Consider the following 230,686-nt stretch of genomic DNA (forward strand, 5'->3'; position numbering starts at 1 on the left):
GAAAGATATCCAAATTACTATGGTATTACCTAAGCAAAATGAAAATGGAGATTGGCTAGCTTATGGTTTTACTAGCCGTGAAACATTAGATGCGTATATTGAAAAGGATAAAAAAGCAATTAAAAATAAAATTAATCCTTTAGGTAGCGGTGCTGGTAGTACTGATTTTTATGAACATAAAGATAAAGGTGGCCAATATATTTACTGGAGTAGCGGCTTTAAAAACTTACCATCTAGCTGGAATGACAGAATTTCTTCTGTAAGTACAGCGTCACCTTCTGCAAGTTATTCAACGACACTTTGGGAGCACACTTCAACACAAGGATATGGAAAAGGCGTTTTATTTAAACATGCTGATTGGTACGGTAAAACTGCTAATTTAGCTGCTGATTGGAACGATATTACTTCAGCGATTGAAATTAAATAGTAATAAGATATTTAATTTCTTCTATAAAAATTCAAACCACTATTCTCTCTTTCGTTTAGAGAATAGTGGTTTATCATATTTCCATTTAAGCATGTACAGCATGTCCTACCGCTTGCATTAACGCTTCATGAATTGCTTCTGATAAAGTAGGGTGTGCTGCAATATAATCTCTCATTATATCAGCGGTAACTTCTGTATGAATCATTACGGTTCCTTGACCAATAAGTTCAGTTGCATGAGGACCGATAATAGAAATCCCTACAATTTCTTGGTATTTAGGTTCTACAATGACTTTTACTTTACCTACTTGTTCTCCTAAAATAAGAGCTTTTCCGTTCGCTGTAAAAGGAAATTCTCCGATGAGAATATCACCATATTGTTCTCTTGCACCTTTTTCACTTAACCCGACACTAGCTATTTCTGGAGCTGTGTATATACAACGGGGCACAGCGTGATAATTTACTTTCACGTCTTCTCCGCTTGCGTGTAATGCTGCTGTCGTTCCTTCATGGAAGGCAACGTGAGCAAGCTGAATTCCACCGATTACATCACCAGCTGCGTAAATATGCGATACGTTCGTTTGCATATGTTCATTCACAGAAATCCCTTTATTTGAAAACAGAACCCCTGCCTTTTCTAATCCTAATTGTTGCACTCGTGGTTTTCTTCCTACAGAAACAAGAACAAATTCTGGAGTTACTTCGTGAGTAATTCCCTTGTACTCAAATGAAGCTTGCTTCTTATAGTTATTTAATCCTTTTAAAACTGCTCCCGTAAAAATTTTCACACCATCTTTTTCTAATTTCTCTCTTAAAATATTCGCGATATCTTCATCTTCACCAGGTAGTAATTGCGGTGCCATTTCAACTATCGATACTTTTGTGCCAAGTCTACTATAAATACTTGCAAACTCACATCCTATTACACCACCGCCAACGATTAACAATGAAGATGGTACACTCTCAAGAGACATGGCATGGCTACTATTTAAAATCCATTTTCCATCGAACGGAGCGAATGGTAATTCTGTAGGTTCGGAACCAGATGTGATAATAAAGCTCTCTCCATCAACTACTTCTTCTTTATTTCCTTGTACAACTCGCACACGATGATCCGTTTCGAATTTCGCTTTTCCTTTTACAACTTTAATTTTATTTTTCTTCATTAAATATTGTATTCCTTGGACGAGTTGCATTACGATTTGTGATTTTCTCGCCTGTATTTGATCCCAATCAATTGATATACTTCCTGTATTAAGCGTAACTCCATAATCATTCGCTTTTCTCACAATGTCATGTACTTCAGCACTTTCTAACAGTGATTTCGTCGGCATACACCCAACATTTAAACATGTTCCGCCAAGGTCAGCTTCATCAATAAGAGTGACATCTTTGCCATTTTGAGCCGCGGTAATTGCTGCTACATAGCCAGCTGGTCCGCCTCCAATTACAACTAGTTTACTCATTCTCTCACCTTCTCTTTATAAAAGAATTGTTATAGGTTCTTCTAAATAATGTTTAATTGTGCGTAAAAATGCAGCTGCTGGTGCACCGTCTAGTACACGATGATTGAATGTTAAACTTAAAGGTAACATACTACCTTTTTTTAATTTTTTCCCTTTATATACAGGAACATGTTCAATTGCGCCAATACCTAAAATGCCAGTCTCAGGTGTATTTAATACCGGTGTGAAATATTCAATACCAAAGCTACCTAAATTACTAATTGTAAATGTCGTTCCGTGCATATCATCACTACTTAAGCTACCTGCTCGCGCCTTTTGTGCCACATTCTTAATCTCTTTAGACAATTCTACTAAAGATAAATTATTTGCAAAGCGAATAGCTGGAACGATTAACCCTTTTTCTAACGCGACTGCCATGCCTAAATGCACATGTTCAAATTGATGAATTGCATCATCTATATAAGCGCTGTTCATTTCTTTATGCTCTCCAAGTGCTAATACAGCAGCACGCGAGACAAAATCCGTAATAGTTAATTTATTATCATCTCTTTTTTGTACAACTTTCGCTATTTCTTTATGTAAAGCAACTAAATCTGTTACATCTACTTTCATCGTTAACGTTAATTGTGCGCTATTTTGTAAGCTTGCGTGCATACGATTTGCGATCGCTTTACGCATACCAGTAACAGGAATCACGTTACTTTCTTCTTGTTCAGATATTTCCGGAACGTTTACTCTTACCTCAAGTGCTTTTAATACATCTGCCTTTGTAATCCTTCCGCCAGGACCTGTACCAACTAATGCCTTGATATCCAGATTTTCAGACTTTGCAATTTTCTTGGCTACAGGTGAAATTTTAATTCTTTGCTTCGATACTTCTTTCCCATTTGCTTCTTGATTTTGTACATTTTGTACTTCTATATTAGATGTTTTTTCTTCTACAACATGTGTGCTTTCCTGCATTTCTACTTTTTCATTCGGTTTACCGATGTAGCAAATTACAGTACCAGGCGGCACTCCTTCATCTTCACTTACAGCTATATCAAGTACTGTACCATCAGCTGGCGCTTCAATTTCCGTTTCAATTTTTTCTGAATTAATACTAGCAATTAGTTCTCCTTTTGCTACATTATCGCCTGCTTTAATATTCCAGCTCGTAATAATACCTTCTTTCATCGCCATACCTAACTTCGGCATTACAACTTCTACAGCCATGTCTCTCTCTCCCTTCTCATCATTTTATTACACATGTAATAAAGATTGGTCTCCGATCATTTCTGATACAGTTTCAATTACTTTTTCTGGTGTTGGCAAATACAACTTTTCAAGTGGTGGTGAGAACGGAACGGGTGTATGTGGTGCTGTAATTCGTTTAATAGGTGCATCTAACAAATCAAAACCTTTATCCGCTACAATTGCCGCAATATCTGTTGCCATACTACATCTAGGATTCGCTTCGTCAATGACGATAAGACGATTTGTTTTTTCAACAGATGATAAAATAGTATCTTCATCAAGTGGTGATAAAGATCGTGGATCAATTACTTCTACTTCAAGCCCCTTTTTCGATAATTGCTTTGCAGCTGCAAGCGCTGTATGAACTTGCTTTCCGATTGCGACAATTGTTACATCAGAACCTTCCCGTTTAATATCTGCTTTTCCTAATGGAATTGTATAGTATCCTTCTGGCACTTCACCTTTCATATTGTAAAGTGTTTTATCCTCAAAGAAGATTACTGGATCATCATCTTCAATTGCTGCTAATAATAAGCCTTTTGCATCATACGGTGTGGAAGGAACAACAACTTTAATACCTGGTATGCTCGTAAATAATGCGTACAAACTTTGTGAATGTTGAGCTGCAGCACTAAAACCAGCGCCATGCATCGTACGTACTGTAACGGGTACTTTTGCTTTACCTCCAAACATATAACGGAATTTCGCACCTTGGTTTAATACTTGGTCAAGACAACTACCGATAAAATCATTAAACATTAACTCAGCTATCGGACGTAACCCAGTTGCAGCAGCTGCCATCGCAGCTCCCATATAACCCGCTTCAGAAATTGGTGTATCCAATATACGATTTCGGCCAAACTCTTGTACAAGTCCTTTCGTAACACCAAGAACACCACCCCAAGCTTCATCATCTTGCAGGTGATCAACTTGTGCACCGCCTGCAACATCTTCACCTATTAAAATTACATTTTCATCACGACGCATTGAGATTTTCATCGCTTCATTAATTGCAGTTGACATACTTACTGTTCTAGTCATAATTTTTCACCCTCCTCTTATTTGTAAGAAACGTATACATCTTTTAATAATTCTTCATCGTCTGGGTATGGACTATTTTCACTAAATTCAATGGATCTTTGTACTGCATCATCTACTGCTTTTTCCATATCAACAAGTTCAGATTCTGTTAATAAACCTTCATGAATTAAATGCTTACGGAAATTCACAATTGCATCTTTTTCATTTAAATGTTCTTCTTTTTCTTCTGATGTTTTATATGTTTGCGCTTCACCTTCGAAATGACCATAATTACGATATGTCATACATTCAATAATTGTTGGACCATCACCATTACGCGCACGTTCAACTGCTTCTGTAGCAGCTTTATATACAGCTAGAAGATCTTTTCCATCTACTTGAACACCTGGAATATTATAAGCTTTTGCGCGATCAGCGATAGAATCACAACTTGAAGCATATTCAAATGTAGTTGCTTCACCGTAACCGTTATTTTCTGCAATAAAAATAACTGGTAACTTCCAAATCGCCGCTAAATTAACCCCTTCATGGAATGTTCCTTCATTATTTGCTCCGTCACCGAAGAAGCAAACACTTACATCTTTTGTTCCTTTATATTTAGCTGTTAATGCTGAACCGCAAGCAAGTGGGAAACCCCCGCCTACAATGCCATTCGCACCAAGCATTCCTTTATCTAAATCGGCAATATGCATGGAACCGCCTTTACCTTTACATAATCCTGTCGCTTTCCCGAAAAGTTCAGCCATCATACCATTTAAATCACAACCTTTTGCGATACAATGTCCATGACCTCTATGTGTACTTGTAATACTGTCACTATCCGTTAAGTGGGCACATACACCAACTGCTACCGCTTCTTCACCTGCGTATAAATGAACGAAACCTGGCAAAACGCCTTGCGCGAACAATTCATGCACCTTATCTTCAAACTTACGAATCTCTAACATTTTTTCGTACATCCAACGAGCTTGTTCTTTCGTAATTTCATTCCCTTTACTTTCAGTTGTTTTTAACATGTCCAGCCCTCCTATTTTCTTGTTCGTCTTTTATATTGCAAGTACCGTGCCAAATTCTAATCCTTGTTTTAATAGGTTTTCTCTATCTTTTAACAATAAAAAAGTGGACAAAATGAGACGTTTGTCTCGTTTTGTCCACTTTTGTTCCCTTAATAAGAGAATTGTTACTTTATTCATTATCAAAGCTCTTCTGTAATTTTCGGATGTAAATAATTTGACCAATATGATATGCATTATGAGTTGTTACATTCGCTAGCACTTCCCACCACTTTGCAGAAACAGGAAATCCCACTACATCACTTTCAACCTTTTCTTCATTTATGAGATTTTGCCATTGTAACAGTTTTTCTAGTAGTTTTTCCCGTAATTCATCGAAAGTTTGATTATCTGAGAGCATAAAACTTTTGTTATTATCTCCTATAGCGGGTACTGCATTCACATTTGATTCTTTATACCTAGTTTGCCACGTAGAGTTCCAATACAGTAAATGTTGTACGATTTCAGCTATACTATTACTCTCTTCATTCGGTTTCCAGAAAGCTTCCCTCTCAGATAAATCCTTAACTGCATCTGAAAATGGCATATACCAACTGGGATCATTTGCATTCGCTAATAGCTGATCTGCTAATACAGCTTTTACATGGACCATGTTTCTTCCCTCATTTCATTATCATATTAATATACACTACTCTATATACGCTGATTCCCTATAATCCCCTTTTTTTACATACAAATTGATTTCATAATGAATGTAAGAATAATAGATTTTCTTATCATAACTCGTTATGATAAAAGAAAAAGAAAGCTGGCGAAAAATGAATAAAAAAATCGCAATAATTACTGGAGCCTCAAGTGGATTTGGACTATTAACTACACTCGAACTCGCAAAAAAAGATTATTTAGTTATCGCTACAATGCGAAACCTTGAAAAACAAGGAACCTTACTATCCCAAGTTACTCAACTTAACTTACAGCACAATATAAAAGTTCAACAATTAGATGTAACAGATCAAAATTCTATACATAATTTCCAATTATTTTTAAAAGAAATTAATAGAATAGATCTCCTTATAAATAATGCAGGATATGCAAATGGGGGCTTTGTAGAAGAAATCCAAGTAGACGAATATCGAAAGCAATTTGAAACGAACCTTTTTGGAGCTATATCAATTACCCAGCTTGTTTTACCATATATGAGAAAACAAAGAAGTGGAAAAATCATTAATATAAGCAGCATTAGCGGCCAAGTTGGATTCCCTGGTTTATCTCCTTATGTATCTTCAAAATATGCATTAGAAGGCTGGAGTGAATCGCTTCGCTTAGAATTAAAACCTTTCGGAATAGATGTCGCTTTAATTGAACCTGGTTCTTACAACACAAATATATGGGAGGTTGGTAAACAACTAGCTGAAAACCAATCTGATACAACATCTCCTTACAAAGAATATATGGATAAAATACAAAAACATATTAATAGCGGTAGTGATACATTTGGTAATCCGATAGATGTTGCTAATAAAATCGTTGAAATTGCTGAAACAAAGCGTACTACTTTACGATATCCTATTGGAAAAGGTGTAAAATTTATGATCTTTACGAAGAAGATTCTTCCTTGGAGATTGTGGGAATACCTTGTTTTGAGAAGCTTTAAGAAGATGTAATAAACTTTTTGAAAACTATTTTGAAAGGGATGCTAATTAAATGTTAGGTTTACCGTATGGGAAAGTATTTTTAGTTCCGTGGACTGAGGAATGGGAATTTGAGTTTATGAAAGAGAAACAATTCATTGAGAAACAAATTGGCGAACATATTTTAGCCATACACCATATTGGCAGTACTGCTATTCCGCATTTAAGTGCAAAGCCAATTATTGATATTGCAATCGAACTAGAAGATTATAAAGACGGTTTAAAATGTATTCAAAAGTTAGAACTACTAAACTATAAATATAGAAAAGAAGTATTACCCGAAAGATACTATTTTAATAAAGGTGAACCAAGAACTCATCAAATTCATATGTATGAACAAGGGAATACATATTTAATAGAACAATTACAATTTCGAGATTACTTAATAGACAATAAGACTGCTCGTATACAGTATGAACAGTTGAAGATTCAACTTTCAAAAGCTAATCCTAATGATAAACATCAATATGCAGAGGATAAAACAAATTTCATTAAATCCGTATTAGCGAAATTAAATGTTTAAATTAAATAAGAAACCATTTAGTAGTAAATGGTTTCTTGTTTATTAGTTATTTCATTATTTGTACTATCAAATTTTTATTATACAGCAGGTGGAAAGAAGTAAAATAGTATCGAAGTCATAAAAATAAACGTGAATACCCCAATTACCGAAAATATATATTCTTTCGACTCTCTATCATACTTCCATTCCATCAATGCTCTTAAGATTAACGTCCCACCTAAATAAGTAAAAATGACATAAGCAATATTAATACTTTCAAATTTAAAGATAAATATAAAGCTAGTTATTAAATAAATAAAAAGTAGTCCTATTTCCAATTTTTTATGTAAACTATTTACATGTTTCTTATATCCCCAAAAACCACCCTTGGGCATATTCAATTTTTTTCTTAAAAACTTATCGAGAAAATAGATAGCTATACAAAAAACAATAGTTATAATCCAAAAAGTAGAAGCTCCCATTTTCACCCCTCCTATTATTTCATTTAATTACTTGAAATAAATTGGACTATATTACGGTTATCCCCTTCTAAATAACTTATGATGCCTTCAGGATATGTCGGCTTCTCCTGTAATTCCTCTAGACTTTTCCAAATTAATATAATATCCTCATGCTCTTTATGCCTTATTTCGTTTGTAATGATTTTTTCAACAGTCCCCCAATGTATCAATGTACAATGATGACCATTTTCGTTGCCCCACTCAAAAATATGTTCATTTACAATTGCTAACTCTTGAACATCAACTTTCAAATCGTATTCTTCTATTAACTCTCGAATTATTGCTTCTTTTGACGTTTCACCAAATTCAATAGAGCCACCTGGAAAACGATAAAATGATTCATTCTCATCACATTGTACTAGTACTTTTGAATGTTCGTCGTTTACAATCATTACTTCAGCCCGTAAACGTGGTCTTATCATTTTCTCACCCTTTATTTGTATGACCATTCATCACCAATACGTATTATAGAATACATTCAACATAAAACCTGTAATTATTAGTAACGGAACAATTCCAAACGAAATAATATATTCTTTTGCTTTCCTATCATATTTCCACTGCATATATCCTTGAAAAATGTACAACGTCATAAAAAAGAAAATTGGTATATAAGTCATGTATATTGGATTCAAAATTGAACCTATCATCATAAGTACTACATAAGAAATAATGATAATCCATTGCCCCCATTTATGTGATTGGCTGACATATTTACTATTCCATCCAGTTTGTCTCGGTATATTTAACTTCTTCCTCACAATTTTTTCTAAAAAGAATAAAATTATAATCCATAACAATAAGACAATTAGTTTCAAAAGAAACAGAAAGGCCTCCTCCTTTACCTTTTCTCCAGCTGATCACTCGGATACGTGGCATTCCTTTTATTTTCTACGTCCCAACTAATAATTGTCGCACTATCACGTCCCAACTGATGATGCACGTGTTCTAAAACATTGTGAATATTTTCTTTAAGTGTTTTATCGTTTCTGTTCATAGCATTATACAAATTTACAGGTATTTCATATCGGCGCTCCCCGCATTCTAATACCCCATCTGTCACCATCACAATTCGGTTCTTTCCAGTACGTAATTCACGAATACCTGATGAATAACAAGGAACAGGTAAATCGAATGTGTTTACATTCCCAATCCATTCGTAAAAATGACGTTGATTTAATGCATATTGCCCTAACTTATGTAACTCTTCATGAAATACATACACTAAACAATCACCAATAGAAATCCACCATATATAATTTTCTTTCCTTACACATAGTAAGCAAGCTGTTTCACCTTTAATTTTTTTGCACTTTTCCTTAAATGAAGATGACTGAAAAATTGTAAGTATATGATTTTCAACAGACTGAAATACTGAATTAATTGGTTCATTCAAAATTACTTTTATATTTTCATATTCTTTTTCGATTGTATTCACTACTAACTCAACACTTTTTGCACTATTATGTCCATCTAGAATAGCTGCAAATTCCCATTCACCATTTGACCAAACTAATGCACCATCTTCATTCTTTTTCGCTCCAGCAATTTTATTCCCGCCATATTTACCAAGTACAATATCACCATATTGCTTAACTGAAATTTCTCCTAAGTACATTTCTGTATTTCCAACCCATGAATATTGCGTATTATTTGTTGTATGCATACTCATTTACCATATACTTTCGTATTCTTTCGCATATTTTTTTTATTTTCTCTTCGTCACCATATGGTGCGCCAGTCCATTTCGCTATCTCGCTTGGTGACCAAAACTCTTTTGGTGTATTCGGATAACGCGGAATAATGTGCATATGCATATGTGGTACACCATTTCCTGAAACAAAAGTGTAAATATGCTCTGCACCTTCGCTTTCTTTTAGCGCTTTACTTACTCTACTTGTTATAAGTCCGAACGCTTTCGCTTCTTCATCTGTTAGTTCAGCAAGTCCAGGTACATGTCTTTTTATATCTATCATTACATAACCTAGGTATGTTTCTTCACTATCCCAGTGGACATGTCCAACGTAAACGAGTTCATCTTCGTAAATAGCTCCACCTGGAACTATAATATTTCCTTTATGTTTTTTGCAAATGAAACAGTTTTGTTCTATTTGATTGTTTGTTGACATATCTATCACCTTCCTTTTCATATATAATATCACAAAAAAAGGAAAAACATGTTTCGTATTCCGAATCTTCATTCTTTTAATACAATAATTTTTGAAATGAATTTACATCATTATTTCTTCAAAAACGAAATCCCAATTATAATCCCAATCACAATTCCGATTACTAAATTATTTGTAAAGTGCCCTTGAAATACACCAATTACAACCCCTATACCGACACCTATTGCCAAAGCATCATTTCTTTTTTTATTTTTAGCCAAAATTGCATCTCCTCCCATCATTTCTCCCTAAACAACATGCATTCACTTAAATGTATTAATATACGCACTATCTCGCTTAAATATTTCTAAAAAATGTACTGTAACTTCACATATAATATTTTCCATTTTCTGTACATACTCCTTTTATAATGAAAAAATTTCAAGTAACCATTAAATATTTATAGGCATTTACTATAAGAAAGATCCGTAATTTATTGAAGGAGGAACGATTCAAATGTATCCTCATTGGAATCCAAATATAAATCAACAGTATGTTTATTCCCCCCATCCTGTAAGGAATACATTGCATCATGATTCACAATATATGATGCAGCGCATCGCTAACCTTGAAAGTCAGTTAGCTAAATTAATCTCATTAATCGAAGAAAATAATCAATTAATTAAATCCATGGAACAACAGCAAAACCAAGTTTGTGCACCAGCTGGAGGTTCTGTTATCGTTCGTATGTAAACTGGATGCAATAAAAAACACACTTTGTAGTATAAAAGTGTGTTTTTTGTTCATTATTTTCTTTTCGTATGGAACCCTTGTGTAATTCGGTCTAATATAATTGCGATTACTACGATAGCTAATCCAGCTTCAAATCCCATTCCGATATTAACTTGTGTTACAGAGCGATATACATCAACTCCAAGCCCTGGAGCTCCTACAAGTGATGCTGTTACAACCATCGATAACGAAAGCATAATGCTTTGGTTCACACCAGCCATAATCGTTCCGGTTGCAAGTGGTAATTGTACTTTAAATAGTTTTTGTGATGCTGTGGATCCAAACGCATTCGCTGCTTCAATTAAATCTTCTGGAACTTGTCTAATCCCTAAGTCAGTAAAACGAATTGTCGGTGGCATTGCAAAGATTACCGATGCAATAATTCCAGGTACTACACCAACTCCGAAAAATGTAATCGCTGGAATGAGGTATACGAATGCCGGCATTGTTTGCATAAAATCTAATGTTGGCTTTAAAAATTTTGAGAAACGCTCATTTTGAGATGCTAATATACCAATTGGAATTCCGACAATAATTGAAATAATAACAGACGTAAGTACGAGTGCTAATGTTTGCATCGTTTGTGCCCAGTAGTTAATATTCAAAATGAATAATAATCCAATAAGCGTAAAAATGACTAAAGATAATTTCCTCGTTGTGTACCAAATGAAGAAACACAAGATAATAATCATCAATATGGCAGGTATTATTGTTAAAAAATTAGTGAGTAAATCAACGAATCCACCAATAATATAAGAGAATCCTCGGAATAAGCCTTCAAAGTGCTCATATAAACTTGCAACAAATGAGTCGACCCATTCCCCTAATGGAATACGTGGTATACTATTCATCGTCTTTCACCTCTTCCTCAATGTTTCCTGCAAGAGCTTGAATGACACTTTCACGTTTAATAATTCCTCTTAGCCTTTTCTTCTCATCGATTACTGGTAAGGGATATTTCATCTCTGCCATTTTTGCATATGTCTCTTCCAGTAAAGTATCCAAATACACATGCGGAATATCATTAAGTAATAAATCAGCAATCGGCCACTGTTTTTGTACTGCTTTACTCGCATCATCCGCAGTTAATATACCTAAAAACTCATACTTTTTGTTTACAACATATACAGTTGAGACGCCTGCATTCCTCATAATTTGAAGAGCCACACGAGGTCCACGATCAATTAATAAAGTTTCTGGTCGTTTTAAAATAGACTCAGCCGTAATTACTTTTCCTAAATTCACGTCCGCAACAAACTTTTCTACAAATTCATTTGCGGGGCTCATCATAATTTCTTCTGGCGTTCCAATTTGGACGATTTCTCCATCTTTCATTAATGCGATACGATCTCCAATTCGAAGCGCTTCATCTAAATCATGCGTAATAAATATAATCGTTTTTTCCATTTTATCTTGTAACTCTAACAATTCATCTTGCATTTCTTTTCGAATAAGTGGATCTAATGCACTAAATGACTCGTCCATTAGTAATACATCTGGATTATTCGTTAGTGCCCTTGCGATTCCAACGCGCTGCTGCATACCACCACTAAGTTGACTTGGATAATTATCTTTATGATGATCGAGTCCTACTAACTGTAGCGATTCTAACGCTTTTTTCTCTCGCTCTTCAACCGGAACTCCTTGTATTTCTAAACCATATGCAACATTTTGTATAACTGTACGATGCGGAAATAGAGCAAATTTCTGAAATACCATACTCATTTTCGTTCTTCTTACTCTCCGTAACTCTTCTTTTCCCATCGTTGCGATGTCTTCACCATCTATGTATATATGACCTGCAGTTGGTTTAATCAATTGATTTAACATACGAACTAGCGTAGATTTCCCGCTACCAGACAAACCCATAATAACGAAAATCTCTCCAGAGTAAACTTCAAACGTTGCTTTTTTCACCCCAACGTTCATTCCTGTCTCTTTTAAAATTTCCGATTTACTTTTTCCTTCTTTTAATAAGGAAAGGGCTCTTTGCGGATGTTTCCCGAATACTTTTGTTACGTTTTCAACACGCACCTTTGTATTATCCATGTCACTACTCCTTTTCTACCCATCTATTCACATAGTGTTGCGATTTTACAAAGAAATATTACATAAAAATGACATTCATAAGATTTCTTTAAAATTCTCGTTTCCGTTCATAATAAGAATGCTTACTTATACATTTATTTTATAAGGCAAACGTTACTTAGGAGGTTTTCGATGCGAAAGAAAATTTGGTTTATATGCCTTGCATTATTTATTACTATGATTTTCACTTCATGTAATGCAACAAATGCAAATTCGAAAGGAAAAATTAAACTTGGTGTAACAAGTTGGAAAGAAAATATTGCAACTGCAAACATGTGGAAAGTTTTATTAGAAGAAAAAGGCTACAAAGTTGAGCTCATGTATTTAGAAAAAGCCGCAATTTGGACTGGTGTCGCTCGTGGCGATGTTGATGCGAATTTAGAAGTATGGCTACCAGTTACAGATAAACCGCTAAACGATCGTTATAAAGATGATATTGTCTTAAAATCAAAATGGTACGAAGGTACTGGACTAGGTTTAGTCGTCCCTTCTTATATGAAAAACATAAACAGTATCGAAGATTTAAATGCTCATAAAGATGAACTAGATAATAAAATTGTCGGTATCGAACCCGGTAGTAGTCTTATGAATTTAACGAATAAAGCAATGAAAGAATATGATATAAAACTAAAACTTGTCCAATCTTCTGAAGCTGCGATGATGAGTGAACTAAAGAAAGCAAATACAAAAAAGAAACCAATCGCTGTTACGCTTTGGAATCCGCATTGGGGTTTTTCAGAATTTGACTTAAAATATTTAAAAGACCCTAAGAAAGTATATGGTGAAAAAGATGACATTTATTACTCCGTTCGTAAAGGTTTCGAAAAAGATCACCCAGATGTTATAAAATACTTTGATAAATGGAAAATGAACGATGAACAGCTCGGTACGTTAATGGTCATGTTAAATAAAACAAAAGATCCTGAAGAGGCTGCGCGAAAATGGATTAAAAAAAATCAAGCATTAGTTGATGAATGGGTAAAGGATTAATAAAAAGGCTAGAGAATTAACATATCCTCTAGCCTTTTTCATCTTATTTTTTCGTAACAACGTCATCTACAATCCCATATGCCTTCGCTTCTTCTGCAGTCATAAAATAATCTCTTTCTGTATCATGTGCTACTCTTTCAATCGGTTGGCCTGTTTTTTCTGCAATCATTTTATTAATATCATGCTTTAACTTTAATATTCTTTTCGCAGTTATTTCAATTTCTGTTGCTTGCCCTTGTGCACCACCAAGCGGCTGATGAATCATAATTTCACTGTTAGGAAGCGCAAACCGTTTTCCTTTTGCTCCTGATAATAATAACAATGCACCGAATGATGCCGCAAAGCCCATGCATAGCGTTTGCACATCTGGTTTAATTAAATTCATCGTATCTAATATTGCAAAACCTGCTGTCGTTGAACCTCCTGGGCTATTAATGTATAAATATATATCTTTCTCTGCATCTTCTGCTTCTAAAAATAATAATTGCGCTACGACACTACTCGCTACTTGATCGTTAATTTCTGAGCCGATAATAATAATGCGGTCTTTTAATAACCTTGAATATATATCATAGGAACGTTCTCCTAATTTTGTTTGTTCTACTACATATGGAATTGTATTCATTTTAAATTCCTCCAATAATTGTTATGCTGCGCAAAGCATACAACTGTAGGAAGAAGGGTTTTTCACATTAAATAATAACACTGGCTGTTTAGATGGTAACTTAGTAAAATCTATTGTCGGAAGAAGTTTCGTTAACAATTCTGGTCTTTCCTCACGAATAGATGTTACAACAACTTCAATATCCTCTGTGAATTCGACTATCTCAATCCCTTCTTCACTTACAGTTTTCAGCCTATTTCTACTCCGAAATAAAGAAGCCTTTACTGCACCTTCTGATACAGAACACACTTTAGCAATATCAGCGATACTATATTGAAAAACATCTTTTAATAATAAAATTGCGGATTGCTGTACATTTAATGAAGACAATACTTTCCCTACCATTTCATGCAAATCTGCAATGTTCTCATGTGGTTCTTCAAAAGTGATTTGTTCTCTTATTTTTTCATGAACAGACTTAGACTTTATCTGATCTAACCAACGATTTCTTGCTATTTTATAGACGAGTGTCATACAAATATCTTTATTTCTATATTTTTGAAGCACTTTACACACTGTTTCTTGGGCGAGATCTTCCCCATCCCATTTGTTTTTCGTTAAAAAAGTACAGTATCTTTTTAACTCTCCATATTGTTCAATTAAAAAGTTTATATTTGAATGATTCATATCGATATGGTTCTTTAAAACATGAGTTACTTTTGTGCACAAAATAACCACTCCTTTTCAGCGCTTACTTAATAAACGATTCAACATTAAAAAAAGTTACGGGGATATAAAAAAATAATGTTTATGTTCAATAATTCGCGGTCATAAATATGTTATGTACAATTTTACGTGAGGAGGAACAAATTTGCCAAAATTAACAATTGAAGGTGCGGGAACTTTTGATGTGAAAGAAGGAACAAAGTTAGTATTAGCAATTGAAGATAGCGGTGTCAACATTCTTCATCGTTGCGGCGGGAATGCACGTTGCACAACTTGTAGAGTAGAAATACTAGCAGGTGATTTCTGTGAAGCGAGTGCGAATGAGAAACATGCAATGACGGAAAAAGGGATTGAAGATCATTTACGATTATCTTGTCAAATGCGTGTACATAAAGATATAGTCGTTCGTCCGGTACTTACAGTTGAAAATTCAGGTCTTGATGCTGGACCGCGTCCAGCGGAGTAAAGCGATGAATTTAAAACAGCTCGCTGGCGAATATGCCGCTAACTTTGTAAATGATGGCATGAAGATTGGGCTTGGTACAGGTTCTACTGTATATTGGACAATACAAAAATTAGGTGAGCGTGTAAAAGAAGGATTATCATTTCAAGCTGTACCGACATCAAAGGAAACTGAAGCATTAGCACATCAACTAAATATCCCCCTAATTTCGTTAAACGACGTACAAAGTCTTGATCTTACAATTGATGGAGCGGATGAAATTGATTCAAATTTACAACTTATAAAAGGCGGTGGCGGTGCATTACTTCGTGAAAAAATCGTTGCCTCTTCCTCTAAAGAACTAATTATCATTGCTGATGAATCGAAACTTGTAACACATTTAGGTACTTTTCCATTACCTATTGAAATCATCCCTTTTTCATGGAAACAAACCGAAAATAAAATTCAGTCTTTAGGATGTCAAACAACATTACGTTTGAAAAATAATGAAACCTATATAACCGATAACAATAACATGATTATCGATTGTATATTCCCTAATCATATTTCTAATCCTGCCCATTTACACACTCAATTAAAAATGATTACTGGTGTAGTTGAAACAGGGTTATTTATAAGTATGACGAGTAAAGTAATTATCGGCGCTAAAAATGGGATAAAGGAATTGTAATAAAAGCTAACTTTTTAAAGTTGGCTTTTTAGTATGTTCTTCTCTTTATAGCGCTTTATTATGATATACTATGAAAACACAAGCTGATTACATTAGAAAGGACTGAACATTTTGCAATCCAAACTTATAACAGAACTTGCTGATTTAGAAACTGCCTTTCATATTCGAAAAGAAGTATTTGTAAAAGAACAAGGTGTCCCTCTTGCAGATGAATTTGATACATTCGATGAAATCGGAGAGCAATGTAAACATATTTTAGTTTATTATCATGAGCTTCCTGTAGGCACAGGGCGTATACGATTTGTTGATGGTGTCGGAAAATTAGAACGTATTTGTATTTTAAAAGATTATCGTACATACGGATTAGGTAAAGTCATCATTCAAACGTTAGAAGAACTTGCTCGTAACAAACAAGTTACAAAAGTGAAACTACACGGTCAAACACAAGCTGAAGGATTTTATACAAAACTAGGTTATCAAACTTCTTCTGATATATTTATGGAAGATGGCATTCCACATATACTTATGACGAAAGTATTATCATAATAAAAAGGTAGTGTATGAATCTTATGTATTCATACACTACCTTTTTTTATTAATAGAAAAGTGAATTCTCAAGATTCCCTTTTGCATCAAAGCCCATCATCTCTTAGTTCATACCTAAGTAAAGCTTACACTGTTTTCCATAATGATAATGCATAAATCCAGTTTGGATCACCATTTCCTTGATAACTCTGGACTGCTTCATATACTTTTCCTTCGTGCAGAACTCTATCTCCCTTTTTATATGCTTTTTTTGCATCCCACGCTTCATATGAAGCGTTTTCAGTTTTTGTAGTAATTGTGAATATATCACTCTGTACGGATTCATTTCCAGCTACATCAACAGCTTTCACTACATATTTATAAGTAGTATTAGCGAGCAGATTTTTATCCAAATAAGAAGTTGTATTGGATGTTGCAATCTTTTTCATTGCCCCTTCTGTTTCTCTATAAATATCATAATGGTCTACACCAATATTATCGTCAGATGGACTCCACATTAAATCCACACTTGACGCTGTCGTTCCCATACTATGTAATCCTTTTGGTTGTGTTGGTGCTTCTGTATCAGGAGTCTCAACTGTCGTTTTTACTGTAAGCGCTGCACTTTCTTTCGATACATTTCCAGCTGCGTCAATTGCTTTTACAGTATAAGAGTATTCTGTACTTGGTTGTAATTTCTTATCAATAAAATGAGTGCCTAGTACTGTATCAATCATCTCTCCGTTACGGAAGATTTGATATCCTTTTACCCCTACATTATCCGTAGAAGCGTTCCATGTTAGTTCTACACTATTCGCTGTTACTTTTTGCGTCTGAAGTCCATTTGGAATACTTGGCGCTTCTATGTCTGGTTTCACATCATTAATAAGATTAACATCAATTACATTATAGAATGCATTTGCTGTATCAGCTACATCCCATACTGCTAAAATCACATGATATCCACTACGATCAGTAGGTACATTGATTTTATGAGTTAAATTATTTGAAGCTGCAGAACCATCATGTTGTACTGTTCCAATTGGTTCAAAATCTGCTCTTGTTAGCGCTTTATTTGGATTCCATCCTTTTTTAGTAATATAGTAATGCCACTTACTCGTTAAGTGAGGCGCAGTATACTTCCAAGTAAATGTATTTTCCCCACCAGTGATTGTATTTTTAAACCAACGATTTGCTGTTTGTTGATCTAAAATACTACCAAATTTTCCGCCTGCTGAAGCAATTTGTCCATCTACTGGACCACCTTGTGGGAACCCTTTTGGAGCTTCTAAACTTTGTGGTTCATACATAACACTTCCACAGTTTACATTTAGCGCACCATAAGTTGGACTACATAAAGCAGATCGGCTACCAGGCTTTTCAACAAAACCGTGCGCATAAGCATTTTGAGGAATAAGTGTCGTACTAATAATTCCAGCTGTTAATGCTACAGCTCCTAAACTTTTTTTGTTCATTTTCATATTTTGTAGTTGTTTTAAAAATCGATTATTCATGTTCATGTCTCCTTCTTGTTATACTTTGTAGTGGAATGTGGGCTTTGATGTAAAAGAATAACAAGAGACAAACTTGTACCGATGTATGTGTTAATTATGCATACACCGCAGTGAAATTATATTTTTCTTGTGTAATATTTCACTTTATGAATATATCATGACATAGAAATTACCTGAGTATGTGCAGAAGTTGTGCAGAAACAGTGAAATTATTACTAACATGTAAAACTAAGTCCTAACATTTTAAAATAAAATTTGAATATATTTATCTATCATCTTTACTTCATAATTGACAATACATTTAACTGGTTAACTTTTATTCTTATACTTATATCTCTCAGTGCCTTAGTTTTAACCATACTAGATATTAAAAATAAGAATTATAAAGTTAAATAAAAAGCATCCTATTTAGATGCTTTTCTAATGTATAATTTCATTTTTTCACTGACCTACAAATATAAAAATTTCATCAACAGCTTCCTTATATCCACCTGATTTTTGGAAAGATTTCTTCAAATTCAAAGCAACTTCTTTAAATGACGGATTATTTAATACCATTTCTACACTTTCACTTAGTTGATCCGCAGTTAATCCTTGCATTTGTAATTTTATTCCTGCTCCAAGACTCTCCACTTGCTTTGCGACTACTGGCTGATCTGCACTTTGCGGTATTACAACGAGCGGAACCCCGTTATACAGTCCTTCATGCGCACTGTTCATCCCGCCGTGTGTAATAAATAGTTTCGTATATGTAAGCAGCTCAGTTTGGGGTACATAGTTTTTCACAATGAAGTTTTTAGGAATTTCGCCTAGATCACTTATTTTTGTTTTACTACCAATAGACATAACAATTGTATGCTCACTATTCTCAAAGGCCTTCATACACAGTTTATAAAAGTCAATCGCTTCATTAAAAACAGTACCTAATGAAATATAAATCGGACTTTTTTCTTCAATTGAAGTAAAATCAACGTCTCTGTTTTTCATTTGTGCAGAGATAGATGGTCCTACAAATTTATATATTTCATCAAACGTATCACCAAAAGGCTGGAACTCCTTAATTGTATATACAATAGTAAGGGGTGCAGGATTACAGAAAACTTCATACGATGATTTTATTTCAACACCATATTTTTCAGCAATTCCCTTCGTTAAGTTTTGAAAATCATTCTGTATTTTATCATAAATTTCTACTGGGATATTTTTTGATAGATGACCTAACATTTGCTCAAAGGATTTTTCATCCTGCGCAAAAGATGTGCATGAATTTATGGCTGGAAGTTTAAGGATTTGAGCAATTAAATGGCCACAGCCAAACATAGAATCATGAATTATGTAATCAAAATGTTCACCTTCAATTTGTTCTAAAACGCTAGGTATTACAATATCCGCTGTATGTAGAAGGCCATTTATTCTTTCCTGTAAATAATTTCTGCCTCCAGATAGAAACGCTTTTATAAATTTTTGATCATCAATCGTTCGTACAGTAGCACCCGTCTTCTCAATCCGCTCCCTGAAAGCTTCTATTGAAAAATAAACGACCTCTTCACCACGAGAAATCAATTCATCTACAACTTGTAAAGTTGGATTTATATGTCCTTCTGATCCAGCATTAATAAATAAAACACGCGCCATAATAAACACTCCTTACGTTAAATCATTTCTATGTTGGCAAGAGTACGGATTCTCTCCATACTCTTTTCCTAGCTGTTCGTATCATGTTCCTACTAAATTGACCTAGCGAGTCTAAAACCGAGATCATCTATATGAAATGTAGGATGGCTTCGACGACGACAAGTAGCTCCGCACCCTCTCGCTGTTTCAGCCCAACTACCACCACGAAAAATACGGTATGATCCGTACACTGTTTCATCATACAAATCATAACACCATTCCCAAACGTTCCCTAGCATATCATAAAGTCCCCATGCATTCGGTTCTTTTTGGCCAACGTCATGAATCTCTCCATTTGAATTTTCATTATACCACGCTATATCATGAAGTTTTCCGTATGTATATCCGGTTGTACTTGCTTTACATGCATATTGCCACTCCGCCTCAGATGGTAATCGGTAGCCATTTGAACCTAAATTACATTTCACAATTTGACCACCATCACTAATAGAATAATATTCTTTTAATCCCGCTTTTTTTGAAAGTACATTACAAAACGAAATGGCATCGTTCCATGAAATATTGACAACTGGTTTATGATTTTCATCAAAATTATTTAATGTACTATTTGTAATAGCATCATATAGTTCCATTGTTACAGCATACTTTGCAAGAAGAAATGGTTGAATTTGTACTAGCCATTCTTTTTTTATTCGATCATCTCTTAATACTACCTCTCCAGCTGGAATATTGACCATTAATGAATTGATTAGTTGAATTAAATCGTTAGTCATTTTCTATTCCTCCAAACGTTCATTTTATATGAACTTAAAGTCATATACTCATTACAAAATAGAATTTTCAAAAAGCGTTAAATTTTTCATAATAAAAAACGATTAGTTTTATTAAACTAATCGGTAAGATTCACAAAGAATTTTTGTGTTACATTCTATAATTATATGTGCTCTAAAAATTTCCGAACCTCATTTGGAGATTTTAAAACAATAACCTTTTTCTCTTCCGGCAATTGCTCTAACCCTTTTAAAATTGTAGGTCGTTTAGCATTAGGATATTCCCATATCCATTTAAAAAATTGCAAATCAAATCTTTCTTCACATCCCGCGCCCATATCTGGTCTTGTTTTATTCTGGTATTTTACAATTCTTTTAAAAGCACGATAAATACAAATTGTTCTATGAATATCAAGGAAGATAATTGTATCAGCTGCATTCAGTCTTATACCCATCGTCCCGCCATAATTCCCATCAATAATCCATTTCTCATCTTTAATTAAGTTATTTTGAACTGTTATTTGTTCTTCTCTCGGAACACCTTCCCAATTCGGTTTCCAAAATAATGCATCAAGATGATGCACCTTAATATTTAATTTATTTCCTAACTGCCTTGCTAATGTAGATTTTCCTGAACCACCAGAACCAATTAATATTATTTTTTTCATACCTTTACGATACCTTCTATAACTTCTTCAATAGTTTCCTTATTAGCGAAAATCCAGAAGAACATTTCTTCATTTAACTTTAATAAATCTGGTAACTGGACAAAATAAGCAATAAAGATAATTTGAATTGAAAGCATAACATACCAAATAGCTTTTAGTTCTTCTTTCGTTAAATCATTTTGTTTATAATAACCTTCAAAGACTTTGCTAACGATATGTAACCATTTCCCTCTTAATCTTTCATCACTAAATAGCTCGCTTAATATACTTGTACAGCAATAACATAAATCAAATATTTTTACATTATTTTCTAAAATCTCAAAATCTATAAACCCTTCCAGTTTATCATCTTTAAAGATTACATTTGATAGATGCATATCACGATGAATAATTTGTCTCGGTAATGGATGGACCGTTTCCTTGAAAGCTGCGTGCATTCGCTCCATCTTTTGAATTACCTCTCGATGAACATACTCATTCTTTTCTAAAATCGGTATAGCCCATTCAAATGCCATCCTATATAAATCTCTTTTTATTAACTCATGGTCACTATTCACCGAATGTAATGCTTTGTGCAGATTAGCTATTTCTTCTCCAATTGTACTTGCTAGCCTTTCCAGCTTATTCGTATCTTTTATTTCTAAAACACTTCCGGCAACATACTCATATAAGCAATAATATTTTTCTTTATATAATACATATTGTTCATCATTTTCTGTCTTTACTACTCTCTGTACTTTAATTCCCTTTTCATACAGTTGCTTCAAAACATCGAATTCAACTAGAAGTTGCTTTATTGATCCTGTTTTCTTTAAAATATACTCTTTATTCTTGCATATAACCTTCGCTACTTTTTGTTGCATTACAGTAGCTGTGACATGTTCATTTTGAAACCAAAACTTTGCAATTTCCAGTGCTTGTTCCATTTACAAATACCCCTTTTACAATTCTTATGTCTTCCGAAAAATAACCTCACACAGTACTCCCACTCCAACACCAATTGTATAGGCCACTAAATCACTCCACAAAAAACCGTATCCCAACACGAGTCCGCCCAAAGTCGTTGCACGCATGCTATCTATCCATTCCGCATGATACAATTGGCTCGCTTCAATCCCGTAGCAAAACATTAAACTAATAAAAGCCAACTTCTTCGTCTCTGTTTTAGGAAACAAAAATCCAAAGCCAGTGAAAATCATTAATGCCCATAAAGCATCGCCTAAGTAATCATTTAATAGATGTGGTAGTGCAAAAGAAAACTTTCTTGAGCTAAGACCTAAAATAATAATAACTATAGTAAATAGTGCATATACTACTCTATTTCGTTTCGTATTCATTTTAAAGTCCCCTAATATGTAATGTAAAACTGTAAATAGCTAGTAAAACAAAGTTATTTTACTAGCTATTTATTAGTTGCTTTAATGATAAGAAAATGTGGATTCGTATTTAGATAATAATATGATTTTTCGTCTACTTCTTTCATTTTTTCAATTGCCTTCGGTTCTACTATCTCTTCTAATACAAAATAATTTGTAGTTTCATTTAGTATGTCTTGTAATGATCTTCTAAAAAACTTGACTTCAATAGTAATATTCGGTTTAACCCAAGTATCTATTAATAACTGTTTTTCAAAATAATTTTCACATGGAAACTTTGTGAAATCCATAAAAGGATGATGAATAGAATATATAAGTTCTCCACCTGGATTCAATACACGACGAAATTCTTGAAATACTTGATTCCAATTTTCTATATAATGAAGAGTTAATGAACTTACAATCACATCATATGTATTATCTTTAAATGGCAATGTTTCTTGCAGATCATGACAAAGGAACGTTGCTTCTTCTCCTATATTTTCTTTTGCTGCTTTTACCATTTCAGGACTTACATCAATTGCTGTAACATTTGCTCCTCTTTTTATGAATTGAGAAGTATACCATCCAGCTGCACATCCAGCATCTAGTATCTTTTTTCCTTCTAGTTCCTTTGGAATAAGCTCCATCATCGCCGGTCTTTCATAATAACTGTTATATGGATTTGCGAAATCTAGATTTTCTTTATATGTACTCGCTAATTTATCATACGTATCTTTAATAGAATCTTTCATTACACACACTCCTAATACATATTAATCTATTAACTCCTGCTGCTTTTTCTTTGAAAATGATTGTAGTACTAAATCATACGACCAATCAATCATTTTATTAATTTGCTCCTGCTCTATATCCTTATGAATATAAACAGTATTCCAATGTTTTTTATTCATATGATACCCTGGAATAATGGTTTCTGGATAATCTTCTCTTATTCTTAATGCGACTTCTGGATCACACTTCAATGTAATCGTAGCTTTTTCGCCTTCTTCATGATTTACTATCGCAAATATTTTATTATTAAGCCTCATACATGTTGCACTCCAACCATCTGGAGAATCTTCTGTCGCTTTTCTTTTCGATAAACAGTACGCTCTTGTTGCATTCATTTTAATTGGCACCTCTTATTCTTTCCCTGTTTGATTACGATGCATCACAATTTGCTTCGTTGCTTGAAATTGCTGCTCACCGTAAAACTTTATTAGCTTCTCTCCGCAAAATAGACTAACAATATGAATATGAGATATTTCCTCGAGTAACATTGTAAGCATCTTCTCTCCAATACCTTTATTTCTTACACTCTCATGTACGACAACATCTTCAATGTATGCTCAAAAAATACCATCAGAAACGACTCTAGCAAATCCAACTAATTCATTTTCTTCCCATACTCCAATGGCTATGCTATTCTTTAACATTTTTTCAATATCGACTTCTTTTCTTTCTGGCCACCAACCGACAGAATCATAAAGTTTTTTTATTTTTTCTGCACAGATTGGTTGTTCTTGTTGCAATTTATACGTGTACATATTCTTTCTCCTATCAAACAGTATACATAATATTATTATAATCTCTTTTCAAAAAAGTGCTGACTATGACCTTTCGGATGATCTTCAACGACACCATACTCCCTGTAACCGTGCTTTTTATAAAATTCTGGTGCTTGAAAACTAAATGAATCTAGCAATATTAATCTACACCCTTTCTCCTTCGCAATCCCTTCAATTTCATGTAAAAGTTGGCTGCCATAACCGTCATGACGAACTGATTCATCAACCCATAAAAAGTCGATATGAAGGTGATAAAAATACATCGTACCTGTTACGCCACCAAAAATTTTTCCTTCTTCATTTTTTACTACGAGGCGTACTTCTTCCATCGTCTGTCTTGCCTCATCTGTTAAGATGGACATATTATATTGAATAACTTTATTTTTAATATATTCTCCTTCAGTACGTGTACCGTTCTTTATATGTTTCATTTATATTGCTTCCTTTCAGCTTAGTAATCTACATTTTATTTTTTCTCTTTAAAATACTAATACATACGAATCCACCATATGTAACAAAGCATGAAAAGCCAATTATACCTGGTACAGAGACATATCCTACCCTTATGTAACTTATAACCGCAAAACAAACGATAGACAATAAAATAGATGGCCAAAATATAAGAGCTGTTTTTCTTCTTCCTCGTTGCGATGTACTTTCTTTCTCTCCAGAAACACGTGTGCCAAAAAGCAATACAATACAAATAAGGATCGCTGCAAAGTAAATTGTATCTAATGACAAATTGTGATCATATAGTGCGATTCCAACTTCAAGAGCAATAATCGTTAAAATTAAAATAATGATTGTTGAAGTCTTTAAGTTTCTTTTCAATCGCTCACTCCTAGCATGCTTTCACTATATTCTTTGTATATGTACTTTAAAACTGCTGCAAAAGCTTCATCTACCTCTTTATTTTCACGTCGATTCGGTAAATCTTTTCCCCCCATCACATAAAGAAGCGGAAATTCGTTAAACATTCCTATTATACCAATAAATTCAATATCGAATATAAAAAAACTTTTCGGCAGCTCATATCAGCTATTTAAATAAGAAAAAGGTAGCATGAATTTTTTCTTGCTACCGAAAAATATTTATTCTTCTATAGGATTTTCAGGACCGTTAAGTTCCAGCTGATAAAAAGCTAAATCTAGCCATTTATTAAACTTATAACCAGCTTTTTTTATTGTTCCTGCATGAATAAATCCATAGTTTTGATGCAAGGCAATACTTTTCTTATTCTCTGCATCAATTCCAGCAATTAAGGTCATATACTCTCTTTCCTTCGCAATTTTGATTAATTCTTTCATTAATGAAGACCCAATGCCATTTTTTCTATATGCCTTATCTACATACACAGAATGTTCAACTGAATATTTATAAGCAGGCCACGCTCTAAATGGGCCGAATGTCGCAAATCCTACTACTTCATTATCTAATTCATATACGAAAATTGGATACCCTTCAGCCTTTTTTTGTTCATACCAATCTATTCTATTTTCAAGGGTTACAGGTTTATACGCATATACAGCTGTTGTATAAAGTATCGCATCGTTATAAATATCTAAAATGTATGCTAAATCTCTTTTCGTTGCTTCCCTTATCATTATTTTCTTCCTTTCATCATGTTCATCTTATTTCACTATCTTTTCAATAGTTTTATTTTATCGAAATTTCCGATTTTTATCTACATACGAATACTAGCTTTTCGGAAACCATCAAGTATATTTATTGCAGCAGATAACATGTAGAAGAAAATTCCTCCCCCAATGAGCCACGTTTTAAACTCCTCTGGGGAAATAGTAAATGCATTTGCCAAATACGTAATAAATCCTGCGTTTAATAAATGTGGATTTACTACAATTACAATGAATATGATTGTTCCGACTACTTGAAGAATAGCATTTCCAATTGCCAACCTTTTCGTCCATTGTCCCTGTACTAACTTATAAAGTGATATAGCTACTTCGAAAACGATCATAACCAAAATTAGGGGCCAGTATTGAAGCAAAACATCTTGATTAAACGTTGGCGCGACAAACTTCAATCCGTTTTCTGTACCATGATATACGCCTACAAGATGATTCGCATAAAAGTAAAGTGTAGTCCAAACTGCCGTCCACATTAAACCTCCAAAAACTTCAAACTTCGAGATTGCTTTTTTCTTTGGGATATACGAGATGTTTTTCAAATCATCTGGTGTCCATTTTTTTAAACTTGTCGTCAACGGCTCGATACCTTTGTCTTTATCTGTTCTTTCTAAAATAACAAACACAAGTGTCAACCAGAAAAATACATGGAGACCCACTTCAAAAATTTCCCCTATACCTTTACCTATCAATTGTAAAATAACATTTAATACCGCTTGATCACCATTATAGCCTATAAAATTTTCTGCAACCATTGAAATGAGCGCAATAACAGCTGCAATTGGTATAATCATTTTTAATAGCGTCGTATATACATCAAAATAACGTGGTCCAATTAAATGCATTGGTCTATCCAAGTACCCATTAGCCAATGAAACTGGACTTCCCAATTTTTCGAGTACGCTCTTCACATCTTCCTCATTATAATCGTCTGGTAACATATCCTCTATTGTTGACCGTAGTTCAAGTGTAATATCTTCACGATTTTGTTCAGGCAATCTCTTCGCAACTTCATGGACATACATATCAATCAAACTCATTTTCGTCCTCCTCCTTTAATAAGTTATAAAGTTCTTTCGAATCCTTTACCCACTGCTTTTTCAATTGTAAAAATATCTCTAATCCATATTCACTTAAAACATAATACTTACGAGGTCTACTCTCTGTTTTATCCCAACTACTCGTCACTAACTCCTGCTTTTCTAATCGGCGAAGTAGCGGATATAAAGTACTTTGATCAATTGTAATCCCTGATTGCTCCAATAACTGGACAAGTGAATATCCGTACTGCGGCGTTCTTAATTGACTTAAAACAGCTAACGTTAATGTCCCTCTTCTTAACTCAGTAATTAACGAGTTTAATAAAGTATCCATTCACTCACCTCATTTCCATTACTATATGTCATACAGTATGTGTTTTATACTATGTATCGTACAGTATTAATGTGACAAAAACTATAATCATTTACCAAAAAACGGATAATAAAAAGCGCAAATTATATGATTTTTGCTTTTTTAGCTAAGTTATATATCTATAGCACTCTAAAAGGTAGCACCTTAACTACTAATTTTGAAGTTCTAGTAATGCTATGTTACAAATATCGTATACATATGATGTGAACATAACATCTCACTATAGGAAGCTATTAAAACGGCAAATTACCATGGTTGAATGATTCCTGTTTTATTCTTTAGGCACTGTTGATTTCACACTGTTTTCAGCACCTAATCAACGTTATTTCCTTCATAAACTTCATCTTGTTCAAAATCTCTATTTTTATTTGGTTTATTAAAGTAAAATAAAAAAACAATTAAATTAGGTTAATTGTTTTTCAAATGCAAAATCTTTATTTTTTTAAATAACCTATGATATTCGAAAAGACAAACTCTCCAAATGCAAGTGGTATATAAATAAACCATAACTTTAATATTGCCTTTGTTTCTTTGTGATCAGAATCCCCCATTAAAACCAGCCCAATCCTTTTTCTTCTAATATTTTCATTTTAATTCCAATAACAAGGAAATTATACCATTTATCAATATTATAGTCTATGTTTTCTAAAAATTAGATAAATAAAACTCTTGTATTCCCTCAACATTCAGATAAACATAATAATTTTTTTTACGTTTCATCTTCAAAGTCTATAATGAGTCCTGTTAGAACTGCTTCATTACCAATCGATTGGATCCCGTGACCAATAAAATCCATCTTAAATTCTTCCCACTTTAATTTATGTAATGATATAATAACACTAAATTTTCAACACGTTCTTAATAGATTGGGGACTTATAATGGATAAACCTCTCACTACATTACAAACTATTATTATACATATGAATACAAATGAGCATTGGCATGATTTTATTTGTTACTGTCAGCATCGCGAAGCGGGACTTCGAAAATTAGCTTATAAACATTTAGAGACATTTATTTCAAATGCAAAGAAATGGGAATCAAAAGATCAAGAAGAGTTTGCCATTTCACTGTTTACTATTTTAGATGCATTAAACGAAAAAGATGAGGTCTTAACTTTCGCACTAAATAGTTTTCTAATAGACATTCTATATAGATGGACAGAAAACAACCCATTTGATTCAAGACCTTTTAGATGGATAGGAATTTATATGGACTCTAGCAATAAAGATGACGATTTAGAAAAATTCCTTCGAAAAGCGATTGAATTAGGTGGTGATACCGAACAAGAAGCTATGATATACCTAGTTTCTAATTACATCCATACTTTAGAATTTGGTACACATGAATTCCCTTCAGGTTATTGCGGAGATTTAAGCGAATGTATAGAAAAACTTCCCTATATGCTTCAATTAATTAATAGAATTCAGAATAAGAACATAAAGGAGCAAAACATTGGTCAAATACAAGAACAACTACACTTAATTCTAGATTGGTTAAAACATACACAAATTCCAGTAGATGCTGTTCGTGTACGGAAAAAAGAACAAACTAAGGAATTAGAAAAGGTCATTGTATATTATTTACACAACAGCTCAAGTCGTTAGTTCATCTTGTACAGAGATAATAAAGTTGTTTAAAACATAATAAAATTGTTTAAAAAACGCCAGTCATATTATTAAACAATCGGGCTATATAACGGAATAAATTCTTGTAAAAATTAAAAATATCTGAAATAATCGTCATTAAGTTGAAGCAGAGCGATTGAAGAAAAAGGTGATACGACTTTTTCTTACTTAATAATCGTACGATAGTTAAAAAATTCAACTAATTATATTCCGAAAGGGTGTGTGTAGTATCTTATCAACTAATGTTTTTACTTATAAATCTAAGGATGGAAAAACAATACTAATTAGAGAAGCTAAAGAACAGGATGCAGAAAGAATACTAGATTCTGCTTCAAAAGCTTTAATAAACGCTCCATACATGCTAAGTACGGTTGAGGATGTAAAAAAGGTGCGTATCGATGCTATTCAAAAAACGTTAAAAGCTTATCATGAAAATCCAAATTATGTACAGTTTATTGCTGAAGTTGATGGTAAGTTAGTCGGCTCAATAGATTTTAAGAACGGAAACAAAGAAAAAATTAGTCATCAAGGGGCTTTTGCGATGACCATACTACCTGAATATCGAAATTATGGTATCGGAAGAGCTCTTCTAGAAACGTTAATCAATTGGGCTAAAAATAACAGTAAGATTGAAAAAGTTTGTCTTGAGGTAATGGAAGATAATCTAGGTGCAATCCAGTTATATAAGAATCTAGGCTTCTTTGAAGAGGGTAGAAAAGCAAAGGGTGTAAAATTGGATGATAGCTACCAAAATTTAATATTAATGGCTTTATTCGTTTAAAATTGAACATTAATTTCAATATAAAAAGAGGATCTTCATGGTCATCTCCCTGTTAAGTAGACAGTAATAGAAATCCTCTTTTTATATTTATCCCACATTAGCTTGCAGTAAAACTCCCCACTGATTATAGTTTTACTTTATTTTAATCCTTTAATTAAAGGTGACGCTTCCCCACTATGGAAAATCCATAAGTCATGAAGTGATCTCGTACATCCGACATATAGTAACTTTGCATCATGTTTTGTGTTTTTGTAATGTTCTTCATCCACATCAATTAAAAGCACCGCATCAAATTCTAAACCTTTCGCTAAATAGACAGGTACTACTGATATACCACCTTCATATTTACTTTGGTTTGCTTCAATTACGTTGACCGTTAATCCTGCATTTGTTAATTTCACATATATATCACGGCATTCATCTTCTGTTCTTCCGATTACCGCAATTGTTTTCACATCTGCATTTTGCAAATGTTTTACCGTCTTCACAATTTCAGTAAATTGATTTTCTGCATGAATTACTTTCACATCTTCTCCACTGCGGAAGACTGGTGTTGCGAGTCCTACTGGGATTTCTGCATTTTTAATTATTTCATTTGCAAATTCAATAATTTCTTTTGTAGAACGATAACTTCTTGTCAATTCATAATAACCGGTTTCTTGGAATACTTCCTTAAAAGCATTCCAATCTTCAATTCCTTGGTAATCATAAATCGCTTGCGATAAATCACCTAATATAGTGAAAGAATTACCTAATGTAATTTCTTTTAATACATAAACTTGGAAAGGCGAAAAATCTTGCGCTTCATCAATAACAACGTGATGAAACTTCTGCCCGATTTCAATCCCTGTTATACGATGATGTATGTATATTAAAGCTGGTAAATCTTCTACATACACTTCTTTTTTACGACAACTCTTTTCTGTTTCTTTAACAAGTTCTTCAGGTAATGCCTCAAGTATTTCTTTACTTTTTACTATTGAACTATACAGTGAAAGAGCACTCATTTTCGGCCAAAACTTCATATATGCGTTCAGTCTCTTAGTCGCTTCTTTTTTTAGTAATTTTTTCTCGTTTGTTTCCCCGAATTTTTTAAGCTCAATTTCAATCCAGCGCTTCATTCGTCCTACTAATCGTTCTCTTCTTTTCTGTAAAGGATAATGTTTATATTCAACTTGCATCCATTTTTTAATATCTTCTACTGGAATAATCGCTCTATCCCACGCCTCAAAATCTTTTGTCGGAACTAACTCATTTTCAAATTGGATCATTCTCTCTTCAATAAACGTCTTAAATTCCAACGTACCCTTTAATTTACCTAGCATTACCTTCTTTTCATCACGATTAATTGAAAATGCTTCTTTCAATTTTTCTTCTGTCTGCTTTAGTTTCACTGAATCATCTAACGTACGTAATGCCCAATCCGGAAACGTTGTTTGATTAATATTCCCTACACCTAATTCAGGAAGTACACTCGAAATATAGTCTAAAAACAGACTATTCGGCGCAAATACGATCATTCTTTCTGCTTCTAGTTGTTCACGATATTCATAAATTAAAAAAGCAAGGCGATGTAAAGCAATTGTTGTCTTTCCGCTCCCTGCAACCCCTTGAATAAGTAATGGTAAATTTCTTTCCGCTCGAATAATATCATTTTGTTCCGATTGAATCGTTGAAACAATATCCTTTAGCTTATTATCTTTATTCTCACCTAATCGATATAGAAGAAAATCATCGGCATGCGATACATCTTCATTTCCTTTTACATATGTATCAACAACACGTTCAAGTTCTCTTTTTCGAATGGAAATGTTTCGTTTTAAATACACATCACCTTCTACTAATCCATCTGGTGATTGATAAAATGCTAATTCGTCTCCACCGGTAAATGAATAAAACATACTTGCGACAGGTGCCCGCCAATCGATAATGATTGGCTTCATCGTGTCCATATCCGAAACCCCTACTTTTCCGATATAAATCGGCATAACTTCTTCTTTTCCATCTTCCTGAAAATCTAATCTTCCAAAGTACGGCTCTTGCACACCAATACGTAAGTTTTGTCTATTAGACTCCCTCATACTTTCAAGAATTTGCTCTTTAAAATCTTCTCCATAATAAACTGGGATTTTTTCAAGCTTATCCAATTGCTCATCCATTGTATGTAAAGTATCCTTCATTTTTTGTAACTCATCTTCAAATATGTTGCTCATTTCGACGATTCCCTCCTGTCCGTTCTAATTTTTCAGTCGAATTATCATTGTATTAAAAATTCAATCATAAAGTCAATAGTTTCCATTTAAATTTTCCGAAAAAACTTACTTTTCATCTTTCTAATTTAAAAAGAATATGCAACATCTAAATCACACAAATACACATATAGTATAATGATGCATGCAAAAGATACTACTTTCTATTTGTCTCCTATTTAATTTATCTATTAAAAAACATTGTAAAAATTAAAGACTTTAATCAATGGGCGTTTTACTGCCCATAAATAGTAGGATAAATAAAAGTAAAGGAGGCTCTTCAAATGAATATTTTGAATCTATCTCAAGATTAAATATGCTTCTATCTGGCTGTATCCTTATGGTTTGTTGGTCAATTATGTATGTTGAAATATATAGACTTACAAAATCCGTCTGGCCATGCGTTATCATGCATGCGATTGAGGATGCTGTTCCTGCTGTTTTAGTTACCCTAACAGGGATTATTACCCTTACAAACAGTAGTGATTTTTGGTTAAATCCTATTAGCGGGGTCGCTGCTACTGTTTTATTTCTCGGAATTGGAATCGTACTAAGAACTATAAGAATAAAAAGAGAACGACAATTATTCACACAATAAAAAGCAGATAATGAATTCGTCATTATCTGCTTTCCAATTTTTAAAACTACCTTATTATATTTTTTGATACATAAGCCAGTCACCAGAGTCTATCACTTTCTTTAACATCTTTTTATCTTGAGCGATATACACATATGCCTCAATTTCCCTATCAGCAACATATACTGTTTGCGTGATTCGATCATATAAATCAGTCTCCGCATTACCTGTATATTCTTCTAGTTCATCTAACTTACACAATATCTCATCATTTACTACATAAATTTCTCCATACACCTGTTCTTCAATCGAATAAGTCATGGCCGGATATCCTTCGTTCGTATCAAATAATTTGCCATATGTCCAAGCTCTGTCTGCGATGCATGTTGCACCTAGCATATAATGAGCATTCGTTTGTCCTCTTCTTAACGTGCCATAAACGAAAACATGATACATAAATTCTTATCCCCTTTATATGCCTCTACTTTCTTATTTGTAAATAAGCACGAATCATAAAGTAACTCACTTCATTCGGAAGCTGTTCTTTAATAGATTTCAGACCACCATCTGCATTTTGAACGGCAGTTTCAATAAGAGATTCATACTCTGCTGGAACAAAGCTTTTCCAATCTACTTCCATTCCATCCTCATAGCAGCGAATTAAATGGTTTTCGATTGTTTGTCTTGATAAGTTACGTTCTTTTGCAATCTCATTCAAATCAATACCTTGTTTATACATTTCATACGTTTCTAAATGAGAATTTGCGGACGCTTTTCCTGACTTTTTACGCTCTGAAACTACTTCTGTCTTAATCGTTTCAGCATAATTTGGATTTTCCTCAATAAAATGCTGAACTGCTTGTAAGAAGTGCGAGCCATATTTCACAAGTTTGTGTTCTCCGATACCTTTTACCGTCAACAATTCGGAATCACTTTGCGGCATTTTCACACACATATCTTTTAATGTTTGGTCAGAGAAAATAACGAACGGAGGTACACCTTCTCCTTGTGCAATTTCTTTACGTACTTCACGAAGCACTTCAAATAAAGGATGGTCTTGAACAATTTGTCTTGTCTCTACTCTTTCTTTTCGTAAAACATTCTCTTTACCAAGTAATACTTCTTTCCCTTTTTCAGTTACTTTTAACGTCGGATAAGTGCCATGCTCAACTGCAATTAACTCGTCTGAAATTAAAAACTCAATAAACTCACTGACCTCTTTTACACTACGGTTCGATAAAAGCCCATACGTTGGTAAAGTATGAAAATTAAATTCAATAACTTTCTTATTCTTCGACCCAGTTAATACTTGCGCTATCATTTGCTTTCCAAAGCGTTGGTTCGTTCTAATCATGCATGATAAAACCATTTGTGATTCCCTTGTCACATCGATGCTCTCGCGATTGTCTGTACAATTACCACAGCGTCCACAATCTTCTTTCGGTTCTTCTCCAAAGTATTGCAAAATGAATGATTGTAAACATTGTTCTGTATGACAGTAATCGGTCATATTTTGCAATTTTTCAAGTTCATTTGAAAAACGTGATTCTCCAGTTGATTGATCAATTAAAAAACGCTGTACTTGTACATCTTGAGAAGAATATAACAATATACATGTACTATCTAATCCGTCACGACCAGCACGTCCTGCTTCTTGATAGTAACTTTCCATATTTTTTGGAAGCTGATAATGAATTACGTAACGAATATTCGATTTATCAATACCCATCCCGAATGCAGATGTTGCTACCATTACACTTACTTCATCTCGTAAAAAGAGTTCTTGTTGCTCATTTCGATCAATATCACTCATACCAGCGTGATATTTTGATACAGAAACTCCTGCCTTCATTAAATCTTCATATAACTGATCGACTACTTTTCTAGTAGCTGCATATATAATCCCAGATTCCTTTTGATTTTGACGAATATAATCCGCCAAATATGCATTTCGATCTTGCCCTTTAATAACAGAAAACGATAAGTTCTCACGCTCAAACGTTGTCATAATTGTATTTTCTTTATTAATTTCAAGTGTATTACAAATATCATCACGTACTTGCGGTGTTGCTGTTGCTGTTAATGCTAATACGAGCGGCTTTTCTGGAAGATAATCTAATATGCGATGTATATGTAAATAACTTGGACGAAAATCATGTCCCCACTGTGAAATACAGTGTGCTTCATCAATCGCAATCATAGGGATTTTCATATCGATAAGTTGGTCAACAAACTCCATCGAATCAAGACGCTCAGGCGCGACATAAAGTAATTTGTAATGTCCTTGTTTCGCTAATTGAATTCGCTGATTTGCTTCAGCAATAGAAATAGAACTATTAATATATGTAGCTGAAATGCCATTCTGTACCAATGTATCTACTTGATCCTTCATAAGTGATATTAAAGGAGATATAACCAACGTCGTGCCTTCAAATACTAATGCCGGAATTTGATAACAAATTGACTTACCGCCACCCGTTGGCATAATACAAACTGTATCTTTCCCATCTAGTACATTTTTAATTGTTTCATCTTGTCCTCTTCGAAACGAAGAATAACCAAAGTAGGACGCTAAAAGTTCTTGTGCTTTAGTAAACAAAAAAGAGTCACCTGCTTTTCTTTATCTTTCATCTACTTCTATTATATCAATCACTTATGCGACTTGAAAGGGATGGATAAACGCTTATTGTTTTTTCATTATTCTATATTTAATATGAATTAGCATCCGTGTTTTATATGTTTACAACATTTATAACGTAAATCCAGTACACAAGAAGAAAGAGTTTCAATTTAAATGTTCATTTTATTTCCCTTTCTTGAATACTACTAATCGTATACATATAAATTCAGGAGGTTACTATATGAAGCATCGTAATATGAGTTCCATCACAGCGAAAACGAAAACACAAAAACTCCAATTCTCTAATAATGATGCGTGGAAATATGAATCATACTATAAGTATCAGCCATTATTCTCTTATAAAAAGCTTTTTAATTTTCTTTCTCAACTTTTTAGACGTTAATATATGCGCAAAAAACATATCATTCACAGAATTTTTCTCAATATTAAATGTATAGACTTACTACAATTCAGTTGTTACCATATATAATAATCTGTTGGATAAACCCCTTAAGTTGACCTGCTTATATTAGCAGGTCTTTTTCATGATTACATACTTCTGTGTACCTCGATCTCACTTCCAAGTCTTTTCTCCATTTTATAACCATATTTAACTCCCAACAATTCATGATAATCATGAATTGTTGGGAGTTAAATTGTTCACATATAATTATGCAATTCTTCTTTCTCAATACACAAAAGACATTTTACTTGTTACTATAAAAGTACTCTAGATGAGTTTTTTGCTCATCGACATTATCTAGTTATTGGGGCCTGCCGCGGGAAGCAGGTCCCTTTGACTGTATGAAGGTCCTAATTTCATTTGGACACATTTACCAGGTTTTTTCAAAAGAATTTTATGATAACATTACGTAGTCGAGTCCGACATCTCGGCAATACCCTTTTGAGGGTCTGCAACTTCCCTTGCAGACCCTCTTTTACTTTATATTCAATTTATTCATATATACCACAACATCATTCATTGAATTTCTCCATTTCAAATTCCCTAAAAATAATCTAGGACACGTAACTAAAAATAAATCTTCATCATACTTTGAGTTATACATGTTCAAAGGAGTGTTACTATTTATGTATTCTTATTGGCAATCGTATTACTCCCCCTACCATAACCCTTATGTAAACTATGATTTATCCGTACGGAACTACCGAATTAGTAAAAATGAGAATTTTTTAAAAGGGTATATGCGTTCTTTATGGGAACAACACGTCGCTTGGACGAGATTGGCTATTATAAGTATAGTCTTTAATTTACCAGATGTTAACGTTACTGTTGGACGACTTCTACAAAACGCAACACATATGGGACTATCACTTGAACCATTTTACGGTGAGGATGCAGTGAAAAAATATAGTGCATTAATTAAAGATCACTTAGTAATTGCAGCGGATCTTGTTAAAGCCGCAAAAGCTGGTAATCAAAATGCAGCGGCCGCTATAGAGAAAAAATGGTACGCTAATGGTGATGAAATTATTGAATTTCTTAACAGTATCAACCCATATATAGATAAAGAAGAATTTAGAAAAATGTTTTATGAACATTTAGCACTAACGAAAGCAGAAGCACTTGCCTTCCTAAATAAAGATTATGAAGCAGGAGTAAAACTTTACGATAAAATTGAAAAAGAAGCATTGGAAATGGCCGACATGATAACAAACGCAATCGTAAAACAATTCCCGCAAGTATTTCAATAAAGTGAAACTTTAATCAGAGTAGGTATTACTACTAAGTAATACTTGATAAAAATAAGTCGGTTTCCAAACATAAATCGGCTTATTTAGTTTTCTCTCCATGATATTTCACCTCTCCTCTTTACATTTAGCTTATATCGATATATTTTATTAATATCCGTTTTTTATAGGAGGAAATAGTTTGATTAACGCAATTGGTCTCGTTTTTATACTTACAAATAAACACGAGAAAAAAAAGAAAGTTTACTTAAATGAAAAATTTGCACTAATAGATATTATTGATTCTAAAGAAGTATTTGATGATGAAGGGAATCCTTTAGTAGAACTAACATGTAAATACAGTATATATTTAGATGAAAAATATTACTGTAAATCTCTCGATGATTATACCGGACAAGTATTTCCTTTCTTAAGTGCAAAAATAGGAAAAGGTCTTCTAAGAAACTTAAACTACTACTTTTCTTACGTTGATGCCTATGATAAGAAACCACCAGTTAAAGAAATAAGACCACTTATGAAACAAGTAACGAACAGATAGCCAAAAATACAAAAAAAGAAAGCATCTAACTCTGGATGTTTTCTTTTTTATTGAAAACTCATTAACTTTCATCCTCTTCTAAAAGTATGTATCCAAGCATATTTTAAATTAAAAACATTGGAGGATTAGAGTGAATGAAATACTCAGAAACAATTATAAGCAAACGACTTCGAATACTTAAAATGACGGGTATGTTTTTCATGCTAGTGTTAATAGCATGGATTGGCTATACAAAATTACTTTATGAAAACGGCTTTCTTCAAGAAAAAAAGAATTCAGTAGAAGTAATGAACACTAGCATTACAGGAGAAATAGAGCAGCTTTTTCATATAAACTTGCAAGGTTATCGAAAAACAAGCCTTGATGCTGTTATAGAAGCAAGCAAAACCGATCCAAGTGAACTATCCCTAATTGAACTGGTCAACAAATCCTGCTCGCGAGATTGCATAGGCGAACCAGTAACATATGTAAACTCAAACAATGGATATATCTTTTATAAGGAATCTAATGGAACTAATGTAGCTATAACGGTTAAAAAGAAAGACACATGGGTAATTGTAAAGAAATCTGTTCAAGATGGAATATAATCACCCAAAAAAAGAGTACGTATCGTACTCTTTTTTATTATTAATACCCTTCCTCTTCATGAATACAATGGCATTTCGGTTTTGTTTTACAATGACATTTTTCACATTCACATTTCGGTTTCTCTTTGCAACAACATTCGTGAAAATCATTGCGTTTACATCTACATCTCCCAAACATTAAATTATCCCAAAATGTATTACAATTTTGGGAATGCCCACAATGACAAGTATTCCCCATGAATCTGCTTCCTCCTTAATAGAATTCATCATATTCTATGTTTGAAAGTATACAAAGGCTTGTTTATTAGTCTATTTTCTCCATATTATAAGTAGAGTTAAAAGATTACATAAAAATAAAAAACCGTCACATGACGGCTTTTTATTTAGCAAACTACTCTTTTGTATAAAAATATTTAATTCCTTTCGTATCTAACCAAGCAGTTGCTTTGTCCAGTTCGTTCCCTTGACGATAATCTGTTTCGAAATACACAAGCCCTTGATTATCTCCACGAGATATAATTTTAGAAGTATATCTAAGCTTATCCATCATTTGAATCATGTCAGGAATTAAATTTACACCAAATTCATAAGTAACTACTTTGTTATATTTATTCACTATAATTCCAACCCCTTCTTGTTTTTTTATCGGCTCAACAATTTGATTTGTAAACCAAGCTAACGGCTTATTTCCAATCAGCTTATTTAAATCACATTTGCCGATACCAGCCACATTGCCTGTTTCTGTGTATTGCCAAATATCACATGGATATGCCGGTTTGTTACCACCATAACGAGGAATCCATACAAAATCAGAATTGACATTTGCCATTCCAAATGGAGCATACATATGATGAGCAATATATAAACCAGCCTTCTTAGCTCCTAATCTGCGTAATTCATCAATAAAAGCTTGTGTACCTGCTCTCATATCGTTCATTGTTCTTACTTCTACGTCAGCTACCCAAACTGTTGCATTTTTATCACCACGGTTCCAAAAGTCTCTTGCTTCTACCTGTGCATCCTCTACTGAAACGAAACGACAGAACGCATAATTACCAAACGGAATATTTCTTGCTTTCATTGCTTGTACATAATTTTTATATAAAGGATCTACATAATTTGAACCATCTTGCACACGTGCAATTACAAAATCTAATTGTGGTGCTGCGATATCCCAGTTAATGTCGCCATTCCATTTCGAAATATCTACAATATAACCCATTATTTAACATCTCCTTTTTCATTATTATATTCAAAGCTTGTTTTTTTGCTATTATCAACTAATAAATAGTATGAGAGGTAGTATATTATTGGGTAATAATTTAAAATTCGGCTTATGTATTGAGAAAACAAAATATTATTACAGGTTTAACAAGTAAAGATTTACAAAGCTCTAAACTATATAAAGTGAAACTATAATTAGTAGGAGGCTACGAGCAGTGAAATTCCCACTTAATTTCTTAGCTTCATCCGAATTTTGAGATAAGAATTTTACTGCCCACAAATAGCTAGATAAACAAAACCACCTTTCTGACAGGTGGTTTTGTTTACTAATTTACATATACATTGTCCATATTTTTATAGTTACATAATTATTAGTTACTTAATATACTTGTTAACTAAATATAAGACAATTTTTAGTTTTTAATCAAACTAATTTTCATTTTATCTCACGTACTCATAGTACCATTTTCGTGCATCTAACCAAGCTGTAAATTTATCGATATTTCCAGACGGATAGCCATTCGTTATAGCATAACCAATGCCATCTTTCTGAACGACAATTTGTCCATCAATACCCGCATCTACCATAGCTTGAGCCAAAGCTTGTAAATTACTAAATGCTACACCACCAGTTTTTACTTTGAGCAAATCCGCTGCACCTCCTCCAGTTTGTCCTGTAAGAGCAAATACAACAGAATTAGCGATTTTATCAACATTCCATTTTGCCATATCAGATTCATTGTCAATAAATCCTAATTCTATAAGAATAGCAGGTGCTTTCGTCCCATTTAATACCGCTAAATCTGTACGCTGTTTCGCACCTCGATCACGCCATCCAATATCTTTTGCTAGTTGAGCTGAGATTTTAGCCGCCAAATCTTTCTGATCATAATACAAAACCTCAACACCCTGTCCATTTCCATCACTTGCATTAAGATGAAAAGAAATAACTAAATCCACAGCATGGGAATTGCTATTCCGAATGATATTATTTAAATTTTGTGATTGAGTTGCCCCTACCTCGTCCGTATCGTCATAAACCGTGTGTCCTAGGGATCTTAACTTAGCCGCCACAGCATCTTTAACTTGCCTATCTAAAACGTGTTCTTTCCGATTCCCAAAATTAGCACCTTGAACAATACTATTGTGTCCTCCGTGCAAACTATATCTGGCCATTATTTATCAACATCTCCTTTCTTAATATCCTATTCAAAACTTGTCTTATTGCTATTCCCACTTACAATCTTAACTGTACCCATATGTCCTACATTTCCTAGAAGTGAAGCAATTTGTTATCGATATAAAAAAGCTATCGCTTCATAAATCGAATGATTTATTCTCTAAATTACTTTTACATGAATGACGACACGAACAAAAAAAAGCATCACCCTTTCGGCGATGCCTAAAAACTCTATTTTACTTTTCAGCTCTCTAAATAAATAGAGTTTAAAATCACTGAAACTACACCTATATTTCCTCCCCTTCCTTCACAGCTTCTTTCAACCTCTGCAACATATATCCAATCCCTTTACACCCCTCTAGCGGATATGTAATCATTTCTTCTGGATATAACTTTGTCACTACTTTTTTATGCTTCTTCCCTGCTAGTAAGACGATTTCGTCAAACTGTAATAAACTTTTATCTACCATCTGTTTTTGTAATTGCTCTATATTTATTACCTCATCGCTTTTTGAATCAAATGCAAGATCATAGTTTTCTAATACAATATCATTTGGTCTTAAAAATCCATGTTTCGCCGATAATATAACCCAGTTTTCGAAAAACATAGTTGCGTACGCCTGACATGCTTTTCCGAACGGACTAATATACACATCTTTTGCTTCCATCGGTCCGTAGTCTGAATGTTTATCCCAAATTTTCTTTTTTCCACATGGAATTATACATATCCTTTTCATATATATTTCTACTCCCTTTACTTTGGTAAATAAAATTCATTATTTTGTACATTTTTCTCTCAAAATACTATATAATAATTCTGAAAAGTTTAAATTACACATTTTACCATATATGTACTATGGATCACTCTCATTGCAAATATTATAATACCATAAAAATTTTTGCATTTTTTTCTTCAAATTTTTTATAATTAAATTTAAATATTATGATTTATAAATTAAATTAGGAAGGAGGTCCATAAAAATGAAAAATATTATCCCTGCACTATTAGTCTATTTTATTGTTTGCGTTATTTCCGTTATCATCCCAGCATCTGAAGGCTATAATTATGTCGGCTGGAAGTTATTTGTTGGGCAAGTGTATGCGATACCTATTTTCTTCATTACTGCTATAATTACATTTTATATAAACAAGAAAAAATCTTACGAATAAACGATTATAAGGATAGCTAACGCTATCCTTATTTTAATTCGTTAATCAAATTTAGAATGACCCTTGCAGTACTTTATATCCTTTCTTCTAAAAAGTCAAACGCAACTTCTGTATTTCAGCGTTTAAACGTAGCTCCTCCGAGAGCCAGCTCTCTAATTCTGAAACCGACGTAATATTTCGTTCTAAAAATGACTGTAATTTACTCTCCAAATCATTAAACATACACAATCCTCCCGTTTTTAATTTTCTGTTTTTTAGAGATAAAAAAGGACAAGTAGCCAATCTGACTACTTGTCCTTACTGTTCATCTGTACGCAATACGATTAAGCTTGGAATGCTTCTGTTAATACTGGTACGATTTGTTTTTTACGAGATACAACACCTTTTAAAGTAGCTGTGTTGTTTTCTAGTGATACGTTGTATGCTTTCTCAACAACGTTTGCTGCTTTACCGATCGCAAGACCGACAGAATCATTAGTTAAGATATCAGTTACAACGAATAAGAATAGGTCTAAACCTTTTTCTTCTACTACTGCAGAGATTACTTTTTCAAGTTCCGCTTGGTGTACAAGAACGTCGTTTGTATCAACAGCGTTTACTTGTGCGATTTCAACTTTCGCATTACCCATTTGGAATTCTTTAGCGTCAAGAGAGATTAATTGCTCCATTGTTTTTCCGCTTAAGTCAGCACCAGCTTTTAACATTTCTAAGCCGTAGTTATCTGCATCTACACCAGCGATTTGCGCTAATTCACGAGCAGCTGCTACGTCTTGTTCTGTGCAAGTTGGAGATTTGAATAGTAAAGAATCTGAAATGATTGCAGATAACATTAAACCTGCAACTTCTTTACGAATTGTTACGCCATTTTCTTTGTACATTTTGTTTAAGATTGTAGCTGTACAGCCAACTGGCTCACAACGATAGTATATAGGATCGCTTGTTTCAAAGTTAGCAATACGGTGATGGTCAATAACTTCTAACACACGAACTGATTCGATATCGTTAGCACTTTGTTGACGCTCGTTATGGTCAACTAAAATAACGTTGTCCACTTCGCTTGCTACTGTCTCAACAAAACGCGGTCCTTCTACTTTAAAATAGTCTAACGCAAATTGAGTTTCACCGCTGATTTCGCCTAAACGTACAGGCTCAGCATTCATTCCTAATTCTTTTTTCAATTCTGCATAAGCAATTGCAGAACAAATTGCATCTGTATCTGGGTTTTTATGCCCGAAAACTAGTACTTTTTCCATGTTTTCCACCTCTTCATGAAAAGGATATCTTAAAGAAGCAAATATGACAATATTTAAAGCATATTTTTTTATAAATAATTGCACTTTCTTCTATATTTTTCATCATTTTCATAAAAAAAATCATCTAAAATGAATTAGATGATCGAAATGTATGTTTCAATTAAAATAGTGTAGGAGCTTGCACTACATTGTTAAAAGCGAAATTTGAGGATAAGCCATTATTCAAAAGGTTTACATCTATAACTTGATAAAACGCATTTCCAGTGTCTGCAATTTCCCAAACAGCTAAAATAAGATGGTATCCACTACGGTCAGTTGGTACATTTGCTTCGTGCGTTACTGTTGTCCCTGGTCTAGCTCCACCGTCATTTTTCACATAGAATGGCACTAAATCTAAATCTGATCGCGTTAAAGGTTTATTTGGATTCCAACCTTTTTTCGTAATATAATATTTCCACTCTTTTGTACTATGAGGAGCCGTTAGTTTCCACTTGAATGTATTCGTCCCGCCATTTAACGTAACTTTCTTCCACCTATCTACAGTTTGAACATCTAAAGCGGGAAAATGACCAGCCCCTGCAATTTGTCCATCAGAAGGTCCTAGTTGCGGAAATCCACCTATCCCTTCTACGCTTTGTGGTTCATATTGAATCGGTCCACAATTTACATTTACCCCTTGCTTACATAAATAAGATCGGCTCGCTGGTGATTCTACATATCCATGAGCTGAAGCCTTTTCTGAAAATCCAAATGTTAATAATCCCGTAAGTAATACTCCACCACTTAAAATAACTTTCTTCATCTTTTGTAAACTATTCTTTTTCATACTTTCATCCCCTTCCGATAATAAAGCGAAAATAACTATAGTTGGCTAGTCATCTTCTCTACATTTATTATAAGACGAGAATCATTACTAAAAGAACCCTCTAAAAACTTTCTCAAATTCATTTAGTGCGTTAATTAGATTATAATTAACTATTTTAACACCGCCAGAAAAATATAGACGGTGTTAAAAATAGTCGTTTATTATTCACTTACTAATAATTAAGCACTCTCCCCGTTTGATTATACCTTAAATGTTTTTATAATAAATAACCGTAGCATCTAACTTACCATTCGGAGAAATTGCATACCCTGGTATTGTTCCAACTTCTTGGTAGTCTAGTGATTTGTACAGTTTATTGGAAGGATCTCCTTCTCTAGTATCTAATACTAAAAGAGACCTGTTTTCTTGCTTTGCTCGTTCCTCTGCTTTTTGCATAAGCGATCGTCCAATACCGTTACGTCTAAAGTTTGGATGAGTCATTAATTTGCAAATCTCGGCTCTATGAATTCCGTTAGGCTTAGTAACTAATTGTAATTGAATACTCCCTGCTACTTCGTTGTTTATTTTAGCCACATACAATATCACTTCTGGCGCTAATACTGTTTGCCAATACTTTGTTGCGTCTTTTTGTTCCAGTGGAGGCAAAAAACCAATTGATGCCCCATCATTTACAACCATTTTCAAAAGTTTCGAAAGTTCTTCCATATCATTTTCTAGTTGCTTTATTTCTTCAATTACTAAATTTCGCATTACTTTTCCCCCTTTTGTTTCATTGTAACAATTTTTAAAGAAGGAATAATGAAATAATAAGATGAATTTATAGAAAGATATGATTTTTTGTGAAAGGATAACGATATGAAATATATATTAGATAGAACGTACGCAAAAGAATTACTCGAATGGGCATATGAACAAAACCCGGGCCCTTGGTTTGAACATTCACTACATGTTGCTCATGCAACTGAAAACATAATTATAGAACTTATTAAAAATGGGTATAACCTAGATGCTGACATAGCATATAACGCTGCCCTTTTGCATGATATCGGAAGATACAAAGGTTTTACCAAATCGGTCATTCATTCCTATGATGGTTATATGTATATGAATGATTTAGGGTATACAGGAAACGCTGTTATTTGTGTGACACACTCATTCCCATGCAAAAATGAACATATAGATATCGCAGCGGAATGGAGTCTCGTTCCTGACCATATGAGAAGCCGGTTAGTTGAAATATTAAATGAACATTGTAACTACGACTTATACAATAAAGTAATTACTCTTTGTGACGCTCTTGCTGATGCGGGTGGCTTTACTACGCTGGAAAGAAGATTAATTTCTGTTGGTTTGCGTCATGGTACAACATCTCATACATCTTTACATTGGAAAGGGTTTTATGCGATTAAGAAAGAATTAGAAGCTTTAATGGGTAAGAGTATATACACAGTTCTTCCTGATGTAGAAAAATCTATTTATGAAGATATAGCATATTAAATTGAATACAAATTTAATTTCAAATAAAAAACGTTTTAAACATAAAGTTTAAAACGTTTTTTTATTCAATGCTTTTGATTTTTCAGTTCTGTTAAACACTCTTGCACTAAAGTTACCGCTTGACTCATCGCAGCTCCGCCAGCAAATGCTGCTGAAACACCACATGCTTCCAGAATCTCTTTATCTGAACATCCTTGATCAAGACAACCTTTTGTATGATAAATTGTACAATACTCATCTTGCGTTGCTAAACTAATTCCTAATGCAATAAGTTGCTTTTCTCTTTTTGTTAAAGCACCCTCTTGAAAACAAGCTTGCGTGAACGCATTATATGTCTCAGCGATTTCAGGAATTTGATTTGTAAAACTACCTATACCTTCTTTATAATGATGTAGAATATCATTTATCGAACTATGTTGCTCATGTTCCATCTTATTCCCTCCAGTCATATTATCCATACCTATTGTAGTATGTGATGAAATGGAGGCAATATACCTTCTTTTAAATTAAGAATTTTCAGTTAATTTACGTTATAATTTTAAATTATCATCTACAATAACTTTTTCTCTAGAACTTTTTCTTTCAACCTCTTTACTTCTTTCTTCCCAAAATGTTAATCCTTCAATCCCCGCATTTTTAGGATTAAATACTGGATCTTTCCCTTCTTTTTTCTGCCTTTCATAGTCTTTTAACACTTTTAATGCGATTTTACTTAATAATAGAATCGCGATTAAGTTTAACCATGCCATACTACCGATTCCTAAATCTCCGAGATTCCATAAAAGCGACGCTGATTCAACACTACCGATGTAAACCATAATTAAAAATCCAAATTTTAAAACTGGTTTTAACCAGCCATACTTCAATTGACGATCTAAATAAGTAAGTGTCGTTTCAGCGATATAGTAATAAGCGAGTAACGTTGTAAATGCAAAAAAGAAAATCGCAATTGAAATAAATATTGGACCAAACCCTGTTATCACAGTTTCAACTGCTTGTTGTGTATAAATTGGACCAGCTTCCACATTTCCTATATTTTGTACAATAGCGGTTTTCCCTTCAGGTATAACATTATACATACCTGTTATTAAAATCATAAGAGCTGTCGCTGTACATACGACAATTGTATCGATATATACGGAAAACGCTTGAACTAATCCTTGTTTTGCAGGATGCGATACTTCAGCAGCCGCCGAACTATACGTCGCTTCTCCGACACCAGCAACGTTTGAAAATACAGCGCGTTTTACGCCCCATGCAATAGCTGCACCAACAATTCCACCAAACATTTCATTTACACCAAATGCACTAGAGAAAATTAAAGCAAACATACTTGGAATCTCCGTTACATTCGCAATTAATATGATACATGTAACAATTACATAACCAATTGCCATAAATGGCACAAGCATTTGAGAAACACCGGCAATTCTCTTTACACCACCAAAAATAATTGCTGCTAGTAACACGACTAAAAATATACCAGTTATATATTTGCTAATACCATTAGAGTTTTCGAATCCAACTGCGATACTACTAGATTGAATACCTGGTAATAACACGCCATATGAAAGTGTTACAACTACCGCTACAATGACTGCAAACCATTTCATTTTTAAACCTCTCTCAATGAAATATGGAGTACCGCCGCGATATTCATTCCCTACTTTACTTTTGTATACTTGAGATAATGTTGATTCTACAAACGCGCTCGCTGCCCCTAACAAAGCCATTACCCACATCCAAAATACAGCTCCAGGCCCGCCGAAAGCAATTGCTGTCGCTACCCCTGCAATATTACCAATTCCCACTCTTCCCGATAAGGCTAAACAAAATGCCTGAAAAGATGATATTCCCGTCTCTGAACTCTTTCCTTCAAATAATAGTTTAATCATCTCTTTAAAATAACGAATTTGCAAAAAGCGTGTTGCAATCGTGAAATATACGCCTGCCCCTAATGCAAAAACAACTAAACCGATACTCCACACTTGCCCTACTAACCATTCTACTAAATTCTCCATCCAAATCCCCCTTATCATTCTTTGGAAAAGCAATTTTGTATATAAGAAAACGGACAACTATTATCAAACTTTCTAGTTGTCCGCATCTTTCATTATTTCATCCCTCAATTTTTGTCAGTAAAACACCCTATTACTTTATATTTACCCAAACACTTTTCACTTCTATATAATTATCAAGCGCATATGAACCTAATTCGCGGCCAATACCAGATTGTTTGTATCCACCAAATGGTGCAGCTGCATTTTCTAAGTTATAATCATTAATCCACACTGTTCCTGCTTTTAATTTATTTGCCACTTGATGACCCGTTTTGATATTTTGCGTCCATACACCCGCAGCAAGGCCATAGGATGAGTTGTTCGCTCGTTCAATTACTTCTTCTGTCGAATCAAATGGAAGTACAACAACAACTGGTCCAAATATTTCTTCCTTAACGATTGTCATATCGTCTGTAACATCTTTGAATACAGTTGGTTTAACGAAATAACCTTTTTCAAGCGCACGTTCGCCACCAGCCGCAACTGTAGCACCTTCTTTCTTCCCTTGCTCAATGTAATGTAACACACGCTCTTGTTGTTTCTTAGATACGAGTGGACCCATTTCCGTTCCTTTCTCCATACCTGCTCCAAGCTTTACGTTGTTCGCCATTTTCACAAGTGCATCTACTACAGTTTCATAATGTTTACGATGAACAAATACACGTGATCCTGCGCTACAATTTTGACCGTGATTATACATAATACCTTGGAATGCACCATTAATTGCTTCTTCCAAGTCCGCATCTTCTAAAATGATATTTGGTGATTTGCCGCCAAGCTCTAACGTTACATGCTTAATCATTTCTGCAGACTGACGCATAATATACTTTCCTGTAACAGTAGATCCTGTAAAAGCAACTTTATCAATGTCATGATGATTTACAATTGCTGCTCCTGCTTCAGGACCAAAGCCTGGTACAAAGTTTACAACACCGTTTGGAAATCCAGCCTCTTTAAAAAGTTTTGCTGTATATAGTAAAGATAAAGGCGTTTGCTCTGCTGGCTTTAATACGATCGTACAACCTGTCGCCAGTGCAGCTCCCATTTTCCAAGAAGACATAACGAGCGGAAAATTCCACGGAATAATCTGACCTACAACACCTACAGGTTCATGTCTCGTGTAATTTAAGTAATCTTTTGAAATTGGGATTGTTTGCCCAATAATTTTTGTAGCCCATCCTGCGTAATAACGATAATTTTCTACAGTTGCTGAAATATCATCATCAAGTGCTACTTGATATGGCTTTCCATTATCTAAAGCTTCTAGTTGCGCTAATTCTTCTCTATGTTCTTCAATTAAATCTGCTAATTTATAAATAAGATGCGCTCTTTCAGCAGTAGTCATTTCTGCCCACGGACCGGATTCAAATGCAGATCTTGCCGCTTTTACTGCAGCATCAATATCCTCTTCTTGCGCTTCACATACGACAGCTAGAACATCTTCTGTAGCTGGATTATACGTTTCAAACGTCTTTCCCCCAATAGCAGCAACAAATTCGCCATTAATAAACATTTTAATTTCTTCATTTAAAAACGCTTCCACTTTTGGTTTCAGCTCAATATTTGTCTTTAACATTATGTTCTCCTCCTTATTTAAACAGCTACATGAGCTGCAATATTTGATAAAATCGTTTGAAGCTTTTGATCCTCGTCAACAGTTAATCCTAGTCTTGGATAGCGAGAAGGTCCTCCCGCTTGCCCATGTAATTCCATGGAACGTTTAACGATTTGAACATATTTCCCTGATCCTTCAAGAAACTCGCAAAGTGGTAAAATAGCATCGTTTATTTCCCACGCCTTTTCTAATTCACCATTTTGAAAATGCTCATACATTTTTGTAACGAGACCGGGAACGATATTTCCTGCTACTGAAACCCATCCCGAAGCACCAACTAAATATGATTCCATAACTAAATCTTCAGAACCACAGAAGACTTGGAAAGCCCCTTCACTTTGTCTTACTAAATCTCTCGCTTTTCGAATATCTCCGCTAGATTCTTTAATATGTGTAACATTTTCACACTCTTTTCCAATACGGAGCATTAGCTTTGTACTCATATCAACACCAGAAGTAAATGGGTTATTGTATAGCATAATTGGTATATTTACAGAATTTGAGATTTCTTTAAAATGAAAATAAATCTCCTCTTCCTTCGGTTTACAATAGTAAGAGTTTATAATTAATGCACAATCCGCTCCGTGCGCTTCTGCATGTTTCGTATATTCAATTGTTTCTTTCGTCGTCTCTGCTGCAGTTCCAACAATGACTGGAATACGGCCATCAATTTCTTTCAACACGGTTTCTACCATTTTAAATCGTTCTTCTTTTGATAAACTTACAAACTCTCCTGTACTTCCATTAATGATGACACCTGCAACCTTTTGTTCGATAAAGTAATTTACATTTTGTTTTACCCCATCCCAATTAATTTCCTGAAATTCATCCATCGGTGTTATTAATACTGGAAATGCCCCTTTAATTTTTTGCATATTTATCTCTCCTTATCACATTTTATTTTAATAAGAAACCTGCCGGAAATGGATCCGTAGGGTCTAATAGAAACGTCTGCATTCCTGTAATAAATCCTCTACTTTCAAAACGGAAAATGTATCCTAGTTCCTCCTTCTTCACTTTTTCCACAGTTATAAAACTATTAAATATACTTTCATTTTTAAAAGGTTTATCCGCCATATAATCATTTTTAAATAACGCATGAACATAGGAAACGATAGTAGAAACAAAACCTGGCGAACGTACGATAAAGTTATCTTCATGAAATGTAATCGACTTTATATGGTTCTTTTCTTTTTGCGAAGGATCTACTAAAATAAGCCTTTTTATTAGCGACTGTTTTTGTATAGCCTGCAGTGTAGCTTCTCCCCATCTTTTCAATTCTGAAATGTTTTCAACACGAATTTCTGGCGAATACGCACCTTTTTCTACAACTGCATATACTTTATCTGCTTGTATGAGAGAATAACTTACATTACCAACCTGTAAATTTTCCTCAATCAAATAGCATAGTTTGCTTTCAAACGAAACCGATATAACTTCATCATTCTCTACATACGCATGAACTAAAAATATTCCAGATAACGTTTCAATTTTGTATTGATTGGACTCTCTCTTTTTTAAATACCCACTTTCGAGTAACATCGTTATTACTGCAACAATGCCTCCATAATGAAGCGGAATCGAACCTTCATGATTAAAAAATAATACAGCTGCATCCACTTCATTATGGATAGATGGAACGACAATGCACCCATTCAAACCGATAAAACCACGTGGTTCATTTAATAAAAGCTTCATCTCTTCTGCTAATTCACCTGAAAATTGTTCATTTAATTGCTCCAAACTGTAGTAGTATTTGCATGGTACGTCTTTCATTACACGAAATGCCTCGCCATTTACATGTACGTCTACTGCTGTATACATTTTTTGAATGTTCATTTTATATCCTCCGTTTCATGTTCCATCGGCGGAATTAGCAAAAATCCTTCTTTAAGTGGATCCATTTCATTGTAAAAAAATCTATGCATACCCATAAGCCAAGCTGATCCCGTAATTTTCGTTATGACAGCTTCAATATTTTCAACATGTGTCGTATTCATGACATATCCTTTAAATAAAGAACCAACGATACTCTCATGAATGAACTCTTCACCAATTTCGATTTCTTTCTGAGCGTATAATACAGCTAGCTTCGCAGATGTTCCTGTACCGCATGGAGATCGATCTATTCCGCCTGGTGGTACAACAACTGTATTTTTCACATGCGCACATTCATGAGTAGGATCTGTATAAAATTCAACATGTGTTAATCCTCTTATAAACGAATACTCTGGATGAGTGATTTCAAACTTCTCATTAATTGTGTTTCTTATATGAATCGCCTTATCGATGATTGTAGATGCATTTTCTGGTACTAATTCTAGATCTACTGATTTCGCATCAATAATGGCATAAAAATTCCCTCCATACGCAATATCAGCTTCTATAGTTCCAATGTCTTTCACTTGTACAGTAATATTTTTTAATAAAAAAGCTGGTATGTTACAGAAAGATACTTCTTTTGCTTTTCCATCTTGAACAGCAATATCTACTTCAACTAAGCCAGCCGGTGTATCTAGTTTTAAAGAAGTAATTGGTTCAACTACCGGAATTAAACCTGATTCAACTAACGCTGTACATACACCGATTGTATCGTGACCACACATCGGTAAATATCCACCTGTCTCTATGTATATAACACCTATATCAGCCTCAGGATGACACGGGTCTGTTAATAATGCCCCTGACATTACATCATGACCACGCGGTTCATTCATTAACAATTTTCGAATCCAATCATACTCCTTTTTCATATGTAACATCTTCTCTGCCATCGTCTCTCCAATCAACTTTGGAAGTCCACTAATTAATGTCCTCGTTGGATTCCCACCCGTATGTGTATCAATTGTCGTAAAGACTCTTTGTGACTTCATCCGTTTAACACCCTTTCTGTAAAACGACTCAAACGAAGTGGTTCAATAGGAATAATTGTCTCTTTTTCATTTAATAACTCTTCAATTACTTTCCCAGTAACTGCTGCAAGACTAATCCCATCCCCTTCATGCCCAGCGGCAATGAAATAATTTGGAATATGTTCCACTCGTGAAATAATCGGTAAATGATCTTCTGTCCACGGACGTAAACCAGCGTAAGAACGAATTACCATCATATCTGCCATTTTCGGATAAAAGCGAATCGCTCTATTTGCAATACATTTAATGACTTCATTGTTTATTCTCGTATGAAACCCTACAAATTCACGGCTACTTCCAATTAAGAAATTTTGACTTTCAGTAGGCTCAAATACGAGCGCAACCCCGTATTTTTCAGTTAAAGCATCTACTTTTCGTTTTCCGCCAAATTTAGAAATTAAATAACCGAATTCCATTACTTTACGGCACCCTACGTGTTGTTGCCTTGAAGCTACAATAATATGCCCTTTTCTCGGTTCAATTGGTATATTTATATTTAACATCTGACCAATCTTAGGAGCCCACACACCGGCTGCATTTACAACTTGTTGTGCTGTAAAAGTTCCATTCGTAGTTTCTACAACAAATGAACCATTCGTATCTATGTTTATACTCTTTACTTCGGTCTGTTTAAAGGCTTTTGTGCCAAACTTTTGTGCCTCTGACAGAAGCGAGAATGCAAGGAGATATGGATTCACAGTTGAATCCGTCGCACATTCTAAACCGCCTAATAAATCATCAGCAAAAAAAGGCGACTCTTCTCTTATATCTTGCCTATCAAGCATTCGAAACGGTAATCCAGCTTCTTTTTGCCGATTTACCCATTGCTGCGCAGCTTCCATCTCTTCGTCTGACTCACATACGAGAATACTTCCTGGTGCCCTATATTCAAATGAATGCTCTAATTCTTCACTTAAATCAGTTACTAATTTTTGACTTACTAAAGACATTTGACTATCAAACCCTGGGTCTTTATCAATGGCCAAAATATTCCCATCACACCGTGAAGACGTCCCGCTGACAAATTCTCCTTTTTCAATGATTGTTACATCTCTTCCGTATTTTGAAGTGTAATAAGCGATAGAACACCCTATTATTCCACCACCTATAATTAAAACGTCGCAGTGCCTCACACTATACTCCTCCTTTCCCTAAACCTCTCACTTTCTTTTATGCAATTGACGTGCCAATTCTGTACATATACAATTTTTATAAATAATATTTTTATTTGTAAAAATATTTTAAATTTATAGTAAATAGGTGTATTATTTTTTTATCACTGTCAAAATTTTTATACATAACAGGAGGACATTATGGCATTTTCATTTCCGACTATACAAGAATTTTTGGAAAGCGCTTTAATCAATCATACATGTAGCCTTGATCGCATTAAGAAAATAAACGAAAGGTTTTATTATCTCCCTTCTACTACAGAAGAATATAATTGCGCAATTATTTATGTAGATGACTCATTCACTGCATTAATTGACGCTTTTTCTTATGAATTAGCTGTTATCATCCTTAACGAAAACGATGAGCCGCTATGCTGTATAACTTCTCAGCAAATGATTCCATTTCTTTATAAGTCCTACAATGAACTACAGTCATTTTATGACACTGTAATACAAACAACTGACTCTTCTGTTACAGTCATTGATAGTAAAGAATACGTTCGAACTTGGACAGATGGCGCTGAAAAAATATTTTCAGTAAACCATAATGAGATTATTGGGCAACCAATTACTCGTTTTTTTGATTATAAAGACTTGGAAATTTTACAATCTTTACATGATGGAAAAAGCATAGTCGCTCAGTTCCATCAGCCTCGTCCCGATTTATTCGTATTAATTAATTCAAATCCAGTTTATTGTAATGATGAAATTATAGGAGCAGTCGTTTCAGAAACAGATGTTACAAATCAAGTCGCTTTAAATGAAAAACTATTTAATATGTCACATGAAATGCACCGTTTAGAACAAGAAGTGGCAAAGTATAAAGATGAATCCGATCCATTCCTTGCGATGAATGGGAAAAGTCCTGTTATACAAAGAACGATACAATTAGCTAGAAAAGTTTGTTCGGTAAAATCAACTGTTTTAATACTTGGGGAAAGCGGAGTTGGAAAAGAAGTATTTGCGAAAGCAATTCATGAAGCAAGTGAGGCAGCGAAGGCGCCTTTCATTTCGATTAACTGCGGGGCAATTCCAGAAGCGTTATTTGAAAGTGAATTATTCGGTTACGAGCGTGGGGCGTTTTCTGGAGCAAATAGTAAAGGAAAAAAAGGGAAAATTGAACTCGCGCAAGGCGGTACTTTATTTCTTGATGAAATAGGTGAAATGCCACTTGATATGCAAGTAAAACTGTTACGTGTACTGCAAGAGCGAAAGTATTACCGAGTTGGTGGTGAAAAAGAAATTAATATTGATTTCCGCATTATCGCTGCTACAAATCGTGATTTACAAGAAGAAATGAGAAAAGGAACTTTCCGAGAAGATTTATATTACCGCTTAAATGTAGTTAGCCTGCATATTCCACCGCTGCGCGAAAGACGCGAGGATATTATTGAATTAACTTATTCTTTCTTAAATGATTTTTCAATCAACTATAACCGACCAATTCGTGACCTACCTTCAAGCATTATGCATGAACTGCTTCATTACAATTGGCCAGGTAATATTCGCGAACTTCGAAACGTTGTTGAACGGCTTGTGGTATTCGCAACAGACGGAATTATAAAACAAGAATATCTACCATTTCATACGACTGAAACTTTAGACAACCATACAGCTCATTCCCTATTACTCAGCAACAATAATACAATCCTTTCTTTACAAGAAGAGATGGATGAGCATGAGAAAAAAGTTATTGAAAGGGCTTTACGAATTTTAAATGGGAATAAATTAGAATGCGCAAAACAACTTGGCGTAACAAGGGCTACTTTATATAACCGTTTAAAGAAACTTGGACTTCAATAAAGAATCATTATGCACCAATCAGGCGTTTACAGGTAGCCATCTCCTCTCTATATTGGCATGATTTTTGCATATATAATTTGTGAAAATCGAACTAGAGGAGGAATACACATGACAAATAAAAACAACTTAATCGTTTGTCGTTGTGAAGAGGTTACATATGGGCAACTTCAATCGACAATTGCTGAATATAACTGCTCGGCAAGAGAATTAAAACTAAGAACACGTGCTGGCATGGGATTTTGCGGTGGGCGCACATGCAGAATAATGATAGATCGAATGATTGAAAATGCGAATCCTGACGTAACTCTTAATGAACTACCGTTAAAATATCAACCACCAATACGTGCAGTTACTTTTGGATCAGTAGGTGAAAGTAAATGAGTAGAATTACACATCACCCTATTTTAGGTACTTTACAAAGTAGTGAGCGTATTACCTTTCAATTTAACGGTCATCAATACGAAGCATATGAACATGAAACGATAGCTGCTGCCCTGTTAGCAAATGGAATACGGACATTAAGAGTTCATGAAGATAGCGGAACACCGCGAGGTATTTATTGTAATATCGGGCACTGTTCCGAATGCCGCGTGACAGTAAATAATCAAACAAATGTACGCGCATGCTTAACTGTTGTAGAAGAAAACATGGTTGTTGAAAGCGGGAAACAGCATCCGAATATCGTGAGAGAGATGGTGAAAAAGCGATGAGTGATGTAATTATTATAGGTGCAGGGCCAGCGGGATTATCTGCTTCTATCTCTTGTGCTCGTTTCGGACTAAAAGTGCTCGTTATTGATGAATTTATGAAGCCGGGCGGGAGATTGTTAGGACAGTTGCATCAAGAGCCTACTGGAGAATGGTGGAACGGAATAGAAGAATCGAAGCGACTTCATGAAGAAGCAGAATCACTTTCAGTACATATCAGGTGCGGTGTTTCGGTCTATAATTTAGATAGAGATGAAAACAATTGGTTTGTACATACTAATATCGGTACGTTAGAAACACCTTTCGTACTACTTGCTACTGGAGCTGCGGAATATTCTATTCCCCTTTCTGGCTGGACACTTCCAGGAGTGATGTCAATTGGAGCAGCTCAAGTTATGACAAATGTTCATCGCGTGCAAGTTGGAAAAAAAGGAATTATTATTGGTGCTAACATTTTGTCTTTCGCCATTTTAAGTGAATTGCAATTAGCGGGAATTACAGTGGATCATATTGTACTCCCTGAGAAAAGCGAGTTAAGTCAAAAAGCTGGTGAACCTGAAGAAGTTTTAAACTCTCTTTTAAATGTAGCTCACCTCGCTCCTTCTGCTTTCTTGCGAATAGGTAGCCACTTTATGAAATTTGATTGGATTCGAAAAGCTGGATTAACATTCTATCCAAACAACGGAATGAAAATAAACGGAACGCCACTTCACCTTCGGAAAGCAGCTCTTGAAATTATCGGAACAGATCAAGTTGAAGGTGTACGTATTGCTAATATTGACTCTAAAGGAAATGTTATTAATGGAACAGAGAAAATATATGAAGCAGATTTTGTATGTATTGCCGGGGGATTATACCCACTTGCCGAACTTGCAGCTGTAGCCGGTTGTCCCTTCCATTACATTTCAGAATTAGGCGGACACGTTCCTCTCCATTCCGAAACAATGGAAACTCCTCTTCCTGGTTTATTTGTAGCTGGCAATATTACAGGCATTGAAAGCGGAAAAATTGCGATGGCGCAAGGAACAGTTGCAGGTCTATCTATCGCAAAATATGCAAGTAAAAAACGTGATATAGTCGACCAACAATTATCTCACGCCATGCAAAACGTTCACTTTGTTCGTCAAAAAGCTGCAATTCAGTTTAATCCGATGGTAGATATCGGTAGACGAAAAATGAATGAAATTTGGCGTGATTATTCTTCTACATATGCACATACTAAAAAGAGCTGCTGAGATTATTCTCAACAGCTCTTTTCTCTACTCATCTGAGTTATTAAATTTCGCTAATGCGTAAATTCCTTCTTCATCATCTAATTCAAGTTGCAATCTCGCTGCGAATGGATTGACATTATATTCTCTGTCAAGCAATAAGCGTAAAGCTTCGATTAAGTTTGCTTGAATTAAAATTTGCTGGCGACCATTTACCTCTACTTCCGCAGAGAAACCGTAGTCATCATCATACATAAGTTCAACTAATACTTCTTCTGGACCCACTTGTCTTTTTTCAGCGATATATATACAAAGCGCATTTATAAGCTCTTGTTCAGAAATTTTTATTGTTTCCATGCTACTTCATCTGCCTTCTTCTTACGTTGGTCTTTGAAGTATTTAAATGCACGAACTGCTAACATTACGATACCAGCCATTACTAACATATTTACCATAAACGCTAATACAGAACCAAGAGCTCCCATATTTGCAAATAAGCTACCCATTAGTAAACCACCAAGACCACCTAGTAATAAACCTTTCATAAAGCTTCCTTTATTACTTTTTGGTGCTGTATTTGTTGCTTTCGTTTTTGAATCTGGAGTCGTTTTTTGAGAATTTACATTTGAGTCTTTTTTGTTTAAATCAACTTTTGACTTTTGACCTGAACTTGGTGTAAATGATTTTTTACCAGATTTGTAACTTTTCGCTGCCGCATGATCTACGAACATAAAGCTGCTAGCCCCAAAGATAACCATGAATGCTGTCATTACTGCTACAAGTTTTTTCAACATATTATATCCATTCTCCTTTTATATAGATATATGTGAAATCTATCTTTCTAGTAAATTCAGAATGATAGATTTGTTTTTAAGAACATTTTAAAGGTTCTTATGAACTTATTATATGAACTTTTGTCGAAATATGCAAGTATTATTTACTTCCGACAGTTTGGTGACAAAGGAAAAATTAAGCAAAACAGAATTGACTTTAAATGAAACAAAACATATTATAAGTTCATAAGAACTTTTTATTATTTTGGAGGTGAAAAGATGGAAACATTTCATCTCACACGAAACGAAATGGCTACCCTTCTTCTATCACTAAGAGGATGGAATACGAAAAAGCCTCTCGGTATTTTACAAGAAGCTTGGGCAAAGTCACATAAAAAAGATATTGAAAGCGGACAAAGCGTTACAGCTTTTATTACTACCGCACTTTCACCTATTTTTGAAAAGCTGATTAAAATTGACGATACTGATGTCGGTTTTTCTTTAAATGAAATAGTTGCGCTTGGCAATCAGATTGAAAACACAAGTTTCTCTGTAACTGCTATGCAAAACTGGGTGAAACGAGATATAAAAGAAATGATTGGCTCTCCTCAAAAGGGGAAAAAATATTCAATTGAACAAGCAGCCTTACTATTTATTGTCGAAGATTTAAAAACAGCACTTGATTTTGAATCCATTCGTAAGCTATTACGCCTTATTGTAAATGACCCAGCCGATCGAAGTGATGATTTAATCAATCCTGTTCATTTATATGTAGCATACTCTTCTCTATTTGAAGAACTCAATCAAGGGAATTGCTTACAATTAAATGCAACAGATACCGTTCATACAATTGAAAACATCGTAAAAGAAAAAGCTGATAAAATCGCAAGCAAGTTCGATCAAATTAATAACGAACAACGCGAAGCAATTCGTAACGCTATTATTATTGCGACCCTTTCTGTACATACCGCATATGTACAAATGTTAGCAAAACGTTACGTAACAGCAACTTTATTTTTACAGAACTTAGATGTGAAGCCTTAAAAAATAGGAGCAGAAATGCTTCTATTTTTTATGACAAATTTTTAATAATCTTTTCATTAACCCTTCATGAAAACGTGGCTTATATCTTTTACTATAATAATTATGAGAGACATAAAAGAATTGAAATAGCAATCCCCTATGTAAATAAGGTATAATCTACATATAGTGAACCTTTTACGTCATTAAATAAAAGGTTCTTATACTCAAAAATTCATAAACTAGAAGGTGCAACAATGTTAAGTAGTTTTATTCATTCAGTATTAACGTTTTTTGAAGGATTAGGTTATTGGGGCATTATGCTTGGACTTATGATTGAAATTATCCCAAGTGAAATTGTCCTTGCTTATGCAGGATACTTAGTATTCAATGGAAGTATCTCATTTATAGGCGCTGTTGTATTCGGTACAATTGGCGGTGTTATTGCTCAAATCTTTATTTATTGGCTTGGACGATACGGCGGACGCCCTATATTAGAACGTTACGGAAAATATATTTTCATACATAAAAAACAAATAGATGCTGCAGAAGATTGGTTTAATCGTTACGGAACTGGCGTCATTTTTACAGCACGCTTCATTCCAGTAGTGCGTCATGCGATTTCAATTCCTGCTGGTATTACAAAAATGCCATTACTACGTTTCACTACATTAACAGCACTTGCGATTATCCCTTGGTCTATTATTTTCATTTATTTAGGTGAAAAACTAGGTGAAAATTGGGAGAATATAAATGATATTGCTGGTCCGTATGTGAAATCATTCGCAATTGGTGGCGTCGTACTTATACTTTTATACTTCGTTATAAAAAAATGGACAAAAAAGCGTAAAAATCTCGCTTAAGAATATAATAAAAACCGCTATAAATTCATTCGGAATTATAGCGGTTTTTTATTTATATATGAATTAATCTTCAGGAATTATATAATACCTTTCCATCTACATTTACATGGATAAGCAACCATTTGATCATTTCTTTCGTATATTATCTCAAAAAGGAGTGATTCCCCTATGCATTGGCAGCAAAAAATACCGTACTTAATCGGACGCCCTATCGGCATTTCCTTCATAAATGGGCAAGGAACTTCTGGTGTATTATGTTCAGCGCATGATGGTCAATTATATGTGTATGAATACCTTTATCAAGCTCAGTTTGCAATGAAACATTATGATTATAGACAGATTCAAGATATACATGCATTCCCAAATTGTCCTCACCAAAATCCTCTATACTAAAAAAATCGGAACGGCTCATAGCCATTCCGATTTCTATACTTTATTTCTCAGAATAAAATTTCTGCACTGCTTCATCAAAATAAATCCAACCTTTCCAGCCCAAATGAATCGTATCTTTTAAGAAATACTTATCATATTCATGACCAGAGAAATCAATTACTGGATATCCTGCTTTCTCAACCTGTTCTCGAACTTTTTTATAATACACTTCACGGCGTTCTTTCGGGAAGCCAGTATAATCATACCAAGGCCCATTTACAGGTACAGAAATAAAGAGTGGTTTGACATTTTTCTCTTTAAATAACTCTAAAATAATTTGTAAATCATCGTATTCTGGTGATTCATCATATGTTTCATTTGCTCTAAAGTTTTTTAAACCTTTTAGTTTTTTCTTCAGATTATTCTTATGATAATACGGATTTTCAATTCCGAATGTATTTGTAGTAGACTCAGCTTTCCCTTCTTGTTCTGCGTGTTTACGTGCGTCTTCCCAAGAAATTGAACGAAGTCCGATATTTGTTTTCTCCTTCATCGGTTCGATTTTAAATAAAGAGTTAAATATATCTCTATGATCTAAAATATTTCGATGCATATAAGCAAGTGGTTTAACTAAACCTGCTTTTATGTTATGTTTCGTATCATTATATACAATACCTTCTAATGAATTTTTTAATATATCATCTTCTTGAACAACTTTATAATCTAATAGCCGTTTCGCGATTTGCTTTTTCATTTCTGGATTTATCTTATCATTAAAAATAAAATGATATGCTTGTTGTTTGGAGAAATTATTAGTGAAATCCCCTTGTGAGACACCAGTCTTTGTAAACCATTGTGGTGAAAGAACAAAGACTACTTTTTTACCTTCTAATTCATCCATAGTAGATGTCATATTTAAAATATGAGCTAAACTTTGTGTACCGCCAGTTCCAATTAAAAACGGTGTAAAACCAGCTGGATTTACTTTGAAATAATTAGACGGATGATATGCATCCATTCGTAAAAATTCTGATGAACCGTACATCGGTAAATACTGTGAATTCTCTAACATTTTTTGCTGTAAGAAAACACTTTGTAATTTCTCTTTTTGTAAAGAAGTTGCCGCATCTTCTACCTTCTTATCACTAATAAGCGATACTAAACTTTTCGATGGGATTAGAATGATAATGAAAAAAAGCACACATGCTAAAATTATAGGACCAAAAGCATGCTTCATTTTCATCTTCTGTCCCTCTTTCTATCGTTATTAAATTGTAACCCTTGTTTTTGACACGTCATCTTTTCTCTCCTTTGTCTCTATACATGTCCCATTCTATTTATCTATTATATACATGTATGTATTTCCTTCCTTGTTCTATTAAGCCCTATATAAATAGCGCAAGAAAATGTTTCCATAGAAACATGTTAATTATACAAGATTCTACATAAATTTCACACTGGAATTTTAGTAATAATTTTATTTTTTAACAATAAAAAAACATATGAAATGTCTAGAATTCTTCGGATGATGTATGAAGTTCAAAATATGATAATAAACGCCCGCTATGATTAACTTCATGAGTATATATAAACCCGAGCTTTCGTAAAAGTTTTTTCGAGCTCTCATTTGCTACTTTAACTCTAGCAATTATTCTTGTTACATTCAAAGTCTCTATTGCATATTTAATGGAAGCCTCTGCTGCTTCTAATGCATACCCATTCCTCCAATGTTCTGGGTCAAGGAGATACATAATTTCTATTGCACCTGTTTCATCTACCTTTCTTAAACCACAATGTCCTAAAAGCTTTCCTGTTTCACTATTAAATAACAACCATACCCCGAAGTCATACTGTTCCCAATGTAAGATAAGTTGCCCAATATAATCATTTGTTTCTTCCTTCGACATTCCTCTTGATTTAGCCAACCATTTGCCAACAGTATCTTTTTTTAATATGTTATAAAACTGATTAATATCTTCTACAATTGGTTTCCTCATAAATAATCTTTTTGTATAAATTACTTTCTCTTCTTCAAACATAGACATCATTTCCCCTCCAAATACTGTTTACAGACTAATAAATTATACCATGAACTATTTTTCTAACTTTAAATAAGAAAAACAGACTATCACATACATGAAGTCTGTTTCTCCATTCTTTTATTTTTGTACATCTGCCCATTTTAAACTTGTAGCTGGACCAAATTGATGTACATATAAATCTTTCACATATGGTTTTTGTAAGTAAGATAATCCGCGCTGGAATACCGGTGCAATTACTGCATCATCAAGTAGCATTTTTTCAGCATCTTGCATTGCTTTCCAGCGAGCCTTTTCATCATTACCTAATTCTGTTTTAATCTTCTTAATTAACGCATCATATTCTGGGTTTGCATATTCTGTATTATTGACGCTACTTCCAGAAAGGAATACTTCTAAGTAAGTCATTGGATCTGGATAATCTGGTAACCAGCGTGATAACGACATTTCATATTCTTTCTTCTTCTCAAGTGCTAATTTTTGCGTATGTGGTTGTAATTTCACATTCACTTTTAATCCTGGTAAGTTTTTCTCAAGCTGCTCTTTAATGTACTCTCCAACTTTTTTAAAGTTTTCCAAGTCATAATTTAATAGTTCTAACGTCACTTCATTTGTACCTGTCTCTTGTTTTGCTTTCTCCCAATATTCCTTCGCCTGTTTTACATTTGTCTTATTAAACTCACCAGCCGTACTTCTAAAATCTTTCTTATCTGGGCCCTTTAAAAATCCTTTTGGTACGTAATAGTTTGCTGCAACCGATCCATCATTTAAAAATGAATCTGCGAGTCCCTTCTTATCAAAAACTGTACTTAGCGCAAGACGTGCATTTTTATTTTTAAGAATCGGTACATTTTCATTAAATCGGAAGAAGTACATAACTGGATCTGTATATTGTTTTAACTCTTTATTATTTTTATATTTATCTACGAATTCTGTAGAAATAACAGCTCTATCAACTTTATCTGTTTCATATAAATTTACCGCAGTTGAAATTTCTTTTACAATTTGATAGTTTACTTCATCTAACTTCACTTCTTTTTTATCCCAATACTTATCGTTTTTCTTCATTGTAAAGCTAGCTTCATGCTTCCACTCTGATAATGTAAACGGTCCATTATATACCGCTTTATTTGCTTCTAATCCATATTTATCACCTTGCTCTTTCGCATATTTTTCGTTAATTGGATAGAAGGATGGTAAAATTAATAATTTCGTAAAATACGGTACAGGATGTTCTAGCTCTACGACGAATGTTTTATCATCCTTCGCTTTTACTCCTAATTCATCTAGACCTAGTTGTTTTTTATTTATCTTCTCAGCATTTTTTACATCGTACGCAATGTATGCATATTGAGAAGCAGTATCTGGATTTACCAATTGCTTCCAAGCGTATACGTAATCATGAGCGGTTACTGGCTCTCCGTTAGACCATTTCGCATCACGTAATTGGAATGTATATGTTTTTCCATCTTTACTCACTTCATATTTTTGTGCGCCGGCTTCAATTACTTCATCATTTTTCGATAGACGAAATAGTCCTTCCATTACGTTATTCAAAACGTTAAACGAGACTGCATCTGTTACTTTCCCTGAATTTAACGACGGAATTTCACCTGTTTCTAGTAACTGTAATACTTTCTTCTCATCTTTCGGCTTTGTTGCAGTTTTTTCTTTTGCGCAACCAACTAAAAATGAAGAAACTAATAGAGTACTAACTAATGAGTAACGAACAACTTTTTTCATTTAAAAACCCCCTTCTATTTTTAAGGTAAGTAACGACGAGCACCAGCGTATTCTTCTATATATCCTGGTGTATTTAGCGGTATAATCTCTACCGACCTTTCAGCTCTTGGTGAGTGAATCATATTGCCATCACCAATATACATTGCAACGTGATGGACACTACCTTTCCCTTGATCATGTGCAAAGAAAATTAAATCTCCTTTTTGTAGATTTTCTTTATCAACTGCAACCCCTGCTCTTGATTGCGGTCCAGAATCTCGCGGAATTGTAATGCCGTGCGATTTATAGATCGTATGTGTGAAGCCAGAGCAATCAAATCCAAAACCACTTGTACCAGCCCATATATACGGTAAGCCTAAAAACATTTTCCCTGTGTTAATTAAATCATTGGCCGCCGGAGTTGGAATATCAGTTTGAGATCGGTAAACTGTTCCATCATTTTTTCGTAGCCATGCTTTCTGACCATTTGGCAACAATACACGGTATGAAATTGTGTCTTCACTTAATAGCGGCAGTCTTGTATTATAACTGACTTCAAGTGATTTATGTTTTTCAGAAGGATTTATATATAAAATCGCTGTTGGTTTAGTTATTAAGACAAAAGGTTCATTTGTTTTATCTGCAAATTCTTGATTATATGTTAATTGTTTTTCAGGCATCCAGCCCGGATAACCTTCTTCATTTCGTGGTGTTGGCTGTCCATGCACTAATACCTTCACCCATTCGCCTTTCTTATCAATAACAGTTACTTCTTGACCGAGTAAAGCTTGTGTTTCTAATTTATTTGCATTTGTTAACCATAGTTTCTCGTCAAGTGTCATTGATTTCGTCCATTTCCATAGATCCACTGGATTTGTTGCACTCGGTGTATCGATTGGTCTTAATGAATCAAGTGCTGTCCATAACGTTGCAGCAGATACATCTATAAATGCTTTATTATCCTTCTTTTCTTCAGCATTTGCCGATGTAAACGATGAAAATATAAATAAAGTTGTTAAAAATGCAGTTCCTACTTTTTTCATATATATCCCCCTTAAAAGATAGTTTACTTGTCTCTTCTCCTAAGATTTACTATTCACTGTCGATTGAAGGTTTACTTTTGATCCAGAATAAGTCATTCCTTCTGGCTCTTCCATTAACCAAAGCGGTGCATCAAGATCAAAATAATGAATATTAGGATGCGCTGCCGCTAAATGCGCAACAGCACTAACGGAAAGTGAAGACTCCATCATGCTGCCCACCATACACTTCACACCAGCTGTTTCTGCGATATCAGCAATACGCCATGCTTCACGTATGCCACCACATTTCATTAATTTAATATTAATAAAATCTGCATATCTTCCTTGAACGAGCTTTAATGCGTCACTTGCTGAAAATATACTTTCATCGGCCATAATTGGCGTTTGCACACGATCTTTGACGTACTTTAACCCATCCCAATCTTTCGCGTGTACTGGTTGTTCAATAAATTCTATATTTAAATTACGATTTTCCATCTCTTGAATGATAGAAACCGCTTCTTTTGGACTCCAACCTTGATTCGCATCTAAACGTAATGTCGTATTTCTTGGTACCACATTTCGAATTGCCTCAATACGTTCCAAATCTAAATGCGCCTCTTTACCCACTTTAATCTTTAATGTTTGAAATCCTTTTTCTATATGTTTCTTCGCTTCTTTTGCCATTAATACAGGCTCATCCACACTCACTGTAATATCGGTATGAATTTCTTTCTTCCCGCCTAACAATGCATATAACGGCACATTTTGATATTGGCAATATACATCATATAAAGCGATATCTACCGCTGCTTTCGCACTTGAATTTCCAATACAACTCATTTGAATGCGCTGTAGTAACTGCTGAAATTGAATGATATTTTGACCAATTAAACATGAACGCATCGGCCCTAAAATCGCTTCTTCCATTCCGCTGGTGAAATCCCCCGTAATAACTGGCGTTGCGGCTGCAGCCCCCTTACCAATCACTCCTTCGTCTGTATGAATATAAACATCTATACTTTCAATTTCGGTTACAGTACGAAGCGCGGTTTTAAACGGTGTATGCAGTTTTACACGTCTACGATTTACTTTTACATCTGTAATTTTCATTTTGTTCATCCTTTCGTTCTCCAATGAAGTGAAATTTTAATCCACCGGAGGTTTATACCCACGGATTATTGGGTAAACCTATTGGGCATTTACTCTTCTATCTCTCTACTTTGTTTTCGTTTACTTTTAATGTAGGACGATAATGTGAAATAAAAAAATCCAGCCATAAGAATGATTCTTACGGCTGGATTTTGTCTATGATTGAGTAGACAAAGCAGCAATCTGATTATATTTTTTCTGTGCATCTTTTAGCGCTACAAGTAACGCTTTTTGAGAAGAACCGAAATATCGGTTCTTTACTTCCATTACTAACGCCGGGTCATTTATATTTTTATGTAGAAATAAATATTTAACAAATTGAGATGTTAATGCAATTGTCGCTGAGCAGTCTGCATCTACAATTTCCCCTGTATCCTTAACAAGTATAAATGCTACGAAATAGCTTTTAAACTTTTCAGTAATGGGATTATTTTGAGGTGCTTTCGCATCCCCTACGATATAAATTGTATTTGAAGCGTACACAGCTATCTTCCTTTCTTATACAAGGATAACGGGTTTCTTAATAGTCGTATGAGCGAGGAACTCAACGTTGATTAAAAAATGTATCCGCTTACCTTGTATTATAATATAATTGACAGAATTTTAACAACATTTATTTTAGTGCATATTCCATATTTATGAAAATAGCTTAAACTCTTTATTTCTACAATATGTGATTGTTCCTTGTACCATGACATTCATACATAAAAAACTGCACCCCCAATTGTTAGACGGTGTCTAACAATTGGGGGTGCAGTTCAATGGCTAACTGTTTTTATTACTTTGGCATCACAAATATAGTTTCATTTGACTTAGAAAATTGATACTCTTTTCTCGCTAACTTCAAAATTTCTTCCTCATCGTCTGTTAAATTTTCTATGTTAGTCTTTAAAGAATCTTTATCTTTCTTTAAAGATACTAATTGCTTCTTTTGATCCGTAATCGTATCTTTCTTTTTATCAATTACTTCTTGTTGTTTCGTTAAAATATATTGAACGTAAAGAGTAGTTGCCGCAATAAAAAGGACCATTAAAATAAGTCGCCTTAACTTCTTTTTATTTATCCTACGCTTGTCACTAGGTTGTGATAATTGCTCTGGTATATTAGGAACATTTACTCGTTTGAGTTTCCTCATTCAAATCCCCCTAACCCATATTTTTCACTACCATCGGCACGTTTTCTTACTAAATTAAATTCTATTCTTATAAAATAAACTCCTTCACAAAAATATCCCATAAATTAACCAATTAAAGATAGCATTCGACGACATTTCCATATTTACACCGTTTTTTTTTATACATGCTGCTATAAAATAGTAGTTTCTGTAATTCTTTTTCTACTATTGTAGAAGAGTTTTTTCACACAAAAAATTCCTTGCCCACATATCCATGTTATAACATGCTTACAAGGAGGAGAAATATGCATTACCGCACATTAGGTAAAACTGGAATAACTGTTTCTGAAATAGGTTTTGGCGCATGGGCAATCGGTGGTGATGAATGGGGACCTGTTAACGATAAACAATCTATAACCGCTATAAAAAAAGCAATTGAGTGTGGTGTGAATTTTATTGATACTGCGGATGTGTATGGTTTAGGACATAGCGAAAAGTTGGTGGCTACCGCGATTAAAGGACATCGCAATGATATTATCCTATCAACGAAAGGTGGTTTAATCGGGCATCACTACGACCCTAATGGAGTTCCTGTATATGATACTCCCGAAAAAATCATCGCCGTATTCGAAACAAGTTTACAACGTCTTCAAACAGATTATATTGATCTTTATTTTTGTCATATTTGGTGGCATAATCGTAGGGAAACAGAAGCATTTCTACGTGCATTTGACATATTAAAACGTGATGGCAAAGTAAGAGCAGTCGGTGTTTCGACTCATGATTTACAATACATTCATCATTTCAATAACAACAACGAAATTGATATCGTACAGCTTGATTACAATATATTAAATCGAAAACCAGAAAAAGATATATTACCATTTTTACAAGAGAAAAATTTAGGAGCTGTTATTCGTGGTCCATTAAAAATGGGCATTTTAACTGGAAAATTCACAAATAAAACAATTTTTCCGGATGGAGATTTACGCAAAGATTGGCCAAATGAAACTTGGTTTCAAGAAGACTTACAAACTGTAGAGAAACTTCGGTTGCTCTCAAATAAAAATCAGACCTTAGGGCAACTTGCACTTCGCTATGTACTCTCTCATCCGGCAGTAAGTGTTGTAATTCCTGGTGCCAAAACAGGAATACAAGCACAAGAAAATGCAAATGCATCTGTTCGCCCTATGTTGAGTGATGAAGAGCTTAACTATATTCATTCAATATAAAAAGCCCAATTCGGGCTTTTTAATTTGGGAAACTAATATCATACTCCATTCGCTTCGCTGTATCCTCCGCAACATGCACACCTAACAAGTTTTTCACAATATGAAATGCCATATTAATTCCAGCTGAAATTCCGGCAGATGTTATAATATGTCCTTCATCTACAAACTTTACATTTTCTATAACTTCAACATTTTGAAACTCATTTTTAAACTTTTCAATACTAGCCCAATGTGTTGTTGCTTTTAAACCTTCCAGTAAACCTGCTTTCGCCAGTAATAGCGCTCCTGTACAAACTGAAGTCATCAGCTTTACTTCTTTCATTTGTTGGCGAATCCATTTTATTACTATTTCATTTTTTATTTCATATTCTCTAGCACCTAGCCCGCCCGGAATTATTAAAATATCCACTGGTGGTAAATTTTCAATACTATAATCTGGCTGTACCTTCAATCCGTTCCTTGCTGTAATCATTTCCCCATTCTCGCTAACTGTATAAACAGTAAATGGTTTTTCCTCATTCACCTCAGTTACAGAAAAAACTTCAAATGGCCCTGCAAAGTCTAACACTTCTACTTCATTAAATAAAAATATACCAACACTCCATTTATTCATCATAAGTTCACTTCCTGTTTCAAATGATGTAATAGATGATCATATCCTTTTTCTAATGCAATATCATACGCTGTTTTCCCATCATTTTTCTTTATCATCTTATTAGCTCCATTTTTAAGGAGTAACATAATTATTTCTTCATTTCCTAATAATGCCGCTTCGTGAAGTCCTGTCCAGCCACCACTTTGCATAATATTTACATCTAATCCTTTTTCAATTAAGAAAGCAACATGTTCACTTTGCTTGTTCGCAATTGCTGCTTGCAAAGGCGTATTTTCATTTTCGTTTTTCGCTCTACTATGTATATCTGCACCACTTTCTAAAAGAAAACTCGCTATTTCTTTCTGTCCAAAATAAGCTGCTAAATGAAGTGGTGTCCATCCATCTTCACTACATTCGTTAACAATACTTGGACTCGCCTTTATAAACTTCACTACTTTTTCCTTATTACCACTTATAACAGCTTGTGCTATTGATTGTAAATGCTCCATAATAATCTCCCATTCTTCAAAATATTTAAGCATCTCCTTCTACATGTTCTATTCATTATTATATTTTCCTTTTAAAACCTTAAGTTTACATAATAATATTATATATCACTTTTTTGTGCTTAATGCTGAATAGCAATAATGTTAAAAATACTGCCTTTAAACAATGAAGACCATGATTTCATTAGAGTGACTGAAAAAGCAAGCAAAAAACTATACACATAGTTTTCATCATATTTGTTCAGTTGCATGAACTAAAACAGGTAATGTTTATTCTGCTATTTATGCTTTCAACATATCAAATAATATTATTCCAATAAAAAACAATCCATTTTAAAAATGGATTGTTTTTTATTTCTGTTTTATGCGGTTTATTTTATTTTTGTATTTTCAATGATGAAATAATTATATTTACAAAAATGAAACGCTACTATCTTAGCCCCTCTTATAGTAAGTTTTTCGTTCGAAAACAAAAATATAATTTCACCTTACAATTGAAAAAACATATGTAAAAGTTTCTAAAACAGCTGCCTTATCATACTAATCTATAGCAATTCTGTCTTCTTCCCTTACCTGTTTCCTTTAACACATACGATTTTAAAACTAGCGCCGTTAATGCATCTGTTAATGTTTTATATGATAAATTTGATAATGCCAATAGATCGTTCGTATATAACATTCTATGCTTCTCTAATAATAATAGTACTAATCGTTCAGATGGTTTTAATGCCTCATCACTTTCTAGTATAAAGTCTATATTTTTCATTTCTCTAATTACTACTCCTTATATAAAAAAATACTTTAGGTGCTAATTTAATATAAAAATAATACATAACAAAATTTGAAATATATTAAAATAACATTGTTTTAAAACACTATTATACTATAACATATAAAAAGCATTTCCCGAAATAGGAAATGCTTTTTATATTGGTTATATAATTCTTCAAAAACTACATTTAAAAACGGTTAGTCATTCTCTAAATATGAATGACTAACCGTCTTCCAGCTTCTTCTCAATTAACATGTTTTACCTTAAATATTTCTTGCAATATGTGGCTTACTGTAATGACTTGTTCCACCGCCACCTACTACTACTTTACCACCTTTTTCGAAAATTAATAATTTACTTGAACCATCTGCAAGAAGCACTATTACTTCAGCATTATTACTTGTTGCTATATAAATTACATAACCACTCTTTGATATACAAGTTTCCCAATTCGCATCAAATTCTGATCTTACTACACGATTTGAATACACTTGATTTTCAATTCTATCTTGTTCTACGTTTTCCAAATTTATTCTCCCCCTTCCCTGCATAGTTATATATATTAAAATAGCACCATCTAAAATAGTGACCGATTTTAACATAAATAGTATATGTAATTAGTAAGAGAATGCTTGGACAATAGAAACGAAATAGACTTCGGGAATTTTACAATTGAAACTTCTCTTTAATCATTTCCGCTACTTCTTTTGCACTCAAATACGTGTTATTAATTTTTATATACTCTTCTTTTTCAATTTCACCATGAAGAGAGTTTAATCTATGCATTTTCATCGTTTCTTTCAAATTATTTTCAGACCACTCAATATCTCTTTTTTTCGGTTTATGTTCTAATCTATTCGGGCTTTTATTTCGTTCTAATCTTTCATCTAATTCCGCTTCCAGCTCTACAAAATACACTGTCCCACCTTTTGATTCAAAAATATTTTCTACATGATGTATATAATCCCAATCCTCTTGGAGGTCAAATGCCCATATATACGTAAAAATCATTCCAGATAAATCACTTTTAGATACTTCTTCAAATATTTCATTACGAAATAAACTTACTAGTCTTTTTGCTTCTTTCGTACTGTAATCAAAAATTGGACTTACTAAATCAATTGTCATGTGGTTATGAAAAAGTTTTAAACCAGTTAATGTTGCTAATTCTTGCCCCACTGTCATTTTCCCAACTGCTTGTGGGCCAAATATTAATATAAGTTTCATTTATTTCCCTCCAATCTTTCTCTATAAACCATTACATAAAATAAAAAATAAGACAGCCGATTTTAAAACGATTGCCTTATTTTTTATTCATAGTTTTAGTTCTATTCTTTTCGCACAGCTTCAAAAGTAATCATTTGATTTGCATTTGACGGTTCTTTTTCATAAACATATTCAGCAGAGCAAGTAATGTTTGAGAAACCTATACTTTCTAAAAGAAGTATAAACTCTTCTATTCCATACCAGCGCAGCGCAAAGCGTTGTAATTCTGTTTGTACTAACTGTCCTTTACTCCACTTTTCATATTTCAAATATGATACAGTAACTTGGTTCAGCCAATCTATTTCAATTGATTTATTTTCTAATGTGATTCCGTCTCCGCTTGGCAAAGAGAAAGTCGATGTATGAATTTCCCCAGTCTTCCATTTATGCGGGAGCATAATATCCACGATTAATCGTCCACCTGGATTAAGATGTTCATAAAAACATATTAATGCATTTATAGAATCCAAACGATTTTCAATTAAACAAAAAGATCCAGTAGGAATGATAATTGCTTCATATTTATGCGGAAGTGAAAATTGTTGCAAGCTTCCTTCATATAAATTAGGATGTAAGCCTCTCTCTTTACAGCGCTTACGGCAAGAATCTAGCATTTCAGGTGAATAATCTATCCCATCCACTTTAAAACCAGCCTCTAGAAGCGGAATGATGACACGCCCTGAACCTACTGCGGCTTCGAGGATTCTTCCTCTACAATCTTTTAAACGTTCTTTGTAATACTCAATATCACCATTTAAAGAATAACCGACTGGTTTTGTGTAATCATACAGTTCCGTACAAAGTGTACTATAAAAACTAAACATTTATTTTCTCCTCCGTTTTTACGTACGGAAGATTTCAATTCAACTAATCTTCCTGTACCTCTAATTTTAATGAGATTTCGAAAGAGCTGACTATCATAATATATCACTCACTTTCCATAGAATATAATGATATTGTATTACATACCCTTCCAATTTGAAATATAAAAATTAAAAATTCAGACTACAAATTAAAGAGCTTACTTTAGTAAGCTCTTTAGAAAAAATATTTATTTCACAATCGGCAATGTCACTTCACTTAATTTCACTGTAAGTTTCGTGCCAGCTTTCGGTCTAATTGTATAATCATAATCACTTGCAATTAAAACAACTCCGATTTGATGCCCCACTTTAAATACATAATCATCTGGCTGCATATCCCATGTAAATGTATAATCTTTGCCCGCTTGAATCGCTGTTGAATTTTCTATACTCTTTACGTTTTGTGGATCCATCCAGCCTCTCGTTACGATTTCCGGCTTCGCTCCTCCATAGTCAACAAGTAACGCTGTTAAATTTGATACAGATCGATCAATATTTCCTGTAATTGAAATCTTTGGTGTACCACTTATACGCGTATCTTTTTGCAGTACAGGCATTGTATATACTAATCGATTTGCTACTTCTAATTCTGGATTTGCTACTAATTGGTTTGATTTTATTTGTGCATCATCTAAGAATGAGAAAACTTTATTAGCCGATCCCATACTTAGTGGCAAATTGACTGATTTATTGCTTAAATACATACGGATTTTTGAAGGTACAGCTGCTGGATCTGGCCAATTTTTTATCTTTTGCCACGTTTTATTTTCTCTTTGCACATCAACCATTGGTTCATCCATAATTCCATTTTCAATTCCGTACAACCAATAATCTAACCATTTATTTTGTGTTTGCTGCCAGTTATTACTTGATGTCCCACCATGACCACCTTGGTGTAGCCACATTTTACGCGGAACATTATTTTCTCCAAGTGCTTCCCACCATTGCGCGAACTGTTTCGTTTTAACATTCCAATCGTTTAAACCATGAACAACAAATACACTCGCTTTTACATTTTTAGCATCTTTTACATAGTTACGTTTATCCCAAAAATCATTATAATTACCTGTTTTTCGGTCTTGTCCAGCCGTTAACTCTTTTATAACTTGTCCGCAAACTTCAGGGTTTTCCCTTGTCAGTACTGCTTCTGCCATATTATCTGTATCTTCTCCTTGATATCCGCCTGGAGCAATGACTGCACCATTTGCACGATAATAATCATACCAACTACTAATTGCTGCGATTGGAATAATTGTTTTTAAACCTTCAACTCCAGTAGTCGCAACAGCATTTGGTAATGTACCATTATAAGAAACTCCAGTCATACCTACATTGCCTGTAGACCAATTTGCCTGAACTTCCTCACCCTGTTCTGTAAATGCTTTCGCGCGACCGTTTACCCAATCAATAACAGATTTTGTCCCAAGTATCTCTTGTTCATCTCCAGTTGTAGGGCATCCATCTGATTTTCCAGTACCGATACTTTCGCCTAAAATAACTGCATAACCTCTTGGCACGTAATAGTTCCCATACGAACCAAGATTAATCGCTCCATACGGTTTTCCTTCATACGCATACAATTCTTCATCTACATTATATACAGGAACATCTTTTAATCCAGATCGATATGGACTCATTTCATAAATAACAGGAACTTTCACATTCGGATCTGTCTTTGGACGCATAACTTTTATCGATACTCTGTCTTTCTTACCGTCTCGATCACTATCAACTTCTGTCTCTACATATAAATTTTCGATAATAGCTTCATCGAGAGAATAAATCGGTTTTGTCATCCCATTTTCTAATTCAATTTTCGTATTTTTAGTCTCTTCCTTCTTCTCTGCATGCACATCCATAGTAAAGCTAGGTATAATTGTTGCAGATAGCATTGCTGACAGTGTAATTGCCATTTTCTTTTTACTCAAAATATTCCCTCCCCTTATTCGTTCTCTTTTACTATATAACAAAATAACTGAAAATTCAGTTTTATTTTTATATAAAAGTTGAGAAACTCAAAGATTTCTTATTAAGTAAAATTTAATGGAGGTGTGAAATTATTTTCCCACTTCCTCCTTCTTTATAACGTGAAACTTTAATCAGCCCTCACCAATTGGGCGTTTACGATCAGCAGGGCCACTTCTTTGCTTTCGCTGAATTTTGAGGTGGGGTCTTACTGCCCGGCAAATAGCGGGATAAATAGAGAAAAAGACAACCGATATTTCTATCGCTTGCCTTACATTCCATTTATTATTTTTCTAACTCTTTAAAGGTATCTTTCAAGTCTTTATCCGATACCTTTATATCTGCATTTTTAAGCAGTTCTCTAGTAACTTGTTGATGGAATTGAGGATCTTGTATACGTTGCTGTTCTAATTCTTTACGAATATTATCTTTCTCTTCCTCATACGGTTTAAGCTCTTTTTTATCCGTTAGCTTAATAATATGATATCCGAAAGAGGATTTAACAGGTTCACTCAATTGACCAACTTCTAACTTATACGCAGCATCCTCAAATTCTTTCACCATCATACCAGGTCCAAATTCAGATAGTTCCCCACCTTTTTCTTTAGAACCTGGATCCTCTGAATATTGTTTAGCCAATGCCGCGAAATCTTCGCCACTATTTAATTTTTCTTTAATTTCTTTTGCTGTCTTTTCATCTTTTACTAAAATATGGCTAACTTGAAGCTTTGGCTTATAATGATCTTTAATATCTTTTTCCGTTACGGTTGCTTTAATAGCTTTTTCAAAAGCAAAAGTAAGCTTTAATTTCTCTTTCAACTGAGCTTCATTTTTCACACCATTGGATTCCATATATGTATTAAAATTATCGCCCATCTTGTCTTTTAATTCTTTTATTTGTTTCGTTACCTCTTCATCCGTAACTTTATATTTATCATTTAATACTTTCTCTACTACCATTTCAGATAAATTCTGTTTACCGTAGTTTTCTTTTAATTTTTTGTTAAAATCACTTTCTGAAATGCTTCCTGATTTTGTCGTTACAATATTATCTGATGAACCACATGCAGATAAAGATAACGTCATACCCATTAAAATGCTACCAATTACTAATTTCTTTCTTTTCAAATCTGAATACCTCACTTCATTAAATTCAAATATAACTATGTAAATATAACGTTTTCCTGTGAACTTCACGTGAATTTAATGAAAGTAGAACATTTGCTAATTCTCCATTTAATACATCAATTTTGAAAATTATGGTGATTCATCCTATATCGCTAATCTCTAAAGCTGCAAAAAGGACTAATATTTTCATTAGTCCTTTTTCACATTTATATAAAATTGAATTTCTCCATCTATAGAGGAAACTCCATATTCAAAACCATGCCTTTCTAAAATACTTTTCACTATCGCTAAACCTAATCCTGTACCTGATTTTTCTTTACTACGAGAAGATTCTAGTACATAAAAAGGCTCCCAAATTTTCTCGATATCCTTAATTTTATCCGTAGGAATGCCATTTTTTATTTGGAAATATATACTTTTATTTCTATCTTCTAATGTAATTATTATGTTTTGATTTGCTGTATATTTTATCGCATTAGAAATTAAATTTTGAAACACCATTCTCATTTTATTTAAATCTGCATAAACGATTGTATTGCCCGCATTACAATTTACTTGCAAGTTAATTTCTTTCGAATCCAGTTCAATCTGATGCTTATCTAATATACTCTGAACCAGTGGTTCAATGGGGAATTCTTCTTTTTGTAAAATATCTCTTTCTAGTTTAGAAAATCGTAATAGTTCTTCAATTAAGTTTGATATTTGATCTGTTTGTTTAATAATTGTATCTACATAAGTCCCATCATCTAATCCATCTTTAATCCCCATAGAGTATGCTTTTACTAATGCGATCGGTGTCTTTAATTCATGCGTTACATCACCCATAAATCGTTTTAAATGTTCATTACGATCAGTTAAGTCTTGATGTGCTTCATGTAGTTTTTCACTCATGATATTAATACTATTGGCCAACTCTCCTATTTCATCATTCGTTTTCACTTTCGTTCTTTTAAACTGCAAATGTGAAATATCCTGAGCCACATCACTTAACTCTTTCAGTGGTGTCGTTATTATTTTTGAAAGTATCCACACAAGTAAAATAATAAGAAGGAGCGAGAAACATAGGATATATAAGTAAAATGTATTTAACGTATTTATAATTTCATTTGAATTCGCAATGGAAGTCCCAATTAAAATTATCGTATCATCTTTCGCAATATATTTAGCAAAAAAACTCGCTTTTACCTTTCCTTGATCGTACAGTTTATTCGATTGCCCTTCCGTCTTCACTTTCATAACTTCGTCTTTCGTAATCCAAAGCTTATTTAACGTTACTTTCTTTTTCGTAAGTTGCATGCGTAACGCGTCGTTCATAGCATCTTCTGACTGATTAATTGGCGTATACACAATTGTAACGTTATTTTCACTTTCAATTGTATGAATAACATCTTCTAAATCATTGACTGGCGCATTTTGTATTTGAGTTGTAAATTCATTTAAGTTTTCACGTGTTTTATAAATATTATATTTCGGCAGGAGAAAGTTAATTAATAATAAAGAAATTGTAAATATAAGAATAACGGTTAAAGAAATGCTGAGAAATAGCTTTTTCCCAAGTTTATTCACTTTGTTCCTCCAAACTATAACCCAGCCCACGATGCGTCTTAATAATATTTTCTCCAATTTTTTTACGCAGCCTTCTTACATGTGTATCAACCGTTCTCTCTTCTCCAAAATAGTCAAATCCCCATACAATGTCTAACAATTTTTTACGAGTTAAAATAGTTCCTTTATGATTTAAAAAGCATTTTATTAATTCGAGCTCTGTTTTTGTAATTTCTAACTCTATATCATTTTTATATACTTTATTTTTGGCAAAATTTATCTTTACATCTTGTACTTGAATAATATCATCATGCTGAATAAGTTTTTTCGCTCGCGTAATTAGTACTCCTGGATGAAATGGTTTTTTTACGTACTCATCTGCCCCACTTTGAAGCGCTGCTAATTCATCTTCACTTTCACTTTTCGCCGTAAGCATTAATACTTTTACGCTTGAATTCTTTTTTATTTCCTGACAGACAGTAATACCACTATGTTTCGGCATCATCCAATCCAAAATAGCTAAATCAATTTTTTCATCATAAAATATTTGAAGTGCTTCCTCTCCGTCTTTCGCTAATAATACTTCAAAGCCTTCTTTTTCAAAATAAGCTTTTAAAATCCTTAACATATCTTGTTCGTCATCTGCAATTAAAACTTTCATATTTTTTCCTCCATTGCTTTTAAACAAAAACCAATTGTATCATACAACATCTTTGTTACATGAATGTGACAGAAAAATATTTAAAGCTTTTGAGGGGATAGTAATGGTGAGGTGTTGTACTATGATAAAAAAAATCGGGGTCATTTCTCTTCTTCTATTTCTATTATCAACAAATGCGTTCGCAAATACAAATCAACAAATTGAAGTATTTGATTGTCAAAAAGAAATGGTCATTCAAAAGCAATCTTTAGATCCAGTAATCCAAAAAGAAGCAGTTCAATACGCTAAATCAATTACTGGTCCATTTAAAAACTTAAATGTCGTTCCAAAAGATGGCTATATGATAAAAATCCCTTTATCTAAGCCGGTTTCTATTACTAATCAATGGTTACACACTACAATAGACGAAATACTTATACTACTCCCACTAAAAGAAAAGCCTTATATTATGCTTTATGATGATGAAAATAATCCGCATTTTTATTATGTAAAAGGTAAACCAGGATTATTATTGAAACACATGAAGGTTAAGTTATAATGTAAGAAAGATCCCACAAATATGATTTGCGGGATCTTTCTTTATCAATTAACAATTTGATTTTCATTTAAAAAATGAATAACCTGTCTTTTATGATGGTTATCATGATCTACAAATTCTTTAATAATATATATAAGAGAATATGGCGTTCCGGTATGAGGACAATGTGATACTCCATTGGCCGTTAAAGGTTTCTTTAGATTTCCAGCAGATAGTAATCTAAGTTCTTTTACGAGTAACTCTCTTTTAGCTTTTGCTTCTTCAAGAAGTTTCATCTTAGATATACCGGATTTGGCATAACTAGATGCTAGTTTATTATATGTATCAAAATCAGGGAACTCCATTCCCTTCCCATCTCTCACTGATGATAATGTCTCACGTAATAGATAGTCATCCCAGTTCATAATATGAGATATTATTTCGCCAATAGTCCATTTCCCCTCTGATATTGGTGCCACCCACAATTCCTCTTTCATACCTTTCAATGTATTTATCCAAATTGAATATTCATTGAAATCATTAATAATTTTATTTTCTCCCATCATCCAATTCTCCATTCTAATATTAGATTCTTATAAATTATAACATCAATCTACACGAAACAGAACAAAAGTTCTGTTGGAGAAGTAAACAATAATTCACTATATCCTTTTATATAAGTTCAAATAATGGCTCACTCCCATATATTTTGTCCCTTTCAGAAATCCACTCGAAGTATAAAATTTGTCACCCTGTACTGTATCTGTATTTAAAACAACAATATTAAAATGTTTTTTCGCATCGTTTATAATTCTCGCTAATAATAACCTCCCTAATCCTTTCCTTCGGTATTTTTTTGCAATATAAAATCTCCTTATCCTACCAATCTTATTGTTTATTGTATATGGATCCTCATTTAACCCTCCTATTCCAATTAACTTTTCCCCTTGAAAAATCCCATATAAGCATTCACCAGTTTTATTAAACGTGTTTATTTTATTTTCATATTCACTTATTAGTTTTATTAGGAAATAAAATCCTTCGTCTTTGCTTTCCTGAACAAGATAATCGTGTTCGTATATCATTAAATCTTCAATTTGTTGAATATGTATATCTTTCAAGTAAATCTCCCCTTACTATGAAAATACATAAAAATGCTCTAGAATTTTTGATTCTGAGCATTTTTATGATTGTTATCTTATTCAATTCGTAGTATGTGTATTCTTCACTTTAGATATAAATCGATAATATAGTTGTTTAATTCTTATTTAACTAAAGCATCTGTTTGTTTAAGTGTATACATTCACATTTATATTTTCTCTCAAATATACTATCAGTTTATATATTCCCCATTCTTCTCTAACAGGTTCAAGATAAATTGTAATTTGTTAATCAATATGTTTGTGTAACCACTGTTCAAATATTTTTAACTGTTCTTCAGTATGAAGGTAATGTTCACCCGTCTCCATAACTTCTAATTCACAACAATGTTTTTTTGTAAAATAGTTAATAGTTTCAAATTCGCACAGTTCATCCTTAGCTCCGTACATAATATATGTATCTGTATTCCATGTACTAATAGGATGCTCTTTTACATAGCATAAATAATCCCAATATAACTTTTGACCAATAGGTGTCTCTATAGTCATTTCTTTTTGTAAAAGCTCCGGTGTTACATTAAACCATTTCATCATATTTTCTATAATTCGTTCCATATTAACTACTGGTGATAAAAATAATGCCTTTTCTATCACATCATTTTGAAAAGCTAAAAGGCTAAAATATGCTCCCATACTACATGCAAACACGTTTATTTCTTTCCAATGTTCTTTTGCGTAGTTCATAATTATAGATAATTCATTAACACAAAACTGTACTTTACAAGGAGTGTTATCATTCTTTCTTTCTCCATGCTCAGGTAAATCAAAGCTTAATACTTGATAACCTTTTCGATCGGCTTCTTCAGCTAATATTTGAATAACTACATCTTCCTTATTTGACATATTTCCATGTACTGCAATAAAAATTTTTTCACTCTTATCTCCCCACAAAACCGCAGGAATATTACTAATTTTAAAATTATTTTTAAGCATATTCCCCTCCATAAAATAAGACATATAGGACTCGAAAAAAATGCACACACTTTATTTATCTCTGTACAGCAGGCAGTATCCGCTTTAAATCTATTAAATCATCTATTACTATATCAGCCTGAGCAAGTTCATCTTCTTGCGCAAAATCAAAATTGCATCCAATTGCCAGTAAACCGTTGTCTTTCGCTGCATTTATATCAGATAGCCGGTCACCAACTACGGCTGCCTCTTTTATATCATATTTGTTCATAATACTTTTAACTAAGTCACCTTTATTTAGCGATTGTATTTGTTCGATACTAAACGTTTCAGTCACCCACTTGTCTAAAGCATAATAAGTTACGATTGCTCGTAAATATTCTTTCAAACCATTACTAGCAATGTAAATTGAACAATTATTTTCTTTTATATATGTAAATATTTCTTTTACATTTGGATATAAAGCGCCTTTTCCGCTTTTTATGTTTTCAATTAGTCTATCTAAAAAATATGCATCTGTTTGTTCTCTTATTTCAATAGAATGTTCCGGTAATAAAGCTTCCCAAACTTTCGGTAGCGGCACACCCATAATTTCACGGTATTTTTCAATCGGTGTTACCGTATCCCATAATTGAAGTGATCTTAAGTGATCAAAAGTATCATCTAACGATAATTCTAAAATTTTATCTGTTTGAAATAATGTTCCATCCATATCAAAAATTAATGCTTGTAACATTCTTATCTCTCCTTTTGGACTATAGTTTTACCAGATATATTTTTAAGAATCTCAATAATAATTTCCGAGCAATAATTTGCAGCAGTTTTCGCGAAATCATCATAAGAAACTTGAGCTTCATCATCTGCACTGTCAGAAATACATCGTATAACAAGAAACGGTATATCATTTATGTAGGCAACATGTCCAATTGCTGCACCTTCCATTTCTGTACAATGAGGTGCGTATTCGTCTATTAATTTTGCCTTTAACTTTGAATCTTCAACAAAACATTCACCACTTACAATTCTTCCTTCGTGAGCTTGAATATTTGAACTATTACTGTTACATGCTTTACGTGCTAACTCTATCAATTCCTTACTTGCAATAAACTCCTCTTGAAACGGGAATAATTTTTTCATTTGATTTTTACTTACATCATGATGGGTAACATTAGTTGAAATAACTACATCACCAACTTTTACATCTGGATGTAATCCACCAGCAACGCCCGTATTGATGATAGAGTCTACATTAAATTTATGAATTAATGTTTGCGCACATGCAGCTGCATTTACTTTCCCTACACCAGAACGTGCAATAATTACTTCTGTTCCCATGAATTCTCCAATATAAAATGGCATTCCCGCTATTGTCTGTTCTTCTTGTATTACTAGCTTTTCTAAAAGTAAATCTATTTCAATTTGCATTGCTCCGATAATGCCGATTCTGTTCATGTATGTAGTCCCCTTTATTAATTAATCCCTTTAATCCTCTCTGACATAACCGACAATAAAAATTTCGGAAGTACAAGTTGTCTCTTTAATCTTTTCGGCTGTGAGAGTAACCTATACAGCCATTCAGTTCCAGTATCCCTCATTATTTTCGGTGCTCTTTTTACAGTACCAGATATTATATCAATCATTCCTCCGATACCAATAGATAGCGGAACGTTTAATGTTTGTATGTTTTCATAAATGAACTCTTCTTGTTTTGGTGAACCTAGTCCTACAAGTAATAAATGCGGCTTGAATTGCTTAATTTTCATTTTTATTTCTTCTATTTCTTCACCATTTACAAAGCCATGCTGTCCTTTAAACTGTGCTCCTGGGAACTGCTCATTTAATTTTTCTATTGCCTTTTTATTACTTTCTGGCACAGCTCCAAAAAGAAAGACACGATATTCATTGTCGTTACAATATTTTATTAAATCGTGAGTTAAATCCGCCCCAGTAACACGTTCTTTCAAAGTTCCTTTTAATATTTTCGAGCCAATTATGACACCAATCCCATCCGCTGTTATTAAATCCGCAGATAGTAACATCTTTTTAAACTCCTTTGATTTTTCCGTATTTTCCTTTGCAGACATAACAATTTCAGGATTTGCAGTTACTACAAACCTTGGTTTCTCTTGTTGTTCATGTAGCCAACCTTTTAATAAACTTATAGCTTTTGCATATTCTAAAGTTGAAAAAGGTATACCTTTTATAAATTGCTGATCCACTGTACTCTCCCCTTACATAAGCTGCAAATATTCATCAATGTCTTTAGAAATTTGAATAAAAGCTTTATTCCAAAATTCATAATTTCTTATATCTATTTCAAAATGTTTTTTCATAAGCTCCTCTACTGGAGCCTTTCCTGTTTCTCGTAAGAACTCTTTATATTTCAAATGAAAAGTACTTTTACCTTCTTGAGCTATTTCTAATAAGCTAAAACTTACTAAATATCCAAACGTGTATGGATAATTGTAAAAAGGAACATCTGCTATATAAAATTGAATATATTTCATCCATACAAACGGCTGGTATTCACTTAAAGCATTTCCATAAGCTTCTTTTTGTGCAATTATAGATAATTTCTCAATTTCATCAGCACTTAAAGGACCCTCTTTACATTTTTCATAAAATGTTTTTTCAAACTGATACGATGCTCGTATTGCCATTACATAATTAAAACTATTTCTTATTTTCCAGCTAAGTAATGACTTTTTCATATCTTTACTATCCGTTGTTTCAATTAGATAATTTAAGAGTACCGTTTCAAAGAAAATAGATGCTGATTCAGCCGTACTCATCGGCAAATAATCATCTAAAAAAGATGTAGATTGTTCAAAACTCATATTATAAAAATGCCAAGGATGTCCTAATTCATGAGCGAGCACTCTTACACTATCTATACTCCCATCATAACGCATGGAGATTCTCGATTCTTTCTCACTGAAAAATGGAGCACAAAACCCACCTGGTGGTTTATTCTCTCTCGGTTCAGCATCTATCCATCCACTTTCTATCGCATTACGTGCAAATTCTGCTAATTCTTGATCAATATTCTTACATGCATCATAAACGTTTTGTACTGCTACTGAAAAAGGAATCATGACCTCGTTACTTTCCTTTACTGTCATAAGTTCATGCCATGTAATCGAAGCTTTCCCTTTCTTATACACGTTTAAAGCACTTACTAATTTATCAAGGTTTTCTTCTGTCACATTCCACATTTGGAATAATACAGTTTCTGAAATGCCATTCGCATGAAAAGATTGTGTTAAAATCTCTCTATCTTCTATTTCATTACTCTTTGCATTACGCAATCTCCCTACTTGATTTAATACAGTAGCAAAGATTTCTTTTTCCTTATGTAAAGCACATGTTAATGAATCGAATACTTCTAATCTTTCCTTTTCATTATCACTATTCATTGCAATAGTATTTGCTTGTCCAAAGGATAATAGTTTATTATTGTGCTCTATTTCTATCCTATCCCGTAATTGTATGTACATATTTTCCCACGCATTAAGTTCATCTTTTATTAACTTAGTATTATCTGAAGTTTCCACTTCATTATGTTTTATTACTTGCTGTAATTCACTTTTTAGTTCCTTCACTTTCACGGTCAATTTAGTAAGGTCAGATGGAACACTTTCTTCAACCGATAGACAGTACAAATAGTATTCTGCTTTTTCAATAGCTTGTATAAGCTTTGAAAGAATCTCTACATCTTTTGTTACAAAATATTGCTCTTTCAACTCCAAAATCGGAAATAGAATATCCTCATTCAAATACAAGCGATTTAAATCCCATCTAGCACTTTCTTGCATTTTTATAGCCACCTCCTATTTTTACAAATAGTTACAGATATTTCTCCACACACAATTATATATGAAATGGAAAAATTTTGATATCTTCAAATATTTAAATTCCTATAAATATATTCTTATTTATACTCTTTTCTTCTACCATTAAGTATCATTACACATATAAAAAATAATCCCTCTACAAGATTGCATTTGATATAGGAAAACTTCAAAGATTTTATCTTCATCAATACCATATCGACCGATTATCACAGATTAAAAAATAAAAAAGGATTGATCAAAAGATCAATCCTTTACTCTACTTCATTTAAGAAAAATAACGTTATAACGCCAGGTCCTGTATGTGCACCGATTGCTGCACCAATTGTATTTACGATAAATACTTCACAGCCAAATCTTTCCGTAATTAATGATTTTAATGCTTCCGCTGTTTCTAAATCGTCACCGTGAGTCATACCGATTGTTTGACCTTTAAGGTCTTTACCACGTTCTTCCATAATATCAACAATACGGCTTAATACTTTCTTTTTCCCTCGTACCTTTTCAAGTGGTACAAGTTTTCCTTCTTCCACGTTTAAGATCGGTTTAATGTTTAGTAAACCACCGATAAATCCTGCGACTTTACTTAAACGTCCACCTCTCACTAAGTACTGTAAGTCAGCTACAGTGAAGATATGTTCCATATGGCTCATTAGAAAATCAACACGCTTTAAAATATCTTCTTTTGGTGCGCCGTCTTTTGCCATTTTAGCAGCTTCTAAAACGACAAGACCTTGACCAAGCGAAGCACATTTCGTATCAATAATTTCTAAATCTAAGTTAGCATATGTTTCTTTTACTTCCTCTTTAATGACAACTGATGATTGATATGTACCAGACAGTTCAGATGAAAAAGCTAAATATATACAAGGATTACCTTCTTTTGCATAAGAAACAAATTTTTCTTGGAACGTTTCAAGTGAAGGCAATGACGTTCTATAAACAGCGCCTTCTCTCATTTTTTGCAATAATGTAACTGACTCTAATGTTACTCCATCTAAATACTCTGTTTCTGCTTCATCATATACACGGAGTGGAATTAAATCAATATCATATGCTTGCAGCAATTCTACTGGTAAATCCGCCGCACTATCCGTAATGATTTTAACACCCATTTTTAAACCTCTATTCTGTTATAAATATAAAATAATAAAATAAAAATAGTACTTTTAAATTATATACGTAAAACTTAAATGAAGAAAGGAAAACACTTTATATTGTATGCACTATTCTTCAAAACTTGAACTGTTAATGAAAATGATTCTATTTTAAACACCTTTTTCTTATTATTTTTCTAAAACACGAATAATTTTATAAGTATTTTGTATCATTATATTTTAATTCTTTATCTTAATATAATCTTTTCAAATTCATACTGTTTAAAATTGAAAAGCCAAATCCAATAAAGGAAATGGCTTTTACATTTTCATAAAATAACCAAACTTTATTTTCCATCAAATTGTTTGTTTACATTCATACTTTGGTGATGTTGAATATTAGTCCAGTTATGATAAATATTTATAGCCTGTACTATAATTAAAACAGTGAATATTCACCTGTAAGAATCACTAGATAAAAACAAGTTAAACATTTTATAAAATATTTAATTTTACTAGTAAAGCTAATAAAATTTGGAGAAGAATTTGAACATTTACTGCTATGTCTGTATCCGTAGTCGTAACTGTAACATTTCTAGAATTTCTAATAACAGTTTCTTGTTTATTAATTTGTTTAATAGATGATTTTTGAAACAATTCTTGTGCTACACGGTCAGCTTTTTCACTATCTGCTATAGAAATACTTATTATAACCACGATAGCTGCTTGTAATGCTGCTTGAATAGATAAAGCAGCTTTTGTATCTGTAGTAGTAACTTCTACATCTGCTGAATCTACAATTGTAATAGATTCTTCAGAAATTTGATACGTTTTACTTTCTTGCGCAGCTGCTTCTGAAACGCTAGCATTTTTAAAAGATGGATGAGGATTTGAGGAATCTAATGCACTCCACTTTTTATTTTCATCTGAATGACATGTTTTGTCCATGCGTTCACCCCCTTTCAATCTAAATAATTATTAACTTGTGATTGTATTTCAGAAACAATACTTTTAATTTGCTGCTTTTTTTCTGGTGATAAATTTTTTAATTTTTCTTCATTTATCCCATGCCTATTAAAAATATCTGAGAGTAAAAGGTCTATAATTATATTCTTTTGATCCTTATCAAACTTAAAGGAAGAAAATTTGTTTAAATCATCCATTTACAATATTCACTCCAATCAATTTTCTATAAAATTTTAAATATCTACGAGCATTATATGTAATGAAATAAAAATTGCTTGGACAAGTAACTTAATCTTCTATTTTCACTTCTTTTTGCTAATAAAATCAAAAGCTGACTTCTAATAAGAAGACAGCTTTCCTTCACTTCACATAAATATAAGTTTCATTACTGTTAAATCATGTATTTTATCTTTATTTGTAGTTTTCCACACTTGCTTTACCATTAATCTTGAATATTAATTCAGTCATAATAAAAAGTCCAAGCTTGTACCACGTATTACAACAAAAAACATTTACTTAGAGTGAAAACTTATAGCTAAATATCAATAGGATAGACACTTTATAAAATGTTTAGTTTAACTAATAAAGCTAATAAAATTTGAAGGAGAATTTGAATATTCACTGCAATATCTGTATCAGTAGTTGTTACGGTTACGTTTCTAGAATTTTTAATAAATGTTTTTTGTCTATTAATTTGTTTAATAGCTGATTTTTGAAATAATTCTTGTGTTATTTTATCTGCCTTTTCACTATCTGCTATAGAAATACTTACTACAACTACGATAGCTGCTTGTAATGCCGCTTGGATAGATAGCGCAGCTTTTGTATCTGTAGTAGTAACTTGTACATCTGCTGAATCAACTATTTCAATATATTCCTCAGAAATTTGATCGATTTCATCTGTTTGTATAGCTGCCTCTAAAAAATTTGCATTTTTACTAAACGAATAATCATTTAATGATTCGCAATCTTCTTTTTTTGGCTCGCAATCCTCTTTTTTCGGCTCACAATCTTCTTTTTTTGGCTCACAATCCTCTTTTTTTGGCTCATGAACTCGTTTTTTCGGCTCAAACTCCCGGTTTAATGGATCCCGATTTTTCTTTCGTCTACAAACTTCACATTCACACATAAAATCACCCCTTTTAGTCTTAAAAATTAGCAATATTAAAATATTGACTAACTAATAGCATTTTATGTATTTTTTTTAAATTTGTTTGGACAAGTAACTTAATCTTCTACTTCTTTTTCTAATAAAAAAAGCTGCCTTCTAATAAGAAGACAACTTTCTTTGTGACTACTCTAGAATAGATTTCATACAATATAATTGTTCCTTCCTTATAACCTGAGTTCGTCACTTTAGTTATAAAAATGTGGGTATATCCTATACCTTTTTTAGGGACCATCCATAATTTATTTCATAAAAAGTGCTTTGTTTTACTGAAAGGTGGTTGCGGAAACAACCGCCTTTTTATTCGGAACAAAATAAAACTTTTATATAAAAGACCCATACTTAAATACACTAAACTTCATATAATATATTGCATCCTTTCTTTTTAGAATAAGTAGTCGTTTACTGAAGGGCACTTTTCGAAGTGCTCTTATCTTTAATCCCCCTCTTTTTCAGGAAGAGTTTTTTTACTAAACCCTAATATGATTTGTATCACTAAGGCTAGGGATTACGACATTTCCTTAATAACTTCAATGAATACAGTAGCTACTAATTAAAATACCCCTATGTTCTTCTCTACACTTAAACCATCGTGCATTACCGAACACATGAATTAATTTTTATTTTGACTATGTAACACTAAATTCACAAGATTATTATCCTATGTTTGATGAAGCCATCATTTCAATGCCAGCAACCCCACACTTTTAACTAATAACTTAAACAAATGGGCTACCTCAAGGTTCCTTTGATATAGTATGTTATGTTCTATATAATGAAGAGAGCGCTAGTATTCCGAAGGAGGATATATATGAGTATTCAATTGGCCACATCTAACGATTTAAAATGGATTAATAGTCAATATGACTCAATAGGATTTGTACGAAGTGATTTAAAGAGAGATAAAGTTGCAATTATTACATATAACAACGAGTATGCAGGTGTTGGCCGATTAGTCCAAATAGATGAAGATACTTTAGAAATGGGCGGGATTTTTATTCTGCCTCAATTTAGAGGGCTTCAATTAGCTGGTGAGCTTGTTTCATTTTTAGTAGAAACTGCGAAAAAATCACAAATACAAAATGTATATTGTCTTCCTTTTGAGGAATTAGAAAACTTTTATAAGAAATATGGATATACTGAAGTCGATACTACGACAGAAGCAGTCCATCCAATTATTCTAAAAAAATATAATTGGTGTTTGGAGAACTACGATAAACACGTTCTACTATTTAAATTGTAAATGTAATAAAGTGAAACTTTAATCAGTGGGAGTTTTAATCAAATCTCTCACCAATCGGGCTTTGATTAAAACTCTATGTTCCGTCAATACTATAGATAATATGATTGTATTTCTCCATTCCCCCTTGGAGAGGAGCAGTTGGCTTTTGCTAGCTGCTCTTTTATTTTTTCAAAAAGTCACATAAATATCTTTAATTCCAAACATTCAAAAGATAAAATATGATATGATTGTTATGAAGATATTTACCAACTAATAAATGCGCCCTAGACTTACGTACTAGGGCGCATTTATTTTTTAGTATGTAACTCCTTCACTCATCTATTATCCACAAAATAAGTATCATATGCCTTATCAAATTCATATCCTAACTTTTCTGCTAGTTTAGCAGATGTAGTATTCGCTGCGTCCCAGTTTGGATACTTTCCATTTTCTAAGCAATCCAATATAAGAGCTGCACTTACTACAGTTGCCAAGCCCTCTCTTCTATGATTGTGATCAGTCGCAACTTCAATTTCAATCCCATCATTATAAATACTATACGAGGATGCACCGCATACAACTTCTCCGTTATATAAAATGCTATAACCTATACCACGGTTTATATAATCTTCTACCGAATGAAATTGACTTGTGAAATCTTCAGATATCTTATGTAATGTAGGGCTATTTGCGATATGCTCGTCTATTCTTCTTAACTCATATTCTTTTGGAAGTGCTGATATAAAAGATTTTAATTTTGAACGATTAAAAACTTCTGGATTTCGTTTGAATTTATAACGTAAAAACTTATCTATTTTTCTTTCATGGAATGTTTCTAAGCGTTGTTTCCACTCTTCACTATTTACGATAACTAAAATTCTTTCTGGAATATTACGTAATAACTCTTCTGTTTCTTTCGTATTTGGGTCTCCAGCGTAAAATGTAAAAATCCCTACCGTAACTTGTGCTACTTTTGGATTTTCAAGATCATTTACCCAAGCAGTACCCATATGCCCTTGTAAATAAGAAAGTAAAACAACGTTATTGAAATCCTCAAACATAGAAATTAGTTTTTTTCTTGTATGTATATTCGCTTCATATATCATTTACATTCCCGCCTTCTTTAGAATCAACTACTCTTAACATTTTCATGAGCGCTCCATAATTCGTATTCATATACATACCCACCTGTTCATCATAAAAGCAATTGACTATTAAATTAAAACTTCGAATATTTATAAAATATCAGTAAACATAAAATGATTATAACATCTACTAACTATGAAATGATCAACATATAAAATAAGTCAACAATAAATATATTTCTTACCCGTTAACAAACGGTTTGAAGGACCAACATAATTAATTATGTAACAACCCTCAACAATAGTTTGAGGGTGCATTTAAATACATGTGTTATAACTCATTTTTATAAATAAAAGATTCCGTCTCACCGTTCTTATATACTTTAGTCAATTTAACAACTGATTTGTACGTGTTAACGTCATCCTCTATCATTTTTTTCACCTCTTCTATTTCGGCATCACCAGTTCCGCCCTCTATTTTTAAACAGTTCGAAATGGAAAGGTATCCGCTTGATGCCAATATAAAAATAAAAATCGTATCAGGAAAATTAATAAATAATAATCCGTAGTTTAAAGGGTCTCCAGCTGGATGTGATAAAAGTAATCGAAAACCTACCAGTTCAGGTACTTGAACAAACTCTCTAGAAACTTTCGCCTCACCTACTATAGTAATTTGCTTTACTACATTCCCGAGATCATCTGTAAATTCAGTACATCTAGGTGGATTAATTGTTGTTGCTTGGAAAGACACATTTAATTCAGGATTGTTAAAATCGAAAAAGATTGTACTCCCCTCTGTTAAACAATGCGGGCAAACATTTCCTAGCAAGCTAAAGTCCTCTTCAATATATTTAACTTTTGTTTTGCAACTACATACTTTCCCTATTCGAATTGCATCAATCTTTGAACAATCGACAAATATAACCTCATTGTCTTCTTGTACGAATGATACGATACCTGTTTTCTTATTAAATGAAAGAAAATAAGATACAGCAATTTCGTTTCCTGCTATTATGATACTTTCAACTTTTGTATACGGTTCTAGACTCTGTAAAAACTCACATATACTATTTTGGCAACACCCACAATCACGTTTCGGTTCACACCCCACTTACACTCCATCCCTTCTCTATATAGAATTGCTACTACATATATATGAGAAGAAAATAAGAAAAGCTTGGACAATATAACGTTAACGTAGCAATATCGTTACCTACTCGTACATTTATATGGAAATCACACCATTTTTGAGTAAGGAAACATAATTTTTACTATAAATACATATAACAATTTCATCTTTCATGAAAAAAACGTTATAATAAGGTGTAGCCTCTACGATTACGTTATAAAGGAGATTAAAACAATGGCTAAAATTAAAGTATACCAAGCAAAAGAGGAAAATATGGAAGCAGTAAAAAACATCATTGATGTTGAGGAACAAAACCCAACTGCTGAAAATTTACAAAATCTATATGCGTGTGTATTAGATACTGAAGATATGGCATTGCCTGAATCATATATTGAAGAAGATATCTTAATTGATTCTATTGAAGTTATGGTTAACGCTTCTCAAAGCAAAGTAAGAGACTTAGGCGCATACGATGTAATCGAAGTTCAAAACAAAGGCAAGAAAACGCAAATTTTATTACTTGCAGACGAAGAATACGAAATTATCGAAGGCTAATCTAACACCGTACATACGAAAAAGCTCCTTTCCAATTAGAAAGGAGCTTTTTCATTACGCTTTTGATGTTTCACTCTTTTTATTCGTTTGTTGTTTCTTAATTACCATGCGCTCATTTCCCATAAAGAAAATGAATATGAATGCTAATCCAGCTGGTACCAATGCCCACATGAATGTTTGAACAATTGAACTAGAAAGAGCGTCAATAATCTTATCTAATATTTGCGGAGGGATTTGAGATCTTGCCGATTCTGATAGAATAGCTCTTGAATCCCCTAAAGCGTTTGTATTCATTCCCCCGCTCATCCCTTTAAATGCTTCTTCTAATTGATCTTGGAAACCTGTTCTTTGGATCATTCCGAAGATTGTAATGCCTAGTGTCATTCCTAACGAACGAATGAAGTTACTCGTTGAAGTCGCAGACCCGCGCTGTTCCATACCGAAGTTGTGAATAGCTGCCATACTTAGTACAGAGAATGAGAAACCGACTCCAAATCCGATAATAATCATATAAACTGTTAATAATGCACGACTTGTTTCTGGTGTTAACGTGCTTAATAAGAATAGTCCAATTAGCATAATAACCGCAGAAATAATCATAATGTTTCGGTAGCTAAGTTTAGTTGTTAAAAATCCGCCTAACTGCGCTGTTACGACTGATCCTAACATCATCGGTAAAAGTAATAATCCTGAGTTTGTTGCGGTACCACCGTATACACCTTGAATAAATAACGGAATGTACACAGTTGCTGACATAAATGCAGCACCGTAACATAAAGCAATAATTGTACTCATTCCGAATAAGCGCTGCTTAAACATCTCAAATGAAATAATTGGTTCTTCTACTTTTCGTTCAATAAAAATGAATGCGATGATTAAAATGGCGAATCCACCAAATAAGCTTAAAATAAAGCTAGAATCCCAATCATATTTTTGTCCACCTAGTTCTAAAGCAAACATTAAACAAATTACTGCACCAACTAAAGTAATTGCGCCAAACCAATCAATTTTTTGCTTTCTATGAACGCGTGATTCTTTATAAAAGAATGTAATAAAAATAAGTGCTAAAATGCCAAGTGGTAAGTTAATATAAAATACCCAGTGCCAGCTAATGTAATCGGTAATATATGCGCCAAGTAATGGCCCGAAAATACTAGATAATCCAAATACCGCTCCGAATAAACCACCCATTTTCCCGCGTTTTTCAGGTGGGAAAATATCAAAAACGATAGTAAACGCGATTGGCACTAATGCCCCGCCGCCAATACCTTGAATGGCACGATAAATACCTAACTGTGTAATATTTTCAGCAGTACCACAAAGTGCCGAACCAATCATAAAGACAATTAAACCGAAAATAAAGAATCTCTTTCTACCATACATATCTGATAGCTTACCGAAAATCGGCATGCCTGCCATTTCTGCGACCATATAGGCAGAAACGATCCATACAAAGTTTTCGAGGCCTCCTAAGTCACCAACGATTGTTCCCATCGCCGTTACGACAATGGTATTATCCATCGATGCCATTAAAATACCTAGCAATAAGCCCGCCACAACAAAGCCGAGCTTATTATTCTTCTCAACCATATCTCTTGCTCTCCCTCATACTACTTATATTTGTTTATGTTCTTTTACGACTGCATTACCTTTTTGATTAAAACTAGTATGATATTCTACAACACTAATTTCACATCCAGGACCAATTGTGACGTTGTTGCCTCTTACAACTTCAGCAATCGTATGTTCTAAATAGATATCATCTCCTTCAACAATCGAAGTTTGGAGGTTTCCAGCATGACTAGTAAAAGGAATAAATCTCGCTTTTTTACGAACAGTAATCTTTTTACCACCAATTTCTCTTACCTTACTGCCTTCATAACGAAGTGAGATTTGAATATTTTCAGCATTAAGTAATCCATCACTTTCAAGACCACCAGTTAATGATAAATCTTCTACTTCAATATCTCCCTTTACATTTAAAGCACCTTTTACATCTACGAAATCACCTGAAAACTTTCCTTCAATATCTATCATACCTCTAACTTTTGTTTTTTCAATATGAGCATCACCATGAATTTGTGTATTACCATATACTTTTACATATTCCGCATCTACATTTCCTTGTACTTCGTTATCTCCATACACGACATAGTTTTTCACTTTCACATTACCGTGTACATCACTCGTTCCGTACGTTTTAAACTCATTGCAACTCATATCATTCGTAATTGTTCCTTCACCGCGAATCTTCACTTTATTATAATCTCCGCCTGCTGAATTACCAGAACCATTTACTGTGAGACTATGTGGATGTTCCATACTGATTTCTCCCTTCCGTTAAACCTGCTTAATTTCTTTTACATTTGCATTTTTATCAACAGTAAGAACACCGGTATATTCAATCAGTTCAATCTCACAGTTTGCTCCTACTGTAACATTGTTTCCTCTTACCGTTCTTATGTGAGCATAATCAATATCGATATTGTCACCTTCTAATAGTTCAGCTTCTAACTGCAAGCCAAACACTGTTTTAAATAACCTACTAAATGTACCTGATCTATGTCTTACTTTAATCGTTTGACCACCAATTTCTTTCGCTCGACATGTACCGTGAATATTTATATTAATTTCATCTGCGCTTAATAAACCACCGATTGTAAATTGTCCTTCTGAAGAAAAAGTATCCACTTCACAATTACCGTCAATTGTAGCTTGACCATTGACTTTAAATTCTTCACCAGTGACATTTCCACCTATCGTACCTTTTCCTGCAATTTTCAAACTGTTTGCTTTTACATTTTGCGTAATTGTTGCTTTTCCATCAATTCGCATCGTTTCAGCATGAACTGTACCATCAACTTTACCAGATCCGCTAATTCGTGCACTGCTACTTTTCAAATCACCAGTAACTGCACCGTAACCGTTACATTCAAATTGCTCACATTCAACATTTCCATTCACAGTTCCTTTTCCGTTTAATTGCACTTTATGAAACTCGCCACCATTCGATGAACCGTAACCATTTATAATCAAATTATCTGTACGCATACTTTCTCCTCCACTACAACAATTTAGTTTTTAATGCTTCGGTATATTTCATAATCGCTTCGCGTAAAACGATTTTGGTGCCTTTTTCAAAAATTAAATCGTCCACGTTTGAAACTAATAAACATGTAGAAATACCTAACTTTCGGACAATGATTAAGTCACAAGTTTTATGTTTCATTGCTTCATAATTTTCACGTAAAACTTGCAAGACCATTTTTCCTTCTTCTAAACTAATCTCTCCTGATTGTAGTAATTCTTCTAACATGTACACATAAAGAATGTCTACAAATTGAAACTCTGCTGTTTTATTCGTTTGTTCTATGAAAAATTGTAAAACTGGTTCTGATGCAATCCCCTTGCGTAAAATCTCTTCCTTTGTTAAAAGAATTTCTCTCACACTCGGTGAAAACATGTTCGCTAGTTCATCAAGTGATAAATCCTCTTTCATCGTTTGGATTTTATCGATACGCTCTAATATCTTTTCTTTCGGAAAAAATGTCTCTTGACCTGTAAACGTTGATTTTCGTACAAACCAATCTTCCGGAATTAAATTTTTTCTTTTCCACCTATATAACTGTCCGTATGAAATACCAGTTAGTTCTAATAAATCTTTTTTTGAAATTAAATCTGTACTCAACTGTATAACACTCCTTCCTGATAACAATGTAACATAACACTGTTACGCTGTAAATAGACTTTTATCACAAGTAGCGTAACAATGTGTAAAACAAACCTATTCTCACATACAAAAAGGCTCTTACACATCTTATGAAAATGTGCAAAAGCCCTTATATATCAAGATTTAAACCAAATATTATAAAAATCAATCCAACCTTGTGAATTAATCATTATATTTTGAACTTTTTCATGTGTACTTACCTCTTGTTTATTACGATATAAAGGAATAATATGAATTTGACGTAACAAAGTATCCTCGATATCGCGTAACAGTGTAACTCTTTTCTCTAATTCTTCTTGTCTAAAATAAGGAGACAACTTTTCATGAAAGTCCATGCTGCTTTGTCCATGAATAAAACTATTTTTTGTAAGAAACATATATAATAAACTATCTTCTATTCGTTCACTTATTGTGGCACTATCATGCATCATATCGGCCTTTTGTATCGTACTTACTTCCAATAGCTCTTCTATCTCAAGAAAATTATTTTCTACACGAATCCCGTACTTCGCACACTCTTTTTGTATCCATTGTGCATCTTCAACATGATCTCGTCCTGTAAATGTGTAGAGTTGTAGCACTTCACTATGATAAGTACTCCTTTTAATTAAACTTTCGATATCTTCGTCAATATCTACTATGCTTTCATTTGCTAATATTAGTTTCTTTGCCACTTCTCCACGTTCTCCGCCGAGTTCTTGAACGATTGTATAACCATGAATGATTTGATATAACGCTTTCCGAAATAACGCATCTTGCATTGGTCCTTCTTTCGTAAGATTACATGTTATATATGTCACGTTCGACTCAAGCCGAGACAATTCTTTATTATGTTTTTCTTTATCTTTATACTGCGCCTTTACTAAAACATCGTATGTACTTACACCTTGTTCTACATTCCACAACTCAATACGATCTAAAAAAGGTCTTTCACGAAAATATAAAGGATGTCCTTCTAAAATGAACAGATTTTCATTACTTTTATATAATTGAAAAGGCCCTGTTCCAATTAACCCTCCTGCTTCATCTTCATTCACGATAGAACACTGTTCTGCACTTAGCATATGTAAAAACATTCGATTTTCCGTATGTAATTGAATTTCGAAAACGTAGTCATCCACTGAACGGATATTTTCAACGTGTTGTAACATCCATGCGTGTGCATTATTTTCCATCTTCATAAATCGATTCAACGAGTATATAACATCATGTGCAGTAAGTTGTTTTCCATTATGAAAGTGAACTCCCTTTCGTAAGTAAAACGTCCATATTTTTTCAGCGTCATTATATTCCCAGTGAAATGCAAGTCTTGGCTCTATAATGTTTGTATTACCGTCTACATACACGAGTGTGTCGAATATATGTTTTACCATATGGCATTCTGAACGCATTGTAGCGTATACAGGATCTAATGTGATATCTAAATTCATTTGTACTTGCAACCGGAGTACATCTCTTCTCCCTTCAGATGTCATTTCAACCTTATGACCAAATATTGAATCCACCCAGGAGTGATATTCTCCCTTTACCGATGGAAAATGTGAGCTATAGCGTTCCACAAATATGCTTCCGCTTTTCACATCCCCTTTTTTCGTTATTTCTTTTCCTCTATCTAAAATTAAAGACATCGGGTGCTTTTGAAATATTAACTTAGAACGATTTCCTCTGCCGCGACCTGGAAACCACTTAATCCAATTTAACTCATCTAATTTTTTTATAATTAATTTACTATTACGCTCTGTACAAAATAGTGTTCTAGATATATTTTGCACTGTTACTTCCAATCGTTCTCCCTCTTTTTTCCCTTTTCCATAAGCAATCCATAGTTCAATGTATTGATCTAAAATAAACATCATACTCCCCCTAAAAGGTGAAAAATTCTCCCTATAGTTTCTACCCTTTTTCCAACTCTCCTTTCATCTTATCATTTCAATATAGAAAGGAGGAATTAATATTGAATTATCTCTTACTTCGTTACAATAAACCTATTTTTATTAGATTGTGTGGTGAATTATTAACCCGAACGACTGAATCTATGTTAGCTCTCATTATGATTATTTACGTCAATAAAATGTTAAACGGCAATGTAATAATAACTATGCTAATTTTCGGATTACAGCCACTTTCAGACATTTTATTTACACTTATTGCTGGAGGAATTACTGATAAATATGGCCGAAAAAAGATTATGTTACTCGGATTATTACTACAAGGTGTTGCAATCGGTAGTTTCGTTTTCGCTCAATCCGTTTTTATATTTGCACTGTTATATGTCATTAATGGTATTGGCCGTTCCTTATATATTCCAGCTCAACGTGCACAAATTGCTGATTTAACAAAACAAGAGCAGCAAGCAGAAATTTTTGCTCTCCTACAAACGATGGGAGCAATCGGATCCGTAGTCGGCCCTTTAATCGGTGCAAGTTTTTATAATACTCACCCAGAATATTTATTTATCGTGCAAAGTGTAACTCTTACGATATATGCCGTTGTTGTTTGGACCCAGCTCCCAGAAACTATTCCACCTATAAGTAAGTCGAAACAAACAGTTGAGGCAAGTTCACCAAAGCAATTTGCTTTTAAACATTACGCCATATTCGGTCTTATGGTTTCTACACTTCCTATTAGCTTTTTTTATGCACAAACTGAGACGAATTATCGTATTTTTGCAGAACATGTATTTCCTAATCTCGTATTCATACTCGCATTTATTTCAACATGCAAAGCCATTTTGGAAATCATTCTACAAATCTTCCTCGTAAAATGGTCTGAACGATTTTCTATGGCGAAAATCATCCTTATTTCTTACGCCTGCTATACAATAGCTGCAGTTGGCTTTAGTTATTCAACGACGATATTGTCGTTATTCTTCACCTTACTCTTTTTAGTCATTGGAGAAAGTATTGCTCTAAACCATTTATTACGATTCGTTTCAGAAATTGCACCTCATAATAAACGTGGTTTATATTTTTCAATTTACGGTATACACTGGGATATATCTCGAACGTGTGGACCAATTATTGGTGCAGTTATATTAAGTAAGTTAAATGGAAGTATACTGTTTTATATTTGTGCTAGCTTCTTATTAGTTGGAGGTATTGTTCAAGCGCTATTTGTTCAAAGTTTAGAACGTAAAAAAATCGTGAACCATCCTACACATAATTTATAGGTTACTACTTTTTCAGTAGATCAATATTTCTTATTGGATGAATATTAAAAAACAAAAGTGAAGTATTTCGCATATGAAAGTATGTTTTATATGACAGGAGACGTTCCTTGTTTACAACTAAAAACACCTCACTTCAAGAAAGTGAGGTGTTTTTGAAATCACTTAATTTCTTATCCTGCCATTTTATTAATACTATCCTCTGGCGAAAATACGGAAATATGATTGACCTTACCAGTCGATTTTGGAATGACAAATTTCAATTCATACTGGTTATTTACTTTGTATACATATATTTTATCTTCACCATTCTCTTTAACTGAAGATGGTTTTCCTAATGCTTTTTCAATTTCTTGTAATGTAATCAATTTTAGTTCTGCATGATATGAGCGTACATCAAAAACTTGTGACCCTTTATTAAATCCGAAAACAACATTTTTATTTGTAAAAGTTGCGTACATTCCATTCCCTGCATATTCGGTTTTATTTGCTTTCCCCCACGCTTTTTCAATTTCTTCAATATCCCCTGTATGGGCTCCAAATGGCACATTAGGTACCTTTCCTTCTTTTGCTAGTTCAAACAAATCTTTAACGTGGTTAATTGATTTTTGATTAAGTGTTCTATCTTTCGAATCTTGCTCAGCTGATGGTTTTGTTGTTTTTTCATTACTTGGTTTTGCTTCAAGATTTTTCTTTTCTTCTGAAGAATTGCTTTGTTCATTTTTATGATTTTCCGAGGCTGGATTTGCTTCCTTTTTTTCGTCTGTCCCTTTACATGCTGCTAATGCAAATGTGCATGTAAAAGCAAGAAATAACATAACTATTTTCAAATATACCTTCATCATTTTTACCCCCTATTGTATTTTATTCATTTCGATAATCAACCGGATGCGAAGTATAGTATGAATTAAGGACTTCTAATTCTAAATCATCACTTTCCCATAATTTTAAAAAACTTGGAATTATATTGTTAATCATCGTATTCATCTCCTTCTTTAAACCTTCTCTTCTCAATGATAATATCCTCTATCTATACTGTCACAACAGCTCCTTGAAACAAAAAAACCAGTAGGAAGTGATTACTCTTTTCCTACTGGTTGAAATGAAATTAAACGGTAAATCTTAGCTTCTTAAAAAATGTAGCGATAGTGTTTTTTACTGTTTCAAAATTATAAGCAAACGTGTTATCTCCACTTAATGATGAAATACATGTTAAACCTGCAGCTTTAATAAAAGCTTTTACATCTACAAGCATACAATTAGCCTCCAAGAATTTAATTACAATCATTATAACAGGTGTTTTACGACGCTAACATGAAAGTAATAAATAAATTTCTATTATTAATTTATCTCGCTATTTGCCGGGCAGTAAGATCCCCACCTCAAAATTCAGCGGAAACAAAGAAGTTAGGTGGGGGCCCTGCTACCCGTAAAAGCTAAATTGGTGAGGGCTGATAATCAGTGGGAATGAACAAAACCCCCACTGATTAAAATTTCACCTTATTTAGCTTACAGTACACCATTTCAATGTCATATAAAAAAGCTGCCCAAAAAGAGCAGCTTCAAATATGTATATTACACTTCGATTGATTTACCATCTTCAACAATATGATAAAGTAAATGCGCTAAATGATGAATTGGACCGTATTCTTCCTCTTCCTCATCTGTTTCGCCTTGGAATTCAAGATCGTTTAAGTATAGTGCTAAAAATTGATAGTATAGTTTTAAATCAAATCCGTAGCATGCAGTTGGTTCTTCATGATCCCCTTCATATTGTAACATTAAGTATTGATCATTTCCTTCTGCATCTTCTGCATCAAAGAATACGAAGAAGCCAACGTTTGTATCTAAATCAAATAAATGACGAGTACCTTTTTCAGTTGCTTTATTGAAGTCCTCTTCACTTAATTTATGTACTGTTGTCGCTTTTGCATTATCTTCTTGATGGAAATTTACTGTAAATGATTTCAATGCTGACACCTCCTGATTGTATAATACTAGCATAACATATAAAAAGGACTGCTTACAAATGTAAACAGTCCTTACATTCATTTTCGCATTGCTCGTAATAAGAAGCTTACGATGAAAATTAAAATAATCGCACCGATTAAAGCTGGAATAATTGCATATCCGCCAATGACTGGACCAAAACTACCAAGTAATTTCGAACCAACCCAAGAACCGATAATACCAGCAATAATATTACCAATTACACCACCAGGTACGTCCTTTCCAGTAATTAAGCTCGCAAGCCATCCTAATATACCACCGACGATTAAAGACCAAATCATATAATAACCTCCTTTACATTTCACCAATCAAAATATAATTAGAAACAATTGCTTACCATTAGTTATGTGACATTTTTCATAAGTTATTCATGTTGTTCAACTTTAAGATTTTTGAGAATAATACACACAGATTAAACCTTTTTTTGAACTAACGATTTATCCGACTTGTTATTACACACATTAAGAACAATCTGGCTTCAATATTGTTCGCATAAACTCTTCTTTAAAAGCTGCATAGTTAAAACCAACAGCAATTCTTTGAATCGGCCGATCATCAAACCTTGTTGGCTCAGCTACTTTTCTAAAGTCTGCTACACTTTGGCCCCTAGTCACATCATTTGTCGTACTAATCCACACTGCCGATTTTTTATATTCGAAAATACTGTCATTTATAAACGAGATAAACGGTAGTAAATCGTGTATAGGACTTCCACCAATACCCGGATATTCTTTTTTATAGAAATTCTCATAATAAAAATCAATCATTGGTTTAATGAGTTTCGCCTGTCCAGTTCCTTGTTTATCTATTATATTGGCCATTTCAGGCGTAATAAGCGCGCCCTGTGTTACATTTAACGGGTATATGCTAGCGTTTTTCGCATATTTCATAACAATATTTGCTGCAATTGGATCACCATAAAAATTCGCTTCAGATACTGGTGTAACATTACCTGGAAATAGGAAAGCGCCGCCCATTATATAATACGAACAAATACGATCCATTATATTTGGATACAATAAAAATAACGTAGCAAGTGTCGTTAGTCTCCCTGTCGCCACAATTATAATATCTTCTGGACAAGGTTCGATTAATTTGATTAATTCACAAAAATTTTCTCGTTTACAAATTCTCATCTCAGGTGGAATAATAGGACCTAAACCGTGATCCCCGTGGATTTCAGGGAAAAACAAAGGCTCTTCAGCTGTCATCGGTCTACTCGCACCTTCAATAATTTTCACTTGTGTAGCATAGTACCTTTCTAAAAAATAAACATTTTCCGTAACGATATCTCGTGATACATTCCCGTACTCAGCAACAATACCTAGAATATCTAATTTACATGTTTTATTTGCATAAATTAACGCTACGGCGTCATCAATACCAAAATCTCCAAAAAAGATAATTTTCTTATTAACTATTCTCACCCCTCTTAAGCATAATCTACTATTATTATTATGTGAAAAAGACAAGGCGGTGAAACAGCGCAAACTAAAAAAGTCGCCTATTTATTGGCGACTTCAATCTTTTTATAAGACAAATATGCAAGTACATTTTTACTTGAATCATATTTCGGGTTATTTCCTTTTCTCGGCTCTCTCATATGTGTCTTTTCAAATCCAGGAATGTCTGGCATTTTCCCCATAAATTCAAGCATTTCTTCCTCAGAACCTTCAATGCGTACACGAATCATTATAACTATTCCTCAATTCTCAGTTTCTCTGTACTAAGTATATCGTACTTCAGAAAGACTGCAACACATTTATCTTTTTAACGTTGTACTTTTTTTACATATAAACATAGCCATTTCAGTATAGAACGATTCTACTTTATTATTTTTAAATTGAATATTAAAATATCCCTTCATTTCGTTTGGTGCTTTCATCATACATTCTGTTAATTTTTCACGCTTTTGTAAAGGGACATCCATCATATTACACCACCAGTCAAAATCAAACTTCTTATCAAAAGTAAGACATGACTGCATTTGCAAACCGTTTTTTTCTAATAAAGTAAGCCATTCTGTCTTTTTTAGAGCTCGTTCATGACTTGGGTCTCGCTTTTTTTCTATAAAATTATAAAATGTATCATATTCATTATTTTCTGGCGAAACATTATCTGTTAAGATGAATAATCCATTATCCTTCAATGTACGATTTACTTCATAAATAAATTGAGCCGGATTCGTAAAATGATGGGCTGCAATCCGGCATGTGATTGTATCAAAAAAATGGTCTGCAAATGGTAAATCCTCTGCGTTTCCTGCTACAAAAGATACATTTTCATGCCCATTCTGCTTTATAAAAACTTTTGCTTTTTCTAACATCTGTTCTGTTAAATCAAGTGCAACTACTTCTTCAAACATGGGTGCTAACATATTTGCCACATGTCCGCCACCAGTAGCAACATCAAGAAGACGATTATTATGACGAGACTCAACTTGTTGAACTACATATTGTAAATCCAGTCCTTTAGCATGTATTTTACTATTTACATATTTATCTGCATTACTGCCAAACTGTTTTTTCACAAGCTCTTCTTTACTCATATTATCATCTTCTTTCTATTGTTATTTACATATACGACTCATATAATTATTACAATTCTCTTCATGTATTTTCAAATCCTCTTTTCATCTCACTTCTCATCACGTTCTCTTATAATCAAAATAATATGATTATACGTTATTTCATTAAACAAAAAAAGGCTACGGGAACTTGCCCCCTAACCTGACTAAATATTTACTACATTTTTATTTCTTCATATATATCTATATAATATAAATCCTCTTTCAACTTCATAATAACATCTACTTCGTTATAAGTAGCCTCACGAGCATGTAAACCAAATTGATCCATACCAATCCATATCCACCCAGGTGTAAGATATAAAACATCTATATTAAAATAATCTAACTTAGTAAGCTCCGATGTAATAAATTTATCTTTATTAGCGATTTGTTTATCTATTAAACCATATTCTTTTCCATTTTCAAATAGCGATATAAATTTCCCTACAATCGGATGTTCACGAACAATAAAATGATATTCTTTTTCCTCTATATTTACCACAATCAAACGAGAAACAGATAAATCAGGCCCTGAATTCGACATATTTGTTTATTCACCTCCTTATATAGGCTCCTTAAATATGATAACAAATGAATATTCAAATTAAGTTAATATAATGTAAAAAATAAAAAAGCTGAATCCCCTTTAGAAATCAGCCTTTATAATTCGATCAACTTTATTCTTTTACAAATTATTATAATGTTTCTTTTTCCTCATCATTTCCGGAAACTAAATTTCCTATAGCATCCGCTGTTACTTCTACTATAAATTCACAAATACCTGCTACAACTTCTCCAATTACTTCATCCATCTTTTTACCCCCTTATTTTATGTAACTTATTTGTAGTATAGAAGAAATTAGCGAATGTAAACTATCGAAAAAGGTGACATAAACCTTACAGAATTGTAAGCTCTTTCATCCCTCTGCTTATCCCCTTTGAAACTCCAAGTATTTTTAGCAGACATATAGGCCATCATAAATATGAAGCAAGTAATAATCTAGTGTCAGGAGGCGTTTAATATGTATTACGTAAAATTAATTAAAGGTCAATCTTTCTACGCTTTTGATCATCGTTTCTTGGTGTCTGAAGAAGAAGAGGTTTCAGAGAAAATTTATAATTACTTACGACGTAATGAATTTTTTGAAGTACGTAAAGAAGAATACTCTGCTTAATTACAAAAAGCATTAAGAAGAATATCATCTTATTGTGATATATTCTTAATGCTTTTATGTGAATTTCTTCTTTTCAATAATTGTTGTTGACTCTATTAAATAATCTATTATTTGTCCAAGCTAATTCTTCACTATTTTCATATTCTAGTATATGAGGAGGTGAAGAATATGACTCATATCATTGATTACCAAGCTACTCAACCTATTAGTAAAACTGGTGAAACAACTTTTGCAATCCCAGCTTCTCCAAATAAAGCAATTTTAGCAAATTTGAAATTGAGAATTTCAAGTAGAGATTCACGTAATAATCGAGTAGAATTAATCGCTACAATTGGTGTAGAAGGTATAACTGAGACTTCACAAGTTTTATTCCGAATTTTCCGTGATAACATTGAAATTTTTAATGCGCAAGTAGGTATTGAATCTACAGATTCTGAACAATTCTACGTACAAACATTTCAAGCTATAGATCAAAACGTTAGCAGTGGAACACACGAATATTCATTAACTGTAGAAAACCTTACTAGTGGTGCAAGCGCAGAAGTTGTTGGCCCACTATCTTTTAGCGCTTTAGCTATTGGACAAGAGCGTAAATGTTGCTAAGTGAATCTAATATTTAATTTTGTACTTGAGAAAAGCGAGGCGTAGTTATACGTTCTTGCTTTTTTATATGTATCCTTACTTTCTATTAGCTTTAATCATAATTTTTTTACGTTTTGATTCACTTATTTCATCAATTAACACATCAAATTTTTGACCAATCAAAAAGATTGAAATCCAATTATGAAACACGTAATATAGACTCTGACTCTAAAAAAGTTCGTATGAAAAGAATACATAAATAAGGAGGTTTTATATACGAGTTTTTCATTTTAAAAGACGGAGAGGTTTTAATGTTATGTGGCGTAATAAAAACGTTTGGATTGTTTTAATTGGGGAGTTTATTGCAGGTCTAGGATTATGGCTTGGTATTCTTGGCAACCTTGAATTTATGCAAAAATATGTCCCTTCTGATTTCATGAAATCAGTTATATTATTTATCGGACTATTAGCCGGTGTTCTAGTTGGACCTATGGCTGGCCGTGTCATCGATCAGTATGAAAAGAAAAAAGTTCTTCTTTACGCTGGGTTTGGTCGAGTTTTAAGTGTTATTTTCATGTTTTTTGCTATTCAATTTGAAAGTATCGCATTTATGATCGCATTTATGGTTGCTCTTCAAATTTCAGCAGCATTTTATTTCCCTGCATTACAATCTGTAATTCCACTCATCGTACGTGAGCATGAATTATTACAAATGAACGGTGTACATATGAATGTTGGTACAATTGCTCGTATTGCAGGCACTTCACTAGGTGGAATTCTTTTAGTTGTGATGAGTTTACAGTACATGTATGCCTTCTCAATGGCAGCATATGCCTTATTATTCCTCTCGACTTTCTTCCTACAATTCGAAGACAAGAAATCAACAACACCAAGTAAACAAGCTGCAAAAGATAATAGCTTTATGGAAGTATTTCGTATTTTAAAAGGAATTCCTATTGCTTTTACAGCACTTATATTAAGTATCATCCCTCTATTATTTATAGCTGGGTTTAATTTAATGGTTATTAACATTAGCGAAATGCAACATGATCCTACGATTAAAGGGTTCATATACACAATTGAAGGTGTTGCATTTATGTTAGGTGCCTTCGTAATTAAACGTCTATCTGATCATTTCAAACCTGAAAAATTACTATATTTCTTCGCAGTTTGTACTGCTTTTGCACATCTGTCATTGTTCTTTAGCGATATAAAATGGATGGCTCTTACATCATTTGGTTTGTTTGGGTTTAGTGTTGGCTGCTTCTTCCCTATTATGTCGACGATTTTCCAAACGAAAGTGGAAAAAAGTTATCACGGTCGCCTCTTCTCATTCCGTAATATGTTTGAGAGGGTTATGTTCCAAATCGTCTTACTTGGCACAGGCTTCTTCTTAGATACAATTGGGTTACAATATATGGTTCTCATCTTTGGAGTCGTTTCATTATTGATTATTTCTATTTCCCTTTCTAAGCAGAAACATTATGAAAAACAGCATTCGCAATCTGCAAATTTATAAAATAAACAAAGAAGTATGGGTCTAATATTGAATCCATACTTCTTTGTTTTATAATACGCCTATTTATTACGTTTATTGAAATTACCTAAAGGAGTATCCCCCTTTTATTTCGAATAGATTATAAAAAGTACTCTTTATAAAAGGAGTGGTAAAATGTCTGATGGCATCGAAGTATTTATTGTCCTGCTCTTTGCAATTGCTCTGTTTAGCATCCTAAACTTTTTAGCCATTTCCTTATCTGGACATAGTTTTAAAAAAAGAATCGTGGCAGGTTTCATATTTTTACTACTGACTCCCATTATTTTTTTGACTATCGCAACATTTGCTTCTATATTCGATAAAGCAGGATTTGGCGCAGGTACGTTAGCCTTTATGATCGCAAGCGTATATATATTAAATGGAATAGTGATTCTGCTTTCCTCTTTATTTATCCTCAAAAAAGACATAACATAGGCTATAGTACTAGCATGAATCTGACTTTACACTAGATTCATGCTTATTTAATTTCTCTTAAATTTTTATATGAAATTAAATAATTCTTTAAAAAAATTTAAACTTTATTTATTATAATATCCCTATCGTATTCGCACGTTTATTCAAATTTAAAAGAAAGGAGCACAAAATGAAAAAGGTTCTACTTACAATTCCTATACTAATCATCCTACTTAGTGGATGCAGCAATAACGATATATACGGTTCTTGGGAAGTCGTTGACAATAAAAAAGGTGAATGCCCTGTATATTATAAATTTGAAACAGTTGTCAAAAAAGAAAATAAAGAGGAAATTGTGCAAAATTTAGTAGAAATGCAGACAACAAAGAATAAAGACGATTTATATAAAGGCTCATTTGTCAAAAATTCTAATGTATATCACATTGATTATGGTAATTCATTTACATCGGACCAAACTTTAAAAGTTGCCGACGGTACATTAAATGTATACTTTTTGACAGCCGAAAAATTATGCACATATAAAAAGAAATGATTACATTTCAGAGGAGACGCAGAAAATATTTTCTGCGTTATTTCACTTTAGAAATCGGCCACAAAAATAGCCCTTGTTTTCGTATTCTTTTTCATTCAAAACATGAGAAATATACTTAATAAAAACTAGAAAATACCTTAAGTTATATAAAATGAATCCTATAATAGACATTTCAATTAACACATCTACGCTATTTACATCGATACTTTTCAAAATAGGCTAATCCTTCCTCTAAATTTGTCAATCGTTTTAATTTTCATAAAAAAATGATAAAATATAAACATGTGTTTTCAGAATAATTAAAAATGCAGAATGAAAGCACTGTTTTAGGAGGGGTTTTGATGACTTACACGTTAGCAACTAGAATGAAAGCATTCCAATCTTCTATATTTAGTGAATTAGGAGCCTATAAAAAAGAAAAAATTGCAGCAGGTCATAACATGATTGATTTGAGCATCGGAAATCCTGATATGCCGCCCGCTGATTTTGTAAGAGAAACAATGGTACATACAGCGAGTGAGAAAGAGAGCTACGGGTATACATTATCAGGTATTCAAGAATTTCACGAAGCTGTAACTGAATATTACAACAATACTCATAACGTTTTATTAAATGCGGATAAAGAAGTTTTATTATTAATGGGTTCACAAGACGGGCTCGTTCATTTACCTATGGTTTATGCAAATCCAGGTGATATTATATTAGTTCCTGATCCAGGATATACAGCTTATGAAACAGGTATTCAAATGGCTGGTGCAATATCTTACTACATGCCTTTAAAGAAAGAGAATGATTTCTTACCAGACTTAGAAGTCATCCCTGAAGAAATTGCCGATCAAGCGAAGATGATGATTTTAAACTTCCCAGGGAATCCCGTTCCAGCAATGGCTCATGAAGATTTCTTTAAAGAAGTAATCGCATTCGCGAAAAAGCATAATATTATCGTTGTCCATGATTTTGCTTATGCCGAATTTTATTTTGATGGTAATAAGCCAATTAGCTTCCTCTCTGTACCTGGTGCTAAAGAAGTTGGCGTAGAAATCAATTCTTTGTCAAAAAGTTATAGTTTAGCAGGTAGCCGTATTGGATATATGATTGGAAACGAAGAAATTGTTCGTGCACTTACTCAATTTAAATCTAATACCGATTACGGTGTATTTTTACCAATTCAAAAAGCGGCATGTGCTGCACTAAGAAACGGTGCTACGTTTTGTGAGAAAAACCGTGAAATTTATCAAGAACGTAGAGATACACTAATCGATGGATTCCGAACATTTGGCTGGAATGTCGATAAGCCAGCTGGTAGTATGTTTGTCTGGGCAGAAATTCCACAAGGATGGACTTCTCTAGACTTCGCTTATGCATTAATGGATCGTGCGAATGTCGTTGTTACACCTGGTCATGCATTTGGACCTCACGGAGAAGGCTTCGTACGTATTGCACTCGTTCAAGATAAAGAAGTGTTGCAACAAGTTGTTGAAAACATTAGAAATAGCGGCATTTTCGTCCTTGAAAAAGTAAATGAATTAGTTAAAAATTAATTCCGACTCCCCTGCTTAACTTTAGCAGGGGTATTATTAATTGGAGGTACTTTCATATGCATATTAAAGACACACTTCCCCATCGTTATCCATTTTTAATGATTGATAAAGTAACAAATGTAAAACAAGATGAATTCGTTACAGGATATAAACTCATTACAAATAACGAATGGTTTATAAATGATAGTCACAAACATATGCCTCATATGTTAATTGTAGAAGCACTTGCTCAGCTTAGTGCATTTGTACATACAAGTAATTCTGAAGGACTAGGATTCCTCTCCTCTTTAGATGGAATTGAATTCCACGGAAAAGCATATCCCGGTGATAAACTTGATTTACATTATGAGCTAACGCGCAATCGCCGAGGTTTTATTCTTGGTAAAGGTATTGCAACTGTAAACGACCAGCCTATTGTAACTATAGAAAAACTATTAATATATCAAGCAGATTAAAGTGTTCCTTATATCAGTTAGAAATATCTATTCTCAACCAATTAAGTAAATAGGAAAACATATTACGTAGTTAGGAGCAGGAAAATGGAACGTACTATCGGTATCGATGCTGGAGGAACATTAACGAAAATAGCTTATTTTAACAAAAAAAAGCTATTAACTTTTGAAAAATTTTATTCGCATGAACAACATAAAATAATAGATTGGATTAAAAACAACAATGGCATAAAACAAATATGTATTACGGGTGGTAAATCGAAACTATTACAGCAACTGCTTACAGGTTCATATAAAATAATAGAGCTAAGCGAATTTGAAGCTACTCTTGCAGGTGTCCAATTCATATTAAAAGAAGAACAACATACTATAAACAATTTTATTTTAACCAATATCGGTACAGGTACTTCTATCCATTATGTTTATAATGAACAATATATTCGCGTTGGTGGAACCGGAGTTGGCGGTGGGACTATTATGGGACTCTCAAAATTGTTAACAAATATAGATCATTTTGAAGATATAATCCCTCTAACAAAAGTAGGATCTAGAAAAGAACTAGATATTACGGTTGGAGATATTTATGGTGGTATTCTTTCCCCTATCGATAATAACTTAACTGCTAGTAACTTCGGAAAAGCAGCCATTACAGAATCAAATAATAGTAGCTCCGATATACTAGCTACTGTACAAGGACTTGTCGGTGAAGTCGTTACTGCATTAAGCCTTCAATTCGCTGAAACAAAAAACATTGAACATATTATTTATATTGGTTCGACTTTATGTAATAACGTACAACTTCAACATATTATTAGTAGCTACACCGAATATCAAAATAAAACACCAATCTTTTTACAAGATGGTGGTAATAGCGGTGCAATTGGTGCATTACTTCATGCTACGAAATAAAAAGCTGACTTTTGTCAGCTTTTTAGAAATGGCACTTCAAATTCAATAATTGATTCCCCGTTCTCTCCAATTCGCTCCACGCTTATTCTATCAATCACACAATTTAACTTCCCATGAAAACTAGGAATCTCCTTCACTACTTCAGCAGCTAATTCGGCACTTTCTTTTCTTCCGACTGTTACATGCGGGATGTACGGAATGTCTTCTTTCAAAAATTGTAATAAAGGTCCTGTATATAGAATATTATGTAGTTCCTCTATTTGTTCTTTCCCCTTTTCAACTCGTAAAAACAAATATTCTCTTTCACTTGTAATTTGATTCGTAAATTCAATTTCTATATTCTGTATCGGTTTTGATACATTTATAATATGTAATTTCAGCTCATCATTTGAAATCGAACTTTCAAATGGGAATACAATTGTAATATGCGGTGAAATTAATCCAAATAAAGGATCATGTTTTTGCCTAATGTCCTCGATTTCGCTAATGAACATGTTGTTTAGAAAAAGTAAAATTGTACGCATTTTTATCCCCTCAACTTTTCCTCATTATAATATGTATCATATTCTATGACAGCCTGCCCTTCAACAACTTGTTTTGCTTACCTGTAAAAATAAAAAAACTTCTCAAATGAGAAGTTTTCATATAGCATGATTATTATTTTCCCGCCAAACTTTCCTAAACTTTATATAACAGGCAATTCTCCAAGGAAAAATATACGATACTGCAACAACGTAAAATAATAAACCAATCGTTTGTTGATCTAAATCAACGATAAATTGTCTTGAACCATATCTTAAAAAGACAAGTGCAATAAAAGTAATTAAAAAAGCTGCACTTTTTTTCGTATAAATATTCCCATCATCTCTTCGTTCATAATTTGTTAATACTATAAGCGGTACAGCAAAAAGTACACCAATGAATACCGCTATAATTACTTGTAATATAGCTGGATGTACGGGACCTAAAAACCATACAATACCTGGTGTTAAAAATAGTAATGGCCATAAAATACGTTTTCCCGATCCCTTTATTGGCTTATGCATGGAGCGATAACGACGCCAAAATATCAGTAGTGCAATGCATAAAAAGACGGTTATTAGTGAGGACGTGTCTCCCATATATTTTCCTTCTCCCTAAAAGAATAATCTATCACTATTTTAAACTGTTCGTTCAAATGATACTTTACGAATAAATATACTACTAGTTATGATATAAAGAATTGTTAATCCAATTGAAATAACAATAAAATAAGGGATATCTATTAAAGATACATCATTTGTAAATAACAATCCTTTTATCCCTACTTCTCCATACAGCACACTATTTGTTGAAAGGAAAAGCGACCCACCAATCATGAGACCAATCCATTGAAATCTTTGCTTAAAAATTACTACTCCTTGAAAGAAACATGCTATCGTAACATAAAATAAAAATTGTAAAATAAACTGTTGTATTAATTGCTCTCCAAAGTTAACATTTACTAAGTTATATTTTATATCTTGTAAAAACAGTATTTGAAGGAATGAAAACAATGCGGATTGCAACACAATATAGCAAATCGCTCCGATAAAATATTGTATTCTCGTTATACCAAATGAAACTGCTAAACGAAATAAATCATCTTGAACAATGAAAACACTCCCTACTATAAAAATCATAATTGCAATTGAAGGATTATTGATAATTTCGGGTAAATAACCAAGTTTCGCTTCATTTAAATGAGCAGCATATAAAACTCCTTTTATTAATAAAGCTACAATCCAAAATATTAAAATTGCTTTATAATGAAAATTTATATGTAACCTCAATTGTTTCATTAACATCGTCATTCCACTTCACCACCAGTCATGTGAATAAATAGTTTTTGTAATGTAATTCTATCAATTACTAAACCTTCTTTTTCAAGAGAGTAACAATCTTCATTAGAAAGCCCTTCCCATATAACAGCAATACCTTTATTCCCATAAATTTCTTTATTTATAACTTTTTTATTAATCAAGAACTCCTCCACTTTACCTTTTTGCCCTGAAATAATATGACCTTGTTGCAATAAATCTTCCACTGTTGATTGAACAACAAGTGCACCTTCTTTTATGATAATTACTTCTTCAATAACATGGGTTACTTCTTCTACCAGATGTGTTGATAATATAATTGTTCTGGGATACTCCCCGTAATCTTCTAGTAGTAAACTATAAAATAACTCACGATGTGCTGCGTCTAATCCTGTAGTTGGTTCATCAAAAATAGTAATTGTCGCTCTGCTTGCTAACCCTTTAATAATTCCTACAACTGTTTGCATGCCATGAGATAGTTTATGGTATTTCTCTGTTATATTAAGCTGAAATTTACCCGCCAGTTCTTCAGCAAACTTCTGATCCCAATTTTTATAAAACATGTTACATATCTTAAAAATTTCTTTTACGCTATAACTTAAATGAGACTCTTCTTTTACTCTAACGAAACAAATATTTTGCATCGCTTTACTATTTTCAAAAACATCTTCACCAAATATTGATACACTTCCACTACTTGAAGTAATTTGTCCTGCTAGTAAATTTAATAAAGTCGTTTTCCCTGCTCCGTTCCTTCCAAGCAAACCATATATTTTATTCTCTTCCAATGAAATCGTTACTTCATTTACAGCTATTTTCTTTTTATACTTTTTCGTTACATCTTTCGTTTCAAGTGCAATCATCCCTCTTTCCCCTCCTTCGTAATCTTTTGAATCATATCCATCAATTCATCTTTTGATATTTCTAGTACTTTCGCTTCTTCCCACACTTTAGGTAAATATTCAGTCATAAAAGTATTTTGTCTTTTTTTTAGTACAACTTCTTTTGCCCCTTTTGCAACAAACATCCCGATCCCTCTCTTTTTATATAAAATCCCCTCATCCACTAATACATTCACCCCTTTAGCTGCGGTAGCCGGATTTATTTGTAACATCTTCGCAAATTGATTTGTCGATGGAACTTGTTCTTCTTCAAGCAATATGTCTTTTAAAATATCAGATTCAATCGTTTCTGCAATTTGTATGTATATTAATTTATTTTGTTCTAGAGTCGGCTTCACATTTTCACCACCTTAGGTTCATAGGTTCATTACTTATGTAATTAACCATATCACATAGAATTATTTTTTTCCATAAATTTCTTTTACAAAAAAGAGAGTCATTCAATTAAGAATGTCTCTCTTTCTAAAAATTCGAAGTTTCAACTCTTGTTCTCAAATTCTTTTCATTTATACCATTTTGACAAAATTTAAACTGTTGTCCCTCAATACATTTTGTACGATCTACTACTTGCCCTAAATGATAGCTTGTATGCTCAACCAAATGTAATAGACTTTGAAGATCAATATGCCTTTTTTCTTCCCAGACCTGTATATATGCTTTGCCCCACTCATCAAATATTTCTTCAACAGTTTTTAACAAAGCTTCAGAGCTTATTTGTTTCACTGGAAAATATTCTTCAATTCCATTTTCAAAAACTATATTTGGATCCTTATAACGCCTTGTATTTCTCTGTAAATGTTCACAAATATGTAGTACGATTCCACCAATTGAATTAACAGAGGTCTCTTGTTTCCACAAATCTTCTTCACTAACGAGCCTAATTGCCTGTACTAACTTAGGTAAATAATGATCCTGCATTCTATGATAAGAAATTTTGTATACTAACTCCATCTTCTCCCCTCCATTATTTCAACTGGTTCACTTGATATTTAGCGAATAAAGATTTCCGAAAATCTTTATCTTCCACAAGCATTTTAATTTTTTCTTCATTGCCGTTAAAGAACTTTATAACTTTATTTTTATCCCATATATCTTTTTCTTTTGGAAAATCATCGAATTCCCTATGCAAAATTGATAACATTTCTTCCCTCGTTATCTTAAAGTTTTTATTTTCTATTTGAAACTCATAAGCTTTTGCGTTTGGTACTAAAATTACTAGATAGGTAGCATTAAAGAGAAAATTCTTCTTCATCGTATCTTTCTCATCAAACCAATACGTCTCAATCATTTCTTCTGTAAGAGCTCCACTCTCTTTTGCACCATATTTCACTTTTATATTTTCATTTTCTAAACTTATACTTTGAACTGTTCCACCACCAGGTAAATGATTAATAATTGCAACCACATCTGAATTATTACCAACGTATGTCCCAGTATATTTCTTAAAATCATCTGACCTAACATCATATATATCTTTTATTCTTTCCCCGTTAGAACAAGCCGTAATGAATAAAAAAATTGTTAGCATAACGATTATGTTATGATGCATATATTTCATTTAGCATCCCCCATTTTTATCGATATTTCGTTAATTACAATATTTACTTTCAAATCCCTTTTTAAATATACGCATTTTAATCAAAATTAAAAATTTTCATTTTTTATGTTTACAATTATCCATTAATTGTATATACTTACTAACGTAAGAAAAAAATTCTAAAAGGAGGTCGAAGGAAATGATGAAATTACAATTACATGCATTAACTTTAGCGTTAACTGCACCTGTGTTTTCTGGACAATTAAATATGAATTCGACCACCCTAATGGAGAATTGAAAATCGTAATTTATTTCATTTAATTCATAAATTCGCCACAGGAGGTCGTATACTTTCCTGTGGCTTTTTCACGCCCAGCCATAGGAGAACTGTATCTTCCTGTGGTTTTTTTGCGCGATTTTTTAGTCTCTTACATTATTTTTCTAAGAAAGGAGCAACATTCAATGACTATTAGCGTATTGTTTTTAAGTATTACGATTCAAAGAAATACAATTTCCAAAGATGAAATTCTTCATAATGAGCAAATTGAAAAAGCTATGAATGATGTTAAGGAGCGCCAAGCACTTTACTGTGATCACCTGTAATTCCTTTTTGAAAGGAGGAATTCATTTATGACTTTTCATATTTTCTTTTTTACGACTATGCTTCAAAAACATACTTTATCTGAAACTGAAATCAATCGTAAACAACAGTTAAAACAACTGACTGATAAAATAACTGACATTAAAAGTTCATACTACACTCAAATGTATTAAAAATATATTTTAAAGGGGTCATATATTCATGAAATTTAAAGCATTCTTTTTAACCATCACCATTCAAAAACGTAAGCTTTCACAGAAAGAGATTTTACGTGAACAACACATCCAAAGCATTATGGACGAAGTAAAAGAGCGCCAATCTTCTTATTACACTCGTCTTTTCTAAATCACTTATAAAGGGGTAATTATTTTATGAAATTTAAAGTATTCTTTTTAACCATTACCATTCAAAAAAATAAATTTTCCGAGTCTGAAATGCTTCATGAGCGACAAATTAATCAGGCTATGGATTCTGTAAAAGAAAGACAAAGTCATTACTGTAGTCACCTATAATTTCTTATTACACTCGTTTTTTCTAAATCATTTATAAAGGGGCAATTATTTTATGAAATTTAAAGTATTCTTTTTAACCATTACCATTCAAAAAAATAAATTTTCTGAGTCTGAAATGCTTCATGAACGACAAATTAATCAGGCTATGAATTCTGTAAAAGAAAGACAAAGTCATTACTGTAGTCATCTGTAATTCCAATTCGAAAGGAGGAATTCACATATGAAGTTTCACCTTTTCTTTTTAACGATTACGATTCAAAAAGAAACAATATCTCAAAATGAATTAAAACAAGAAAGACAATATAAACAAGTTATTGATGAAATTCGAGATCGTAGAAGCAAGTACTACACTCACCTTTAATCGTTTAACTATATAGAATTGAAAGGAGTCGATTATGATGTTGATAGCACGCTGTAAGGAAATGATTTGGATAGTTCAGAGGGATTCCACATAGTTTTATAGAGCTTATATCACACAAGTTTATCACTGAATTTGATGTATAAAAAATATATAATAAAATCAACCCACTTTTAATTATTTATTTATAAACAAAAGATACACCACTTAAAAAGCGGTGTATCTTCCTCAGTTTTTACTATTTTCGGTTACTTCTCTTCGTCTTAAACAATCTCACTAAGTTCGAAACAACTGTTTTTGTTACTGCATAAACTGGTACTGCTAAAATCATTCCGATAATTCCCGCAAAGTTACCTACCCCTAAAATTAAAATAATAATTGTTAGTGGATGAATATTTAATTTCGAGCTCATAATACGTGGTGAAATAATATTACTTTCAAACTGTTGTACAATTGTTACGATAATAATTACGTATAAGGCTTGCATCGGAGATACGAACAGTCCTACAATAACAGCTGGTGCTGCCCCGATAAATGGACCTAAGTTAGGAATGATGTTTGTAAATGCTGCGATAATTCCTAAAACGAAAGCGTACGGTAAATCAATAATTAAATAACCGATAAAAGTAAACGCACCTACAAATATACAAACGAGCGCTTGCCCTTGAATATATGCAGATAATGTTTCGTTCGTTTCCTTAATGATACGAAGCCCCTCTTCACGGTAAGATTCTGGTAATAAACTTACCGCTTTTCCTGGAAAGGCATGTCCATCTTTAAACATGTAAAATAAAATGAACGGTACAGTAAATACAACTAATGCAACGTTCGTGATAATACCAAATAAAGCCGTTGCACTCGACGTAATTGTATTTGGTATATCTTTTAAGTATTCAATCGCATTTTTTTCAATTGTTTCAATGGAAACGTAGTTTTGTGTAGATAACCATTCAAACAACCTATGATGTGATAATTCTTGTATGTATACTTTTCCCTCTTTTATGTAGCCTGGCATATTTTTTACTAAGTCCATTAGCTGTTGTGAAATCGTAGGAACAACTACTCCAACGCCAACCGCAGTTAATGTTATGATAAAAAGATATAACAGCAATATCGCTAAATTTCTAGGTACTTTTTTATTCTCCAAAAAGATTAATACAGGATTAAATATGAAGTATAAAAAAAGCGCGATTAAGATTGGGAAAAATAATGTTGATATGAAGATACCAATCGGTTGAAATAAAAATGATATTTTTGTGCAAATAAATATGATTCCTACAACCATTAGCACTTCTAATGTCCAAAAGTGCACTTTTGATTTCAAAAAAATGGCCTCCTTTAAACTAGCACTTCTCTTCATTGTACCAAAATAAGTATGAATTTCACATAATATTTTCCTTTACAATATTCCAAAATACCAATAAATACACTACAATGAGATTACATACAAATTTGCAGGTAAAGGTGATAAAAATGACACAATGCATCATTTGCAGAAAAGATACGAAAGAACTTAGTGAACAATATGTCATTCCAGAAATATTATGTGGATATTATTTCACAAACTCAATTTGTGATACTTGTCATGAACAAATGACAACAAATATTGATCGTCCTTTAATTAGGCATAAATTGAGTCAATTTAAGATTGAACAAATGAAAAGACAAATTGATTCCCCACTCTATACGAATGAGCACGGTGAGGAACTTGCGGCTGCTGAGACTGATGTTGTCGAAGTAAGCGACGAAATTCTTTATTCTAATGCATTAATTATGAAACTATGTAAAAAGCACGATATTTCCTTACATAATGAAATTTGGAAAGAGGAACGTGTAACGAAAGTAGCGAGTTCTATTCAACGTGAATTACTATTAGATAACCGTAAATATAAAATGAGTATATTAAAAATGGCTTATACATTCGCTGTACAAGCAGTTGATGGCTACTTTGAAGATCAAGATGCAATTGATATTTCTACCATTCTCTCAAATGCAGATTTCGTGGAACTAAAAGAAAAAAGCATTGTACGTGATTTAAGCAAAAGTTCTTTATGGAATACGCTAAATACAAGTAGTGAAAATCATTACTTTATTTTACTTAGCGATAAAGACGGTCTGTTTTGCTTCATTCGCTTGTTTGACATCTTTGATGTTGTCGTTCATTTATCAGAAAAAAGATTTGACCTTCCATCACCCATTGTCGGTGTAAATAATGTGAATACACAGAAATTTTATGTCCAAAGTTTAAAACAGTATATGGATGGGCTGTTCAAAGAAAAAGCACCTACTATATAATAGATACCAGAACATACGGTCTCCTTTCTTGATGAAAAGACACTGTGTTATAATGAGTATGAAAAGAACAATACAATCACATAAACCAATTATAAATTGTATATAAATAAAAAAGACTAGTGTGCGGCTACACACTAGTCCACGTAACTTAGCAGATTGGATTGTTCATTTATCCTATTTGTTTCTTACAAACAAAACAACCCACATTCTATAGGCATAGGTGGGTTGTTATTTTTTGAGCTTGTCTATTAAAACGACGACGAACGTTAACAATGCAACGAGAAACAGTCCACCCTGCAGTAGCAACGCTATTTCACTCACGTATTATCACCCCCCTCCTACTCGGAGAAGTGATAATTGAACAACCAACCGCACCTTAAGTTACCCTTTGATTTTACCATATTTTCTAATAATTTACGATGAAAACCCGCAAGCGAATAACTTGCGGATTTTTTATACCCTATTAACAGGCAGTAAACAAAATGAAGCAATAAATAAGTGAAACTTTATTTCTCACTATTTTTTTAATGCATATGCATCAGCAATCATTTCACCAACAATTTTATTTTCTTCTTTCTTCTTGTCTTTCAATAATGGGAATAACAATTCTGCCACTTCATACGCTTCTTCTAAATGCGGATATCCTGATAAAACAAACGTATCAATTCCTAACGATTCATATTCTTTTATCCTTTCTGCTACTGTATGCGGATCGCCTACAAGTGCAGTACCTGCCCCACCTCTTACAAGTCCGATACCAGCCCATAAATTAGGGCTTATCTCTAACGACTCTCTCGTACCTTTATTTAAATGTGTCATCCGTTTTTGACCAACCGAATCATATCTTGCAAATGTCTTTTGAGCAAGCTCAATTGTTTCATTATCCACATATTGAATTAAACGTTCGGCCTCTTCCCATGCTTCTTCTTCTGTCTCTCTTACAATTACGTGTAATCTAATGCCAAATCGGACTGTACGCCCCTTCTCTTCTGCAAGTTTTCTTACTTCTTCTACTTTTTCTTTTACTTGCTCTGGCGGCTCTCCCCACGTTAAATATACATTACTATGTTCAGCTGCTACTTCTTTTCCAGCAGCTGATGATCCTCCGAAATATATAGGAGGATATGGCGTTTGAACTGGTGGGAATACAACTTTACTATCTGTAACTTGAATATGTTTTCCTTCTAAAGAGATCGTTTCACCTTGCAATGTCGATTTCCAAACTTTTAAAAATTCATCCGCTGCTTCATACCTTTCATCATGATTAAGATATAATCCATCTCCTTGTAGTTCAACTGGATCTCCTCCAGCTACTACATTAATAAGCAGTCTCCCATCTGAAATTCTATCAAATGTAGATGCCATCCTCGCTGCAACTGTAGGGGACATTAGTCCTGGTCTCACTGCTACTAAAAATTTTAATTTTTCTGTTTCAGCAGCAAGAGCTGAAGCTAACACCCAAGGGTCTTCACATCCTTGACCAGTTGGAAGTAAAACACCCGTATATCCTAAATAATCAGCTGCCGCAGCAACTTGCTTATAATAACCATATTCAGCTGCTCTTCCTCGTTTTGTCGTTCCTAAATATCGACCATCTCCATAAGCCGGAATAAACCATAATAATTCCATGCCTTTACACACCCCTTATTTATTTTGAATCGTATACTAACACATTCTATATAAATTACCCCTAATAATTTATATGTTAATTCCCAGTCTCACCTTTAAAATTATCTCGCCATCTTAAAAACTTCGCTTCTAGTAAACGTACTAGAGAGTCAGAAAACTTCCCAACAAATGCAAAGATAATTATGCCGACAAATACGATATCTGTATTTGAAAATTGCCTTGCATCCATAATCATATAACCAATACCTTCTGTAGATCCCATAAGTTCTGCTACTACTAAACTCACCCATGCAACACCTAACGATAACCTTGCTCCTAGTAAAAGGTTAGGCAATGCAGATGGTAAAATGAGTTTCGTAATTAGTTTTCTTTTGCTAAACTCTAACACTCTCGCAACATCAAATAACTTAGAATCCACACCTCTAATACCTAAAAATGCGTTTACGTATAAAGGAAAAAATGCACCATCTGCAATTAATAACACTTTCGATGTTTCACCAAAACCGAACCATAATACGAAAAGTGGCGCAACAGCTAGATGAGGTACAGTTCTTAACATTTGCACAGATGGATCTAAATATTGCTCACTTCTCATTGAAAATCCAACAATCGTTCCTAAAATGATTCCTAAGCCCCCACCAATAAAGAAACCAGCCGCAGCCCTGAATACACTAATACTTAAATGGCCGAATAACTCTCCTGTTTTAATAAGCTCTTGGAAAGCTAGAAAAATATCTAATGGTGTTGGTAAAACTGTTTTAGAAACAAGGCCGAATACGCCAGCTAACTGCCAAATTATTAATATAATAACCGGTATAGTAATCGCCCTTACTAAAACTTTTACATTTAACTTTCGCACATTCTTAACTCTGTTTTTCTCAATCGTTATACTCGCTGGTTTAATAACAGCTTTCGTATTTTCCACTTTACAAAACCTCTTTTCACTTCGCTTTCAATGCTTTTTCTACGAAAGAATTATCTACAACTTTTTCCGCCCTAATTTCTTTCTTTATAGAACCGAGCTTATATTGAAAATCCGCTGTCTTTTGTTGTTCTGCTATTATTTCCTTCGTTACCGGAACTAAAATTGGTTTGTCGTGATTAAACACTTCTTTTACGATCTCCGCATCTATCTTTTTTACAGAAGTATATACTTTTATTGCTTCATCCAAGTTAGCATCTTGCCATACACGTGCTTTCTCATAAACTTTGAGGAATTTCTCAACTAATTCTGGATGTTCTTTCGCAAATTTTGTTCTCGTAATTAAAAATTCTGGTGAAGAGACATTTAATGTTTCACCGTCTGCAATCACCTTCGCACCTTTATTTAACGTATGTAATGATATGAAAGGGTCCCAAATCGCCCATGCATCTACTGATCCTGATTCGAATGCAGGCTGCGCTTCATCTGGTTGTAATTGAATGACATTTACCTCTTTTGCATCAATCCCTTCTTTATCAAGTGCTCGATACAATAAATTAAAGGCACTACTTCCTTTTGCTACCGCAATTTTTTTACCTTTTAACTCTTTTACACTCGCAATCTTGCTATCTTTTTGAACGAGAATTCCAGTTCCTTTTCTCGCATAACTTGTATTGGCGATTTCGGTAAATCCAATACCTGCTGCTTGCGCTGAAATGACTGGAGAATTCCCTACTTCACCAAAGTCTAATCGGTTTGATGCGATTGCTTCAAAATAAGGAGGTCCACTTTGGAACTCTGTCCATTTCACTTTAACTCCTTCTTTTTTAAACTCCTCTTCAAACCACCCCTTTTTCTTTGCTAGTAATAGCGGGCTTAACCCTTGCTGTATACCAATTTGTATTGTTACATCTTCTTTCTTACTACTTGCTGTACTTTTTTCACATCCTAATAAACATACTGATATAGCTAAAGCAAAAGAAAGAACTTTAAATTTTTTATACATATAAAATCACCCTTTTCCTATATACTTGTTTGAATCAACCCTCCATATTCAAACTGCTGTAATACTTTCGTTCGAAGTTGTTGGAACGATTGAGAAGTTTTATTTCGTGGATAAGGCAAATTATTTTCAATCACTTTATGTATTTTCCCTGGTTTTGCACTCATAATGATGATTCGGTTTGAAAGATATATCGCTTCGTCTATATCATGTGTAACGAATATCATTGTTGTTTTCTTCTGCTCCCAAATATTTAGCAATACTTCTTGTAAATGACTTCGAGTAAAAGCATCCAGCGCTCCAAAAGGTTCATCAAGTAATAATACATTTGGATCTCTTAATAACGCTCTCGCTATCGCAACACGTTGTGACATCCCGCCTGAAATTTCTTTCGGATACGATTTTTCAAAGCCATCTAACCGAACGATTTCAACCCATTCTCTCACCTTATCTTTCACATACTTATCTTTTAACGACAAATCTGCCGCTATATTTTCTTCAACTGTTAACCATGGAAAAAGCCTATGTTCTTGAAAAATAAAACCTTGTTTCTTGCTCGTTTTTAAGATAGGCTCCCCGTCAATAACAACTTCACCTTCAAAATCATTATCTAGACCTGCAACAATTTTTAGTAATGTACTTTTTCCGCACCCACTCGGACCAATTACTGTAACAAAATCCCCTTCCTCTAATTGAAAATTAATATTCTCTAGCACTTGAACCGTACCAGTTTGTTTCAAAAAATATTTTGATACCCCATCAATTGAAACAGTCATTTCTTCCCCTCCTTAAAATGATTCATATAAATGAACAGATTCAGTATTTGTGCAATAAAAAAACCAAAGGCATTTTATCTGTTGATAAAATGCCTTTGGTTTCTCCAATCAGCAATACGTTATGGAATTAAGTACATATTATACAAATATTTCCGATAAGTCAACTAGGTTTTATTAAAACATACATATGATTTGTTTGAACATTTTACTTTTGTTTATTTAAACGACGTTTACTTACTATTTTTTCTGATCTTTAATCCACTGTAACCAATAAGAAAACTCACACGCTAAATGCATTTGATGGGATTTAATTAGACTATTAGGACAAAGGGCTGGGAACTCAACAACTAGACTTACTTCTATCCCTGTATCAGTATCTTTAAATTGATGTCGAACTCCACCAATAGTAGTACCATCTTTCATACGTGCAACACCTGTTGATTGGTATTGATAAGATTTATCTCTCGGTGTTTTCAATCCGGTTTCGTCACCAAAAACAATGAAAAATTGAACTGGAAACGGAGAATTACCAGTAGTTTCGATAACCTCTAATTCATTTTCCCCAAAGGGTCTTAGTACATAGTGATCAGGACAAGCAGATAAATTCACTTTGTTATTTTCACGTGATTGTTCAAGCATCAAACTATCAATTCCATGTATAGCTACTTCTGCTGTAATCCCGTCTAAATAAATACTAGTTTTTGAAAATTTTCGTCTATCGCCAGATAAAAGAGTACAGATATGCATACCTAATGCACTTAATCTAAGTTTTGATTTCAACTTTTCGTACATTTCATTGTATGTATATCGCAACTTTATTTCCGTTAGCTGTTTTATCATGACGTCTGTATCATTTATTTCAAGCTCTTTATGTCCTAATGTATATAATACTTTTTTTATCCGTTCTCTTTTCCATTTTATAAGTTGCTCTTGTGAGATATTATTTCCATCGATAATAATTTTCATAAACTTTCTCCTTCCTTTTGATTGTATCGTAGTGTAGTTAATACTAAATTAACCATTTCATGTTTTGTATCTAGATTCAACTTTACTTCTGAATGAGCAATACTGCTAAGACCGTATAAAATAAATCCAGAAGCTAATAATGAGTTATCAGTATAAAAAATCCCTGTTTTCAATCCCTCTTCAATTACTTGTCTAATTAACGGTTGCATACGTGCGAATAATTTCTGTTCCAGTTGAAAATGTTGTTCCGTCTGAAACGAACTCACATTTTTATAGGGTGCTAACTTTTCAATAAATGTCCAAAATATATCTAGTGAATCTTTCATCTTTTGCATGACAGACCGTTCATTTGAAACAAGTATTTCTTCAATTAACTCCATATTTTTCACAATACAGTCATTTAAAACTTCATCAACAAAATTCTCTTTAGACTTGAAGTAATAATAAAATAAGCCCGTTGCTACACCTGCATGATTCACAACATCTTTTATGCCAAATCCTTTCATACCATTTTTCATATATAGTTCAAAACCAATATCCATTAACTCTTGGCGTCTTACATCTGGTTCTTTTGATATTCTTTTCATACGTCATCTCCTACAATGTTTTCACCACGACTGAATCTGATTCAATCATAAACGACTGAACTTGATTCAGTCAATATTATTTCATAAATTTAAAATCGATTTAATAACTAAGCGACGAAATTTCTACAAAAAAAGAGTAATCTCAAGAGATATGCTACTAACCTTAGATTTATCAAAAAAGTTAGATCATATAACTTGAGACTACTCATTCCCATTCAAAATATTTATGTAATTAAATTTTATTTCCTCTGCACCCTAGCTGTCTCCAAAACTATTGGTGGCAGCTCTTTTTGAATGATTTCTTTTAATCCATAAAGAGCTTTCTTCACATAACCACCTTCGAAATTTCCTAATGGTTCTGGTAATTCATCCTCATCCAATATGAAGTATTCTCCATTTGGAAGTACCATAATATCGATGATTAAATCTTCAAAGGAAACCACTTCATCTTTTATTTGTGTGTTTTTTACGATATTAAAATAGGAACCTAAATACTTTCCTTTTATATCTCTCCATACGTATAAATTGTACGGACGATCTCTCCAGTAATATGCGATTGTATAACTCCCTTTTGGGATTGTTAACTTAGTATCATTTGCAGTCATTGTAAATGAATACTGCACCTCGTGAAATAAAACGATACTTTGTGATTGCTTTTCAAGTAATAAGCAATTGTAATCTACTATTGTTGAGTTATACCGGATTTTTCTTTCTATAATTTCAATTTTCGATGTAAGTAACTTATTCATTATTTTGTTTCCCCTTATGCTAGTTCTATCCTCAATTATATCCATTTATGTAGTGATAAAGAAGTGTATAGTTTTTTATATAATGATTTATACAAGTACATAATAAAAACTCCTTCTTATTTAGAAAGAGTTTTTCACTATCCATGTTTCATATTTTTTCACTTCTAACGGAAACTCATTTGTTTTCATGCAACTAACAGTACTATTACTCATGTTTTAACTTTTCCTTAACCGCATCATAAAATTTTCGTTCTTCATCAACATTTAAGTAAACACGACTTACTGTTTTAGAAAAGCCGTATAACAACTGCGCTTTCACTGGCTCTTTTAATGTTATTTCAAAAGTAGCAGGTTCTTTTATGAACTCCATAACAGTTGCATCCAATACCTGCTTCCCTTCTTTTTCCGTTAGCAATTCACCCTTGTAGAACGCAATATTATCAATTTGTGTAAATGGCATAACAATTTTCTTTCCTAATCCGATTTGAATGATTACTTGTTCTTCTGTTACGACAAGTGGATTTTTGCGCATCGCTTGTATTTCAGCTATAAAATAAATCATCGCGTATACATTTAAAATAAGTAAAATCCATGCTATTACTGGATTCCACTGATGTAGTAAATAATGAAAACCAATGCTTTCAATTGCTGTTGCGTGAATAATCATGATATACACACCTATAGCACCAGTCTTTTTATGATATGAGTATACAGATTTACCTGTTGGTACTTTTTCACGCCACGATAAAAACGCATAATAGATTAACTTACACTCTGTTAGAATGACATCTATTAACTTACCTCTTTTCATAGTAGCGTCAAACGCTGCATCAATTGCATAAGAAAAGGAATAATTTTCTCTTCTATATTCTTTATATTTTTTTATTATTTTAGGAAGCACTCTAACAATTTTATAGAGAAGGAATAATTCTAGACCTACAAATGCAATTTCAGCCGCAACAATAATATAAGAGATGAATGAAAAAGCTTGTAAATAATCACTTGGAATAATAAATCTTGCAAAAATATAACCAGCTATTACAACAGGAACTATATATGTTAACGAGTATCTTTTTCGAATAATGAAGAAATATGTGATGATTGGAATGACAAACAAGCAATCTAATAATGACCCAAGCACAACTTCTTTCGGCGCAACTGGTACAATTGGAAGGGCATACAATAAATAGTTTGATAGCATAATTAAAGAGACGAGTCCAATCCAAATACCTTTTCGCCTTCGTGATAGTGTAACCTTCATACGTTCACTCCTTTATTTAAAAACCTCATTTAAATGGTCTTTATAAAATGAAATGGCACGTTCAAATTCTTTTACTTCCTCTACTTTCACGACAGTTTCAAGTAATAATTTCATCGCTGATTCGTGATCGTTTACGTTATATTTTGCTAATGATAAAAATACTTTCATCGGAGCGTTCTCTGGAAATTTTTTCACCCCAGCTTCTAATACTGTAATTGCCTTTTCATATTCCCCTATACAACGATATGTACTTCCTAAACCAATATAAGCACCGCAAAGCGATTCGCCATCAAGTCCATTTGCGATTGCCTGCTCATAATACGGAACTGCTTCTGTTTCTAGCCCCATTACATCATGTATCCACGCACACTGATACAGTACTTCTGCATCCTTTGTAAAGTTTGTTAATCCTATAAGCATCTCTTTAGACTGCGCATATTTCTTTTCATTTCTAAGTTTAATAGCTTGCTTTAATAAATGTTCCATAGAATCCACTCCTCACCAATTATTCTGTGTATAGCTCTTGATTGGTATACGCTTCACATTCGTGTAAAAGTAAAATTCCCACCAATTAAAGTTTCGCTTACTTATTACTATGCGGATTCATTCTCATCTAAAAACTTAATTTTAAAAAGCAGTGACACGATTACATAATACCTCTAAGCTTTTGACAATTTCTTTCGCTGTTTCATCTTTCCCATTACACAACTTCCCTTTACCATCCTGTCCAATTACATAATGCACAGCCCCGCGCGAATATAAAGAATGTGGTGAATTCGCAATCATTACATTCGCCCTTGCTTCTTTCATTCTATTTTTTGCTCTTTCAAACAGTTCTTCTTCATTTAAATCACTTTCAAGTTTAAAACCAACAAGTACTGTTTCTGGGTCCCATTCTTTTATTTGTTTTAATACCTTTGGAGCCTTTTGAAAGTGAATAATCGGTGCTATATCACTTGAAATTTTTCCGTTCATATTAAGAACATTACCATCTTGATCACAAATTTTCTCTACAATCCAATCTGATCCAGCCGCTGCCATAATGACTGCATCAACCTTTTCATGTGATATGATACTTTTCATTTTATCTTGTAAATCAACGATTCCTTCAAATGGATGTAATTCTAACCCTCTATGTACATCACTCGGTTTCTCCGCAAAATAACCGTGTAAATATATAACATGTGCCCCTTTAGCTAGAAGTTCTTCTGCGATTATCCTTCCGATTGTACCTTTGGCCATATTCGTATGCCCGCGTACTTGATCCCATTTTTCTAGACAACCACCGCTCGTAATTAATACCTTTTTCCCCTTCATTGTAACCATCCCTTACTAATTTTTCTTACGAAACCATTCTGTTCCAAAGTCAACTATATCACGCTGTTTCATTAGACGACACGTTGCATTCCCTATCTTCCCATTTTTTACAGTTCCTTTTCGCTCAAACTCCACACCAATTTCTACAAACTTCTCAGATTCGTAATCCATTTCAACAAACTCTTTCCACACTCTTTCACCGTTTTCTATAATAGGTGCTCCTACTTGTATTAACTCACATGCACCAGAACGCACCTCGGATAAATGAACAGACGTATTGGAATCATATCCAACACCAATTAATAATACGTACCCGTCTAAATCATATATTTTTCTTAATGGAGATTCTTCTCCAAAGCTCATTGATAACGAATGGTTCATTGTTATTCCTACTGCATGTTTTCCCCATGCAGCAAAACTTCCTAACGGATGATTACTACGTACTACATTCGGATATGTACGAAAACATTCAACTATTTCACCCATTCCCCTTGTTGGGGTTATACGTGAATCAAATGCTGGGACGTTATCTCGGATAATTTGCCACCAGTCTTCCGGTACAGGTGGTCTTGACCAATGTTTCGGATCGGACAAATCCGAAGATTGCGTTGGCATTATTATCGTTCCTTCTTCCGTAACAACTTTCATTAATGCTTCTACTACAGCAACGGCACCACCAGATATCCACCCGATAGAACTTAGTGATGAATGAACGATAATTGTCATTCCTTTTTCGACTCCTAATGCTTTTAAATCTTTTGTTATTGTTTCGATTGTATTTGGAAATTGTGTACTTGCTACTATTTCATTCATTTTCATATTGGTTCCCCCACTAGCCACGTAAATTTAAACTTTTATATAAATATATTATCATATTTTTCTTAATTTTTAACTTAATCATATTCATTACTACAAAAATATGTATATTATTATACTGAAGCCTCAAAACTCTATTAAAATCGTAGATAATGATGAGCGAGAGTTTTTTTAAAATGAAGAAAAATGTAAATCCTATTTTTTCAAACTATACTCCATATGCATATTTTATACTATTTTTCCATGTAACAATGAAGTCTTTCTATCCCTGGATATTTTTCTCCTAAACTTTTAACTTGAAAACCAATTCTTTTATAAAATTCTACCGCCCCATCGTCTGTCTCCGCTTCTATATAAGTCAATTGATATATCCTTACCACTTCTTTAATCATTTGCAGTGCAATTCCTTTTTGACGATAATCTGGAGCCACTGCTATATGACATATGCGTGCTTTAGTTTCTCCGATTATTTCAATACCTAGACAAGCTTTTTCTTCATATTTGTACAAAGTCCCTTTATTACTTTGATAAAATATTACTGCCTTCTTTAAGCTTATTTCATTTGGACCGACGGCATATTGTAGCACATTTAATATTGAATCTTTCTCAATTTGTTTAACACACTGTAAATTCATACTTTCATCCCTTTCTATGAAAAAAGACTAGCTCTTAATAAAAAGAGCTAATCTCATTACGCTGTTATTTTTTCTTCTTTTTTTACAACGACAGCCACATAACTATGAAGTATCATTCCAATAATAACGAGACTCATACCAATCCAAGATAATGATGATGGGATTGGTGCAGATAACCAGATCAACTCTCCTACTAGCGCAAATAAAACTTCACCAGACTGCGTCGCTTCCACTGTTGCTAATTTTTGCGGATCATCTTTCACAAGATCTGTTGCAAAGAAAAATAATACTGTCGCGATTAACCCAGAGCTAACTGCTACAATAAAACATTGAAAAACTTGGCTACTTGACGGTAATCCGCCTGTTGATACTTCGTAACCAGATAATAAAAACCAAAATGGTAAACTTGCTAATGTCATACCGAGTACTCGCTGAAATACATCTAATTCCCCTTTACAAACTTGCATCATTTTTCTATTTCCAAGAGGATACGCAAATGCTGCAATAAGTACAGGAACTACACATAAAACGGTTTCACGAATACCTAATGAAGAAGCATGTTCTACTTGCATGAGAACGACACCGAATAAAATAATGCCCGACATTACTAATTCCTTCATCGGAAGTTTTTTATGTAGTGGATCCACCGCAAAAAATGGTGTTAACAAAATCCCTGCAACGATTGTAATTTGCCATGTTGATGCAACGAGCCAACCTGGTCCGAACGCTCCAGCAAAACTAAGCGGTGCATAAAAGAGACCAAATCCAACGATACTCCACACTAACCATTCTTTCGGATTGTTTTTCATATATTGAAAGAGTTGCTTTAAGTTCCCTCTATACATAACAATAAGTAATAGCATTGGAACCATAAAATAATACCGTAATGATGCACTCCAAATCCAGCTTCCACCTTCTAAGTCCATTGCCCTGTTCAAAACAAAAGTAAAGGCAAAGAAAAATGATGCCAGTATTCCTATAACAATTGCTTTCATTGTAAAACCCCTTGTATTTAATTTTTTATCTCTATGACCTATATTTTAGTATACGCGATGAAAAATCTACATTCAAACTTACATTTCACTTTAGGATGATGAAGGAATTGTAGTAGATTTACATGGGAATAAAGTGCATTGGTATGAAATCGAGGCCATTACATATCAAAATTTTCAAGGGTCAAAATCTACTTTAATCTCGACCCACTATACTCACCATGAAAATATACGCATCCGCTATAAAAGATGGCTACCAACTATTGCACATTCAATTTACTGGTTTTCTATTGAGAAACCAAAAGATTATCATAAAAATTTAATGATAGCTTGGGAAGAAAAGCGAACGAATAAAAACAAACGCCTCCTTTAATTATTATTTAGGGGCGTTCGTTCATTCAAAAATTAAAGAATATGTAGTTTATATTCTCTGTATAATTTCCTCAATCGACTTATATGAGCTTGATGATACCGATTATGATCTGCTATATGCCATATTCCCCATCTTATTGTCGCAGTTTCGCCTTTTTCATACAAAACTTCCCGCGTTAAATCAGTTTCTGTTAGTTTCATACATTCTTCATAAAACAATTTTTGCACTGCTTCATAATCTTGCATTAACTCTTGCAATATGTTTTTTCTTAAACTTGGTAATTCTCCTACTTCATTTAACATAGGACCATATTTATTTTCAAATGCTGGCGGAACATCTTCTCCCTTGAAACGATACACCCAATGTAAATCAACAACTGCTAAATGCTGAAGTAACTGCCCAATACTATTTTCATTATTTTCAGACCCTTTATAGGATAGTTCGTTCTCTTCAGTACCTTCGACTAACCTTTGCAATCTATTAAACGTATCAGCAACCGTCGCATACAAAATCGCTACTTGAGGGTCCATTTTTCTTTCTAAATGGAGATCTTTCATACAAAACTTCCTCTCTTAAAAGAACAACACCATATGTTCATCATCACTATACACACCATTCATTTTTATAGCCCTTTTTTCAATTCCGTATGTTTTAAATCCCATTGATTCATATAATCGTTTGGCTGGTTCGTTCGTTGACACAACCCCTAAATTCAATTGCTCTAGCTTCATCTCTTTTGCCCTTTCAATTGCTTTACGTATTAAATCACGTGCAAGACCACTTCTTCGATTTTCAGTATCTACATACATTGCAACGATATGTCCTTTATGCTTATATGCGTCTTTTTCTTCTGTTAATAAAGTAACAACCCCAACTAAACGATTTTCATTATTAAAAGCACCAAATGTAAAACTACTGTTGGATGAAAGATTACTAGCAACTCGTTCAAGAGGGTTTTCTTGACGTACTGCTTCTTCATAAGTCGTTATAAATGCTTCTGGATTTACTTGTAGTGCTTGTAAACGCAACTCCCAATATTTTTTTGCATCCGCTTTTGTAAGTAATCGAATCATTTTATTTTCCCCTTTTTAATTTACATAATATTTTTATAGGTTATTAATTTTTGATTCATACTCTTCTTTTAATATACTGTAACGATAGCGATGAATGAACTTTCCCTGTCTCAATCGATCATTTCTCATTAACCCTTCGCATACAAATCCGGCACTTTCATAACTCTTTTTAGCTTTTGTATTATCTTCATCTACACGTAACCAAATTTTCTCCAATTCAAACTGAGAAAAACCTATTTGTAACATGCTGTTTAGAGCTGCCATTCCAAATCCTTTACCCCAATAGTCTTTATTTCCAATCGCAATTCCTAGTTCAGCATTTTTATTTGTTTTATCAAAATTTTTAAGGTCTACCCATCCAATATGTATACCTGTCTCAGTAACGATTGCCCTTTGTTCATAACCATTTTTTCGGCTTATACAAGCTTCAATCCAGTTTCTCGTATCTCCACGAGTGAACGGAGGATATTGATCTGGTAAAACTAAATGCTTTGTTACATCTCTATCTAATGACCATTGATAGCGATCTTCTACATCATCTAGTGTCAATTCTCTTAATTGAACATATGGTACATTCATTTTTTTCTCCTCTCTTTATTTACCAATAGAAAATCCTTCGAACACTCTTCCACCATACTGTTCTAACGTCTTTTCTATAAAATGAATTAATTCATTTTTCCCTCCCGTTTTATAAAAATGATCAAAAGCGGCTACAAATTTGTTTGCATATTGCTCATCATATCTTTTTAGCACTCTAATAAACCATTTTGAACTCCCAAGCCACTTACCATTTACTCTTAATACATATTCATGTACTAAATCGGCTAATAAATTAGCGATAAACAATTCTTCTTCTCTTTTTGTTGCACCAATAAAGTCATCTAAAGTATCCGTAATAAAATATCGCTTCTGCTTAATCGTTTCTTCGGTCCATTTAGCTGGTCCTTTATGTAGTAAATCATTCGCTTCTTTTTTTAATTTCTCAACAATTTCCTGTTCCCCTTTTAAGGCAATCCCTTCTGAAACTAATTGTGGTAACGACGGCCTCCCTCGATCACAATCCATTTTGAAAAAGGTTTTATATGTTTCGAAATTATGAACAAACACCTCAACAGGCCATCCATTACTATAGAAAGATTCTCTATAGCAAGAAGTTAAACTTTGATCGACTATTACAATGTCAAGGTCAGATGTTTTCGTCGCTTCTCCTCGTGCAACGCTTCCGCCGAGTAAAGCTACATCACAATTCGGAAATTGTAATGTAATTATGTTTTGTGCTGCTTCAATTGGTTTCATAACCGATCCTCTTTTCTTATTTCACTTTCTTTTTTTCAGCTCTTTCTCTCGCTTTTTTTATATAGCTTTCTGCATCTGGTGTTTTACATGATGTTGCACCATGATCAACCTCTATTTTTCCAATTTCACTTGCAATTTCAATCGCTTGTCGCTCTAAGTCTTCATTACGAATTCCTATTGCGATTAAAGCACTATTCATCGCTTCTTTTTTTCTATTTTTTTCATTATGTATATTTTCTTTAATCTCTTCTAAGTACGGAGAGAAGAAATCATCATGTAACGTTTTATTTTTAATCGCTATATTTGCTAATAAAGACCAGCCAGCTCTTCCAATCCATTCATCATTAGACTTTATCCACTCTTCCATTCTTTCTATTGCAATTGGCGAAGTACATATAGATGTCATCAGAACATCCATTAAACAGTAATAATCAACATCCTGAATCCAACTATTAAGCTGTTCTGTCGTTATTTTTTTCGGGTCTAAAATATAAGTTGCTAATGTCATTGCGTCCATATTTTTCGTTTCCCACAATTCAACTGCTAAATCGTGATCTTTTTTTATCTTCTTTTTTAACAATTTTAAATTCGCAAAACTAACTCCAAATAACGGCTCTTTCGCTCCGTGGTTTTTATACGTTTTTCGATTTTGTTCTGTTCCATATTCCTCTAGTTGCTGCATTACTTCCTCAAGTAACATATACCCACCTCTTTATCTTTTATGTTAACTGTATATATGTATGTACGATATATTCTACATTACTTTTTGTTTTTCCTATATTTATTTTTAAAATACGGTATGTGAAATTTCTAAACATTGCACAGCTATACCATCAAAAAACTGTACATGTTAAACATACAGTTTTTTGATGGTATCAATTTTGCGTAGAATAAGATATAAACTACGAAAGAACTTTTAATAAGATGTGTATTTCCAACATGTTTAGAAAACGCTTCAAAATGGTTTACTATCATACTTTTATACCTCCTTCATAAATTATGTTTACTACATTTGTTCTTAGCCAAAATACTTTCTACATTTTAATAACTCTCTCAATAAAAATTTCTTATATAAAAATCCCTACAAACACTGTAGGGATTTATGTCTAAATCATTTTGTTACACTCTATTTCATATGAAAATAGTTTTCTTATTCAGATGCATTCATAAGCACAATTCTCCAACCGTCTGGATCCTCTATTGTGGTTCCTTTCTCTATCCAATACGGGTTTTCAGGTTCTACCTCATGATAGCCCATATTACTTAATCGATTCACTATCTTTTCAATTTCATCTTTAATAGGCATATAAAAAACTAGTAAATTATCTTTTGTCGGTGCCGGACATGGACTTCCATTAACATGTGTAGTAAACTCCAAATGATACTCTTCATCTGGTAAGCCAAACATAACCCCATCATATCCTTCATGATTGTGAAATTCCCCTATACGTTTTAAACCTAATCCTGTTTCATAAAAACTTATCACTTCTTCAAATTTATCTGTTGGTCTTGCAATTCTAAATTGAACCCAATTCTTCATGCAAATCTCCTCCTTTTCATTTTCCAAAGCTTTATAGTAATTAGTATAGGTTACATATATTCCCTTTAACATCCCTCATTAGTGTGAACTTCCTAAGTTGAAAGACCTATTAGTTAATAAACAATAGGACTTTAGTATAAAATTCATATAAAATTAGTTATATAAATATAGAGATGAATTACAAGCTATTACGTATGAAATAGTTCTCCTTGCAGGGCCTTTATATACCGATCAGCAGATCTTTGTACAGCTTTATTCGCATCTTCCACCACACCATGAAATGCATTATATAGTCGACTAAATTGGATATCTTTTACCTTCTCTGCCATATCTCTAACTTTATTCGCTGGTAATGGAATGAGATTGGGATAACTATACATAAAACTTACCCATTTTCGATCCGAAACTACTTGTATAATATCACCTGATAACAAAATACCTTTCCCTTCATTACCGTCTTTCCAATGTATAACAGTTCCACCCTTAAAATGGCCTCCTAAGCGATGCAATGTAAGTTCTTCCGATAATATCAGATGCTCCCCAGACCAAAATTTAATTTGCTTACTCAGACGAACCACCCACTCTTTATCATCTTCATGAATATAAATAGGTACATTGAATGTTTCCGCCCATTTAACTTGTGTAGAGTAATAATGTGGATGAGAAAGTGCTATTGCTTGAATACCACCTAAATCATATATACGTTGTATCGTTTTATCATCTAAATAACTAATGCAATCCCACATAACATTTAGAGTTTTACTTTGTATTAAAAATGCTGTTTGTCCAATCGCAAATTTAGGTTTAGTAGTAATGCTATACAAACCGCTTTCTTCTTTTATTATTTCGTTTTTGTATAAATTGCTATTTTGCATCGTTTCTAATGTTGTCCATGACTGCCCAATTGGATTAACATATTGTCTTTCCTCATTACAAATTTTACAGCGAGAAGGTGCTTCTTCATTTTCGGGATACTGTACTCCACATGTAGTGCAAATATAATTATCCATATTCCCACTCCTTTTTTCATGTAATTGTTTCTTTACCAATATTTTAATAAAAAACAAAAATATTCGAATCAATAATTGGAACGAAAACGAAGTGATACGAAAGTATGATTTGGTGATTGAAAGTTTAAATAATAAAGTTTAAATTCATCCTATTTTTCAAAACTGCAATTGATATAAAATCTTGCATACTTTTGAGTAAACTTTTTTACACTTGTAAAAAAGTTTTTTTGCATTTCCCTACCTATAATTGCTAATATAGTAGAGTAGAACTTTTATAGAGAGAAGGAAAATTATGCACAATGGAATTCGAATGACAACTTTAGTAAAAAGGGCTATGTTAGTTTGTGCGGGGGTATTATTCACATACGAAGTAGCTTTTGGATCAGTACATACTGCTCTAGCTAGTACAGAGGATGAAGCAAAATCTGTTCAACTTGTAAGTGAGATTCAAACATCTCTTGCTCCGAAAGAAGCTCCAAAACATTATAACGGGCAAGTTAGAAAAGTCGCTTATTTAACATTTGATGACGGTCCTGGAAAATACACAGCTGAGCTTTTAGATATGTTAAAGAAAGAAAATGCAAAAGCAACATTCTTCCTAATTGGTTCAAACGTAAAAGCTTTCCCTGATCTTGTAAAACGCGAAGATGCTGAAGGTCACTACGTTGGGATGCACAGTATGACTCATAACTACAAGAAACTTTACACTGAAGGTCATTACGTAGATGAAATGAAGGAAGACCAAGGCTTAATCGCTGGTGTTTTAGGTAAATCACCAGTATTAACTCGTCCATCTTACGGCTCTATGCCAGGATTAAACGAAGCTCTTCGCAACAAAGTTGTAGAAAATGGCTTAAAAGTTTGGGATTGGACAATTGATTCTTTAGACTGGAAATATAACAAAATGCAAGTTGATGCTGCATCTGCTAAAATTGTAGAAAACGTGTTACATGGTGCTACAAATCCAACAGAAGTTATCCTTATGCATGATATTCATCCACAATCAGTAAAAGCAGTTCCTGGAATTATTAAAGGACTGAAAGAAAAAGGATATGAATTAGAAGCATATAATGAGAACGAACACTTCCCATTAAACTTCTGGCATGATAATCGTATGTAATGAAAAGACTTGATTTCCTTTAGCTGGGAATCAAGTCTTTTTATCATTTTGGGAATTACTCCTCGTATATTCGACTCAAACTCCCCCTTCTCTAATATCAATAAAAATTCAAAATCACATGTTATACTATAATTTAGTTTAAATAAGTAGGTGCCATATGATCGTATATACAGTACAAACTGAAGAAGCATGGAAACAATTTAAGAAACTTGGTTATTTAGAAGGTAATAAAGAATTCATCGATCCAGACGATGTATATTCATATGACTGGATGGTGCGCGTCGCTAAAACAAGATTGCCTCATTACGAAGGTAACTATCCTATTTGGGTCTGGGAAGCAAATAATTACCCAAATCGAAATCATAAAGCTTGGGGTAGAACAAATTCAAAAATGGTAATTTTAACACTAGATGTACCGAAAGAATGGGTACTATGGAGCTATTTTGACTATTGGTGCTGTGCTATGACTGATGGATCAACATATTTACATACAAAAAATAAGTGTACTTTAGATGAATGGTATACATATATGGATAAAGAATACGGGATAACATTTGATTTCGACTATTTATTATCTCATCCTGATTGGTGTCTAGGTAAAGAGGATTCGTTAGAAAAACAAGGTGTTATCGGCAAAATACCCCTTTCCTTCGTGAAAAAAGTAAGACGTTTTCGTGCTAAGACAGATAAGTCTATTAGTAAAATCCGAAGTGATAACTGGGATAATAGAAAAGAAAACCGCATTAAAAAGATGAATCGAAAATTAAGAAAGCGAAACGATAAACAAAAAAGAATACAAAAGCGACTTATACGAAATTAAAACATATATCAAAATACAGTAAGAAATTATGGATTGAATATACAAATTCAATCCTATTTTTTATATTATCAACACTTTAGCACATATTACTCTTAAGGAGTGATATGTATATGGATTTTCTTTCAGCCGAATATTTGTCCGCCCTACTTGCCATCATTGTAATTGATTTAGTGTTAGCCGGTGATAATGCCATTGTAATTGGATTAGCAGCAAGAAGATTACCGAAAGATCAGCAAAAGAAAGTTATTATATGGGGAACTATCGGGGCAATCGCGATTAGAGCCCTCGCTACCTTAGTTGTTGTTTGGTTGTTAAAAATACCAGGGCTACTTCTAATTGGTGGTGTACTCCTTATATGGATTGCTTATAAATTAATTGCTGAAGGCAAAGATCATGATATTAAGGCCGAAGAAGGATTTTGGTCTGCTATTAAAACCATTATTATTGCTGATGCGTTAATGGGCATCGATAATGTACTCGCTGTTGCAGGAGCTGCCCATGGTAACTTTTCTTTAGTAATCATCGGATTATTAGTGTCTATTCCAGTAGTCGTATGGGGCAGTACATTGATTTTAAAATGGGTAGATCGTTTTCCTGTCATCATTACGATTGGAGCAGCCGTTTTAGCTTATACTGCCGCGAAAATGATTGTAGATGAGAAATGGTTCGCTGGATTTTTCGAAAGTAACCCTTTGGTTAAATGGGCATTTATCATTATTATCATCATCGGCGTAGTTTTCTTCGGAAAGACTAAACAAAAAGCAACAGCTGGTTCTGTCTCATAATGATGGTATATTTACAAATAAAAGGCGCTATTCATATGAATGGCGCCTTTTATTATTTATTTAGCTTCCCCTTCCGGAGTCGTTTTTACCTTCGTTTTGTTTTTATCGCGGTTGTTATAGTTATACTTCGAACGATCTACTGGAGTGAATCCTTCCGGTGTGTAGAATCGTAATAAGTCACCATTCACGACTTGGTCAGAGTATTTTAGTGAGTTTTGAACCATTTGTTCATTTTTCTTTATTTCATCTGTAAATTCTACAGGTTTTCCAGTAGTTGTATCATAGTATTTGCCGTTTAGTGCAGTAACTGTTGGGCTTACGTAGCTACCGTTACGGAACGCAACGACTTGTTTATGATCTGGTGATAATAAATCAGAACCGAATTGAACATAATTCTTTGTATCTGTACCTAGTAAGTGTAATAGCGTTGGAAGAACGTCAATTTCACCACCGTATTGATGTTGTACGCCACCTTTCACTCCTGGTACACGAACGATTAATGGTACACGTTGTAACTGTGCATTTTCAAATGAGTTCATTTCTTTACCCATTACTTTTGACATTGCTGCGTTATGATTATCTGAAATACCGTAATGGTCTCCGTACATAACAATAATTGAATTATCATATAAACCAGATTGTTTCAAGTAATCGATGAAGCCTTTTACAGATTCATCTAAATAGCGTGCTGTTTGGAAGTACGTATCTACTGATGAATCACCTGTTGTTGCTGGTTCAATCGTTGCTTCTGCCTTATCGATTGGATAAGGGAAATGGTTCGATAACGTAATAAACTTCGTATAGAACGGTTGTTTCAACGTTTGTAATAACGGAATAGATTCATTAAAGAACGGTTTATCTTTTAACCCGTAGTTTACTACGTCTTTTTCATTCATATCGTAGTATGACGCATCAAAGAATTTATTAAAACCAAATGATTTATAAATATCGTCACGGTTCCAAAATGTTTTGTAGTTACCGTGGAATACTGCTGATGTGTATCCTTGTTGTCCTAAAATAGCTGGTGCTGATTGATACGTATTATGAGATTTCGTTGTAAAGACAGAGCCTTGCGGTAAACCAAACATTGAATTCTCTAACATAAACTCCGCATCAGATGTTTTCCCTTGTCCTGTTTGATGGAAGAAGTTATCAAAATAAAGTGTATTCGCATCTTTTGTAAATGAGTTTAAGAACGGTGTAACTTCTTGACCATTTAATTTGTAATCAATTAAGAAGTTTTGGAATGACTCTAAATGAATGTAAATTACGTTCATTCCCTTTCCTTTACCGAAATACTCAGGATTTGGACTTGCATAAGTTGATGTTAAATAATTTCGTACTTCTGTCATATTATCGCCATCAGCTAATGCTCGTTCTGTCGATGCTTTCGCACTTTGAATTCCATCATAAATTGTGTAGTTGTATGCACCTAAATATTTCACAATATAATTACGGTCAAACGTTCTTGTTAATAATTCAGGACGGTCAGACTCTGCAAGACCTAAGTTAACACTGAATAATAAAATACCTGCTACAAATACTAGAGATAATTTATGCTTCGCAACACGAATTGGTTTTGGATTTGCAAATTTTGTTGCGACTAACACAATTAATATAATCGTGTCTAAGAAGTATAATGGATCATAAAGATGTAGCAACGCAAGAATACTACCACCTAAATCTCCAAAGTTATTCGTTTGTGTTAATGTCGGGAACGTAATAAAGTCACTGAAAAAGCGATAGTATACTACGTTTGCGTATAAAAGAATCGACAATAACAAATTAATGATAATTAACCAAATATAAGATCGTTTCCCTTTTGCAAATAATGCAAGTCCTAAAAATAGAACTGCTGAACTAAGCGGGTTAAAAAACAGCAAGAATTTTTGAATTGTGTTTGAAATTCCTAAATTGAATTCCGTTACATAAGCTGCATATGTTTTGAGCCACAATAAAATAACGGCAAACAGAAAGAATCCAAAATGATTGCTTAACACACTTTTGCTCTTTAATAAGAACTGTTTCATTTCTCCACCTCTTTTGATCATCCAAGGCTTATTTTTTTATAAGTCTGTCTCTCTATTCAAATTTTCTTCTTCAAATAGATTATCTTTATTTAACTATATGAAGAATATTAGTAATTATAATTTGAAGCTAGTATTTATTCAACTATTTCTTTCTAGACATTTTGACCTTGGTTTCTATTTAACAAAATAAATTTGTAACATTTCCTGTTTTCTCCCAAGATTCATCCACTAATTATGACACCCCATACTATATACCTTTATAAACTCATTCGCAAACTATTCTATCTCCAAATTTGGTACATATTTCACATGACAAAATAATACGATTTGATTATATTACTCCACTTACATTTCCCTTCTTCAACTAACTCTTTAAATCTTAAAGTCATTACATCCCTTCATACATGAAAAAATTCTCCTGTTCATTAATATTATATTTGAATAATTATTCATTTGACCGACCAGCGATGTTACGTTTTCTCGACAAAAAAACTCGCTCTAAAAAGAGCGAGTTTTTTCATTATATATTATTGACCTTTGTACATTGCATCTACTTGTTTTTGAAGTTCCTCATTTTCTAAGAACTCATCATAAGTAGCCTCTTTATCGATTACACCGTTTGGTGTTACTTCGATAATGCGGTTTGCAATTGTTTGCACGAACTGATGGTCATGAGATGTGAATAAGATTGTACCTTTGAATGCAATTAAACCGTTGTTTAATGCTGTGATTGACTCAAGGTCTAAGTGGTTCGTTGGATCGTCAAGTGTGATTACGTTCGCACCACTTAACATCATTTTAGATAACATACAACGAACTTTTTCGCCTCCAGATAATACAGAAACGTTCTTTTTAACTTCTTCACCTGAGAATAACATACGGCCTAAGAAACCACGTAAGAAGCTTTCAGACTCATCTTGTGGAGAAAATTGACGTAACCATTCAACTAAGTTGTAATCACTATTCTCAAAGTACTTAGAGTTATCTCTTGGGAAGTAAGACTGAGAGGTTGTAACACCCCATTTGAATGAACCACTATCAGGCTCCATTTCACCCATAAGAATTTTAAATAATGTTGTCATCGCAATATCGTTACGGCCGATAAATGCAACTTTATCACCTTTATTTAAAGTGAAGTACACATTATCTAACACTTTTTCACCATCAATTGTTTTAGAAAGACCTTCAACAGTTAATAAGTCATTTCCTACTTCACGCTCAGGTGTGAAGCCAACGAATGGGTAACGACGTGATGACGGTCTAATATCATCTAATGTAATTTTGTCTAATAATTTTTTACGAGAAGTTGCTTGTTTCGCTTTAGAAGCGTTTGAACTAAAGCGTGCAATGAAGTTTTGTAACTCTTTTACTTTCTCTTCTTTTTTCTTATTAGCATCTTGTGTTAATTTTAAAGCTAATTGGCTTGACTCATACCAGAAGTCATAGTTACCAACATAAAGTTGAATTTTACCGAAATCAAGGTCAGCCATGTGCGTACATACTTTATTTAAGAAGTGACGGTCATGGGATACTACGATAACTGTGTTTTCAAAGTTCATTAAGAAGTTTTCTAACCATTGGATCGCTTTTAAGTCCAAGTGGTTGGTAGGCTCATCTAATAATAGAATGTCAGGTTGACCGAATAAAGCTTGAGCAAGTAATACTTTTACTTTCTCTGCACCAGTTAATTCTGACAATTTCTTATCATGAAGATCTTCACCAATACCTAAACCTTTAAGAAGGATTGCAGCTTCTGACTCAGCTTCCCAACCGTTAAGCTCAGCGAACTCACCTTCAAGTTCAGCAGCACGCATACCATCTTCATCACTAAAGTCTTCTTTCATGTAAATAGCATTTTTCTCTTGCATTACTTTGTAAAGTTGCGTGTGACCCATAATTACTGTTTCTAATACTGGGAACTCTTCATATTCGAAGTGGTTCTGTTTTAATACTGCTAGACGCTCACCTGGCGTAATATGTATGTCACCTGTTGATGGTTCAATTTCTCCAGATAAAATCTTTAGAAATGTAGATTTACCAGCACCGTTTGCTCCGATTAAACCGTAGCAGTTACCTGGCGTGAATTTTATGTTAACATCTTCAAATAATTTGCGATCCGCGAAACGCAAACTAACGTTACTTACTGTAATCATTTGTGTCCTCCTACTAATACCGCTTATTTCAGCGTTTTCTCACCGATTGTCTTAAAAAATCGCATATTACGACTCAATTATTGTAGACTATAGCTATTATATAGTAGAAGCTGGATGAATAGCAACGGTTGATTGCTATTCCTTTCTTTCCAAACTCGAATAAAACCTTTGTTTTTAATTAGATTAAAGTTACATACACGTTTTAAAGAGGATTCATTTTGAAAAAACATTTATAATTGGAGCATTATGTTTATCAATTGAAATAACACAATAATTTGTATGCATTTCGCATTATAAATAGCAAACTAAAACGCTCAGAAAATATTCTGAGCGTTTTCATTTCCTTCTCCAACTAAAGCACCAGGTAGTGTAAAAAGCTATTTCACCATTTGTATTGTTAACTTATCTTTTAACATTGACCTATATGAGTCAATTTCATATTTTGTATTATTGATTTTTTCTTTTTTCATTTTTAACATATCGAATATTTCTAACTCTAAATTCCTTCTAGCTTCAAGAACTTTTATCGCTCCTTCTACCCCTGAATGGTTATGTTCTTTCCCATAGCCTTGGTTCGTGTAATAGTCGACAATTCCTGTGGACCATTCTGGATTTCTTTCTTTTAATGCCTTCCTAAATGAAAATTCAAGATCATCTTGTTCTACATAAAATAACATTGGATTTAAATTCTCTATGATTTTTGCAACTTTCATTACATAATTTATTATTTTTTCTTTTTGTTCACCGTATTTAATCATCCCAATTGTTAATGGATTTTGTATGAAACAACATTCAAAAATATAAACCTTATTATCTTCTAGAGCAATTTCAGCAAAGTCATTCCATTTGTCAGCAATTAATTCAACATTTTTATCGAATGGCAATTCATATATATCGTTTTTAAAAATATCATTACATAATTCGTCCGAAAACTGGTCACCAAACTCATTTTTTATCTTTCTGTATGGTAATAAATAATTGCTTCCTTTTTTTAAAACTCTTTTAAGAAGCACTTCTTTAAAATCTCCACTGTTAGATACTAATCTATCGAATTCAAATTTATTAAAATAAGATACACCATCATAGTCGGCGGGGTGATTCAAATTCCCCTCTAAAAATAGTTCAACTTCAATTTTATTTTGGCTTAGAATTTCATTTATTAGCTTTGCAGTGGTCGATTTTCCAAATCCAGGTAAACCTTCTACTATTATTAGTTTTGTATTCATATTTATAAATCCCTTCCTTCAAAGTATTTAACCAAGATTTAAAAAATTACTTACTCCACTGCAATCACTCCTTCAAAATACGATATTCAACATTTCCTTTGAAAAATCCTTCTTAAAGTAACCTGACCGTTAGTTTAAGAACATTTTTTTCACAATCTCTATCATTATTTTAACATAAATTTCCATTTACCTTTAAAAAAAGATAGTCCACCATTATTTGAGTGAACTATCTAAAGTAAATTATATCTTTTAAATCAAATACTTTGTCAGTAATCCCCAATCGTTGCGCTGGTGTTTTTACTGTTTTCTTTTTCTCTTCCTTTGCAATTTAACTAGATAAAAGTACTTAAACAATGCAATAACAATTAAAAAAGGGATGCTAAATCATATGTGATTTACATCCCTAATTTGTGTGTTATTTTATATGTTCTCTCCCATAACTGAAACAGTTACTTTTAAAAGGGGATTCTTTTATTTTCTTTCACTTAATTTCTTTGCATAATTCTTCATTTTACTCGTTAAACCTATTAAAGCAGGTAACAATATTGGCATCACAATGATAGCTAATAGTAACAACGCAACGCCAACTACGGATGCTACTTGTATAAGCGTTAATACACCTGAAGGGATTAATGCAGCAAATGTACCACCTAAAATAAGTGCCGCTGATAATACGACTCCTCCGATATGACGAGAAGCAGTTACAATTTTCGTCGCTGGGTCCCCTTCTAACTCATTGTATCTCATCATTACAAAAATACTATAATCCACTCCTAAAGCGACAATCATTATGAAACTAAAGAATGGAACATTCCAGCTTAATGAATCTACATGTAAAATATGCGTACTAATTTGTTCACTTATCCCTAATGATGCAAAGTAAGCTAATAGTAACGATCCAATAATAAAGATGGTGTTTAATAATGAACGTGTAATCACAATTAATACAATCGCGATTCCAATTAACATAATTGTAGCTGTACGTAAGAAATCTTGCCCAGTTACTTCTTTTAAATCAACGTTTCTAGCTGTCGTTCCTCCGATTGCTGTTTTCGCATGATTTAATTCCGACCCCTTCAAAGTACCATCTATTGTGTTATTGATTTCTTGAATAATTGGCATCGCTTCTTTTGAATACGGATTTACGTCTAAAATGATTGTCATTTTAGCAGTCTTTCTATCATGTGACATGTACGTATTCAAAGCTTTTTGGAAATCTTCTCCCTCCAAAACTTCTTTTGGAATATAGAATTTCTCAGAGCTTTTTGATTCGTTCAGTTCTCCTAAATATTTCTGAGCATCCCCTAGGCCATTACTTACCTTTTCAAGGCCTTCTGTACTTTTAGTTAGTCCGGATTGTAATTGACCCATCTGTTCTTGCAAGTCTTTCAGTCCGGTTAATAGCTGACCTTGCCCATCGTTTATTTTCGTTAATCCGGTTTGTAACTCAGATGACTTGTTCGCAATTTGTTTTGAACCTGAAGCACCTTCATTTAATCCATTTTTAAGATCAGCTGCTCCTTTTTGTAACTTAGTAACTCCATTGTTCATTTCTTTTAAGCCATTATCCACTTTCAATAACGATTGATTCGCTTCTTTAAATGATCCCATCGCCGCATTATGCTGCGCTTTCAATTTATTTAATTCATTTGAAAGCCCACCTAATTGCTTTTGAGCCTCTTTAGCAATTCCTATCGTCTGCAGAATGTTAGGATCATTTGCTAATTCTGGTTTCGTTTGAATGAAATTGGTCATTAACATTTCAATTTGTTCATAACCTTTCTTCGCACCGTCAATCGCTTGAGAAATACTTCCGAAGTATTGATCGTAAGAACTTAAACCTTTTTCTAACTGTGTATAGCCAGCATGAAGTTGTGAAGTTGCTTGAGATAATACACTTATATTTTCATTTACTGAAGTTAACCCACTCTCAATTTGCCGCGCACCTTGTGCTCCGTCATTTATGCCATTGGATAGTTGATTTAAAGCTGTTCCTAATGCTGATACACCACTTTTCGCTTCATTTGTTCCATCAATTAACTTTTGAACGTTCGCAAGACTATTTGAGTCCTTATTACCCATCTTATCTTTCGCAGTAGTTAATCCATCATTAATTTCCTTTATACCACCATTGGCATCTCCTAAACCTGTATTTAGTTCACCCGCTTGTTTATTTATATATAGTTCTTTAATCCTATCACCAGTTGGACGTGTCGGTGAATATACTTCTGAAACACCTTTTACTTTCAAAATCTTATCAGTTAGTTCATCTAAAGTTTGAAGCGAACTCGCCTCATCTAACTTGTTATTCGATTGAATGACTAACGTACTTGGTGAAGAAAAACCAGGTGGAAAATGTTCTTCTATTACGTTAATCCCCATTTTCGACTCATATTTATTGTCTACTTCAAATAAATCGTTGTAATTAAGTGTATTAGAATACTTTAATATGAAAGGAATTGATATCACGAATACAATAATTAAAGCTACAAATGGTCTCACTACTGAGTTTTTCGCAAAGAATCCCCATAGACGACTGTCTTCATGACCTTTAAATGTTTTAACGGGATAAAACATCCCTTTTCCTAAAAGCACCATAAAAAACGGATTTAACGTAGTTAATACTAGTAATAAAACTGCGACACCAATTGCTACCGCTGAAGTAGATTGATATAGTTTAAAACTCGCTAAAGCAAGAGATGCAAAACCAATTAGTACTGCTATCCCGCTATATAAAACGGTTTTCCCTGCCGATTTAAATGTTTCTTTCGTAGCCAAAAATGCGTTTTCTTGTTTACTTAATTCTTCTTTAAATCTCGTAAATAATAAAATGTTATAGTCTGTTCCAACCCCAAACAGGACAACAACGACAAACACTTGTGTAAAGTTAGAAAATGGAAAATTAAATTGATCTACTAAATGAGCAATAATCCCCATTGAAACTAAATATGATACCCCAACAGTAAGAAGAGAAACAATTGGAACAATAGGTGAACGGAATACAATGATTAATATTACAAGAATGAAAATGATTGAAATAACTTCAGTCTTTTTCACTCCCTCTTGAGAAGATGTAAGGAAATCTCCTGCTATTAAATCACTTCCTGTTAAGTACGTTGTTACCCCTTTCGTTTTCACTTTATTATGAAGGTTATTTGTAACTTTCGATATTTCACCATGTTTTTTATCTATCGATATTTGCGTTAAAATAGTCGTATTATCTTTAGAAACTAATTGTTTCTCTAATTCTTTATTATCTAAATGTGAAACAACTTCTTTAATTCCTAATTGTTCTTTTTCATTTTGCAAAGCGTTGATTGTTTTTATTATTTCCTCTTTTTGCTCAGTCGTTAAAGCTGTTTTACTGTCACTATTAAAAACAACTATAATGTCATACTTTTCTGTCCCGTCTTTATCCATTTCTTTTATCATTTTGTCAGCAATACTACTTTGTTCTGTATTAGGAATCGTAATGTGCCCTTTTTCTTTCACTAATTTATCCATATTAGGCATCGTTACGATCATTGTAATGGTAATAACTATCCATAATAGAAAAGATAAACTTCTCCAATTTTTCAGCTTGCTCATTTGCATCATCTCCCGCGATTAAAATTTACGTTAGTTACGGAATGAATATTCATTCCTATTATTCTATTACATTATTTTGTAAACTCTATTAAACTAGTCTTTCCGGAATGAATATTCATTCCTTTAGTTGCACAAATACCCTCTCCTACTCTCATTTTTTAATTCTATTTAGGAATGAATATTCATTCCTGTCCTTATAAAGCTATAGAATCAAATGATTCTAATAGCGTTCCAAGAGCTTTCTTCCAATTCTTTTACTAACTCTTTCGAGTATTCTAATTGCCCTGTTGCAATTACTTTCGTTAATTTTTCTAACGGTTGATATACAATAATAATTAAAGCAACTGGAGGCAATGGACGAAGCAAACCTTTTGCGATTCCATCTTCAATAATATTCATAAAGAAGCCTATAAAATCGTCAAATATTTTCTTACTCTGCTCATCAAGAAAATAACTATCACAGTGAGAATTTGTAAATAAAAAAGCATCCACATTGTTTCTCGCAAATTCAAATAAACGGTTATACGTATGACTAAACTGTTCACGAATATTTGCTTCAACAGGAAAATCCGTTTTTATCATTTCAGAAAGCTGTAACATACTTTTTGAAAATAATGAGTTAACAAGCGCCTCTTTATTTTCAAAATAGCGATAAATAGTACCCGCACCGACATTTGCTTTTTCAGCGATCATTGGAATTGTCGTACCATCGTAACCACGCTCTGCAAAAAGTTGCATCGCAGCATCAAAAATATCCTCTTGTTTGTTTTTAGCCATTTTTTCCACCTCTATTTTCAGGAATGAAAATTCATTCCGTTTTTAATTATAAATTACAGGGAATAAAAGTCAAGTGCGTGACAACGTATAGTTGCGATTCTATTCTCTTGTATGTGAATAAAATTATATCAGCGATTTTCAGGATATATCAACTTACCGACAAAAATTAATACAATGAGATGGAGCTATCCCAAAATTTTGTTCGAAACAACTCCATCTTATATGCAAATTAAAAGAAATCATAAATAAACGGCTTGCGCACTGGTACTACATTCTCAAATGCCCGTATTTCCTCTTCGCTTCCGCTAATTAATTCTAATTCATTTAGTTCTAATGGGCGTTTGTATCCAAGCAGTATTGTAGATAGTGCATTTATATCTAGCTTGATCCCTTTATCCATTGGTTCTTCTATAATTGCTATTTCATAATTTGCAAGTCTCACCGATACATTATTCCACGGTGCAAATGAATCTGTAATATGTAAAATGACTTCTTGTTGTACATTGTTCCAGTTTAACTCATACTGTTTTAAGAACTGCTCTACATCTACAATTCTTCCCATAAAATATGGTTTTATTTCTGTTTTCACACGTGGTTCTTGCAATGTATATAACAACTGTTCGTTTTCACTTACTGTCATTTCAAGCTCTTTAATCATAGAATCATGCTGGCAAATAAAATTCCATAGACCATTTCGTGCTTCATTATGCAGTGGAACAAATTCATCTACTGTCATTTTATAGTTTTCTATTTTATATAACATATAGCCGGCTGCACTTTTATTTTCATCGTAATAAATTGCTAATGTTAAATCCTCATAAACAGCTTGTAACCACCATTTTTCATTGCGAACTAGCATACCAGAAAAATGTTCTGCAAATGTTTCATAAAGCTTCTCGACCTCTTCTGGGTGATTTTCTTTATTGAAACGTTTCACAGTACCATTCACTTGTTTTTTCATAACTAAATCACTCTTTGTCAAATGACATACGAGAAGATTCGCACAAAGTTCCCAGCCGTATTTACGGTAAAATGTAACAGCAAATGGGTGTAACATAGAGACTGTAAAGCCATCTTTTTTCATTGTTTGAAGTGAATGTTGAAGTAGCTCTTTTACATACCCACTTCTTCTGTACTCTGGATACGTCGCTACTCCTGCAACGCCACCCATTTTAAATTTTTCTTTACCTATGTAAATATGAAACGGGATGAGGTGTAGTTTTGCAGCTAAGTCCTCACCTTCCATAATACCGTATACTTCATGACTTTCCTTCATCTTTGTAAGTTGCTGCTGTAATCGTTCCTCATCTACTTTATATTGAAAAGCGTATTCTGATAAACGTAATGCTTCTCTGAACTTATCTTCTTTTAATTGTATGACATTCATATAATTCTCCTCCATTCCCTGTTTGAATTGTATCATAATTCTTACTATTATAGTTCGGTAAGTGAAACTACAAGGACGTTTTAACAAAAAAAGCAGATACATCACGTATCTGCTTTCCATCCTTTTTATTTAGCTAATTTTTGAAGTTCGTCAAAGAATGTAGGATATGATACACCTACTGCTTCTGCATCTTCAATAATTGTTTTTCCTTCTGCCAGGCAACCAGCAATTGCAAGCATCATTCCGATACGGTGATCACCATAACTATTTACTGTATTGCCTTTTAGAGCTGATTTTCCGTAAATGATCATACCGTCATCAGTTGCTTCTATGCGAGCTCCTAGTTTCGTTAATTCAGCAACGACTGTATCAATACGGTTTGTTTCTTTTACTTTTAATTCGTGTGCATCTTTAATTACTGTAATTCCTTCTGCTTGCGTTGCCGCTAATGCGATTACAGGAATCTCATCGATTAATCTAGGGATAATATCTCCGCCAATTTCAATTCCTTTTAATGAAGATGTTTCGATTGTAATATTTGCAGCTGGTTCCGATGCCCCTTCGTTAATTGGCTCTACAGTGAACGTAGCACCCATTTTTTCTAAAACATCAATAATACCGGTACGGGTTGGATTCATCCCTACATTTTGTAATACTAGTTTACTATTTGGGATGATTGCACCTGCTACTAAGAAAAATGCTGCTGATGATACGTCACCTGGCACTTGAATGTCTGTTGCTGTTAATTTTTGTCCACCTGACAGCTTCACTGTTTTCCCTTCGCGAGTTACTTTAACACCAAATGCTTCAAGCATTCTTTCCGTATGGTCGCGGGAAATATGTGGTTCTGTAACAGCTGTTACACCTTCTGCACGAAGACCTGCAAGTAAAATAGCTGACTTTACTTGTGCACTTGCAACAGGAGAAATATATTCAATTGCTTTTAAATCTCCACCACGTATTGTTAACGGTGTAAATGTTCCTTCTTCTCGGCCGTCTATGTTTGCGCCCATTTGTTTTAATGGGTTTGTTACACGCTTCATCGGTCTTTTTGCGATAGATTCATCACCTTGTACGCAAGAGAAAAATGGTGTGTTAGCTAGTATACCTGACATTAATCGGATTGTTGTACCAGAATTACCAACATCTAATACAGCTTTCGGTTCTTGTAAACCTTCTAATCCTTTACCAACTACAGTAACCTCATCACCGTTTTGCGTAATTTCTACTCCCATTTCTTTAAAACATGAAATCGTACTTAAACAGTCTGCACCGGGCAAGAAACCTTTAATTGTTGTTTTCCCTTCTGCAATAGAACCGAACATAACAGCACGGTGTGAAATGGATTTATCACCTGGGATTGTAATATTGCCATTCAATCCGTTATTAACAGGTTGTATTGTTCTTTCTTTCACGTTTTTCACCTTCTCATTTAAATTGTTTCATAAGTTTGGTATTCTTCTTCTCCAAGCGCTAGCTTTGCTTTCATACGATCTTCTTCCCTTTGGAAGCTAATACGTAATACCCCAAGCAGTCCTTCACGCGCTTCTAATATTTGCAAGTTCGTAATACTAATTTCCTCGCGCGCTAAAATACTCGTAATATGAGCCAATGCCCCCACCTTATCTAATACATCGACGTATAAGTCGTGATAGGCAGGAATTGCCCCTCTCTTTCTTACTGGTAAAGAATCACGGTATTCTTTCGCATCTGCAAAATAGTTTTGAATCTCGCCTGCATCTCCGGTAGAAACTGTTTTATATAAATCTTCCATTTCAGAGATCCACTCTTTTAATAATACCATTAAATGCTCTCGATTTTGCTTTACAATATCACTCCACATTTTCGGACTACTAGATGCGATACGTGTAATGTCTTTAAACCCTCCAGCAGCTAGCTGATGAATGAGCGGATTATCTCCTGCATGTTTCTCTACTTGCTTCACTAAACCTGCAGCGATAAGGTGCGGGAAATGACTAACGATCCCTGTTACATAATCATGTTCTTCTGTATTTAAAACAAGGAAATGTGATCCCGTTCCTTTTAACCAATCTTTTAACTCTTCCACATGTTCATTTAGCACATGATGCATCGGTGTTAAAATGTAAAATGCATTTTCAAATAAATGCGCTTTTGCACTTTCAACTCCCGTTTTATGAGAACCTGCCATTGGATGTCCACCAATGAAAGATACTTCCTTTGAAAATAAAGTTTCTGCTTCATTCATAATCGTGCCTTTTGTACTACCAACATCAGTCACTATAACATCTTCTCGTAAACGGAATGACGCAAGTTTGTGTAATAGCTTCTTCGTTTCTTCAACTGGAGAAGCAAAAACAATTAAATGTGCCTCTTCACATGCATGCTGTAAATCAACTGCTATTTCATCTACTACATGTAATTCTTTTGCACGCTCTACTTGTTCTTGAAATATATCATAACCTGTTATCGTTACATCGTGCTCTTTCTTAATTGCTAATGCGAGAGAGCCTCCGATTAAACCAGTTCCAATTAATACTACCTTTTTACGCATTTTCCTCATCTCGAGACTTTCTTTTTTTATTTTCAAAGTGTTGTTGTAACACTGAAATCACCCCTTCATTTTGCTCTCTTGTTCCGACTGTAATACGGATACCATTCGGGAACGGACGAATAATAAATCCTGCTTGTGCACAAGCTTCATAAATCTCTCCAGCATTCTCAACTGGCAAGAAGATGAAATTTGTTTGCGATGGATAAAATGGAATATCATTTTCCCTACAAAAGCTCTCGTATTGTTGTAATCCTTCTGTATTCACACGAACTATTTCTTCAATAAACTCGTCATCACCAAAAGCAATCGTCGCTGCTTTTTGCGCTAATGAAGATACGTTAAATGGCAAACGAACGACATTTAATTTTTCGATTAACTCTTCCTGTCCAACCGCATATCCAACGCGGAAAGAAGCTAATCCGTACGCTTTAGAAAATGTTCTAAGTACAAGAATATTTTTATGTTTTTCTAAAAGCGGTAATGTCTCTGGGAAATCTTTTGCTGTTACGTATTCATAGTACGCTTCATCAATGACAATTAACGTATTTTCACTAATACCTTCAATGAATTGAGTCAATTTTCGGTCATTCACATATGTGCCTGTTGGATTGTTCGGGTTACAAATCCATACAATTTTTGTATCGTTATCTACTACTGAAGAAATTTCTTCTAAGTCGTATACACCGTTATTTAACGCAACTTCCTTCACTTCGCAACCTTCTATAATTGCATGATGACGGTACTGCGGGAATGTTGCACCTGCTGTTACAATGTTATCTCCCGCTCGTAATACGGCGCGGCTTATTATTTGAATGATTTCATCTAAACCACTACCACAAAGTACTTGTTCCATTTGCACATGCAACTTATCTGCAATTGTTTGACGGAGCGTTGTAGCACCTCCGTCAGGATATAAAGCATGTTCCAACCAAGAGTTTTGCAACTCTTCTAAAACTCTTGATGAACAACCAAATGGATTTTCATTCGATGCTAATTTCACAAACGAATGATCTCCGTACACTTCTTTCATTTGTTCTGGTGATTTACCTGGTTTATATGGTTGTAATGATGATAGTTGATCTTTTACTTGCAAGTTAAACCCACCTTTTTATTAAAATTCTTTTGCGTAGTTATTGTGTTGCATAATGTTTTGTTTTAATAATTCCATACGATCTTTTCCGAATTGTTCGACTAGTGCATCTGCAAGTTCCCATGCCACAACAGATTCAGCTACTACACCCGCCGCTGGTACTGCGCAACTATCAGATCTTTCAATACTCGCTTGGAATGCTTCTTTCGTATCAATATCAACGCTTGCTAACGGTTTGTATAAAGTAGGAATTGGCTTCATCACGCCCCTTACGATAATTGGCATACCTGTTGTCATACCGCCTTCTAAACCACCGGCATTATTCGTTTTTCTCGTGTATCCTTTTTCTTCATCCCACAGAATTTCATCATGCACTTTGCTTCCTGGTTGTCGTGCCGCTTCAAAACCTACGCCGATTTCAGCACCTTTAAATGCATTTATACTCATAATTGCACCAGCAAGTTTTGCATCTAATTTACGATCGTAATGAACGTAACTACCAACTCCAATTGGCATACCTTCTGCAATGACTTCCACAATACCACCGATTGAATCTCCACTACTTTTTGCGTTGTCAATCGCATTCATCATTTCTTGCTCTACTTCTTTATCTAAACATCGAACTGGTGAGTTTTCAGTAATTGTTTGAATTTCTTCAATCGATAAGTTTGAAATATGTTTTGCTTTTACTCCACCAATTTCAAGAACATGCCCTGCAATTTCCACGCCTAATTCGCTTAAAATTTGTTTTGCAACTGCACCAGCAGCTACACGAACTGTCGTTTCTCTTGCAGATGACCGCTCTAATACGTTTCTTATATCACGATGACCATATTTAATTGCTCCATTTAAATCTGCATGTCCGGGACGTGGTTTTGTAATTGTACGTTTCATGTCTTTACTTTCTTTTTCCGAAATTGGCTCTGCACCCATTACTTTCGTCCAATGTTTGAAATCATCATTTTTTACAATTAACGTAATCGGTGATCCAAGTGTCATCCCGTGACGAACACCACTTACAATTTCAACTGTATCTGTTTCAATTTGCATACGTCTTCCGCGTCCATGACCTTTTTGTCTTCTTAATAATTCTTTATTAATATGTTCCGCCGTAAGTGTCAAACCTGCTGGTACACCTTCTAAAATAACTGTTAACTGCGGTCCATGTGATTCTCCAGCTGTAATGTATCTCATTTCTCTTGCTCCTTTACTATTTTTTTGTACAAAAAAGTCCCTACTGAGCGCTCAGTAGGGACGATGTTTATCGCGGTACCACCCTAGTTGTAGACTTCTTTCGTCTACCTCTCTTCTTCTTTAACGATCGTTTGACCGTCTTACCCTCCAAAAGTTGTCGGGAAAGATGCTCCAAGGCTGTAATTCATGCTTACCTTTGTACTGATTCACACCGACCATCAGCTCTCTTTAACAGTGAGATAAGCACTACTGTTTCCTCTTCAACGCATATATGATATGGAATTAAGATAATTTATTTTTGAAACCTTTTAACTCATCCATGAATCTATGGAATTCTGGAATGTCCATTTGTTGTGCAGAATCTGATAATGCAACTGCTGGATCTGGATGAACTTCAGCCATTACTGCATCTGCGCCAATTGCAAGTGCCGCTTTCGCTGTTGGTAATAATAAATCTCTGCGTCCAGTTGAATGTGTTACATCAACGATAACTGGTAAATGTGTTTCTTTCTTTAAAATTGGTACTGCAGAAATGTCTAATGTGTTACGTGTTGCTCTTTCGTATGTGCGGATACCGCGCTCACAAAGAATAATTTGATCGTTACCTTGCGCAATGATGTATTCCGCTGCGTTAATGAACTCATCAATTGTTGCTGCTAATCCACGTTTTAATAATACTGGTTTGTTAACTTTACCTACAGCTCGTAATAAATCGAAGTTTTGCATGTTACGTGCGCCAACTTGAATTACATCAACGTAGTCTAATGCCATTTCAACATCGTTCGGATTTAAAATTTCACTAATAATTGCTAAGTCAAACTCGTCTGCTACTTGACGTAAAATTTGAAGTCCTTCTACTCCCAAACCTTGGAAATCATATGGAGAAGTTCTCGGTTTGAATGCACCACCGCGCATTAATTTTAAGCCTTGGTCTTTCATCGCTTGCCCTACTTGACGAACTTGTTCTAAACTTTCTACTGCACAAGGTCCCATGATGAACGTTTGTGTTCCGTTTCCAATCAATTCACCTTTTACATCAACGATTGTATTTTCTTGTTTCTTTTTACGTGATACTAGTAACGCTTTACGGTTATCATCTTCTTGTAACTCTAAGCTTGCTTTGAAAATCGTTTTGAAAATATGTTGAACTGTTGATGTTTCGAATGGTCCTTCGTTATGCTCTGCAATCATATCAAGTACTTCACGCTCACGTACTGGATCAAAGCGTTTCGTACCTTGTACTTGCTTTTGCTCTCCAATTTTTTGAACAATTTCACCACGTTTGTTTAAAAGGTGTAATAGTTGTAAGTTAATTTCATCTACCTGTTTACGTAATTGATCTAATTCATGATTTGCCATTTGGAAATCCTCCTCTAATGTTTTAAAAGTATAGTAAGAGAATAAAAAATTCTCTATTTTCTGAACTGACTAATTATACAAATTCATAGTGGAATCGATACCTCTTCTTATTTTAAACTGATAATTCTTACAAAGACATGAACTACTAGTTAAAAACCCACTTTTTTGTACAAAAAAGCCCTACTGATCCAATCAGTAGGGACGATATTTATCGCGGTACCACCCTAGTTGTAGACTTCTTTCGTCTACCTCTCTTCATTGTTAACGATCATCTGACCGTCTTTCCCTTCATAAAGACAATACTATCTTTACTACGAAAAAGATGCTCCAGGACTGTAATTCGCTCTTGTTTATGTACTGGTTTGCACCAACCACCAGCTCTCTGTTACAGGGAAACAACAACTACTGCTTTTCCTTTCAATGCATGACTATTTAATTTTCAAGTTGAACCACTAAAATACAAAAAGTCCCTACTGAATAAATCAGTAGGGACGATATTTATCGCGGTACCACCCTAGTTGTAGACTAACTTTCCGTCTACCTCTCTTCACTGTTAACGATCAATTGACCGCTTTTTCCTCATAAAGACAAACTATCTTTATTACGAAAAAGATGCTCCAAGACTGTAATTCATGATTATCCCTGTACTGGTTCACACCAACCACCAGCTCTCTGTTACAGTAAGACTAACCACTACTGTGATCTCTTCATTGCACTTTGTTTATTCAAATGTTTTTGAAATTGAATAAGTATGATTCGTATTATAGAACGCTTTTCAAAACACTGTCAACAACTTTTTATATATTTTTTAAAATTCCACTTTCGTCCTATAATTCTTTTTGTAAATCACCCATTACAATTCCTATGCGAATTATTTCATTTTCTAGTAAATGTAAAACATATTCCTCTACTTCATACTGAACTAATAATTCTTTTATTTTTATGATTTCTTTTTCAAATAAAACGGCTTCGTGACATGTTTGTAGTAAAATAAAAAACACATTTGCAAATATTTCTTTATGCGCTTTCATACTTTCTTTTTTATGAAGCATTTCAATCAATAACTGCTTCATTTCCTCACCTGCACATTTACCATGTACACTTGAAAATGCACGAGACATAATACATAATCCTTTTTCTAATATTTCATCCATGTATAAAATAATACGTAAAAGCATTACATATTCTCTTGCAGTTATCTCACCCATTTTTGGTCGTTCTCGCAAAAATACACTGAGCCAAGCTGTCCAAAATTTTTGTTGTTCTTTTACACTTAATGTTTTGACGTAATAGCATAAAAACTGCATAAACTTAATTTTATTTTCTTCATTTTCTAGTATGAGTAACGGGTATAACCAATCTGTTTTTTGATCCCAATATAGTACACATTTAATAAATACAAAGCTAAGCCACTTCAAGAAAGCTTCTCTCGTATGCGGATGTAATACTTCCAAATGTTCTATCGCATACTTAATAAATCGCTTCATTTCTGTAAATAAAGGTAGATTTATTTGCGTGTAACATAAGCCGGCCCATGCATATTCCGTAATCTCATTTTGTTTTTTTAAATCTAAGTATGGTAACAAATATTTTCGGCACCATTGTTTTTCAATATGATATAGGAATGTAATATCTGCTATTAAACGAGCAAACATAAAGTTTGTTCGTTCCGAATTAACTCTTACTTGTTCTTCAAATAAAAATAAATATTCATATACATTACGATCGTATAAATGATCATATGATAACAACTTTAATAATACAGCCGTCATTTTTCCAACTGGATGCTGAATTGATTCATTATAAAAATCTTGTTTCCCAAGCTTAAAGTCTGTATCACTCTTCATAACTTGAGGAAACACTGAAAATGCAAATCGTTTTACAACACGTATACTATTCTCTTCTAATTCTTCTAGTCGATTACTAATTTCATATAGAAAACTACTAATTAACCAATGAAAAGCAGTATTTCTAACAAATTTCTGCAATAGCGGAATAATTTTTTGGATTTGCTCATTCGTCAATCCTCGATTATTTCGCCATTCTCTAATACAAACAAACCATACTTCATTACTTATTTCTTGCACTCCTACTAATTGGTATGCAAATGAAATACTCCACTCTGTGTTTAATTTACATGCTTTTGATAACATCTCTAAAAAATGGCGTTGTTCAAAAACACCATCTTGCGAAAATTGCTGAACTTGCTTCATAATTTCAACATCTTTCAGCTGCAATAATCCGTCAGCAGTTACATTACAAGTAATGCTTTCTGCTGTATCCTCTTTCTTTTGTACACTGTATCGTTCAGAATGAAAATGAGGATGCTTTTGCTTCATTAACTCATACCCATTTGCCGTAGATGGGCTATTCGAATCACACTTGAATAATAAGTCTAATACGAGACATGCATCAAATACCCGCTCTTCTGTAAGATGCTTTATTACAGTTCGAGTGACTTCTTCTTTTGTTTTTTCTAAACAATGTGCATAATGCCTTTTTAAAAGTTGAAAAACTTCGTGTTTATAAGTGAAATCTAAAAGAAGTCCTTCATGTAACAACCATTTCATTTTGTCATCTACACGAACAAAAATATTTTTATTCATCGCATCAATTGCAATTCGCTTTTGAAGTACGCTATTTGCTTCTATCATTTCTGTAATATAATAATCCGCTTTTTTCTCATTGTTTTCGCATAAATAAGTTAGACACTCTTTTACAATTCGTATTAAAAATGCAAGATCATTTTGATGAAACTCTTTCTCTACATTTTCCTTATTTCTTTTTTTCAGTGCCGTTTGTCTTAACGACAACATTCTCAATTTTTCTAATCCAATCATCATAATTGGAACAGCATAATAAGCGATATATGGCCTCATCTTTTCGTTCCAAATTTGCTCCACATGAGAAAATGTAGATACTGGTAAGCGACTCGATTCCTCGAGTTCTATTGATTCTTGCGTATCATTTCCCCATTTTCTTACACGTTTCAACTTCAGTTTTCCGTCTAAAATAAAAGTTAGTAACAATAAGGCAATTTCTTTATGCTCAGGAAAAGAACATTTTTGCAGTAACTTAGAAATCTTTTCTATAGAGCTACTATCTTTTTCAGCTGTTTCTAATAAAAGGAGTGTCCACCTTGCAAACAACAACGGGTCCATCTTACTCTTCGTTTCGTTTAAGTAGTTACAAATTGTTCTCCATAATAACGGTGATATTTTAGAATAGTTTTTATAAATTAATTGAAATAATTCTTTCTGATGACTAAAAAGAAATTGTTCCACTAACCATTCTGCAAGTAATTCATCTACTTCATTATAGTTTGGCGTAAGCATAAACAAATTTTGTAATTTACCTTCTGCTTCTAACCATTCGACCCATTCATAATCATGAGCAAATTCCACAAAGTAACGTACTGTTTCAATTTTTTTAATCGATTGCTTTATGTATGATAATTGTTCCTGTTCTACTGACGGGGGAACCGTTACAATATCCCGAATACGCATTCTTTTCGTAATATAATTATCACCCATTAATTCAGCCCAGCGTTTTACCGCTTTTACAAGGGATTGATGATTATTCACCTTATTCGGATACACAATTGGTCTTATCCCCAAATGTTCCCAGTGGTATGTATTTTCTCCTTGTGCGACAAAAGCAAATCGTCTTGTACTTGGTGGTAAACCAGTTGCTAAATATTTCATTACTGGGTCATTATGACTATATCCAACGAATAAAACGGTGTAATTTGAGAATAGATCAACTAAAAACCTTCTCGCCCACCCTTCCGTTAAGTAAGCCCTTCCAAAATCACCATCTGTTAAAATTAAAGCCTCTTTCTCCTGTTCTACATTACCATGTATGTAAGCAAGACCTTTAAAAGCTCTCCCAGTCGGTAAAGCTGGAGCGTAATAAACATTGATATCTCTATTTATTTCTTTAATTGCAGTTGTAAAATGTTGATCAAAATTTGTTGTTACAATGCGGATATCTGTATCTAAAGGAAATAACCTTGGAATTGCATAATGCAATGGATTCGGTTTTGATTTCTCTATATGAACGAGATCTCTTGCGACTTGATGTACATCTTTTGTTTTCGCAATTTTGCCAAGATAATAATCATGTGGCTCTGTTATTTCACGTTTTTCGACATATAACATTTTTGCAATTTCATCAACTAAATCATCAAAATTCGGTAAGTTTGATTTCCCTTTCATAGAAACTCCCGCTCCAACAAATAATACTAACTTTCCTTGCTCAAGGTGATCAATTAACTCATCTGGAATTTCTACTTCTGAAGTAATCCACATCTTGGATTCCCCCTTACCTAAAAATGTCATACACTCTCATTTTACTATAACATTTTTTCATTGTTTTTATAATATTTAGACTAAATTCCGAACATGAAAAAGTTTTATGTAAATAAATCCGTTACAATGTATGAACTCCAGAATTTATTGAAAAACTATGTATAAATCGGAGGTGTAAATTTTGAATGATTTCACAGTAGTGCTTATCAAGTTTATATCGTGCATTATCGCATTTAGCATTGGGCTTGCTTTATTTTTCCCTGCAACGTTTGTTCAAATTATTTCATTCAGTCTCTTTGTTACAATCGTATCCTACATGTTCGTTGATAAAATTATTTTAAATCGAATTGGCAATACTGGTGCCATTATGTCGGATTTCTTATTAACATATTTAAGCGTATGGATTTTCGGTAATATTTTATTAGACAACTATATGCAAATTGCATGGGGCAGTATCCTTTCTGCCATCGTCTTCACTTTATCTGAAGTAATCGTTCATCGCTTCTCTAACTCTCATACAAGGCACAACAATGATAACATTCGTATTAATCGCCGCTTTGCATATGGTACAGAGTTTGCTGAAGAACAAAATATATTGGATAAAGATAAGAAAAAGTAACGTTTTAATGCAGGAGCGCCCTTTTTAATTATGTGGTGCTCCTTTTTTGTATTTTTTCATTATGGTACGTGAAATTATATAAGTGATTATTTCAAAATACCGACTTACTAACAATATTTGACGCTATTTTTTCTAATAAAAAACTGCCTCTTATTTAGAGGCAGCCACTTTTAAGTCTTTTACTGCAACAACATCCGCAAACGCTCCCAATACTGCGTTATGATGTTTCACAATATCTTCAGCACGTAACACTTCTGTATTAAATGTACTATGCGCATCACTCACTAACGTTACTTTATACCCTTCACTACATGCTCTGCGCGTTGTCGTATCTACACAATACTCTGTTTGCATTCCCGAAAGAATAACGTGTTCAATTCCTTTCTCTTGTAACACTTCGCTTAAGTTTGTATTATGGAATGAATCTGGAGTCGTCTTTTCAACTATATTATCTCCTTCTTGCGGAGCGATGGCCGCATGGATTCGCCATCCATCCGTACCTTTTTCTAACGGATGGTCTTTAGGACCGTTATGTTGGATATAAATAACTGGAATATCATTTGAACGACATTCCCTAATAAGCTCTTGCAATGTTTGTAAAAACTTCCCCCCATTATGTACTGGCATTCCAGCTGTATACATACCCGCTTGCACATCAATTACGATTAATGCTTTTTTCATTTCACACATCCCCCTTTATTTGTATAAGCCATTATTATTGTTTATATTCCATCATCCAACAATCTTCTAATTTCCCCTCATGCAACTCATGTTCCTTTAAAATCTTTACTTTTTTAAATCCACTTTTTTCATAACACTTTATTGCTCGTTCATTATTTACTTTCGGATCCATTGCAATTGCTTCTGCTCCCATTTCACCCATAATATATGTAATTGCTGCCTGAACGAGTTTTGTTCCAATTCCCTTTCCCCAATAGGCTGGTTCACCGATAAATTGGTCCATACCCCATACATTTTGTGATTCTTTATAGCCATATAACGCTTTCCACTCTGAATCCACTGGGTACATTTGTATGTAACCAATCGGAATGGTATCAAATTCTATTAAACATCTTTTTTCATTACTGTTTGGACTATGTATAAAATGATCAAGCACCTTTTCTACAGATTGCGGATTATCTCGTCCTTCGTAATACCGCAGGACTGCTGGGTCCGTTAACCATTTAGAAATGATAGATGCATCATCTTCCATTACGTATCTAATCAATAAACCTTCTTTTTGAAAAAGCATATTATACCTCTATTATTTCTTTATATTTTTTCTTGCTGTTACATCTTTCATTGCACCTACTAATGCATATGGTAGTAATGTAATCGCAAAAAATGCTGTAAATACGTTAAGTTGCGGGATTGTATAGAGTGTGAACCATTCAGTGAAAAATTGAGAATTTAATATTCTATTAAAAAACTCTCCGCCTGGCCTAAAGTTTGGCGCCCACGCAGTGATTTCACACAAAATAAAGTGAAACTTTAATCAGTGGGGGTTTTGTTCATCCCCCACTGATTATTAGTTGAACCAATCGGGCTTTTACGGGCAGTTGATCCCCCCACCTAACTTCTTCGCTTTCGCTGAATTTTGAGGTGGGGGTCTTACTGCCCTTTAATGCGGGGTAAACAGTAACTGAACAATAAAAAATGCCCCTAGATAACGAAACCAAGTCCGTTTCCATATAGGTTGTGCATTTTTTAATATATCTCCCATCTTACCCCCTCCTTAAATATCCATCATATTAATTATACACTTTCCTCACTTTATTTGTTAAAATTTTCTATATAATTAATGCTGTTGGGGGGAAATACATTATGTCTAATCCTATACTTACATCCACTTTAATCATTCTTAGAGGAAACTCCGCAAGTGGTAAAACAACGATTGCAAAACAACTACAAGAACATTTCGGACAAGGAACACTTTTAGTATCACAGGATGTTGTACGTAGAGATATGCTTAGAGTACACGACACAATGGGTAATTTATCACATGATTTACTATTTGAAATTACGAAGTACGGAAAAGGAAAATGTGAATTTGTTATTTTAGAAGGTATATTGAACAGTCATAGGTATGGTGAGATGTTAAAAGAATTAATTCGTTATTTTGATGAAAATGCATTTGCATATTACTTTGATTTATCATTAGAGGAAACTATTAGACGACATAACACAAGGGACAAACGATATGAATTTGGTGAAGATTCCCTCCAAAAATGGTATAATCCGCACGATACAATTGAGGTTGCCAGAGAAACTATTTTTACAGATAACTTTACGCAAAAAGATATATTTGATGCGATTCTTAATGATGTTGCGATACAAAAACAAGACTAATATAATATGTTAGTCTTGTTATGTACTTTGTGTTTCCGTTTTTATAATTGAACAATCTTTACATAAATAATAGTATATATTCATTTCCCCAAACTGGAAATCAACTACTGAAATAAGTTCACGTTCCTCGATATCTTGTGTAATTGTAGCAACATACTTCATCTCTTTAGAACAAGTTGGACACGCCAAATGCTCTGGAAGATCCGCATATAATGGTGCCCCTAATAATCTACATACATATTCAGAACCGAACAAGTCAAAAGCTTCCCAGTAACTATCTTCATCTGTAGGTATATCTTCATTTTTCATATTTATAAGCTTTACCGTTGTTTTTGGTAATGAAACTGGTAACTTATCTTCCTCTTCCATTATCCATTCTTCTGTATTTTGCTGCTTTATGATTTGAACTGTTTTACCTCCATCACTTAACTGAAAATATTGCGGTTCCCACACCATCGCACAGTTCAAGCATGAAACGAATGGTAAAATATTTAGTTCATTACTTTAAAGTTCAGCAAGTCTCCCATCTTTTAAATCAAAACAGAGAATTTGATGCATCTTCTCACCGCATAACTTACATACTGGCAAATTACAATCTTGACCGCCAAAGTAATGATTATATGAACCTCTTCCTTCAATTACTCTATACCCTTTCCGCTCATTACAATGTGCGCCATATAATTCTATTGTCATATTCTATCCTCGCCTTTTATAAGAATGATTCACAAAATGATAATAATTAAGACTAAAAAACATCGTCTTCCTGAATAGTTTCCATAATAAATTCTTTTAAACTCGGAGATATTTCTTCCATTTCGTCATCCGCGTGATACCAAATATATATTTTATCATCCATTTTTCCATTATTTATTTTAAAGCACAATTTATCCCCTGAACCATCGTCACCAATTATGATAAGGTTTTCTGGCATATACTCATCTCTCATGTCAACATTTTGTCTAACTATATCATCCCAAGTTTTCGTTACATTTCTATTATCTTTAATCGGATATAGTATCCATTCCCCTATTTCAGCATTATTAACTAATTTAATAAGATCCCTATATTGATTTGGGAAAGCAGCACCTAACTTTTCTTCAGTTTCTTTTATTTGCAACTCTAATACACCTTGTTTCTTTGTTTCAATATATTCTCTTACTTCTTTCATGAAATACACCTATCCTTTGAACTTAATTACACTATTATGATTGAAAGTGTTTAGTAAACAATTTGATCCAATTTATACATTTCATTATACGTTAATCCTTCGTTTTCAACATACTACTCTACTCTTCTCTTCTCTACTTCCTTATCTCATTCTTAATAGTTTTATTTTCTAAACATCATACAATTTTTATGTTTTGTTACAGGTTTAGTAATAAGCCCTTTAAAAATCCTATTATCCTTCTACTAAAAAAATAAAAGCCAGCCTCAATAAAGAGAACTGACTTCTATTTGGATCATTATAGTTACTATAAAATTTTCACTTTAACAGTTTGTCTTCCCCAATTCATAGCTTTACTTTTTGAACCCATTAAAACATCAATACGATTACCTTTAATTGCACTTCCAGTATCACCAGCGATCGCTTCTCCATAGCCTTCTACCCATACTTTAGATCCTAATGGGATTACTTTCGGGTCAACTGCAATAATTCTCATATTCGGATTTGCCGTTAAATCATGCCCCATCGCAGTTAATACGCGTCCACCATATGTACCATTTTCACTTGGATCAGCAGTATACGCTGTCGCTACTACCGTTAATTCACGTTTAGCAGACTGTATGTTGTTTTTAGATACTTCTTTCGCTCTCTCTTCTTCTTTAGCCTTTGCTATTTCTCTTGCTTTCTCTTCTTCTTTAGCTTTTGCTATTTCTCTTGCTTTCTCTTCTTCTTTAGCTTTTGCTATTTCTCTTGCTTTCTCTTCTTCTTTAGCTTTTGCTATTTCTTGCGCTTTCTCTTCTTCTTTAACTTTTGCTATTTCTCTTGCTTTCTCTTCTTCTTTAGCTTTTGCTATTTCTTGCGCTTTCTCTTCTTCTTTAGCTTTTACTATTTCTCTTGCTTTCTCTTCTTCTTTAGCTTTTGCTATTTCTTGCGCTTTTTCTTCTTCTTTAGCCTTTGCTATTTCTTGCACTTTCTCTTCTTCTTTGATTTTTGCCTCTTCTTTAGGCTTTACTATTTCTTGCGCTTTTTCTTCTTCTTTAACTTTTACTTCTTCTTTGACTTTTGCCTCTTCTTTAGGTTTTACTATTTCTTGCGCTTTCGGTTCTTCTTTAACTTTTACTACTTTTGCCTCTTCTTTAGGCTTTACTATTTCTTGTGCTTTCGTTGTTTCTTTCGCTTTTGCTACTTTCTGCGTCTTTACTTCTTTCTTTTCTTTAACTGATTTTTGTACTTTCGCTACTTGCTTCGTTTTCTCTTCGGTTTTCTTTTCAGTTGGTGCTGTACTTGATAGGAAAGAAACGTTTGCATAAGCAGTTTTTCCTTTATACTCAAATTGCAGCCATCCGTCTTTTACTTGATGCGTTGATTCAATTACATCATCTTTTTTTAGTCTGCCAAGAATTTCTGAATCTGTGTTTGCTTCAGTACGTACATTTAACAAATTCGCCGTTACATGATATACATCTTTTGTAAACTCCGAACTTACAAACACTTCTTTACCATTCAACTCAATTTTTGACCAGCCATCTTCGGTATTTATGACTTTTAACTCTTGCCCATTCTTTACTTTTTCGACCACTTTTGATTCTGTAGTCGGTTTTTCACGTACGTTAAGTACATCTGCTGTTACGATTGTTTCTGCGGTAGCAGTTGTGGTAAACGCTCCCAATCCAAAAACAGTTGCTGTTGCTGCGCCAATTACTTTTTTCATATTAGCCTCCATTAAATTTTTTTGAATTTTATCAAATGCCTCCGTAAAATTGTATAATTTTACATAATATCAAAACATTTGCAACAGTATATTAATATTGTTTAATATACTGTTATTAAAACTCCTTACTCCAATACTATCAAATTCTCATTTCTAATTCTATATATTATAAATCTCCTTATCTTTTATAAAAGCTCCATGCCCTTCTTCACACTAAATAGTTGTGGCAATTCCCGCCAAAAATAAACTTACGATTGCTAAAATTTGAGTAGCGACAATAGCCCCTCTTAAATGAAACTTATAATCTTTATATCCTTTCATACCTTCCGTACTAGGAATCACAACAAACCTTGGAGTAATCCAGCAAAAAATTAGCCAATCAATTATAAGTAAATCTACTAAATTGAAAATCATTAAAATACCAAAAGTGTGTAAATAGGCATCCATATACATTAACTTTTCATGCTTATGTAGTATATATGTAGAAACGAAAGGAGTACCGAAAAGAATAGTATTATATACAATATTAAAATAAATGGTTTGCTTTTTTTCATGAATCGATTTTGGAAAAACTACTTTTTGAATATCTTTCGGATAATCAGTTAACGAAAGTCGAGGATTATAATATAAGGACCCTAAAATCATTACGGATAGTACAATAGACATGATGACACCAACGTACATCATTTGCTCAAATTGATTCATATGCTTCATTCACCCTTTTCTGTAATTACTATGATGGTCATTCACTTAATTACATATTGTATGTACGTACATAATCAAAAATTAACAACTAGCTTTAATAGCGAAGCAAAATTGTTGCAATGCAAATGCAAATTTAATACAGTGGAAGCCTAATTGATACAGATAGGATTGGTGAAACCTATGAAAATTGAACATATTGCAATTTGGGTAAATGACTTAGAATGTATGCGTGATTTTTATATGAAATACTTTAATGGTAAAGCAAACTCTTTATATCATAATAAAACGAAACAATTTGAATCTTATTTTATTACGTTCGAATCTGGAGCAAGACTTGAACTTATGCGTAAAAAAGGGATTGAAAATAAGCCTAATTTAAACATAACCGGCTATACTCATATGGCTTTTTCTGTCGGTAGTGAAGAACGTGTGAATGAACTAACAAAGGTGATAAAAGATGCTGGTTATCCTTTATCAAATGGACCACGTTTTACTGGAGATGGCTATTATGAAAGTGTAATAGGCGATCCAGAAGGCAATCAAATAGAAATTACGATTTAACTTACCCTTTTCCACCACCTCCGTATTTTTCCACAGATTAGGCGGTGCTGTTGTTGAGGTGCCAAATGAGGCAACTGCTTACTTTTACCGAAAAGCACTATCAAACATGCCAATATTCGCTACTTGGGAACAGCCAGAAGGTGCTGGTGGAAGTATTCGATGGGTTGAAGACTTCCGCTTAGCAATGCTTCCATTTACAAAAGGTGTCTATGTTAATACTCCTGACCTATCCATTAAAAATTGGCCAGATGCATACTTCAGTTGCAACTTTGACCGATTAATGGAAGTAAAAGCGGAATACTTTGCGAAAAATGTCTTTAACTTTCCGCAAAGTATTCCGCTTTTTTAAACTATATATTCCACCTAATATATCAAAATATAAAACATCCATTTTTTTATGGGTGTTTTACAAAAAGAGTTTACATAATATAATTATTAGTTGCTTCTTTTACTAAATATCTATTCAGCAATCGAAAGTAACACTTTCTCAAGGTCTTTTTTAGATAACATACTTTCGTTTATATAGCCATTCTTTTAATTGTAATTCATCCAAAGCTCCGTTCCCCTCTCATAATCCTTCACACTATATTCGCTCGTTTTTCACAAAAGGTTCATTTTACATAAAAATTTATTTATTACAATAAAAATATAAGGTATATTTTTATGAAAAGGAGGAATTCAATAATGAATACAGAGGATAAAATTCACGCTGAAAAAGTGTTAAAAAATCTATTCATCGGATCACAAGTTGATGGATTACAATTTGGTATTTCTCCAGGCGCTATAAAGATTCATTTCACAAACTTTCACGACTCAGTTTATTATGACGGACAATTATATATCAATATCGAATCCAAATGGTGTTTATTTAATAAACCTCAAAAAAGCTACCCATTAAATGAAGATGAATTTGAAGTTTATTCTGAGAAAGAAGAATATGAAAGAATATGTAAGATAAGAAGACAAAAAGTTACCGATATACAACTTGGCTTAGAAAGCCCTCATTTAATTATTACATTAGAGAGTGGACAAATTATTTTTTTAAATGGTTTTCATGATTATTATGAATGTTGGCAAGCTGGTGTCCTATGTGAGGAATGGCTTGTAGTCGCTGCACCTGGGAATGAAATCGCCACTTGGGCTCCCGATGAGTTTACCGATAAGTAAACTGTCTTCACGAAGAAGAAACGAAGATGTTTTATGAAGTACTATACTAATGAACTACATAATCATTTCTATTATACGTAAACAAAATGACGATTTTACTTTAATAGAACTCACTTTATTAAAGTTGAAAGGATGATAATGATGGCATGTGTCCATGATTTTGGAATAATTGACGATTTTACTTCTCAAAAAAATTACGAAGATTATACACCAGAGAAATATCATTGTATATCTGTTGATGATGATATTATCAGTAGTTTAAATCAAAATTTATCAATTATGAAAACCTACTTCCATACAGTCAAAAATCAGAAATACGGTTTAGCTTATTGTGGTATTACAATTATCCCGCCTGAATCATTAGCAATTTTCTATGAAACAGTTACATCCTCAAAGTTCTTCAGAAAATCTGATGAGCTGAATGAGTTAGCTTCAAAAATTGTACAAGCTGCAGCAGAACAGAAGTACATGATCCATTATGGGGTTTAAATGTAATTCAAAAAATGCTTAGGATTTCTCCGAAGCATTTTTTGTATGTTACTAATACATTTATTCCTTAACCATTTAGTCAATGCTTGAGCCTATGGCCCCATCTTTTACAAGTGAGGGCGCCCCTATTAATCTAAATAAGCGTCTCATTTCCAATCTTCCAGCTAAACCATCTCCCGTGCCCTTCTGTTTCTCCAACCGTTTCACGATATTCGTTTCCGTTAATATAATAATCAATATGAAGGTCACGATCCCACATGTTGTTATACAGGTGGAATACATCACGTTTTGCTCCAATTTCTTGTATTTGTTTTTCTAACTTATGTTTTACTTGTTCTGGTATTTGATTTGCAACATGTGTATGGAAAATACAAATAATAGCTTCTTCACTTATTTGTTCAATAATAGATGATAATAGCTCTACACCGTCTCCTTCTATTAATTGGACAGATTCATTTTTCACTAAAGATGCAGCTTGATCAAACATCTCAAGCCTTTCTTTATGTTCTGGCCAAATTAAAGCACGTAACCATAAATAATCTTCCTCATTATGTAAATCATTCACATGTAAGTCCAGTCCGATTCTTTCTACGACAGATGGGCTTTCTTTTAGAAAATGCGGCACATTTTCCCCTCTTATTTCAGAAGTTACATGCACATTTGAATTTATATTCCCGTACATTTCATCCGTTCCGTACGAATAACGATATTGGTCCCAGAACAATTGCAACCCAGAACTTGTCCCAATTTCAATTAACGCTAACGGCTTCTTCACTTTCTTAAATATGTAGCAGAAACTTGGGTATAAGTATGCGCACCGTCTTACTTCATTCGTTTGAACAAGTTTTGTTTGTAACAAAGTAATGATTTCTTCTCGGTACTCTTTACAGAAATCTTTAAAATGATTAAAAGCTTTATCTAAATTTGTATCAGCATCTTCAACTAAACTACTATAATACGTTTTTAAATGATGTTCTTTCCCTGCTAACAATAAATAATGTACTGCACCTAATAGTAAGTTTGGGACTGGTTGACCTACCTGAGCATAGGACGATAGTGTAAGTACTTCCTCATCTTCAGCAATTTTCATTGATAAATATTCATATAAATCACTTGACCCTTTACATTCCTTTATTGAAAAGTTTCGAAATAAGTTTGAAATTTGTTCTTTTGTACACATTAGAGTCCCTCCTTTTTATTTTTCAGAATAATCTTACCATTACAGAAAGAATAATTCCATAAAAAGGTACTCGATTTAGTCCCTTAAGGATACGTAAGCTTTTTCGAGATAATTTCAAACTGTAATTTTTTTCTATTTATCACCTTAAAAGAGCTTGTTAAATAAGATTTTTAGCGAATAAAACGTTAAATAGTTTAAAATTATCAGATAACACTAGATATTTTAGTCTATTAATTATTATAATAGAGTATGAGATGGTTATATAATTGAGACAAAAAAGGTATACACCTAGGTGGGGCCTAGGCGGTGTTTCTCTTTTACGGCTTAGACATAGAAAACACCTACACTTTTTTGCCAATATAGGGGATGGAGAGATTATCATGAGCAACATGCAGCAAAAAACAGACGTTATCTTAATTGGTGCAGGAATTATGAGTGCAACGTTAGGCTCATTACTAAAAGAATTAGCACCAGAATGGGAAATTAAAGTTTTTGAAAAACTCGCAAGTGCCGGGGAAGAAAGCTCTAACGAATGGAATAATGCAGGTACAGGGCATTCTGCGCTATGCGAACTGAACTATACTTCCGAAAAAGCTGACGGATCTATAGATATTAGTAAGGCTGTAAAAGTGAATGAGCAATTCCAGCTTTCAAGACAATTTTGGGCATATCTTGTAAAGAGCAAATTAATTCGTAATCCACAAGATTTTATTATGCCACTACCTCATATGAGTTTAGTACAAGGGGAAAAAAATGTTGAGTTTCTAAAAAACCGTTTTGAAGCGCTTTCAAAAAATCCACTGTTTCAAGGAATGGAATTTTCCGATGCTCCTGAAACATTAAAAAAATGGCTTCCACTCATTATGGAAGGCCGCACATCTAATGAACCGATGGCGGCAACGAAGATTGACTCTGGAACAGATGTTAACTTCGGTGCATTAACACGTATGTTGTTTGATTACTTAAAAACAAAAAATGTCGAGCTAAACTACAAGCATAGTGTCGAAAATATTAAGCGCACGAAAAATGGTTTGTGGGAAGTAAAAGTACACGATATGAATAGTGGTAAAATTGAGCATCATACTGCTAAATTCGTCTTTATTGGCGGCGGTGGCGGTAGCCTACCTCTACTTCAAAAGACTGGTATCCCTGAATCAAAACATATCGGTGGATTCCCGGTAAGTGGACTATTTATGGTATGTAAAAACCAAAAAGTTGTAGAGCAACATCATGCGAAAGTGTACGGTAAAGCTAAGGTTGGTGCTCCGCCAATGTCTGTACCTCATCTAGATACGAGATATATAGACAATAAAAAAGCTTTACTGTTTGGACCATTCGCAGGCTTCTCACCTAAATTCTTAAAAACAGGTTCAAATCTTGACTTAATCGGTTCTGTAAAACCGAATAACGTCTTAACGATGTTAGCCGCTGGTGTAAAAGAAATGGGACTTACAAAATACTTAATTCAGCAAGTTATGTTATCACATGAAAAACGTATGGAAGAATTACGCGAATTCATTCCGAACGCGAAAAGTGAAGATTGGGATATTGTAGTTGCTGGGCAACGTGTACAAGTAATTAAAGATACTGATGCTGGCGGTAAAGGGACACTTCAATTTGGTACAGAAGTAGTAAGTGCAGCTGACGGCTCAATCGCCGCATTACTAGGCGCATCACCAGGTGCTTCTACTGCTGTTCACGTCATGCTTGAAGTATTAGAAAAATGTTTCCCAAGCCGCATGGTAGAATGGGAAGAAAAAATAAAAGAAATGATTCCTTCATATGGCATTTCACTAACTGAAAATCCAAGATTGTTCCAAGATCTTCACACTTCTACTGGTCGTACACTTGGATTAAATGAAAAAGAAACTGTTCATAATTAATGAAGAAATAAAAAAACGTCCGATATATTCGGACGTTTTTTTGTCTACTAAAAATTATACTTATCAATATTGTCTTTCGTAAATACAACTCGTTCTGGTAATACGATAATTCCATTCCCTTCTGCCTCATAATCATATCCTTGAATGGAGTTTGGCTCTATCTTCACTTTTCCAATTCCTTTTACTTCGAAGCTATCCCCTACTTTTAACTTCTTCCCTTTTACAACAATTTCATTTGCTACATACGTTGCGAGAGCACCTTGTTGTTTTACATCCCATAAACCAAATTGTGCTACTGTTCCTCGTTTTACGTAATCACGCATAACGTTTGGTGTAGAGAAGCCAGTTACGACAACCTTTTTATCCATTTTTAAATTTTCAGCTGCTTGTGCCATTGCCGGAAGTGCCGTTGCATCTGGACAAATGACTGCATTAATATCAGGATACGTTTTTAAAATATTCTCTCCTACTGACAAAGACTTTTGCGCATTATTTTCACCGTACTGCGTCGTTACAATTTCCCAGTTCGGATATTTCTTTTTAATAATTTCTTTCGCTTTCGTTACCCATTGGTTTTGATCCGTTACTGTCGGGCTAGAATAAAAGAAGGCTACTTTTCCTTTATCTCCAATTTGCTTTGAAGTCATTTCTATTAATAAATTAGCAAGTTGGTCTGGTGTTCCTTGGCTGATATAAAAGGAACGGTCTTTCGGATTCACATCAGAATCCCATGTTAACACCGTCATCCCTTTTTTCTTAGCACGTTGCAGTGATTGCGATAACCCATCCACTGACGTAGATGAAACCATAATCGCATCATAGTTTTGATTAATGAAATTGTTTATATATTTAACTTGCCCTGAAACACTCGCTTCAGACGGTCCATCATACTTCACTTGCACGCCTAACTTATCTCCCATCTCTTTTGCCCCTTCACCACCCGATGTGAAGAAACCAACTCCTGTTAATTTCGGAATAAATGCAAATTTCACATCATCAACCTTTTTCTTATCTGCCGTTTGGCTAGAACACGCAATTAAACCGATTAAACAAATACATACAATCAATACAATCCCCAGTTTTCTCTTCATGACATTTCCCCCTTATGCAAATTCTTTCTTTTCTCCGCTAAGAATTGATGTAATTTGAAATGTCTCATAATAACTGAAAGAATAAGGATAATACCTATTACTACATTGGATTGTTCATTTGTTAAACCCGTCATTTGCAAGCCATACTGCATGAGCCCAATGAAAATACTCGCCAGTACAGTACCAATAATGCTTCCTTTTCCGCCTGTAATAAGTGTACCGCCTAAGACGACTGCTGTAATGATTGGTAAAATTGTTTCACTTCCCATATCAGCACGTGCGGAACCGAAGTAGGCAGTTAAGAAAGCGCCTCCTAATCCACCTCCTAACCCTGAAAGTATGTAAGCAATAATGACTACTTTTTTCGTTTTAATCCCGGTGTATTTTGCTGTATTTTGGTTCGCACCTGTTAATTTTACATGGCGCCCGTATATAGTTCGGTGAAATAATACAGTACATAAAACTGTTAATACGATCAGTAGCCATAATAAATTCGGTATTCCTATAAAACTACCGTTTGCCAGTTGTACAAATGTGTCAGGTAAACCGCTTATTCCCTCGTACCCAGAAGCACCTGCCCCTCCTGAAATGACGAGGGCAATTCCCCCGTATAAAAACATCGTTCCGAGTGTAACGACGAGTGGTTCTACATCCGTCATTTTTATAATGAGTCCGTTTAAAGCGCCTGCTAAACAACTAATTATTAGGGCGATTATAACAGCAAACAAAATAGGTATTCCGTTCATCCAAAGTACACCGATTAAGATTGAAGTGAGCCCCATTATTGAGCCGATCGATACATCAATTCCTCCTGTTACTATAACAAAAGTCATTGGTATCGCCGCAATTGCGATAAATAGGAAATCATTTGTACTAAAAAGGAGATTACTAATATTTAAGAAATCACTATTTATTAAACTAAAAAGGATGAATTCTACAAGAAGTAATACAATTAGAACCCCTTCCCATCTATATACATACTTCATAGATTCATCCTCCTTTCTGCCTTCCACTTTTTCATAACACTATCTAATATGATGATAAGTAATAATAAAAAACCTGAAATAGCATTATTCCAAAATGCTGGTATTTTTAAAAAGACGAGTGAGCTACTTATTGTTTCTAAAAATAACGCTCCTAATGCAGCTCCAAATAAAGATCCTGTTCCTCCTTTTAAATGAATTCCTCCTAGTACAGCGGCTGCGATTACTTGTAATTCTAATCCTGTACCTGTTTGATTTGGCACGAAACCGATATTCATAACAAATATGCAACCAGCGAGCGCAGCGCTTATGCCTGAAATCATAAACGCATATATCTTCACTTTATTTACAGGTATACCAATAAGCCTCGCGCCATCTTCATTATCACCTACCGCATAAAAGTATCTTCCCAATGGCACTTTTCTTAAAAAGAAGTATAGTAGTAGTAAAATAATAAGAACGAACCATACAGTTATAGGTAAACCAAGAATGATGATAGATGACAGCTGCTTAAAATCGTTTGGAATATCTTCAATCCACTTCCCGCCTGTGAAAATTAACATTGTACCTCTAATAATTCCTAACATGCCTAATGTCATAATAATGGCTGGTACCCGAAACTTCGCAACTCCAATACCATTTACGAAACCAATAATGGCCCCAAGTATAATAGCTACAAATATCGACAAGAATGTACTATACCCATTCGTTAACATCATTCCGCAAACTGCTGCACTTAACCCCATGCTTGAACCAACTGATACATCTATATTTTTCGTAAATAAGACGAACGATTGACCGATTGCTAGCACGACTAAAATAACGCTTGATTTCATCAGTAAAGATAACGAGTTAAATTGAATAAAACTAGGGTTTATCATTCCTACAATAGCTATATAAATTAGTAATAACAGTATGATAGACGTTTCATGCATTTTTAACATATGTTTCATTCCGCTACACCTCCGTATGCAAGGCGTGTAACTTCATTCACACTCAGTTGTTCTTTTTCCATATGAGAAACAAATCGCCCATTTCTCATTACATATACACGGTTTACTAATTGGACAATTTCTTCAACATCTGAAGAGATTAATAAAATTGCGAGTCCTTCCCTTTTCATTTTTTTTATCGTCTCATACACTTCAAGCCTTGCTTTCGCATCAATTCCGCGAGTCGGCTCATCAAGAATAATAATTTTAGGATTACATGCAAGATACTTCGCAAGCACGACCTTCTGCTGATTACCTCCTGATAAAGATGCCAGTTCTTTATTCATATTCTGTACAACAATTCGGAACTGTTCTATAAACGAATTAACTAAAGCGCTTTCTTTTTCTTGATTTATAAAAAAGCGATTATTTTGATATAAACTTGCTGCTGCAATATTTTCTTTAACAGAAGCAATTGAGAAAATTCCATTCCTCGCCCTATCCTCTGGCACATAAACTAGTCCTTCGTCTAGCCTTTTATGCAAAGAACACGTATCAATTGATTTTCCACCCAATAAGATAGACCCTGATTTTATAGTTTTCAATCCAAATATCGCTTCTGCTAATTCCGTTCTGCCAGATCCTATAATGCCAGCAACACCTACAACCTCACCCGCATGTACAGTGAATGATATATTTTCGAATGCGTGACCATTTATATCAACCACTTCTAATATTTTTTTCGTCTTTACTGTCTCTTGAACTACTTCTATTTTCTCTTTCTGTTTATATCCTTTTGGCAATAGTCCCTCCATCAGCATGTCATATGTATAGTCACATACATCACCTTGGCTTACAACCATTCCATCACGTAGTATTGCTACTTTGTTGGCAATTTCAAAGATTTCTGGAAAACGATGCGTAATATAAATCATCCCAATTCCTTTTTCTTGTAAACTTTTCATCAACACAAAAAGACTCTTAATTTCGTGTGTTGTTAATGTCGATGTTGGCTCATCTAGAATAAGAATCTCAGCTTCTCTTATTAATCCTCTAACGATTTCTACTAACTGTTGTTGCGCAATCGATAATGTTCCTCCTAGTTTATTAAGGTCAATATCCCATCCTAAGCTGCTAATCAATTGCTGAATCTGTACTTTTAGTTTCTTTTTCTTTTCTTTTAACCCGATACATATATTTTCTTCAATAGTCATATGCGGAAAAATGAGTGGTTCTTGCGGTATTAAATAAATACCTTTTCGGTGTGCTTCTGATGGATTTGAAAACTGTTGCTTCCTTCCTTTTACATACATCTCTCCATCATCATACGAATATAACCCCGTTAATATTTTCATTAATGTTGATTTCCCGGCGCCATTTCCCCCCACTAAAGCGTATATATCTCCGCGCTCTACTTGTAAGTTCACTTCTTTTAATACAAGTTGATTTAAAAACGCCTTACTCATTTTCTTTACTTGTAATAAAGGTACGTTCTCCACATGATGTCACCTGCCTTTATCCAGAACATTTTTTGAGAAAATGATTATTTGTTCTACTTGTTTTGTAGCATTGTATATTCCTTTTTTTATATCTAGAACACTTTTTTCTACGTACTATTAATCGTTTCAACTGGAATAAACAAAATATATGGTACATATGTTTAAGCTGTGGTCAATTGTTGAAAGGGATGAAGAGTATGACTCAGCTGAACTTTGAAGAAAATTTATTAACTAAAGTAGCTTGGTACTATTATAAAGACCAATTAACACAACAGGAGATCGCGTCACTTCTTCATATTTCAAGAAATAAAGTCGTCCGGTTATTAGATAAAGCGCGGAGTGAAGGTATCGTTACATTTCACGTAAAAGGGACTGGTTTGCACTGTTTAAGTATTGAGCGTGACCTAATGAAAAAATTTCACTTAAAAGATGCTTTTATTATCCCTACCCCAGTAAACAATTATCACGCTTCTCTCGGAAAAGCTGCTGCACAATATTTAGAAACTCATCTCCAGCAAGGCGATTTACTCGGTATTGGCTGGGGAGAAACAATTAGCAAAATGCTAGAAAACATTCATTTTGAAAGTTCTATCAACCTTTCAATCGTAACGCTCACAGGCGGGGTAAATCACTATCTCCCGAGAAAACAAAACTATTTACACTACATGCAAGGCGAACTTCACATTATCCCTACGCCGTTTCTAGCGTCTACAACCGAAATGGCACAAAGTATTCTATCAGAACCGAGTGTAAAAGATATGCTTCAAGTCGCTTCACTTGCTCATACGGCTGTTGTCGGTATTGGGGGATTATCTCAAGACGCTACGATTGTAAAAGAAGAAAAATTAACACTACGTGAGATGACATATATTCGTAGTCAAAACGGTGCTGGCGATATTTTAGGACAGTTTTATAATACAAATGGCGATTTATTAGAACTCTCGCATCACAATCGTCTAATTGGCACGCCCCTCTCTATTTTGCGCAATATGAAGCATGTCGTCGGTGTTGCTGGAGGTACTGAAAAGATAGATGCAATTTATGGTGCCTTAAAAGGAAAGTTTATTCATTCATTAATTACCGATGAGGAAACTGCCCTCTCCTTATTACGAAAGGATGGTGATTGTTAATGTCCCATTTATTAGCTTTCGATGCTGGTACAGGGAGCATTCGAGCAGTTCTTTTTGATTTACATGGTAATCAAATTGCAGTAAGTCAAAAAGAATGGATTCACAAATCTGACCTTCGTTATCCAGGCTCTATGAACTTTGATGTAGTAGAAAATTGGAAGCTAGTACAAGAATGTACGAAAGAGGTGCTTCAAAAAAACAACACTCCTGCCTCTTCTATTCTTGCTATTAGCGCTACAAGTATGCGAGAAGGATTTGTTTTATATGATCAAGATGGGCAAGAAATATGGGCGTGTGCAAATGTTGATGGGCGCGCATCCGTCGAAGTTAGTGAATTAAAAGAAATTCGGTCACATCTTGAAAAAGATTTATATACAAAGTCTGGTCAGACTTTTTCATTAGGTGCTTTACCACGCCTACTCTGGATAAAAAAACATGAACCCGACGTCTATAATACTATTCACTCTTTTACAATGTTAAACGATTGGATCTTATATAAATTAAGCGGAGTGCTGCAAATCGATCCTTCAAACGGATGTACGTCAGGTATTTTTGACTTACAAAATAGAGTGTGGGATAACGATGTCGCTAAGGAGTGCGGTCTATCTTTGCCATTTTCACCAACAGTAAATGAAGCTGGTACAGTAATTGGCAACGTTACAAAAGAGTGTGCAGCATTAACTGGATTACGTGAAGGGATTCCTGTCGTCGCCGGGGGTGGAGATGCTCAAATGGCATCGCTCGGAACAGGAATCGTGAAACCAAATCAAACGTTAATATGCGGGGGTAGCTTTTGGCAACAAGAAGTGAATGTTACTGAGCCAATAACAGATCCACATGCTGCGATTCGAGTAAATTGTCACGTCGTTCCGAACCTATGGCAATATGAAACAATCGCCTTTTTCCCAGGTCTCGTTATGCGCTGGTTTCGAGACGCTTTTTGCCAAGAAGAAAAGAAACTTGCTGATAAACTTGGTGTAGATGCTTATGAATTACTAGAAGAACAAGCGAAAGACGTACCTGTCGGTTCACATGGCATTATCCCTACTTTTTCAAACGTTATGAACTACATTTCTTGGCGTCATGCCGCACCTTCATTCTTAAATTTAAGTTTAGACGCTGACAAATGCGGAAAAAAAGAACTGTTTCGTGCTATTGAAGAAAATGCAGCCTTCATTACACTTGGAAACTTAAAATTAATAAAAAATCTAACTGGCACATTCCCTTCTGAAGTTATTTTTGCTGGCGGTGCCGCTAAAGGAAAACTATGGCCACAAATTCTATCAGACGTACTCGGTATTCCTGTAAAAGTACCTGTTGTGAAAGAAGCAGCTGCTTTAGGAACTGCGATTGCTGCTGGAGTTGGTGCTGGCATATATTCATCTATGGAAGAGACTGCCGAACAATTTGTACAGTGGGAAAATACATTTGAACCAATCACTGAAAATCACGAGCTATACAAAGAATTCTATGAAACATGGAAAACCGTATATAGCAGTCAGCTCGCTTTAGCTGATAAAGGACTTACAACACATATGTGGATTGCACCTGGTGCACTGTAACTCATTTACATAAAGGAGTGAACTGTATGTTAAAAGCGAATGAAAATGATTTCTCCTATCGCTTCGGTGATAACGGGCCGAAATATTTAATACAAGGCCCGAATATTGATCTTGGTCTTGTTGTCATTCAGCCTGGGCAAGAATTTCAAAATCATTACCATACAACGTGTGAAGAAGTTTTTTATGCGTTAGAAGGTGAAATAGACTTCTATGTAAATAACGAAAGAGTTCCGATTAAACAAGGTGATGTCCTGCAAGTTCGCCCTCATGAATCTCACTATCTGATTAACCATTCTGACAAACCTTTTAAAGCTGTTTTTATAAAGTCACCACATTTACCAAATAAAGATACGGTACAAACGGAAAATCCAACATTAACGAAGGAGTGATTTTGAATGACTTGGGGATTTAAAAATCGATTAAATACAATTTTACCTGATGGTAGAGCGGTTATGTTAGCAATAGATCACGGTTATTTCTTAGGACCAATTCACGGACTAGAACAACCACTTGAAACAGTTAAAAACTTACTTCCTTATACAGACTCCCTCTTTTTAACACGCGGTGTACTTAGCTCCTGCATTCCTGAAAACTGCAACACACCGATGGTTATGCGTGTATCTGGTGGCGCTACTGTCGTCGGTAAAGATTTAGCGAATGAAACAATTGTTACACCTGTGAAGGAAGCAGTGAAGCAAAACGCAATTGGCGTTGGCGTTTCTGTTTTTGTCGGATCAGACTATGAAACACAAACTGTTACAAATCTCGCAAATGTAGTTTCTGAAGCTCATGATTACGGCCTACCAGTACTCGGCATTACCGCAGTCGCAAAGGAATTACAAAAACGTGAAGCTCGCTTTCTAGCACTTGCTTCCCGCGTATGTGTTGAAATGGGTGCTGATATTATTAAAACGTATTACTGCGAAGGATTCGAAAAAATAACGAGCACATGCCCTGCCCCAGTCGTCATCGCGGGCGGCCCAAAACTAGATTCAATTGAAGACGCATTAAACATTACGTACAATGCATTGCAAGAAGGAGCAATTGGAGTAGACATGGGCCGAAACATATGGCAATCCGAGCACCCAGCTGCGATGATCCAAGCAATACATGGCATTGTGAAAAATGGATTGAATGTGAAAGAGGCACTTGAACTTTATGATGATGTGAAGAATTAATGTGAAAAGACAGACTATTTATTAGTCTGTCTATTTTACTTTACAGTGAAACTTTCTTAATCCGTCTTCTAATATGATACATACTTAAATTTTATACACCTTCAAATGATTACTCTTGTTGATCGCTATTAAGCTTTGAAACTTTCTTACCTTCTCTATAATCAAGACAAGACACTTCAATTAATAAGCCATTAAATACTGTAAAATAAAAACCATAACTACTACCTCGCATCGAATAAGGTTCCTTATCTATTTCAATGCCGCCTGCTACTAAACGATTATACGCTTGATCAACTTCATTTGAAGTATCCACTAAAAAACCAATATGAAAAGCTTCTGGATACATCACTTCCTTATTCCCCTTAAATGCTTTGGGGTCGCTTAGCACCAGTATAAATCCACTCTCATCACTCATTACTAATAATGCCTTTCCCTTTTACTCTAAAAATTGAAAATCAAAAAATGTTTCAAAGAAATGTCTCGCTTCTGATAAATCATCAACACATAAATTCAAATGATTTAACTTCATTCACTCATCTCCTTTTAAGCAGAGGGTATGTAGACTCATTTTCATAACACTTAAATATGAAAGGTAAGATATTCAAGCGTTCCGTCTAAGACTATGCTTTATAAGTCTAATACTTTTCTCCATAGCCTAGAACGTTTTTTTAAATGAATGAAAGATTTCCTATCATTCCCATCCCCCCAGTCATAAAAAAGAGGATACATGATTGCTTCTACAACATGTATCCTCTACTTATATATTACGACTGTTGATAAGCCGATTTCGATGATTTCACATAATAAACTGCATGATCCACATTAATAATATGATCTGGCTTTGGTTTACCACGGCCCGCTCTATGTCCAGCTAAGTGTTCTTCACTTGTTTCCCAGTTTTTCCATGCTTCTTCAGATTCCCAGCGAATCATTACGACAACTTCTTCGTCGCCGCGTCTTACTTTTTTCACGAGAACACTTAAATCGATGAAGCCTTCAAATTTTTCAATAATACCTTCTCCAGTGAAACGTTCTACAACTATATTTGATGTACCTTCTTTTACTGTAAATGTTTTCGTTTCGATAAACATATATCCCACTCCCTCTTTGTTATACGAATACTAGTATTCTTCTATTATAATTGATTATGATAATTATTTTCAATTGTAAAGTTTTAATTTTTTGAATTATGCTGATTTCTTTTCTATCGCCTCATCTAAAAATTTGAAATATGGAAGTAACATCCCTATTAAAGATGTAACACATATAATTGCACCGATGATTACATATAGCGCTCTTACTCCCCACATTTCACTCAATATCCCCCCTACTAACACACCTAATGGCATAGCGGATCGTATAAAAAATAAACGCACTGAAAATACTTGTCCTATCATATTATTTGGGACGGTTTGTTGGCATATTGTCGTGTTATGAACATTGAAAAATGCAATACAAATCCCTGCTATTACTTCAATTATTATTGCAATGATAATACTATGATTGAATCCTAATGAAATGTATGTGAGTCCCCCTATAAACAATCCTCCAAGCATAAGTATACGCCGGCTTTTATATGTTACTTTTCCGACTAATACTGAGCCAATTACGTAGCCAAGTGGAAAACCTGCCATGAAATAACCGTACTCTGCATATCCCGCTGACAGCTCGTCTTTTATATAAGGAAGATTTGTGACCATCGTTACCCCTACTCCAAACTGCACGAAAGTAAGAAATATACCGAGCCAAACGATGATTGGTTTTGTGAAAAAATATGTAAAACCGTGAAAAAACTGTTCTAGCCACGTTTTCCGAATAGGTTGCGACGTTCTATTTTCTTTTATATAAAATAAGAAAGTGCCACTAACAAATAAACATATGCATACGAAAGATAATGTAAGTTCTGTTCCAATCAAATGAATGACTACTCCGCCTAATACTGGCGCAAGAAACATCATAAGGCGAGTCATTCCATCAATGTACGCATTTGCATCTTGAAGTTGTTCTTTCCCTACAATGCTCGGTGTAATTGCTTGACTTGCAGGTGTATAAAGTGGTGTAATAAGTCCCACTACAATTTGAACAACATAAATGTGCCAAACTTCTATACTACCCGAAACTAGCATCACCAAAGGTAATAAAAATACGGACGCTCGTATCCATTGTGAAAATATCATAATCCACTTCCGGCTCCATTTATCAATAAATGGGCCACTTATTAATTGCAATATGAGTGATGGGATGAAATATAATAACCACATACTACTTAAAGCCATTTCTGATCCTGTTAACTCATATACTAGAATTGAATTACATAACGTTCCGAAAGCCCCTCCTAATTCAGAGATTGCACTACCAATCCACATAAAAAAGAACGAACGATTTTTCAATATATTTTTCAATTTCACACACCAACTTTTCTTTTATATTCCTCCCTTTATGTACATTCTCGTTGTTAATTATCTATTCAAAAACATATCTAATTCTTTCGCTAAAGACTGTACTGCTTTCTTTCTTAATACATATTTTCCGTCATGTATATCAACTAACTTCGCTGCACGTAACAATTTCAAATGATGGTGTACAGTCGATTTACCGAGTTGCAATCTTTCCGTTATTTCCTGTAATGTACGTTCTTTTTCAAACAACATTTTTACAATTCGCAATCTCGCTTCATCTCCAAGAGCCTTATATTTTTGAACTAAAAAATAATTCGGTTCATACGGATCTTCAGGATGAATACTTTCATTCGCAACTGGATAATGAAATACTTTCGTATCATCAATATCTGCTTCAATATTCCACGGTCTGTACGTCATTTGCGGAATAAGAAGTACGTGATGAACACTTGGCTCTGGCATATAGTTCACTCCGCCAGTCGCCCACTCGACAAACTCTTCCGGCTTCATCTTTTTATTCATTTCATTTTTTGCTTCATAATCTCGTTTTAATATAGAAAGTATTTCTTCTTCCTCACTCTTAATTACACTCTCATACCACCCTGTCATTACAGCGATTAAATGAGATTTCAGCACTTGTACATCTACATCACATATAAAGCGAATGTACGTAGAGAAAAACTGATGATCATGTGTTAATTCCTTTAGTTCATGTATTGCAGTTCCATCTCTACTTGCGGCTAAACGTCTTTTTTTCTCATATTTCTCCCCTAAAAACGGTAAACATGTATACTTCAAATCTTCTTCTGAAAGTGAATCGATTTTAGCATGAAACTGCGATACACCCTGTATGTCTTCTTCATACAACAACTGAAGCAATGCTTTCCACGTATTATTTTCTTCGACAAATTGTAAGTGCTCTCTCATTTCTTCTGTTAATGATTTCTTAATTTCTTCCCATTCATTTTGACTCTTTTCAAGTGTATCAATTAACCTCTTATGAGTACTTGCTGCAATGCCAAGCGCACATTCGAAAAGTATCGAATATTTCACTTGAACGTTATAAGTTTCCCTCTTTCTACTCGTTATGTGATAGACCTCCATTTTTATCCCCTCCTTGTTTGCTATATATCAAATTCTATTTTTATCGAATTTAACCTTCTATATTTTTAGAATTATTTTGCGACTTCAAAAAAACTCTAATCCATGAGCAAATAGAGAAAGGTTTATACTCTTTTTCATTCTGACTCAATTAAAGCCTTGATTATTAAGTATCATATTAAAAAGAAGTTTTTTAATGGCTCTGTTATAAGTTGTCTTTCACCCTCTTGTGCAACTATAGAAAAGGTTTATTGAAGAGAAAAGAGAATTGGTTTTATTAAGAAAAATGAACAGGAGGCTATACGAATGGGAAGAAAAGAAATGTTGCAAAATGGAGTCCAACAAGTTTTTTACGAAGAAGAATGGTACCCACCAATATCAGAAGCGTTAAAGAATCTTACGGTTGAACAAGCATGTTGGCAACCAGAAGGTGCTGCCAGTAATACGATTTGGGAAAATGTGAACCATTTATTAATCTTTAAAGAACGCCTACTTTCCCGTTTACATGAAGACGACACATTTGTTGCTCCACAAAATAATGATGAGACGTTTATCCAAGGTGGACCTAATGATGATGCCGCTTGGCAGCAAACCGTAAAGCGAACGCTTCAAGTACATGATGCCTTACAATCTTCATTAACCGCCCTTCAAGAAGCAGAACTAGATCAACTAAGTCCTTCTCTACCAGTTTGGCAACAATATATGAATATCCTTTTGCATGATGCTTATCATACAGGACAAATTATACAGCTTCGGAAACTTCAAGGTTCATGGCCAACTCACCGTTCTTATTTATAAAGTGAAATTTTAATCAGCTCTTACCAATCGTGATTTTGCGGGCAGCCCATCCCCACCTCACTTCTTTGCTTTCCTTGAATTTTGAGGTAAAAATCTTACTGCCCGTTAATGCGGAATAAACGATGTTTAAAATCGCATACGTTTAATATCCAACAAAACAATTGAAAACAGCTAATTGTTCGATAATTACTGCGATTGCTCAAAATAAAGCAAATTAAAATACATTGATTCCTAACATAACTTACATGCTTCATAACTTCTAATCATAATCCAAATTTGGAAGAATAGATGCTTTTTTATATACAAATAATAACTCTCAAGGAGTTGTTGACATGCATTTCATATTGAATATGTTAGGGATTTTCGTTGTCATATTAATCATTTTCTTATGTTCGCCTAATAAAAAACATATAAAATGGAGACCGATTGTAATTCTCATCCTATTGGAGCTTTTTATTACGTGGTTTATGTTAGGCACAAAGCTCGGCAGTATTATCATTAATAAAATTGCGTCATTTTTCAGTTGGCTACTAGCATGTGCGAATGAAGGTATTCGATTTGCATTTCCTTCAGCTATGGAAAGTCAGCACATTGATTTCTTCTTTAGTGCGTTACTTCCTATCATTTTTGTTATTACTTTTTTCGATATTCTTTCTTATTTCGGAATCTTAACTTGGATTATTGATAAAGTAGGTGCAGTTATTTCAAAGATTTCTCGTTTACCAAAGTTAGAAAGTTTCTTTTCGATTCAAATGATGTTTTTAGGAAACACCGAAGCACTTGCGGTTGTTCGTGATCAATTATCTGTTTTAAAAGAAAATCGATTATTAACTTTTGGAATTATGAGTATGAGTAGCGTTAGCGGATCCATTCTTGGTGCTTATTTATCAATGGTTCCAGCAACATATATTTTCAGCGCAATCCCATTAAACTGTATTAACGCATTAATTTTAGCCAATGTATTAAATCCTGTGGAAGTTTCGAAAGAAGAAGACGTTGTTTACACACCTTCAAAACATGAAAAAAAGGATTTCTTTTCTACTATTTCAAACAGTATGTTAGTTGGGATGAATATGGTTATCGTTATTTTAGCTATGGTAATTGGTTATGTAGCTTTAACAGCATGTTTAAATGGGATTTTAGGATTTTTTGTAACGGGGTTAACAATTCAAAAAATCTTCTCCATTATCTTTAGTCCTTTTGCATTTTTACTCGGTTTATCAGGCAGTGATGCTATGTATGTAGCTGAATTAATGGGGATCAAAATAACGACGAATGAATTTGTTGCAATGATGGATTTAAAATCAAACTTAAAGTCGCTACAACCGCATACGGTTGCGGTTGCAACGACATTTCTAGCTTCTTTTGCTAACTTTAGTACAGTAGGTATGATTTACGGAACTTACAATTCATTATTTGGCGGAGAAAAATCATCAGTCATCGGTAAAAATGTTTGGAAGCTTCTTGTTAGCGGGATGGCTGTTTCTTTATTAAGTGCTATGCTCGTTGGGCTATTTGTATGGTAATTAATTTTTATAATAAAAGACACCCAAGCCAATTGAGTGTCTTTTATTATTATTTTCGAATTTGCCCATTTCCACGAATCACATATTTTGTAGAAGTTAATGCTGGAAGCCCCATTGGTCCTCTTACGTGTAACTTTTGTGTACTGATACCAATTTCCGCTCCGAATCCAAATTCGGATCCATCTGTAAAACGAGTCGATGCATTATGATAAAGTGCCGCGGCATCTACAGAAGTAAAAAACTTGCTGACGTTTTCCTCGTTTTCAGTAATAATTGCTTCAGAATGCATAGATCCATACGTATTTATATGATGAATCGCATCTTCAACAGTGGAAACCACTTTCACTGCTAGTGTGAGAGATAAAAACTCAGTTTCCCAGTCTTCTTCTGTCGCAAGTAAGATAGAAGAATCAATCGCCACTGCTTTATTATCACCACGTAGCTCCACTCCTCTTTCCTTCAAGGAAGAAAACAACTCGCTACCATATTGCTCTGCCCAATTCTCATGAAGTACAATCGTCTCAATTGCATTACATACAGATGGACGCTGTGTTTTTGCATTTATAATAATATTAAACGCCATTTGTTTATCTGCTGTTTCATCAATGAATATATGACAATTTCCCGCACCTGTTTCAAGTACTGGAACAGACGCTTCTCTCACAACAGTATCGATTAATTGTTTGCCACCTCTTGGAATAAGAACGTCTAGATAATCCTTCATTGTAAACAACTGCTTCGCGCTATTTCGCGTTGTATCTTCTATAAGCTGTACGCTTTCTTGAGGTAAGCTTGTTAGTTTGAGCGCTCTGTGAATAACGGCAACGATGGCCTTATTAGAATGAATAGCAGAAGAACTACCACGTAATATGACTGCGTTTCCTGTCTTCAAACAAATTGTAGCTGCATCCACTGTTACATTCGGTCTTGCCTCATAAATCATGCCTATAACACCAAGTGGTACGCGCATCTCCTGAATAGATAGTCCATTTGGCCTTTCCCATGCACTTACACATTCTCCTACAGGATCACGTAATTCAATTAGCTGCTTAATCCCCTCTGTCATATCAATAATACGATTTTCAGTTAGCAGAAGACGATCAAGGAGTGAATCAGAAAATCCTTTTGCCTTACCTTCTTCAATATCCCTCTTGTTTTCTTCTAAAATATAAGCTGTTTCTAATATTAACTGATCAGCTATTGCGGAAAGTGCTTCGTTTTTTTGCTCTGTAGATTTAAGCACAAGCTCTCTAGCAACCTCTTTTGCTTTTATCCCCTTTGCCAACACTTCATTCATTTTTATTTCCTCCTTTTTAAAGTGAAACCCAATGATCCCTATGGATGACTTCATAACTATGTCTCTCGCCTCTTACTTGAATATCTTGGCTTTGCATACCTTTTACATCTCTTAGTTCCTCTGCACTATATGTGCATTGTCCTTTTCCTATTACGCGCCCTTGTTGCGTTACAACCTCTACAACTTCACCCACTTGGAAAAATCCTGATACATTCGTAACACCAGCTGGAAGTAAACTCTTACCATGCTGAATGATGGCAGTAGCTGCCCCAGCATCTACTTCAATTTGTCCGCTAACAAGCGAATGTAAGGCAATCCATTGCTTGTTCATCTTCATTTCTTTTTGAGGAGCATTACCAACATACGTTCCATCACCCTTACCCTTCAAAACATCTACAAACTTTTCCTGTCCACGTCCTGTTCCGATAAATACACTCACACCAAGAGAGAGCGCTGTCTTTGCAGCGTCGATTTTTGATTTCATACCGCCAGTCCCAAGTTTTGAGCCAGCATCTCCTGCAAGAGAAGAAATTTCTTCCGTAACTTCAGGAAGAAAATAATATTTTTTTGCATCCGGATTTTTCTGAGGATTTTTGTCATATAACCCGTTCACATCCGTAAAGATCATAAGCATATCCGCCGAAACAAGCCCGCTTACTAAAGCTGACAGCATATCATTATCACCGAACGTCAGCTCCTCTAAAGAGATGGAATCATTTTCATTAATAATTGGAAGAGCGGAGCGGTTTAATAATTCTCCTAACGTAGCGTAAGCATTACTATATTGTTCTTTTCTAGAAAAATCACTCCTCGTCAGCAAAAGTTGCGCAGTAACGATGCCATATTTACGGAATTCCTCCGTGTACGCCTGCATTAACAAACTTTGTCCGACAGCTGCTGCAGCCTGTTTCCCTTTAATCGTTACAGGTCTGCTAGGATATCCTAGCGCTGAAAAACCTGCAGCGACGGCTCCAGATGTAATTAACACAACCTCGTGCCCCTCTTCTTTCAACCGAGCCAATGCGGCAACGTGATCTGAAAGCTGTTCTGTAGAGATGCCTCCGTGACTATCTGCCAAGGAACTACTCCCAATCTTTACAACAACTCGTTGTTTTTTCACTTTTTTATCCCCCAAGTCTAAAATCAAAGTTTTTTATAAATTACACTTCATTCACTTTGTAACTATATCTATTCTCATCAATGCTGCAATGAGGTATTTAAGAGCAAAATAAAAATGACCGCTTCGCCCTTAATAAAATAAAAAGGACGAAACGGTCATTGTTCCGCGGTACCACCTTAATTGATATACATAGATATCCACTTGGTGCCTATAACGCAGGCGAACGCCTAAACTTTCATTTAAGACTCAGGGATAGGTTCGATATATTCTATACGAGGAATCTTTCAGCCGGTGAATTCCACTCTCTTTCGCAAGAAGACATATGTACTAATTCCCTTCAACGATTTTCAATCTAATTTTTTTATATTATGCGATATAGTTCGATTCGGTGTCAAGAGGTATTTTTAAAAATAAATAGAGCCGCAAGTTATTTGTATGAAATTATCGCCCTACTGAATGAAAATACAAAATGATATAAGTTTAACTCATATTCATAAACATAAAACCTTACATTATAGTGTATATATTTACATAATGTCGAATATAATTAATTTTTATCTTTTAGTGTTGCAAAAAGGAATATATTCTCTTAGAATGTTTCTTTATATTGCACAGGGATGTTATTCTTATTCTAAGAAAATAATATCAAACCGATATAATTGATTATAAAAGGAGCAAGATTGAGTTATTATGGATAAACAAATTGGATTCATCGGTTGCGGAAATATGGGAATGGCTATGATTGGCGGAATGATAAACAAAAATATAGTGTCTTCAAATCAAATTATTTGTTCAGATTTAAACACTGCTAATTTAAAAAATGCTAGTGAAAAATATGGGCTAACTACAACTACCGACAACAATGAAGTAGCTAAAAATGCTGATATTTTAATTTTATCAATCAAACCAGACCTATACGCGTCAATAATTAATGAAATAAAAGAAATAATCAAAAACGATGCTATCATCGTTACGATCGCTGCTGGGAAAAGTATTGAAAGTACTGAAAATGCCTTTAATAAAAAAGTAAAGGTTGTAAGGGTAATGCCTAATACTCCTGCTCTTGTTGGAGAAGGAATGTCTGCATTATGCCCGAATGAAATGGTGACAGAAAAAGATTTAGAAGATGTACTAAACATTTTCAATAGTTTTGGTCAAACAGAGATCGTAAGTGAAAAATTAATGGATGTTGTCACATCCGTAAGTGGTTCTTCACCAGCTTATGTATATATGATTATAGAAGCGATGGCAGATGCTGCTGTACTAGATGGTATGCCAAGAAATCAAGCATATAAATTCGCTGCTCAAGCTGTGTTAGGCTCTGCAAAAATGGTACTAGAAACAGGAATACATCCAGGTGAATTGAAAGATATGGTTTGTTCTCCTGGCGGAACGACAATAGAAGCTGTAGCAACATTGGAGGAAAAAGGACTGAGAACAGCGATTATTTCAGCTATGCAGCGTTGTACGCAAAAGTCTGTTGAACTATCTGGTCAAACTAAAAAGTAAAACTGTAAAAGAGATCGCGTTAGCTATGAATTCATATGAATTTAATTAGAAATTCACTACATGATAAACGGCCAAACTCATATATAATTGAGTTTGGTCGTTTCAGTTTTAATTATATTAAAATAATTTCATTCAAATCTTCTTTACAGGTTCTGTTTTATCCCTTACCTATTCCCTACTATGATTGTGTAATTTTATTAGAAACTAATAATTTTTCAATGCACTTCGGTAACATATCTAATAGCGTTTCAAATGCGTAGTTTACATCTAGACGTTCTGTCCATTGATGTGCATCTTTTCCTACCGGCCCCATATTTAATACTGGAACATCAAACTCTTCTAATTCCTGAAGCGGAATTGAATAACCTTTATCCCATAATGGCATATTGTCTACAAGCGAACTCATTGAATCCAGTGGATACTGCAAGCCTACATAACTTAAATCTGAAATCCCCCCAAAATAATTTTGGTTTTCAAATGTAATTTTATGATTGTAGTGTGCATACTTTTCCATTTCTACAACTACCTCTTTTATTAAAGGATTGTTGCGTGAACTCACAGCTGGATAGTACGGCGGAGCGAAGAAAAGTACAATCATCGGTGCCTTTTCTTTACATAAAATCGCTAATTTATCTACTAAATCAATGGTTACCGCACGATCATCTTTATCTCCTCTATTTTTTATAATATTAGATTGAATATGATTTATTTTTTCTCGTCCATGTTGCTCAATTGCATATGTGATAAGCTCTTCATAAGTTAATACATTTACTTTGAGATTAGGTGGTATAAATGGATTATATTTAGAAAAACGATATGCATGTTTTTCATACGACTCTTCTATTTTCTCTGCTACTTTCGTTACTTTTTGACGTAACAATGAAACTACATCTGTCATTGATTTTTCTAATAAAAACAAATTAAATAATGTAACTGCACGATGCGGAATTTGTACAGAATAATCCTCTTTTAAGTCCCTTTGAAGTAAGTTAGTTGGCGGAGGACTCGCTTCCCCTTCTACAATATCACAAAGGTCTGTGTTTAACTCTAATTCTGCTGTTATTAATGAAGCCATATAACTCCCATTTAACCCTGCAAAAGGTTCACCTACATGTGTCTCTTTTCCGTAGCAAAGAAAACCAGGTAACACTTTACCAATAGAGCCAGTGTAAATATACTTATTTTGGTCACCAGGATGTCTTGAAAACATAGGCTCTGAGTTTAGTACCGTTTTATACTCTAAATCATGTTCTCTTGCTAACTCTAGTAATCTTGGAACAGCAGCTCTCATCCCTACAGAGTTTACTTCTTCATCTGGTACAGCCAATAAAAGAACATTCCCATCAAATCTTTCTTCGCAAGCTTGCTCAATCATTGCCATTTGTAATGCGAGGCCGCATTTCATATCCATTGTTCCTCTACCAAACAGCCATTCTCCATGTTCTATATCTTCACGTACATGGTCTGGAAGTTCATCTTTATGAGAATAAAACATAGATGTTAACTTTTTAGGATTAAATGCATCTTCTTTCCACATTCCGTAATCTTGTACATCTACAACATCAAAGTGACTTACTAGAATTACAGTATTTTTTGTACTATCGCTTTTCTTTACTAGTGCTGTAACAAAATATCGTCCGTCCCCTGTCGGATTTTTTTGCAAATGGTGCGGGTTTTGTTTGAAATACTGTAAGTCAGATAATTGTTCCACAACAAAGTCTGGCAATATTACTTCAGCTTCTGAACCGGTAATACTAGGAATTTCAACAAGACTGCTTAATAATTGAACCAATTGTTCTTTTGATTGCCACTTTGACATATAAATCCCCCTATTTTCCGCATTATGAAAACTAATTCCAGTATATGAATAAAAAATGACGACAGCTATCAAAATTATAGTTCTGATGTACTGCCGATTTTTATTGATATTTCATGAGCCGCTTGTTTTACCTTGCTAATAAGAAAAGATAGTCGATCATCATTAATACGATGACTAATTAACCCAACACTTAATGCTCCTACTACTTTATGATTAAATCCGATAATAGGTGCAGCTACTGAAGCTGTCCCTTCTGTTTTTTCACCATAACTGACAGCATATCCTTCATTTTTTATTTGCTTTATTTGATTAAGAAGAATTTGCTTTTGTTCTGGTAATGAAGGAAGTAAATACTCTACAATATGTTCCATTTCATTCGTTTTCATATTGGCAAGCATCGTTTTATTTGCAGCACCAATTGAAAGTGGAATTTGTTCTCCTAGATTATCGATAACTCGAATTTTTAAAGGACTATCAATTCTTTCAATGATAATAGAATGTGTTCCGTTTGGAATATTCAAATAGACACTTTCTTCCACTTCAGAAGCCAAACGTTTCATCACTTCTCTCGCAACAGATCTATAGTCTACCTTCTCCAATTGACGCAACCCTATTTCCATCCACATTGGTCCAATTTTGTACTGTTTTGTCTCTGTAATTTGTGTAACTAACCCATGCTCCATTAGAGAGTTAAGTAATCTATGTACTGTACTAACCGGGAGATGTGTTCCATCAGCTATATCAGAAATAGCCCAATACTCTTTTTCATTTGTAGAATTCAATAATTTAATAATACTTATCGCTCGATCAATGGACTGTACCATAACTCGCCTCAACTTTACTCGTAATATGTTAGTACGCTTAATTAACTATCAATTTAGCAAACATTCGAAATGAAATCAATCTATTTATTTAATTTTCTAACAATAAAAACATATCACTAACAACGAATTGAAAACGCAAACAAAAAAATATTGACTTTTCTTTTTAATTATCTGAAAATTATAACAAGATTTCACATCACGGAATACATTCCATAATACGGAAAAACATCAAACGTTATTCTATCAACTACGAAAGTGAGGAAAACAATGGCGCAAGTAAGCAATACAAACAATGAATTAAAACGTACGATGAAAAGTAGACACTTATTCATGATTGCACTCGGTGGTGTGATTGGAACCGGGTTATTTAACGGATCTGGCTTTATTATAAGTCAGGCTGGACCTGGTGGATCCGTACTTGCCTTTATTGCTGGTGGATTATTAATGTATTTCGTTATGCTATGTCTTGGTGAACTTGCTGTAGCCATGCCTGTTTCAGGTTCTTTTCAGGAATATGCTACTAAATTCATCAATCCTGCAACTGGCTTTACAATCGGATGGTTGTATTGGTTAAGCTGGGCGAATACGACCGGTCTTGAATTTACAACTGCCGGTATTACAATGCAGCGCTGGTTTCCTGATATTCCTGTTTGGGTTTGGTGTTTAATATTTGGCGTTACCATCTTCACTATTAACGCATTATCTGCTCGTAGTTATGCAGAAACAGAATTTTGGTTTTCAAGTATAAAAGTATCTGCCATTATAGCTTTTATAATTCTTGGTGGCGCCGCTATGTTCGGTTTTATTGATTTAAAAGGCGATGAACCAGCTCCACTTCTTTCAAATTTCGTAAATCATGGTGGTTTATTTCCGAATGGACTTGCAGCTATTCTATTAACAATGGTTACAGTCAATTATTCCTTCCAAGGTACAGAGCTTGTCGGAATCGCAGCAGGTGAAAGTGAAGATCCAGCAAAAACTTTACCTCGTTCTATTAGAAATATTATATGGCGCACAATGTTTTTCTTCGTCTTAGCAATCTTTGTTCTTGTTGCTTTAATTCCTTGGGAAGAAGCTGGATTAACAAAGAGTCCATTCGTTGCTGTTTTTGATAATATCGGTATTCCATATGCAGCTGATATTATGAACTTTGTTATTCTTACTGCTGTTCTTTCTGTCGCAAACTCAGGACTATACGCTGCTACTCGAATGCTTTGGTCTTTATCAAAAAACGAAATGGCTCCAGCATTTTTAAAGAAATTATCATCACGTGGGATTCCTCTCAACGCTTTAATCATGACAATAGCTATTTCTGCTTTTTCTCTTTTGACAAGTGTAGTAGCTGCTGAAACTGTTTACTTGTGGCTCATTTCAATTTCCGGAGTCATTACCATTATTGTTTGGATGTCAATTTGTGTTTCTCAATTCTTTTTCCGCAAACATTATTTAGCAGACGGCGGAAAATTAGAAGACTTAAAATTTAAAACGCCACTTTATCCACTCGTACCAATTCTTGGTTTTGGATTGTATGGCATTATATTAATCAGTCTTATTTTTATCCCAGAACAACGACTTGGAATCTATTGCACTGTCCCATTTATCATCTTTTGCTACACTTACTATCACTTTAAAGTTAAGAAAAGAAATTCTACTAACACTCATAGTGAAACTAAAATTAGCGAGACTTCGTAATATTTGACTATACATAAAAGACTACACATGGCGTTTCACTTCATGTGTGGTCTTTTTTCATCATTTTAATATGATTTCATCTGAATTTAATGAATATATCCCCTTTCCTACAAAAGTAGTAGAGTGTTCATTTAAACACTTACTACCTCAGTGGGATTTATCACATTTCAATATAATAGCAAATAGGTATATCGGATATAGATGTACATTACTAGGCTTATACATATTTCAACTTTAGAATTATATTCACTATTCAATTGGTAGTTACCAATAAAGAAAGAAAGGAATGATCATAATAATACAGAACATATACGAAACTCATTTACATGTAAGAAATTTAGAGAAGGCAATAAATTTCTATCAAAACAAGCTAGGATTAACGTTAGCAAGAAAACTCTCCAAAAGAAGAGTGGCTTTCTTTTGGGTCGGAGAAAATAAACAACAAATGCTTGGACTATGGGAAGTACATAACATTGAAGACTTTGAGCCGAGACATTTTGCTTTTGGTGTAAATTTAGAGTTTTTAATGACTTCTAAAGCGTGGTTAGAGGAACGTGGAATAGCAGTGATAGGAAGTCAAGGAACAGGAAATCAAGAGCCAATTGTCCAAAGGTGGGTGCCTGCTGCAAGTGTATACTTTCTAGATTGTGATGGAAACAAATTAGAATTCATTTCTATGCTACATGAGAATCCAGATGAATTAGAATATGCGTCCTATTTAAGTGTATGGAATGCGGAACACCAAGAAAAATGAATGGAATTTTCGTTCAAGTCTTTTCTTATTTTTGGATATAATGTTGTACGATCCCCCCTTTTACTATGAATTTGTTAACATAATGCATTTACTGTCATCTTATATTTGTACTTACGTACGAGCAATTCCTAATCTGCTTCAATTACAATTTGAATTATGTAAATTTTCCTCTTATCTGGCATCTACTCTTTAAACACAAACTCCCCTTAAATCGAAAATGATTAAGGGGAGTTTTATATACGATGCAATTATAGTTCAGATTTCACTCGAACAGAAACATTATTTTTAATTATATTTTTGACATCTTTAAAGCTAACAAAATTGTTACTTTTCTCATCCCAAAGACGGAAACGTAGTGATTGTAAGCTTGTAGCAAGCGTAATCGTTGGTACATTTTTTAACGGAAGCGTATTATTGTGTGCCTCTTCTAGTTTATAGTTAGGTACCCTTGGGCTTAAATGGTGAACATGATGGAATCCAATATTACCAGTTAAGAATTGCAAAATTTTAGGAAGCTTATAAAAAGAACTTCCTTCCACTGCCGCTTTCACATATTCCCAATCTTTATCCTCTTCAAAATAAGAATCCTCAAATGTGTGCTGTACGTAAAACAGCCAAATCCCTACTGAACCTGCTATTAAGAATATAGTACCATGTACTAACAGAAACGATTGCCACCCAATTGCCCAGCAAAGTATAGCTACTACAGCAACAATTATAATATTCGTCAAATAAGTATTCATACGTTCTTTCTGCCTTGCACCTTTTCGGTTAAATCTATTTTTAAGCAAGAAAACATAAATCGGACCTAATCCAAACATAACGAATGGATTGCGATATAAGCGATATGCTAAACGAAGTCTAAATGGTGCAGCTACATATTCATCAACTGTAAGCGTCCAAATATCCCCTGTACCCCTCTTATCCAAATTACCACTCGTAGCGTGGTGAATAGAATGTTCATGCCCCCACTGATCAAATGGGAATAATGTTAAAACACCCATACACGTTCCAACTATTCTATTTGCACGTCGACTTTTAAAGAACGAATAATGGGTGCAATCATGAAAAATAATGAAAATTCTTGTCATAAATCCAGCGGCTAACAGTGCTGGAACTAATGTTAACCAATAAGAAACTGACAAACTTTTATAAGCAAGGTACCATAAAATAATAAATGGCACGATTGTGTTGATCAGTTGCCAAACACTTTTTTTAATCGTTGATTTTTCAAAAGGAGCAACTTGTTTTTTTAAATTTTTAGTATTTTCTAAGGTCATTGTTCTAATTCCTTTCCTTTTTGTTGCTAATTCATATTATAGCACACTATTAGTATCAGGTGTTAAAAGTAGCTATAATAAATATTATATACTATGAAAATCTCTTTTTTCTTACTCATTACTTACAAATTACTTACGCCCAAAATAGCTTCTATAATTGGACAGGCGGAGTATTTTATTTATAAAAGAAACTTCGAATTTTTCCAATAAGTACATAAAAAAACAGCAAGTTTTTTCACAAGAAGAAAAAAGCTGCGATAAGTCAGTTTCACCGACTTATCGCAGCTCCTCTTCGTTTTACCTTATTTTATCGATGAAGCCACACTGCACCTGCAGACTTGTCTTCAGCTTGGCCTACCACTTCAAACTTCAGTCCTAGTTTCGGTAACTTACGTCCTGCATCAGGAATAATGCTGTTGATGTATTGCTTAGAATCATCAAATTTTGCCACTCCTGGTAATCCTTTATAATCGAAGATACCGCGAGTTGGTGAATTTACTTTCCATGCTGGTGTTTGATCAAATGAGAATGCCGCATCGGCAATTTGGTAACGCGTACTGCTCTTCACAGTAGGTTGTCCGTTTAATGTCCCTACAATTGCCTCTGGATGAGAATCTACTACTCCTAAGAACCCTTCACCTGGATGAACGCCTACCCAGTTATCTGTAAAGCTTTGATCCGCATACCATACAACCATTCCTGTATTAAATACTGGGCCACGTGCATGTTGTAACGCAGTGTCAGAACCAGCGTAATTTCTCCACTCTACATAGTAATTATGTTTTTTCTGTTCAAATCCGTTAGACACAGTAAAGCCTTTTAACGTCATTGCTGGCTGACCTTCTGCATCATCAGAGAAAACAACTTTTCCATCTACAGTTAATGCTGCATTATCTAACGCAAACCCTTTATAAGCTACTGCAATATCTGTTAAGTACTCAAATTGCAGTTTTACTTTTTTTCCTTTGAATTGGCTTAAATCGTATGATTTATCAACCCACTTACCATCAGTTGTATCCGCGCCGCCTTTTACATCTTTTTCGCCCATTCTATCAATGCGTGTCTTCGTTCCATCTTCTGCAATCGCATATACGTCAAGGAAATCATACTTCGCTTCAAGTTCGTAAAATGCCTTATAATCGAACTTAGCATCCTTTGCATTTGTTAAGTCAAATACTGGTGTCTCAAGTGTTGTATGAATGTCATTTCCTTTTGTACTGTAATAGAACTTCTTACCAAACGCTGATTCGATATTTTTTATATCTTTGTCCGGCAAGTTAACACGAACGATTCCAGGTCGTTTAGATTTTGTAGTACTTTGATCTACATATGTCGCAACACCGATTCCTTTGCTAAGTTTGTCATAATCTACTTCAAGGATATTCGCCCAGTTCCCCTTCATATTCTTTTGGAAAAATTCTTTATTTTGTGGTGAGAAACTCGTTGGCTCTGTTCCTGCAATTTTTCCAGCCCAGCTACCACCACTCATAATAGACCATGACTCAACAGGTTCACCTTGTCCTGAGTACTTTGTATCATATTCATCTGGTAAGCCTAAATCATGGCCATACTCATGTGCAAACACACCAACTGCCCCGTCTTCAGGCTCGATTGTATAATCATATGCAGCCATCTTTCCGCCCCAGTTCGAAACAGAAGATTTCGTGCCATCAATTGCATATGGTTTTGAACCTAGTTTTGAACGATGTGACCAAATCGCATCATCTTTCAATTTACCGCCGCCAGCTTCTTGACCAACGCCAGCATGTACAACCATTAAATGATCAATAATGCCATCTGGCTCATTTTTATTTCCATCACCATCTTGATCGTATTGATCAAATTGGTCATAGTCTGCTAAATTGATTCCTTTTGCTACCGCTGCTTTTAATGCTTCTTTCACAAAATCTTTTGGTCCTAAAGGCCCCTTGTTATCATGCCCAGTACCCGCATCAGCACCATAATCTGATGCTTTTCCTGGAACAGTAAGCCATTCTGTTACAGTCCCATCAACTGTGTAGCTACCACCAGATTGTTCTTCATAATATTGCTTAAATGTGTTAATCTTCGATCCATCAAATAAAGTAAATGGTTCATCACCAAATAACATTTTTTGATAATGTTCACGATTAAAGTCTTTAGAATACATGTATCCTGGCTCTTGATCAATATTGTTATGCTTAAAATCGCTAAATTCTACAAGTAAAACAAGTACTTTATCTTTTCGAACAGCTCCATTGTATTCTTCTTGCTTCGCTGATGTAGTAGGTACTTTTCCATTTAATTTCCCAGGGTTCAATGCTGCACCTTGTCCAGCTACTGGGCCTACTTCAGGCTGCTGCGCCTGTTCATTTTCCTTCATTTTTGCATCTTTTACTTTTTTCATAAAATCAGAAGCTTCTTGCGTAAGACTATCTCCTGTTAAAATTTCTTTCCCAGGGTTTTCCCCTTTCTTTTTCTCAACATATTTTTCGACAGCCTTTGACGTCTCAGCTTGCGATGCAGATTGACCAATTACCCCCCGTTGTTTTAGCGCTTCAGCCAAGCGCTCCTCCGGTATTAAGTGCTCATCTATTGGTAGAGATGATGTTGGTGTCTCAGCATGCGCTGCGTGACCTCCAAAAGCAAACGTACTACTTAGTACTGCTGCTGTTGTTAATACCGCTAATGGTTTTAATTTCTTTTTCTTTTTCAATGTATTTCCTCCCCAGTGTCTGCAAATTATCGTTTTTTGCCGATAACAACATAATATTCGTTATAATACGAATATTCAATCTTTTTCAACAAATAAAATGTTGAGAAATATTTTTTATGAAGGGTGAAATACATACAATAGAAAAACAAACTCACCTATAAATAACAGTGAACTTTTTTAGTAAAAATAAGAATTAAATATTCTATACTATTTAATCTATAGGTTACCATATTACTCACTATTCTCATTATTACAAGCTAATAGTGGTTCGTACATCATTATAGCGTGATTCTCTGTTACATATTGATCTTCTATTAACTGTTTCTGTAGATTATATACTTTACGTTGAATCACATTATGTCGTATATAACCGCCCCAGTATGCAGGTTGAATTGAGTGTTCTTTCTCATACACTTCATATTGATAAAGTTGCGGATAGACTGTTCTCCATTCACCAACTAAATGTTCATCTGTCATATAAAGGTGAAGTTGATACGGTTGGTCCGTTTCATTTTTAATTTGTAAATCCAAATAGTTATAAGAACAAGTCGCCCCACTCCCAAACGGTTGAGTTCGCCTAGAATCAGGAAAGACATCAAAGCTATGACGATATCGTTCGGTTACTGTCAGTGGTGTATGTAAAGTCATCCAATATATTAAATTCGAAAGCTGACAAAGACCTCCTCCAATACCTGTTTGAAAAGATCCGTAGTGTAATACCATACCTTCTACATACCCTTTTTTCTTCGTTGGCTTACCTATTAAACGCCAGTAAGAAAATGTTTCTCCCGGTCTAATGACGATATCATTTAGTTTTTTAACAGCAATTTTCAAATTAACAACCTTATTCTGTTGATACCACATATCTACATCTTTGAGCTTACGAAGTAATATCGTTTGGTGCTGAATTGCTGTACAAGGTAGCTTTTCTTGTTGGAACCTTTTTGCATATGTTTTTCCGTCTGCTAACCACTGAATGTACCTCTTTGTAGAGTAATACCACTTCCCTAGCATAATGCGATACTTAGACCGCTGTTTAGGACGTAAGTGCACTATATTCATTTTATTCCCTCTCTCTTTCTTCAACTAAATTCTAATATATTTCTAATTCAATAAACTACAGTTTTCTTAGCTGCATAATAATTTTCGCAAAAAAAATAATAAATTTACTCTAGTGGAGATTTTATTTTGATGATTGCTTTATAATTATATAAAACTGCGCTGAAATACAATAAATTGAAATAAATACATTATAAATATAACGGATAACCTTAAATAAAAAATAATGAAAATTAAAGAAATTCTAAAGTATTAATATATTTTTCGTAAATATTAATTGATAACACATTAGACTTTACTATATGTATAAATTCTCTATTCTACAAAACGAAATTTTTTAATGTAAGAAAAAATATAACTCCCCTTTCACATTTATACAAGTCTCATCTGGAAAACTTTCCAAAACAATCCGAACCCTTATATTTAGAATAAACACAAAAAATTGCCACCAGTTAGCTTAACTGGTTGGCAATTTTTTAACGAGAATGCTCTACAAATAGTTGAATTGCTTCTTCTGGTACATAGCACTTTCCATTACTCTCTACAATAATACTTTTTAATTCATACCCTTTACCATTGATACGAATTATATTTTTGTTACCAAATAATTGTGCTTCTACTTTATTATGTTTTACTACGAGTAACGGGTTTGCTCCTTCGGTTTTGTCGGCTGTTACAGTTGCACCGATTTTCTTAAAGGCTTGTTCACTCTCTAAAAATATTTTATTCGTTACTTCTTCTAAGTTAAAGCCCATCGCTTTCGCCATCGTCTTCGCAATGTCTGTATTTTGGATTAAGCCTTCTGGTTTTTGAGGTCCATAAGAATGTAAGAATACATCCTCACCTGTATGTCCTCCTGTCGTAAAGCCGATATTTGCACGATTAGCCAATAATGTAGTAAGAATTCGTCCTACATCCATTTTCTTTTTTGCCGCTTTTAATTTTTCTTTTTCATCATGAGTTAGATTATCCAAACCGTATAGTTTAGCTACATCTTCTACATTTGATAAATCAGATTTCAGTTTATTTATAGTTCCTTCAAGTGTCATTTTCGCCTTTTTCAATGGATCAATGTATGCAGAAACCGGTGTAGTATTGTATCCTTTTGTCGTATTCCTATTCCCTATAGAGATGCCGCTGTTACCATGATCAGTTAAAGCGATGAGCATCGTATCCCCATCTTTCTTCGCAAATTGTAACGCCTTTGCTACCGCTTCATCAAATGCCAATATATCACTAATCATCCCAATTGGATCATTAGCATGGGCTGCCCAATCAGGCTTACTACCTTCTATGAATAAAAAGAAGCCATCTTTATCTTTTGATAATGTTTGAATTGCTTTTTCTGTCATTTGAGAAAGTGTTGGTTGTTCTGGGTTTATTGCTATACGATCCATATCAAACGCAAGAGCATGATGTGAGAAAGAGCCCCAAATTTTATTAGATTTGGAGTTCAATAACGCATCTTTCGTTTCAACGAAATCGTATCCTTTGTCCTGAATCACCTTCACTAAATTTTCACCATCTTTTCGGATTCCATTACTTTGCATAGGTAGCAGCGCTGCTTTTCCCCCGCCTAATACGACATCTATATTTTGATATACTTGCTGCTTCGCAATTACGTCAAATTGCTTGCGATTGACATGGTGAGCCGAGAATCCCGCCGGAGTAGCATGCTGAATTTCAGATGTAGCAACAATTCCAGTTGCACGACCAGTACGTTTTGCCCCCTCTAATACGTTTGCGACCGGCCGTAACTTGTCCTCTTCTTTTATTGGCTCTAAGCTAGGCGAACTTACAATAGAAGGTAATACACCTACATATCCTGAATTTGATTTATTTCCAGTTGCTAATGCTGTTGCTGCTGGCGCTGAGTCTGTAATAGCTGATTCCGCCGAAAACGTACGAACTCCTCCTGTTACAATTTGATCTAACGTAAGCGGTGCCCCTTTATACCAGCGAGCCAATGTTGTCGCCGTTGAACTCGTTCCGTCCATAACCATCATAATTATATTTTTAGGCTGGTGTTCTATTTTTTTCACCTTAGCTTTGGCCGCATGATAATTCATCATACTTTCCGTACTTAATACGCTTACTATTATAGCTGCCACTAATAGCAACTTTTTCATCTTCACACCATAATTCAACATGATTGTTCCTCCATAAACTTTGCATTCATTTTAAATACACACTATTTCCTTTTCCATACCAAAACCTACATATGTTTTATTAGTTCCCAATTCTCATAAAGCTAACAATAGTTACTTTCCCTTTCTTTCCTTTATTAAATATCGGTATGTATCATCTATCTTATAAAAAAGATTTAACATCCTTTTCATTAATTACTTGTTTAACAATAAATCCTCGATCAAAATAAATAAAAATTTATTGTTAAACAATAAATTTCGTGTTAAATTAATAAGATATTAAATAAATGAGGTGCTTTTTATGAAACAAGGATCCACACTCTTTTTAAAGACCGTTGTGATTCTGATCGGAATCCCCGTTCTTGCTATGTGCATTTTTTTAGTCCCTAAAATAGGAGCTTTCGCTGCAGAATTATATCCAGATATTGCATATATTAAATATCTTGTATTTATCAATTTATATGCAACAGCAATACCTTATTACTTCGCACTGTACCAAACATTTAAGCTTTTAAACTATATTGATAAAAATAAAGCATTCTCAGAGTTATCTGTTCAAGCTTTAAAAAATATTAAGTACAGCGCATTGGCAATTAGTGTATTATATGTATTAAGTATGCCACTTTTCTATCTCGTGGCAGAGAGAGATGACGCCCCTGGCATTATTATTATCGGAATGATTATGATTTTTGCTTCAATGGTAATCGCGGTCTTTGCTGCCGTTCTCCAAAGACTATTAAAAGATGCTATAGATATAAAAGCAGAAAATGATTTAACGGTCTGAGGTGAATAATATGGCAATTATTATTAATATTGATGTAATGTTAGCGAAAAGAAAAATGAGTGTAACAGAGCTTTCGGAGAAGGTTGGAATTACAATGGCTAACCTTTCTATCTTGAAAAATGGAAAAGCAAAAGCAGTCCGTTTTTCAACTTTAGAAGCAATATGTAAAGCATTAGAATGCCAACCGGGGGATATTTTAGAATATCAACCTGAAGATACCGAGTAAAAAGAGTCCTTCATACGAGAAGGACTCTTTTTATTACACATTACGGTGCAAAACTAATTTGACCAGTAAACAATAGGATAATTGCTATGATCCAAAATATAAAAAATGATGAGGACAGTATTAATGAAAGAATAGCAATTCCCTTCTTCTCTGTTCTTTTCGTCATTGTGATTATTGAAAGTATGATACCTACACCTGTCAGGGCAATTGTAATATAATCTCCAACTATATTACCTGCATTGGCTATCCTTGTTGGCGTTATAAAAACGAATAGAAAACACAAAATGCCGATGAGTAAAGATACATAGCTTATTATACTGTACTTCTTTTTAGGAACTATTTCAGTTTTCATACTAACCCCACCCCTTCTATATAGCTATGAATTCATATTAACATGAATAACCATAATTTGGTTAAAATATAAAAAAGATAAAGTAGACGCTATCACTTTATCTTTCGGTTTATTTCTATCTAACAATTAACCTGGCTACTTCCTTAATAAAGATGGACAATCATTCTTTAACCTCTAGTAATTATTATATACAGAAAATAAAGTGAAACTTTAATCAGTGGAGGTTTTGTTCACCCTCCACTGATTATTAGTTGAACCAATCGGGCTACCCGTTAATGCGGAATAAAATGAAAGAGTTCTAAAAAATAAAGACTGTACCTTTAAAATGAAAGATACAGTCTTTATTAATAACTTTTTTTATAAAGAAAACTCTCTATCAATCACTACCTTAAAAAACTCCGAGTATTGTAATAAAGAATAATCCACTACATCACAATTACCTTGAAACATACATGTTGAAATACCTAATTCTTTTGCGGGTATTAAATCTAACTCTCTATCTCCAATAGCTAAATCAATATTATGTTTTTTATGTAAATGATTATAAGCTAAAGAGTTGGGCTTTCGGGGAAAGCCATCGTCAATTGTAACCATATCTACAAAGTACTTTTCCCAGCCGTAATATTTTAAAATGTCCATAACCCCAGCCCTATGTTTATGGGTCATAATCACATTTTTATCTGCAAATTTCAAAACCTCTTCGACACCTGCAAAAGGTTTCATATCTTTTGGCGTGAATTTCCCCTTCAAAACTTTAATCTTTTCTTCCTGCTCACATGAAATATTATAATACTGAATTGCATGAGAGTATGATATTTTTAAGTTTTTGTATATTTCTTGTTTTTCTACTGAATCACCTAATATTTCAGAAAGCATCATTGTATATGCAGGATACGTATCAAATAACGTCCCATCAAAATCCCATAAAATATTCATTCTATTCACCTTCTATTTTCAAATCATTCAATGACTAAATCCGCCCTATCCCTCGGCAATTCCGTTTTTAAGTAATAATCCTCTGCTTTCCAATACCTATTTTCAAACTTTGAAAGGTTTTTCTGCGTTTTTTCACTCTCACGTAGAAACCTTGTCTCTCTTGGACAGTCCAAATAGACCATATAATGAAAAAAATCTCTCCATTCTTTTCGCTGCAGAAAAACTCCTTCAATAACAATTACGCCTACAATAGGAATCTGTACTTTTTCCATTTCACATATATCTGTTTCTTCATGAAAGAAAGGTAATTTCAATTTTGTTTCATGTTGTAGCTTTTGAAAAAATTTCCGCCTTAGCCATTCAATGTCCCATTGTAAATAATAATACTCATACCATTCTTCATATCCAGTATGATATCGTTTATTACGCTCCACTATATGATCATCAATATGGAAAATACGAAACGAAATGCCTTCTTGTTTCATATTTTCTTTTAAATTGGCTACGAATGTTGTTTTTCCAGATCGACTTAAACCATCTATACCTAAAATGAATCTATTTTCCCTATGCTTCTTCATAATCGTTATAAGTTCGTTTGTACTCATTACTTCTTCCACTCTTCTTTTAATAAAGAATATAAAATGGTATCATGAGCAACTCCATTTTGAATCATATGTTTTCGAAGGAATCCTTCTTCTTGAAATCCTGCTTTTATTAATAACTTTTGAGAAGCATTATTTTCTACATATACAATCGCTGCAATTCTTATTAGTTGCAGTATTTCAAATCCGTAAGCTAAAATTGCTTGTAATGCTTCCAATGCATATCCTTGTCCCCAATATGTATCATCTAATTCATAACCAATTTCAGCTCGTTTATGATGATTATTAATTAAATGAAATCCGCACGTTCCGATTAATTGGCCCGTCCCTTTTTTCTCGACTCCCCAGCGAAATACACTGCCCTCTTCATAACGATTTTTGAACGTTTGAATCGTTGTTTTCGCTTGCTCAATATTTTGGAAAGAATCCATTCCGAAATAACGTATAACTGATTCTTTCGAAAAATATTGGAACATCGTTTCTGCATCTAATAGTGTAAGTTCTCTTAAGAATAAACGTTCTGTTTCTAGTTTCGGAAATCCCATCTCTCTTTCTCCCTCTATTCTAATGAACTGCAAATTTCAATATAATTTCCATCTGGATCAGCAATGTAGGCAATTGTTTGTCCCCACGGTTTTACAATTGGCTCCACTAAAATTTTAATACCTTGCTCTCTAAATTGCTCAATCGTTTCTTGTACATTCTCAACAACGAATCCTAACTCGAAATGAGAAGACTGTAATTCACCTTCTGTAAGCGGTAGTCCTGTTAATTCTTTCACATCTTGCCGCGTATTCATCGCTAAAATGGTAGTTCCAGTATTAAATTCAATATATGTGCCGTGCTCTGCTTTTATAGGTAACTGTAAAATATCTTTATAGAACTTTAAACATTCCTCAAACTTTTCTACATATAAAATGATGTACTTCATTTTCAAATTCATTTTACATCCCCCTTTGTATCTATCCCTAAAATTTCGACAAAAGTCTCATAAAAACCTTGTTCCTTGTAGTAATGAGCAAAAAAAAATGAGGCCGATTTCTCGGCCCCCCAGCTTATTGGCATAAAACAGGAGATTTGGTTTGGACATAACCAGTTCGTACTTTTATTATATTTTATTTTTTCTGAATTTTAAATACATTAAACACCTATTTATATTGAGAAAGTTTTTTGCTTGCATAAAATTAAAGATTTTAAGAAATGATACAAATGGAGGTGTATACATATGGAACCAATGCTATGTCCAAGTTGTAAAACGAACCGTACTCGCTTTAATATTCTTGAGCAACAAGTAAAACCAGTCAAAATAAATCCACAAACTGGTCAAGTGGAAGAAGAATACACAAATGAAACGATGAATGCTTTTCATATGGCTTATCAAGGACCTACATACCGTGTCCAATGTGCTGTATGCGGACTTGTTGAAAACCCTGAACAATTTATTAAACCTGCGCAAAATCAGTCTTTCTAATAAAAATATGATTATCCCTTGTAGAAATAGATTTTTCTATAAGGGATTTTTTCGTTTAATACGTTAATTAAAAATGTATTTCTTCCTTATTATATGTTAAATTCCACACCATTTTAGTAATATTTATATAAGGGAGGTGAAACAAATGATTTTAAATAAAAAGATAATGCTTCCATCAACATTTCTACTATTAACTTGTCACATAATCATCTTTTACTTTTGGATTTCCGATTGGAAGAAAATCTCGAGTTCTTACGGTTTAGCTATATGGATACTTTCTACTATTTGTGGTCTTTTACTTTATTTCCTTTATAAAAAACAAAAATCTAATAAAGTGATATTCATTGCTAGTTCGTTATTATTAATTACTTCTTCATTTATGATTTTTTTAGGTATTGTTACTGGTATCATCTTTGTAACTGTTAGTTCTATGCCTTAAATATACAATATTTTATTATATAAAAAATACCCAACAAAACAAGGATATATAGAAATTAAAGAAGATGATTTCCATTCAATATACAACCATCTTCTTTAATAAACCCAATCTTTGTTACAATATTTCATTTTTTAACTTTTTAATCTTCCAATATACATTAATAAATATATACAAATACATACAACCTATAAATCCTATCATGCCTTTAAATATATAAGGAATTCTAGATTCTGATGGTCCAAGAAAACATAAGTAAAGCGCTGGCATTATTGTTACAAACATAATTACAAAAAACTGTAACAACTCAGTAAGTTTTTGTATCCTCGTTTCCTTCTCTGAATATATATCAGGTAACTCATTTACCTCTTCTACTTCTTTACAAAAGTAATTCCACTTCGCAAAACTCGTTACATGTTTCCAGCCACACATTTCATATATTTGGATATATTCTTTTTGTTTTTCTGTCGAATCTTTATACTCTAATCTAAAGTCTGCTTTATATACTACATCTTTCGGCTCAGTTTTCTTAAACGTATACATTACGTTATACTTTTGTAACGCCCAGCCTTGTTGATGCATTTTACGTAAATACGCTTCTTCTTTTTCTAAGCTCCATACTGCGAAAGGTTTGAATATCTTCTTTGTCTCCATCTCTCATTCACTCCCCTAATATACTATTTCCATTCCTTACAGATCTCTGCAATCTGTTATACTCGAGCTCTAACACTTCTCTCCCAAACGGCGTTAACTCATAGCACTTCTTTCTGTCTGTAGAGGCAACTTCAACAATTAACTTCTCTTTTAGTAATTTCGTCGTATTTCCATATAAAGTACCAGGGCCGAGCTTTACTTCCCCATTTGTCATCTCTTCTACCATTTGCATAATTCCGTAGCCATGCAACGGCTTCACGAGTGACAATAATATGTAATATGTCGCCTCAGTTAACGGAATATATTTTTGCGCCTTCGCATTCATTATAATTACCTCCGATACATCGATATATGATATATCGACTCACGATACATCGTATATCGATATTGTATAATTATATTCCAAAATATGCAAGAGTAATTTAATAATTAAATATCCATTTCTTTGAATTAAAAAATCATACCAATTTTCTGAATAATTTGTTAAAATATAGAAATATTAGCTCTTTTATAATGAAAGGAATGGTACATATGATAAATAAATTGAAAGAAAACATCGGATCTGTGTTTGTTGGTAAAGAAAATGTTATTGATCTACTGCTCGTTTCACTTCTTGCTGATGGACATGTACTACTCGAAGACGTGCCTGGTACTGGGAAAACGTTACTGGCGAAAACCATTTCAAAAAGTATTGGTGGTAGTTTTTCTCGCGTTCAATTTACCCCTGATGTACTTCCAAGTGATGTAACAGGTATTGAATACTTCAACCCAAAAACAAGCGAATTCGAATTAAGAATTGGACCAGTTATGACAAACATTTTGCTAGCAGATGAAATTAACCGTGCAATGCCGAGAACGCAGTCGAGTTTGTTAGAAGCGATGGAAGAACGACAAGTGACGCTGGAGAAGCAGTCAACTCCTCTTCCGAAACCGTTCTTTGTTATTGCGACGCAAAACCCAATTGAATCACAAGGGACTTTCCCTCTTCCAGATGCACAGCTTGATCGCTTTTTAATGACGATTTCAATCGGTCATCCAACTCCTAAAGATGAGTTACAAATGATGCGACGTTTTCGGAACGATTTACCATTAGAAAGTGTCACATCTGTCATCTCATTAGAAGATATTTTAGAAGCTCAAAAACGAGTAAAAGAAATATTTGTTTCGGAACCGTTAGAACATTACATTATTAAACTTGCTCATGCTACAAGAAATCATGATTATATCGCTAACGGTGTAAGCCCACGTGCCACATTAGCTTTAGTACGTGCTGTTCAAGCTTTAGCATTTTTACGCGGGAGAGAATATTGCACACCAGAAGATATACAATTGTTAGTTCCTTCTGTTTGGAATCACCGTATCGTCTTATCAATGGAAGGTGCCCTGCGTACGACAAAGAATGATATTATGCAAAGTATTTTAAAAGAAGTTGACGTACCTGTGGAGATTGAACAAGCATGAATGGACAGCGTGTTGTAACTGTGCCTTTATTTTTTCAACTCCATATTATTCAACTAACCGTTCCAATCGCATTACTTTTCACATTCTTTTTCCCGCAACGAATGCTTATGTTTCTCTTTTTCTTCTATTATTTATTTGCGATTTTTATTTATAAATATGTCGCTTTCATAGAGAAGAAGTTTCAAATCATAAATGAGAAACAAACTACACGGATTTTTCCTGAGGAATCTGGACAGTTTTTTATTCATTTAAAAAATGGAGCCAGCATACCAATCGTTAATGGTGTTTGTTACTTTCATTTAAATTCGTCCCTTATACCGCATAAAGAGCAAGGCATTGAACAAATATCAAAAACGTTATTCTCTTTCCCATTTTCACAACCTGCACATTCGGCACAAAAATGGGGGTTAACATTAACCGCCACGAAGCGTGGTGTGTTTCAAATTGAACAATTTGAATGTGTATTAAAAGATCCATTTCATCTATTAACTGTACATTTACCTGTTTTTGATAAATTAAGGACTGAAATTATTGTGTATCCTTCTCCTAAAGAAGTAGCAGGTTTGCAAGAACTTCAGCAACTTTTGAATGGATCTTATCGAACGAATTTTTCTTTTTACAATGATGAAACATCTATTATCGGTGTAAAGCGATATGAGCGTGAGTCTTTCCGCTCTATTCATTGGAAGGCATCTGCTAAAATGCAACAATTACAGGCGAAGCAATATGAACCTGTAAAAAATTATAGTTGGACGATTTGTCTTTCTTTAGCTGCCGATCGTGGATTTGGTTGGAAAGATAATGTAGAAGAACTTATTTCATATGCAACATACATTTTCCAGTATGCAACGAAGCACCACATTCCGTTTGAATTGTTTATTAGTGTATTAGCAGAAGGCGGTGCATTACATGTACCGTTAAATGAAGGACAAACACAATATGCAAAAGCTTTAGAAGAATTAGCCCGTATTTCAGATGATAGTACGTTACTTCCGAAACAAGGATTCCTTCATTATGTAAAGAGAAAAAGAGAACGATCGTCTACAATGATATACATTGGTTTACAAAGAAATGAACTCCCTCTTCTCTCGCAGCCAACGTTTCTCATTACTAGTGAAGGGATGGTGGAACCAGTTGAAAACTTGGCTATATCACATTCATGATTTCATTCTGCTCCTTCTGCTTTCATTATTAACAGAAAGAGATGAACTAATTAGTATTGCAATATTTTTAACAACAGGCTATATTGGAGTATTTCTTATTCATAAATTTATGCAAAAAAAAACAACAGGATTTGTAATACTTTTAGTTCTTCAAATCGTTCTTTTCTCTTTATTTTTACCTTTTTCTCTATTTGGCACAATCATATTACCACTATTTTTCTTTATCGTACATGTGGTCGGACCTGGATATCCAGTTCAAAAATCTTTAGGTGGTATTGTATGGTTTTTCGTTTCAGCTATATTTTATGCACCCTTTCCACCGTTGTGGAAACTATTAATGTTAGCCTTGCATCTTATGATTACATTTTGGTTAACCGGGGCCAATCGCAAACAACAACTATTACGTTTTTCTTCTATCATTACGATTGGCTTAATGAGTATATTAATTGTTCAAGTATTTCCTTTCATTCGACTTATTTTTGGTTTTATAACGGAAGTAGTCGCATTAGGCGTCGGCTATGCTTTAATGCCATTAATTAAAGCAGCGGAATTAAAAGATACTGAAGATGTTTGGGCAAATAAAGGACATCTCTTAAAACCAAAAATTGAAGACGGAAAAAAAATTCCTGATTTTGATCCAATACTCATAAATAGCACTACAATAATAGTCTGTACAGCTATCGCTATTTACGTCGTTTGGAAAATAGTAAAAAAACGAAAACATTTAAGTTTACCAAATATGCCCGCCTTCGAATCTACTATCATTACTGATAAAGAAGGAATGAGCCAAAATCGTTTTAAACGAAATAAACCGCCACATAACGAAATTCGGAAGGAAATTTTCAAGCTAGAGAGTAAGTTAACCCCTCCTTTAAATAGAAAACGGGGAGAAACTGTTGAAATTTGGCTAGAAAGAATAAACGATGAAGAAGATGTAAATATTCAAAGTGCTATTATTATAGATGCTTATAATACGGTGCGTTATTCAAATAGTGCAAACACTGTACTTCTACATGAATTTAAGGAAGAGATTCATAAGCTTTATGCATATCAAAAAAGTTTGAAGAAACGAAAGAAATAACGTAACAAAAAGACTCCTATATTCATAGGAGTCTTTTTGTACTTCTACGTTGCTTTTTAAATGGAAGCATTCTTCCCTGCTTCAATTTCTAATGACTCTTCATGCCACCAAAGTGTTTCTTCAGGGTCTTCTTTAGCGATTTGGTGTGCTTCTTTTTTCGTTTCTACTGTAGGATATGAACCTTTTAGCGCACGCCCTGAAGTTGTAACGAATAGTACACTAAATACAACTAATCCAATAATACTTACACCTGCTAAATAAAATGCCGGTGCGAGCGGGTTACCAGTTGCATGAACTAAGTATGAACATACAAGCGGTGTTGTTCCACCGAATATCGATACAGAAATATTAAATGAGATCGAAAGTGCTCGATAACGTACATCAGTGAAAAAGAGTGATGGTAATAATGAAGGTAATGTTCCTTCATATACACTTAAGAAGAAACCTAGTACGAAAATACCTGCAAATATAGCTGCAATATGTCCGTTACCTATTAGTAAAAATGCTGGAATTGCAAATACAGTTAAACCAAGTAAACCAATTTGCACAACGCGTTTATTACCAATTTTATCACTTAATTTACCGAAATATAGTGCTAGTGGAATCATAAGTGCCATCGTAATAGAAATAATTAATAAGCCTGTTGTTTCTTCGACTTTAAGTACTTGAGTTAGATAAGAAGGAATATACGAAAGAATCATATAATTTGTAATATTAAAGAAGGCGACAATTACTGTGCTTAATAAGAAGTCTTTTTTGTGATATTTAATAATATCCATGAATGAAAATTGTTCATTGTCTTCAGATTCCTCTTGTGCTTTTTCCATCTCTTCAAAGATTGGAGATTCATCTAGATGACGGCGTAAGTATAAACCGACCAAACCAATTGGTGCAGCTATTAAGAACGGAATACGCCATCCCCAGCTGAGCATTTGCTCATCTGTTAACAATAACGTCAAAATGGTAACAATTACCGATGCAGCAATGTAACCTGAGAGTGTTCCAATTTCAAGACCACTACCGAGTATACCACGCTTTTTATCTGGAGAAGATTCTGCGATATAAACCATTGCTCCTGAATATTCGCCGCCTGTAGAGAAGCCTTGAATCATTCGGGCAACTAAAAGTAGTATTGGTGCCCATACACCAATTTGTTCATAGGTTGGTAGTAATGCGATGAATAATGTAGAAAGTGCCATTAAAATAATAGTAGTACTTAACACGATTTTTCGGCCGTACTTATCTCCTATTCTACCAAAGAATACACCTCCGATTGGTCGAACGAGAAAGGCTGCTGCAAATGTACCGAATGTAAGTACAAGTTGCAATCCACTATTATCAACACCAGAGAAGAATAATTGACTTAAAATTACCGCTAAATACGCGTATAATCCGAAGTCAAACCACTCCATTGCGTTCCCTATACCAGTAGCAATTACTGCTTTCCTGGCTTGTTTAGGATTAACAATATTAACGTCTTGAGGTTCAAAATTTAAATCATTATTTTGTTGCATATAATAAAACAGCTCCTTATTTAATTTAACTTCTTTAAGCACACCTTCTCTTATTGAATAAAATTAATTCGAAGCACTTAAGGAAAAGCAACGTCTCCTTATCTGTTATTATTATTTCACATAATTAATTATTTGTCCAATTAAATGCTCTTTTTATATAAAATTAAACCCTGTTTAACTTGTTATAGAATGACGTTCAGCTTATATAACACATACCTTTACACTACAAATGAAATTTTAATTTATTTATATCTATACGTTTCTGTAATTGCTTCCTTTAACCTAGAAATTAGTAACTTTTACTAAAGATTTGCATATATTTAAAAAGTGAACTCATTAGCTCGAATTTTGTCTTATTACATTCAACTATAGTATTATTATAGATTTAAAGGAGGCTATTTTATGTTGGAAATAATACTTTTACTTGCTACTGTTTCTTTTCTCTTCATTATTTCTGGATTTTTCATTACCTTAAAACAATATAAAGAAATAAAAAATATAAAGACTATAATAACTACAAAAAAAGAAAATGAGAAAACTACATCCAAAAACTCAATCCCTATGCAATTAGACCTGAGCGTTCTCAATAATTTACTCGCGTCTGGAATAAATAAAGGTTCCAATTCAAGTAATGAAAATTCTAAGTCTGATAAAACTAAATAGTCGTTACGTATATAATAAAATATATATCTCCTATTTTATCTAACCTTATTAATAACTACCTCTGATTCAAAAGGAGACTACTTATGTGTAAAAATCCGATTTCTATTATTATTCGTATACAGCATAACATAAAAGTTTTACCTGAAATTTTGAAAGCCTGTGAACAACTACAGCCTTTAGAAATTATCCTTACTATTAACGGATGTATCGATGATTCCATTGATATTGCACAATCTTACAATTGTAAAATTATCACACTAGAAGAACCGACAGAATCAAATAATTGTTATGTAATTGGTGCAAAAAAAGCAAAGGGTAAGTACCTCTTATTTTTAGATGCAAATTACATTATCCAATCTTCCTTACTTACACAATTTCTTCAACCATTACTAGACGAATCAGCTGACATAGTATTAAACAATTTAAATGACTTTTTTTATCAAAAGCAAAAGCCAACTATAGAAATGATTTGGCAGCAAGTTACGAATCATTTTTTTCATCGTCCAGATTTACATGTTAACTCACTATTATTTCCTCCCTATGCAATAACAAAAGAGATTCTTGATGCAATTACTCCAGAAAGTTTATTAAATCCGATATTGGCACAAATGAAAATTATTAAAAATAAATTTCGCATTAGCAATCATTTTAAAATTTCTATACCGCAAATTCCCTCCTTCCCCTCAAAACAACTCATTCGTTATCACCTAGAAGCAATTGAAAATTGGGTAAATATATTACAAAATTCAAGAGGAAACTATACTGATAATAATCGAAGGCGAGATATTATTTTAGAACTTCAAAACGGCGAACAAAGAGCTATACCCAAAATAATTACAGGTAAAAAGTTTTATTCAAATACTTATGGAAATAAACAATTATCCATCATTATCCCTGTTCAAAATGAAGAAAAAACGATAGAATCTATCATTTTTGAGGTGCAGAAATTAAAACCTTTAGAAATCATCATTATTGTTAATGGATCAACAGATAAAACAGAGGAATTGGCGAAGAATTGCGGTGCAACAGTTATTACTTACAAAGAAGCACTCGGCATTGATACCGGACGTGCCGTTGGTGCATATTTTGCAAAAGGTGATATATTATTATTTATTGATGGTGATTTCTTAATTCCTAGTTCTGATTTATTACCATTTGTACAATCTGTTCAAAATGGAACCGATTTAGCTTTAAATAAATTAGAGCACTACTACATGTATCGTGTTCCTTATACTATCGTAACTGCATGTAAGCATGTTGTTAATTTAGCATGTAATCGAAAAGATTTAGGTATGGGCTCCACAACTGCTGTCCCTCATGCTTTTAGTCGAAAATGCATTGATACAATTGGGTTTGATTCTCTTCTTTCACCAACCTTAAGTCAAGTTAAAACAATTTTAGCAGGATTGCATGTACAAAATGTTCATTCTATCGACGTTGACAAGATAAATCGAATTCGACCAGAAAAACACTTCTCGCAGGAAGGCTACCTTTCATTAGCAACGCAACAAATCATTGGTGATCATATAGAAGCAATTTCTTACCTCATTGAACAAAAAAGAAACACTGAATACTTTTAATTGTATATTCTTACCACCAAATAATATATGAATTCATTTTAAATATATAGCAAAATAAAAAAAGATGGTTGTAACCATCTTTTTTATTTTTACATTAGATCAAAAGAAAAGTAGCAGGCAGGCTTTTCATTTCTGTATCTTTCTTAAGAAGTTTGAAAATAGAGGCTTGTTAATGAAGAGTCAACACTTAAATCATCTTTTAGTGCAATTGAGAAACATGCAACTAATGGTAAAGTAATAACAATTGATCCACTAGGACTAATTACAATAGTAGGACTTGTCCCACATGTGCCTCCACAATCGACTACTGCATCGATTCCACTACCAGGGGTAATTGTAATTTTAAGACACACATCTAAACAAACATTATTCGTAGTACATGCCATAACTCTCCCTCCTTTCTTTTAACAATATATGCAGTTAATTAAATTCGGACACAACTCTCTTACTAAGTCTTATAAATTAGATGTTATTTTATTATTAACTGCATAGAAAATTAACGTTTTATTAAACTATCTAAATCAACTAAAAAACTCAAATCATCCTTTACTGAAATAGAAACACATGCAATAAACGGTATTACATTAAAATTAGATAAACATTCATCATTGCACCTTACGAATATTTCTGCCCCACCATTTGGATTGACTTTAGTTTCTAAAGAAATATGAAAACAACTTTTATTGATGCAAGACAAGATATTCCCTCCTTTCTTATATCTAATATCAATTTATCCCAAAATAAAAATACCGTTACAACTTTATTTACTCTTTACCTTCCATACTTAAAATAAAAAAGATAAAAGCTTCTTCATATATATAAAGAAGCCTTTACCTTTTAGTTACTTGTTCATTTACTATCAGTCAGTGAAACATGCTCTTCACTTGTACCTGAGCTAAAAATAATAAAAATTTTTGATTTTAGTTTCATTGCAATACTAAATATCGTCAAGTTGCATAAATGAAATGTTTAAGTTACTCATTCAATAGACAAATTTACCTTTTAAAATAAATCTTTAAAATCCTTATTCTTTAATAAATATGAAAGTCCTTCTAAATGATCCCCAGTAATTCTCAATACAGCTGGTGGATGTCCTATCGTCGCAAAATGCTCTTGTGGCCGAATGCGATTTGGTTTCATTACATCTACAAAATGGACACATTCGACTTTATACCCTTCTAATATTGCCTTTACTTGTGCAACACACGCTGTGTGAAGAGTGTCCCAGCCAATTCCCTCTAAACATTTTCTACTAATAGCATGGGGAACAGCAATTGTAGATCCTACCCCTAAATCTTTACGGTTACAAGCAATATTCAACATATATTTATATAAACTTACAATATATAGAGGAAATCTAAGATTTAAATTTAAATCATTTAAAACCATATCAACACCATCCGCAACAGCTTGCGTTAACGGATGAAGATCTTTTGCTGGAATAGCAAAATCAGCATCAATAAAGAGAAGTATATCTCCTGTCGCTTCTTGTGCACCAATTGCCCGTCCTACATCATGCCCTAATCTTTCTTCATAAACAATTACTGTTGCCCCTGATTGCTTAGCAATTGCTTCTGTTTGATCTGTTGACCCATTAATGACAACAATTATTTCTTTCGGTTCAATTTTTCTTGCCTCAAGAATAACTTCTTTAATCGTTGATTCTTCATTTTGTGCTGGTATAATAATTGATAACTGTTTTCCATTATAAATAGAGGAATTCATTCCCCATCCTTTATGGAAACGTGAATAATTCTTTTGTTTTTTTAACTGCTCTATAATTTCTCTTTTTCTTCCTCCATCTGTATAATTACCTCTATCATCTTTTCGTTGTAACCAACTCTCCAAAGCTTTTATATTTTCTTTAATCTCATATACTTCTAATTTAGTTAATCCATTTTTATAGAAAGAGGTTTTGTTTGCAGGCATATTATTCAAGGAGGTGTTAGTGATGGCTGACGAGGATTGTAGTCGCCACCCTTTCTCAATAAGAGTTACTTGGGACAGAATAGGGTTCTGCAAGATATCATATCCAATGTCTTCAATTGCTTTTTTAGTAATAGCATATGGCATAGATAACATCGAATCATATTTTAAATCCATACGCCCCAATACATCGTTTACTATTTTTCTATACACCATAGCAATGCTTGGCCATTCTACTCTCATCTTTTCAAAACAAACCGAGTCTATATTATTTAAAATTACATCCTGTTCCTTTTTTAGTAGCGGTTCTATAAATCGTTCTAATTCTACCGAAAAAATAACATCTTCTCCATTTAAAAATAAGACTACATCACCATTGGCGACTTTTGCCCCATGAACTGGTGCTTTCCATTTACTTTTCTCCTCAATCACAACAACGTTACTTTCAACAAATGTTGGTATAGATTGTATCGCACTCATTCTATCATCAGCTACAATAATAATTTCTAGTGGTTTTATATGCTGCACTTTATTTAAAATTTGATTCAATTTTGATTTTTCTTCTCCTAAAACTATAACAACTGATAGGTCCACTTCTTTTTGTTCTTCTTTTACAGTCTGATTAGGTTTTACTTTTTTTATATATTCAATTGTTTCACTCTTCCCTACAGCTGCATGCCCTGCTTTTTTATCAAAATATAAGTCAATTATAATTTGATTTACTTCCGTGTCTTTATCAAGTTGCTCTAATTCGGAAATAAATGGTAGCAAATGATTTTGCACATCAAATTCACACGCGAAATTTTGCAAAAAATAAATATTCGGTACATATTTAATGTGATTAAAAAATTTCACAACATTAATTCTTTCGCCAAATTTCTCTTCAACTTCTTCTCTTGATAAATTTGGATAAGACAAATCGAAAACTAGATTTATTGGTACAGGTATCCATTTTAATAAATTTGTTTGAGGATTATTAATGAAAGCTGTGGAGCCCTTAACGAATCCAGCTAAAATTAAAGACATAAATCCTCCTCCAGAACTGCCATAAAACAACACATTTTTCGAATCAACTTTTAACTTTACAAATACTATTTCTAAAATATTTGCTATATCTTGTAAATAAAATCTATTTAACTCTCCCTGTCCCCAACCTAAAGATAATTTTCCAAGATATAACGTAGGGTCATTATAATATATAACAGTATCTTCAAATTCATCCATCCAAGAATGTCGATGAAAAATAGGTGGACCAATTGGCTGTTCTTGAAACCCACCTGCTCCGGATCCAAAAACAATAGTGTTAGAAGCATCGGGCTTAATACGAATTAAAAATTCATACGTTACTTTATCCCAATCAACCTTGAGTATAAATGGTTCTGTAATTTGAAAATCCATTTGCCATAATTGTTCATATGAAATGTTAATTATTTTATACTGGTCTAACAGTTTAATCACCCTTTCCATCCATTTCGAGTTGTTCTATCAAGTAAGAGAGAGCTTCAACGTGATCACCAATGATTCTTAATACTGCTGGAGGATGCCCATTGTGACTTACATTTTCCTTTAAACGAATTCTATTCGGTTTTACAACATCAACGTAATGTACACATTCTACTCTATACCCTTGTAATATTGCTTTTACTTGTGCAAGGCTAGGGCATAGTAAGCTTTCCCAGCCTATTGCATCTAAACATGATCTACTCATAGCATGTGGAATTGCTACTAATGAGCCATTGCTTAATTCTGGACGATTATATGCTAAATTAAGCATATATTTTACGACGTCTACAACATAAAACGGAGGGTGTAACATCGGATTCAAATCATTTAATGCTATGTCTACACCAGCTGAAACTGCTTTTGTAAAATGATGCAAATTACTTCCTGAAACACTAAAATCACCATCAATAAATAAAAGAATATCTCCTGTAGCTTCAAGCGCTCCAATAGCACGTCCAACATTATGACCAAGTCGTTCGTTATATTCAATAATAGTAACACCAAGTCTTTTAGCAATATTAGCCGTTTGATCTGTCGAACCATTTACAACGACGATGATTTCTAGTGGTTCTATTTTTCTCGCCTCAAGTATTACTTGTTCTATAGTCTCTTCTTCATTTTGTACCGGTATAATGACAGAAAGTTGCTTCCCATCATAAATTGAAGAATGCATTCCCCACCCTTGATGATAGGAAGGGTATCGCTTACATTCACCTAGTTTTTGAACAATATCTCTTCTTTTTCCTGCATCAGTAAACCCTACTCTTCTTCCTTTTTTCTCTATCCATTTAGCTATACCGCGTAAATATCTTTCTACTTTCTCTTTTTCATTTTTGGATAACTCTTTTTTTATTAAATATCCTCCTTCCTCTATAGTCTCATCTTTAGATAACGTATTGATTGCATATTGATCGTTAATCCGCCACCCTTGATTCACAATCTTCATATGAGATAGAACGATATCTTCCATATAATTAAAGCCGATATTTTCCACTACTTCCTTCGTAAGCGCATATGGTAACGAAAGTATTGAATTGCTTTTTAAATCTGGTCGACTTAAAATTTCATTTAACATTTTTCTCCATACAATATCCATATTTGGACATTTACCTATTTCTATCAATTTATCTATTTTATTTAAAACTACATCGGCTTGATTTGTAACAATTGGCTCAATAAATCTCTGCATTTCATTTGTGGATAACGAAAAATTGCCATCTAAAAATAATAAAACTTCTCCTTTTGCTGCCTTTATACAAGCTCCATATCCATCATAATGCTTATTATATTTGTCCATAAAAACAATATGACATTTATGTTTCTTTGCTATTTCATACAAATTACTTCTATCGTTAGGAACTAAAATTATAATTTCAAGAGGATTTAGCTTCCATATAGATTGAATTGACTCTTCTAATATTTGCTCTCTTTCACTGTACAAAATAATAACCGTTAACGATTTCATTACACGCCCCCTTTACACATCATGTGACATAAAATATTAAGTATTACCATTTCCTATGAATTTGCTACTTTATTAACATATTCAAAAGTGAATTATACTGTGTGAAAACAAACGTCTATTTTTAAAAATATAATTCTGCACTTACCTCCTTTCTCTTATCATTGTTTGTTACAACTCTCACCATAAAAAACAAAAAAAGTCCTAATTTCTTTAGGACTTTTTTAAATAAATTTATCAATATTATTAATTTTATATACTACCTTTTTCCATGTTATACCGCGATCTTTTGTAGTAAATATTTCTTTTTTATTACACGCCCAACCTTTACGCCGATTAAAAAAATGCAAACAAAATACATTTTTTAACAATGGATTACTTGATACTTTAATCCATTTTGCTCCTTTTTTTATTATTTGATACACACTTCCATTTTCACTATTTATAACCCAGCCATAATAGGAACTAAAAAACGAAACAGCCACTTTACTAGTATTTATTGTTTTATTTGAAATATGCCACGAATTCCCCTTATCAAATGAGTAATTCATTAAAAATACATCATCATTCTTTTTAGTTGGTATTACTAATAAGTTATTTTTATAGATTGCTTTATAAGCCATAGCAGTCCCATTATTAATTCCTTCAAGACTTGGAATATCTTTTATAGGATGCCAACTTTCCCCACCATTTATTGTTTTAAATACCGTTGATGTTTCATAATGTTTTTGTAATGAAATAAACCCAATTAGATCGTTTATAAATGTTATCCCTGAAATACTATCACTAATACTTATATTTTTTATTACTTTCCAAACTTTCCCTTTCGTTTTCAAATAGTATAAATTATGTTCAAATTTATTTGATGCAAGCTTTCTAGATAATACAATCCATATACTATCCATATTCGTAGCATGCAATTGTACTTGAACATCAGTCGATTTCTCCCAATCTTCTTCAACCGGTAAAATAAACTCACTCCACCTTTCTCCTCTATTAACTGTATAAAATATAGCTGGCAATAAATCGTCATTCTTTTTTGTTAAACCATATGCCCAAGAGCTTCGAGCGTTTATTGGATACCCAAATAATACAATTGAATTAAGAGGATTGACAACATCCCATTCTACTCCTCTATTTTGAGTATATAAGATAGCCTGCTTTTTATTTGTATATTGAATACTAGCCCAACCATATTTATCCGTTCTCATTTGTAAAGAAGTAAATTGAATATCATTATTTTCCAATATATCACCTCATTCTTATTATTTATATATTCGTATGCTATTATTTTCAAAACGTTCTATCATTAGTTATTTAAACCACCCGCTTTATCTACTATCTTTATACTTACTTTCCCTTTTCTTCACCACTCAAATATAACGAAATTCCTTCTATTTTTCCGTTATCATATACAAACGACTGTATTTTACAAAATTCAACTATAAAAAATGCACCCCAATTGTAAACTATCCCCAACAATTAGAGTGCACTTTATATAAAATATAGCTTTAATTTTTAAGCACTTACTACAGCAGCAACTTTATCTAAACAAATAATAAACTGATTCATAAATGCGTCAATTTCCTCTTTCGTAATAATATACGGCGGAAGTAATCGAATAATATTCCCTTTTGTTACATCGACTAACATTCCTTTATTCATTAGCTCAACCTGTAATTTCTTCACATTTTCATTCGTATCATTCAGACTAATTCCAAACATCATGCCAGCATGACGCACTTCCTGTATATAATAAGAATTTTCTTTCTGAATGTCTTGCAGTTTGTCATTCAAATATAGTGACGTTTCATAAGCTTCTTGCATTAACCCATCATCAAGTAATGTATTTAATACCGTTAAACCTAAAGCTGTTCCCATTGATGAATGAGCAAACGTTGTCCCGTGATCTCCTGGTGAAAATACATCACATAACTTTTCACCTACAATAATCCCTCCTAGCGGTATCCCACCTCCTGCTCCTTTACCAATTTGAATAATGTCCGGTGTGATATTAAAATTTTGATAAGCAAATAGTTTTCCCGTTCGACCCATACCACTTTGAACTTCATCAACGACAAGAAGTACATTATATTTTTCACATAAATTTTGAACACCATGCAAATATTTACTTGATAAAGGATAAATTCCCCCACTGCCTAAAACAGGCTCTAGCATAATCGCAATTGGTTTTTCTTTAATAATGGTCTCCTCTAATTGGTCTATATTCTCACGCTCTACTTCGTATACAGGAATAGATGTTTTAGGGAAATTTTGATATACCTTTTCTTGTCTCGTAAAATGTAGTGCCCCTAACGTCCTCCCGTGAAAACTATCTTTTAACACAACTACTCCGTCACGCTCTTCATTCGCAATAGATCTATATTTATCAATTAATTTTAATGTCGTTTCTGTCGCTTCCGTACCAGAGTTTGTAAAAAAGACTTTTCCGCTTTTTAAAGTACACTCTACTAATTTCTTTGCATACTCAATTGCAACTGGGTTTAAGAAATGAAACGGTAAATGCAACGATTTCACAACTTGCTCCATTGTCGTTTGTACAATTTTAGGATGATTGTATCCTAGTACATTTACTCCTACGCCAGAAAATAAATCTAAATACTCTTTACCATCTACATCATATAGTTTACATCCTTCTCCTCTTTCCATTGCAACCTCTGTCCGACAATATGTAGACATCATATATTCTTTATCTAATTGAAACCAATCCGACATGTTAAATTCCTCCTAGTTATTTTTCCTTTTTTAACGTTTATTCTCTATATAATCGTTTATAAATTAAGTTTTAAGATTGAAATTTTAATAGTGGTTTTCTTCCACATTTTTTATTAAAACGTGTGCTTTCTCTTCCCGATATTCATTTTTCCATAATTTCTTCTATTTCAACAGGTCCACTACATATGTGTTTTTTTCATCTAGCGGTATGTTACTGCTTTGAACTTTGTATGTCATACATAATCGAGACTATAAAATCATATTTAGTAACAATCGACGAAAAAATTTGGAGGCTATATCGATGAATGAAAAATATGATAAACATAGGAAAGAATTATTAGAAGAAGACTTTAATAAACATCGAGAACTTACTGAACCAGCTAAATTTCACTCTCAAACAGTTGGTTCACGTGGACCTGTACTAGAGCAAGATAGTGTACTGCATGAGTCATTACAACAATTTATTCATGAAAAAATTTTAGAAAGACCTGTTCATGTAAAAGGATTTGGTGCGTTCGGTTATTTTCAAACGATATATTCGATGTCTGAACATACTAAATTAAGTTTTTTACAAAATTCTAATGAGAAAGTTCCTGTTATGGTTCGATTTTCGTTAGCTGTTAGTACGAAAGGAACACCGGATACTGCTAGAAATGTACGCGGTTTTTCCACAAAATTTTATTCAAAAGAAGGCATTTTTGACCTTTTATGTAATCACATTCCTGTTTTTTCTGTCCGTGATCCAATGCGTTTCCCTGAAACGATTCAAGCATTATTGCCTTCACCTAAAAATAACTTAATAGACCCTAATAGATTTTGGAGTTTTGTCGCTAAAGCACCTGAATCTATTCATTTTGTTGTCCGTTTATACTCTAATAATGGTACGGCCAAAAGTCTTCGCCACATTCCAGGACATAGTGTTAATACATATGTATGGAGAAATGCGGAAGGTAATCGAAAGTATGTAAAGTATCATTGGTACCCGTTTGAAGGTGTACAGTACATTACTAGTAAAGAAGCAATTAAACTAGCTGCCGAAAATCCTGATTATAGCGGGAAAGATTTATATGATGCAATTGAAAATGGTAAACCAGTGGAGTATGGTTTATACGTCCAGCTCATGGATCCGAAAGATGAAGCGCATCTTTCTTATGATCCTTTAGATGACACAAAAGTATGGGATGAACAGACGTATCCTCTCATACCAGTCGGGAAAATGGTATTAAATAAAAATCCTGAAAATTTTATGGAACAAGTAGAAAAGGTCGCATTCTCTCCTTCTAATTTACTGGATGGTGCAGAACTATCAGATGATAAAATGCTGCAAGGGCGCGCTAACATTTACAGTGATTCACAAAGAAGAAGAATTGGTCCAGAATTTCGCAAATTAACGATTAACCAGCAGCAAGATTGGACACCTGCTAATCAAATTACAACCGGTGAAGGAAGGTACGTTGAAGGTAAACTTGAAAGAACTTCTATAATGAAACAGGATGACTTTACGCAGGCTGGTGAATTTTATACGAAGTTACAGCCAATAGAAAAAGAACATCTCGCTGAAAACTTAGCTAGTGATTTGAAAGTTATATCCGATGATATTAGGGAGATCGTTTTGGGGTATTTCAATCAAGTATCAACTGATTTGAAAACAAGCATTGAGACAAAAATGAAAGAGCATTAAGAAGATTAAAACATGCTTTACGAATGAGAATTCAAATCTATATTAATTATTTTCTTGTCAAAATCCAATGAGGTTATTTAATTTGAAAATATAAAGCCAACATATCCCTGTTCTATAATTAGAACAGGGATATGTTGGCTTAGTTTAATGTTTAACATTACATACTTTATTTCGCTAAAAAATGCGATAAGTAGCCTTTCAAAACAAACTATAGTAAACTATTTTACTTGTACCGTATAATTCCCTGTTCCACCACCATACTTATATACACTTAAGTAATATTTCCCTGGCTTTGCATTATAATTTCCAAGCAATTTGTTTCCATCACGTTTTGTTGCATAAGCTACATAATTATTTAAATCTGATTCAGAATATAATACCCAGTTCAGTCCAAGATTTTGTTCGTTCGTAACAGAAATTTGTAAATCTTTTTGATCCTTTACATCAATAACAAATTTATCCCCCTGATCTTGATCGCTCAAGGTTCCTCTTAACAAAATATTCAAAGATAGTGGGTTTGCTGTTTCAAATGAATTATTTGGTTCTTTTTCTACAGCCGTACCTTCTTCCGTATTCACTCCGCTAAACACAACATCATATTCAAATTGCCCAGCATTATTTACACGGTAATTTACAAAATAAGCAGTCAATGTTTTATATCCAGTCCACTCTTTTCCTGAAAGACGTTTCAACATATCATTTGTTGCTTCATTCATCACTTTCCAGTCCTCAACTTCTCCTTTAGCCACACTTCCTGTATATGTTCCCTGTAGTGTAAATGTATTAAAGAATTGTGATTTATTCTTTGTTACTTTCACATCTTTTAATTTCGCTTCATTCGTAATATCTGAAGTAACGTCCGAAAGCGATTTTGGATCATGTTGAGTTAAATACTCATCTGATACTTGTGGAATCGTATACTTATCGCGATTATCAATAAGCATTTGCATATAAGATTGATATTCTTCATTTAACTTATTATCTTTGCTTAATGTAGCACGGTATGCATCGTAACTTGAAACATCATTTGCGCGAATTAAATCATGTACTTTATCGAACATTTCTGGGCGCTTATTATACATATATGATTGCAGCGCAAACGAATAATTATAAAAATCCCACGTTCCATATTTCGCATTTAATGTTTGTGATGCTGTATAACGTTTTGCAGGATCATTAGATAACCCGCCAATTATACTTTTTCGCGGTACTACACTATCTAATCGCGTTGCACCTGCAAAGAACTCTGCATTCCCTTCTTCAAACCATGTTAAACGTTCATTTTGATACATTTCCCCTTGGCCCCATAATCCCTGAACTTCGTACCTTCCCTGTAAGTAGTGCGTAAATTCATGGCGGAACAATTCTTCCAGACTATAAATACTTTGCTCTGGTGTACGTTCATATGTAAAGAAAGTTCCTGTCCCTTCAATATAAATCCCACCATTATTCGTTTCATATCCGTACAGTTGACGATTAAATTGATACTCATCTGGGCTATTATAAATAACCATCGTTAACACATCATCAGCATGTCCACTTTCAAGTGGTTTATCGCTACCAACTGTACGATAAAATTGAGAACGCACCTCTTTTGCCGCCCAGTATAGACGTTTAATTTTCTCTTCGCTAACTTTATCCCCAGCTTTAAAGACAATTGCTCCATCATCAAACGTATACGTTTTCGGTAAATATTTCTTTTTACCTTCTTCTCGAATTTGATCTAAATTTACAGTTTTTCCATTCGCATCTATTCCTCCATAATTTGTAGTAATTTGTTCTGCCGCAACAAAGTATTGCTCTCCTAAATATGGGTAAATTCGCATTGCATCTGTAACAACTTGTTGTCCTTTTGTCGGCGTGCTATGAAGCTTGCCCAATCGGCCAGCATAATAAATTCCATTATTAATTAACCATCCGTTTTTATTTGTTACTGTACCAAGTAGTGCAAAACGATTTACTTCATTAATAAAGTTATCGATATTCCGAAACCACATCGTATCTTTTGGCTCTTTTCCAGTCGTGTACATATCCGTCTGAATATCAAAGTCAATTCCCTTCATCAACTCATATATAGCGTCTCCTTTTGTTCGGTCTTCAATGAAAGTTGCAAGATTATCGTTATATTGTTTAAAAATTTCACCTGCATATAAAACCGTTTCAACATCTGCTGATGCATTTCCAATTAATTTTCCATATGATGCAATTATTTTATTTTGTTCTGATGTACCAAGTTTGAAATTTGGATTTTTTGCAATTGTTTTTAAAGCTGGTAAACACTTATCATGGTAGCTACGCTCATTTAGTTTGCTTAATTCATCATGGTAAAAACCTAAATAAAATGCTGCACGTAGAGCTTCTACTAATGTTTCAATCCCTTTTGAATCATCTTTCGTATAAGCTTGTCCTTGTTCTGCTAGTTTATTAATAATTGCTTGCATTCGGCTATCATCTTGATAGAATTTAAGACTATCACTATTAAACTGAAATAATTCCGGAATTTGATACCATTTAATTGTCACAAGAAGATCAGTTAATTGTTTATTATTTAATTGATTTAACTCAGCCATTGAATACTTTTTTTCTTCAGCTAACGGTTTAATATTATCGGTTGGTGCTAGTGGGCGCTGTGATAAATCCGCTAATTTTAACCGTTTTGTAAAAGATGCATTTTCTTGTACTTTTGAAGGGTGCGCCAATTCATCAACAGATTTCTGTATTCCTACCGGCTCCATTTGTAATACGTTCTTCACATTTTGCTCTTTTGTCTCTGCTTGAATTTGCAAACCATTACATGTTATTGTCACTAATCCAACACCAAGAATCCACTTAGAAATTTTCGAATATTTAACCATCCCATTGCCCCCTAATAACTTAAAAGAAAATTCAGAATTTTAAATTCAAAAAAACCACTTATTTGTATGTATTTACAGTTCCGCTATAAATACAACTATGATTAATAATGCAATAGTAGCTTGTTTTATACTATTACGAGTACAGATTCCTTACATACAATCTCCCTTCCTTACATGTAATACAAGCAAAAACCGTGCCAATCATATTTCTTATGAATAGCCAACATTCTTTTATAAATACTGTAGAATAAAATATACATAGGTGGTTCGGTAATGTATAAATCATTTGACACAAAATCTAATGTTTATGAAGAACAAATTCATTGAATATTATAAGTTCATTAGCCAGTAAATAATCCCCAATTATTAAATCTCTCAAAAAAAGGTAAACAAACATATTCCATAAAGCTAATATGTTCGTTTACCTTTTTCTATTTCACATCAACAGCAAAATATCGTTGAATAAAAACAGTATGAATAAGTATTTTGTTATTCATTTCTCTTTTTCATATAATCTTTTTCACATTGCAACAGCTTGAATTTCACTTTTTTCCCTTTCTTCTTTTTCGTTTTTATAACGAGCCATTCCCCTTTTTCAACGTCTAGTTTTAGGCGTTTCATTACATTGATATTATCTTTTTCTTTATAAAGTAAAAATGCTTCTTGTGCCCTCACAAATAAGCTGGGCTGTTCGCTAAATCCACCACTATCATAAATTTTAGTTAGCGAATTATAATAAGAATCATTTTCCTTTCCACCATACATCAAATGAGCAGCCTCCAGATCTCTTTTACTTACTTCCCAAAAACTATGTTCATCAATATTTAAATTAAATGTGGATTTAATGTCCTGTATTATATTCTTCACATGCTTTTCATCTCTAACTTTTCTTTCTTCGAGACAATCCGAAGATAATTCTGGTGCATCTGATTGGGAATGTACAACGTGTTGTATCGATACACACAGAATAAATACGCTTAAAATGTAAAATATTTTTTTCATATTTACATATCACCTCAAATGATTTAGATACTATATCATTTGAGGCTTACAATATTCTTATGCTAATAATGAGAAAGATCCTATAAAATTTTTATAGGATCTTTCCTTTTAATATTGCTTTATCAAATTCACGGGCGGGGCAACTACCTTACTACTTTTCACATCATATAATCCTATAGGTGTTACTCGTATAAAAGGCAAGTGCGTCGCAGAAAAGAATAAAATTGTAAATGCTGGATCATCATGCGCGTAGCCACGCTCTTGTAGTAATTTCACCATCTGTTTCTCTTCCTGTATTAATTCTCTCATTTTTAAATTAGACATAATCCCGAGCAATGGTAATGCTATTTCGTGTAACACTTCATTGTTTTCTGCTATGACCATTCCACCACCGAGCTCTTTTACTCTACGAAAAGCTGTGAGCATATCTTCTTTTCTTTTTCCGATAAGAATGATGTCACCTGTACCAGAATAAGAGCTAGCAAGCCCACCTAGTTCTTTCGCAAAACCTTTCACAGCTATATTCACTTGCCAACTGCCATCACGAGCAATCATCATAAAGAAACATTCATCATGATCTGTGGACAATTCATCACAGTCTATATTAATTTCACTAGTGTATGGTTTTGTAATAACGTTGTTTAATAAGTGTATCCCCGTTTTATTAGAGAAAATCATATCCTCTTTTTCTATTGACCAATCTAATAATAATGGAGTTACTTTATGTTTACTCCAGTCTATATGTAATGCTTCATGTGTATTTACACCGTCACGCTTCACCCATTTCCCCTTTGCAAGGACACTGATTGGTACTGGGTTTTCTTTACTTTCTAAAATATTGATATTAGCAATTCTACCTGTCGCAATCGAACCATGTACATGTTCCATATTATAATAGCGAGCAATATTATAACTTGCCATATCGTATGCATCTATTACTGGCACGCCTTGTTTTATCGCGGTAGAAATCATAACGTTTGTCATTCCATTCTCATAAAACGAAGGATGTGAGCCGTCTGTTGTAAAAAAGAATCTATCAAACTGCTTTACGCCTAGTTCCAACAATTCTTTCAGTAAAACTTCTAAATCTGGGCGGATTGAAGAATTTCTTAGGGAAACAGTGTAACCTTGCATAAGACGAGTGAAAACTTCCTGCCCTGTCATCGCTTCATGATCACAATCTGTACCTAACAGTTTTAACTTCGCTAAAGTCGTTTCAGATGCACCCGGAAAATGTCCTTCTACTTTCTTTTGCAATCGCTTCGTTTCCTGCACCCAAGTTAACATTTCATCATCGCCATGTAATAGTTTTGGCCATGCTGTTAGCTCGCCGCCTTGAAGAACCGCTTCATGCTGCAGCCACTCTATTATTTCTTCACGATTAAACAAAGATTCTCCGTTTTGCAATTCAGTCTGTCCATCAAAACGGCACCACCAATACATACTTGCTGGAATCTTATTGAATTCATCTAATAAACGAAATGCTTCTTCACGCTTTAATGTGAAAAATAAAGTTAAATTATCATTAATAAAAGTTGTTGTCCCAAACTGCATCGCATGATTCGCTAGCGTCTCTGGGTTATACAACTGATACGGATGTGCATGTGGTTCTATGTAACCGGGTACGACATACTTTCCTTCGCAATCAACAACTTCACACTCCGTTAATTGCTCTGGCAGCTGCTCCCCTACGTATACAATTCGATCATTATATATCCAAATGTTCGCTGTCATCCACTCGCGCATATAAGAATTTAAATATGTTGCATTCTTTAATAATATGTGTGTGCTTCTCTTACCATCTAGTACTTCAACATGTTCTCGTAATTGTTTATTACTCCATTTATAATGATTTTTCCCCATTGTATTCAACTCCAAATCAACTCATAATTATTTTGATTAAAACGAGTAATATTTAACTAACTAAAGTATTTTCCATTCATAACTCCCCTATTGGTGCCCCTATATCCTTCATTATATGTAAAAATTTAAAAAATAACAATTTTCAGAACTATACACATACCTCTTTTATCCAAAATAAAAAGAATGTCATGTAACTGACATCCTTTTTTATTTTGTCGTAAGCATTAAGATTGATTTTCACTTTGGAATACACTTGATGTCATATCATAAATGCAACTACTGTCCATAGTTGCGAACTTAAAAAAGCACCTCTTTTAAATACAACTATAACAAAATTCTATTCATTTTCTTTTCATCTATTTATTAAATTCAATTTGCATCATTTTATTTAACTGCGGAACAATATCGACCCCACCTATTGAGTTAAGACTGATAGCTAATGTATGTTTGCCTCCAATTACTCCCCCAGCAAAAGTTGCAAATCCAGGAATTCCTCCTCCATGCCCCCAAACTGAAACACCGTTTGGAAGTTTAGTCTCATAGATTCCAAGACCGTATGCGTCACCAACCCCTTTGCCTTCTATAGGAACTGTAGTAAGCATTTCTTTTAGCTCGCGTTCCTTCAGTAACTTACCACCAAGTAAAGATGAAAAGAACTTATTTAAGTCATCCGCATTAGAAATCATATCTCCAGCTGCATTAGCTAAACTCGGATTATAATACGTAATATCTTTGAACTCGCCTGTTCCTTCCATTTTCACATATCCACGAGCATGATTCTTTCCTGGGATGACGGGTGAATTTCCTGGTAAAAACGTATTTGATAGATCCAAAGGTTCAATAATTCGCTTTTCGATTTCTTCCGCATAACTATTTCCAGTTATTTTTTCAATAAGCATTCCTAGTATTACGTATCCTGTGTTTGAATACAACCAATCTTTACCCGGCGAGAAATCTGGAGGCAGCGAAAGGCCTATTTTCACTATTTCTTCTGCTGTATACGTTTTTTTCGAATTCATTATGTCCGCGTCTTTTGACTTTAAGTATTCAGCGATACCACTCGTATGATTCAAAAGTTGTCGTATCGTAATTTGATTACCATCATACCCATTTCCTTGCACGAGACCCGGTAGCCACTTTTCAATTGGATCGTCAAGTTGTAAGCGATTTTCTCCTACTAATTGAAGCACAGTCGTCGCAGTAAACGTCTTCGTCACACTACCAATCCGAAAGCGATAATCCGAATTCACCGGTTTCTTTGTACTTAAGTCCGCCACGCCAGCAGTAAAACTACTAGTTTTTCCGTTGTTAGACGCCTTAGCTAATATTCCTACAGCACCAAGCTGTACTGTTTCCTGCATTACTTGTTTCCAGCCATTACGATTCTTTTGATCATGTACTTGTGACGAACTAGAAATATTTTGAGTTGACTCTGCAGTCACAGTAAAACCAGGTGTGAATAGAACAGTACCCGCTAATAAAACTG

General features: G+C 33.7%; 244 protein-coding genes, 7 pseudogenes and 4 other annotated features (2 of these 255 cut by a window edge). Of the genes and pseudogenes, 73 read left to right on the forward strand and 178 right to left on the reverse strand.

Going from position 1 to position 230,686, the window contains the following annotated elements:
- Positions 1–427 carry the 3' portion of a hypothetical protein gene (locus tag GD442_RS12970; RefSeq protein WP_000914438.1) on the forward strand. 167 nt of this gene lie to the left of the window's left edge, so the window shows 427 of its 594 coding nt (coding positions 168–594); the start codon falls outside the window, past its left edge; the stop codon is at positions 425–427.
- An 85-nt stretch (positions 428–512) separates the two neighbouring features.
- On the opposite strand, the gene lpdA is transcribed toward GD442_RS12970, so the two are convergent.
- From lpdA to GD442_RS12995, 6 genes are read right to left on the reverse strand one after another with little or no spacing between them, the layout of a single operon-like run.
- Positions 513–1,892 (reverse strand): dihydrolipoyl dehydrogenase, encoded by a 1,380-nt coding sequence (gene lpdA, locus GD442_RS12975; RefSeq protein ID WP_000041187.1) that lies wholly within the window; start codon positions 1,890–1,892, stop codon positions 513–515.
- Between the two features lie 15 nt (positions 1,893–1,907).
- A complete protein-coding gene (locus GD442_RS12980; RefSeq protein ID WP_086408050.1) occupies positions 1,908–3,107 on the reverse strand; it encodes a dihydrolipoamide acetyltransferase family protein in 1,200 nt (399 codons plus the stop codon).
- A 27-nt stretch (positions 3,108–3,134) separates the two neighbouring features.
- A complete protein-coding gene (gene acoB, locus GD442_RS12985; protein ID WP_000198901.1) occupies positions 3,135–4,169 on the reverse strand; it encodes an acetoin:2,6-dichlorophenolindophenol oxidoreductase subunit beta in 1,035 nt (344 codons plus the stop codon).
- A gap of 17 nt (positions 4,170–4,186) precedes the next feature.
- Entirely contained in the window at positions 4,187–5,185 is a 999-nt protein-coding gene (acoA, locus tag GD442_RS12990; RefSeq protein WP_000921290.1) for an acetoin:2,6-dichlorophenolindophenol oxidoreductase subunit alpha, read from the reverse strand.
- A gap of 30 nt (positions 5,186–5,215) precedes the next feature.
- Complete coding sequence (locus GD442_RS27760) at positions 5,216–5,362, reverse strand: hypothetical protein (RefSeq protein WP_001045414.1); 147 nt, start codon at positions 5,360–5,362, stop codon at positions 5,216–5,218.
- Complete coding sequence (locus GD442_RS12995) at positions 5,355–5,834, reverse strand: DinB family protein (protein ID WP_000233778.1); 480 nt, start codon at positions 5,832–5,834, stop codon at positions 5,355–5,357. Before GD442_RS12995 ends, GD442_RS27760 begins: the two co-directional genes overlap by 8 nt.
- A gap of 166 nt (positions 5,835–6,000) precedes the next feature.
- On the opposite strand from GD442_RS12995, the gene GD442_RS13000 reads away from it, so the two are divergent.
- Positions 6,001–6,846, forward strand: coding sequence for an oxidoreductase (locus GD442_RS13000; RefSeq protein WP_001034794.1), 846 nt, complete (start codon positions 6,001–6,003; stop codon positions 6,844–6,846).
- Between the two features lie 40 nt (positions 6,847–6,886).
- The gene (locus GD442_RS13005; RefSeq protein ID WP_000901198.1) at positions 6,887–7,396 is read left to right on the forward strand and encodes a GrpB family protein; all 510 of its coding nucleotides are present in this window, start codon (positions 6,887–6,889) and stop codon (positions 7,394–7,396) included.
- A 77-nt stretch (positions 7,397–7,473) separates the two neighbouring features.
- On the opposite strand, the gene GD442_RS13010 is transcribed toward GD442_RS13005, so the two are convergent.
- The 6 genes from GD442_RS13010 to GD442_RS13035 form a co-directional block, all read right to left on the reverse strand.
- Positions 7,474–7,857, reverse strand: coding sequence for a DUF4181 domain-containing protein (locus GD442_RS13010; protein WP_000501285.1), 384 nt, complete (start codon positions 7,855–7,857; stop codon positions 7,474–7,476).
- A gap of 23 nt (positions 7,858–7,880) precedes the next feature.
- Entirely contained in the window at positions 7,881–8,318 is a 438-nt protein-coding gene (locus GD442_RS13015) for an NUDIX domain-containing protein (protein ID WP_000620919.1), read from the reverse strand.
- A gap of 30 nt (positions 8,319–8,348) precedes the next feature.
- On the reverse strand, positions 8,349–8,714 hold the full coding sequence (locus GD442_RS13020; protein WP_000767736.1) for a DUF4181 domain-containing protein: 366 nt from the start codon (positions 8,712–8,714) through the stop codon (positions 8,349–8,351).
- 23 nt (positions 8,715–8,737) lie between these two features.
- Positions 8,738–9,562, reverse strand: coding sequence for a PP2C family serine/threonine-protein phosphatase (locus GD442_RS13025; protein WP_000557606.1), 825 nt, complete (start codon positions 9,560–9,562; stop codon positions 8,738–8,740).
- A complete protein-coding gene (locus GD442_RS13030; protein WP_172605314.1) occupies positions 9,546–10,046 on the reverse strand; it encodes an HIT family protein in 501 nt (166 codons plus the stop codon). Before GD442_RS13030 ends, GD442_RS13025 begins: the two co-directional genes overlap by 17 nt.
- Positions 10,047–10,135: 89 nt before the next feature.
- Entirely contained in the window at positions 10,136–10,303 is a 168-nt protein-coding gene (locus GD442_RS13035) for a glycine zipper domain-containing protein (RefSeq protein ID WP_000508402.1), read from the reverse strand.
- A 217-nt stretch (positions 10,304–10,520) separates the two neighbouring features.
- Between GD442_RS13035 and GD442_RS13040 the strand changes: the two genes are divergently transcribed.
- On the forward strand, positions 10,521–10,757 hold the full coding sequence (locus GD442_RS13040; RefSeq protein ID WP_000283223.1) for a hypothetical protein: 237 nt from the start codon (positions 10,521–10,523) through the stop codon (positions 10,755–10,757).
- Between the two features lie 53 nt (positions 10,758–10,810).
- Here GD442_RS13040 and GD442_RS13045 read toward each other — a convergent pair whose 3' ends face one another.
- Both GD442_RS13045 and GD442_RS13050 read right to left on the reverse strand, forming a co-directional pair.
- On the reverse strand, positions 10,811–11,647 hold the full coding sequence (locus GD442_RS13045; protein ID WP_001084759.1) for an ABC transporter permease: 837 nt from the start codon (positions 11,645–11,647) through the stop codon (positions 10,811–10,813).
- Positions 11,640–12,845: a quaternary amine ABC transporter ATP-binding protein gene (locus tag GD442_RS13050; RefSeq protein ID WP_000370606.1), complete on the reverse strand. Its 1,206-nt coding sequence runs from the start codon at positions 12,843–12,845 to the stop codon at positions 11,640–11,642. The genes GD442_RS13045 and GD442_RS13050 overlap by 8 nt, the downstream gene beginning before the upstream one ends.
- A gap of 171 nt (positions 12,846–13,016) precedes the next feature.
- Here GD442_RS13050 and GD442_RS13055 point away from each other — a divergent pair, with 171 nt between their 5' ends.
- Positions 13,017–13,874, forward strand: a complete 858-nt coding sequence (locus GD442_RS13055; RefSeq protein WP_159365103.1) for a glycine betaine ABC transporter substrate-binding protein — start codon at positions 13,017–13,019, stop codon at positions 13,872–13,874.
- A 43-nt stretch (positions 13,875–13,917) separates the two neighbouring features.
- On the opposite strand, the gene clpP is transcribed toward GD442_RS13055, so the two are convergent.
- A complete protein-coding gene (clpP, locus tag GD442_RS13060; protein ID WP_001092372.1) occupies positions 13,918–14,499 on the reverse strand; it encodes an ATP-dependent Clp endopeptidase proteolytic subunit ClpP in 582 nt (193 codons plus the stop codon).
- Positions 14,500–14,520: 21 nt separating this feature from the next.
- Positions 14,521–15,207 (reverse strand): RNA polymerase subunit sigma-70, encoded by a 687-nt coding sequence (locus tag GD442_RS13065; protein ID WP_000337509.1) that lies wholly within the window; start codon positions 15,205–15,207, stop codon positions 14,521–14,523.
- 142 nt (positions 15,208–15,349) lie between these two features.
- Between GD442_RS13065 and GD442_RS13070 the strand changes: the two genes are divergently transcribed.
- The 3 genes from GD442_RS13070 (at position 15,350) to GD442_RS13080 (ending at position 16,883) form a co-directional block, all read left to right on the forward strand.
- On the forward strand, positions 15,350–15,670 hold the full coding sequence (locus GD442_RS13070; protein ID WP_001125388.1) for a 2Fe-2S iron-sulfur cluster-binding protein: 321 nt from the start codon (positions 15,350–15,352) through the stop codon (positions 15,668–15,670).
- Positions 15,671–15,674: 4 nt separating this feature from the next.
- Entirely contained in the window at positions 15,675–16,337 is a 663-nt protein-coding gene (gene rpiA / locus GD442_RS13075) for a ribose 5-phosphate isomerase A (protein ID WP_001049982.1), read from the forward strand.
- A 111-nt stretch (positions 16,338–16,448) separates the two neighbouring features.
- On the forward strand, positions 16,449–16,883 hold the full coding sequence (locus GD442_RS13080) for a GNAT family N-acetyltransferase (protein WP_001190865.1): 435 nt from the start codon (positions 16,449–16,451) through the stop codon (positions 16,881–16,883).
- Between the two features lie 125 nt (positions 16,884–17,008).
- Here the strand turns inward: GD442_RS13080 and GD442_RS13085 are convergent, their stop codons facing one another.
- The 15 genes and pseudogenes from GD442_RS13085 to GD442_RS13150 all read right to left on the reverse strand — a co-directional run bounded on the left by GD442_RS13085 (position 17,009) and on the right by GD442_RS13150 (position 27,395).
- A complete protein-coding gene (locus tag GD442_RS13085; RefSeq protein ID WP_001065152.1) occupies positions 17,009–18,376 on the reverse strand; it encodes a lytic polysaccharide monooxygenase in 1,368 nt (455 codons plus the stop codon).
- Positions 18,377–18,817: 441 nt separating this feature from the next.
- Positions 18,818–20,011 (reverse strand): macrolide family glycosyltransferase, encoded by a 1,194-nt coding sequence (locus GD442_RS13090; protein ID WP_000124880.1) that lies wholly within the window; start codon positions 20,009–20,011, stop codon positions 18,818–18,820.
- A 92-nt stretch (positions 20,012–20,103) separates the two neighbouring features.
- On the reverse strand, positions 20,104–20,784 hold the full coding sequence (locus GD442_RS13095; protein WP_000180354.1) for a formylglycine-generating enzyme family protein: 681 nt from the start codon (positions 20,782–20,784) through the stop codon (positions 20,104–20,106).
- 161 nt (positions 20,785–20,945) lie between these two features.
- Positions 20,946–21,449, reverse strand: a complete 504-nt coding sequence (locus GD442_RS13100) for a DNA topology modulation protein (RefSeq protein WP_000720558.1) — start codon at positions 21,447–21,449, stop codon at positions 20,946–20,948.
- Complete coding sequence (locus GD442_RS13105; protein WP_000434088.1) at positions 21,446–22,375, reverse strand: phosphotransferase enzyme family protein; 930 nt, start codon at positions 22,373–22,375, stop codon at positions 21,446–21,448. Before GD442_RS13105 ends, GD442_RS13100 begins: the two co-directional genes overlap by 4 nt.
- A gap of 24 nt (positions 22,376–22,399) precedes the next feature.
- Entirely contained in the window at positions 22,400–22,786 is a 387-nt protein-coding gene (locus GD442_RS13110) for a ribosomal maturation YjgA family protein (RefSeq protein ID WP_001093456.1), read from the reverse strand.
- Between the two features lie 65 nt (positions 22,787–22,851).
- On the reverse strand, positions 22,852–23,559 hold the full coding sequence (locus GD442_RS13115) for a class I SAM-dependent methyltransferase (RefSeq protein ID WP_000655264.1): 708 nt from the start codon (positions 23,557–23,559) through the stop codon (positions 22,852–22,854).
- Positions 23,560–23,580: 21 nt separating this feature from the next.
- The gene (locus GD442_RS13120; RefSeq protein ID WP_000994627.1) at positions 23,581–23,934 is read right to left on the reverse strand and encodes an MmcQ/YjbR family DNA-binding protein; all 354 of its coding nucleotides are present in this window, start codon (positions 23,932–23,934) and stop codon (positions 23,581–23,583) included.
- Between the two features lie 15 nt (positions 23,935–23,949).
- Positions 23,950–24,354: pseudogene (locus GD442_RS13125) on the reverse strand (GNAT family N-acetyltransferase).
- A 35-nt stretch (positions 24,355–24,389) separates the two neighbouring features.
- Positions 24,390–24,806 carry a GNAT family N-acetyltransferase gene (locus GD442_RS13130; RefSeq protein WP_000680537.1) on the reverse strand — a complete coding sequence of 139 codons (417 nt, stop codon included), beginning with the start codon at positions 24,804–24,806 and terminating at the stop codon, positions 24,390–24,392.
- A gap of 28 nt (positions 24,807–24,834) precedes the next feature.
- Positions 24,835–25,206: a hypothetical protein gene (locus tag GD442_RS13135; protein WP_000827997.1), complete on the reverse strand. Its 372-nt coding sequence runs from the start codon at positions 25,204–25,206 to the stop codon at positions 24,835–24,837.
- Positions 25,203–25,367 (reverse strand): annotated as a pseudogene (locus GD442_RS27765) (serine hydrolase); the annotation flags it as partial. The pseudogene GD442_RS27765 and the gene GD442_RS13135, both read right to left, overlap by 4 nt.
- Positions 25,368–25,466: 99 nt before the next feature.
- Complete coding sequence (locus GD442_RS13140; protein WP_159365104.1) at positions 25,467–25,979, reverse strand: GNAT family N-acetyltransferase; 513 nt, start codon at positions 25,977–25,979, stop codon at positions 25,467–25,469.
- Between the two features lie 80 nt (positions 25,980–26,059).
- Positions 26,060–27,061 carry an HAAS signaling domain-containing protein gene (locus GD442_RS13145; RefSeq protein WP_000052354.1) on the reverse strand — a complete coding sequence of 334 codons (1,002 nt, stop codon included), beginning with the start codon at positions 27,059–27,061 and terminating at the stop codon, positions 26,060–26,062.
- On the reverse strand, positions 27,048–27,395 hold the full coding sequence (locus tag GD442_RS13150; RefSeq protein WP_000380296.1) for a PadR family transcriptional regulator: 348 nt from the start codon (positions 27,393–27,395) through the stop codon (positions 27,048–27,050). The genes GD442_RS13145 and GD442_RS13150 overlap by 14 nt, the downstream gene beginning before the upstream one ends.
- 918 nt (positions 27,396–28,313) lie before the next feature.
- On the opposite strand from GD442_RS13150, the gene GD442_RS13155 reads away from it, so the two are divergent.
- Positions 28,314–29,042, forward strand: a complete 729-nt coding sequence (locus GD442_RS13155) for a hypothetical protein (protein WP_000360503.1) — start codon at positions 28,314–28,316, stop codon at positions 29,040–29,042.
- Positions 29,043–29,283: 241 nt separating this feature from the next.
- Positions 29,284–29,844: a GNAT family N-acetyltransferase gene (locus GD442_RS13160; protein WP_000337115.1), complete on the forward strand. Its 561-nt coding sequence runs from the start codon at positions 29,284–29,286 to the stop codon at positions 29,842–29,844.
- A 137-nt stretch (positions 29,845–29,981) separates the two neighbouring features.
- Here the strand turns inward: GD442_RS13160 and GD442_RS13165 are convergent, their stop codons facing one another.
- Positions 29,982–32,057 (reverse strand): HelD family protein, encoded by a 2,076-nt coding sequence (locus GD442_RS13165; RefSeq protein WP_000065170.1) that lies wholly within the window; start codon positions 32,055–32,057, stop codon positions 29,982–29,984.
- Between the two features lie 319 nt (positions 32,058–32,376).
- Between GD442_RS13165 and GD442_RS13170 the strand changes: the two are divergent.
- A pseudogene (locus GD442_RS13170) lies at positions 32,377–32,691 on the forward strand (CPBP family intramembrane glutamate endopeptidase); the annotation flags it as partial.
- 54 nt (positions 32,692–32,745) lie between these two features.
- On the opposite strand, the gene GD442_RS13175 reads toward GD442_RS13170, so the two are convergent.
- Together GD442_RS13175 and recQ are read right to left on the reverse strand one after the other, a co-directional pair.
- Positions 32,746–33,126, reverse strand: a complete 381-nt coding sequence (locus GD442_RS13175) for a gamma-glutamylcyclotransferase family protein (protein ID WP_000274904.1) — start codon at positions 33,124–33,126, stop codon at positions 32,746–32,748.
- A gap of 25 nt (positions 33,127–33,151) precedes the next feature.
- Complete coding sequence (gene recQ / locus GD442_RS13180) at positions 33,152–35,269, reverse strand: DNA helicase RecQ (RefSeq protein ID WP_000494261.1); 2,118 nt, start codon at positions 35,267–35,269, stop codon at positions 33,152–33,154.
- Positions 35,270–35,531: 262 nt separating this feature from the next.
- Between recQ and GD442_RS27770 the strand changes: the two genes are divergently transcribed.
- From GD442_RS27770 to GD442_RS13195, 4 genes are all read left to right on the forward strand, one after another.
- The gene (locus GD442_RS27770) at positions 35,532–35,693 is read left to right on the forward strand and encodes a hypothetical protein (protein WP_000682743.1); all 162 of its coding nucleotides are present in this window, start codon (positions 35,532–35,534) and stop codon (positions 35,691–35,693) included.
- A gap of 686 nt (positions 35,694–36,379) precedes the next feature.
- Positions 36,380–37,003: a hypothetical protein gene (locus GD442_RS13185; protein ID WP_000287728.1), complete on the forward strand. Its 624-nt coding sequence runs from the start codon at positions 36,380–36,382 to the stop codon at positions 37,001–37,003.
- Positions 37,004–37,181: 178 nt separating this feature from the next.
- Positions 37,182–37,538, forward strand: a complete 357-nt coding sequence (locus GD442_RS13190) for a hypothetical protein (protein WP_000606231.1) — start codon at positions 37,182–37,184, stop codon at positions 37,536–37,538.
- Positions 37,539–37,672: 134 nt separating this feature from the next.
- Entirely contained in the window at positions 37,673–38,125 is a 453-nt protein-coding gene (locus tag GD442_RS13195) for a hypothetical protein (RefSeq protein WP_000877572.1), read from the forward strand.
- Here the strand turns inward: GD442_RS13195 and GD442_RS27775 are convergent, their stop codons facing one another.
- The 4 genes from GD442_RS27775 to GD442_RS13210 all read right to left on the reverse strand — a co-directional run bounded on the left by GD442_RS27775 (position 38,126) and on the right by GD442_RS13210 (position 41,266).
- Positions 38,126–38,299, reverse strand: a complete 174-nt coding sequence (locus tag GD442_RS27775) for a hypothetical protein (protein WP_000503000.1) — start codon at positions 38,297–38,299, stop codon at positions 38,126–38,128. It lies immediately after the preceding gene.
- A 217-nt stretch (positions 38,300–38,516) separates the two neighbouring features.
- The gene (locus GD442_RS13200) at positions 38,517–39,347 is read right to left on the reverse strand and encodes a GH25 family lysozyme (protein ID WP_000540605.1); all 831 of its coding nucleotides are present in this window, start codon (positions 39,345–39,347) and stop codon (positions 38,517–38,519) included.
- Positions 39,348–39,790: 443 nt separating this feature from the next.
- The gene (locus tag GD442_RS13205) at positions 39,791–40,525 is read right to left on the reverse strand and encodes an N-acetylmuramoyl-L-alanine amidase (RefSeq protein WP_000135290.1); all 735 of its coding nucleotides are present in this window, start codon (positions 40,523–40,525) and stop codon (positions 39,791–39,793) included.
- Between the two features lie 291 nt (positions 40,526–40,816).
- Positions 40,817–41,266: a DUF6884 domain-containing protein gene (locus GD442_RS13210; protein ID WP_000820903.1), complete on the reverse strand. Its 450-nt coding sequence runs from the start codon at positions 41,264–41,266 to the stop codon at positions 40,817–40,819.
- 244 nt (positions 41,267–41,510) lie between these two features.
- Between GD442_RS13210 and GD442_RS13215 the strand changes: the two genes are divergently transcribed.
- Positions 41,511–41,699: a DUF4017 family protein gene (locus tag GD442_RS13215; protein ID WP_000789485.1), complete on the forward strand. Its 189-nt coding sequence runs from the start codon at positions 41,511–41,513 to the stop codon at positions 41,697–41,699.
- A gap of 87 nt (positions 41,700–41,786) precedes the next feature.
- Here GD442_RS13215 and GD442_RS28270 read toward each other — a convergent pair whose 3' ends face one another.
- From GD442_RS28270 to GD442_RS13230, 4 genes are all read right to left on the reverse strand, one after another.
- Entirely contained in the window at positions 41,787–41,921 is a 135-nt protein-coding gene (locus tag GD442_RS28270) for a hypothetical protein (protein WP_000481336.1), read from the reverse strand.
- A gap of 101 nt (positions 41,922–42,022) precedes the next feature.
- Positions 42,023–42,952, reverse strand: coding sequence for a manganese-dependent inorganic pyrophosphatase (gene ppaC, locus GD442_RS13220; RefSeq protein ID WP_000416873.1), 930 nt, complete (start codon positions 42,950–42,952; stop codon positions 42,023–42,025).
- A 160-nt stretch (positions 42,953–43,112) separates the two neighbouring features.
- On the reverse strand, positions 43,113–43,778 hold the full coding sequence (locus tag GD442_RS13225; RefSeq protein ID WP_000742279.1) for a lytic polysaccharide monooxygenase: 666 nt from the start codon (positions 43,776–43,778) through the stop codon (positions 43,113–43,115).
- A 246-nt stretch (positions 43,779–44,024) separates the two neighbouring features.
- Complete coding sequence (locus GD442_RS13230; protein WP_001245258.1) at positions 44,025–44,528, reverse strand: GNAT family N-acetyltransferase; 504 nt, start codon at positions 44,526–44,528, stop codon at positions 44,025–44,027.
- A gap of 105 nt (positions 44,529–44,633) precedes the next feature.
- Between GD442_RS13230 and GD442_RS13235 the strand changes: the two genes are divergently transcribed.
- The gene (locus GD442_RS13235; RefSeq protein ID WP_000875113.1) at positions 44,634–45,275 is read left to right on the forward strand and encodes an HD domain-containing protein; all 642 of its coding nucleotides are present in this window, start codon (positions 44,634–44,636) and stop codon (positions 45,273–45,275) included.
- Between the two features lie 65 nt (positions 45,276–45,340).
- Here the strand turns inward: GD442_RS13235 and GD442_RS13240 are convergent, their stop codons facing one another.
- From GD442_RS13240 to GD442_RS13270, 7 genes are all read right to left on the reverse strand, one after another.
- Positions 45,341–45,733, reverse strand: a complete 393-nt coding sequence (locus tag GD442_RS13240; RefSeq protein ID WP_001999958.1) for a carboxymuconolactone decarboxylase family protein — start codon at positions 45,731–45,733, stop codon at positions 45,341–45,343.
- Positions 45,734–45,805: 72 nt separating this feature from the next.
- Positions 45,806–47,296: an alanine/glycine:cation symporter family protein gene (locus GD442_RS13245; protein WP_000429525.1), complete on the reverse strand. Its 1,491-nt coding sequence runs from the start codon at positions 47,294–47,296 to the stop codon at positions 45,806–45,808.
- A 130-nt stretch (positions 47,297–47,426) separates the two neighbouring features.
- Positions 47,427–48,911 (reverse strand): aldehyde dehydrogenase family protein, encoded by a 1,485-nt coding sequence (locus tag GD442_RS13250; RefSeq protein ID WP_159365105.1) that lies wholly within the window; start codon positions 48,909–48,911, stop codon positions 47,427–47,429.
- 17 nt (positions 48,912–48,928) lie between these two features.
- The gene (gene dapA, locus GD442_RS13255) at positions 48,929–49,825 is read right to left on the reverse strand and encodes a 4-hydroxy-tetrahydrodipicolinate synthase (protein WP_001169456.1); all 897 of its coding nucleotides are present in this window, start codon (positions 49,823–49,825) and stop codon (positions 48,929–48,931) included.
- A gap of 22 nt (positions 49,826–49,847) precedes the next feature.
- Positions 49,848–50,789 (reverse strand): proline racemase family protein, encoded by a 942-nt coding sequence (locus GD442_RS13260; protein ID WP_001025560.1) that lies wholly within the window; start codon positions 50,787–50,789, stop codon positions 49,848–49,850.
- Complete coding sequence (locus GD442_RS13265) at positions 50,786–51,823, reverse strand: proline racemase family protein (RefSeq protein WP_000842048.1); 1,038 nt, start codon at positions 51,821–51,823, stop codon at positions 50,786–50,788. The genes GD442_RS13260 and GD442_RS13265 overlap by 4 nt, the downstream gene beginning before the upstream one ends.
- Entirely contained in the window at positions 51,820–52,995 is a 1,176-nt protein-coding gene (locus GD442_RS13270; RefSeq protein WP_001215261.1) for an NAD(P)/FAD-dependent oxidoreductase, read from the reverse strand. Before GD442_RS13270 ends, GD442_RS13265 begins: the two co-directional genes overlap by 4 nt.
- A gap of 180 nt (positions 52,996–53,175) precedes the next feature.
- On the opposite strand from GD442_RS13270, the gene GD442_RS13275 reads away from it, so the two are divergent.
- From GD442_RS13275 to GD442_RS13290, 4 genes are all read left to right on the forward strand, one after another.
- Positions 53,176–54,837, forward strand: coding sequence for a sigma-54 interaction domain-containing protein (locus GD442_RS13275; protein WP_000885732.1), 1,662 nt, complete (start codon positions 53,176–53,178; stop codon positions 54,835–54,837).
- A 108-nt stretch (positions 54,838–54,945) separates the two neighbouring features.
- Positions 54,946–55,218, forward strand: a complete 273-nt coding sequence (locus GD442_RS13280; protein ID WP_000182619.1) for a (2Fe-2S)-binding protein — start codon at positions 54,946–54,948, stop codon at positions 55,216–55,218.
- Complete coding sequence (locus GD442_RS13285; protein WP_000087065.1) at positions 55,215–55,547, forward strand: (2Fe-2S)-binding protein; 333 nt, start codon at positions 55,215–55,217, stop codon at positions 55,545–55,547. The genes GD442_RS13280 and GD442_RS13285 overlap by 4 nt, the downstream gene beginning before the upstream one ends.
- Complete coding sequence (locus GD442_RS13290; RefSeq protein WP_001286096.1) at positions 55,544–56,779, forward strand: NAD(P)/FAD-dependent oxidoreductase; 1,236 nt, start codon at positions 55,544–55,546, stop codon at positions 56,777–56,779. The genes GD442_RS13285 and GD442_RS13290 overlap by 4 nt, the downstream gene beginning before the upstream one ends.
- 24 nt (positions 56,780–56,803) lie before the next feature.
- Here the strand turns inward: GD442_RS13290 and GD442_RS13295 are convergent, their stop codons facing one another.
- Both GD442_RS13295 and GD442_RS13300 read right to left on the reverse strand, forming a co-directional pair.
- A complete protein-coding gene (locus GD442_RS13295) occupies positions 56,804–57,112 on the reverse strand; it encodes a YxcD family protein (RefSeq protein ID WP_000447747.1) in 309 nt (102 codons plus the stop codon).
- The gene (locus tag GD442_RS13300) at positions 57,100–57,549 is read right to left on the reverse strand and encodes a hypothetical protein (RefSeq protein WP_000914478.1); all 450 of its coding nucleotides are present in this window, start codon (positions 57,547–57,549) and stop codon (positions 57,100–57,102) included. The genes GD442_RS13295 and GD442_RS13300 overlap by 13 nt, the downstream gene beginning before the upstream one ends.
- A gap of 258 nt (positions 57,550–57,807) precedes the next feature.
- Between GD442_RS13300 and GD442_RS13305 the strand changes: the two genes are divergently transcribed.
- The 3 genes from GD442_RS13305 (at position 57,808) to GD442_RS13315 (ending at position 59,804) form a co-directional block, all read left to right on the forward strand.
- Positions 57,808–58,572 carry a DUF1836 domain-containing protein gene (locus GD442_RS13305; protein ID WP_000447231.1) on the forward strand — a complete coding sequence of 255 codons (765 nt, stop codon included), beginning with the start codon at positions 57,808–57,810 and terminating at the stop codon, positions 58,570–58,572.
- A 233-nt stretch (positions 58,573–58,805) separates the two neighbouring features.
- The gene (gene uptA / locus GD442_RS13310) at positions 58,806–59,411 is read left to right on the forward strand and encodes an undecaprenyl phosphate transporter UptA (protein ID WP_000952913.1); all 606 of its coding nucleotides are present in this window, start codon (positions 58,806–58,808) and stop codon (positions 59,409–59,411) included.
- A gap of 168 nt (positions 59,412–59,579) precedes the next feature.
- The gene (locus tag GD442_RS13315) at positions 59,580–59,804 is read left to right on the forward strand and encodes a hypothetical protein (RefSeq protein WP_000558689.1); all 225 of its coding nucleotides are present in this window, start codon (positions 59,580–59,582) and stop codon (positions 59,802–59,804) included.
- A gap of 40 nt (positions 59,805–59,844) precedes the next feature.
- Here GD442_RS13315 and dltD read toward each other — a convergent pair whose 3' ends face one another.
- The 7 genes from dltD to GD442_RS13350 all read right to left on the reverse strand — a co-directional run bounded on the left by dltD (position 59,845) and on the right by GD442_RS13350 (position 66,853).
- Positions 59,845–61,026: a D-alanyl-lipoteichoic acid biosynthesis protein DltD gene (dltD, locus tag GD442_RS13320; protein WP_000782309.1), complete on the reverse strand. Its 1,182-nt coding sequence runs from the start codon at positions 61,024–61,026 to the stop codon at positions 59,845–59,847.
- A gap of 268 nt (positions 61,027–61,294) precedes the next feature.
- Positions 61,295–61,828 carry a GNAT family N-acetyltransferase gene (locus GD442_RS13325; RefSeq protein WP_000061617.1) on the reverse strand — a complete coding sequence of 178 codons (534 nt, stop codon included), beginning with the start codon at positions 61,826–61,828 and terminating at the stop codon, positions 61,295–61,297.
- Between the two features lie 114 nt (positions 61,829–61,942).
- The gene (locus tag GD442_RS13330) at positions 61,943–63,565 is read right to left on the reverse strand and encodes a peptide ABC transporter substrate-binding protein (RefSeq protein WP_000758260.1); all 1,623 of its coding nucleotides are present in this window, start codon (positions 63,563–63,565) and stop codon (positions 61,943–61,945) included.
- Between the two features lie 20 nt (positions 63,566–63,585).
- Positions 63,586–64,587: a C40 family peptidase gene (locus GD442_RS13335; protein WP_000755413.1), complete on the reverse strand. Its 1,002-nt coding sequence runs from the start codon at positions 64,585–64,587 to the stop codon at positions 63,586–63,588.
- A 39-nt stretch (positions 64,588–64,626) separates the two neighbouring features.
- On the reverse strand, positions 64,627–65,688 hold the full coding sequence (locus tag GD442_RS13340) for a dipeptide epimerase (protein ID WP_001038463.1): 1,062 nt from the start codon (positions 65,686–65,688) through the stop codon (positions 64,627–64,629).
- A gap of 186 nt (positions 65,689–65,874) precedes the next feature.
- Complete coding sequence (locus GD442_RS13345) at positions 65,875–66,201, reverse strand: DUF3870 domain-containing protein (RefSeq protein WP_000271312.1); 327 nt, start codon at positions 66,199–66,201, stop codon at positions 65,875–65,877.
- A gap of 295 nt (positions 66,202–66,496) precedes the next feature.
- Positions 66,497–66,853: an FtsB family cell division protein gene (locus tag GD442_RS13350; protein ID WP_001228727.1), complete on the reverse strand. Its 357-nt coding sequence runs from the start codon at positions 66,851–66,853 to the stop codon at positions 66,497–66,499.
- Positions 66,854–67,137: 284 nt separating this feature from the next.
- Between GD442_RS13350 and GD442_RS13355 the strand changes: the two genes are divergently transcribed.
- A complete protein-coding gene (locus tag GD442_RS13355; protein WP_000559357.1) occupies positions 67,138–68,064 on the forward strand; it encodes an aldo/keto reductase in 927 nt (308 codons plus the stop codon).
- A gap of 19 nt (positions 68,065–68,083) precedes the next feature.
- Here the strand turns inward: GD442_RS13355 and GD442_RS13360 are convergent, their stop codons facing one another.
- The 10 genes from GD442_RS13360 to GD442_RS13405 all read right to left on the reverse strand — a co-directional run bounded on the left by GD442_RS13360 (position 68,084) and on the right by GD442_RS13405 (position 77,365).
- Positions 68,084–68,680 (reverse strand): DJ-1/PfpI family protein, encoded by a 597-nt coding sequence (locus tag GD442_RS13360; protein WP_000981423.1) that lies wholly within the window; start codon positions 68,678–68,680, stop codon positions 68,084–68,086.
- Positions 68,677–69,168, reverse strand: coding sequence for an ankyrin repeat domain-containing protein (locus GD442_RS13365; RefSeq protein WP_000400679.1), 492 nt, complete (start codon positions 69,166–69,168; stop codon positions 68,677–68,679). Before GD442_RS13365 ends, GD442_RS13360 begins: the two co-directional genes overlap by 4 nt.
- 532 nt (positions 69,169–69,700) lie before the next feature.
- Positions 69,701–69,931 carry a hypothetical protein gene (locus GD442_RS13370; RefSeq protein WP_000789029.1) on the reverse strand — a complete coding sequence of 77 codons (231 nt, stop codon included), beginning with the start codon at positions 69,929–69,931 and terminating at the stop codon, positions 69,701–69,703.
- A gap of 269 nt (positions 69,932–70,200) precedes the next feature.
- On the reverse strand, positions 70,201–70,464 hold the full coding sequence (locus GD442_RS13375; RefSeq protein WP_000432421.1) for a hypothetical protein: 264 nt from the start codon (positions 70,462–70,464) through the stop codon (positions 70,201–70,203).
- Between the two features lie 139 nt (positions 70,465–70,603).
- Positions 70,604–71,164, reverse strand: a complete 561-nt coding sequence (locus GD442_RS13380) for an AAA family ATPase (RefSeq protein ID WP_000767065.1) — start codon at positions 71,162–71,164, stop codon at positions 70,604–70,606.
- 101 nt (positions 71,165–71,265) lie between these two features.
- Positions 71,266–72,027 carry a class I SAM-dependent methyltransferase gene (locus GD442_RS13385; RefSeq protein ID WP_000490912.1) on the reverse strand — a complete coding sequence of 254 codons (762 nt, stop codon included), beginning with the start codon at positions 72,025–72,027 and terminating at the stop codon, positions 71,266–71,268.
- Between the two features lie 227 nt (positions 72,028–72,254).
- Positions 72,255–73,994, reverse strand: a complete 1,740-nt coding sequence (locus tag GD442_RS13390; protein WP_000038293.1) for a Xaa-Pro dipeptidyl-peptidase — start codon at positions 73,992–73,994, stop codon at positions 72,255–72,257.
- Between the two features lie 322 nt (positions 73,995–74,316).
- Positions 74,317–75,159 (reverse strand): peptidylprolyl isomerase PrsA, encoded by an 843-nt coding sequence (locus GD442_RS13395; RefSeq protein WP_002164522.1) that lies wholly within the window; start codon positions 75,157–75,159, stop codon positions 74,317–74,319.
- 189 nt (positions 75,160–75,348) lie between these two features.
- Positions 75,349–76,725, reverse strand: a complete 1,377-nt coding sequence (locus GD442_RS13400) for a sensor histidine kinase (RefSeq protein WP_001037260.1) — start codon at positions 76,723–76,725, stop codon at positions 75,349–75,351.
- Positions 76,718–77,365, reverse strand: coding sequence for a response regulator transcription factor (locus GD442_RS13405; protein ID WP_000865979.1), 648 nt, complete (start codon positions 77,363–77,365; stop codon positions 76,718–76,720). Before GD442_RS13405 ends, GD442_RS13400 begins: the two co-directional genes overlap by 8 nt.
- A 121-nt stretch (positions 77,366–77,486) precedes the next feature.
- Here GD442_RS13405 and GD442_RS13410 point away from each other — a divergent pair, with 121 nt between their 5' ends.
- A complete protein-coding gene (locus tag GD442_RS13410) occupies positions 77,487–77,903 on the forward strand; it encodes a hypothetical protein (protein WP_000591766.1) in 417 nt (138 codons plus the stop codon).
- A 44-nt stretch (positions 77,904–77,947) separates the two neighbouring features.
- On the opposite strand, the gene GD442_RS13415 is transcribed toward GD442_RS13410, so the two are convergent.
- The 11 genes from GD442_RS13415 to GD442_RS13465 form a co-directional block, all read right to left on the reverse strand.
- Positions 77,948–78,445 carry a DinB family protein gene (locus GD442_RS13415; RefSeq protein WP_000504410.1) on the reverse strand — a complete coding sequence of 166 codons (498 nt, stop codon included), beginning with the start codon at positions 78,443–78,445 and terminating at the stop codon, positions 77,948–77,950.
- 99 nt (positions 78,446–78,544) lie between these two features.
- The gene (locus GD442_RS13420; protein ID WP_000651656.1) at positions 78,545–79,003 is read right to left on the reverse strand and encodes a GNAT family N-acetyltransferase; all 459 of its coding nucleotides are present in this window, start codon (positions 79,001–79,003) and stop codon (positions 78,545–78,547) included.
- A 267-nt stretch (positions 79,004–79,270) separates the two neighbouring features.
- Entirely contained in the window at positions 79,271–79,975 is a 705-nt protein-coding gene (locus GD442_RS13425; protein WP_000916865.1) for an alpha/beta hydrolase, read from the reverse strand.
- Between the two features lie 55 nt (positions 79,976–80,030).
- Positions 80,031–80,690 carry an HAD hydrolase-like protein gene (locus tag GD442_RS13430; protein WP_000938422.1) on the reverse strand — a complete coding sequence of 220 codons (660 nt, stop codon included), beginning with the start codon at positions 80,688–80,690 and terminating at the stop codon, positions 80,031–80,033.
- Between the two features lie 2 nt (positions 80,691–80,692).
- Positions 80,693–81,406 (reverse strand): 5'-methylthioadenosine/adenosylhomocysteine nucleosidase, encoded by a 714-nt coding sequence (locus tag GD442_RS13435; RefSeq protein WP_001079719.1) that lies wholly within the window; start codon positions 81,404–81,406, stop codon positions 80,693–80,695.
- A 17-nt stretch (positions 81,407–81,423) separates the two neighbouring features.
- Positions 81,424–82,173, reverse strand: coding sequence for a WecB/TagA/CpsF family glycosyltransferase (locus GD442_RS13440; protein WP_000372656.1), 750 nt, complete (start codon positions 82,171–82,173; stop codon positions 81,424–81,426).
- A 12-nt stretch (positions 82,174–82,185) separates the two neighbouring features.
- Positions 82,186–83,769: a M3 family metallopeptidase gene (locus GD442_RS13445; protein WP_159365106.1), complete on the reverse strand. Its 1,584-nt coding sequence runs from the start codon at positions 83,767–83,769 to the stop codon at positions 82,186–82,188.
- 290 nt (positions 83,770–84,059) lie between these two features.
- On the reverse strand, positions 84,060–84,920 hold the full coding sequence (locus GD442_RS13450; RefSeq protein ID WP_000538276.1) for a DegV family protein: 861 nt from the start codon (positions 84,918–84,920) through the stop codon (positions 84,060–84,062).
- A gap of 477 nt (positions 84,921–85,397) precedes the next feature.
- Positions 85,398–85,850 (reverse strand): spore coat protein, encoded by a 453-nt coding sequence (locus GD442_RS13455; protein ID WP_000361676.1) that lies wholly within the window; start codon positions 85,848–85,850, stop codon positions 85,398–85,400.
- A gap of 14 nt (positions 85,851–85,864) precedes the next feature.
- Entirely contained in the window at positions 85,865–86,065 is a 201-nt protein-coding gene (locus GD442_RS13460) for a spore coat protein W (RefSeq protein WP_000342253.1), read from the reverse strand.
- A gap of 362 nt (positions 86,066–86,427) precedes the next feature.
- Positions 86,428–86,997, reverse strand: coding sequence for a spore coat protein (locus GD442_RS13465; protein WP_000333025.1), 570 nt, complete (start codon positions 86,995–86,997; stop codon positions 86,428–86,430).
- Between the two features lie 850 nt (positions 86,998–87,847).
- Here GD442_RS13465 and GD442_RS13470 point away from each other — a divergent pair.
- A complete protein-coding gene (locus GD442_RS13470) occupies positions 87,848–88,279 on the forward strand; it encodes a GNAT family N-acetyltransferase (protein ID WP_000027166.1) in 432 nt (143 codons plus the stop codon).
- Positions 88,280–88,593: 314 nt separating this feature from the next.
- On the opposite strand, the gene GD442_RS13475 is transcribed toward GD442_RS13470, so the two are convergent.
- Both GD442_RS13475 and GD442_RS13480 read right to left on the reverse strand, forming a co-directional pair.
- Entirely contained in the window at positions 88,594–89,364 is a 771-nt protein-coding gene (locus tag GD442_RS13475; protein WP_000638723.1) for a GNAT family N-acetyltransferase, read from the reverse strand.
- Positions 89,365–89,674: 310 nt separating this feature from the next.
- Positions 89,675–90,454 carry a BC_2878 family exosporium-associated protein gene (locus tag GD442_RS13480; RefSeq protein ID WP_000501709.1) on the reverse strand — a complete coding sequence of 260 codons (780 nt, stop codon included), beginning with the start codon at positions 90,452–90,454 and terminating at the stop codon, positions 89,675–89,677.
- 252 nt (positions 90,455–90,706) lie between these two features.
- On the opposite strand from GD442_RS13480, the gene GD442_RS13485 reads away from it, so the two are divergent.
- Complete coding sequence (locus GD442_RS13485) at positions 90,707–91,027, forward strand: hypothetical protein (protein ID WP_001062733.1); 321 nt, start codon at positions 90,707–90,709, stop codon at positions 91,025–91,027.
- Between the two features lie 54 nt (positions 91,028–91,081).
- Here GD442_RS13485 and GD442_RS13490 read toward each other — a convergent pair whose 3' ends face one another.
- The 5 genes from GD442_RS13490 to GD442_RS13510 all read right to left on the reverse strand — a co-directional run bounded on the left by GD442_RS13490 (position 91,082) and on the right by GD442_RS13510 (position 96,610).
- Positions 91,082–92,617: an MDR family MFS transporter gene (locus GD442_RS13490; RefSeq protein ID WP_000229608.1), complete on the reverse strand. Its 1,536-nt coding sequence runs from the start codon at positions 92,615–92,617 to the stop codon at positions 91,082–91,084.
- 24 nt (positions 92,618–92,641) lie between these two features.
- On the reverse strand, positions 92,642–93,349 hold the full coding sequence (locus GD442_RS13495; RefSeq protein ID WP_000400903.1) for a polymer-forming cytoskeletal protein: 708 nt from the start codon (positions 93,347–93,349) through the stop codon (positions 92,642–92,644).
- 18 nt (positions 93,350–93,367) lie between these two features.
- Positions 93,368–94,078: a bactofilin family protein gene (locus GD442_RS13500; protein WP_001258384.1), complete on the reverse strand. Its 711-nt coding sequence runs from the start codon at positions 94,076–94,078 to the stop codon at positions 93,368–93,370.
- 13 nt (positions 94,079–94,091) lie between these two features.
- Positions 94,092–94,715, reverse strand: coding sequence for a YhbD family protein (locus GD442_RS13505; RefSeq protein WP_000102257.1), 624 nt, complete (start codon positions 94,713–94,715; stop codon positions 94,092–94,094).
- 158 nt (positions 94,716–94,873) lie between these two features.
- On the reverse strand, positions 94,874–96,610 hold the full coding sequence (locus GD442_RS13510; RefSeq protein WP_000470212.1) for an ABC transporter substrate-binding protein: 1,737 nt from the start codon (positions 96,608–96,610) through the stop codon (positions 94,874–94,876).
- Between the two features lie 101 nt (positions 96,611–96,711).
- On the opposite strand from GD442_RS13510, the gene GD442_RS13515 reads away from it, so the two are divergent.
- Positions 96,712–97,926, forward strand: a complete 1,215-nt coding sequence (locus GD442_RS13515) for an MDR family MFS transporter (protein WP_001108461.1) — start codon at positions 96,712–96,714, stop codon at positions 97,924–97,926.
- A 170-nt stretch (positions 97,927–98,096) separates the two neighbouring features.
- Here GD442_RS13515 and GD442_RS13520 read toward each other — a convergent pair whose 3' ends face one another.
- The 8 genes from GD442_RS13520 to GD442_RS13555 form a co-directional block, all read right to left on the reverse strand.
- Entirely contained in the window at positions 98,097–98,768 is a 672-nt protein-coding gene (locus GD442_RS13520) for a YjgB family protein (protein WP_002164521.1), read from the reverse strand.
- A gap of 263 nt (positions 98,769–99,031) precedes the next feature.
- The gene (locus GD442_RS13525) at positions 99,032–99,178 is read right to left on the reverse strand and encodes a hypothetical protein (protein WP_000959548.1); all 147 of its coding nucleotides are present in this window, start codon (positions 99,176–99,178) and stop codon (positions 99,032–99,034) included.
- 320 nt (positions 99,179–99,498) lie between these two features.
- Positions 99,499–99,894, reverse strand: a complete 396-nt coding sequence (locus tag GD442_RS13530; RefSeq protein ID WP_000834883.1) for a hypothetical protein — start codon at positions 99,892–99,894, stop codon at positions 99,499–99,501.
- Positions 99,895–99,971: 77 nt separating this feature from the next.
- Complete coding sequence (locus GD442_RS13535; protein ID WP_000638306.1) at positions 99,972–100,214, reverse strand: GlsB/YeaQ/YmgE family stress response membrane protein; 243 nt, start codon at positions 100,212–100,214, stop codon at positions 99,972–99,974.
- Between the two features lie 180 nt (positions 100,215–100,394).
- A complete protein-coding gene (locus GD442_RS13540) occupies positions 100,395–101,360 on the reverse strand; it encodes a nucleoside hydrolase (RefSeq protein ID WP_001223684.1) in 966 nt (321 codons plus the stop codon).
- A gap of 77 nt (positions 101,361–101,437) precedes the next feature.
- Positions 101,438–101,626: a DUF3970 family protein gene (locus GD442_RS13545; RefSeq protein WP_000621873.1), complete on the reverse strand. Its 189-nt coding sequence runs from the start codon at positions 101,624–101,626 to the stop codon at positions 101,438–101,440.
- A gap of 69 nt (positions 101,627–101,695) precedes the next feature.
- Positions 101,696–102,481, reverse strand: coding sequence for a class I SAM-dependent methyltransferase (locus GD442_RS13550; RefSeq protein ID WP_000031301.1), 786 nt, complete (start codon positions 102,479–102,481; stop codon positions 101,696–101,698).
- 196 nt (positions 102,482–102,677) lie between these two features.
- Positions 102,678–103,046 carry a hypothetical protein gene (locus GD442_RS13555; RefSeq protein ID WP_000071478.1) on the reverse strand — a complete coding sequence of 123 codons (369 nt, stop codon included), beginning with the start codon at positions 103,044–103,046 and terminating at the stop codon, positions 102,678–102,680.
- Positions 103,047–103,524: 478 nt separating this feature from the next.
- On the opposite strand from GD442_RS13555, the gene GD442_RS13560 reads away from it, so the two are divergent.
- From GD442_RS13560 to coaW, 8 genes are all read left to right on the forward strand, one after another.
- Complete coding sequence (locus GD442_RS13560) at positions 103,525–103,677, forward strand: YqbF domain-containing protein (RefSeq protein WP_000291905.1); 153 nt, start codon at positions 103,525–103,527, stop codon at positions 103,675–103,677.
- A 168-nt stretch (positions 103,678–103,845) separates the two neighbouring features.
- Complete coding sequence (gene exsC / locus GD442_RS13565) at positions 103,846–104,280, forward strand: exosporium protein ExsC (RefSeq protein ID WP_000148797.1); 435 nt, start codon at positions 103,846–103,848, stop codon at positions 104,278–104,280.
- A gap of 295 nt (positions 104,281–104,575) precedes the next feature.
- Positions 104,576–105,778: an MFS transporter gene (locus GD442_RS13570; RefSeq protein ID WP_000269261.1), complete on the forward strand. Its 1,203-nt coding sequence runs from the start codon at positions 104,576–104,578 to the stop codon at positions 105,776–105,778.
- Positions 105,779–105,931: 153 nt separating this feature from the next.
- Positions 105,932–106,231: a hypothetical protein gene (locus GD442_RS13575; RefSeq protein WP_001279462.1), complete on the forward strand. Its 300-nt coding sequence runs from the start codon at positions 105,932–105,934 to the stop codon at positions 106,229–106,231.
- Between the two features lie 169 nt (positions 106,232–106,400).
- Positions 106,401–106,763: a hypothetical protein gene (locus tag GD442_RS13580; RefSeq protein WP_000757017.1), complete on the forward strand. Its 363-nt coding sequence runs from the start codon at positions 106,401–106,403 to the stop codon at positions 106,761–106,763.
- 341 nt (positions 106,764–107,104) lie between these two features.
- Complete coding sequence (locus GD442_RS13585) at positions 107,105–108,304, forward strand: LL-diaminopimelate aminotransferase (protein ID WP_000222693.1); 1,200 nt, start codon at positions 107,105–107,107, stop codon at positions 108,302–108,304.
- Between the two features lie 56 nt (positions 108,305–108,360).
- The gene (locus tag GD442_RS13590; protein WP_000547650.1) at positions 108,361–108,759 is read left to right on the forward strand and encodes a 3-hydroxyacyl-ACP dehydratase FabZ family protein; all 399 of its coding nucleotides are present in this window, start codon (positions 108,361–108,363) and stop codon (positions 108,757–108,759) included.
- A gap of 84 nt (positions 108,760–108,843) precedes the next feature.
- Positions 108,844–109,665 (forward strand): type II pantothenate kinase, encoded by an 822-nt coding sequence (gene coaW, locus GD442_RS13595; RefSeq protein WP_000442505.1) that lies wholly within the window; start codon positions 108,844–108,846, stop codon positions 109,663–109,665.
- Positions 109,666–109,679: 14 nt separating this feature from the next.
- Here the strand turns inward: coaW and GD442_RS13600 are convergent, their stop codons facing one another.
- The 7 genes from GD442_RS13600 to GD442_RS13630 all read right to left on the reverse strand — a co-directional run bounded on the left by GD442_RS13600 (position 109,680) and on the right by GD442_RS13630 (position 113,963).
- A complete protein-coding gene (locus tag GD442_RS13600; protein WP_001259199.1) occupies positions 109,680–110,189 on the reverse strand; it encodes a 2'-5' RNA ligase family protein in 510 nt (169 codons plus the stop codon).
- A 117-nt stretch (positions 110,190–110,306) separates the two neighbouring features.
- On the reverse strand, positions 110,307–110,786 hold the full coding sequence (locus tag GD442_RS13605; protein WP_000502963.1) for a CcdC family protein: 480 nt from the start codon (positions 110,784–110,786) through the stop codon (positions 110,307–110,309).
- 39 nt (positions 110,787–110,825) lie between these two features.
- On the reverse strand, positions 110,826–111,497 hold the full coding sequence (locus GD442_RS13610) for a DUF4052 domain-containing protein (RefSeq protein WP_000178202.1): 672 nt from the start codon (positions 111,495–111,497) through the stop codon (positions 110,826–110,828).
- Positions 111,494–112,366, reverse strand: coding sequence for an ABC transporter ATP-binding protein (locus GD442_RS13615; protein ID WP_000560923.1), 873 nt, complete (start codon positions 112,364–112,366; stop codon positions 111,494–111,496). The genes GD442_RS13610 and GD442_RS13615 overlap by 4 nt, the downstream gene beginning before the upstream one ends.
- Positions 112,363–112,743 carry a GntR family transcriptional regulator gene (locus tag GD442_RS13620; RefSeq protein ID WP_000805185.1) on the reverse strand — a complete coding sequence of 127 codons (381 nt, stop codon included), beginning with the start codon at positions 112,741–112,743 and terminating at the stop codon, positions 112,363–112,365. The genes GD442_RS13615 and GD442_RS13620 overlap by 4 nt, the downstream gene beginning before the upstream one ends.
- 124 nt (positions 112,744–112,867) lie before the next feature.
- Positions 112,868–113,356 carry a DinB family protein gene (locus tag GD442_RS13625; RefSeq protein WP_000424642.1) on the reverse strand — a complete coding sequence of 163 codons (489 nt, stop codon included), beginning with the start codon at positions 113,354–113,356 and terminating at the stop codon, positions 112,868–112,870.
- Positions 113,357–113,369: 13 nt separating this feature from the next.
- Complete coding sequence (locus tag GD442_RS13630) at positions 113,370–113,963, reverse strand: DUF4825 domain-containing protein (RefSeq protein WP_000876529.1); 594 nt, start codon at positions 113,961–113,963, stop codon at positions 113,370–113,372.
- A gap of 441 nt (positions 113,964–114,404) precedes the next feature.
- Between GD442_RS13630 and GD442_RS13635 the strand changes: the two genes are divergently transcribed.
- From GD442_RS13635 to GD442_RS13660, 6 genes are read left to right on the forward strand one after another with little or no spacing between them, the layout of a single operon-like run.
- Entirely contained in the window at positions 114,405–114,545 is a 141-nt protein-coding gene (locus GD442_RS13635; protein WP_000156193.1) for a YrzI family small protein, read from the forward strand.
- A 27-nt stretch (positions 114,546–114,572) separates the two neighbouring features.
- On the forward strand, positions 114,573–114,716 hold the full coding sequence (locus tag GD442_RS13640) for a YrzI family small protein (protein WP_000142710.1): 144 nt from the start codon (positions 114,573–114,575) through the stop codon (positions 114,714–114,716).
- Between the two features lie 28 nt (positions 114,717–114,744).
- On the forward strand, positions 114,745–114,888 hold the full coding sequence (locus tag GD442_RS13645; RefSeq protein WP_000668965.1) for a YrzI family small protein: 144 nt from the start codon (positions 114,745–114,747) through the stop codon (positions 114,886–114,888).
- 26 nt (positions 114,889–114,914) lie between these two features.
- On the forward strand, positions 114,915–115,055 hold the full coding sequence (locus GD442_RS13650) for a YrzI family small protein (protein WP_000669805.1): 141 nt from the start codon (positions 114,915–114,917) through the stop codon (positions 115,053–115,055).
- A 52-nt stretch (positions 115,056–115,107) separates the two neighbouring features.
- Positions 115,108–115,248 carry a YrzI family small protein gene (locus GD442_RS13655; RefSeq protein WP_000669806.1) on the forward strand — a complete coding sequence of 47 codons (141 nt, stop codon included), beginning with the start codon at positions 115,108–115,110 and terminating at the stop codon, positions 115,246–115,248.
- Positions 115,249–115,275: 27 nt separating this feature from the next.
- Complete coding sequence (locus tag GD442_RS13660; protein WP_000668497.1) at positions 115,276–115,416, forward strand: YrzI family small protein; 141 nt, start codon at positions 115,276–115,278, stop codon at positions 115,414–115,416.
- A gap of 235 nt (positions 115,417–115,651) precedes the next feature.
- On the opposite strand, the gene GD442_RS13665 is transcribed toward GD442_RS13660, so the two are convergent.
- Positions 115,652–116,737, reverse strand: a complete 1,086-nt coding sequence (locus GD442_RS13665; RefSeq protein WP_000837892.1) for an AI-2E family transporter — start codon at positions 116,735–116,737, stop codon at positions 115,652–115,654.
- Between the two features lie 149 nt (positions 116,738–116,886).
- On the opposite strand from GD442_RS13665, the gene GD442_RS13670 reads away from it, so the two are divergent.
- Complete coding sequence (locus GD442_RS13670) at positions 116,887–117,708, forward strand: HNH endonuclease (RefSeq protein ID WP_000189709.1); 822 nt, start codon at positions 116,887–116,889, stop codon at positions 117,706–117,708.
- Between the two features lie 228 nt (positions 117,709–117,936).
- Here the strand turns inward: GD442_RS13670 and GD442_RS28110 are convergent, their stop codons facing one another.
- The 21 genes and pseudogenes from GD442_RS28110 to GD442_RS13770 all read right to left on the reverse strand — a co-directional run bounded on the left by GD442_RS28110 (position 117,937) and on the right by GD442_RS13770 (position 134,653).
- On the reverse strand, positions 117,937–118,029 hold the full coding sequence (locus GD442_RS28110) for a putative holin-like toxin (protein ID WP_001289320.1): 93 nt from the start codon (positions 118,027–118,029) through the stop codon (positions 117,937–117,939).
- A 195-nt stretch (positions 118,030–118,224) separates the two neighbouring features.
- Positions 118,225–119,337, reverse strand: a complete 1,113-nt coding sequence (ssuD, locus tag GD442_RS13675; protein WP_000422256.1) for an FMNH2-dependent alkanesulfonate monooxygenase — start codon at positions 119,335–119,337, stop codon at positions 118,225–118,227.
- A 76-nt stretch (positions 119,338–119,413) separates the two neighbouring features.
- Positions 119,414–120,262 carry an ABC transporter permease gene (locus tag GD442_RS13680; RefSeq protein ID WP_159365107.1) on the reverse strand — a complete coding sequence of 283 codons (849 nt, stop codon included), beginning with the start codon at positions 120,260–120,262 and terminating at the stop codon, positions 119,414–119,416.
- Between the two features lie 16 nt (positions 120,263–120,278).
- On the reverse strand, positions 120,279–121,265 hold the full coding sequence (locus GD442_RS13685) for an aliphatic sulfonate ABC transporter substrate-binding protein (RefSeq protein WP_000276927.1): 987 nt from the start codon (positions 121,263–121,265) through the stop codon (positions 120,279–120,281).
- Between the two features lie 17 nt (positions 121,266–121,282).
- Complete coding sequence (locus tag GD442_RS13690) at positions 121,283–122,038, reverse strand: ABC transporter ATP-binding protein (RefSeq protein WP_000218576.1); 756 nt, start codon at positions 122,036–122,038, stop codon at positions 121,283–121,285.
- 237 nt (positions 122,039–122,275) lie between these two features.
- Positions 122,276–123,004 (reverse strand): hypothetical protein, encoded by a 729-nt coding sequence (locus tag GD442_RS13695; RefSeq protein WP_000691334.1) that lies wholly within the window; start codon positions 123,002–123,004, stop codon positions 122,276–122,278.
- Positions 123,001–123,591 carry a TetR/AcrR family transcriptional regulator gene (locus tag GD442_RS13700; RefSeq protein ID WP_000822619.1) on the reverse strand — a complete coding sequence of 197 codons (591 nt, stop codon included), beginning with the start codon at positions 123,589–123,591 and terminating at the stop codon, positions 123,001–123,003. The genes GD442_RS13695 and GD442_RS13700 overlap by 4 nt, the downstream gene beginning before the upstream one ends.
- A 239-nt stretch (positions 123,592–123,830) precedes the next feature.
- Positions 123,831–124,340 carry a ribonuclease FAU-1 family protein gene (locus GD442_RS13705; RefSeq protein WP_001037886.1) on the reverse strand — a complete coding sequence of 170 codons (510 nt, stop codon included), beginning with the start codon at positions 124,338–124,340 and terminating at the stop codon, positions 123,831–123,833.
- A gap of 205 nt (positions 124,341–124,545) precedes the next feature.
- On the reverse strand, positions 124,546–125,601 hold the full coding sequence (locus GD442_RS13710) for a hypothetical protein (RefSeq protein WP_000869229.1): 1,056 nt from the start codon (positions 125,599–125,601) through the stop codon (positions 124,546–124,548).
- A 12-nt stretch (positions 125,602–125,613) separates the two neighbouring features.
- Complete coding sequence (locus GD442_RS13715; protein ID WP_000400636.1) at positions 125,614–126,087, reverse strand: tetratricopeptide repeat protein; 474 nt, start codon at positions 126,085–126,087, stop codon at positions 125,614–125,616.
- Positions 126,088–126,228: 141 nt separating this feature from the next.
- Positions 126,229–126,918 (reverse strand): phosphopantothenoylcysteine decarboxylase domain-containing protein, encoded by a 690-nt coding sequence (locus GD442_RS13720; RefSeq protein ID WP_000676726.1) that lies wholly within the window; start codon positions 126,916–126,918, stop codon positions 126,229–126,231.
- Between the two features lie 15 nt (positions 126,919–126,933).
- A complete protein-coding gene (locus GD442_RS13725; protein WP_000783347.1) occupies positions 126,934–127,737 on the reverse strand; it encodes an AAC(3) family N-acetyltransferase in 804 nt (267 codons plus the stop codon).
- A gap of 230 nt (positions 127,738–127,967) precedes the next feature.
- Entirely contained in the window at positions 127,968–128,369 is a 402-nt protein-coding gene (locus GD442_RS13730; protein WP_001053116.1) for a GNAT family N-acetyltransferase, read from the reverse strand.
- Positions 128,370–128,425: 56 nt separating this feature from the next.
- On the reverse strand, positions 128,426–129,364 hold the full coding sequence (locus GD442_RS13735; protein ID WP_000644594.1) for a DMT family transporter: 939 nt from the start codon (positions 129,362–129,364) through the stop codon (positions 128,426–128,428).
- Positions 129,365–129,766: 402 nt separating this feature from the next.
- Positions 129,767–130,291: a DinB family protein gene (locus tag GD442_RS13740; RefSeq protein ID WP_000653844.1), complete on the reverse strand. Its 525-nt coding sequence runs from the start codon at positions 130,289–130,291 to the stop codon at positions 129,767–129,769.
- A 15-nt stretch (positions 130,292–130,306) separates the two neighbouring features.
- On the reverse strand, positions 130,307–130,807 hold the full coding sequence (locus GD442_RS13745; protein WP_000620314.1) for a GNAT family N-acetyltransferase: 501 nt from the start codon (positions 130,805–130,807) through the stop codon (positions 130,307–130,309).
- 33 nt (positions 130,808–130,840) lie between these two features.
- A complete protein-coding gene (locus tag GD442_RS13750) occupies positions 130,841–131,386 on the reverse strand; it encodes a GNAT family N-acetyltransferase (RefSeq protein ID WP_001102490.1) in 546 nt (181 codons plus the stop codon).
- Positions 131,343–132,103: pseudogene (locus GD442_RS13755) on the reverse strand (nucleotidyltransferase domain-containing protein). Before GD442_RS13755 ends, GD442_RS13750 begins: the two are co-directional and overlap by 44 nt.
- Before the next feature lie 16 nt (positions 132,104–132,119).
- A complete protein-coding gene (locus GD442_RS13760; protein ID WP_000923448.1) occupies positions 132,120–132,803 on the reverse strand; it encodes a DNA alkylation repair protein in 684 nt (227 codons plus the stop codon).
- A 450-nt stretch (positions 132,804–133,253) separates the two neighbouring features.
- The gene (locus tag GD442_RS13765; protein ID WP_000800667.1) at positions 133,254–133,643 is read right to left on the reverse strand and encodes a VOC family protein; all 390 of its coding nucleotides are present in this window, start codon (positions 133,641–133,643) and stop codon (positions 133,254–133,256) included.
- A gap of 188 nt (positions 133,644–133,831) precedes the next feature.
- Entirely contained in the window at positions 133,832–134,653 is an 822-nt protein-coding gene (locus GD442_RS13770; RefSeq protein ID WP_000371020.1) for an MBL fold metallo-hydrolase, read from the reverse strand.
- Positions 134,654–134,945: 292 nt separating this feature from the next.
- Between GD442_RS13770 and GD442_RS13775 the strand changes: the two genes are divergently transcribed.
- The 3 genes from GD442_RS13775 to GD442_RS13785 all read left to right on the forward strand — a co-directional run bounded on the left by GD442_RS13775 (position 134,946) and on the right by GD442_RS13785 (position 137,378).
- A complete protein-coding gene (locus GD442_RS13775) occupies positions 134,946–135,773 on the forward strand; it encodes a peptidoglycan-N-acetylglucosamine deacetylase (RefSeq protein ID WP_000551452.1) in 828 nt (275 codons plus the stop codon).
- Positions 135,774–135,930: 157 nt separating this feature from the next.
- Positions 135,931–136,593, forward strand: a complete 663-nt coding sequence (locus tag GD442_RS13780; RefSeq protein ID WP_000637706.1) for a DUF3841 domain-containing protein — start codon at positions 135,931–135,933, stop codon at positions 136,591–136,593.
- 110 nt (positions 136,594–136,703) lie between these two features.
- Positions 136,704–137,378 carry a TerC family protein gene (locus GD442_RS13785; RefSeq protein WP_000346933.1) on the forward strand — a complete coding sequence of 225 codons (675 nt, stop codon included), beginning with the start codon at positions 136,704–136,706 and terminating at the stop codon, positions 137,376–137,378.
- 56 nt (positions 137,379–137,434) lie between these two features.
- Here GD442_RS13785 and ltaS read toward each other — a convergent pair whose 3' ends face one another.
- From ltaS to GD442_RS13845, 12 genes are all read right to left on the reverse strand, one after another.
- Entirely contained in the window at positions 137,435–139,408 is a 1,974-nt protein-coding gene (gene ltaS / locus GD442_RS13790) for a lipoteichoic acid synthase (protein WP_000808771.1), read from the reverse strand.
- 527 nt (positions 139,409–139,935) lie between these two features.
- Positions 139,936–141,561 (reverse strand): ABC-F family ATP-binding cassette domain-containing protein, encoded by a 1,626-nt coding sequence (locus GD442_RS13795; RefSeq protein ID WP_000633864.1) that lies wholly within the window; start codon positions 141,559–141,561, stop codon positions 139,936–139,938.
- A 377-nt stretch (positions 141,562–141,938) separates the two neighbouring features.
- Positions 141,939–142,787 (reverse strand): P-loop NTPase family protein, encoded by an 849-nt coding sequence (locus GD442_RS13800; RefSeq protein WP_001093200.1) that lies wholly within the window; start codon positions 142,785–142,787, stop codon positions 141,939–141,941.
- A gap of 471 nt (positions 142,788–143,258) precedes the next feature.
- Complete coding sequence (locus GD442_RS13805; RefSeq protein WP_000040232.1) at positions 143,259–146,375, reverse strand: MMPL family transporter; 3,117 nt, start codon at positions 146,373–146,375, stop codon at positions 143,259–143,261.
- A gap of 210 nt (positions 146,376–146,585) precedes the next feature.
- On the reverse strand, positions 146,586–147,152 hold the full coding sequence (locus GD442_RS13810; RefSeq protein ID WP_001107309.1) for a TetR/AcrR family transcriptional regulator: 567 nt from the start codon (positions 147,150–147,152) through the stop codon (positions 146,586–146,588).
- A 229-nt stretch (positions 147,153–147,381) separates the two neighbouring features.
- Entirely contained in the window at positions 147,382–148,539 is a 1,158-nt protein-coding gene (locus GD442_RS13815; protein ID WP_001100928.1) for a GNAT family N-acetyltransferase, read from the reverse strand.
- Positions 148,540–148,664: 125 nt separating this feature from the next.
- The gene (aroA, locus tag GD442_RS13820) at positions 148,665–149,954 is read right to left on the reverse strand and encodes a 3-phosphoshikimate 1-carboxyvinyltransferase (protein WP_000664632.1); all 1,290 of its coding nucleotides are present in this window, start codon (positions 149,952–149,954) and stop codon (positions 148,665–148,667) included.
- A 17-nt stretch (positions 149,955–149,971) separates the two neighbouring features.
- The gene (gene tyrA, locus GD442_RS13825) at positions 149,972–151,072 is read right to left on the reverse strand and encodes a prephenate dehydrogenase (protein ID WP_001228136.1); all 1,101 of its coding nucleotides are present in this window, start codon (positions 151,070–151,072) and stop codon (positions 149,972–149,974) included.
- Positions 151,065–152,165 (reverse strand): histidinol-phosphate transaminase, encoded by a 1,101-nt coding sequence (gene hisC, locus GD442_RS13830; protein WP_001197281.1) that lies wholly within the window; start codon positions 152,163–152,165, stop codon positions 151,065–151,067. Before hisC ends, tyrA begins: the two co-directional genes overlap by 8 nt.
- Positions 152,166–152,183: 18 nt before the next feature.
- Positions 152,184–153,356, reverse strand: a complete 1,173-nt coding sequence (gene aroC / locus GD442_RS13835; protein WP_001269424.1) for a chorismate synthase — start codon at positions 153,354–153,356, stop codon at positions 152,184–152,186.
- A gap of 53 nt (positions 153,357–153,409) precedes the next feature.
- Positions 153,410–153,629: a binding site (T-box leader), on the reverse strand.
- 9 nt (positions 153,630–153,638) lie between these two features.
- The gene (locus GD442_RS13840; protein WP_001273575.1) at positions 153,639–154,715 is read right to left on the reverse strand and encodes a bifunctional 3-deoxy-7-phosphoheptulonate synthase/chorismate mutase; all 1,077 of its coding nucleotides are present in this window, start codon (positions 154,713–154,715) and stop codon (positions 153,639–153,641) included.
- A 194-nt stretch (positions 154,716–154,909) separates the two neighbouring features.
- Positions 154,910–155,145 (reverse strand) — a binding site (T-box leader).
- A 54-nt stretch (positions 155,146–155,199) separates the two neighbouring features.
- Positions 155,200–155,435, reverse strand: a binding site (T-box leader).
- Between the two features lie 107 nt (positions 155,436–155,542).
- A complete protein-coding gene (locus GD442_RS13845) occupies positions 155,543–159,025 on the reverse strand; it encodes a DUF4020 domain-containing protein (protein WP_000265192.1) in 3,483 nt (1,160 codons plus the stop codon).
- 181 nt (positions 159,026–159,206) lie between these two features.
- Between GD442_RS13845 and GD442_RS13850 the strand changes: the two genes are divergently transcribed.
- Positions 159,207–159,644, forward strand: a complete 438-nt coding sequence (locus GD442_RS13850; protein WP_000997702.1) for a YndM family protein — start codon at positions 159,207–159,209, stop codon at positions 159,642–159,644.
- A gap of 150 nt (positions 159,645–159,794) precedes the next feature.
- Here GD442_RS13850 and GD442_RS13855 read toward each other — a convergent pair whose 3' ends face one another.
- The 4 genes and pseudogenes from GD442_RS13855 to GD442_RS28330 form a co-directional block, all read right to left on the reverse strand.
- Complete coding sequence (locus tag GD442_RS13855; RefSeq protein ID WP_000709539.1) at positions 159,795–160,325, reverse strand: cysteine hydrolase family protein; 531 nt, start codon at positions 160,323–160,325, stop codon at positions 159,795–159,797.
- A 34-nt stretch (positions 160,326–160,359) separates the two neighbouring features.
- Positions 160,360–160,896 carry a GNAT family N-acetyltransferase gene (locus GD442_RS13860; protein ID WP_000898772.1) on the reverse strand — a complete coding sequence of 179 codons (537 nt, stop codon included), beginning with the start codon at positions 160,894–160,896 and terminating at the stop codon, positions 160,360–160,362.
- A 12-nt stretch (positions 160,897–160,908) separates the two neighbouring features.
- Positions 160,909–161,127: pseudogene (locus tag GD442_RS13865) on the reverse strand (YfzA family protein); the annotation flags it as partial.
- A 138-nt stretch (positions 161,128–161,265) separates the two neighbouring features.
- A complete protein-coding gene (locus GD442_RS28330) occupies positions 161,266–161,367 on the reverse strand; it encodes a YfzA family protein (RefSeq protein WP_000502345.1) in 102 nt (33 codons plus the stop codon).
- A 101-nt stretch (positions 161,368–161,468) separates the two neighbouring features.
- On the opposite strand from GD442_RS28330, the gene GD442_RS13870 reads away from it, so the two are divergent.
- Positions 161,469–161,993, forward strand: a complete 525-nt coding sequence (locus GD442_RS13870) for a kinase (RefSeq protein WP_000070148.1) — start codon at positions 161,469–161,471, stop codon at positions 161,991–161,993.
- Positions 161,994–162,011: 18 nt separating this feature from the next.
- Here GD442_RS13870 and GD442_RS13875 read toward each other — a convergent pair.
- The 4 genes and pseudogenes from GD442_RS13875 to GD442_RS13890 all read right to left on the reverse strand — a co-directional run bounded on the left by GD442_RS13875 (position 162,012) and on the right by GD442_RS13890 (position 165,574).
- Positions 162,012–162,686, reverse strand: a pseudogene (locus GD442_RS13875) (hypothetical protein).
- Positions 162,687–162,738: 52 nt separating this feature from the next.
- Complete coding sequence (locus GD442_RS13880; protein WP_000665937.1) at positions 162,739–163,161, reverse strand: SMI1/KNR4 family protein; 423 nt, start codon at positions 163,159–163,161, stop codon at positions 162,739–162,741.
- A gap of 304 nt (positions 163,162–163,465) precedes the next feature.
- On the reverse strand, positions 163,466–164,869 hold the full coding sequence (entB, locus tag GD442_RS13885; RefSeq protein WP_268895161.1) for a cell wall-binding protein EntB: 1,404 nt from the start codon (positions 164,867–164,869) through the stop codon (positions 163,466–163,468).
- Positions 164,870–165,082: 213 nt separating this feature from the next.
- Entirely contained in the window at positions 165,083–165,574 is a 492-nt protein-coding gene (locus GD442_RS13890; RefSeq protein WP_001071244.1) for a hypothetical protein, read from the reverse strand.
- Between the two features lie 180 nt (positions 165,575–165,754).
- On the opposite strand from GD442_RS13890, the gene GD442_RS13895 reads away from it, so the two are divergent.
- From GD442_RS13895 to GD442_RS13910, 4 genes are all read left to right on the forward strand, one after another.
- Positions 165,755–166,135: a VOC family protein gene (locus tag GD442_RS13895; protein ID WP_000687536.1), complete on the forward strand. Its 381-nt coding sequence runs from the start codon at positions 165,755–165,757 to the stop codon at positions 166,133–166,135.
- Positions 166,136–166,193: 58 nt separating this feature from the next.
- Positions 166,194–166,484 (forward strand): BBE domain-containing protein, encoded by a 291-nt coding sequence (locus GD442_RS13900; protein ID WP_002041349.1) that lies wholly within the window; start codon positions 166,194–166,196, stop codon positions 166,482–166,484.
- Positions 166,485–166,819: 335 nt separating this feature from the next.
- Positions 166,820–167,302, forward strand: coding sequence for a hypothetical protein (locus GD442_RS13905; protein ID WP_001090915.1), 483 nt, complete (start codon positions 166,820–166,822; stop codon positions 167,300–167,302).
- 138 nt (positions 167,303–167,440) lie between these two features.
- On the forward strand, positions 167,441–167,791 hold the full coding sequence (locus GD442_RS13910) for a hypothetical protein (RefSeq protein ID WP_001999997.1): 351 nt from the start codon (positions 167,441–167,443) through the stop codon (positions 167,789–167,791).
- A gap of 133 nt (positions 167,792–167,924) precedes the next feature.
- Here the strand turns inward: GD442_RS13910 and GD442_RS13915 are convergent, their stop codons facing one another.
- Entirely contained in the window at positions 167,925–168,971 is a 1,047-nt protein-coding gene (locus GD442_RS13915) for a DUF2332 domain-containing protein (protein WP_000337432.1), read from the reverse strand.
- A gap of 380 nt (positions 168,972–169,351) precedes the next feature.
- Between GD442_RS13915 and GD442_RS13920 the strand changes: the two genes are divergently transcribed.
- Positions 169,352–170,854 carry a malate:quinone oxidoreductase gene (locus tag GD442_RS13920; RefSeq protein WP_000069138.1) on the forward strand — a complete coding sequence of 501 codons (1,503 nt, stop codon included), beginning with the start codon at positions 169,352–169,354 and terminating at the stop codon, positions 170,852–170,854.
- A 47-nt stretch (positions 170,855–170,901) separates the two neighbouring features.
- On the opposite strand, the gene lsrB is transcribed toward GD442_RS13920, so the two are convergent.
- The 4 genes from lsrB to GD442_RS13940 are packed head-to-tail and all read right to left on the reverse strand — an operon-like array spanning position 170,902 to position 175,359.
- On the reverse strand, positions 170,902–171,945 hold the full coding sequence (gene lsrB, locus GD442_RS13925) for an autoinducer 2 ABC transporter substrate-binding protein LsrB (protein ID WP_000823659.1): 1,044 nt from the start codon (positions 171,943–171,945) through the stop codon (positions 170,902–170,904).
- Positions 171,942–172,931 (reverse strand): ABC transporter permease, encoded by a 990-nt coding sequence (locus GD442_RS13930; RefSeq protein WP_000878522.1) that lies wholly within the window; start codon positions 172,929–172,931, stop codon positions 171,942–171,944. The genes lsrB and GD442_RS13930 overlap by 4 nt, the downstream gene beginning before the upstream one ends.
- Entirely contained in the window at positions 172,928–173,881 is a 954-nt protein-coding gene (locus GD442_RS13935; RefSeq protein ID WP_000682147.1) for an ABC transporter permease subunit, read from the reverse strand. Before GD442_RS13935 ends, GD442_RS13930 begins: the two co-directional genes overlap by 4 nt.
- Complete coding sequence (locus GD442_RS13940; protein ID WP_000432617.1) at positions 173,878–175,359, reverse strand: sugar ABC transporter ATP-binding protein; 1,482 nt, start codon at positions 175,357–175,359, stop codon at positions 173,878–173,880. Before GD442_RS13940 ends, GD442_RS13935 begins: the two co-directional genes overlap by 4 nt.
- A 197-nt stretch (positions 175,360–175,556) precedes the next feature.
- On the opposite strand from GD442_RS13940, the gene GD442_RS13945 reads away from it, so the two are divergent.
- Genes GD442_RS13945 through lsrF form a run of 4 tightly spaced genes read left to right on the forward strand, consistent with a single transcriptional unit; the run spans position 175,557 to position 179,229 of the window.
- Positions 175,557–176,489, forward strand: coding sequence for a sugar-binding transcriptional regulator (locus tag GD442_RS13945; protein WP_000192709.1), 933 nt, complete (start codon positions 175,557–175,559; stop codon positions 176,487–176,489).
- A complete protein-coding gene (gene lsrK / locus GD442_RS13950) occupies positions 176,489–178,051 on the forward strand; it encodes an autoinducer-2 kinase (protein ID WP_000018808.1) in 1,563 nt (520 codons plus the stop codon). The genes GD442_RS13945 and lsrK overlap by 1 nt, the downstream gene beginning before the upstream one ends.
- 26 nt (positions 178,052–178,077) lie before the next feature.
- On the forward strand, positions 178,078–178,440 hold the full coding sequence (locus GD442_RS13955; protein WP_000909986.1) for a cupin domain-containing protein: 363 nt from the start codon (positions 178,078–178,080) through the stop codon (positions 178,438–178,440).
- Positions 178,441–178,446: 6 nt separating this feature from the next.
- Positions 178,447–179,229: a 3-hydroxy-5-phosphonooxypentane-2,4-dione thiolase gene (gene lsrF, locus GD442_RS13960; protein WP_000219765.1), complete on the forward strand. Its 783-nt coding sequence runs from the start codon at positions 178,447–178,449 to the stop codon at positions 179,227–179,229.
- A gap of 109 nt (positions 179,230–179,338) precedes the next feature.
- On the opposite strand, the pseudogene GD442_RS13965 reads toward lsrF, so the two are convergent.
- The 4 genes and pseudogenes from GD442_RS13965 to GD442_RS13980 all read right to left on the reverse strand — a co-directional run bounded on the left by GD442_RS13965 (position 179,339) and on the right by GD442_RS13980 (position 182,732).
- Positions 179,339–179,758 (reverse strand): annotated as a pseudogene (locus tag GD442_RS13965) (VOC family protein).
- A gap of 235 nt (positions 179,759–179,993) precedes the next feature.
- Positions 179,994–180,320: a heme-degrading monooxygenase HmoA gene (gene hmoA, locus GD442_RS13970; RefSeq protein ID WP_000469498.1), complete on the reverse strand. Its 327-nt coding sequence runs from the start codon at positions 180,318–180,320 to the stop codon at positions 179,994–179,996.
- A 96-nt stretch (positions 180,321–180,416) separates the two neighbouring features.
- Complete coding sequence (locus GD442_RS13975; RefSeq protein WP_000769173.1) at positions 180,417–181,637, reverse strand: MFS transporter; 1,221 nt, start codon at positions 181,635–181,637, stop codon at positions 180,417–180,419.
- 51 nt (positions 181,638–181,688) lie between these two features.
- Entirely contained in the window at positions 181,689–182,732 is a 1,044-nt protein-coding gene (locus tag GD442_RS13980) for an ArsR/SmtB family transcription factor (protein WP_000454585.1), read from the reverse strand.
- Positions 182,733–183,035: 303 nt separating this feature from the next.
- Here GD442_RS13980 and GD442_RS13985 point away from each other — a divergent pair, with 303 nt between their 5' ends.
- Both GD442_RS13985 and GD442_RS13990 read left to right on the forward strand, forming a co-directional pair.
- Positions 183,036–183,527, forward strand: a complete 492-nt coding sequence (locus GD442_RS13985) for a DinB family protein (protein WP_000532733.1) — start codon at positions 183,036–183,038, stop codon at positions 183,525–183,527.
- Between the two features lie 332 nt (positions 183,528–183,859).
- Complete coding sequence (locus GD442_RS13990) at positions 183,860–185,053, forward strand: NupC/NupG family nucleoside CNT transporter (RefSeq protein WP_000545479.1); 1,194 nt, start codon at positions 183,860–183,862, stop codon at positions 185,051–185,053.
- A 49-nt stretch (positions 185,054–185,102) separates the two neighbouring features.
- Here the strand turns inward: GD442_RS13990 and GD442_RS13995 are convergent, their stop codons facing one another.
- Together GD442_RS13995 and proB are read right to left on the reverse strand one after the other, a co-directional pair.
- A complete protein-coding gene (locus GD442_RS13995) occupies positions 185,103–186,350 on the reverse strand; it encodes a glutamate-5-semialdehyde dehydrogenase (RefSeq protein ID WP_001006608.1) in 1,248 nt (415 codons plus the stop codon).
- Between the two features lie 16 nt (positions 186,351–186,366).
- Entirely contained in the window at positions 186,367–187,470 is a 1,104-nt protein-coding gene (proB, locus tag GD442_RS14000) for a glutamate 5-kinase (protein WP_000744809.1), read from the reverse strand.
- A 139-nt stretch (positions 187,471–187,609) separates the two neighbouring features.
- Positions 187,610–187,820, reverse strand: a binding site (T-box leader).
- A gap of 340 nt (positions 187,821–188,160) precedes the next feature.
- On the opposite strand from proB, the gene proC reads away from it, so the two are divergent.
- Positions 188,161–188,979, forward strand: a complete 819-nt coding sequence (gene proC / locus GD442_RS14005) for a pyrroline-5-carboxylate reductase (protein ID WP_000360723.1) — start codon at positions 188,161–188,163, stop codon at positions 188,977–188,979.
- 178 nt (positions 188,980–189,157) lie between these two features.
- Here the strand turns inward: proC and GD442_RS14010 are convergent, their stop codons facing one another.
- Positions 189,158–190,798, reverse strand: a complete 1,641-nt coding sequence (locus GD442_RS14010) for a M20/M25/M40 family metallo-hydrolase (protein WP_000049571.1) — start codon at positions 190,796–190,798, stop codon at positions 189,158–189,160.
- 74 nt (positions 190,799–190,872) lie between these two features.
- Positions 190,873–191,622 (reverse strand): IclR family transcriptional regulator, encoded by a 750-nt coding sequence (locus GD442_RS14015; RefSeq protein ID WP_000250758.1) that lies wholly within the window; start codon positions 191,620–191,622, stop codon positions 190,873–190,875.
- Positions 191,623–191,889: 267 nt separating this feature from the next.
- Here GD442_RS14015 and GD442_RS14020 point away from each other — a divergent pair, with 267 nt between their 5' ends.
- Together GD442_RS14020 and GD442_RS14025 are read left to right on the forward strand one after the other, a co-directional pair.
- Positions 191,890–193,314, forward strand: a complete 1,425-nt coding sequence (locus GD442_RS14020) for an amino acid permease (protein ID WP_000079991.1) — start codon at positions 191,890–191,892, stop codon at positions 193,312–193,314.
- Positions 193,315–193,609: 295 nt separating this feature from the next.
- Positions 193,610–194,068 carry a VOC family protein gene (locus GD442_RS14025; RefSeq protein WP_031312742.1) on the forward strand — a complete coding sequence of 153 codons (459 nt, stop codon included), beginning with the start codon at positions 193,610–193,612 and terminating at the stop codon, positions 194,066–194,068.
- Between the two features lie 248 nt (positions 194,069–194,316).
- Here GD442_RS14025 and desA read toward each other — a convergent pair whose 3' ends face one another.
- The 4 genes from desA to GD442_RS14045 all read right to left on the reverse strand — a co-directional run bounded on the left by desA (position 194,317) and on the right by GD442_RS14045 (position 201,252).
- Complete coding sequence (gene desA / locus GD442_RS14030; RefSeq protein WP_000171504.1) at positions 194,317–195,348, reverse strand: Delta(5) desaturase DesA; 1,032 nt, start codon at positions 195,346–195,348, stop codon at positions 194,317–194,319.
- A gap of 307 nt (positions 195,349–195,655) precedes the next feature.
- Positions 195,656–198,043, reverse strand: a complete 2,388-nt coding sequence (locus GD442_RS14035; protein ID WP_159365109.1) for an immune inhibitor A domain-containing protein — start codon at positions 198,041–198,043, stop codon at positions 195,656–195,658.
- A 231-nt stretch (positions 198,044–198,274) separates the two neighbouring features.
- The gene (locus GD442_RS14040; protein WP_001028241.1) at positions 198,275–199,105 is read right to left on the reverse strand and encodes a VanW family protein; all 831 of its coding nucleotides are present in this window, start codon (positions 199,103–199,105) and stop codon (positions 198,275–198,277) included.
- A gap of 473 nt (positions 199,106–199,578) precedes the next feature.
- Positions 199,579–201,252: an alkaline phosphatase gene (locus tag GD442_RS14045; RefSeq protein ID WP_000935913.1), complete on the reverse strand. Its 1,674-nt coding sequence runs from the start codon at positions 201,250–201,252 to the stop codon at positions 199,579–199,581.
- A 298-nt stretch (positions 201,253–201,550) separates the two neighbouring features.
- On the opposite strand from GD442_RS14045, the gene GD442_RS14050 reads away from it, so the two are divergent.
- Entirely contained in the window at positions 201,551–202,033 is a 483-nt protein-coding gene (locus tag GD442_RS14050; RefSeq protein ID WP_000809112.1) for a DUF2975 domain-containing protein, read from the forward strand.
- A 10-nt stretch (positions 202,034–202,043) separates the two neighbouring features.
- Positions 202,044–202,259 carry a helix-turn-helix domain-containing protein gene (locus tag GD442_RS14055; protein ID WP_000974619.1) on the forward strand — a complete coding sequence of 72 codons (216 nt, stop codon included), beginning with the start codon at positions 202,044–202,046 and terminating at the stop codon, positions 202,257–202,259.
- A gap of 40 nt (positions 202,260–202,299) precedes the next feature.
- Here GD442_RS14055 and GD442_RS14060 read toward each other — a convergent pair whose 3' ends face one another.
- The 5 genes from GD442_RS14060 to GD442_RS14080 form a co-directional block, all read right to left on the reverse strand.
- The gene (locus GD442_RS14060) at positions 202,300–202,611 is read right to left on the reverse strand and encodes a hypothetical protein (RefSeq protein WP_000845558.1); all 312 of its coding nucleotides are present in this window, start codon (positions 202,609–202,611) and stop codon (positions 202,300–202,302) included.
- A 357-nt stretch (positions 202,612–202,968) separates the two neighbouring features.
- Positions 202,969–203,547, reverse strand: coding sequence for an HAD-IA family hydrolase (locus GD442_RS14065; protein ID WP_001024240.1), 579 nt, complete (start codon positions 203,545–203,547; stop codon positions 202,969–202,971).
- Between the two features lie 23 nt (positions 203,548–203,570).
- Entirely contained in the window at positions 203,571–204,152 is a 582-nt protein-coding gene (locus tag GD442_RS14070; RefSeq protein ID WP_000106115.1) for a kinase, read from the reverse strand.
- On the reverse strand, positions 204,152–204,694 hold the full coding sequence (locus GD442_RS14075; protein ID WP_000506640.1) for a GNAT family N-acetyltransferase: 543 nt from the start codon (positions 204,692–204,694) through the stop codon (positions 204,152–204,154). Before GD442_RS14075 ends, GD442_RS14070 begins: the two co-directional genes overlap by 1 nt.
- Before the next feature lie 14 nt (positions 204,695–204,708).
- On the reverse strand, positions 204,709–205,092 hold the full coding sequence (locus GD442_RS14080; protein ID WP_001049849.1) for a glyoxalase/bleomycin resistance/dioxygenase family protein: 384 nt from the start codon (positions 205,090–205,092) through the stop codon (positions 204,709–204,711).
- A 282-nt stretch (positions 205,093–205,374) separates the two neighbouring features.
- On the opposite strand from GD442_RS14080, the gene GD442_RS14085 reads away from it, so the two are divergent.
- Together GD442_RS14085 and GD442_RS14090 are read left to right on the forward strand one after the other, a co-directional pair.
- Complete coding sequence (locus GD442_RS14085) at positions 205,375–205,620, forward strand: hypothetical protein (protein ID WP_000433602.1); 246 nt, start codon at positions 205,375–205,377, stop codon at positions 205,618–205,620.
- A gap of 145 nt (positions 205,621–205,765) precedes the next feature.
- On the forward strand, positions 205,766–206,059 hold the full coding sequence (locus GD442_RS14090) for a hypothetical protein (RefSeq protein ID WP_000602672.1): 294 nt from the start codon (positions 205,766–205,768) through the stop codon (positions 206,057–206,059).
- Positions 206,060–206,173: 114 nt separating this feature from the next.
- Here the strand turns inward: GD442_RS14090 and GD442_RS14095 are convergent, their stop codons facing one another.
- Together GD442_RS14095 and GD442_RS14100 are read right to left on the reverse strand one after the other, a co-directional pair.
- Complete coding sequence (locus GD442_RS14095; protein WP_000448313.1) at positions 206,174–206,710, reverse strand: DUF2812 domain-containing protein; 537 nt, start codon at positions 206,708–206,710, stop codon at positions 206,174–206,176.
- 7 nt (positions 206,711–206,717) lie between these two features.
- Positions 206,718–207,035: a PadR family transcriptional regulator gene (locus tag GD442_RS14100; protein WP_000991882.1), complete on the reverse strand. Its 318-nt coding sequence runs from the start codon at positions 207,033–207,035 to the stop codon at positions 206,718–206,720.
- A 206-nt stretch (positions 207,036–207,241) separates the two neighbouring features.
- Between GD442_RS14100 and GD442_RS14105 the strand changes: the two genes are divergently transcribed.
- Genes GD442_RS14105 through GD442_RS14115 form a run of 3 tightly spaced genes read left to right on the forward strand, consistent with a single transcriptional unit; the run spans position 207,242 to position 210,415 of the window.
- Positions 207,242–208,171, forward strand: coding sequence for an AAA family ATPase (locus tag GD442_RS14105; RefSeq protein ID WP_000608784.1), 930 nt, complete (start codon positions 207,242–207,244; stop codon positions 208,169–208,171).
- Entirely contained in the window at positions 208,168–209,334 is a 1,167-nt protein-coding gene (locus GD442_RS14110) for a DUF58 domain-containing protein (RefSeq protein WP_001014398.1), read from the forward strand. The genes GD442_RS14105 and GD442_RS14110 overlap by 4 nt, the downstream gene beginning before the upstream one ends.
- Positions 209,306–210,415, forward strand: a complete 1,110-nt coding sequence (locus GD442_RS14115) for a DUF4018 domain-containing protein (protein ID WP_000860479.1) — start codon at positions 209,306–209,308, stop codon at positions 210,413–210,415. The genes GD442_RS14110 and GD442_RS14115 overlap by 29 nt, the downstream gene beginning before the upstream one ends.
- A gap of 56 nt (positions 210,416–210,471) precedes the next feature.
- Here the strand turns inward: GD442_RS14115 and GD442_RS14120 are convergent, their stop codons facing one another.
- A complete protein-coding gene (locus GD442_RS14120) occupies positions 210,472–211,929 on the reverse strand; it encodes an MFS transporter (RefSeq protein ID WP_001186926.1) in 1,458 nt (485 codons plus the stop codon).
- Positions 211,930–212,331: 402 nt separating this feature from the next.
- On the opposite strand from GD442_RS14120, the gene GD442_RS14125 reads away from it, so the two are divergent.
- The gene (locus GD442_RS14125; RefSeq protein ID WP_000889738.1) at positions 212,332–212,592 is read left to right on the forward strand and encodes a hypothetical protein; all 261 of its coding nucleotides are present in this window, start codon (positions 212,332–212,334) and stop codon (positions 212,590–212,592) included.
- Between the two features lie 83 nt (positions 212,593–212,675).
- Positions 212,676–214,172, forward strand: a complete 1,497-nt coding sequence (locus tag GD442_RS14130; protein ID WP_000335245.1) for a glycosyltransferase family 2 protein — start codon at positions 212,676–212,678, stop codon at positions 214,170–214,172.
- A gap of 143 nt (positions 214,173–214,315) precedes the next feature.
- Here GD442_RS14130 and GD442_RS14135 read toward each other — a convergent pair whose 3' ends face one another.
- The 6 genes from GD442_RS14135 to GD442_RS14160 all read right to left on the reverse strand — a co-directional run bounded on the left by GD442_RS14135 (position 214,316) and on the right by GD442_RS14160 (position 221,799).
- Positions 214,316–214,558, reverse strand: a complete 243-nt coding sequence (locus tag GD442_RS14135; RefSeq protein WP_000752474.1) for a hypothetical protein — start codon at positions 214,556–214,558, stop codon at positions 214,316–214,318.
- Positions 214,559–214,668: 110 nt separating this feature from the next.
- Positions 214,669–214,869, reverse strand: coding sequence for a hypothetical protein (locus GD442_RS14140; protein WP_001277646.1), 201 nt, complete (start codon positions 214,867–214,869; stop codon positions 214,669–214,671).
- Positions 214,870–215,174: 305 nt separating this feature from the next.
- Positions 215,175–217,496 carry a glycosyltransferase gene (locus tag GD442_RS14145; protein WP_002041379.1) on the reverse strand — a complete coding sequence of 774 codons (2,322 nt, stop codon included), beginning with the start codon at positions 217,494–217,496 and terminating at the stop codon, positions 215,175–215,177.
- Between the two features lie 52 nt (positions 217,497–217,548).
- Complete coding sequence (locus GD442_RS14150) at positions 217,549–219,066, reverse strand: glycosyltransferase family 2 protein (protein WP_000839307.1); 1,518 nt, start codon at positions 219,064–219,066, stop codon at positions 217,549–217,551.
- Positions 219,067–219,287: 221 nt separating this feature from the next.
- Positions 219,288–220,310 carry a hypothetical protein gene (locus GD442_RS14155; protein ID WP_000429609.1) on the reverse strand — a complete coding sequence of 341 codons (1,023 nt, stop codon included), beginning with the start codon at positions 220,308–220,310 and terminating at the stop codon, positions 219,288–219,290.
- A 271-nt stretch (positions 220,311–220,581) separates the two neighbouring features.
- Entirely contained in the window at positions 220,582–221,799 is a 1,218-nt protein-coding gene (locus tag GD442_RS14160) for an aspartate aminotransferase family protein (RefSeq protein ID WP_001286473.1), read from the reverse strand.
- 301 nt (positions 221,800–222,100) lie between these two features.
- Between GD442_RS14160 and GD442_RS14165 the strand changes: the two genes are divergently transcribed.
- On the forward strand, positions 222,101–223,480 hold the full coding sequence (locus tag GD442_RS14165) for a catalase (protein ID WP_001003610.1): 1,380 nt from the start codon (positions 222,101–222,103) through the stop codon (positions 223,478–223,480).
- Between the two features lie 218 nt (positions 223,481–223,698).
- Here GD442_RS14165 and colA read toward each other — a convergent pair whose 3' ends face one another.
- The 4 genes from colA to GD442_RS14185 form a co-directional block, all read right to left on the reverse strand.
- On the reverse strand, positions 223,699–226,335 hold the full coding sequence (gene colA, locus GD442_RS14170; protein ID WP_000241891.1) for a collagenase ColA: 2,637 nt from the start codon (positions 226,333–226,335) through the stop codon (positions 223,699–223,701).
- A gap of 489 nt (positions 226,336–226,824) precedes the next feature.
- Positions 226,825–227,337, reverse strand: coding sequence for a hypothetical protein (locus tag GD442_RS14175; protein WP_000719372.1), 513 nt, complete (start codon positions 227,335–227,337; stop codon positions 226,825–226,827).
- Between the two features lie 108 nt (positions 227,338–227,445).
- Positions 227,446–229,200 (reverse strand): adenine deaminase, encoded by a 1,755-nt coding sequence (locus GD442_RS14180; RefSeq protein ID WP_000517625.1) that lies wholly within the window; start codon positions 229,198–229,200, stop codon positions 227,446–227,448.
- A 356-nt stretch (positions 229,201–229,556) separates the two neighbouring features.
- Positions 229,557–230,686, reverse strand: partial view of a serine hydrolase domain-containing protein gene (locus GD442_RS14185; protein ID WP_000710640.1) — the 3' portion only. Its footprint extends 37 nt past the window's final position; only the last 1,130 of its 1,167 coding nucleotides appear in the window; its start codon lies beyond the right edge, outside the window; the stop codon is at positions 229,557–229,559.

The sequence above is a fragment of the Bacillus sp. A260 genome (assembly GCF_009861435.1).
Lineage (GTDB): Bacteria > Bacillota > Bacilli > Bacillales > Bacillaceae_G > Bacillus_A > Bacillus_A cereus.

Coding starts and splice junctions, on each gene's coding strand:
- lpdA (WP_000041187.1), bottom strand. CDS start 1,892: ATGAGTAAACTAGTTGTAATTGGAGGCGGACCAGCTGGCTATGTAGCA.
- GD442_RS12980 (WP_086408050.1), bottom strand. CDS start 3,107: ATGGCTGTAGAAGTTGTAATGCCGAAGTTAGGTATGGCGATGAAAGAA.
- acoB (WP_000198901.1), bottom strand. CDS start 4,169: ATGACTAGAACAGTAAGTATGTCAACTGCAATTAATGAAGCGATGAAA.
- acoA (WP_000921290.1), bottom strand. CDS start 5,185: ATGTTAAAAACAACTGAAAGTAAAGGGAATGAAATTACGAAAGAACAA.
- GD442_RS27760 (WP_001045414.1), bottom strand. CDS start 5,362: ATGAATAAAGTAACAATTCTCTTATTAAGGGAACAAAAGTGGACAAAA.
- GD442_RS12995 (WP_000233778.1), bottom strand. CDS start 5,834: ATGGTCCATGTAAAAGCTGTATTAGCAGATCAGCTATTAGCGAATGCA.
- GD442_RS13000 (WP_001034794.1), top strand. CDS start 6,001: ATGAATAAAAAAATCGCAATAATTACTGGAGCCTCAAGTGGATTTGGA.
- GD442_RS13005 (WP_000901198.1), top strand. CDS start 6,887: ATGTTAGGTTTACCGTATGGGAAAGTATTTTTAGTTCCGTGGACTGAG.
- GD442_RS13010 (WP_000501285.1), bottom strand. CDS start 7,857: ATGGGAGCTTCTACTTTTTGGATTATAACTATTGTTTTTTGTATAGCT.
- GD442_RS13015 (WP_000620919.1), bottom strand. CDS start 8,318: ATGATAAGACCACGTTTACGGGCTGAAGTAATGATTGTAAACGACGAA.
- GD442_RS13025 (WP_000557606.1), bottom strand. CDS start 9,562: ATGCATACAACAAATAATACGCAATATTCATGGGTTGGAAATACAGAA.
- GD442_RS13030 (WP_172605314.1), bottom strand. CDS start 10,046: ATGAAAAGGAAGGTGATAGATATGTCAACAAACAATCAAATAGAACAA.
- GD442_RS13035 (WP_000508402.1), bottom strand. CDS start 10,303: ATGGGAGGAGATGCAATTTTGGCTAAAAATAAAAAAAGAAATGATGCT.
- GD442_RS13040 (WP_000283223.1), top strand. CDS start 10,521: ATGTATCCTCATTGGAATCCAAATATAAATCAACAGTATGTTTATTCC.
- GD442_RS13045 (WP_001084759.1), bottom strand. CDS start 11,647: ATGAATAGTATACCACGTATTCCATTAGGGGAATGGGTCGACTCATTT.
- GD442_RS13050 (WP_000370606.1), bottom strand. CDS start 12,845: ATGGATAATACAAAGGTGCGTGTTGAAAACGTAACAAAAGTATTCGGG.
- GD442_RS13055 (WP_159365103.1), top strand. CDS start 13,017: ATGCGAAAGAAAATTTGGTTTATATGCCTTGCATTATTTATTACTATG.
- clpP (WP_001092372.1), bottom strand. CDS start 14,499: ATGAATACAATTCCATATGTAGTAGAACAAACAAAATTAGGAGAACGT.
- rpiA (WP_001049982.1), top strand. CDS start 15,675: ATGAATTTAAAACAGCTCGCTGGCGAATATGCCGCTAACTTTGTAAAT.
- GD442_RS13085 (WP_001065152.1), bottom strand. CDS start 18,376: ATGAATAATCGATTTTTAAAACAACTACAAAATATGAAAATGAACAAA.
- GD442_RS13090 (WP_000124880.1), bottom strand. CDS start 20,011: ATGGCGCGTGTTTTATTTATTAATGCTGGATCAGAAGGACATATAAAT.
- GD442_RS13095 (WP_000180354.1), bottom strand. CDS start 20,784: ATGACTAACGATTTAATTCAACTAATCAATTCATTAATGGTCAATATT.
- GD442_RS13100 (WP_000720558.1), bottom strand. CDS start 21,449: ATGAAAAAAATAATATTAATTGGTTCTGGTGGTTCAGGAAAATCTACA.
- GD442_RS13105 (WP_000434088.1), bottom strand. CDS start 22,375: ATGGAACAAGCACTGGAAATTGCAAAGTTTTGGTTTCAAAATGAACAT.
- GD442_RS13110 (WP_001093456.1), bottom strand. CDS start 22,786: ATGAATACGAAACGAAATAGAGTAGTATATGCACTATTTACTATAGTT.
- GD442_RS13115 (WP_000655264.1), bottom strand. CDS start 23,559: ATGAAAGATTCTATTAAAGATACGTATGATAAATTAGCGAGTACATAT.
- GD442_RS13120 (WP_000994627.1), bottom strand. CDS start 23,934: ATGAATGCAACAAGAGCGTACTGTTTATCGAAAAGAAAAGCGACAGAA.
- GD442_RS13130 (WP_000680537.1), bottom strand. CDS start 24,806: ATGAAACATATAAAGAACGGTACACGTACTGAAGGAGAATATATTAAA.
- GD442_RS13140 (WP_159365104.1), bottom strand. CDS start 25,979: ATGATAAGGGAAGCAACGAAAAGAGATTTAGCATACATTTTAGATATT.
- GD442_RS13145 (WP_000052354.1), bottom strand. CDS start 27,061: ATGAGTTTGATTGATATGTATGTCCATGAAGTTGCGAAGAGATTGCCT.
- GD442_RS13150 (WP_000380296.1), bottom strand. CDS start 27,395: ATGGATACTTTATTAAACTCGTTAATTACTGAGTTAAGAAGAGGGACA.
- GD442_RS13155 (WP_000360503.1), top strand. CDS start 28,314: ATGGATAAACCTCTCACTACATTACAAACTATTATTATACATATGAAT.
- GD442_RS13165 (WP_000065170.1), bottom strand. CDS start 32,057: ATGAGCAACATATTTGAAGATGAGTTACAAAAAATGAAGGATACTTTA.
- GD442_RS13175 (WP_000274904.1), bottom strand. CDS start 33,126: ATGTATCATGTTTTCGTTTATGGCACGTTAAGAAGAGGACAAACGAAT.
- GD442_RS27770 (WP_000682743.1), top strand. CDS start 35,532: ATGAAGCATCGTAATATGAGTTCCATCACAGCGAAAACGAAAACACAA.
- GD442_RS13185 (WP_000287728.1), top strand. CDS start 36,380: ATGTATTCTTATTGGCAATCGTATTACTCCCCCTACCATAACCCTTAT.
- GD442_RS13195 (WP_000877572.1), top strand. CDS start 37,673: ATGAAATACTCAGAAACAATTATAAGCAAACGACTTCGAATACTTAAA.
- GD442_RS13200 (WP_000540605.1), bottom strand. CDS start 39,347: ATGGGTTATATTGTAGATATTTCGAAATGGAATGGCGACATTAACTGG.
- GD442_RS13205 (WP_000135290.1), bottom strand. CDS start 40,525: ATGGCCAGATATAGTTTGCACGGAGGACACAATAGTATTGTTCAAGGT.
- GD442_RS13210 (WP_000820903.1), bottom strand. CDS start 41,266: ATGAAAAGGATATGTATAATTCCATGTGGAAAAAAGAAAATTTGGGAT.
- GD442_RS13215 (WP_000789485.1), top strand. CDS start 41,511: ATGAAAAATATTATCCCTGCACTATTAGTCTATTTTATTGTTTGCGTT.
- GD442_RS28270 (WP_000481336.1), bottom strand. CDS start 41,921: ATGTTTAATGATTTGGAGAGTAAATTACAGTCATTTTTAGAACGAAAT.
- ppaC (WP_000416873.1), bottom strand. CDS start 42,952: ATGGAAAAAGTACTAGTTTTCGGGCATAAAAACCCAGATACAGATGCA.
- GD442_RS13225 (WP_000742279.1), bottom strand. CDS start 43,778: ATGAAAAAGAATAGTTTACAAAAGATGAAGAAAGTTATTTTAAGTGGT.
- GD442_RS13230 (WP_001245258.1), bottom strand. CDS start 44,528: ATGCGAAATTTAGTAATTGAAGAAATAAAGCAACTAGAAAATGATATG.
- GD442_RS13235 (WP_000875113.1), top strand. CDS start 44,634: ATGAAATATATATTAGATAGAACGTACGCAAAAGAATTACTCGAATGG.
- GD442_RS13240 (WP_001999958.1), bottom strand. CDS start 45,733: ATGGATAATATGACTGGAGGGAATAAGATGGAACATGAGCAACATAGT.
- GD442_RS13245 (WP_000429525.1), bottom strand. CDS start 47,296: ATGGAGAATTTAGTAGAATGGTTAGTAGGGCAAGTGTGGAGTATCGGT.
- GD442_RS13250 (WP_159365105.1), bottom strand. CDS start 48,911: ATGTTAAAGACAAATATTGAGCTGAAACCAAAAGTGGAAGCGTTTTTA.
- dapA (WP_001169456.1), bottom strand. CDS start 49,825: ATGCAAAAAATTAAAGGGGCATTTCCAGTATTAATAACACCGATGGAT.
- GD442_RS13260 (WP_001025560.1), bottom strand. CDS start 50,789: ATGAACATTCAAAAAATGTATACAGCAGTAGACGTACATGTAAATGGC.
- GD442_RS13265 (WP_000842048.1), bottom strand. CDS start 51,823: ATGAAGTCACAAAGAGTCTTTACGACAATTGATACACATACGGGTGGG.
- GD442_RS13275 (WP_000885732.1), top strand. CDS start 53,176: ATGGCATTTTCATTTCCGACTATACAAGAATTTTTGGAAAGCGCTTTA.
- GD442_RS13280 (WP_000182619.1), top strand. CDS start 54,946: ATGACAAATAAAAACAACTTAATCGTTTGTCGTTGTGAAGAGGTTACA.
- GD442_RS13285 (WP_000087065.1), top strand. CDS start 55,215: ATGAGTAGAATTACACATCACCCTATTTTAGGTACTTTACAAAGTAGT.
- GD442_RS13290 (WP_001286096.1), top strand. CDS start 55,544: ATGAGTGATGTAATTATTATAGGTGCAGGGCCAGCGGGATTATCTGCT.
- GD442_RS13295 (WP_000447747.1), bottom strand. CDS start 57,112: ATGGAAACAATAAAAATTTCTGAACAAGAGCTTATAAATGCGCTTTGT.
- GD442_RS13300 (WP_000914478.1), bottom strand. CDS start 57,549: ATGTTGAAAAAACTTGTAGCAGTAATGACAGCATTCATGGTTATCTTT.
- GD442_RS13305 (WP_000447231.1), top strand. CDS start 57,808: ATGGAAACATTTCATCTCACACGAAACGAAATGGCTACCCTTCTTCTA.
- uptA (WP_000952913.1), top strand. CDS start 58,806: ATGTTAAGTAGTTTTATTCATTCAGTATTAACGTTTTTTGAAGGATTA.
- GD442_RS13315 (WP_000558689.1), top strand. CDS start 59,580: ATGCATTGGCAGCAAAAAATACCGTACTTAATCGGACGCCCTATCGGC.
- dltD (WP_000782309.1), bottom strand. CDS start 61,026: ATGAAAATGAAGCATGCTTTTGGTCCTATAATTTTAGCATGTGTGCTT.
- GD442_RS13325 (WP_000061617.1), bottom strand. CDS start 61,828: ATGTCTATGTTTGAAGAAGAGAAAGTAATTTATACAAAAAGATTATTT.
- GD442_RS13330 (WP_000758260.1), bottom strand. CDS start 63,565: ATGAAAAAAGTTGTTCGTTACTCATTAGTTAGTACTCTATTAGTTTCT.
- GD442_RS13335 (WP_000755413.1), bottom strand. CDS start 64,587: ATGAAAAAAGTAGGAACTGCATTTTTAACAACTTTATTTATATTTTCA.
- GD442_RS13340 (WP_001038463.1), bottom strand. CDS start 65,688: ATGAACAAAATGAAAATTACAGATGTAAAAGTAAATCGTAGACGTGTA.
- GD442_RS13350 (WP_001228727.1), bottom strand. CDS start 66,853: ATGAGGAAACTCAAACGAGTAAATGTTCCTAATATACCAGAGCAATTA.
- GD442_RS13355 (WP_000559357.1), top strand. CDS start 67,138: ATGCATTACCGCACATTAGGTAAAACTGGAATAACTGTTTCTGAAATA.
- GD442_RS13360 (WP_000981423.1), bottom strand. CDS start 68,680: ATGATGAATAAATGGAGTGTTGGTATATTTTTATTTAATGAAGTAGAA.
- GD442_RS13365 (WP_000400679.1), bottom strand. CDS start 69,168: ATGGAGCATTTACAATCAATAGCACAAGCTGTTATAAGTGGTAATAAG.
- GD442_RS13370 (WP_000789029.1), bottom strand. CDS start 69,931: ATGAAAAATATAGACTTTATACTAGAAAGTGATGAGGCATTAAAACCA.
- GD442_RS13380 (WP_000767065.1), bottom strand. CDS start 71,164: ATGAAACTTATATTAATATTTGGCCCACAAGCAGTTGGGAAAATGACA.
- GD442_RS13385 (WP_000490912.1), bottom strand. CDS start 72,027: ATGTTTAGTTTTTATAGTACACTTTGTACGGAACTGTATGATTACACA.
- GD442_RS13405 (WP_000865979.1), bottom strand. CDS start 77,365: ATGAAAGTTTTAATTGCAGATGACGAACAAGATATGTTAAGGATTTTA.
- GD442_RS13410 (WP_000591766.1), top strand. CDS start 77,487: ATGATAAAAAAAATCGGGGTCATTTCTCTTCTTCTATTTCTATTATCA.
- GD442_RS13415 (WP_000504410.1), bottom strand. CDS start 78,445: ATGGGAGAAAATAAAATTATTAATGATTTCAATGAATATTCAATTTGG.
- GD442_RS13425 (WP_000916865.1), bottom strand. CDS start 79,975: ATGCTTAAAAATAATTTTAAAATTAGTAATATTCCTGCGGTTTTGTGG.
- GD442_RS13430 (WP_000938422.1), bottom strand. CDS start 80,690: ATGTTACAAGCATTAATTTTTGATATGGATGGAACATTATTTCAAACA.
- GD442_RS13435 (WP_001079719.1), bottom strand. CDS start 81,406: ATGAACAGAATCGGCATTATCGGAGCAATGCAAATTGAAATAGATTTA.
- GD442_RS13445 (WP_159365106.1), bottom strand. CDS start 83,769: ATGCAAGAAAGTGCTAGATGGGATTTAAATCGCTTGTATTTGAATGAG.
- GD442_RS13450 (WP_000538276.1), bottom strand. CDS start 84,920: ATGGGTGTTAAAATCATTACGGATAGTGCGGCGGATTTACCAGTAGAA.
- GD442_RS13455 (WP_000361676.1), bottom strand. CDS start 85,850: ATGGACAAAACATGTCATTCAGATGAAAATAAAAAGTGGAGTGCATTA.
- GD442_RS13460 (WP_000342253.1), bottom strand. CDS start 86,065: ATGGATGATTTAAACAAATTTTCTTCCTTTAAGTTTGATAAGGATCAA.
- GD442_RS13465 (WP_000333025.1), bottom strand. CDS start 86,997: ATGTGTGAATGTGAAGTTTGTAGACGAAAGAAAAATCGGGATCCATTA.
- GD442_RS13470 (WP_000027166.1), top strand. CDS start 87,848: ATGAGTATTCAATTGGCCACATCTAACGATTTAAAATGGATTAATAGT.
- GD442_RS13475 (WP_000638723.1), bottom strand. CDS start 89,364: ATGATATATGAAGCGAATATACATACAAGAAAAAAACTAATTTCTATG.
- GD442_RS13485 (WP_001062733.1), top strand. CDS start 90,707: ATGGCTAAAATTAAAGTATACCAAGCAAAAGAGGAAAATATGGAAGCA.
- GD442_RS13490 (WP_000229608.1), bottom strand. CDS start 92,617: ATGGTTGAGAAGAATAATAAGCTCGGCTTTGTTGTGGCGGGCTTATTG.
- GD442_RS13495 (WP_000400903.1), bottom strand. CDS start 93,349: ATGGAACATCCACATAGTCTCACAGTAAATGGTTCTGGTAATTCAGCA.
- GD442_RS13500 (WP_001258384.1), bottom strand. CDS start 94,078: ATGCGTACAGATAATTTGATTATAAATGGTTACGGTTCATCGAATGGT.
- GD442_RS13510 (WP_000470212.1), bottom strand. CDS start 96,610: ATGTTTATTTTAGATCAATACATTGAACTATGGATTGCTTATGGAAAA.
- GD442_RS13520 (WP_002164521.1), bottom strand. CDS start 98,768: ATGATGAAGGTATATTTGAAAATAGTTATGTTATTTCTTGCTTTTACA.
- GD442_RS13525 (WP_000959548.1), bottom strand. CDS start 99,178: ATGCTTGTAGATGTAAAAGCTTTTATTAAAGCTGCAGGTTTAACATGT.
- GD442_RS13535 (WP_000638306.1), bottom strand. CDS start 100,214: ATGATTTGGTCTTTAATCGTCGGTGGTATATTAGGATGGCTTGCGAGC.
- GD442_RS13545 (WP_000621873.1), bottom strand. CDS start 101,626: ATGATTCGTGTACGCATTGAAGGTTCTGAGGAAGAAATGCTTGAATTT.
- GD442_RS13550 (WP_000031301.1), bottom strand. CDS start 102,481: ATGAGTAAAGAAGAGCTTGTGAAAAAACAGTTTGGCAGTAATGCAGAT.
- GD442_RS13555 (WP_000071478.1), bottom strand. CDS start 103,046: ATGTCGAATTCAGGGCCTGATTTATCTGTTTCTCGTTTGATTGTGGTA.
- GD442_RS13560 (WP_000291905.1), top strand. CDS start 103,525: ATGTATTACGTAAAATTAATTAAAGGTCAATCTTTCTACGCTTTTGAT.
- exsC (WP_000148797.1), top strand. CDS start 103,846: ATGACTCATATCATTGATTACCAAGCTACTCAACCTATTAGTAAAACT.
- GD442_RS13570 (WP_000269261.1), top strand. CDS start 104,576: ATGTGGCGTAATAAAAACGTTTGGATTGTTTTAATTGGGGAGTTTATT.
- GD442_RS13575 (WP_001279462.1), top strand. CDS start 105,932: ATGTCTGATGGCATCGAAGTATTTATTGTCCTGCTCTTTGCAATTGCT.
- GD442_RS13580 (WP_000757017.1), top strand. CDS start 106,401: ATGAAAAAGGTTCTACTTACAATTCCTATACTAATCATCCTACTTAGT.
- GD442_RS13585 (WP_000222693.1), top strand. CDS start 107,105: ATGACTTACACGTTAGCAACTAGAATGAAAGCATTCCAATCTTCTATA.
- GD442_RS13590 (WP_000547650.1), top strand. CDS start 108,361: ATGCATATTAAAGACACACTTCCCCATCGTTATCCATTTTTAATGATT.
- coaW (WP_000442505.1), top strand. CDS start 108,844: ATGGAACGTACTATCGGTATCGATGCTGGAGGAACATTAACGAAAATA.
- GD442_RS13600 (WP_001259199.1), bottom strand. CDS start 110,189: ATGCGTACAATTTTACTTTTTCTAAACAACATGTTCATTAGCGAAATC.
- GD442_RS13605 (WP_000502963.1), bottom strand. CDS start 110,786: ATGGGAGACACGTCCTCACTAATAACCGTCTTTTTATGCATTGCACTA.
- GD442_RS13610 (WP_000178202.1), bottom strand. CDS start 111,497: ATGACGATGTTAATGAAACAATTGAGGTTACATATAAATTTTCATTAT.
- GD442_RS13615 (WP_000560923.1), bottom strand. CDS start 112,366: ATGATTGCACTTGAAACGAAAGATGTAACGAAAAAGTATAAAAAGAAA.
- GD442_RS13625 (WP_000424642.1), bottom strand. CDS start 113,356: ATGGAGTTAGTATACAAAATTTCTTATCATAGAATGCAGGATCATTAT.
- GD442_RS13630 (WP_000876529.1), bottom strand. CDS start 113,963: ATGAAATATATGCATCATAACATAATCGTTATGCTAACAATTTTTTTA.
- GD442_RS13635 (WP_000156193.1), top strand. CDS start 114,405: ATGACTATTAGCGTATTGTTTTTAAGTATTACGATTCAAAGAAATACA.
- GD442_RS13640 (WP_000142710.1), top strand. CDS start 114,573: ATGACTTTTCATATTTTCTTTTTTACGACTATGCTTCAAAAACATACT.
- GD442_RS13645 (WP_000668965.1), top strand. CDS start 114,745: ATGAAATTTAAAGCATTCTTTTTAACCATCACCATTCAAAAACGTAAG.
- GD442_RS13650 (WP_000669805.1), top strand. CDS start 114,915: ATGAAATTTAAAGTATTCTTTTTAACCATTACCATTCAAAAAAATAAA.
- GD442_RS13655 (WP_000669806.1), top strand. CDS start 115,108: ATGAAATTTAAAGTATTCTTTTTAACCATTACCATTCAAAAAAATAAA.
- GD442_RS13660 (WP_000668497.1), top strand. CDS start 115,276: ATGAAGTTTCACCTTTTCTTTTTAACGATTACGATTCAAAAAGAAACA.
- GD442_RS13670 (WP_000189709.1), top strand. CDS start 116,887: ATGACACAATGCATCATTTGCAGAAAAGATACGAAAGAACTTAGTGAA.
- ssuD (WP_000422256.1), bottom strand. CDS start 119,337: ATGGAATTATTATGGTTTATTCCGGCTTATGGAGATGGTCGATATTTA.
- GD442_RS13685 (WP_000276927.1), bottom strand. CDS start 121,265: ATGTATAAAAAATTTAAAGTTCTTTCTTTTGCTTTAGCTATATCAGTA.
- GD442_RS13690 (WP_000218576.1), bottom strand. CDS start 122,038: ATGACTGTTTCAATTGATGGGGTATCAAAATATTTTTTGAAACAAACT.
- GD442_RS13695 (WP_000691334.1), bottom strand. CDS start 123,004: ATGAAAATTATTATCGATGGAAATAATATCTCACAAGAGCAACTTATA.
- GD442_RS13700 (WP_000822619.1), bottom strand. CDS start 123,591: ATGAAAAGAATATCAAAAGAACCAGATGTAAGACGCCAAGAGTTAATG.
- GD442_RS13705 (WP_001037886.1), bottom strand. CDS start 124,340: ATGAATAAGTTACTTACATCGAAAATTGAAATTATAGAAAGAAAAATC.
- GD442_RS13710 (WP_000869229.1), bottom strand. CDS start 125,601: ATGAAGGTTACACTATCACGAAGGCGAAAAGGTATTTGGATTGGACTC.
- GD442_RS13715 (WP_000400636.1), bottom strand. CDS start 126,087: ATGGAACATTTATTAAAGCAAGCTATTAAACTTAGAAATGAAAAGAAA.
- GD442_RS13720 (WP_000676726.1), bottom strand. CDS start 126,918: ATGAAGGGGAAAAAGGTATTAATTACGAGCGGTGGTTGTCTAGAAAAA.
- GD442_RS13725 (WP_000783347.1), bottom strand. CDS start 127,737: ATGAAAATGAATGAAATAGTAGCAAGTACACAATTTCCAAATACAATC.
- GD442_RS13730 (WP_001053116.1), bottom strand. CDS start 128,369: ATGAATTTACAGTGTGTTAAACAAATTGAGAAAGATTCAATATTAAAT.
- GD442_RS13735 (WP_000644594.1), bottom strand. CDS start 129,364: ATGAAAGCAATTGTTATAGGAATACTGGCATCATTTTTCTTTGCCTTT.
- GD442_RS13740 (WP_000653844.1), bottom strand. CDS start 130,291: ATGAAAGATCTCCATTTAGAAAGAAAAATGGACCCTCAAGTAGCGATT.
- GD442_RS13745 (WP_000620314.1), bottom strand. CDS start 130,807: ATGATTCGATTACTTACAAAAGCGGATGCAAAAAAATATTGGGAGTTG.
- GD442_RS13750 (WP_001102490.1), bottom strand. CDS start 131,386: ATGAATGTACCATATGTTCAATTAAGAGAATTGACACTAGATGATGTA.
- GD442_RS13760 (WP_000923448.1), bottom strand. CDS start 132,803: ATGTTACTTGAGGAAGTAATGCAGCAACTAGAGGAATATGGAACAGAA.
- GD442_RS13765 (WP_000800667.1), bottom strand. CDS start 133,643: ATGAAGAATTGGGTTCAATTTAGAATTGCAAGACCAACAGATAAATTT.
- GD442_RS13770 (WP_000371020.1), bottom strand. CDS start 134,653: ATGGATAATTATATTTGCACTACATGTGGAGTACAGTATCCCGAAAAT.
- GD442_RS13775 (WP_000551452.1), top strand. CDS start 134,946: ATGCACAATGGAATTCGAATGACAACTTTAGTAAAAAGGGCTATGTTA.
- GD442_RS13780 (WP_000637706.1), top strand. CDS start 135,931: ATGATCGTATATACAGTACAAACTGAAGAAGCATGGAAACAATTTAAG.
- GD442_RS13785 (WP_000346933.1), top strand. CDS start 136,704: ATGGATTTTCTTTCAGCCGAATATTTGTCCGCCCTACTTGCCATCATT.
- ltaS (WP_000808771.1), bottom strand. CDS start 139,408: ATGAAACAGTTCTTATTAAAGAGCAAAAGTGTGTTAAGCAATCATTTT.
- GD442_RS13795 (WP_000633864.1), bottom strand. CDS start 141,561: ATGATTACAGTAAGTAACGTTAGTTTGCGTTTCGCGGATCGCAAATTA.
- GD442_RS13800 (WP_001093200.1), bottom strand. CDS start 142,787: ATGAATACAAAACTAATAATAGTAGAAGGTTTACCTGGATTTGGAAAA.
- GD442_RS13805 (WP_000040232.1), bottom strand. CDS start 146,375: ATGAGCAAGCTGAAAAATTGGAGAAGTTTATCTTTTCTATTATGGATA.
- GD442_RS13810 (WP_001107309.1), bottom strand. CDS start 147,152: ATGGCTAAAAACAAACAAGAGGATATTTTTGATGCTGCGATGCAACTT.
- GD442_RS13815 (WP_001100928.1), bottom strand. CDS start 148,539: ATGAATGTCATACAATTAAAAGAAGATAAGTTCAGAGAAGCATTACGT.
- tyrA (WP_001228136.1), bottom strand. CDS start 151,072: ATGCGTAAAAAGGTAGTATTAATTGGAACTGGTTTAATCGGAGGCTCT.
- aroC (WP_001269424.1), bottom strand. CDS start 153,356: ATGAGATACATTACAGCTGGAGAATCACATGGACCGCAGTTAACAGTT.
- GD442_RS13840 (WP_001273575.1), bottom strand. CDS start 154,715: ATGGCAAATCATGAATTAGATCAATTACGTAAACAGGTAGATGAAATT.
- GD442_RS13845 (WP_000265192.1), bottom strand. CDS start 159,025: ATGTGGATTACTTCAGAAGTAGAAATTCCAGATGAGTTAATTGATCAC.
- GD442_RS13855 (WP_000709539.1), bottom strand. CDS start 160,325: ATGAAAAAAGCATTAATCGTAATTGATGTGCAAGCGGGTATGTATACA.
- GD442_RS13860 (WP_000898772.1), bottom strand. CDS start 160,896: ATGCTTTTTCAAAAAGAAGGTTTATTGATTAGATACGTAATGGAAGAT.
- GD442_RS28330 (WP_000502345.1), bottom strand. CDS start 161,367: ATGGGAGATATATTAAAAAATGCACAACCTATATGGAAACGGACTTGG.
- GD442_RS13870 (WP_000070148.1), top strand. CDS start 161,469: ATGTCTAATCCTATACTTACATCCACTTTAATCATTCTTAGAGGAAAC.
- GD442_RS13880 (WP_000665937.1), bottom strand. CDS start 163,161: ATGAAAGAAGTAAGAGAATATATTGAAACAAAGAAACAAGGTGTATTA.
- entB (WP_268895161.1), bottom strand. CDS start 164,869: ATGAAAAAAGTAATTGGCGCAGCAACAGCAACTGTTTTTGGATTGGGA.
- GD442_RS13890 (WP_001071244.1), bottom strand. CDS start 165,574: ATGAATCAATTTGAGCAAATGATGTACGTTGGTGTCATCATGTCTATT.
- GD442_RS13895 (WP_000687536.1), top strand. CDS start 165,755: ATGAAAATTGAACATATTGCAATTTGGGTAAATGACTTAGAATGTATG.
- GD442_RS13905 (WP_001090915.1), top strand. CDS start 166,820: ATGAATACAGAGGATAAAATTCACGCTGAAAAAGTGTTAAAAAATCTA.
- GD442_RS13910 (WP_001999997.1), top strand. CDS start 167,441: ATGATGGCATGTGTCCATGATTTTGGAATAATTGACGATTTTACTTCT.
- GD442_RS13915 (WP_000337432.1), bottom strand. CDS start 168,971: ATGTGTACAAAAGAACAAATTTCAAACTTATTTCGAAACTTTTCAATA.
- GD442_RS13920 (WP_000069138.1), top strand. CDS start 169,352: ATGAGCAACATGCAGCAAAAAACAGACGTTATCTTAATTGGTGCAGGA.
- lsrB (WP_000823659.1), bottom strand. CDS start 171,945: ATGAAGAGAAAACTGGGGATTGTATTGATTGTATGTATTTGTTTAATC.
- GD442_RS13930 (WP_000878522.1), bottom strand. CDS start 172,931: ATGAAGTATGTATATAGATGGGAAGGGGTTCTAATTGTATTACTTCTT.
- GD442_RS13935 (WP_000682147.1), bottom strand. CDS start 173,881: ATGAAACATATGTTAAAAATGCATGAAACGTCTATCATACTGTTATTA.
- GD442_RS13945 (WP_000192709.1), top strand. CDS start 175,557: ATGACTCAGCTGAACTTTGAAGAAAATTTATTAACTAAAGTAGCTTGG.
- lsrK (WP_000018808.1), top strand. CDS start 176,489: ATGTCCCATTTATTAGCTTTCGATGCTGGTACAGGGAGCATTCGAGCA.
- GD442_RS13955 (WP_000909986.1), top strand. CDS start 178,078: ATGTTAAAAGCGAATGAAAATGATTTCTCCTATCGCTTCGGTGATAAC.
- lsrF (WP_000219765.1), top strand. CDS start 178,447: ATGACTTGGGGATTTAAAAATCGATTAAATACAATTTTACCTGATGGT.
- hmoA (WP_000469498.1), bottom strand. CDS start 180,320: ATGTTTATCGAAACGAAAACATTTACAGTAAAAGAAGGTACATCAAAT.
- GD442_RS13980 (WP_000454585.1), bottom strand. CDS start 182,732: ATGGAGGTCTATCACATAACGAGTAGAAAGAGGGAAACTTATAACGTT.
- GD442_RS13985 (WP_000532733.1), top strand. CDS start 183,036: ATGGGAAGAAAAGAAATGTTGCAAAATGGAGTCCAACAAGTTTTTTAC.
- GD442_RS13990 (WP_000545479.1), top strand. CDS start 183,860: ATGCATTTCATATTGAATATGTTAGGGATTTTCGTTGTCATATTAATC.
- GD442_RS13995 (WP_001006608.1), bottom strand. CDS start 186,350: ATGAATGAAGTGTTGGCAAAGGGGATAAAAGCAAAAGAGGTTGCTAGA.
- proC (WP_000360723.1), top strand. CDS start 188,161: ATGGATAAACAAATTGGATTCATCGGTTGCGGAAATATGGGAATGGCT.
- GD442_RS14010 (WP_000049571.1), bottom strand. CDS start 190,798: ATGTCAAAGTGGCAATCAAAAGAACAATTGGTTCAATTATTAAGCAGT.
- GD442_RS14015 (WP_000250758.1), bottom strand. CDS start 191,622: ATGGTACAGTCCATTGATCGAGCGATAAGTATTATTAAATTATTGAAT.
- GD442_RS14020 (WP_000079991.1), top strand. CDS start 191,890: ATGGCGCAAGTAAGCAATACAAACAATGAATTAAAACGTACGATGAAA.
- desA (WP_000171504.1), bottom strand. CDS start 195,348: ATGACCTTAGAAAATACTAAAAATTTAAAAAAACAAGTTGCTCCTTTT.
- GD442_RS14040 (WP_001028241.1), bottom strand. CDS start 199,105: ATGAATATAGTGCACTTACGTCCTAAACAGCGGTCTAAGTATCGCATT.
- GD442_RS14045 (WP_000935913.1), bottom strand. CDS start 201,252: ATGTTGAATTATGGTGTGAAGATGAAAAAGTTGCTATTAGTGGCAGCT.
- GD442_RS14050 (WP_000809112.1), top strand. CDS start 201,551: ATGAAACAAGGATCCACACTCTTTTTAAAGACCGTTGTGATTCTGATC.
- GD442_RS14055 (WP_000974619.1), top strand. CDS start 202,044: ATGGCAATTATTATTAATATTGATGTAATGTTAGCGAAAAGAAAAATG.
- GD442_RS14060 (WP_000845558.1), bottom strand. CDS start 202,611: ATGAAAACTGAAATAGTTCCTAAAAAGAAGTACAGTATAATAAGCTAT.
- GD442_RS14065 (WP_001024240.1), bottom strand. CDS start 203,547: ATGAATATTTTATGGGATTTTGATGGGACGTTATTTGATACGTATCCT.
- GD442_RS14070 (WP_000106115.1), bottom strand. CDS start 204,152: ATGAGTACAAACGAACTTATAACGATTATGAAGAAGCATAGGGAAAAT.
- GD442_RS14075 (WP_000506640.1), bottom strand. CDS start 204,694: ATGGGATTTCCGAAACTAGAAACAGAACGTTTATTCTTAAGAGAACTT.
- GD442_RS14080 (WP_001049849.1), bottom strand. CDS start 205,092: ATGAATTTGAAAATGAAGTACATCATTTTATATGTAGAAAAGTTTGAG.
- GD442_RS14085 (WP_000433602.1), top strand. CDS start 205,375: ATGGAACCAATGCTATGTCCAAGTTGTAAAACGAACCGTACTCGCTTT.
- GD442_RS14090 (WP_000602672.1), top strand. CDS start 205,766: ATGATTTTAAATAAAAAGATAATGCTTCCATCAACATTTCTACTATTA.
- GD442_RS14095 (WP_000448313.1), bottom strand. CDS start 206,710: ATGGAGACAAAGAAGATATTCAAACCTTTCGCAGTATGGAGCTTAGAA.
- GD442_RS14100 (WP_000991882.1), bottom strand. CDS start 207,035: ATGAATGCGAAGGCGCAAAAATATATTCCGTTAACTGAGGCGACATAT.
- GD442_RS14105 (WP_000608784.1), top strand. CDS start 207,242: ATGATAAATAAATTGAAAGAAAACATCGGATCTGTGTTTGTTGGTAAA.
- GD442_RS14110 (WP_001014398.1), top strand. CDS start 208,168: ATGAATGGACAGCGTGTTGTAACTGTGCCTTTATTTTTTCAACTCCAT.
- GD442_RS14120 (WP_001186926.1), bottom strand. CDS start 211,929: ATGCAACAAAATAATGATTTAAATTTTGAACCTCAAGACGTTAATATT.
- GD442_RS14125 (WP_000889738.1), top strand. CDS start 212,332: ATGTTGGAAATAATACTTTTACTTGCTACTGTTTCTTTTCTCTTCATT.
- GD442_RS14130 (WP_000335245.1), top strand. CDS start 212,676: ATGTGTAAAAATCCGATTTCTATTATTATTCGTATACAGCATAACATA.
- GD442_RS14135 (WP_000752474.1), bottom strand. CDS start 214,558: ATGGCATGTACTACGAATAATGTTTGTTTAGATGTGTGTCTTAAAATT.
- GD442_RS14145 (WP_002041379.1), bottom strand. CDS start 217,496: ATGGATTTTCAAATTACAGAACCATTTATACTCAAGGTTGATTGGGAT.
- GD442_RS14150 (WP_000839307.1), bottom strand. CDS start 219,066: ATGAAATCGTTAACGGTTATTATTTTGTACAGTGAAAGAGAGCAAATA.
- GD442_RS14160 (WP_001286473.1), bottom strand. CDS start 221,799: ATGTCGGATTGGTTTCAATTAGATAAAGAATATATGATGTCTACATAT.
- GD442_RS14165 (WP_001003610.1), top strand. CDS start 222,101: ATGAATGAAAAATATGATAAACATAGGAAAGAATTATTAGAAGAAGAC.
- colA (WP_000241891.1), bottom strand. CDS start 226,335: ATGGTTAAATATTCGAAAATTTCTAAGTGGATTCTTGGTGTTGGATTA.
- GD442_RS14175 (WP_000719372.1), bottom strand. CDS start 227,337: ATGAAAAAAATATTTTACATTTTAAGCGTATTTATTCTGTGTGTATCG.
- GD442_RS14180 (WP_000517625.1), bottom strand. CDS start 229,200: ATGGGGAAAAATCATTATAAATGGAGTAATAAACAATTACGAGAACAT.